The following is a 230,686-nucleotide window of genomic DNA, read 5'->3' as shown; positions in this document are numbered from 1 at the left end:
GCCCGGCATAATCGACGGGCCATTAAGGGCACCTTCTTCTCCGCCCGATACACCGGCTCCTACGAAATAAAAGCCGCTTGCATACATGTCCTTTACTCTACGTTCCGTGTCTTTGAAATAGGAGTTACCTCCATCGATCAATATGTCACCTTCCGAAAGATACGGGACAATCTTTTCAATTACCTCGTCCACGGCATTTCCGGCACGCACCATCATCATTACGATACGCGGTGTTTCTAGTGTGGTCGTAAAATCTTCCAGTGATTCACAACCCACAATATTCTTACCTTTGGCACGACCGTTTATAAAATTGTCAACGACTTCCGTTGTACGGTTCCATACGGATACCTGCCATCCATTGCGTTCCATGTTCAGAGCGAGATTCTCACCCATCACTGCAAGCCCTATCAGACCTATATTCGATTTACTATTCATAATGTATCTTTTTCGTATGCGAACAAATATAAAAAGTTGTTTGTTCGTGCTTTAGATAAAAATCATTCACATGGAAAAGAATATTTTCAATTTGGATAACGAGCAACTCAAAGAGATTGCTCGCTTATTCCGGGAAAGGGTAATAGAAGGATTAAATAAAGAGAATGCGGAGATACAATGTCTTCCCACTTTTATCACACCTGATGTTACTGGGGTTAATGGGAAAGCACTGGTTCTCGACCTGGGGGGAACCAATTATAGGGTGGCAATAGTCGATTTCGGTCATAAGACGCCATCCATTCTTCCGGAAAACGGCTGGAAAAAAGATATGTCGGTCATGAAATCGCCCGGGTATAGCCGTGAAGAGCTTTTTAAAGAGCTGGCAGATATGATTATCGAAATTAAAAGGGAAGAGGAAATTCCTATCGGTTATTGTTTTTCTTATCCCACGGAATCGGTTCCGGGAGGTGATGCCCAGCTGTTGCGTTGGACGAAGGGTGTCGATATCAAAGAGATGGTCGGTCAACTTGTAGGAAAACCCTTACTCGACTACCTGAATGAAAGAAGCAATATTAAGTTTACAGGCATTAAAGTGCTGAATGATACGATTGCCAGTCTGTTTGCCGGGCTTACCGATAGTAGTTATGATGCTTATATCGGTCTGATTGTTGGAACGGGAACCAACATGGCTACTTTTATTCCTGCTGATAAAATTAAGAAGCTTGATCCAACGTGCAAAGTGAAAGGCTTGGTTCCCGTTAATCTTGAATCAGGAAATTTCCTTCCGCCCTTCCTTACAGCGGTGGATGATACGGTGGATGCAACTTCCGGGAGTGTAGGAAAACAGCGTTTTGAGAAAGCGGTTTCCGGCATGTATCTGGGGGATATCTTGAAAGCAACCTTTCCGTTGGAAGAGTTTGAAGAGAAGTTCGATGCCCGTAAACTTTCCGCTATAATGAATTATCCCGACATTAATAAGGATATATATGTGGATGTGGCACACTGGATTTATAATAGGTCGGCACAATTAGTGGCAGCTTCACTTGCAGGTCTTATCATGTTGCTGAAATCTTATAATGAAAATACCCGGAAGATTTGCTTGGTTGCCGAAGGCAGTCTTTTCTGGAGTGAAAACAGGATGGATAAGGATTATAATATCCTTGTTATGGAGAAATTGCGTGAACTCCTTGATGAATTCGGCTTGGGGGAGATCGATGTCCATATCAATAATCTGAATAATGCCAATCTGATAGGGACGGGAATTGCCGCATTGTCTTGATGGTTGGATGATCATTATTCAAATAAACACTCCCTTCACCCAGAAACGATGTGCTGTTAGGCAATCATTCAACAAGGATGAAGGGAGTGGAAATGATCTGACAACGTGGGAAATTATACGTTTGTCCGATTAATTATTTCTTTTCAATCTCATTTGAGAAAGAATACGGGAAGTCCTCCGGTTTCGTACCTCTTTGCGTATTAGGTTTGCTACCCATGTCAAATTTGATGACCCCACCTTTGAATAAATCTCCGTGTTTCAGATAGTTCTTGGTATAATCGTTTCCGTTGAACCGGAGCGATTCGATATAGAAATTCTTGTCATCATTAGCCGGAGCATCGATTACCAAATTGTTTCCATTTTCAAAATGTATCGTTGCTTTCTTGAAAAGCGGAGCGCCGAGTACATATTCATCGGTTCCCGGACATACCGGATAGAAACCCAATGCGGAAAATACATACCATGCAGAGGTTTGTCCATTGTCTTCGTCACCACAGTAACCATCAGGTCCCGGTGTGTACATGCGATCCATCACCTGGCGTAACCAGTATTGAGCTTTCCAGGGTTCGCCCGCATAATTGTACAGGTAAATCATATGTTGGATAGGCTGATTACCATGCGCATAGTTACCCATGTTCATCACTGTCATTTCGCGGATTTCATGAATAACTTGTCCGTAATAACTGTCATCGAAAACAGGCGGTACGGCAAATACGGAGTCGAGCATATTGACAAATGAGGCCTTTCCACCCATCAGATCGATCAGCCCTTGCGGATCGTGGAATACCGACCATGAATAATGCCAGCTGTTACCTTCTGTAAATGCATCTCCCCATTTTAGCGGAGAAAATGGAGACTGGAACTTACCGTCTTCGTTACGGCCACGCATCAGGTTCGATTCTTTATCGAACACATTCTTGTAGTTCATTGCCCGCTGTGCAAAAAGCTTCAACTCCTTTTTCGGGCGGTTCAATGCTTTTGCCATTTGGTAGATACACCAATCGTCATAGGCATATTCAAGCGTACGGGCAGTATTTTCGTTGATCTTCACATCGTAAGGAACATATCCCAACTTGTTATAGTATTCATGTCCCAATCGGCCAGTAGAAGATACTTCAGGATGAACGTTTTCTGTTCCGTGGATCAATCCTTCATACAAAGTATTCACATCGTCTACTTTCACACCTTTCATATAGGCATCTACCAAAACGGAAGCTGAGTTGTTTCCAATCATGCAACCTCTATGTCCGGGGCTTGCCCATTCGGGGAAGAAACCACTTTCACGGTACGTATTGATCAATCCTTCCTGCATCTGCTTGTTCATAGACGGATACATCAGATTGAGGAAGGGGAACAGGCAACGGAAAGTGTCCCAGAAACCGGTATCGGTAAACATGTATCCCGGCAATACCTGTCCGTTGTAGGGGCTATAGTGTACTACATTTCCGTTGGCATCCAGTTCGTAGAACTTACGTGGGAAGAGGAGTGAACGATACAGGCATGAATAGAAAGTACGGTATTGGTCAAGGTTGCCACCTTCTACCTCGATCTTTCCTAAAACCTGGTTCCATGCATCTTGTCCTTTCAGGACAAGAGAATCGAAGTTATCGTTACCGAGTTCTTTCAGATTCAATTCTGCTTGTTCGGGGCTGATGAACGAAGAGGCCACACGGGCGTGTACGATTTCACCTTTACGAGTTTTAAAACCGATTACTGCTCCGGTATGATCCGCTGTCTGTTCAAGCATATTCTCTTTCAGTGATTTGTCGGAAAAAGTGGCTTTGTAAGTGAAAGGCTTGTCGAATTCGATGACGAAGTAGTTCTTAAAGTTCTCTGGTACACCGCCACTGTTGCGTGTGGTATATCCGATGATCTTGTTTTGTCCGGGGATGACTTTGATGGACGAACCTTTATCGAAAGCGTCTACCACAATGTACGAATGATCGTTTTCCGGGAAAGTGAAGCGGAAAAGAACAGCACGATCTGTCGGAGTCATCTCAGTGACTACATCGTGTTCGGCAAGATATACTTTATAATAATGTGGACGGGCTATTTCTCCTTTGTGTGAAAACCAGCTTGCGCGCTTTTCTTCATCAAACTCAGGGCTACCGACAACGGGCATGATTGAGAACTGACCGTAATCATTGATCCACGGACTGGGTTGGTGGGTTTGTTTGAAACCACGGATTTTGTTGGCAGTATATACATATTGCCATCCGTCACCCATCTTACCGGTCTGGGGAGTCCAAAAGTTCATTCCCCAAGGACGGGAAATGGCAGGATACGTATTCCCGGTTGATAATGCAAAACTCGATTGTGTTCCCATTAGAGGGTTCACATATTGTGTCCAGTCTTTCGCCTGGATCAACAGTGTGCAGCTTATGGCACAGATTAGTGTGAAAAGTTTTCTCATGATATCTATAAATTCGGATTTATTTATGTTTGTTCAACTTTTGAATGCAACAAGGATTGTTCTACAACTTTAATGCTGAGATAAAGATACTGCTACCGACAATTTTGTAATCGATCGGTATGGCGTTCTTTAACGATTTTAATACAGATTCTATATTATCTTTCTTTTTCAATACTCCCGAATACGTGTTCTTTAGTTGGGTACCGGGGGCAAGAATGATTTTCACATCATAGAAACGCTCCAGTGTCCGGACGATGCCGTAAATGTCAGCTTGTTCAAAAGGAATCAGATTGTCATGCCATACGGCATCCAGACGGGCATCTACCTGCTTTACGGTCAGTCGCCGGGAGGTACGGTTTAACTCGGCTTTCTGTCCCGGTGAGAGTATGATCATACCTTCGTCTTTATTTCCTTTCACCTCAATTTCACCTTCTATCAAGGTTGTTTCGGCCAGTTTTTGCGATTTATTGCATTTTAAGTTGAATGTGGTGCCCAGTACACGCACTCTCATTGCGTCACTCTCCACGATGAATGGTTTGTCACGGTTCTTGGCGACCTCGAAATAGGCTTCCCCATCGAGGTATACATTTCTTTCTGTTTCGGTAAATTGGCGTGGATATTTTAGCGTGGCAGACTTGTTCAGCCATACTCTGGTTCCATCCGGCAGCATCACTTCTTCTACATTTCCTTGAGATGCAACGGCCACAATCATATTGTTGGTCAGGTCACTATTGTGAATCCAGTATCCGATGCCGGTGCCCCCTAATAGGATGACAGCGATGATAGCGGCATATTTCATCCAAGTATGTATCTTCAATAGATTGTGTTGCTTTGCTGTTTCTTCGGATAGTATCTTGTATAGTTTCTTTTCTGCCTTGTCTATCCTGCTCTTTTGATCCGAAACATAGTTCTCCCGTCCGAGCTGGTATATTTCTTCCAACCGGAACAGGGTACGTGCGTTCTCTTCCGATGCATTTATCCAAGTGTTGACCTGGATAAGTTCATCCTCCGTGCATGTACCCATAAGAAATTTGGCTATGATTTCTTCATTCAGATTATTCATTTCTAGTTTCATTATATATTAGGAACAACTCAATCGGCTAAAACACTTATTTATTTCGTTAAAAATAATAATAAGAAGAGTGTTAAGTGACTGAGTCTGCCACGCAGGAATTTGAGGGCTTTGTACATATGCGCTTCAATCGTTCGAAGCGAGACGCCCATCACGTCTGCTATTTCTTTATTTTTCATGTCGTGTAAATAACTTAGTTTGAATACTTCTTTGCATTTGTCTGGCAATTCGTTGATTGCGGTATATATTTCTTTTCTTAATTCACGATCTTCTATCCGCCGGATCACTTCATTGTTGTCCGGTTGGTAAAACTCCACACGTCGCTGGTTGATTTCCTCGACGATGGCAGCATATCCGCTTTCTATATTCCGATGTTTCAGAATGTTGAGTGAACGGGTGTATACAGCCCGGTAAAGGAAAGCCTGGATCTGTTCCCCTATCTCCATGTTGCCTTTTCGTTTCCAAAGCTCTATGAACACGTCTTGTACTACGTCCTCTGCTTCTTCGTCACCAATCAGGCGGGTGGCGTAGAAGATCAGATTAGCGTAATATTTGCGGAACAAGGCTTTGTAGGTGATTTCAAAATCTTCCTTCATCCATGAGTTCCTTTAAGTTTATTCATACCATACCGGGCCGGGGGTGTTGCCCATCTCAAATTCCAAAGTTACACCTTTCATGATCTGGTCGTGGGTGATGTAACTCTTGTCGTAAGGTTTGCCGTTCATCTTTACCGATTGGATATAGATGTTTTCCCTGCTGACAGCAGGGGCAAGAACGGTGAAGGTTTTGCCGTTAGACAGGTTCATCCTGACTTCTGGGAAGAGGGGAGTGCCTATCTCATATTGGCTGCTTACCGGATCGACCGGATAGAAGCCCATTGCGCTGAATACATACCATGCTGACATCTGGCCGCAGTCTTCGTTGCCGCAAAGTCCGGCAGGAGTATTCATATATAATTCGTGCATTACTTTAGCTGCATATTGCTGCGTTTTCCAAGGCTGGTTTACGGCATTGTACAGATAGATGACGTGATGACTCGGTTCATTGCCATGTGCATATTGTCCGATCATGCCGGTGCTGAACAACGGTAACTCTTCATCATCAGCGGGATGGAATGTGAACATGCTGTCCAGTTTCTGGGCAAAGCGTTCTTTTCCGCCTACTAGATCGATTAGACCTTTTATGTCTTGTTGCACTGACCAGAAATATTGCCAGCCGTTGCTTTCACAGATATGCGGTGTATAAGCATCTGCTTTGAAATCTTTTTGGAATTCGCCTTTGTCATCGCGGGGTTGCATAAACGAGGTAGCGGGATTGTACACATTGCGGTAATTTTGGGAACGTTGATAGAATTCGTCTGCTATCTCCTTTTTACCCATTTTTTCTGCCATGCGGGCGATGCAATAATCGTCATAAGCATATTCCAGGGTTTTGGACAGTGACCAGTTTTCGGAGTTGTATCCGTCTTCTTTATTATAAGGAATATATCCCATCTTCTTGTAATCTCCAATGCCCCGGTAATGATCCAGGTTGGCGGTTGTTATGCAAGCTGCCAATGCTTTTTCGGGATCAAAGTCACCGATTCCTTTCAGGTAGGCATCGACAATGACGGGAACGGCATGGTAGCCGATCATCATATCTGTTTCACTGCCGTAAAAATTCCATACCGGCAGGCGGCCGTTTTGCTCGTAGAAGGCGATGAACGATTTGACCATATCATTAGTGCGTTCCGGTTCAGTATAGGTAAATAGCGGATGAGCGGCACGGAAAGTATCCCAAAGAGAGAACGTGCCGTAGTTCACCCAGCCGTTGGCTTGGTGCGTCTGTTTGTCGGGACCGTAGTATGCTCCGTCCACATCGCTGTAGATGGTCGGGGCAATCATGCTATGGTATAAGGCGGTGTAGAAGTTAACTTTGTCATTGTTATCGTTGGTTGTGATCTCTATTTTAGAGAGTTGTTTGTTCCAGTTATCACGGGTTTCCTCGCGATATTTGTCAAAGTCATCTTCGGGAACTTCTGCTTGCAGGTTCTTTGCCGCTCCTTCCATGCTGACTCCGGAAATAGCCGTACTGAGAGTGATCTGTTCGTCTTTTTTCGTATTGAAGTTGAAGCGGGCAACGGTTGCCGTTCCTAAGCGTTTACCGTCTTTAATAATGGCGGTGGTGTCCATCTCGACAGAGGCAAACGGTTTTGAAAAACGGGTGCAGAAATAAATGTGCTGGTCGCGTGCCCAACCGTCGGAAAAGCGGTATCCTTGGATGGTAACGGAATCCAGTACTTCTATATAACTGTCGTTGGTGAAGTCCCAGTTCATGGCTTTCTCCAGGTTTAGGAAGATGGCAGCCTTGGCTTCGGGGAAGGTGTATCGTTGGATGCCACAACGTTCGGTGGCGGTAAGTTCCACATGGATGTCATAATCCTTCAGCCTTACTTGATAGTATCCGGCAGTAGCGGATTCTTCGTCATGGGAGAATTTGGAATAGATGCCCAATGGGGCTTCCGCTTCTTTATAGGGTAGTGTGACTGGCATGAAAGAGATGTCATATAAGTCACCGGCTCCCGTACCCGATAAATGGGTATGGCTGAATCCGGCAATAGTACTGTCGGGATAGAAATATCCTGAGATTCTGTCCCATCCGGGTAAACCGTTATCCGGGCTGAGTTGTACCATACCGAATGGTGCTTGTGCGCCGGGATAGGTGTTTCCGGTAAAATCGGTTCCGATAAATGGATTTACGTATTGTGTATAGTCGTTGATAGCCTTTTTCGGTGTGGTTGTACAGGCTGTGAATAATAGAGATATTAGTACAAATGATAAATAAAATTGTGGCTTCATGCAATCTGATTTCATATTTTAGTGATTGTAATAGGTACAAAGATAGAGAAAATAAATGTAACTACAAGCGATAAGAGGCTAATAAAGAGTTCATATAGTGGCCGAAATGATCAAATAGGTAGTTGATTTCCTAATCTGATTTCTTTATTTTATAATACTAATATCGGTAGAAAGCTTTTTCGGTTATTCTTTTGTTCTGTTTTTACTATTGATTTTGAGAGTATAATAATTATCAATAATAAAATATAAATGTCTTTTTGGGTAAATGCCGGGCCGGTATCAGTTAGTTGGCATTAATCCCATTTGCCTGCGTCATCTTTTTATCTCTTATCACCGATAAATAACTTTATTTGTTGTGTGAAATGAATTTTATTGACTCCTACTTGCTGTACAACGTATCAGGCTGAATTCCAATGTGGACAGCTTGTTAAAACAATTTCCGGAGTACAAAGAAAAGAAGGATAAAGATGTTTTGAGTGAATAACAGAAGCCAGAGCGGTATTGTCTATTGAAAAGGAAAATATACTTTAAGTAGAATAAGATAAAGAGGGTATCTTTTTAAATGAAGAGATACCCTCTGTCTATCAGTAATTCTTTAATTTATCAATTTTCATGGATAGTGCAAATGCTGACACGATTCCAGTCAGCTTCTTCAAACATATTGCCCACTCCTTGTCCTTCGGCAGTGATACGGTTGGCTGCGATCTTATACTTGTTGGTAAGTACAGTCTTTACAGCTTGAGCGCGTTGGTTGGCAATACGTGCATTCACTTCTGCGCTACCTTCGGGAGAAGCATATCCTTTAATAGATACGGTAGCATCTTTGTGATGTTTCAAATAGGTGGCAATGCGCTCCACATTTGGTAATTGTGACGATTCTACAGTGGTACCTCCCTGACGGAATGTTACGACTGATTCCAATGTCTTTTTGTTGTTAGTGATCGTCTCGGTCACTACTTTCGGAGCTTGGTTTTTGCAATCGTTCAAAGCATTCTGTAGATCGGTTACTTTCTGATCGGCACTCTTCAATGCGGTTTCCGATGCGATGGCATTGTCATTCACTTCTTGACGTAAGTTGTTGATTTGACTATTTAGGGCATCAATTTCAGCTTGATTATAGGGTTTCACAATAGTAAAATAATGTTCACCGTTGCTGCAACGGAAATGGTATTTCAATCCGGCTGTGAATTCCCAGGCCGCACGGTTGGCGTTGAAACATATGTTATTCGTAGCATTTGCATTCATATCGTAAACCAAGGCCGGTTTGAAGGCAACAGTCCATGCTTTGGCTTCTCCTAAATTGAAATTGAAATTAAGTCCAAGCTTGGTTGAAAGACTGTTGGCGTCATGACCCATTGCCTTGTTGTAATAGTAATGCAACCATCCAAAACCGGTTACAGTTTCTACTTCAAAGAGTCTGGGAGAACCTTTGTAGCTGGTAAACAGATTGTTTAGATTCAGAGTTCCCAACAAGCTGATATTCGAATTATCAAATGCTGTCCGGCTATCAGTGGTATTAAAACTGCCCATAGCTTCAACGCCTAATCCGAGTACTGGAGTAACTTGTTTGGTTAATCCAAGCCCTACAATAGGGCGCATGTTTTTAAAGAATGCACTGTGCGTGAGAGGGGTCGTTCCACCTGCATTGAGGTTTATTGACCAATTGTCCAGAAACTTGTTGCCTTCAACAGCTGTTTGTGCATTTGCAGTAAGAACAGCCATACAAAATAGAACAGTAACGATCTTTTTCATCTTTTTTATTGTTTTTGGTTAAAATACGAATGCGAAATTATAAAAGAGTAAATCATTATCGTTTTATATTAACGGTATTAACGTAGTTGATTTGAGTATTTAACATTTTGGAAGGGTGAGATATTTAATCCGATAAGTGGATCTGTTCATTTTGTATACTTCCATGTTAGAAATGTTAAACAAGGTACGATGGAATTGATGGGTTGTGCGTCGCTTTATACGGAAAGTGTTAGTGTTTTCTGATATACGATGATGTTAAAGAATTGTACTTAGCTCCCATAGAGAAGACACTACAGGAGAATGTTTAGTGTAATTACAAATGAAAGAAGGTGAATCGCGTGTGCGAAACACCTTCTTATTCTATTGATTTTTTTAGAAGAGGATCTTTTAAATTCCAGCCAATTCCAATACCTTTTCTATTGCTGCATTCAACCCGTCCGCGTTTTTACCTCCGGCTGTTGCGAAGTGAGGTTGACCACCGCCACCGCCTTGAATCAGTTTCGCTGCCTCTTTAACCAGGGTGCCGGCTTTCAGACCACCTGCAACGAGGTTGTCGCTGATCATCACGGTAAGCATTGGCTTGTTGTTGTCAACAGTTCCGGCTACAAAGAACAGGTTGTCGGTAATCTCGCCACGAATCTGGAAAGCAATGTTTTTCACTACCTCAGCAGGCATCGGGGCGCAAAGCTTTATCACTTTTACACCGTTTATTTCCTGTACGTTCTTTAACAGGCGTTCTTTCAATGCAGCCTCTTTTTCCTTCATGAAGTCGTCTACCTGTTTTTTCAATCCGGCATTCTCGTCGATATATTTGCGGATAGCCACTCCAAGGTCGGGGGCGTTGTTGAACAAAGCTTTCAGGTCATTTAATGTGTCCTGTACGGTATCCAGCATTTCTTCCACTCTTGCTCCCGTATAAGCTTCGATACGGCGTACTCCGGCTGCTACGGAACTTTCGGACATGATTTTCACCATTCCGATGTTTCCGGTGGCGGCTACATGCGTGCCACCACAAAACTCAACCGATGAACCGAACTGAATGACGCGAACATGGTCGCCATACTTTTCACCGAACAGAGCGATTGCTCCTAGTTCTTTGGCTTCTTCGATGGGAAGGTTGCGGTATTCTTGCAAAGGAATGTTGGCACGGACTTTGGCGTTCACCATATGTTCCACTTTGCGGATTTCTTCATCCGTTACTTTTTGGAAATGGGAGAAGTCGAAACGGAGGGAGTCAGGAGTTACCAATGAACCTTTCTGCTCGACATGTTCACCAAGAACTTCACGAAGGGCTTCATCCAGCAGGTGGGTTGCCGAATGATTTGCGGCACAAGCCGCACGCTTATCAGTATCGACACATGCCATCATCGGTGCTTCCGGATGTTCGGGTAATTTCTTGGTAATATGGATCGGAAGGTTGTTCTCTTTTTTGGTATCGATTACTTCTATAGTTTCAAATTCGCTTACCAGCGCCCCTGTATCACCTACCTGACCACCACTTTCGGCATAGAACGGAGTGTAATCCAATACGATCTGATACAATGTCTGGTTTTTCTGTTTCACCTGACGATAGCGAAGAATAGACGTTTCATATTCCGTGTAATCGTAGCCAACGAACTCAGTGGTACCTTCTTTTAGGGTGATCCAGTCACCGGTCTCGATGGCAGCAGCGTTGCGTGCGCGTTGTTTCTGCTGTTGCATTTCGGCATTGAACTCTTCGTTGTTCACGGTCATGCCGTTTTCACGAAGGATCAGCTCGGTGAGGTCAAGTGGGAAACCGAATGTGTCATATAATGTAAATGCATCTTTGCCGCTGATTTCTGTCTGACCTGCTGCCTTAGCATCGGCCATTGTTTTGTCGAGCAGGCGAATACCTGTTTCGAGTGTACGAAGGAAAGATTCCTCTTCTTCCTTGATTACTTTCTCGATCAGTCCTTTCTGGGCTATCAGTTCAGGGTATGCGTCTCCCATGTTGTCGATAAGGACAGGAAGAAGTTTGTACATAAAAGCCTGTTTCTGTCCTAAGAAAGTGTAACCATAACGTACGGCACGACGCAGGATACGGCGAATCACATAACCGGCTTTTGCATTGGACGGCAACTGGCCATCTGTGATAGAAAAGGCGATGGTACGTATGTGGTCGGCAATTACACGCATGGCAACATCTGCCTGCTGGTCTTTGCCGTATTCTGTTCCTGCCATTTGAGCAATTGCCTTGATGAGTGGTTGGAACACGTCCGTATCATAATTGGAGGTCTTGCCTTGTAAAGCCATACAAAGACGTTCGAATCCCATTCCGGTATCGATTACTTTTGCCGGAAGCGGTTCGAGGCTGCTGTCAGCTTTGCGGTTGTATTGCATGAATACGAGATTCCATATTTCGATCACTTGTGGATGATCATGATTCACAAGTTCGCGACCTGAAACCTTGGCACGTTCTTCAGCCGGACGCAGGTCGATATGGATTTCCGAGCATGGACCGCAAGGACCTGTATCACCCATTTCCCAGAAGTTGTCGTGCTTGTTGCCGTTGATGATGTGGTCTTTCGGAAGGAACTGTTCCCAATAAGAAGCTGCTTCATTGTCACGCTCCAAACCTTCTTCAGGGCTACCTTCAAAAACGGTGGCATATAGGTGTTCAGGATTTAATTTCAAAACTTCCACCAGGTATTCCCATGCCCAACTGATGGCTTCTTTTTTGAAATAGTCACCGAACGACCAGTTCCCGAGCATCTCGAACATCGTATGATGATACGTATCATGTCCTACTTCTTCGAGGTCATTATGCTTTCCACTAACACGGAGGCATTTCTGTGAGTCTGCGACTCTGTGGTATTTCGCCGGGTGGTTGCCCAAAATTATATCTTTAAACTGATTCATCCCCGCATTGGTAAACATCAGGGTGGGGTCATCTTTAATTACCATAGGAGCCGAAGGAACGATCTGATGTCCTTTTGACTCAAAGAAATTCTTGAACGAATCTCTGGTCTCTTTTGCAGTCAACATACTTCTTATATATCTATTGTTGAGGTTAATATTCTCAAAAAAACGATGCAAAGATAGCTTGTTTTTATTATTTTTGCCCCATTAATCATCGAAATATTTCCTAAGATGCGCAAAGTTTACTACATATATAATCCACGAACACAGACCTACGACCGTATATATCCCACCGTCCGCCAAAGGGCGTTGAGCATTCTTCGCAGGCTGTTTATCGGTATGGGATTGGGTGCCGGATGTTTCATTGTGTTGTTGCTGATCTTCGGTTCTCCTTCCGAGAAGGAGTTAAGAATGGAAAACAGCCGTTTGTTGGCACAATATAATGTGCTTTCACGACGGCTGGATGAAGCATTGGGGGTGTTACAGGATGTACAGCAACGTGACGATAACCTTTACCGGGTGATTCTTCAGGCTGATCCGGTTTCTCCGGCTATCCGTAAAGCAGGTTTTGGAGGGACGAACCGTTATGAGGAGTTAATGGATATGGCGAACTCGCAATTGGTGGTTAATACGACCCAGAAGATGGATATACTCAATAAGCAATTGTACATCCAGTCAAAATCGTTTGACGATGTGGTGGCAATGTGTAAGAATCATGACGAGATGCTGCGATGTATGCCTGCCATTCAGCCGATATCGAATAAAGATCTGAAGAAAACAGCATCAGGGTATGGAACACGTGTCGATCCTATTTATGGAACTTCTAAATTCCATGCCGGTATGGACTTTTCTGCGAATCCGGGGACGGATGTTTACGCGACAGGGGACGGTGTCGTAGTGAAAGTCGGTTGGGAAACCGGATACGGTAATACTGTTGAGATAGATCATGGATTCGGCTATCGTACACGGTACGCCCATCTACGGGATTTCCGTACCAAACTCGGAAAGAAGGTGGTGCGCGGTGAAGTTATTGCCGGAGTAGGAAGTACGGGAAAGAGTACCGGCCCTCATTTGCATTACGAGGTACACTTTAAAGGGCAAATAATGAACCCTGTGAATTATTACTTTATGGATCTGAGTGCCGAGGACTATGATAAGATGATTCAGATAGCTGCCAACCACGGTAAAGTGTTCGATTAAAAGCATGGTAATGAATAAAAATAAGAGTATCAGACTCTACTACTCCATAGCCGAAGTAGCGGATATGTTTAATGTAAATCCTTCTCTGCTCCGCTTTTGGGAGAAGGAATTCCCACAGATCACACCCAAAACGAACGGGCGTGGGGTTCGTCAGTATACTAAGGAGGATGTAGATACGATTGCTCTGATCTATCATCTGGTCAAAGAGAAGGGAATGACTCTTCCCGGTGCCCGTCAGAAGCTGAAAGACAATAAAGAGGCGACCGTCCGTAACTATGAAATTATAGATCGCCTGAAAAGTATAAAAGAGGAGTTGCTGGCTATGAAGAAAGAATTGGACGGCTTCTCTTATCCATGAAGTTATGGATCGTTTTAATTCTCTACTCTCGTTACCTCTTTGATGTTCTTTATCTTTCGCAAGTTATTGCAGATGGCTTTCACGTCTTCAACGTCATGAACATAAATTTGCACTTTACCTTCAAAGATACCATCGGTGGTTTCCATCTCCAGTTTACGGATGTTCACATTGAGTTGCCGTGAGATGATCTGTGTGATTTCATTCAGCAGCCCCATACTGTCTATACCTTTTATATATATATATACCAAAAAGGAGAGGGCTTTGTGTGTATCCCATGCCGTTGCAATGATGCGGTTGCCATAGCTGCTTTTTAGTTTGGCTGCTACCGGACATTGGCGTTTGTGGATAATGACCCGGTCGTTTTCATCAATGTAACCTAATACGTCATCACCCGGTATAGGATGACAACATTCCGCCATGATGTATTTCTTTTGCAGGGCTTCCTCAGTGAGTTTCAGAATCTGTTTGGGGTTGATAACTTCTTTTTCCTGAGGTTCCTTTTCTTCCTGTTGTTTTTCTTTATTGTTACTGCTACCGAATGAGAAAGTCAGGTATTTCCTCCAGTTGTTGCTTTGCTTTTCTTTCAGTTCATTCTTATCGGCATCTCCCAATATGATGGTTTTATTACCAATGGCAACAAGCAACTCCTCCTCGCTTTTCATGTTATGCAGTTTACGTAACTTTTCGATAGCAACTGTGTCCGGACGAATCTCTTCTTTTTTAAGGAATTCGTTGAGTAATTCTTCACCCTCTTTCTGGTGGTTTTTCCGTTCTTTTTTGAGAATGGCGGCTATCTTTGCACGCGCACGTGCTGTAGTAGCGAATGCTTCCCACTGAGGTTGTACCCGTTGTGATTTGGAGGTCAATATTTCCACCTGATCGCCACTTTGCAATTTATGACTGAGCGGTACTAACTTATGGTTCACTTTGGCACCGATACAGTGGCTACCTATGTCCGTATGGAGGGAAAAGGCAAAATCCAGTGCCGTAGAGTTCTGAGGCATCGTTTTAAGTTCACCTTTCGGGGTGAATACGAATATTTCCGAAGCAAACAGATTTAACTTGATGGTGTCTAGAAAGTCGATGGCATCGGGTTGCGGATCGTCAAGGATTTCCTTAATGGTTTTAAGCCATTTTTCCAGTTCACCTTCATCCTCGCTGCCCCCACCTTCTTTATACTTCCAATGGGCGGCAAATCCTTGTTCGGCCACATCGTTCATACGTTCGCTGCGGATTTGGACTTCGATCCATTGTCCGTTATTCCCCATAAGAGTGACGTGGAGTGCTTGATAGCCATTTGCTTTCGGATGGCTCACCCAGTCACGTAAACGATCGGGATGAGGTTTATATATTTTGGAGATGGAAACGTAAATATCGAAGCAGTCGTTCAGTTCTTCCTCCGGATTCCTCGGTTCGAAGATGATACGGACGGCTAACAGGTCATATATCTCTTCAAAAGGGACATGCTTGGTCTGCATCTTATTCCATATGGAATAGATCGACTTGACACGTGCGAGAATGCGGTATTTTAATCCCATCTTATCCAGTTGCAAGCGGATGGGGGCGGTGAATTCTTTGAAGACCTTATCACGTTCGGCAGCCGTGGCATTGAGTTTAGCTTCGATTTCCTGATATTCTTCGGGATGTTCGTACTTGAAACTGAGATTTTCAAGTTCGGTTTTTATCTTATATAGTCCGAGACGGTTGGCAAGAGGAGCGTAAATGTAAAGTGTTTCTCCCGCGATTTTGTACTGCTTGTTGGGAAGCATTGAACCCAGCGTGCGCATGTTATGGAGACGGTCGGCTATTTTTATCAGGATAACACGGATGTCATCGGACATAGTGAGCAATAGCTTCTTGAAGTTTTCTGCCTGAGCGGAAGCGCGGTCACCGAAGATTCCCCCCGATATTTTGGTCAGACCGTCTACGATCTGTGCAATCTTCGGGCCAAAGATGTTTTCGATATCTTCAACCGTGTAGTCCGTATCTTCTACAACATCGTGTAGAAGTGCCGCACAGATGGAAGTAGAACCGAGGCCGATCTCATTGCATACGATTTTGGCAACGGCAATCGGATGCATGATGTACGGCTCACCCGAACGGCGCTTTATTCCTTTATGTGCCTGATTGGCAAAATTAAAGGCTTTGGTTATGATTTCAACACGTTTACGGTGTTTGGTTGCCAAGTAATCGTCCAGCAGTTCTTGGAACGCTTGTTCGATCATCTCTTCTTCTGCTATTTCTCTTGGGGGTATATTGTCCATAAATGCTATCCTTTCATTGCTTTCTGCAAAAATAAGCATTTTTCAACTCCTCACAAGCAAAGATGCGTTTATTTGTATATTTTCAGTCGTTTTCCCGCTGCAATCCTAGTATTTCGCAGGCCATTCCAACTTTGGATATCCTTCACACGCACACCGTATTTTTCAGCAATGGCACCTAATGTCTCCCCGCTTTTGATTTTATGATAAGTTAAATTGCCCTTTCCGACGGTAGCTTTGCTTCTTGTCCGGCTAGGGGGAACATCGTCTTTGATTGCAATTGTTTTCCGGTTATGAAATAATTCGTCCATCCGATGAACGTAGATGGTATCTTGCTGGTCGATGAAGGTACTGATATAGCTTTGAGGAAGGCGAAGCGTGTAGGGCTTATTGTCTCCGGGAATAATATTCTTTTTATATTGCGGGTTAAGGCTTTTAATCTGTTCCATACTGATTCCGCAAAGATCCGCAATCTGTTCGAAGTGAAGATTTTTGGTTACCTGCACTGTATCCGTGGCGGCAGGAATATCGGTTTCCATTGGACAGATGTTGTGATCGCAATAATATGTCATTACATAATTGGCGGCAATAAATGCCGGAACGTAACCACGTGTCTCTTTGGGCAGATAGTTGTATATCTCCCAGTAATCGGTCTTTCCGTCTGCACGGCGTATTGCTTTGTTGATGGTTCCCGGTCCGCAGTTATAAGCGGCAATGACGAGATTCCAATCGCCATATATGCCATACAGCTCTTTCAAGTAGCGGGCAGCCGCCCAGGTCGCTTTTATCGGGTCTCGGCGTTCGTCTACAAGACTGTTTGACTCCAGACCATACATTTTACCCGTAGCAAGCATGAACTGCCATAGACCGGATGCACCGACACGGGATACGGCCGATGGATTGAGGGCAGATTCGATGATGGGAAGGTATTTCAATTCGAACGGGAGATTGTAAGCATCGAGTGCTTCTTCGAAAATGGGCATGTAGAAGTTGCAGGCGCTCAGCATAAATGATACTTGGCTGCGTAGCCGGCCGGAATACATCTCGATGAACTTGCGCACGATATCGTTGTAAGGCATTTCCATGACAGCAGGAATTCGTGACAAGCGGTCGATGTATACAGAATCACTGAATTGCGGGTTGACTTCAGAGGTACTGCAATCCTTGCCTAAATCGATATAGTTTTTCGCTTTCCAGTCGCTCAGCAGGCTGTCCAGCGGATAGGTCATGCTTTTCGGAAGCTCTATGCTTTCTTGCCGTTCGGTTCCGTTTTCTTTAATGGTTACGTCTACACTTTGTGCTTTTACCTGTGAGGTTGCCAACAGGAAAAAGAAGATAAGGGGATAATAGCTTTTTATTCTCTTCATTCTTAATTGTTTAATTTTGAATAGTGCTTTCCTTAAAATCGAAGGCAGCATTGCACGCCCACAGATCTGGAATTAGGGTGAAAATTGTCATTGATAATAGCCGGTTCGATTCTCATACTCAAGTCGGGCGAGATGTCGAAGTTCGACAATTCGGCATCGACATAAGCATCGACAATCGAAATGAGGTATACACCGATAAAAGCGAATATACTCAAGTCGCGGTATCGTCGGAACATGTCTTTACGTTTGCGTAAAAGTTCTTTCAATTGTGCTTCTGTTTTATTATTGGGAGGCAATATTTCTTTATAACTGTTTGTGGTCGGGTCACTGTCCATGATATCTAGATAAGCCCGGGAGTAGTCCTTGTACATTTTCCCATTCCAGCTAAGAGCGTACGCACAACCGGCAAATCCTCCGTAAATGATGGGGAGCTTCCAGAATTTACGATTGTAAATCTGTCCGCCACCGGGGAATACAACGGCCAGCCACGTCGCTTTTGTAGGATTAGGTGTCCATACTTTTTGCGGAATGGTTGGTGGCACACTGTCCTTGGGCAATTGGGGAGTGATGGAGGTTTCCATCTCTTTCAGGTTTTGCTTGTTCACTTTGTCGAGGCTATCGGCAATGGCAGGCGCGATGGCATGCATCTCCATGCTGTCAAGTCGAATGGCTGTGATACTGTCACGGCTGATTAGTGAATGGGTGTCTTTTAATGAATCCGTTGATTGGGGAGGTAGCTCACGGTGTCGGCGGGCACGAGCTTTGGGAGCTTCACGGACGATTACCGAATCACGGGAAACTGTTTGTGCAGGTTCCTGTGCATATACATCAATCCCTGCCGCCTGTAGCATACAGAGAAGCAGGGTTATGAGGCAGGATTTATATTTCAGATTTTTCCTTGTCATTTATTTCTTTAAAGAGTCGAAGATTTCCATGATACGCTCCAGATCTTCTTCGTTGTTGAAGGGGATACTGATTCTTCCTCTTCCTTTTTCGGAACAGGTGAGTTGTACCTTGGTATTAAAAAATCCCGATAAATGCTGTTTCAACATATTGAACTCTTCGGGCAACTTAGAGCGCTTGGGAGTGATCTTGCGGGCACCGCTTTTTATGGTTTCACCTTCATTGAGCGATTTCACAATCTCTTCCACTTTACGCACAGAGTATCCGTGTTCTACTATCTCTTCGAAAATTTTCACCTGTAACTTAGGATCACCCAGCGTGATCAAGGCACGGGCATGTCCCATATCTATCTGTTTGTTCTGTAAAGCCATCTGTATTGGTGCCGGGAGTTTAAGCAGACGCAGATAATTGGCGATAGTAGTGCGTTTTTTGCCTACGCGTTCGCTGAGACGTTCTTGTGTCAGTGCGTACTGTTCCAATAAGTGCTGGTAGGCAAGGGCTATTTCTACAGCGTTAAGGTCTTCACGCTGTATGTTCTCAATCAGAGCCATTTCCATCACGTTCTCGTCGTCAGCCGTACGGATATAAGCAGGGATTGTTTGCAGTCCTGCTTTTAGTGATGCCCGGTAGCGACGCTCGCCAGCGATGATCTGGTAAGAGTCGTCATCGATTTTACGTAATGTGATCGGTTGGATGATTCCGATTTCCTTGATAGAATCGGCCAACTCCTGTAAAGCTGTTTCGTCAAATTCACGACGAGGCTGGTTGGGATTGACGGAGATTTTCGATAGTTCTATTTCATTAATAGACGAAGAGCCTTCGGTTTTCACCTCATCCATCGAAAGCAGGGCGTCGAGCCCGCGACCTAATGCATTTCTTTTTTGTGTAGCCATATATCTTCGTTTATTTACAGTTTTTGCTAATGATTTCCTGAGCCAGGGATATATGATTTTTAGCTCCGGTCGAGTCGGCATCGTAGAGAATGGTCGGTATGCCGTAGCTGGGAGCTTCGCTCAGTTTTACGTTACGTTGGATAACAGTTTTGAACACCAGTTCCTGGAAGTGGCGTTTTACTTCATCGTAAATCTGATTGGCTTGGCGCAGACGTGAATCGTACATGGTTAGTAAGAATCCCTCGATCTCTAATGCCGGGTTGAGCTTTGATTTGATAATTTTGATGGTGTTCAGCAATTTACTGATCCCTTCAAGTGCGAAATATTCGGCTTGTACCGGAATGATAACCGAATCGGCTGCTGTCAGTGAATTGATTGTGATGAGCCCGAGTGAAGGTGAGCAGTCTATCAGGATAAAGTCATACTCCTCCTTTAATGGGCTTAGTACTTCTTTCAATATCTTTTCGCGGTTTTTAAGGTTGAGCATTTCTATTTCGGCTCCCACCAGATTGATGTGCGAAGAAATGACTTTCAACGAATCGATTTCAGTGTCATGGATAGCGTCTTGTACATTGGCTCTGTCTATAATGCATTCATAAATAGTGCATTCCGATTGCTTGATATCTACTCCCAACCCGGACGAAGCGTTTGCCTGCGGGTCGGCATCAACCACCAGTACTTTCTTTTCAAGCGTGGCAAGCGAGGCTGCGAGATTAATCGTAGTCGTTGTTTTACCTACACCGCCTTTTTGATTGGCCAAAGCAATAATTTTTCCCATATTATCTAATTTTATCGGCAGCGAAATAAGTGATAAATCCTCAGAGCGCCTACGAAAAAAGAGAAACTTTACTGAATTTGTTGAAAAGTCACCGGTTTTGTTAATAACTGAATGACTAACCTGTCACCAATTCTCTTTTCAGCCTGCAAATATACATATTAATATTAAATATGAGAGTGCTTTTTTACTCACTTGCAGAAGATTAAGATTTCTAAACGTGACTGGAGAGTTGTAGGCGGCCTTTCTCTCTATCTATAGTTGTTCGGCAATATTCTTTTTGCTACTTTTGCACGGACTATTAACAGAAAGATTAGAAATATGGAGAATCAGCGTCCGTTGATACTCATCTCGAACGATGATGGTATCATGGCAAAAGGCATTAGCGAGCTTATAAAATTCCTTCGTCCGCTGGGCGAAATAGTTGTGATGGCACCCGATTCGGCACGTTCGGGAAGTGGATGTGCATTGACGGTAACGCAACCGGTGCATTATCAATTGCTTCGTAAGGATGTGGGGCTGACGGTATATAAATGTACAGGGACTCCGACCGATTGTATCAAGCTTGCCTGGCATACGGTGCTTGACCGTAAGCCCGATCTGGTAGTCGGTGGGATCAATCATGGAGATAATTCTGCTACGAATGTTCATTATTCGGGAACAATGGGAGTGGTGACGGAAGGTTGCTTGAATGGCATCCCTTCTATTGGCTTTTCTCTTTGCAGCCACGAACCGGGTGCGGACTTTGAAGCAGCGGGACCTTATGTTCGTCAGATTGCAGCGCAGGTACTTGAGAAAGGGCTTCCTCCGTTAACTTGTCTGAACGTAAATTTCCCTGATACAAAAGAATTGAAGGGTATCAAGGTGTGTGAACAGGCAAAAGGTCATTGGACAAATGAATGGGAAGCATGCCCGAGGAAAGGAAACGCAAACTACTTTTGGCTGATTGGAGAGTTTACGGATTTCGAACCGGACAATGAAAAGAACGATCATTGGGCTTTGGCCAACGGATATGTGGCTATTACGCCAACAACGGTAGATGTTACAGCTTATGGATTTATGGATGAATTGAAGAGCTGGTTTTAATTCATAACTTGCGAATATCATGAAATATTACCTTATTGTAGGCGAAGCATCCGGTGATTTGCACGCTTCTCATTTGATGGCCGCTCTCAAGGAAGAGGATTCCGAGGCTGAGTTCCGTTTTTTCGGTGGCGATCTGATGAGTGCTGTCGGTGGTACGATGGTAAAGCATTATAAAGAATTGGCTTATATGGGTTTCATACCTGTATTGCTCCATTTGCGTACTATCTTTGCTAACATGAGGTATTGCAAAGAGGATATTGTAAATTGGTCACCGGATGTGGTCATATTGGTTGATTATCCCGGATTTAATTTGGATATAGCCAAGTTTATTCATGCGCGTACTCATATTCCTGTATATTATTACATTTCCCCTAAGATATGGGCATGGAAAGAATATCGCATTAAGAATATAAAACGCGATGTCGACGAATTGTTTTCAATTCTTCCTTTCGAGGTGGAGTTTTTTGAGCAAAAGCACCGATATCCTATTCATTATATAGGTAATCCCACAGTAGACGAGGTGGCTGTTTTCCAGGAAACACATTCGGAATCATTTGCTGACTTCATAGCTGATAATCGATTGGAAAATAAACCGATTATTGCGCTACTTGCCGGCAGCCGGAAGCAGGAAATCAAAGATAATTTGCCTGACATGCTCGAGGCGGCTTCCGTATTTCCAGACTATCAGTTGGTGTTGGCCGGTGCGCCTTCCATTTCCTTAGAGTATTATCAGAAGTACATAGGTGGCTATCATGTGAAAATTTTGTTCGGTCAAACCTACCGTTTGCTGCAACAGGCTGATGCGGCATTGGTAACTTCAGGTACAGCTACGTTGGAGGCGGCTCTTTTCAAGGTTCCTCAGGTGGTTTGTTATCATTTGTCTCCGGGAAAACTGATATCTTTTATCCGTCGTCACGTCCTGAAAGTACGTTTTATATCATTGGTCAATTTGATCGCTGACAGGGAGATTGTTAAGGAATTGGTGGCAGACACAATGACTGTTGCCAATGTTCGTACCGAATTGAGAAAATTACTCTTTGATGAGAAAAAACGCCATGAAATGTTGGATGGATATGAATATATGGCCGAAAGGCTTGGCGATCCGGGTGCGCCGCATCGTGCAGCCGTGGAGATGGTGAAATTGCTTAAAAAATAAACTTGCTTTTGATAATAAACGTAAAGCCGGTGCAGTAAATGCCCGGCTTTTTTATTTATTATTCAGAACAACAAAGAAAGATATGATTATGAAAAGGTTTAATTGGTTTTTATTGGCGATACTGTTTGTACTGATACCTGCATTACAGTCGTGTGATGATAATGACGGATATTCCGTTGGTGATATTGGAGTAGGGTGGGCAACTGTTCGGGTTTTGAGTGGAAATGCTTATTATCTTGATTCGGATCGTTACGGGACACTTTGGCTTTCGGGTAATGATGTTTATTGGTATAAGCCGGTAGATGGGGAAAGGGTTTTTGTGAGATTTAATCCTTTGTGGGACAACTACGAAGGTTATAACCTGGCTGTGAAGTTAGAAGGACTGCGTCCTATCCTGACCAAACAAGTGGAAGAGCTGACGTCGGAAAATGAGGCGGAATACGGTAACGATCCGGTAGATATCATACAACAGAATATTTGGGTCAGCAATGGATATTTGAATGTTATTTATGAGCAGAATATCCCTCTCTATAAGAAACATCGTGTTAGTCTGGTACGAAATACGACAGTTGAACCTGTAGAGGATGGTTATGTTCATTTGGAGTATCGGTATAACACATACGATGATGTATCTGATCATTGGGGGCAGGGAGTTGTGTCATTCAATCTGAATTCGTTGGACATGGAAGGGAAAAAAGGGATTAAGTTAAAACTGAATTCTGCAGTGAATGGTGAAGTCGAGATTGTTTTGGATATCAAGGGACGCTCTGAAGTTGAAGATGAAGTAAACTTCGGAGGTGGAAATTATTTGGAATGATGATAGTATCCTGAGGAGATCGGTTCTGTTGACAAATTTCCAAGTCGCATGTTCCTGTTGTAATATCAGTTGTGTATGCTTAAATATCTGATAATCAATATTGAAAATACATGCTTTCGACCTCGGTGATCAACGCCCTCTTCCTCGGTGATGAAGGGGACCTTCATCGGTGATCAGGAGGGTGTTCATCACCGAGGTCGAGGGACCTCAGTCGGGAGTTGGATTTATGTAATAATATTTCCTGCGGGAAAGTAGTTAATATGATTGAGTAAAATGTATGCGGTGAATTTATCCCAAACTTAACTTAAATTATAAACACGGAATTACATACCTGTTTTATAGAATATAGATATGTAATTCCGTGCAATCTGTAAAAAAGAAATAAGATAATTTTATTCCTCTGATTACTATGAATATTCAACCTGGATGATTTAAATCCAAGTCAGTGCATACAAATAAACAACTGCTGCGGGAATAGCCATTAATGCGCTATCGAAGCGATCGAGCATTCCGCCATGACCGGGAAGAATATTTCCTGAATCTTTAATATGTAATTGTCGCTTTAATAATGACTCTGTCAGATCCCCCCAAGTACCGAATATGACTACTACCAGTGCAAGTCCCACCCATTCAAAAGTATTCATAAACGGGAAGAAGTGGGCAAATGCGAAAGAGGAAGCTATAGATACAGCTCCGCCTCCAATGGAACCTTCCCATGATTTCTTAGGAGAAATACGTTCGAATAGTCGGTGTTTGCCAATTAATGAACCGACACAGTAAGCACCTGTATCGCTAAGCCAAATGAATACAAAAACGGATAGCGGAAGAATAGGATTATAACTGACGGTTCCTAATTCCACATCGTTTTGGAAGGCCAATACGCTTAGCAATGCAAATGGTAAAGCAATATACAATTGGCTTAACATGGAAAATGCCCAATTAAGCACAGGGTTCTCTTTTTTAAGATATAATTCGCTGATCATCAAGTATAGAAGAAGTAGTAAATAAGGGATGAAGATCTTTGAATCGGCTGCATCGATGCTGAATCCCATGATAGCTAGGAACAGATAGGCCCCTCCAAGCATTATGATTGTCTTATTTACGCTTACACCTTCTATATTGTTTACCAGTTCTCCAAACTCACGAACAGTCAATGCACTGATCAAAACGAAGAGTGCCCCAAAAGACAATGGGTTATAAAGAATACATCCCACCAGTATTGCCACGAATAGCACTCCGGTAATAGTCCTTTTTAAAAAGTTACTTTTCAACGTGTTTCAATTTTAATTTTGAGATTTGGAAACAACATCCGCTGTGGTGTCAGTGTTGGCTGTCCCTTCTTTTGCTTTCTTCTCTTGTTCCTCTTCTTCATTCACTTTCTTTTCCAGTGCTTTTTCGGCATCAGCAGCTTCTTTACTTTCCTTAGCTGCCATGATCTCTTCCGAACGTGAGGCCCATGGACGTTTACCAAAGATACGTTCAACATCTTCAGCAAAGATAACCTCCTTGTCAATCAGTAATTGAGCCAGTTGGTTATGTCCGTCTTTATGTTCCATTAGAATATTCTTGGCACGTTCATACTGCTCATTAACCATTTTCTTGACCTCTTCATCAATCAGTTCGGCTGTCTTTTCGCTGTATGGGCGGTTAAAGGAATATTCATCATTATTATAGTAACATAGATTCGGTAGTTTTTCGCTCATACCTAAATAAGCAATCATGCCGTAAGCTTGCTTCGTTACACGCTCCAAGTCATTCATGGCTCCGGTAGAGATGCGTCCTAAGAATAAATCTTCCGCGGCACGACCACCCAAAGTAGCACACATCTCATCCAACATTTGCTCTTTGGTTGTGATCTGGCGTTCCTCCGGCAGATACCAGGCGGCACCTAATGCGCGGCCACGCGGAACAATCGTAACTTTGATCAATGGATTTGCATATTCCAGCAACCATGAAATGCTCGCATGACCAGCCTCGTGCAGAGCTATGGAACGTCGTTCGGCTTCAGTGGTAATTTTCGTCTTCTTTTCCAAACCACCGATAATACGATCGACCGCATCCAGAAAATCTTGTTTTCCTACAAATTTTTTGCCATGGCGAGCTGCGATCAAAGCAGCTTCATTACAAACGTTTGCAATATCCGCACCGGAGAATCCCGGAGTTTGACGAGCCAGCAAGTCTACATCGACTGTATCATCTATCTTTATCGGGCGTAAATGTACCCCGAATACTTCTTTACGTTCATTCAAATCAGGTAGATCCACATGAATTTGACGGTCGAAACGTCCTGCACGCAAAAGGGCTTTATCCAAAACATCTACCCGGTTGGTGGCTGCAAGGATAATCACACCGCTGTTCGAACCGAAACCATCCATCTCTGTCAGCAATTGGTTCAGCGTATTTTCACGTTCGTCATTTCCTCCCATAGCCGGGTTTTTTCCACGGGCACGACCGACAGCATCGATCTCATCGATAAAGATAATACACGGCGCTTTTTCTTTTGCTTGGCGGAAAAGATCACGGACACGGGATGCTCCTACACCTACGAACATTTCAACGAAGTCCGAACCTGCCAAAGAGAAAAAGGGTACATTTGCTTCGCCTGCTACTGCTTTGGCAAGCAATGTTTTACCCGTTCCCGGAGGGCCAACCAATAATGCGCCTTTTGGTATTTTTCCTCCTAGATCCGTATATTTCTGTGGTTCTTTTAGGAACTCTACAATTTCTTCAACTTCTTGTTTGGCTTCTGCCAACCCGGCAACGTCTTTGAAGGTTATTTTGATAGCACCGCCTTTCTCGAAAAGTTGCGCTTTCGATTTACCTACATTGAAGACACCACCACCGGCACCACCGGCACCACCGCTCATTCTGCGCATGAAGAATATCCATAAACCTATTAAGAAGATGATAGGCAGTACATTTATTAAGATGGATCCGAAGATGTTATTCTTTTTATCATAACTGATAGATCCATCGAAGTGTCCTTCTTGCCTTTCCGTATCAATGAAATTCCCAAGACTTTCACGTGTAGGGGCTTCCGTGATGATCATCGGATTTTTACCCACGCGATTAGAATCTTGCTTAAAGACTTCTCCGATAAATTGAGGCTTAATAAAAACTTCGACAGAATTGTCATCGTATCCCACTACTTTACTGACATAACCGTTACGAACGTATTGCTGGAATTCATCGTAAGGAATCTGCCTGCTCATAGTGCTTCCCTGATTCGACCACCAGAGACCTAAAAGCATTAGAGCTATGATCATATACATCCAGTTCAGGTTGAACTTGGGCATATTAACTTTATTGGGTTTTTTGTTGTTATTATCCATATCGAAATGTTAGTCAATGTCGGGGATTGTTGTTAATTTGGCATCCGCCCAAAGATGTTCCAGATTGTAGAAATGTCTCGTTTCGGGTAGAAATACATGTACTAATACGTCAGAATAGTCCATAGCGACCCATTCTGCATTTCTCAGGCCGTCTATAGCAAAAGGTTTGCTATTGGTACCATTGCGTGTGGATTCTTTAATCGAATCGACAATAGCACTCACCTGACTGGGAGAATTGCCTTGACAAATTACAAAGTATTTGCATATTGTATCGCCAATATCTGTTAAATCAGCTATGACTATGTTTTTACCTTTTTTTTCTTGAATTCCTTCTGTTATTTTTTCAATTAATATCTTTGTCTCGTTCATTTATCAGTTGAAATTAAATAATCAATCTTTCTTTTATGCTATAACAAGAAAGTATTCTTCTTTGTTTCCTGTCATGTTTACGTGATATTTTTTACAAATATACGCTGAATTCTTGTATCAAAGAAAGTTATCTCGTAAAACTCTTTATTTTTTGTGTTTTTTAGGGATGCTTCTCCACGATCCAAGGGAAATGTGACGTTTTTTTGCTAAAATAATCTCAGAAATATTTGTAATTCCCAAATTCTTTGTATCTTTGCACCCGCAAACGAGAAATAAATGAATAGCTCGTTGAAACGGAACTTTGGGCTATGGTGTAATGGTAACACTACAGATTCTGGTCCTGTCATTCCAAGTTCGAATCTTGGTAGCCCAACAATAGTAAAGTTATTATAGTAAAGCCTGCTGAAATTATTGTTTTAGCGGGCTTTCTTGTATTAATTCATACTCTCATATGGATTGCGCATAATGGCAAATACGTATGTTGCACCGGCCTTGAATAACTCTTTTGGGAAGGTCGATATAATCCGATTTGTTTTGAGGGTGGATAGAGGGAATTCGCCCCCTTGTTTTTTAATGATTTAAGGATAATTGTTTCTTTATTAAAAAAGCCCCTGTGTTCACAGAGGCTTTTTATGTCCTAAATTTATTCTTGTTCTTTAATTGATTCGTCGATGACTTTGATCTTTTGTAAGACAAGTTCCAAGTCAGCTTTCAGCTTGTCGACTTTCCGGTTAAGCTCCGTAAGCAGGCTGTTTCCTTTCTTGGACGCAGAGGTTAAGAAACCAAGATTGTTTTCGTAGGTCTGAAGCTCATTCTTCATGTTCTCATATATGCGAACCAACTTTTCGCGTTCTCTATACAAGCTTTGAGATCCATTGCTTTGGATGCTACTGATATTTGATTTGAAATTACTTAATTTTTTGTTGGAAGCACTGATGTTGAAACGCTCGAACAATTGGTCAACCAAAGAGTGATATTGCTTGTAAAGTTTATCTTTTTCTTTGAATGGCACATGCCCTATTGAATTCCATTCTTTCATCAGTTCGCGAACCAATGTCCCCGCCTCGTCTGTATCCATGGATTCGTTGATAGCACCCAGTTGGTTGATAATATTTTTCTTTTTCTCCATGTTTTCCATTTCTATGGAACGCTGGGAAGAAGTTGCTTTGTTTTTTTGTTCAAAGAAATAATCACATGCAGAGATAAAACGTTTCCATACCATATCAGAATATTTCTTTGATACGGGGCCTATTGTTTTCCACTCCTTTTGTAATTTGGTAAGAGCATCGGCTGTTGTTTTCCAATCTGTACTGTCTTTTAAAGCTTCTGCTTTTTCGCACAATGCTTTCTTCTTTTCAAGATTTTCATTCATCCCCTCCTTCATGGTTTTGAAGAATTCTCCTTTTTTCTTGAAGAAATCATCACAAGCATGGCGGAAGCGTTCGAATATCTTCACGTTCATTTTTTGCGGAGCAAAACCGATAGTTTTCCATTTGTTTTGCAAGGCAATTACTTCCTGGGTTTTATTTTCCCATGCAGTAAATGTTTTCAATTCGTCATATTCGATGGTTTCTACAATTTCACAAATAACAGTTTTCTGATCTAGATTGTGCTGTTCTGCTTCTTTTAATGCCTCGAAATGTTGTTGATGACGACGATTGACTATCGTGGAAGCGGCTTTGAAACGATTCCATATTTCATCACGAAGTTCTTTTGAGACAGGTCCTGTATCGCGGAATTCTTGATGCAACTTTTGAAGTTGGTGGAATGCGGATACTACATCTTCCTCATCTGCCAGTTTCTCGGCAGCTTCGCAAAGGCGAATCTTTATTTCTAGGTTTTTTTTAAAGTCATATTCACGAAACTCGTTATTAAGCTTGAGGATGTCGTAGAATTTTTCTACATACAACTGATAATTCTTCCAAAGTTCGTTGACTTTGGCTTGTGGAACAAGTTTTGTTTCATTCCACTGCTGTTGCAGTTTTTTGAATTCCGTGTATGATTTATTGGCATCATCCGGAGATTCGACCAATTCTTTCAATTCTTCGATGATGGAGAGTTTAATTTGAAGGTTTTCTTCCTTTTGTCTCTCCAATTCGGCTGCCTGGGCGCTTCTTTTCTCCTTGATAACTGCCATGACACTTTTGAACTCTTCTTCTATTGCATCATTTTGTGGTACAAAGTTTTCAGCAGAGCCGCCATTGTCAAGAAATTCCTTCTTGGCCGCTTCCTGTTCGGCATTATGTATTTTATAAAAGGCCTGTTTTAAACTGTCCAGTTCTTGTTTGTTCGCATTTTCTGCGTCTTGAGCAAGATCTTTGATCCTTAACAGCACTTCCTCTTTCGTCATAGGACGTGGTGCTGATTCAGGCTGTTGATCAACATTCGTTTCTTCAGCCGGAGTTTCTGTTACTGCTTCGGAAACCTCAACTGTTTTCTTTTCTTCTTCTAACTCCCCTTGATTCAAAGGTTGGTTAGTGTCATGAGAGTCCATCATTGTATATTCGTTTTAGGAAATAGGATTTAAACCCCTTTATTACATTAAATCACAAATTAATGAAATAAAACGATTACTTCATACTTTTTTCCTTGTTTTTTTTCATTTAAATTTCATTTAAGACAATAGTACGGTAATTCCCATATAAAGCATCATGCCGATAATGTCATTTGTAATGGCTATAAAAGGTCCTGTTGCTATGGCAGGATCTATTTTTAGCTTTTCAAGTGTCATCGGGACCAATGTTCCGAAAATAGAAGCGAACATGACTACAGCAAATAAACTGATGGATACAGAATAGGTTACTGTTGCCTTTGCACCGAATCGAATGAAGTTATATGTATATACTAATAAGGAGATGATGGTCGCGTTAATTAACGCGACTACCGCCTCTTTTGTGATTTGCTTGAATGTGTTTTTAGTATCAAGCGAGCTGTTCGCCAGTCCTTGAACGATGATTGCCGAAGACTGGGTGCCGACGTTTCCTCCCGTTCCACCTATTAACGGAATATAAAGTGCCATTTCGGGATGGGCTGCGAATGTGGCGTCAAAGTTACCTAATATCATTGAATTGCCGATGCCTCCCAACATACCGATAAGTAACCAGGGTAGCCGGGCAGTGGTCTGTCGGAGTACATTGTCATCTGTTTCGACATCTTGTGAAAGACCGGATGCCAACTGGTAATCACGTTCCGATTGTTCACGGACTTCATCCATAACATCGTCTACTGTAATTTGACCGACCAGTCGTCCGATGCTGTCTAATACGGGAATTGCAACAAGGTCGTATTTCTCGATAATTTGTGCAACCTCATCAATTGGGGTATCGACATGTACGGATATGGGATCTTTTTGCATTACATGTTTCACTTTGGATACGGACGGGGAGGTAATCATTTTTTTTAAAGGGAAGATACCTTGTAAACGTTGGTCATCGTCTATTACATAAACATAATAGATGTCGTCCAATTCTTCGGCTTGCTGTCGCATCTCTTTCAGACACTCCGGCATACTCCAATTTTCGTTGACAATTACCATTTCCGTCCCCATCAGTCCGCCTGCCGTATCTTCATCATACTTCAGAAGGTCGACGATGTCACCTGCCTGTTCGATGTCTTCGATGTGTGAAAGAACTTCTTCCTGTTTCTCTTCATCGAGTTCACGCATCAAATCTACGGCATCGTCCGTATCCATATAATCAACGAAGCGTTTGGCAATCGTTTCAGAAGGTAGGATTTCTAGGAATTCTTTACGGACATCTTCGTCCATCTCGACCAGTACATCTGCTGCCGTTTCATTATCAAGCAGACGGTAAACGAATCGGGCTTCTTCGGGGTTGAGTTCGTTGCAAAGCTCAGCTATGTCGGCCGGATGAAGGTCGATAAGAAGGTCTTTTACCTTATCGGCATCTTTTTGCTCGATAAATGACTTGACATTGTCTATATACTCTTCGTTTATCTCCATAATTTCATTTACAAAGGCACTGTTTGCAATTTGCAACTGTTATTTCCAAGTGCTTCTTCGACTCTATTAGTCAAATCTATAAATTGTTGTACTGAGAGTTGTTCGGGACGTTTGTTGAACAATTCATCCGCTGTCAACGGACACTCTTTTCCTAATATGGGTTTGATTGAATTGCGTAATGTTTTCCGGCGTTGGTTGAATGTGGCTTTTACAACTTGCTTAAATAGTTTTTCATCACATCCTAATACAGTTGTTTCGTTCCGTGTCATTCGTATGACGGCACTTTTCACTTTGGGAGGAGGATTGAAGACATGTTCGCTGACAGTGAAAAGGTATTCCACCCGGTACCATGCTTGTATCAGGACACTCAGAATGCCATAAGTCTTACTCCCCGGACCGGCCGCAATACGTTCGGCTACTTCTTTCTGAATCATACCGGTACAACAAGGAATCAAATCTCTGTTTTCAAGCATCTTGAAAAATATCTGGCTGGATATATTATATGGGTAGTTTCCTGTCAGGACGAATTGCTCTCCGTTGAATAAGCGGTGCAGATTCATTTTGAGGAAATCATCTTCTATGATATTGTCCTCCAGTGAAGGATAGGCTTCACGCAGATATGCCACCGATTCATAATCTACTTCTACGACTTTGACCGGACGATTTTTATTCACCAAAAATTGGGTAAGTACCCCCATTCCCGGTCCTACTTCTAAAATCGGAAGATCGGGGAAAGTGTCGACTGTGTCAGCAATGTCCTGCGCCACTTTAAGGTCTTTCAGGAAATGTTGGCCAAGAAACTTTTTAGGCTTTACTAATTTCATTTATCAACTAAATGGTTACTTTTGCACCCGACAAAGGTAATTCTTTTACTTGAAGAATGAAGAATTAAGAATGAAGAAACTAATAAAAAAGACTCTGAAACTCATTTTACCATTGGTTTTAGGAGGCTTTATTCTATTTTGGGTCTACCGGGACTTCGATTTTTCGAAAGCACGCGATGTTCTGTTACATGGCATTGACTGGTGGTGGATGTTGTTTTCACTTCTATTCGGTGTTTTCAGCCACATTTTTCGGGGTTGGCGTTGGAAACAAACCTTGGAACCCTTAGGAGCGCATCCCAAAGCAAGCGATTGTGTGAATGCCATCTTTGTTTCTTATGCCACCAATTTGGTATTGCCACGTGTGGGAGAGGTATCCCGTTGTGGCGTACTTGCCAGATATGACCATGTTTCTTTTTCAAAGTCTTTGGGGACGGTTGTTACGGAAAGATTGATCGATACCCTCTGTATGATTCTTATTACTGGTATCACATTCTTTTTGCAAATGCCTGTATTTTACACCTTTTTCGAGCAAACGGGCACGAAGATCCCTTCCATAATTCATTTGTTAATTTCCATTTGGTTCTACATAGTGCTGCTGTGTATCATTGGGGTACTGGTACTCCTGTATTATTTGGTGCGTACATTATCTTTTTTTGAAAAAATAAAGGGAATTGCAATTAATATGTATGAAGGGATCACATCTTTACGCAATGTGAAAAACATTCCGCTCTTCATCTTATATACAATGCTTATTTGGGTATGCTACTTTTTTCACTTCTATCTGACCTTTTTTTGTTTTGGATTTACAGATCATCTGGGTATAATGGCAGCTTTAGTCATGTTCGTTGGCGGTACGTTTGCTGTTATCGTCCCGACCCCTAATGGAGCGGGTCCGTGGCATTTTGCCATAATCTCCATGATGATGCTTTATGGAATAAATGCGACTGATGCAGGAATATTTGCCTTGATTGTGCATGGAATTCAAACCTTTTTAGTAGTTTTGTTGGGAATTTATGGTTTGGTGGCTTTGCCACTGACTCATAGACAACGAAAATAAGAACCTAAAAATTGATTCGTTATGAGCACAATCCTCTCTTTAGCTCCACAAAATGTGTGGAAACATTTTTATTCATTAACTCAGATTCCCCGTCCGTCGGGACATATGGAAAAAGTAACCGAATTCTTGCTTAACTTCGGAAAGAATCTTGGCTTGGAGTCGTTTGTAGACGAAGCCGGTAATGTGATTATCCGTAAGCCTGCTACTCCCGGTATGGAAAACCGTAAAGGTGTGATATTGCAGGCTCACATGGATATGGTGCCACAGAAAAACAATGATACGGTACATGATTTTGAAAAAGATCCTATAGAAACATATATTGATAGTGATTGGGTGAAAGCCAAAGGTACCACCCTAGGTGCGGACAACGGCTTGGGAGTAGCGGCTATTATGGCTGTTTTGGAAGCAAAAGACCTGAAACACGGACCATTGGAAGCTTTGATTACCAAAGATGAAGAAACAGGGATGTACGGTGCTTTCGGTTTGAAACCCGGAACGGTAAATGGAGAGATCTTGCTTAACCTTGATTCTGAAGATGAGGGTGAGTTGTATATTGGTTGTGCCGGTGGGATGGATGTTACTGCATCTCTTGAATATAAAGAGGTAGAACCCGATCCTTCTGATATTGCAATAAAAGTGACATTGAAAGGACTTCGTGGTGGACATTCAGGATTGGAAATCAATCAAGGACGTGCGAATGCCAACAAACTGATGGTGCGTTTTATACGTGAAGCGATTGCCAGTTATGAAGCTCGTTTAGCAAGTTGGGTAGGTGGAAACATGCGTAATGCAATTCCTCGTGAAGCAAATGCTATCATAACGATTCCTGCTGAGAATGAAGAAGAATTGATGGGGTTGGTAAAATACTGCGAAGATTTATTTAATGAAGAATATGCTACGATTGAAACTCCTATCAGCTTCAAAGCCGAAAGAGTCGAACTTCCTAAGGGTGAAGTTCCCGAGGAAATTCAGGACAATCTTATAGATGCTATATTCGCTTGTCAGAATGGAGTAATGCGAATGATTCCTACTGTTCCCGATACAGTAGAGACTTCTTCAAACCTTGCTATCATTACGATTGGTGGTGGTAAGGCTGACATAAAGATCCTGGCACGCAGTTCCAGTGATAGTATGAAAGAGTATCTGACAACGAGCCTTGAATGCTGTTTCAATATGGCAGGCATGAAGGTTGAAATGACAGGAGGTTATTCCGGTTGGCAACCGAATGTCGATTCTCCGATTCTTCATGCCATGAAAGAATCTTATAAGAAGCAATTTGGCGTTGAGCCTGCCGTGAAAGTGATCCATGCCGGTTTGGAATGTGGCATTATAGGTGCTATTATTCCGGGATTGGACATGATTTCTTTCGGTCCTACACTGCGTTCACCTCATTCACCGGATGAACGTGCGTATATTCCGACTGTACAAAAATTCTATGACTTCCTGGTAGCTACATTGGAGCAGACTCCGATGAAGTAACCTTTATAGGGTCGTCGAATAATCTACTTTTCAGGCATCGTATATAATCGATTTACTATTTTGCAATATACCTCAATAGTGAATTCGGTTATATACGATGTCTTTTCTTTTTCAGATTTGATAAAAAGATAACCTGTCTCCCGAGTTTTCCTCGAGGATAGAAGATGTAGCCGTATGCTTTGTGCAAATTCATGACATAAACGCGATTGTCATGTATTTGTAAAACCTTAGTTGTTTGTTTCCGCAATGAATCCATAACTTTGCAACCGGCCGGTGCAACGAAGCACTCCACCGCAAATGCCACTGTCATCTCGTGCTACTGTCATCGGGAGCAAGGAATTAGGTTTGTGGCAATTGCAGCGTCTAGGTAAGTGGTGAAATCTTTCAGTACTGACAATCGGTATCAGATTTATCCGTTCAATACTTTTTTATTAAAAAAAGTGCAATACTTTAAACTTTATTCTGTTTCTTTGTTCTTAATATTAAGTGACTTAAACTTTACGTGTATGAAAATGAAGCGGATTTTTATTATTGTATTGCTTGCTTTAGGCATGGTGCCTTGGGCAAAAGCGCAGACATTTGACAAATTATGGAAGCAGGTGGAGCAGGCTGAAAAGAAGAGTCTGCCACAGACTGTAATTCAATTGACAGACGAGATTTATAAGAAAGCCGAAACGGAGAAAAATACTCCGCAGATGTTGAAAGCCTATACGTGGCGTATGAAATACCGCGACATGCTGACTCCCGATAGTTTTTATGTGAATCTGAAAGGATTGGAACGATGGGAAGAAGGGACTGCAAAACCGATAGACCGGGCGATTTTGAACTCATTAATTGCGGGTATTTATGCTAATTATGCGTCAGATAACCGTTGGCAGATACGCCAGCGACCGGACATCATAGGAGAGGAACCTTCTGCCGATATACGAGAGTGGACGGGAAACATGTTCGTACAGCGGGTTATTCGATATACTACAAATGCTCTCAAGGACAAACAACTTTTGTTGGAGACTTCTTCCAAACATTATGTTCCGTTTGTTGAATTGGGAAATGCCAGTGAATACTACCACCATGATATGTATCATCTGCTGGGGAGCCGTGGTATCGATGCGTTGCAGCTTGTAGAGGGTATTGACAAAGATTCTTTGGTAAAAGCCGGCATAGAGAATATTTATCAGGGGATGTTGGATGCTTATAAGAAAACCGGAATGACGGATGGATATGTGCTTACTATGCTGGATTATCTCAGTTGGAAGCATAATACCGATCGTAATTTTGTCGTTTATAAAGCTCCGAAGGGTATGATCGGATTAACCCAAGACCCCTATCTGGCAGGATTGGATAAGCTGAAGGCTGAATTTGAGTCTTATGATATATGTGCGGAAGTTTATCTTGCAAAAGCACAGTATGCTGTTGAGAAACGACAGCAGGCGTCTGCTTTACTGCTTTGTGATGAGGCTATTAAGCAATATCCGGGCTATAAACGGATCAATCAATTGAAGAATCTGAAGTTGATGATTTTAAATCCCTCTCTCAATATTCGTACCGATCAAGTGATCTATCCCGGTGAAGATCTTAAATTGAATGTGAATCATAAGAATTTGGATGGGTTTACCGTTCGCCTCTATCAATCTAAAAAGCTGATTTCGCAGCAGCACTATTCGCTGCTTCGTCCTGGCAATTATCAGGAACAAGATACAGTCTTTACTTTCAAAGCACCGACGGAAGGAACATATAGGATGCGTGTTATTCCAGATGCTAAAGTCAAGGATGATGATGAAAGGGACCTATATGTCACTCGTTTCAAGGTATTGACGCTTCGTATTCCGGGTGATCGTTATGAGGTGGTAGCTCTTGACAACAGGAGTGGCCAACCCATTGAAGGTGCCACAATAACTTTGTATGATCGAGATAAGAAGAATCTGTCTGAATATATTACGAATGCCGAGGGAAAAGTGACGTTTACTTATCAACGTGATTATCGTAGTCTTGCAGCATCCAAAGGGAACGATACGGCAATGCCGCAACAGTTCATATATGGCGGTAATTACATTTATTATGATGATACAAAGCCTGCTGACTTTGTGAAACTGTTGACTGACCGTACTTTGTATCGTCCGGGGCAGAATGTATATGTGAAAGGTATAGCATATGAGCAAGGACTGGATACGGCACATGTAATTGCCAATCGTAATTATACGCTGACTTTGACCGATGCCAACAATCAGGAAGTAGGTAAAAAGGAACTTCGTACGAACGAGTTTGGTTCTTTCACTACAGAGTTTACATTGCCTTCCGCCTGTCTGAATGGTACATTTACTCTTTCTACCGAAAGAGGAAGGACCACCATACGGGTAGAGGAATATAAGCGTCCTACTTTCGATATAATCTTTGATAAATTAAATACCTCCTACAGCTTCGGTGATAAAGTAGAGCTAAAAGGTTCGGTAAAAACGTTCAGTGGAGTCGCATTACAGGATTTGCCGGTTAATTATACCGTTACCCGCTATCTTCGTTATGGCTGGAGAGGTGCCCAATTAGGAATGGAACCGCTTGCCTCGGGCAGTGTGCCACTGAATGACGATGGACAGTTTGCAATTCCGGTGATTTTGACCGGAGATAAAGATATGACTACCGGGTATTATGTTTTTCAGGTGGACGCTACAGTAACCAGTGTAGGCGGTGAGACGCAAACTTCCAGTTATTCATTAAGTGTGGGAAATCGATCGATGTTACTGGATGTTGAAATAGAGAGTCCGGTTTGCAAAGATGATTCCATCAAAGTGGATTTCAAAGCTTCTAATCTCGACGGACAACCTGTTAGGGTAGAAGGAAACTATAAACTCTATCCCATGTCGGAAGGTGAAAAAGAAGAAGAGGCGATCAAAGGAAATCCGGTACATACGGGAGTCTTTACTACAAACAAAGAGACGGCTCTCACTGGTTGGTCATCAATACCTTTCGGTAAATATCTGTTGGTAATGTCTGCAAAAGATGATCAGGGACGGGATGTCATCGAGAAAAAAGAACTCATACTCTTTTCAAAGAGCGATAAGCGTCCACCGGTGGATACGAATATTTGGTATTATGAAGAAAACTTGTCATTTGATGCTGGCCATCCGGCTGTGTTTTATTTCGGTACTTCCAAAGAAGATGCATTTGTGATGATGAACGTGTTCAGTGGCGGTAAAATGTTGGAAAGTAAGACACTCCGTCTGTCTGATGCCATTCAACGTTTTGAATACCCTTATAAAGAATCATATGGTAACGGATTGTCAGTTACCTTTTGTTTCGTCAAGGAAGGTTCGGTCTATCAACAGACAGTGATGATGGTAAAACGTTTGCCTGATAAGACGTTGACGATGAAATGGGATGTATTCCGTGATAAATTGCGTCCGGGACAGGAAGAAGAGTGGAAACTGACGATTAAAACTCCGCAAGGAGTACCGGCAGCAGCTGAAATGTTGGCAACGATGTATGATGCTTCTTTGGATAAGATATGGAAGCAGACCCAAGAACTGAAATTGTACTATAATCTATCAGTGCCTACCGTCAGTTGGCGAAATAGTTATTGGGACATAAACTATTTTAGTTATTGGTTCCCTTACAAAGCTTTTAAAGTAGATCCAATGCTATATGATCATTTTGTCGATCCTGTTGCGAGGGCAGAGTCACTGAGTATGGTTGCAAATGATGCAGTTTTCGATGGCTCAGCTTTATATGGTGCTTCATTGAGGAAGACGAATGGTGAGTTAAGAAGTCATGGTGCAAGTACCCGTATGCTTACTGGGATGGCCATGGCTGTTCCTAAGGCGGATGCAGTCTTCGAAGAAGAACTGGTAAGTGATGCCGGTGGTTCGGCACTTCCTGAGTCCACCGAGGACCTCCGTACCAATTTCGCAGAAACGGCTTTTTTCTATCCTCAACTTCGTACGAACGAACAGGGTGAAGTTGCTTTCTCGTTTACTGTTCCTCAGAGTCTGACTCGTTGGAATTTCCGTGGTTATGCACATACTCAAAATATGCTGACTGGTATGATCGATGGGCAGACAGTGACCAGTAAAGAGTTCATGCTGTCTCCCAACTTGCCACGTTTTGTCCGTGTAGGAGATAAAACATCCGTTGCTGCTTCGATTGCTAATTTAACGGGGAAAAGCATCTCCGGCACAGCCCGTTTTGTTCTTTTCGACCCTGTGACTGAGAAAGTGATTAGTACACAAAAACAGAAGTTTACTGTAGAAGCAGGTGGAACTACCGGAGTTAACTTCATGTTCGATGTAACGGATAAGTACGATGTACTCGGGTGCCGTATGATTGCCGATGGCGGTACATTCAGCGATGGCGAACAACATCTTTTACCCGTACTCAGCAATAAGGTAAATTTGGTTGAGACCGTCCCTATGCCGATCCGTGGAGAAGAGACACGTACCTTCACGCTCGATAGTTTGTTCAATCACCATAGCAAATCGGCTACGGACCGTAGCTTGACGATTGAGTTTACAGGCAATCCGGCTTGGTATGCCGTACAAGCATTGCCTTCATTGGATATGCCGGAGAATAACAATGCTATTTCATGGGCTGCTGCATTCTATGCTAACACATTGGCTTCATTCATTATGAATGCCCAGCCTCGTATCAAAGCCGTATTCGATAGCTGGAGACTACAAGGTGGTACAAAAGAAACTTTCTTGAGTAACTTGCAAAAGAATCAAGAAGTGAAAAACATACTATTGTCCGAATCTCCTTGGGTAATGGAAGCTAAGACAGAGGCCGAACAGAAGGAGCGCATTGCTACTTTGTTCGATTTGAATAACATCCGTAACAATAACATAACGGCATTAACCCGATTGAAAGAACTTCAACAATCCGATGGCTCATGGGCATGGTTCAAAGGAATGAACGGTAGTCGTTATATTACCGATTATGTGGCAGTATTGAATGCCCGCCTGGCTTTGCTGACCGGAAAACCTTTAGAGGGAGAAGCTTTGTCAATGCAACGTGCGGCATTCGGTTTCCTCAGTAAAGAAGCCGTTGAAGAATATAAGAATATTCTTAAAGCAGAGAAGAATGGAAATAAGGTGAACGGTCTTTCCCGCGAGGCATTGAATTATCTTTATCTCGTAGCCATTACCGGAGAGAAGGTTCCGGCAAATGCCCAAACAGCTTATAACTACTTCCTTTCAAAAGTTACAGGAATGTTGACCATCCGGTCGATGGCCGACAAGGCACTTGCTGCAATAGTTCTTGATAAGGCTGGTCATAAAAAAGAAGCACAGGAATTTGTCGCTTCATTGAAGCAATATCTGACGAAATCCGATGAGCAGGGAATGTTCTTCGCTTTCAATGAGAATCCCTATTCCTGGGGAGGCTTGCAGATTCCTGCCCATGTCGATGTAATGGAGGCTTTGGACCTCGTTGCCGGTGATAAAGCGACTGTGGAAGAGATGAAACTTTGGTTGTTGAAACAAAAGCAGACACAGGCTTGGGACTCTCCCGTTACTACAGCAGACGCTGTATATGCCTTGTTGCAAAGAGGTACAAGTTTGCTTACCAATCAAGGAGACGTGCGGATTACTATAGCGAATGAAGTATTGGAAACCTTATCACCAGCTAAGACTTCCGTTCCCGGCTTGGGATATATCAAAAAGACTTTCACTGAAAAGCAAGTTGTAGATGCCCGTAAGGTGACAGTGGAGAAACGTGATGCAGGTATCGCATGGGGTGCCGTGTATGCACAGTATCAGGAGAACATCGACCAAGTGAAACAGCAAGGCGGTGAATTAGACATAGAGAAAAAACTATATGTCGAAAGGCTGGTAAACAATGTCCGTCAATTACAGCCGATAACAGCCGATACAGAGCTTGCCATCGGTGATAAGGTTGTTTCCCGTCTAACGATCCGTTTGGACCGTGCCATGGATTTCATTCAACTGAAAGATCAACGTGGAGCCTGTTTCGAACCGATCGAACAGTTGTCCGGTTATCGCTGGAATAATGGTTTCGGATACTACGTCGATGTGAAAGATGCCTCTACTAACTTCTTCTTCGATGGTTTAGGCAAAGGTGTTTATGTATTGGAATACAGTTATCGTGTCAGTCGTGCCGGAACTTACGAAGCAGGATTGGCTACTATCCAAAGTGCATACGCTCCTGAATATGTATCACATTCGATGTCGATGAAAGTAAGAGTGGGAGGAAATTAGCAGGGAGAGTTAAGAAGGAAGAACGGAAAGTAAAGAGTGAGTTGCCTCATCATGGTGCAACTCACTCTTTACTTTTTGCCTGTTTACCCGAGGGATAGTTTTAATCTTTCCATGTAACCATTGTTACCGTTGCGCGCATCGAATTTCAATGCCAGTTCTTCAGCTTGATGGTAGAAATAATCTCTTAGTTGAGCCACTTTATAAATGCCCTTTTCATTATATAATGGGAAATCTATTGGTAATTCCAATTTCACTTCAGGCCGTGATTCATATTTCAATGCTTCGGTCATGTCACAACCGAACCGGTATTTCTTATATTTACTCGTTACCTCGTTCCAAGGAATACAACGCTCTAAGTATTCCCAACCACGTTGCGGATTGGTCATGAAATAATAGGTAATGAAATTTCCCAGATAAAGTATCAGGTATTCATGCTTTTCACGACCGACCAAAGCCTCCTCGGCACGTGAACACATATCGACCGCTATATCTGTCTTTCCTTCTTTCTGTGCATAGTATGCCAGTTTGAGATAAGCTCGTAAATTGGCTTCATAACAAGTGACTTGCCTGTTAATAAGTGGTTGAGCCCGGTGGTAAGCTTCTTCAAATTGACCGGTCTCCAAATAATAATCCAACAGGAAGTTTAATTCACAAGCGTCACAATCCATGTCATCCTGTCGTTCTTCCAGCATTTTGTCGGCATACTCTTTAGCTTTCTCATATTGGCGCATCCGTGTGTTTTGTACTGACAGCATGTGATAGTAGCAACGGGCGGAATAGCCGTTACGTAGGATTCGGGTCTTAAAATCCTCCGCAATAGCATCGAGTTGGGATGTAGGAACTTCAGGTAAGTCAAAAGCCGAGCCCCATATCCATTTATACTTCCACAGAATATCGTCTTCATTGATGAGGTCTTTGTGGTTCTCATAATCGTTCAATATTTGAGAAAATACCGCAATTTCTTCTTCATCTTGAGAAAACTGGTTCAACTCATAGATCAGATCGAGGCGCATTTCGACAGCCCACTCCACGTCATCGTTTTCATCGGCTATGCGGATAGCTTCTCTAAGTAAAGAAGCTTTTTCTCGTGGAGAAAGGTTGCCGTTCTCCACTTTGATCAGTCTTTTTTGTATTTCAAGTGTATACTTCATAAGGTTGCTTAATTGAGGAAGTTAATAAAATCATTCATTTTGGCAGACATCAGTTCGCAAAGCGAACGATTGAAAAGGTTCATCTCTTCATTGTTTACCGGATAACGCCCTTGCATCAGTGCCTGGACATAGAGGATGTGTACAATGTGCTTGAATAGTTTATTATCGGACTTTATTCTTAATAGCATTTGTATCATTTCGTTGTCGGCATTGAATGTCAGTGTAGGCGGAATCTGCTTTTGTGTAGTGATACTCCCGAGTACACCGAGTAACGGATTATTGGCGGCTTTCGTTTGGGTCTCTTTCTCTTCGGCAACGAAGATGACGGGAGTATCTACCGGAGTAAAATGCTTCAGACGGCAGATGCAACCGAAACTTTTCAATAGTTCGCTGGCTTGTTTTTCAAACGTTTTATGTTCTTCCGTAGCAACCACTTCAGTGAATTGTTCGAGAATACGGGCAGGGGAAACGGCTTCCAGTGTCAATTCGGGAAAAAGGAGAGATGCTTTCTTTAATAACGACTCGTCGAAGGTGTAGGCAGCATTGACAATCATCCATCCTTGCGCACCGGCTATGCGGCGTACCTGGCGGAAGTCTTCCAAATTGCGGGTATACCGGATTGTGCTTTCCGTAGAACGGATATTGCCGAAACTGCGTGTGCCTTTGCTTGTCTCGAACGGAAGATAATCGATGAAGAGCCGAAGCAGTTCATTGTCTTCGGATGCTATGGCTTTGATATGGAAAAAGTGGACATCCAGGATTCTATTGAATGTTTCACGGTCGTTTTCCACCAGCCTTTTCAGGTATTCTTTAATGGCAACTCCGATTTCTTTACGGGTATCTTTCAACAGATCGTTGTTTACAAAAGATTCTCTGGAAGCAGTAGAGACCAATCCGTCGGCATTGACCAGACAACGAATGAAGAAAGCCCAAGAGGGGAGAAGGTTGCAATCATTTTCGCTGAGCAACATTCGTTTAAGATAGACTTTGTGTGAATTTCCTGTTGAAAACTGGGTTCGGAACGGAAGAATATAAAACACACCGTTTACTTTACCATTTTCCGTGTGAATGCGGAAAGCATCGAGAGCAGATGACTGAAATACTTTCTTACCATGTTCAAGCAACTCGTTCCGCGTTGCTTTCGAATCGAGCCAGACCGGAGAAGGAGTATTCACCAGCTCTTCTTCATCCTGATGGTGCAAATAAATGGAATAGGGGAGTATTTGACCATAGTTACGAAGGATCTTCTTGAATGTTTCATATTCGAAAAGGTGAGTCCACTCCTTTTTCGGAACCAATATCACGCGTGAACCGATGGGCCACTCTTCTTCAGGAAGTGTTGTCTGGTAGGTTCCGTCCACTTTACCGCACCATCGAACAGGCTGTTTGCCCATTGCCGAACGGCTTTCCACCGTAATTTCATTGGTGACTACGAAACATGACAAGAGCCCGATCCCGAAACGTCCGATAAAATCGTTGGCGTCCGGTGTTTCACGTTTGGAACTTTCACCGATAATGGTCAGGAAGCGGTACACTTCCTCTTCTTTCAGCCCGATGCCATTGTCCTGAAAGACCATCGAACCGTCTTCCCGGAGGAATACATCGATACGTCCTGCATATTCTTCATCGATGTTGCGCAGGGCGGTAATCGCATCTGTACAGTTCTGCAAAAGTTCGCGGACAAAAGTGTTAGGGTTACTATATATATGTTCTGACAGCAGGGCAATCATCCCTTTTAGATTGACCTGAAACAGATTATTGTTTTCTCCTTCTCTCATCGTTTTCTTCTTCCTGTGATTTTCAATGCTTTTTCATTGCCGTTTTCAGCGGCCTTTTCAAACCATTCCATGGCCATGTCGTCGTTTTCATCCACACCGGTACCGGTCAGATAGGCATTTCCCAATTCGAATTGTGCTTTATCGCTATTGAGGTCGGCTGCTTTTTTTAACCATTGTACAGCGATTTCCGGATCGGGAGTACAACCTTCACCATACATCAACATTTTGCCCATGTAATAGTAAGAATGAATGTTTTCCCGTCCAGCGGCATCGTTAAACCAACGGAAAGCTTCTTGCAGATTTTGTTTTACCCCCACACCATTATAGTAGCAGAGAGCGGTACGGTACATTCCCATTGTATTCCCGCCATCGGCAGCCAATGTATAATATCTGAATGCTTCAGTTTCATTCTCTTCGACACCGATACCCATTTCATAGCATATGCCTATGCCTTCGTTGTAATATTCCTGTTTGGCAGCTTTCTGGTAATAATCGATGGCTTTTTCACTTTCATTCAGTTTGTCATAATCGTAGAGATAATAGTCCCCCAAACGGAGCATGGCAAGAGGATTGTTATTAGCTTCGGCTTTTTCATACCATTCTACCGCTTGTTTGTTATCTTCCATGCAAGGTCCATATCCGTAGAAATAATAGTCTCCCATTTTGAATTGGGCGTAGCTGTAATTCATATCAGCGGCTCTTTTCATAAATTCCACGGCTTTGTGCGGATTCTCTTCAACTCCGATACCGTTTTCATATGCCAATCCTAATTCTGTGATACAACGCGGCTCATTTTCTTCCGCTCCTTTCTGGAACCATTCCAAAGCTTTATCGGGATTTTCTTCTATGCCATAACCGACTTTATAACACTTTCCGAGGAAAAACATGGCATCCGAATCACCGGCTTCCGCTGCTTTCGTATACCATTTCGCTCCCTCTTCCGGTTGGGCATCACCCAGAATGCCTTCACTTAAGTAATAACCTACGCGAAACATGCCATACGGATATTCCTGTACTGCTGCCTTCTTGAATAACTCGAAAGCCTGTTGGTAACTTTGTTCATTTTCCTGGAGAAATCCCAATTCCACCAGTGCATAAGGAGCATTTTGTTCAGCGGCCTTTTCATAATATTCTTTTGATTTGACCGGATCGGTTACACCGGCATAGCCATTCGCCAAGTAAAGGGCGGCACGGCAAAGGCCGCTGGTATCTTCTCTTTCTGCTGCCTTTTCGAAATATTCAAATGCTTTTTGGTAATCGGGGGCTTCGGTGAAGATGGAGTTTTCGTACATCCATCCGATACGGTAGGCTGCTTCTCCCGAACCGAGTTCTGAAGCTTTGAGCAGTAACTCATGAGAACGCTCGACGTTCTTTTCCACCAGCTCGCCATTGAAATAGACCATCGCGAGACTAACAATGCCTTGTGCATAGCCATCTTCCACACAGCGTTGCAGACAATACAATCCTCTTTCTATGTTTTGGTAGTTCTCATTATAAAGATAGATTAATGCCAATTCATAAGCACTGTAAGATTCGCAGTACAACATTCCTTTTTCCAGCCACTCGATAGCTTTCGGATAATTCGTCCATGGATCGTCTTGATAATTATAGCCCAGAAAGTTGGCCGCTGACCATACTCCTGCATGCCAGGCCCCTTCCCAAAGTCTCAAGGCGTCTTCCGGCTTCTTGCCCAATTCGGGATAGCGGAAATAAAGTATTGCCAAATGTTTCTGCACATAGAAATTGGGGACCACCTGCAATGCCTTTTCATACCAGGTTGCTTGTTCGGTGATCTTCGTATTGTCATAATTCAGGTCATCTCCGATAGCTGCATATATATTAGCTCTCATTTTGGCTCCCTCCGGCAATTCTTGCAATAACTCTTGTCTTAAAGTCATGGCTTTGTCGGGGTTGCCGGAAATGCTTTCCATGCAGGCACGGTAGAACTTCTTCCATAAGAGACCTTCGGGAGAGGTTATCTGTTCGAAAAGCCGTTCGGCTTCTTCATGATCTTCTTTGCACAGATAACCGATATAGTGCCAGTAGGCTACAGTGGCTTGTGCCTCCGTATCACCCATTTCTGCTGCCTTTTCATAATAAGGTAGCAGCAGGTTGATGTTTCGTACTCCATACCGTGCTTCTGCATATTGCGAACCTTTCTGTGACCATCCTACTCCGTCAAATTCCGCTACCCGGTCACAGGTTTCTTGTACTTTTTCCCACCAAAAAGCATAATCTTCTTCGTTAAGGTCTACTTCTACATTGCAATCGTAGGCACTGAATATGAGTCGGAAGAATTCTGCTGTCTTTCGTTTATCCGCGAGGTTGTCTAAGGCATATTCGCAGACAGCAAGTGATTCCCACCATTTTTCCGGAATCATTAGTATGTCATGATTGTATTGCTTAAACCATTCTTCTGCCGGTTTTCCGGACGCTTTTACTAGCTTTAGAAGTTTTTCATATAGGTCTTTTACTGTTTCCATAATAGTTTATTGTGATTTTACTGCTGCAATGTACTAATTCTGTAGGAGTACCCCAAAAAGATAAAAGAAAAAAAGTATAAAAAATAACTTTTACCCACGAATAGGCAACACTTTGCCTACCCGTTGGCAAGGTGTTGCCTGCTCGATGACATTGTGGTGCCAAGGTGTTGGCATCGAATGGCATAAAAAAGAATTAATTGCTTATGAGAACAGGTCGTTCAATGCTTCACTCATACTGGGGTGTGTGAAAATGAAATCACGCAGGAATGTATAATCCTGACCGGTCTTCATGGCGATGGCAACCGAATTTATCACTTCGCTTGAATCGGGTGCAAACAGTGTACATCCGAGAATTTTCCCCGTGTTTTTATCAATCACAGCCTTCAGTAGTCCGTCGGTCTCTCCCAAAGTTTTTGCTCTTGGAATGGCCGTGACGGGTAATTTCTTCACGATAATATCCCGATTCTGTTTTAGCGCGTCCGTTTCGTTCAGACCGATTCTTGATAACGGTGGATCAATAAAGACGGCATAGCTGACCGGTTCGCGGTCTGTTGTTTTCCGGTTTTTATCTCCGAACATATCCTCACGGATGATCCGGTAATCGTCCAATGAAATGTAAGTAAATTGCAAACCGCCTTTTACATCTCCTACGGCACGGATATGAGGATTGGTCGTGACTAAATGCTCGTCCACGATGACAGCACCCCGTTCGTTCAGCTTCACTCCGGCGGCTTCTGCATTGAGGCCTTCGGTGTTAGGCTTGCGTCCGGTAGCCAATAGGACGGCTTCTGCTTCCAGTTCCGATTCTTTGTCCGATTGGGCATCTGTTACGGTGATTATTGCTTCATGTCCCGTATGCTTAATGGATTGTACCTTGGTATTCATCCTGAATTCAATGCCTTTTTTCTCTAGAGCGTCTTTTACGCTTGCCGCTATATCTCTGTCTTCGCGAGGTATCAATTCGGGATAACTTTCGAGAACCGTTACTTTCGAGCCGAAGGATGCAAACATGGAAGCAAATTCCAGTCCGATATATCCGCCTCCGACAATGACCAGCCGACGAGGGAGCGATGTAAGTTCCATAATCGATGTACTGGTGTATACGAAAGGATTGCCATTGATTCCTTCGATTGGAGGAATAACCGTTTCTGCGCCTGTGTTGATTATGATGTTATCTGACTTGAGCAGAATGTCTTCATTGGTGGTATGTACCGACACGGTATCGGGTGAAACGAAAGAGCCCGTGCCTGTATAAACTGTAACATTGGGATGATCTGCCAGATTATGGTAGTTTTTATTTCTCAATGCGCTTGTCACAGCGTCTTTCATCGCTATGGCCTGACGAAAAAACGTATCTTTCTCGGCAAAAGATGCTTCCCTCATCCCCGCAGCTATTTTCGCCTGGTGTACCAATGTTTTGGTGGGAATGCAGCCGATATTGATACATGTACCTCCATACATCATGTCCGATCGTTCGATGATTGCGACATTTTGTCCACGTTTTGCGAACTCGGCTGCAAGAGTTTTACCTCCTTTGCCAAAACCGATAACAATGACATCATACTCTTTCATACTTGTTTATTTTTAATTATTCCATTATTCTTGGTTGAACGTTTGATTGATGATGCAAATTACGGGATTTTTCTCCTCACCGTAAATGGCCAATTGGCCGGAGATGTTGGCAATTAATCCTGTTTTTCCCTTTTGCGGTATTCAGAGATGCTCTCTTTTGTCATTTTCTTGAAGAAACGGCTGAAAGCCGCGATGTCGTCAAACCCCAGAATGCCGCTGATTTCTTTAGCACTTTTGTTCGTGTACAGAAGCAGTCGTTTTGCTTCAGCTTCTACACGTTCGTGGATGATTCGTAACGGGGTGGGTAATCCATATTCGGCAAAAAGATTGGAAATGGTTTTGGGAGAACGGTATAAAAGTTCCGCATAATCCTGCACCTGCTTCTTCTCTTTATAATGCTGATCCACCAATACGTAAAATTGGCGTACGATATCAAAGCTCTTTTCTTTCTCCTCACTTATCGAGAATCTTTCACGGGCAATGCGTGTGCAGGTGATGATGAACCGTTTGAGGACGATGCGCAACATCTCTTCCTGGAGATTATCCTTGATGACACATTCATCCATGAAAATGTCTGAAATGCTATGTAGCTTCTTCGATTGGTCCGGAGTCAGATTTATTCGCATGATATCGGAAGAGCCGTGAAACAAGAAGCCGTTGCACGAAACCTCATTGTCGTGCCCATAGATGCAATAGAAATTGCTGTTGAATACCAGGCTCAGGTATTTTCCGTTCACCTCTTTTATATCTATATGGTGTAATGGGGTTAAGGAGATGATTTCATCTTTTTCCAGCCGCATGAGAACGTGGTCTATTTCGATTGCCAAGGTTCCTTCTTGTACCCATATAAACTTGTATAGGGTCTTGTTCTGCATTAACGCTTTGTTTTCGTGGAAGGCGGTAGTCATTGCCACGTTGCCGTTGAGGCGGGTATTCAGGTTATAGTCCATAGATGATAATTGTTTGTTCACAAAATTAAATTAAAAAAAGATAGGAAGATGGTTAAGCCCTATCCTTTTCGACTGTTTTATAACTAATTAATCATTGCGCAAAGATAGAACTCTGTCAAAAGCCACAAGATGGCTATTTCACCGGATAAGTTGGCAATTATACCTGAGGAAGCCGGAATGTCCGGATAGAGTTTCATGCAAAGAGCTTATTTCGGGATAAATGGCAAACTATGGCTGAATAATAGCCATTTATAAGGAGCTTCTTTCCCCCTACCTTTGCAACATGTTTGATAAACAAACTAGAAAAAAAGTCGTTATATAATCAATGTAGACCGAGCGTATGAAAAAGAGTTTATTATTTATTGTAGTATTGCTGATGTCGGGAACGATGTTGGCACAAAATGGAGGAACAAAAATGAAGAAGTATGCCAATCAGTTGCCAAACGGAAGTAGAGGTGATGTGCAGGTTGCCTATCAAGGTAAGTCCATCGACCAAATGATTTACGAATTTATGGAGGAAAAGGGTATTCCCGGTATGACACTTGCCATTGTGCAGGCTCCTTACATTCCGCGTGTCGTGGGATATGGGTTGACGGATATCGAAAATGAAAACTTGGCTTCTGTGAAGACCTTGTGGCCTATCGGGCCGATTTCGCAAGGATTTGCCGCTGTAGCCGCTATGCAACTCTATGAAAAAGGAAAGCTGGATATTTATATGCCCATCGGTAAATATTTGAAAGATGTTCCTGCCCTCTGGAAAGACGTTACCGTGTTCGAATTGATGCAGCATAGCACGGGTATTGCCGACTATCGTGATCAGAAAGGCTTTGATGCCTCAAAGCCCTATACCCCTGAACAGTTGATTGCTACCGTTGAGGCCATTCCATTGGCTTTTGAACCGGGTACGGATGTGAAACAAAGCGCAACAAACTTTTTATTGCTTGCCTCGATCGTCGAAGCTGTTGCCAAGATGCCATATAAAGACTTTGTGAAGAAAAACCAGATAGATTATCTCGGGTTGACCGAGACGTATTTCGGAGAAGATTTGCCGAAAGTCAAACAAGAAAAGGTTGCTGTCGGAAATGTCCACGAACTTTTCAAACATGATAAGGACTATATCGATGCAGCGGAAACTTCGACCGGTTATCAGGAGAAGGATGGAAAATTGACGGCAGTCGCTCCGTTGAATGGTTCGGCAATGAAAGGATTCTCTGATATATGGGCTTCGGCAGAAAATGTCAGCCATTGGGATATAGCCCTGGCAGGTAGTGTGTTGATAGCAAAACCTGAAAACCGGGCGTTGATTTATGCTCCCACCAAATTGGTTAACGGGAAGGTCGTGCCGGCCATGGCCGGATGGCAATTTTACAATCATAAAGGGTTGATGGATATTAAGGGAAACGCTCCCGGACATTCTGCTTTCCTTAGCCGCTTTACAGATGCCTCCGAATTAGTTTGTGTCACCTTACTTGCCAACAAGGAGGGAGTTGATCTGACGAATCTCGCCCGTAGGATTGCCGCGTCATTCGATGGGGATAAAATGGGAACCGGGGCAAACGACGGACTGCTATATACTTACGAAAGCCAGTTCAGTGTTCCGGAAACAATGGCAAGGCTGGAAAAGAATATAAAAGCCGCTGGTATTCCGGTGTTTGCCAAATTCGACCACGGGAAGAATGCCGAGGAGGTAGGATTGGAATTGCGTCCGAATCAGGTGATTGTTTTCGGCTCACCCAAGGTTGGAACGAAACTGATGCAGGATAATCCGAGCATTTCCATCGAATTGCCTCTTAAAATTTCCGTATGGGAAGATAAAAACGGCAGTGTATGGCTTACTTTCCCACAAATGGCCCAACTGGGCACGGATTACAATATGCAGGGCAGTCCGGTCATTGAAAATATGCAAGGCTTGCTTGAAAAGCTTGTTGTGAAGTCGGGAAGTGCTTACTAATGAATGCTTGGTGGCAGAGAAAACAATCTTCTCTTCGTAGCCTTCGCGTCTCTTCCCGGTGAGATGGCATGTGAAACATCCCCATGTCTCGCAGTGAAACATGGGGATGTCTGCATGTCAGACATGGGGGTGTTTCACTGTTAAACATGGGGATGTTTAACGTGGAAGGATTACGGGAAGAAGAGGAAAGGATTCAATGTAAGGCTGTCTCCCTTTAAAGGATGGGCAATATCTCTTCCGCGCGATCCACAATGTATGCCGGGTGGAAACTTTCCAATTCGGCACGCGGGCGGAAACCGTAAGTGACTCCGCAGGCCGTAACTCCTGCATTCAAGGCGGTTTGCATATCTACTCCCGAGTCGCCCACATAAAGCACGTCTTTCTTTTCTACGGAGGTGATCTGCAAGATATCTTCTACAATCGTGGGGTCGGGTTTTACCTTGATGCCTTCACGTTGACCGAATACGGCAACGAAACGTATTTCCGGGAAGTAATGGCGGATTAGTTTTTCTGTTGCCGCTTGGTATTTGTTGGAAGCCACTGCAACTTGAATCCCTTTTTCCTGCAATTGTTTCAGCAAATCGGGAATACCCGGATAAGGCCGGCTTTCGTCCGCATTGTGAACATCGTAGTAGGGAATGAATTCATTACGGACACGCAGCACGTTTTCTTCACTCTTTTCTCCTTCGGGCAGTGCGCGCTCAAAGAGTTTATTGATCCCGTTGCCTACCATAAAATTGTACTTATCCACTTCATGCGTGGGATACCCTAAACGGGATAAGGCATGGTTGGTACTTTGGGCGAGGTCGGCAATCGTATTCAGCAATGTCCCGTCCAAATCGAATATAACAAGTTTCTTCATTGGTGATCTGTTTTTTGTTTGCAAAGTTATAAAAACAAAGAAAGAGTGTATGCTTTTAGGGGCGATGTGGCCGTAAAAAAGTATATCTGACTGTCTTTTTTGCCATTTTCAGCTTTTCTTTGCACACATCTCGTGTTTTTATGCAGAAAGTTCCTATCTTTGCAACCTAATTTAACTATTAAAAAGGTATGAGTTACAATTTGTTGAAAGGAAAAAGAGGCATTATCTTCGGTGCATTGAACGATCAGTCTATTGCATGGAAGGTAGCGGAAAAAGCCGTTGAAGAAGGTGCGACCATTACATTATCAAATACTCCTATGGCCATCCGCATGGGTGAAGTCAATGCTTTGGCAGAGAAACTGAACTGTGAGGTGATTCCCGCCGACGCTACCAGTGTGGAAGATTTGACGAATGTGTTCAAAACTTCTATGGACGTATTGCATGGACAGATTGACTTTGTGCTTCACTCTATCGGTATGTCTCCTAATGTACGTAAAAAGCGTACCTATGACGACCTTGATTACGGAATGTTGGATAAGACATTGGATATTTCTGCCGTATCGTTCCACAAAATGATTCAGGCAGCCAAGAAACTGAATGCGATTGCCGAATACGGCTCGATTGTCGCTTTGAGCTATGTAGCCGCACAACGTACATTCTACGGCTATAATGATATGGCGGATGCAAAGGCACTCCTCGAATCCATAGCCCGCAGCTTCGGTTATATTTACGGTCGCGAACACAGTGTGCGTGTGAATACCATTTCGCAGTCTCCGACATTCACCACTGCCGGATCGGGAGTGAAAGGCATGGACAAGCTTTATGACTTTGCCAATCGGATGTCTCCTCTGGGCAATGCTACGGCTGATGAATGTGCCGATTACTGCATCGTGATGTTCTCTGATCTTACCCGTAAGGTGACCATGCAGAATCTTTATCATGACGGTGGTTTTTCAAGCGTAGGTATGAGTCTTCGTGCCATGGCTACCTATGAAAAAGGTCTTGATGAATACAAGGACGAAAACGGAAATATTATTTACGGATAAAAATGAAACCACAGAATCTCCTTCTCCTTATTATTATGTGTTTGCTCACCGTTGCTTGCCGGATGGGTACAGGAGAGAATGCGCAGTTACAAAATAAGGAGAATGGGATTAACGTTATCCGATACGACAAGCTGTTGAATGAATATGTACGTTCTAACAGTTTCTCTGCATTGCAAAAAATGAACATGGATTATCGGCAGCCTACCAAGATACTGATTGAAGAGGTGCTTGGACTGGGGCAAGTCAGCGATGATACCATTTCCCAGAAACTAAAGAAGTTTTATTCAGACACGACTTTGCTTCGCTTGATGGCGGATGTGGAAATCCGTTATCCGAATCTGGATGAAGTTGAAAAAGGATTGACCAAGGGGTTTGAGAACCTGCGAAAAGAGATTCCGTCTTTCCATACTCCGGTCGTTTATTCTCAGATTTCAGCTTTTAACGAATCGGTGGTACTTTCCGATACTTTGTTGGGGATCAGCCTTGACAAATATATGGGAGAAGATTATCCGTTGTATAAACGTTTTTATTACGAATACCAATGTCGTTCCATGCGTCCGGATCGTATAGTGCCCGATTGCTTCGTGTTTTATCTGATGAGCTATTATCCGTTCCCTTTTCAGGAAGGTAGTTGCTTGCTCGACCAGATGATGCATTCCGGCAAGATCAATTATGCTGTAAAGAAATTGCTGGAATATGGTTCTACCGGTGATGCTATGGGATATTCGGAAACGGAAGAGAAATGGTGTCGCGAGAACGAAAAGTACATTTGGGAGTACATGCTGAAGAACCGTCACTTGTATGCCCGTGATCCGATGGTGGTGCGTAAGTATATGAAGCCGGCTCCTTTTACAGCCTTCTTCGGTGAAAATGCTCCGGCACTGATCGGTACATGGATGGGAACCCGTATCGTGTCCGCTTATATGAAGAATCATAAGGATGTCAGCTTGCAACAGTTGTTGGAGACCACTGACTATCATCGTATGTTGGAAGAATCAAAATATCTCAATTAATTTGGAAACTGCTCTCTATCTTATCCCTGTCACTTTAGGTGATACGACAATTGAATCCGTGTTGCCTGCTTACAATAAAGATATAATTCTTGGAATCCGTCATTTCATTGTAGAAGATGTCCGGTCGGCTCGTCGCTTTCTGAAAAAGGTAGAAAGGGAGATCGACATTGATGCGTTGACATTCTACACATTAAATAAGCACACTTCACCCGAAGATATTTCCGGCTATCTGAAACCGCTGATAGGCGGTGCTTCTATGGGCGTTATTTCTGAGGCAGGGTGTCCAGCGGTAGCCGATCCGGGTGCGGATGTGGTTGCTATTGCGCAACGAAAGAATTTGAAAGTCGTTCCATTGGTGGGCCCTTCTTCCATCATCCTGTCGGTAATGGCTTCGGGCTTTAACGGACAGAGTTTTGCTTTTCACGGCTATCTACCCATTGAGCCGGGAGAACGTGCCAAGAAGTTAAAAGCACTGGAACAGCGTGTTTATGCCGAACACCAGACACAGCTTTTTATAGAGACTCCTTACCGTAATAATAAGATGGTAGAAGATATCTTGCATAATTGCCGTCCTCAAACACGGCTGTGCATTGCTGCCAACATAACTTGTGAAGGGGAGTATATACGGACTAAGACGGTGAAGGAATGGCAAGGTCATGTACCCGACCTGTCTAAAATTCCCTGTATTTTTCTCTTATACCAATAATTTCTTTCAAGTGTTCGTATTCTTCTTCGAAACATTCACTGAAGAAGTTATGGCCCAGATTTTCTTCTATCTGCCGGAATTGCCACAGCTTGCCCCCTTTGAAATGTGGGTTACAAAGTATGGAATCATCTTCCATGTCGAGTATAAATAGATAGACAAGGCGGTTGGTAACTTCATTCTCGAAGTGATACATGATGCTGAAAGTCGGTTTCAATCCATTAACACCGGGAAAGGCCGTTTGAACCATCCGTCGGCATCCTTCAGCTAATGTTTCTCCAAAGCCGAGGTAACACTCCATCGGAATGTCCATCTTTCCTTTGTCCAATATGGCCGTCTGAGGACGGTTGCATAAAAACAACATGCCGTGTGATGCTACTGCAATGCGGATAACCGGATTGATATATGCGTTTTTATAATTTATCGCCTCTATTGCCAGGCTTCTACCGATCACGTCTCCTTGTTTGTTGACGATAGGAACATATTCGGTGTGGGACATCAATTTGTTGAAGTAGTGTATGCCGATCTGATTCAAGAAGATACATAACACGAAGATTGCCGGAGGCATAAGGTTGAAAATAATCCAATTTGCCGGGTTTTCCAGAGGGTGGCTGAAAAATATGGCGATACTGATTATGATAAAGTGAATAATACCCAATAGCAGTATAATGTGTGCCGATACGACAGCCGATTCCGCACCTTGGGCAAACATACGCTTGCTGCAATATTCCCTCTTTCTCAGAAAATAATTGATGAATCTCTTTTTATGCAGGTAGAGGATCAACATGGGGATGAGGATACTGACTTCCAAAGTAAGCGGGAGTGCGCCGGGAGGGACATAATCACCGGGTATAAAGGCGGCAATCGACAGGAGCAATAATACTGCCGTCGAAATATAAAGTATGAAATTAGGAATCCGTGCCCCTTTCTTGTGTATTACATAATACGAGTAAAGAAGTCCGATACCTGTTCCGATATAGATTGCCGTGTCTTGCGTTATAAATTCACATAAAACTATGGAGATAATAACGGGGATATATCCCAATGACATGTTAAATGCAGAAGATAATAATCCTTTATGACCCATTTCTTTTGTACATTTTGCCTGTTTCCTATAAAACAAACATGAATGTGTTTATGTTTAGTCTATCTCCTGATATGTTTTTCTGCATGATAGGAAGAGCGCACCAAAGGAGCGCTTTCCACTTGTTCGAATCCTTTTTCGAGTCCGATGCGTTTGTATTCGGCAAATTGTTCGGGTGTTACATATTCTGCGACAGGATAATGCCGGTGTGTAGGCTGAAGGTATTGTCCGATGGTCAGTATCTTACATCCGGCAGCTAACAGATCGTCCATCAGTTCTTCTACCTCTGCGGGAGTTTCGCCCAATCCTGCCATAATCCCGCTTTTGGCTACCGTACCGCTGTCCGCTATTCGTTTGATTACTTTCAGGCTGGTGTCATAATGGGCGGCACTTCGTACAAGGGGGCTGATACGGCGTACAGTTTCCATATTATGGGAAATGATTTCCGGCCGTGCGTTTATCACTTGGTCTACAAGTTCCAGCCGCCCTTGGAAATCAGGAATCAATACTTCGATGGTAGTTGCCGGATTGACTCTTTTTATTTCGGTGATTGTTCGTGCCCAATGGGATGCTCCCAAGTCCGGAAGGTCATCACGATCCACCGAAGTGACCACTGCATGTGAAAGTTTCATTAGAGAGATGGATTCCGCCACATGTGCCGGTTCGTTGGGATCAAGAGGAAGCGGTCGTCCCGTTTGCGTGTTGCAGAACTTGCAACTGCGGGTACAGATGTCACCACCGATCATAAATGTGGCGGTACCTTTTCCCCAACATTCTCCCATATTCGGGCATCGGCCACTACTGCAAATAGTATGGAGGCAGTGATTCTCTACAATGCGTTTTGTTTCGGTGTAACGTTCGTTGGCACCGATATTTATTTTCAGCCACTCGGGCTTACGTACTCTTTCAGCCATTACAGATTGTTTAAAAAGAAGTTAGTCAGGCGCGTGTATAGATGATGACGGGTATTTCCGCCATAAATGCTATGATTGCGGTTGGTGTAGAGTTGCATATCGAATTGCTTATCCAATTGTACCAGATGTTCCGCATATTCGGCACAGTTTTGAAAATGTACATTGTCGTCCGCCATACCATGTACCAATAACAGGTTGCCATGCAACTTGTCTGCACGCGTAAAGGCTGAGGCTGCTTTGTAGCCTTCGGCATTTTCCTTCGGTGTTCGCATGAAACGTTCGGTATAGACTGAATCGTAGAATTTCCAATCGGTCGGTGCGGCAACTGCAACACCGGCTTTGAATACGGGTGTTCCTTCACTCATGCTCATGATCGTCATATAACCACCGTAGCTCCACCCCCAAATACCGATACGGCTTTTGTCAACATAGGGTAGTGATCCCAGGTATTGTGCTGCTTCTACTTGATCTTTCGCCTCTTTTACACCTAAGTTGAGATAAGTGCTTTTTTGGAACTCCGTTCCACGTCCTCCGGTTCCGCGCCCATCGACGCAGGCCACGATATATCCCAGGCTTGCCATATAAGTTTCCCAACTGATTCCGAACTTATCTAAAACCTGTTGCGAACCGGGACCGCTGTATTGGAACATCAATACCGGATATTTCTTGGATGCCGAGAAGTCGGTCGGTTTCATCATCCAGCCGTTCAGTTCCACTCCTTGAGAAGTTTTGAATTTAAAGAATTCCTTTTGAGGCACAGCTACCTGAGCCAGTTTTTGTTTTAGCTTATTATTGCTTTCCAATGTTTTTAGCGTTTTGCCTTCATTGTCATTCAGAGTAATTAATGTCGGGGTATTCAGATTGCTATAAGTATTGATATAATACTTCATCGTCGGACTGAACATGGCACTGTTCATGCCGCTTGCCTGTGAGAGTTTTGTCTTTTTCCCTTTGCGGTCTATTTTGTAAACGGCTTGTTGCATCGGGCTCTCCTCGTTGCTTATAAAGTAGAAGCTGCCGTCCGCTTCATCGTATCCAAGAAACGATGTTACTTCGAACGAACCTTTCGTGACCTGTTTCACTAGGTTTCCTCCCATGCTATACCAGTAAAGATGAGGATATCCGTCCCTGTCGCTGAGAAAACTGAAATTCTCCGGATAGAATTGTATATTGTCGAATACATTTTCATTTATATAATAAGGCGACTCATCACGCAACGCTAGTTTGCAGACCGTGGAACGTGGATCAGCGAAGTACATATCAAAACGGTTTTGATGACGGTTCAGTGTCATGATAGCCAATTTGTCCGCATCTTTCGTGAATCGAATACGCGGGATATATCCATCGGCATCCAGTGGCAATTTTATGGTACGGGTCACTTTGGATCTTATATCAAATGTCCGGACTTCCACTTTTGAGTTAGGATAACCGGGTTTTGGATATTTATAGGTATATTCTCCGGGATAATCTTCCAATCCGTTGATGCGTGGAGCTTCTCCGGCAAATAATGGGAACTGGTATGAAGGAACCTCTGTTTCGTCGAAACGGATAAATGCCAGCATGGTATTGTCAGCATTAAATTGCAAGGCACTATTGAAGCTGAATTCTTCTTCGTAAACCCAATCGGGGATACCGTTGAGAATGGAGTTCTGCTTACCGTCTTCGGTCACTTGGCTTTCACTGTTTCCATACAAAGTCTTGACGAGGAAGATATTGTTATTACGTACAAAGGCGATCATAGTTCCGTCCGGTGAGAAAACGGGGGCTTGTTGAGGGCCCCCGTCAGAAAGCCGTTCAATAATGTTGTTTGTCGTTACCCCTTTATCGTTACGTTTCAAGGGGTATAAATAATGCACGGCTGTATATGAACGCCGGTATATCGGTGTTGTTTCTGTTGCTATCAATAATTTCGATCCGTCGGGCGAGAATTGATAACTATCAAAGTGTTTGAAATCACATTCACGCGCTTTAGCCACGTCAAAGATCACTTCTACCGGTTCTCCTGTCTTAAAAGAATATTTGGTAATCTGTGTACCTTCATCATTCATCTGTGTATAATGCTCGCCATCAGGCATCGGGACAACGTTTCGTATCGTCGCGGGGAAATATTGTCCTGAGGTGATATCCTTCAGGTCGAGTTTCGTACTACCTTGCGCCATGCCGATCAGGCAAGCAAGACAAAACAGGAATGATAGCGTTATCTTTTTCATGGTTCCTTGATTTTTTCAACTTTATACTGCAAAGTTAATAATAAACTGAAATACCTCAAAATAAGTGTACTTTTTTATCTATTCTTCGAATCCTATAGGCTTGTTTTTTTCCTTTATCGGGTGATTTTATCTGCTTTTTAATTAAAAGAGGTTTAGAGGCGGTCGCTATTTTATACAGAATCTATAAGCTATGCCTTGAAGAATGGATCATAATCATTATCTTTGTGCAAACAATTAAGAAACACGACTGACGGGAAACAACCAATCCGGTCAAATAAAACATTTGAATAGTATGAAGAAAATTTGTTTATTCGCTGTTTGCCTCTTATCGGCAATCAGTTCTTCGATGGCACAATCCAACGAAATGTTTACGAACCCAGTGATTCATGGTGATCTTGCCGATCCGACTGTCATCCGTTGGGGAAAAAGTTATTATGCTGCCGGAACTTCTTCCGAATGGGCACCCTCGTATCCGGTATACAAATCGGATGATCTTGTCAATTGGGAACAGACGGGGCATGTCTTTGCGAAGCAGCCGGAATGGACTTGCGGCTCTTTCTGGGCACCGGAACTGTATTTGCATAATGATAAAGTATACATGTATTATACGGCTAGAAGAAAGTCTGACGGACAATCGTATATCGGTGTGGCGACAGCTTCCCGGCCGGATGGGGAATATACGGATCACGGGCCGATCATCGTACATGGGAATGAAGCTATAGATGCTTTCGTTTGGGAAGATGACGGTCAACTATACATCTCATGGAAAGCTTATGGATTGGCGAAAAGACCGATAGAGATCATGGCTTGTAAACTGTCCGATGACGGTCTTCATCTGAAAGGGGAGACGTTCACTTTGCTGCGGGATGATGAGAAGATCGGTATGGAAGGGCAATGTATGTTCAAGAAGGACGGGTATTATTATCTGCTTTATTCCGTGCGCGGATGCTGCGGCCCGAAGAGTGATTATGCCGTTCATGTGGCTCGTTCTAAGGAGATAAAGGGTCCGTATGAAAAATACAGTGAGAATCCGATCTTATCCGGTGGAAGGGATGTGTTGTCTTGTGGTCACGGAACCTTGGTGAACACACCGGACAATCGGATGTATTATCTTTGTCATGCCTATTTTACCGGAGATAATTTTTTTGCGGGCAGACAGCCCATCCTTCAGGAACTGGTGATGGGAGAGGATCACTGGCCTCACTTTGTCGGTGGACCGATGGCTTCCACAACGCTTCCTTTGCCATTGAAAAAGAATGCTCAAAAGCCTTTGACCGGATATAGGGATGAGTTTAAGGGTAAAGAACTGAATGTTAGCTGGAGCTGGAACTATACGGATTCTGACGTCAAAGCACGATTGAGGAAAGGTACTCTTTGTTTGGCAGGTACAGCTGTTAACGGTAAGGATGCACCTGCCGTACTTTGTCAACGTCCCGGGGGTGCTGAATACCGTATTACCACTCAGGTGGTAAATCAGAACAATAGTCTGAAAGGGCTGACTTTCTACGGAGATGCTAAAGCGTATCTGGCATTTGGAATAAAAGGGCACAAACTTTTGCTTGAAGTGATACATGATGGAAACAAGCAGGAACTATTTGCTTCCGAAGTCGCTGATAAAGCCATATGGCTTCGCATGGAAGTGAATAGAGGATGTGATTGCTCTTTCCAATGGAGTTCCGATGGTAAGAATTGGAATAAAGTAACAGTTCTGGAAGGTAATGGAGATTATGGACAAAAAATGCTTCGTTGGGATCGGGTGGCTCGTCCGGGATTGATTCATCAGGGAAGTGCTTCCGAACCGGCTTGTTTCTCCGAGTTTGATATGGAATATTTGAAGTAATAAGAGGCTATTTTTATAATCGGTGGTCGGGTCTCTTCTTTGCAATCGGGGGATTTTCTCAGAGAGCAAAGAGGAGACCCGGCTTTTTTTAACGGGAGTCATCCGCAGTTCATCGATTTTTGTACGTAAATTAGCGGCTATTTGTTTTCGGAAGAGTCTGATCGCCTTATCTTTGTGACATCGAAATTGAAACGTATCATCGAATTAAAATAAAAAAATGAATTATGGAACAGAAACCCACATCTCCATCCGGTATCACAGGTAGACAACTGGTTGCTACGCTCTTTATCGCCTGTGGCATTTTATTGCTAGGACGTAATCTTGGAATTATTCCTTCAAGCTTCTTTCACGCTATTGTCTCTTGGCCGATGCTTTTGGTGGCATTGGGGGCTTACTACGTTTTGCGTAAACAGCTTTTCAACGGATTGATATTATTGGTTATCGGATTTTGTTTTCTCATTCCCCGGTTGGGGTGGTTCTTTTGGTTGCCAATCGACACAAGTGCGTTACTTTGGCCTTTAGTGCTTGTATTGGTGGGGGTAGCCGTGTTCTATCGGCCTAAACATCGTGGTTGTCATCGTCCGCGTGGGAGAGAGGAGTTTACAGTGAATGAATGTAAGTCGACCGATGGCTTTTTGAGGTCGGACAATATGTTCAGTGGTGTAAAGCAAGTTGTACTGGATGAACTATTCAGAGGTGCTTCCATACGTAATAGTTTTGGCGGTACGGAACTCGATTTACGCCGCACCGATATACCATTGGGTGAAACTTATATCGATATCGAATGTAATTTTGGAGGTGTGGAGATTTATGTTCCCCTTGACTGGAAGATCGAACTGCAAGCAAATGCTTTCTTGGGAAGTTGTGAAGATAAACGGATTCCGGGGATCAACATAGACCAGAGTCGTGTATTGGTAATCCGTGGAAATGTATCTTTCGGAAGTATAGAAATAAAAGGTTAATCATAAAAAGAACAAAAAACAGATGGAAGCACACCCTATTATAGATTCTCCCAGGAGATGGACGATCACTTTACTGTTGGCATTTCTGGCGGCAGGTGTGCAGGCGGTCTTATTGATAACATATGCCGATGCCGGTTCATTGCCTGCTTTGGCGGACGGGATGGTCTCGGTTGGCATCTTCTGTGTGCTGGCTTATCTGTCGTGGTTTGTGACCGGATATGTGTCGGTGATTCAGACGGAGCTGATTGTTTCGGTATTGGCATTGCTTTTCTGGTTGGCGGGGGGATTCGCTGTTCAGGGATGGATCGAAGCATGGAGTGGAGCAGTGTATGCTCCATTTGTAGATACGCTTCCGTTTCGTGCTTTGTTCGGTGTGCTATGTTGGTCGGTAGTGATGCTTTGGTATAAACTGTATGTTTGTCGATTATCCGGTGAAGAGGAGAAGGGGACGGTTGAAGAGACTCCCCTATACCAGTTGACTGATGAAAAGAAACAGCCTGTGGAAGAGATAGCGACTCGGTTGCCTGAGGAGCATATCGACCGGATCACGGTGAAAGACGGATCGAGAATACATCTGATTGCGATAGAACACTTGCTGTATGTACAAGCATGCGGAGATTATGTGACCCTTGTAACTCCCGATGGACAATATATCAAGGAGCTTACTATGAAATATTTGGAGACCCATCTTCCTGCTTCAGGATTTGTGCGCATACACCGTTCGACCATTGTAAATGTTACCCAAATTTCCCGTGTCGAACTTTTCGGAAAGGAAAATTACCGTTTGTTGCTGAAAAATGGAGATAAGTTACGGGTCAGCCTTTCGGGGTATAAATTGTTGAAAGCAAGGTTGGAGCTGTGAGAAGAAGTGGATAATAATTTGAACCCGTATTGCTATATTGTTAGGTAAAGAGCTTGCTTGTATATCAATTTGTTCTGTATATTCTGTTATTGCTGACAGCACCATTTTAGACTGTTCTCCAAATAGCATGGTTTTGCGTCTTCTTAGGGTTGAAAACATGATAAAAATAGCCTTTCTTATCAGATGAAATAGGTATAATCATCGGATAAAATAGCTATTTTCATCAGATAGAATAACTATAACCAGCAGATGGAATATTAATATCTATCAGATAGAGTATCTATTTCTATCAAAAAGAGCCTTTTTTTAGATGGAAACTACTTCATTTATATCTATTTTCTCTCTATCCTTTGTCTTTTTTCGGACTCTAAAGCTATGTTATAACGAAACAACATTACTGTAAATGCTATCATATAGTAGGAATAAGTATGGATTTTGTGTGCTAAACTCCTTTTAGTTCTCTTTAATCTGTTCATTTGAAAAAAGCTAATCGCCCTACAGTGCGTTCTTTTCAGACAGATATATGAATGGACGTAATTTTACGCGTTATGAAGCATCGGATATTCAAAGTGTCAAAAAGATAAAGGGGTACTAAATTCGAAGATATAAAAGGAGCTTTCCTGAATCATTGCTTTTTAACTCTACAAAAGAAATATTTTATAAAATGCTTTGCTTATCCGAAAGATTTTCTTAAATTGCAGCCGTGGATGTTTTAATATCCTAAAAAAAACTCTGTGGAATTTGTCAAAATATAAATCGGAGATTCCCTAATCGGGCATCTCGCATATACGGACTGATTATGAAAACACTATTTTTATTTCTGTTAATGCTCGCTTCATTTCATATAAGGAATGCGTTGACAGGTAGTCGTTCTTTTAACGAGTGTTTATGACAATTCTCCCTTGAAACATATGCGGAAACAGTATGGTGCGGGAATGGAATGGAGTTCACATCCCGCGAACATGGACTATATGAGTAACGGCCATGCCGGTGAGGTTAGCTGCAAATCATACGAAGTGAATGATAGCGGCTCCCTTATCCAGAATGAAAATTATGCTCCGGGTGAACTTTTCGTAAACAAGTCTACAGATGAAGACGGACGTGTCTCCTATCTTTTCACGGACAAGCAAGGTCGTCGTGTCCTCACCCGTCAGATGTGTGACGGCATTGCCCATGACACGTATTTTGTATACGATGATTACGATCAGTTGCGTTACGTTCTTCCGCCTGCCTATCAGGACACGCCCAACCTTTCACTGTATGCCTATCAATATAAATACGATGACTTGAATCGCTGCATAGAAAAGAAACTTCCCGGATGTGATCCTGTCTATTGCATTTATGATCAAAAAGACCAATTGGTGTTTTCGCAAGACGGTGTGCAACGTCAAAAAGGTGAATGGACTTTCTACCTGTACGACACATTTCAACGCCTTGTTGTGCAAGGTGTTTGTAAGAATACCAATACGGCATCCGCTGCTAATAATTCGGTCGAATGCACATTGCATTATTCAAATAATGCCATTGTGGCGGACGGATTGGGGAAAAGTGGATATAGCAGTAGTTTCTCCTTGACTTCTCCAGTGGTTCACATAGTCTATTACTATGATAATTATGATTTCCTTTCCTTGCCGGGTTTTACCGACCGTACGCTGTATCCTGCCCCATCGGTCAGTGGGGTGGGTTTGCTCACCGGTAAAGTCCTGTTGCTGTCATCTGCCACTAAATCCAGTTATATTCATTCAGCCCTCTATTATGATTTGAAAGGAAGGGTTGTTCGTTCGAGTGAAGACAACTATCGTGGAGGAAATGAGACGGTTCTTACCGAGTACCGATTTGCCGGTGCCCCTAAAAAGATCACTTATATCCATACAGTCCCTAAGAAAGCGACCCAGAAGGAGGTTTATACCTACACATACGATCATGCGGAGCGTTTGACGAAGGTAACTCATAAATTGAATGACAGCCCTTCGGTTGTTTTGGTTGAACACACTTATGATGACTTGGGGCGTCTGTCCAGCAAGCGTCACCATGCGAATGATGCGTTGAAAATGACCTATACCTATAATATCCGTAATTGGCTGACTCAAATCTCATCGAACAAGTTCAATCAAAAGCTGTTATATGCCGAGGGAAATAATCCCCAATACGGGGGTAATATCAGCCGTATGGGATGGTCAAACAGTAAGCTTTCTGTGAATGAGTTCTATGATTTCAGTTATGATGAACTGAATAGATTGACAGATGCCAAATACAGCGTGCTTCTTGGGTTTGGTTCGTCCTCTTACGACACTTCATATTCTTATAATAAAATGGGCGGCATCGTTTCTTTGCGGCGCAAAGGGTATATGGACTTCATGCCATTGGTGGGAGCGACGATTGATGATTTGACCCTTGAATATACGGGCAACCGTCTTAAACGCATCAGCGATGCTGCTGGTAGTGATCCTCTTCACCAGGGCGCATTCAGTTTTATTGACGGTGCCAACAAACCTGTGGAGTATGACTATGATGCAAACGGCAATATGACAAAGGATCTAAATAAACAGATTTCCCTCATCGAATACAATTCCCAGAATCTACCGTCTAGAATCTCCATCAATGACAGTTGCCGCATTGGTTATGCATATGGTGCCGATGGTGTGAAGCACCACCAGGAGCATTATACGAACCGGAACATGATTGTTATCCCTGATCCTGGTACTGGCTTTGAAGTGAATTCAGGCGGTTCTAAGTCTCCTTCCTCGACTTCCTCTGTCTCCTCTTCTACCGGTAATGGACTTCCGGATTATCCTTCATTCGATATAGGCGACATGGTTCCCGCTTATGCAAAGGACTACACATCGACAGATTATTGCGGTAATGTGATTTATGAATCTGGTGTTCTTGCGAGAATCCTTACCGGTGAAGGATATATCACCCTTTCGAACGATTCCGTAATTTACCATTATTTCCTGACAGACCACTTGGGTAACAACCGTGTCGTAATGAAACAGAATGGTGTTGTCGAGCAGGTCAACGAGTATTATCCATTCGGTGGCTTGCAGGGAAAGAACTCTAATGATGGGGTGCAGCCAAACAAATTCGGTGGAAAAGAACTTGACCGCATGTATGGCTTGGACTTGTATGACTTCGTAGCCCGTCCATACGATCCCGGTTGGGGAGGGTTTATAACGATGGATCCTTTGTGTGAGAAGTACCCATGGGTGTCTCCGTATGCGTATTGCATGAATAATCCGATGAATGCAATAGATCCAGATGGACGGCAAGTAATTCCTGTTCCGTTACCACTACCACCACCTCCTGTCTATTATCCTTCTCGTCAAGCCACACCGGCTAATTATCCTACAGCTCAGGATTTAGTGAGGTCAATAAATCAGGAAGTAAATAAAATGGCGACAATGTTAAAATTGGATGTTGCTATAATGTCAACAACTACCATGATCTTTCTAAATAATTGTAATTTAGCTATTAATCCTGGATATGATCATCAAAGAAAAAGAGATAGAAGAAGTAAAGAAGAATTGGATCAAAATCAAGCGAATGTGGCTAAGAGTATAGATACGAACATTACAGGTAATATGCCCAATGGAGATCCGGCTCCCAAAAGAGATCCAAATGATGGTAGGAAAGGGACAAAAACAGCGATCGTTATTACAGGAGTTGCTGCCGGCATCAGTTCCGGATTAGAAATAACCAATCCAGAACCTGGTAATGATGCAGTAGAAGCTCATACGGAAAAGATCAGGCAAATTCCATCGTCAACTACTGATGAAAACAAAAATTTGTGGGAAACATTAAAGAATTGGTTGTTTAATTAAAGATGTAATTATATGAAGACTTTTTTTATTAATATGGGGCGTAATTTATTTATTCCAACTTCCGCTTTGATGATTATTTATTGCGTTTTTTATCAATACGTAATATATATACCTTATCATTTTGTTATTAAATTAATATTGGCAATTTTACTCATCTTTAATGCGTTTGGTTGGATATTGGGCTTTTTTGTTAGTTCTGTGGCTGTACCGAATGGCGATAAAATGGTGAAAAGCAATTTGCTTAGAAGCTTTTATCGGAATTCATACCAAATAATCATTCAATTGTTTTGCTATTATTTCTCTATTTATTTAATATTTATGTTAAACCGAGAGTCTGTATTCTACAATTATTTGATATTGCTTTTATTTGGGATCTTGATAGGTTATAGAATAGCTTGTAAAGCAAATTCTTGTTTGGATGATAAAAAGTAACTTGTGAATATTTCTGCCAAAGCAATTTATTTAAATAGTAATGAGTAAGAATAAGTATGTGGGCATAACTAGTTTATATTGAGAATTTCTCTGAGCCTAAGTTTGAAATAGTACAGAGTCAAATCTTTATTTATAGTATAAGATAATTATGCCCGCCTACTTAAATGTAGGAATGTCCTATTATGAGCAACTAGAATTACCTAGTAAATAATAATGATTATAGATAAAAGTATATTTAATAATGAAAATATTAAGAACTTTAACCAATATCTTGGTTTTGATGGTAATCTTTTTTAATTTTACCTCATGTAATAAGAGTGATGGATATACTCGAACGGATATTGTGAATCCATCGAATGTATTTAAAGGCGACCGCCTTAGATGGTTGTCGGAAAAGGTGTTTTTTTATAATGAGGAAGGTTTTCTTACCAAAATAAAAGACTTTGGCGAAATGGAAATTTCTTTTGAATACCAAGATGTGACAAGAGCTGTCAATGAACAGAGATATGTGAGAATGACTATTGAAGATTTAGGTAGGGACAATAGGCAAACATATGACATGGAGATTGGCAATAACGGATTTGTGAAATACTGTGAGCAAACAGATACTGAGGGTAAAATAAAAAAATGGAACTTCGAATATACATCGGAAGGATATCTAAGCTTTTTTGAACGTAAAGGAAGGGATGGTTTTGCGACAAATTTAGAATATGAAAATGGGAATATTATAAAAAGCTCTTCATCTTGTGAGACAGGATGGCGTACTTGTCATACCTATTATACATCAGATGAAATAATAGATCCTATTGAAAACATGGGTGGCATTATGCTTTATGAAGAAGAGTTCGATGTTTATATGGAAAATATGAATTATGCGTTTTATGCAGGGTTATTGGGTAAAGCAACTCGGAACTTACCTGTATGGCAAACTCATTGGGGGACTTGGTTTGATTATGAATTATCATGGACACTGAATGAAGACGGATATCCAACGAACTTCACAGCTTACACACAATATTTTGTTCAAGATTTCAGTTTTATCTGGGAACCAATACACTGAAAAAATAGAAGTTATTTCGTTATAAAAGCAAAATGATAGTTTGTCTTTTATGTAAATATATTTAGTAATGAAAACATTAAGAGCTTTATCGTATATTTTTATTATATCGGTGACATGTCTAAGTTTTACTGCATGTGGTGATGACAGAACGGATGTGGTCGATCCATCAAATGTGTTTACCGGGAAACGGTTACAAGGCCTTAATGGTATGTTGCTTTCTTATAATAACCAGGAACTTGTTACCAAAATAGAATACCCTTGCATCTTGAAAATATCTTTTGAGTACCATGATGTGACAAGAGCAGTGAATCGAGAACGATATGTGAGAATGACGGTTGAAGATTCGAGAACTGTAATTCCCATTATTACTACTTATGATATGGAACTTGGAGATAATGGGTTTGTAAAATATTGCGAATCTTCTACATCGGACGGAAGCACTGAAACTTGGAATTTCGACTATACCTCGGAAGGACATTTATGCTATTTTAAACGGTCTGGAAATAAAACAGAGGTAACAAATATTGAATATGAGGATGGAAATGTTGTAAAAACGCATTCAAAGGTGGATGGGGAAGAAATCGTAAATAGTTTTAGTATATATTACACATCAGAGGAAATAGTAAATCCGATTGAGAATGTCGGCTGCATCATGATTTTTTATATCGAATTTAATGTTAATTTGGGATATATCGAATATGCTTATTATGCAGGACTGTTAGGTAGAGCCACTAAAAATTTGCCGGTAAAAAAGTATATTGAAAGATATGAAAGAGAGCAAAATTTTGTATGGTCTTTTTTTGAAGATGAATATCCAAAAACATTTCATATGTGGGGCCAAGATGGATTTATATATAGCAGCTATGACGCATCTTTTATGTGGTAATTCTAATATGGAATATCAATAATATATGGTCTAATTAATAAAATCTATTATGGTCTGATTGATTACGCGGTAGGCTAAGACTTTTTAGTTAAAAGCCTGTTTATGGTAAAGGGGACAAAATGGCTTTTATTTTTTCCAAAAATCCTTAATCAGCCTTCTATATACTTTTGTGTTTGTGTATCTATAGGTGGTACTCCCCCCCTCCTCCTATTAAACACACACACAACCTATCTTAGAAAGTATATATCCATATATAGAGAAAACTATTGCTAATTTGACAGTAATTCAACTAAGTCAAGTAAAGGATTGATTATTGATAACTATGAAAATAACCATAGAATTAATAATTATAGATGGAACACCCGGTATCAGTATATGTTATGCCTTGCAAGGTATATACATACGGAGCATAACATATATTGGCGCTTTCCTTACAAATAATTCATTTTGAATCAAACTATTTGTAATATAAAACAATCTAGGAAAATGTATGTCTATCGGCTTTCGGTGATTAGTTTACCTTTGCCGTAGTTTATTATTAACCTGTTAAATTACTATCAATATGAAAATGGAATATATCAGAATTAAAAGTAAGGACTCACAAAAGGCCGTTAAAATCGCGCACGTACCGAAAAGAAAATCTTCTTCTCCCTCCCTGTAAAAACAGATGAGGGAAATGGGGCTCTTTGAGAGAAAATTGAATCTATATTGTCTAACGAATAATTGATTACATGAAGCATTTTTTTAAATTGGGGAAGTTATTATTTTTCCCTATGATTCCTTTAATGATTTCATATTGTATCTTTTATCCATATATGATAGACTTTCCATATTTAGACGCTATTAAGTGGTTACTGTTTTTATTGAGTATCGTCTTATTTATTGGTTGGGTTTTGAATTCTGATAAAGATCTGATGGTATTTAAATTGTCCGCTAATCCGATTGTTAGAAAATTTTATATCAATTCACAGCAAATCATAATACAAACATTTATCCACATTCCCCAATAACTTATACATTGATATTTAATAATGATGTATAAGACTTTAATACCTATTGATAACCAACTTCAACGAAATAATACCTAATTCTTGGTATTTTCTACTCTTGCTCTTTCCCATAACTTTGCCGCTACTTAAAATTATAAAAAATAAAGCAAAATGAGAAGAAAAATTGTATTGATCTCTTTATGCTTGATTGCTCTGATTGTAAGTACTTACGCACAGAATACAGCAACGGCAAATAAAGAAAACACAGAAGAAACATCTCAGAATCAGAAGAAGAAGTCACGTCTCATATTAGGTGGCTATGGTGAAGCAGTGATGACCCGAAACTTCTATAGTGATAACTTTAATCGCTATTCTAAAGCCGAAGACTATAAAGACGCAAAAGGTCACGGGCAGTTTGATCTGCCCCATGTCGTTGTGATGATAGGTTACGACTTCGGCAAAGGATGGACAATGGGAACCGAAATTGAGTTTGAACACGGAGGAACGGAGTCGGCTGTGGAAATGGAAGCTGAAGAAGCAGGCGAGTGGGAGAAAGAAGTTGAACGCGGTGGTGAAGTCGCTTTGGAACAATTTTGGATTCAGAAATCGTTCGGGAAAGGTTTTAACATTCGCGGAGGACATATGGTAATTCCTGTAGGATATACCAATGCTCATCATTTACCAACTGAGTTTTTCACCGTTTATCGTCCTGAGGGAGAAAACACCATCATGCCATGTACATGGCATGAAACCGGTATCAGCATTTGGGGGGTAATAGGAAAGTGGCGTTATGAAGTTATGGGTATGCCTGCTCTCAATTCACTGAATTTTTCTAAAGACCAATGGATTAAGAAGGGTTCAGGATCGGCTTTCGAATTTACTCCTGCCAATAACTATGCGGTAGCAGCCCGTGTAGATAATTATTCTATACCCGGTATGCGTATAGGGGTGAGTGGTTATTACGGGCATAGTTTCAACAATACGTTGATGGCCGACGAGGGTAAGTATAAGAATACAAAAGGTGCTGTTGCAATAGGTACTATCGATTTTGATTATCACGGGCATAATTGGATCGTACGTGGTAATTTCGATTATGGTCATTTGGGTGATGCTGAACAAATATCCAAATTCAATTTCGGACAATCCAACACTTCTCCTTATAAAAAGAGCTATGTAGGTAAAGCTGCTTTATGCGGTGGAATGGAAGCTGGATACGACATCTTCTCTCAATTCAGCAAGTTGCATGATAGGGGTAACAAGCTCTATATGTTTGGACGTTATGAGTATTATGATTCCTATATTCCTGTATCTGCACTGACAGATTACACATGGACTGACAAGCATCGTATGGCATTAGGTCTCAACTACTATCCAATGAAAGAGATTGTTATAAAAGCTGAATATTCAAAACGTTTTTTCAAGAGCGAATACAACAACGAACCTTCTATTTCTTTAGGTATTGCCTACAGTGGTTTCTTTATTAAGTAATAAATCTTTTAAAATAATAAATTAGGTATGAAAGTGTTTTTTAAATTCTCTTTGTATGCTGCAATGATAGCAGCTATGGCATGTAGTTTTAGTTCATGCAGTAATGATGACGATGTTGACGATACTTCAGGACAGAAGGATGAAATGTATGAAAAAATCATTCAGCAATTCACGGATCACACAGTGACGGTCACTTATAAGAATTTGGCTGATAATACGGAAATGCTTGAGGAAAAACTTCAGGCACTGAAAGTTGCTAAGACGGATGCCAATGTACAGGCTGCCTGTGAAATCTTTTTGGAAGCTCGTGCTTGGTGGGAAAAGAGTGAAGCTTTTTTGTTTGGTGCTGCCAGCGACTTTGGTATTGATCCGCACATTGATTCATGGCCTTTGGATTTGACAGCGTTGAAAAAAGAGTTGGGCAATGCTTCACACATTGCCGATATGGCAGCGGAAGACGCTGATGTATGGGCGGGCGACCACTTAGGAAATGCTCTGTTGGGTTTTCACGGCATTGAGTATATCATCTTTAAGGATGGTAAAGCAAAACCGGTATCCGAAATTACAAACGATGAATTGATTTATGCTGCTGCGGTAGCCGGTGATCTTCGCAACAAATGTTTCCAGTTGCAAATTTCATGGGCAGGTGAGGATAATGTAGCCCAAAACCGTGTGGAGAAAGTGGTGGATGATCTGGAATTGAGCGTAACCGTAGCAAACGGAGATAACTCATATCAGCAGAATATGTTATCGGCAGGAAAAGCCGGAAGTACGTATAAAACTTGGACACATGCCGTGCAGGCTATCGTGGATGGTTGCAAGACTATTGCCGATGAAGTGGGGACTTCTAAAATCGGAAAGCCGCATACCGGTGAAGACAGAAATTACATTGAATCTCCCTACAGCTACATGTCCATCACTGACTTCTATGATAATATTATCAGTATTGATAATGCCTATATGGGGGGTATCGAAGGGGAACGCAATGAAGCTTTGTCATTGCATGCTTACATTGCATCTGTCAATGCCGAATTGGACACGAAGACTACAACTGCCATAAGCAATGCACTTGCCAAAATCAAAGCGATGAAGGCTCCTTTCGTCTTGAACTATCAGGATGCTTCGTGCCAGGAAGCCATGGATGCTTGTAAAGCATTAGACAACGTTCTATCGGAAGTTAAAGCGCAATTGGCTAAATAATCAGTAAACGGTTAGGTATGAAATTAACTAAATTACATTACTTCGTAGCAGGCATGGCACTATTTGGATTGTCTGCCTGTAATGATGACGATCCATTGGTTGAAGTCGGTGGGGATGATACCATTACAGATGCCGAGTGGTATGCCGGTGGAGAGTTGGGAACTACTTTCAACAGTTCCGCTTCTGCTTTTGAGGATCCGACACCAGCGGTTGAGAAAGCCGGGTTGAGCGACAGGTTCAAATATGGGGAGTACTTTTTTGAACGTACTTATACACAAAATACGGCTCCCTTCAAAGGGCTTGGTCCGTTGTATGTGCGAAACTCCTGTATGTCTTGTCATCCGGGTTATGGGCATGGTAAACGTATGGAGCGTTATCGAGCTGATGAATGGGGGAACGGATATCTGCTGGTAATTTATAATGAAGATGACAACAGCTATTTGACTTCATTGACCGGAATGCCGCAAACTAAGGCGATGGAGCCTTTCAAAGCCCCGATTGATGAGAGTAAAATAGACATTAAATGGCTACCGTATGCTGATGAATGGGGAAATAAATTTCCTGATGGTGAAACATACAGTCTGATTTATCCTGAGGTAACGATTCCGGAAGATGCTTATTATGTTCCATTGGAGGCAAACAATCAGCCGATTGCCTATTCAAAGGTAAAAGTACGTCTGGAGTCTACTATTGGAATTTATGGTACAGGATTACTTGATGCCATTCCCGATGACTCATTGAAAGCGGAATATGCCAAACAGGAGAAGTATGGTGTTAAGTTGAATCCCGGTATTTTTGCCAATGGTGAATGGACCAAGACATATGGAAAGACTAACCATCCCTTCCGGTTCACTTATGCGCTGAGTCGCGGACCTTTGCAGGATGCCGCAGGTTCGAATGCGATTTGGAATATCACCAATGTCACCCGTAGTGATCGTCGATATCATTATATGACGCAAACGTATGCCGATATATCGGCGAATGATCCTGATGTACAGGCTAAATTCTATGAATTCTTCCCTGAATGGAATAAGACGGGGGATGTGAAGAAGGACATCTATGACTATTTGATGAACAAGGAACTTCCGGTTGAAATGACTGATAACGACTATGTAGACTTTATGGTATGGCACCGTGGACTTGCCGTACCTGCTGCTCGCAATTTGGATGATGCAACGGTGCAAAAAGGACATCAGTTGTTCCGCGAGATTGGTTGTGCTTCTTGTCATCGTCCTTCTTGGAAGACAGGAGATGATAAGTTCACCGATCCGAATGGATTTTTTGAAGATGGTGATAGCCGCTTGCCACGCTATCCCAACCAGACCATATGGCCATATTCGGACATGGTGCAACACCGTCTGTTCATGCAGAATGATATTCGCAATGCATGGTGTCGTACGACTCCTCTTTGGGGGCGTGGCCTTTCGCCTGTCTGCTCCGGACATAGCGACCGTTTGCATGACTGCCGCGCTCGCAACGTAATTGAGGCAATCATGTGGCATGGAAATCCCCAAAGCGATGCCCGGAAATCGGTGGAGAAATTTCGTCAATTAAGCAAGGAAGATCGCGATGCAATTGTAGAGTTTATCAATTCTATTTAATATTCATTTCACCGCAGACCTCAGATATATATAGGACTCTGCGGTGATTTTTACATATTCAGGAATGTATCATAATACCAAATTACTGAAGGTAATCCCTTTCTCTCTCCTAGCAATCGTGTTGTTGGTACTTGCCGGGGCAACCATTTTAGAAAAAATCTTTGGAACGGACTACGTGAATGCACATATTTATGACTCACCTGCTTTCGCTGTCCTATGGGGAACGTTAGCCGTTTCCAGTCTTCTATATATGTATCGGCAGAAATTACAAAAACACGTTCCTGTCGCTTTGTTGCACTTATCCTTTTTGGTAATATTAGCAGGGGCTTTTATCACTTGGATGTGGGGGGAGCATGGTACACTGCGCATGATGAAAGGGGAAGTAGCTCATTCATTCCAAAATGATGCAGATGCTCACCGGGATTTTCCTTTCAATGTCTCATTGGCCGACTTCCAAATCCAATATTATGAGGGCACTCATGCACCAATGGACTTTGTAAGTACACTGAAGATAGACGATAATCGCACCAATGAAATTGCATATGGAGAGGTTTCTATGAATCACATTTTATCCTATCGCGGATACCGCTTTTGTCAGTCTGGATATGATGAAGCAGGAGGAACTACTCTCTCCATATCGTATGACCCTTGTGGCATTGCCGTGACTTATATCGGATATGCACTCCTATTATTTTCTTGTTTATTGGTTCTCTTTTCGAAGAAGGGTCATTTTCGTCAATTGCTTAACAACCCTTTACTTAAGAGAGGTGCTGCTGTATTTCTGTTTTTAGTTCCTTCTTTATTTTCCTTGTCTGCTGCCGGGATTCCCAAAGTATTGCCACAGACGGTGGCTGCAAAATTTGGCGACTTATATGTAATGTATAATAACCGTGTCTGTCCATTGGAAACATTGGCAAAGGATTTCACGCTTAAATTATATGGTAACACTTCTTATCGGGGCTTTTCTCCCGAACAGGTTTTCACAGGCTGGTTGTTCTATTATAGTAGTTGGAAAGAACAGCCCATGATTAAGATAAAAAGTGGTACTGTTCGCCATGCCTTGAATATAAAAGATACTTATGCTTCATTGGATGATTATATCGATGAAATCAACCAGTATAAACTGGACGGTTTGAATGCCCGCATTCTTTCTGGCGAAGATGTTGCTGATAGGCGAGGCATCGAAGAGGCGAATGAAAAATACAATCTGATTTCGATGCTCTATTCCGGTACGTTTCTGAAGATATTTCCTCACCGACAATTAGGGGCACACACTCTTGACTGGTATGCACAAAATGATTTACTTCCTAAAGAGATGAATGAAGGCGAATGGCTTTTTATCCGTAAATCTTTTGGTTACCTACAGGAGATGATAGTAAAAAAAGATTTTAACGGAGTTTCTGCTTTGTTGGACAAAATGAAAATGTATCAGCGAAAGATGGCTGGTGATACACTGCCGTCTGATATGGCATTTCGGGCTGAGAAATTATATAATACGTGCGATTATACAAAACCGTTAGCTATGGGATGCCTCGTTATAGGAGTATTGGCATTTCTTTTTTATTGTCAGACGTTGGGTCATCAGCGTCCTATTGATCGTCGGTGGACACTGGGATTGAACGTTCTGCTTATCATTCCTTTCCTTTATCTTACCCTGACTATCGCTTTGCGGGGATATATAGGCAATCATTTGCCCTTATCCAATGGATATGAGACGATGCAGTTCATGGCGTGGGTAACTCTAATACTTTCGTTTTATCTTCAGAAACGGTTTATACTGATTCTCCCTTTTGGATTTCTGTTGTGTGGACTGGCTTTGTTAGTTTCCATGTTGGGCGAAGCAAATCCGCAAATCACGAAATTGATGCCGGTTCTGGCATCTCCTCTTTTGTCCATCCATGTGGTAGTAATCATGGTGGCCTATTCGTTGTTGGCATTTGTGATGCTCAATGGTGTGGCTGCTTTTATTCTACGTTTCACTCACAAAGAATACAGGGAATCGGTAGAGTGCTTACAATTGATTAGCAGGATTATTCTTTATCCGGCAGTATTTCTGTTGGCTATCGGCATTTTTGTAGGGGCAGTCTGGGCAAATGTATCGTGGGGACGTTACTGGGGGTGGGATCCGAAAGAAGTGTGGGCGCTCATTACAATGCTGGTGTACGCATTGGCGTTGCATCCGGCTTCATTGCACTATTTCCGTCGTCCATTATTTTTCCATTTGTTTTCGATCGTGGCATTCCTCACGGTATTGATTACTTATTTTGGAGTAAACTTTCTGTTAGGGGGAATGCATAGTTATGCCGGATAAACCGTTCTTAAAGGATACTTGCATTGTATCGTGATTTTTCGTAAGAAAAGTAACATGAGTCTTTCAAGTTTACTTGGTTTTTCTTATGTTTGTTCCCAACTAAAAGAATGTATAAAATGAATCAGCCATTATACAACGAGTTTCCGTATTTCCTAAAGCGTTATTTCCCTTTTAAGGTACAGAAGATTTCTTTGAATGCCGGATTTACCTGCCCGAATCGGGATGGAACAAAAGGGCAGGGAGGCTGTACTTATTGCAATAACCAGACTTTTAATCCCGATTATTGTCGCACGGAGAAAAGCATTTCTCAACAATTGGAGGAAGGAAAGCTGTTTTTTGCTCACAAATATCCCGAGATGAGGTATCTGGCCTATTTTCAGGCTTATACAAATACGTATTCGGAACTTGAAACGCTGAAACGGAAATATGAAGAAGCATTGAGTGTAGATGGGGTAGTGGGGCTTGTGATCGGTACACGTCCGGATTGTATGCCGGATAGTCTTTTGCATTATTTGGAGATTTTGAACAAGCAGACGTTTCTATTAGTGGAATATGGCATTGAAACGACTAACAATGAGACTTTGAAAAGAATAAACCGGGGGCACTCTTATGAGGCCACTGCGGATGCCGTTCAACGAACTGCCGGAAGCGGAATTTTAACCGGTGGCCATGTCATTCTTGGATTGCCCGGGGAATCTCATAATGATATTGTCGCACAGGCGGGAGAGCTTTCCAAACTGCCTTTGTCTACTTTGAAGATGCATCAGCTTCAGTTAATCCGTGGTACCCGTATGGCTCGTGAATATCAACAAAATCCTGCCGACTTTCATCTCTTTACTGATGTGGACGAGTACATCGAGCTTGTTATAGATTATGTCGAACATTTGCGCCCGGATATTGTACTCGAGCGTTTTGTCTCTCAATCGCCCCGTGAATTATTAATTGCACCCGACTGGGGATTAAAAAATTATGAATTTACCGCCCGCGTTCAAAAAAGAATGAAAGAAAGGGGGGCATATCAGGGAAAGGAATTCGAGGATTCAGAAAAATAAAGTATCTTTGCGCGATGATGATTTAGTTTATAGCTCGCATCTCGTAACTCATTTATTTGTAACTCAAAAATAGAATGGAACAAAAAACTGGAATTAAAGGAAACGTCCACTATGTGGGAGTAAACGACCGAACGAAACATCTTTTTGAAGGAATGTGGCCGTTGCCATACGGAGTTTCGTATAACTCTTATTTGATTGATGATGAGATGGTAGCTCTTGTCGATACAGTCGACATCTGTTATTTTGAAGTATATCTCCGCAAGATCAAACAGGTTATTGGTGACCGTCCTATCGATTATCTGATTATAAATCACATGGAGCCGGATCATTCCGGATCTATCCGGCTGATTAAACAACATTATCCCAACATCGTTATTGTTGGAAATAAGTTGACTTTCGGCATGATTGAAGGCTTTTATGGTGTTACTGGTGAGCAATATCTTGTTAAAGACGGAGATTTCCTTGCGTTGGGACGACATAAGCTTCGTTTTTATCTCACTCCGATGGTGCATTGGCCTGAGACGATGATGACTTTTGACGAAACGGATGGCATTCTATTTTCCGGTGACGGATTCGGATGTTTTGGCACAGTAGATGGTGGCTTTCTGGATACACGCATTAATATAGACCGTTGTTGGGATGAAATGGTACGTTATTATTCGAATATTGTAGGTAAGTATGGAAGTCCTGTGCAGAAAGCTTTGCAGAAACTTGGCGGTCTGCCTATTTCCGTGATCTGTTCCACTCATGGACCCGTATGGACGGATAATATTCCAAAGGTCGTGGGAATTTATGACAGATTGAGCCGGTATGTAGCCGAAGAAGGAGTGGTGATAGCTTATGGAAGTATGTATGGCAACACTGAGCAGATGGCGGAGGCTATTGCAGCCGAATTATCAGCGCAAGGCATCCGGAACATTGTGATGCATAACGTAAGCAAGAGTGATCCTTCTTATATACTTGCCGACATATTTAGGTATAAAGGACTGATCATAGGCTCACCGACATATAGCAATCAGATTTATCCGGAGGTGGAATCATTGCTTTCAAAGATATTGGTTCGCGAACTCAAAGGACGTTATTTGGGTATGTTCGGTTCTTTCACTTGGGCAGGTGCGGCTGTGAAACGGATGGCCGAATTTGCAGAAAAGAGTAAGTTTGAAGTTGTAGGTGATCCGGTTGAAATGAAACAGGCTATGAAAGACATCACTTACACACAATGTGAAAATCTGGCTCGTGCCATGGCCGACCGATTGAAGAAGGATAGACCCTAAGAATAACCTTATGACTCTAACATTATAATATTATAAAATTATGAGATTAATCATTCAACCGGACTATCAGTCCGTTTCTCAATGGGCAGCGCATTATGTAGCTGCAAAGATTAAAGCTGCTAACCCTACAGCAGAAAAACCTTTCGTTTTGGGATGCCCCACCGGTTCTTCTCCTCTGGGTATGTATAAAGGTCTTATCGATTTGAATAAGAAAGGCATCGTTTCTTTTGAGAACGTGGTTACTTTCAATATGGATGAATACGTGGGTTTGCCGAAGGAACACCCGGAAAGTTACTACTCTTTCATGTGGAACAATTTCTTCAGCCATATAGATATCAAACCGGAGAACACGAATATTCTCAACGGTAATGCTGCCGATTTGGATGCAGAATGTGCGCGTTATGAGGATAAAATCAAGTCTTATGGTGGCATCGACCTGTTTATGGGTGGTATCGGACCGGACGGACATATTGCTTTCAATGAACCGGGCTCGTCTTTGAGTTCACGTACTCGTCAGAAAACGTTGACTACCGACACGATTATTGCAAATTCCCGTTTCTTTGATAATGATATTAATAAGGTGCCTAAGACTGCCTTGACGGTAGGTGTAGGTACGGTGCTTTCTGCAAAAGAGGTGATGATTATCGTTAATGGCCATAACAAAGCTCGTGCCCTTCATCAGGCCGTAGAAGGTGCTATTACTCAGATGTGGACTATTAGCGCATTGCAGATGCATGAGAGAGGCATAATTGTTTGTGATGATGCAGCCACTGAAGAGTTGAGGGTAGGTACTTACCGCTATTTTAAAGATATCGAAGCGGAGCATTTAGATCCGGAATCATTGATAAAGTGAATAGTTAAAAATGAAAAGTGAAAAAACGGGCGGTGCTAAATATGGCTTTGGTTCCTAGGAATTGATGATCTACCATATGAATGTGCAGCCCGTTTTTTCTGCTTCCTTTTCCTTTTTAATTTTTCATTATTAATTTTCTTCAATCTCTCCTTTTCCTTGTCGGACGATTTCAAACTCTTCCCCCGTACAATCTACTATTGTTGATGGTTCTATGCCTCCGATCCCGCCATCGATGACTATATCTACCAAATCCCCGAATTTCTCGTCTATAAGTTCCGGATCAGTTACATATTCTATATCATCTTGTTCGTTATGGGGCAAGGTGGTTGTCATGATCGGTGCATCGAGAAGATGGGCTATCTCACGGATAATGTTGTTGTCGGGCATACGGATACCTACCTCCTTGCGGTTGCGGAATATTTTGGGTAACCGGTTTGTACCGTTCAGGATAAAGGTGAAAGGACCGGGTAGATTACGTTTCATCAGCTTGAAAGTGTTATTGTCCATTTTGGCGTATTCACTGATGCTACTCAGGTCGTAACAAATGATAGATAAATTGTTCTTGCGCGGGTCGATATTTTTGATCCGGCAGATTCGTTCGATGGCACGTTCTTTCAACCCATGACAACCAATGGCGTACATTGTATCCGTAGGGTAGATGATGAGGCCGCCATCGTTAAGTATGTCTACTATCTGTTGCAAGTCCTGAGCATCATTGTTCTTTTCGTAAAGTCTCAAAAGCATACGATATATCTTTTTTAATTTCTTACCATCATTGTTGGGGTACTTCACTGTTAGTGGAGCTTCTTTTTTAAGAAGTCAAGTGCCTTTTCGGTGGCTTTCTCTTTTATTTTCTCTTTTAACGAGTCCTTGTTGGTGGTAATGGTCGAGTCAAGACCCAATTTCTTACCCAGTTCGCCAGCGGCCTTGTCGGCAATGGCTTCCACTGCCTGATTGGCCATGCTCTTGGTATCTATGGAAACTTTGGGAGATGTAAAGGAGCCTCCGATTTTCAAATCGAGTGTGGTCAGCTTGGCAAAATCTCCAGCAGATGCAGGTAGCTTGATTTTGCCGGTATAGTCAATGGTTTGATCCAAGCCGGTGGTGCCGGACAGGTTCATTGCATATTCTCCTAATTTAATATCGAATGGCTGGGTGGCTACACGACCGTCCTTGATAGTAAAGTCCAATGTCATATCTTTCACTTTCATCTCTTTCAGTTCGGGCTTCTTAACAGCATCCGCTATCTGGTCTATCACTTTTACGCCACTTAGGCTGAGATCTTTTGTAGAAAGATTTCCGTTGCCTTGCATGGTCGATAATACGGGGCTCATGGTAGCGTCCAAATCAGTTTGGATATTCATGTTTCCGGAGAAGTTTCCTTTTAAATTCTCAAAGATCGGAGCGAACTGTTGTACCATGTCAAGATCTTTGTAAGCCTGTGCGAAATTGATATCATTGAGTCTAAAACCTGCATCCATTTTTGGAATGTTGACATTGGCAGTAGAGTAATATCCGTTCATAACAACACCTCCTCCCATTGTGTTCATTGAAAGGTTTTTCATATCCACTTTGCTGTCTTTTACAATCAGTTTTCCGTTCATGTCGGTAAATGACATTTTATCGAAAAGTACCTCTTTCAGATTTGCATCCATCTGAAAGTCTATATTGTCGGGGACATGGATGAGACTTACAGTTGCAGTATCTACCGGTGATGTTTCAACAACGGAACTGTTCCCTGTTTTTGAAGTCTCGTTGGCGTTACTTGAGGTTGCCGTAATGAAATCGTTCAGGTTGAGATGGTTGGATTGGAGATTTACGGTTCCTTTGATCGTGCTGCCTTTAAGGATGTATCCGAGATAGTTTTCGAAACGGCTGTCTACTGTCAAATCGTTTTTGCCGATATTGATTGTGGTTTCGGTCAGTTGTAGATATTTCGGAGTGAAAGTAAAGAGTGACTTATGAATATCAACATCCGGCATGTCCTTTATTTTTAATTGCATATCAGTGAGTCCGATGGTGCCGGAAGCCTGGACACGTTCGTACTGTTCTTTTTCTATATACGAAAGGCGGGCAGACAGTTGCATATCTGCATTAATAGTGCCGTTCAGTTGCATGTCTTCCAAAGGATAGACTTCTTTGATCTTACTCAAATTCAATATTCCTTTAGCTTCGGCTTGAAAGTCAGGATCGGTCACGGGCGTTCTTATATCCGCAACCAACTTGAATGGGTTTCCTGCCAAACGGAAGTTGAAAGGATTGATCCTGATGGTGGTCAGATCGATATTGCCTCCCGGATTCTTGATTTCAGCAAGGATATTGATCTGATCGACACCGGCAGGGAGTGATGGATAATGGAACATGGCATTTTTTACTGCCATTGTCATATTAAATTGGGGGACGATGCTGTCACCTTGTAAGGAGCCTTTCGCATTTGCTGTAAGAGAGGCAGTGCCCTCTGTTTTCAATCCGTCAAAATCCTTGGCATAGATTGCGGGAACCAGGGACAGAATCTCTTTGAACCCTACTTCATTGGAATTCAGCTTAAGATCCATCTCTATGGAAGGATTGTTTAAAGCTACCCAACCATCAATCGCTGCTTTTATGGCATTGAGTCGGAATTCATTTTCCTTTAATGTATATTTATTATTAACCAGATCGGCATCCACATTCATTTTGGCAAAGATGTCCGCGTTCGAGAGGAAAGGAATACCGTTCATTTTGTAGGTAGTCGCTTTTGATTCGGCTTCTAATTGCAGGGTGGTGCGATCACTTCCCAGATCTCCTGAGCAGAAGACATCTAAGTTGCGGATATCCGCATACATGCCGGCTTGCCGGTCATCGTAAGTTATGTTCATGTTTTTGATAACAAAGCGTTGTAATTGAATTTTGAATGGGGAAGTTTCATTCTTATTTTCTGTTTCTGTATTATTGGGAGTGCTGTCCGGTTTCATAATATCCCAGTTGGTATGTCCGTCAGGAAGCACAATAGCATGTATGTCGGTGTTGTCAATCTGTATCTTGGATACATCATATCCCTTATCTCCGAAGAGCGAGAAAAGATCGATGGCTGCGATAATTTCTCCGGCTTGGACAAGGGTGTCTTTCTCAAATTCCCCTGTTCCGCGAAGGTAGAATTCGCTCAAAGTAATGGACGCTTTCGGAAAATTGCGGAACAGACTGATATCAAGACTACGAAAATCGAATTGCGCATTGAGCATTTTGTTACCTTCCGATTTTACAATACTTTCTATCTTTCCACGGAAGGCAAAAGGAAGGATAAACATCAATAGCAGAAGTACCACTACTGCGATAGCTGTGATTTTCAGACCTTTTTTCATATTTACAGGGTTTTGATTAAACGTAGAATGAGATAGCAAAACTAATGAAAAGTTTTGGAAAATAGTAGTTTAGGATTGGATAATTAACGGACATCCGATAATAATGGCATCGGTTTGACGCATTTACTGGGAAATAGGTGGCTGAACTTAATAGAATTGTAAAATGAGGCGACTGGTAAATGGGCTGTTTTTAAGTAAATCAATCGTTAGCCGAATTAGCTTGCATTTGGAAATAAGTGTACAAAAATGACGGTGAAAAGTCTCTTTTTGCTGTTGGATGGGATACATTGGATTATTAGCTTATTGTGTATTTCATTCATAAGTGGTTTTTGATGATTGTACAGAAAATATCTAGCGATTGATAATGTAAGTGATTGAGTGTCAGTGTGATTGGAGGCCTGTTCTTACCTCGGTGATGAACGGGGCGTTCCTCGGTGACCAAGACCTCCTTCATCGGTGATCAACGGGGTGTTCATCGGTGATCTCCAAGGTGTACCCCGGTGCCGAGAAATTTCCGTAGTCGAGTGTCACTATTTATTCTCGTGAACTCCGTTGATTTATAGGTTGCCAAATTGCTCTTTTTGCACACTTTTGATTGAATAAGAATATGAAAATACTTAACGAAATGTCCTGAGGGGTGAGAGCCCGTGAATATTCAACGCTTTTTTCTTAATTCTTCTGCAATTTTCCATTGGATGGCAGCTTCCGCTTCTTTTCCTGTTTTCATCAATGCATCACCAAAGAGTTCATGTGCAGCAGGATGATCCGGTTTCAGAGAGGTGGCTTTGTCGAGATCGGCTATGGCTCCTTCTATATTATTGGTTTTGAGACGAAGCTTACCACGATTGTACACGGCTTTGAAGTCCGCTGGACTGATTCGGACGGCTGTATTAAAGCAGTTCTCTGCATCAAACCATTTTTTGTCATTAAGTAATGTGATGCCTTTACGAATCCAGGCATCGGTGTAATCGGGATAAAGCTCCAGTGCTTTGTCGTAATTGGCGAGGGCGGCACGGATGTCGTGAGCTTGCGTGATACATTCGTTACCCATCAATAAGTATTCTTTGGCATATTTTCTCAGATACTCTTGTTGGGCTTTCATTTGTTCTTTCAACAGTTTGTTTTGCTCACGCAAGGTGTTGATAATTCCCAATTTTCTTCGTATCAACCTTCTGGGGATTGGCTTTTCAATGTCATAACGGGAATGGATGGCACGGTAAAATTGTTCCAGACACTCTTCCATGTCCCCCCGGTCAAAGGCACGGCAAGCGGCAACATATTGTACATCCGCTTGTGCCTGCTTTAATGCCCGGTCTATTGCCGACCGGTTGTTGAAACGCTGGGCAAAGTTTACAATTTCCTGACGTACAAATATGTCAGCCCTGTTGATGGGTTTCTTCAATTGAATTCCACCCAGGGATGTACACCTGCTTAATGCGACATAAGCTTGTCCACCGGCGAATACGCCTCCGGTAAAGTCGATAACTACACGGCTGAAAGTAAGGCCCTGGCTTTTATGGACGGTAATCGCCCATGCCAGCCGTATAGGGTATTGGGTGAAGGTTCCGAGAACTTCCTCTTCGATTTCTTTCTTCTCTTCATTATAGCGGTAGCGTATGTTGCGCCAGGAATCCGGCTTCACATCGCATTCTCTTCCATCGTCTGTCAGGATATAAATAGTGCCGTCTTCCTCATCGATACCTGCGACTGTCCCAATGGTTCCGTTGACCCATCGGCGGTCATAATCATTTTTGATAAAAATGATTTGCGCACCGGGTTTTAAGACCAGTATTTTGGAGGTGGGAAGACTGCTTTCCGGAAAATCTCCCTCGATTTCTCCTTCGAAAGTGACCGGATCACCTGGCAATTCGGCTAATTTCTTATCATTGATGTAATCAACATTGTCCCTCCGGGTAGCCAATGTGATATACATGTCTTGCTCATTCTGTTCGATTTCTGTGCCGTAACGGGTATTTAAAAGTTGTAAGTCTGCTGCTCCTGCTGTATTGTTGCGGATATGGTCGAGTACGCTGACAAAAACAGGATCTTTCTGACGGTACACTTTTTGTAGTTCGATAGAGACCAAATCGATCTCATTGAATACCCGGGCTGAGAAGAAATAAGGAGTGGGGTAGAAACGGTTTAAAATATCACGTTCGTCACCTTTGACCACAGGCTCTAACTGGAATACGTCTCCTACCAACAAAATCTGCTTTCCGCCAAAGGGTTCGCGGAGGTTGCGTGAATAGACGCGAAGTATGCGGTCTACCGCATCGATAATGTCTGCGCGTACCATCGAGATCTCGTCGATTATGACCAATTCAATTTGTTCCAGTAATTTCCGGTGCGGTTTTGTGTATTTAAAGAATTCATGGATTCGTCCACGTTGTAGGCTTAGATTGGGATCGTCCGGTAAGATGGGATAAAATGGAAGTTTGAAGAAGCTGTGCATTGTACTGCCTCCCGCATTGATAGCAGCGATACCCGTTGGAGCCAGTACGACATGCTTCTTTTTGATATTCGAGCAAATATAACGCAGAAATGTGGATTTTCCCGTTCCGGCCTTACCGGTCAGGAAGACGGATTGGCGAGTGTATTGGATGAGGTTTAACGCATCCTGAAATTCTTTATTATCGGTGTCTACAACCATTTTGTCACTTGCCATTAATCAATTACTCCGAAATGTTGCAAAGCCTTTTTTATACCATCTTCATCTACCGAGGTCGTCACATAATCGGCAGCTTCTTTTACATCCTCTTTTGCATTTCCCATGGCTACACCGATGGCTGCATGTCGGAGCATACTGATGTCATTTCCTCCGTCACCGAAAGCCATTGTTTCGCTCAGTTGGAAGCCAAAAGGTTCGATCATTTCATCGATACCTTTTTGTTTCGTGTTTCCTTTGGCCGTAATGTCTGTAAATGCCGGATACCAACGTCCCAATTCACAATTGGGGATATGTGGCAGAATCTTCTTTTCTTCTTCGGTAGTGAAGAAAGGAGTGATCTGAAAGATTTCTCCTTGAGTTGCCTCCTCAAAACTCTTTACCGGAATCTCATTAACATGTAGGAAATCATAAAATATCTCCCGTACCAGTTGGTTAGGTTGACAAACTGATATCGTATGTTCTCCTACAAAAATGCAGGGATAATCGTTTTGTTGGCATATCTCTGCCAATGCTTGTACTTCTTCTTTGGGGATGGCACTTTTGTAAATGACGTTATTGCCTACAAAGCAGTATGCACCGTTCATGGTGATATATCCATCAATCAATCCGCGAGTCTGAAGAACAGATAGGTTGTTGATAATTGCTTTAGGACGTCCGGTCGCAATAAATATTTTTATTCCCTTTTTGTGTACATCCTCTAAAGCTTCAATGGTTGATGCCGGGATGGCATGTGTCTCAAAGCTGACCAAGGTGCCATCGATATCGAAAAAAAGAGCTTTTATCATGATCGTTTTATATATTGCTACAAATTTAGATAAATGTATGCAAGATTATATAAGTATTTTCTTATATTTGTCATATATTAATATATTCAAATATGAAAAAGCTACTACTATTCTCAATCATGTTGAGTTTTATGTTTGGCATAAAGGCTCAAAATGGAGTACAGAAACAGGTAACTGTGCTAAATCACAATCAGATGATCAATGTTCCTGGAAGTCAGGAAGGATACTATGTGACGAATGACCATAAAATTGTAAGGGGCATTTGGATATTGGATTTGAGCGAAGGAGAAAAGGCCGGAATTGTTATTATTCCTGAACAACCGAACCATGAGGCTAAGACATTTCATCCGGGTGATATTATAGAATATGGTTTTGTCAACGGGGAACGTTATATCAGTGCAAATCTGGAGATGAACCAATCTCCTCGCAGTGTGTTTCTCGAGCAAATATTAGAGGATGACAGTATTAGTATTTATCTGTACGGAGGGATTAGAAAACACGAATATTACTTCATGCAAAAAGGGCATGGAGCTATTCTTCCTATGAAGGATGGAGGAAAAGAGTATAGAAACTATTTACGTTCGAAAGCTGCCGATTGTCCTGCATTGAGCTATTTGGATAATAATCCCATGAAATTAAGTCGATATGAGATTGTCCGTATTTATCGGGCTTATACTGAATGCAATGTAAGTCTCTATCAAAGAACTCGGTGGGGAGTGCATGGAAGAGTGGGGCTGTCTCATTTGAACGAAGGGCTTGACAGATCATTTAATTCAGGCATAAGTTGTGCAGTAGGAATGTTTGCACAAATTAACCTGGATGGATGCTTTAGTTTTTGCCCGGAATTGAATTTTCTTTATGCTTTTAATGAAGGACACGAGCTATACGATAAAATGAAATATGAATCTTCCGATTATACTCAGTTCGCTTTGGAAGTTCCACTCTTATTCCGTTATACGAATTATAAATCAGTAAAAAAATGGATACCCTATGGAGAACTTGGGCCTTCGTGTATGTTGAGTTTTAATAATGGAAGTAAAGATAATTCCGGTTCGACAGTTGATAAGAATCGTTCCAGACGAAATCGATTTCTATATGGAGCAGCTATAGGAGCCGGTGCGGAATGTAGGTTAAATGGTTCGCACTCTTTGACCATAGGAGCCCGTTGTAGTTTTGCGGCAGGTGTTAAAACGGTCAGGAAAGAACAATTGTTAACGTATTCTTTAGTCGTATCTGCCAACTTTTAGTAGAAGAAGTAGGGTGTAGCCTACCATCTTTGTGGTATTTTTGTGATGCCCATGCGATTTTATGCTTCATTATTCTCGTTTTACGGAGTATGAATTGTACATTTGCAATTAGATAACCGTAAAACCAGATTAAAGTATGAAGTATAATTTTGATGAAATAATAGATCGTCGCGGTACCGAATCCGTGAAATGGGATGCAGTCAATGAACGTTGGGGACGGAGTGATTTACTGCCAATGTGGGTAGCTGATATGGATTTCCGTACTCCACCGTTTGTTTTAAATGCTTTAAAGAAGCGATTGGAACATGAAGTCTTAGGATATACTTTTGCTTGCGATGCATGGTATACATCGATTATCGAGTGGTTGAAACAGCGTCACGACTGGAATGTTTCTCGTGAGATGTTAACTTTCATGCCGGGCATTGTACGAGGTTTGGCTTTTGCCATACAATGTTTCACGGAAAAAGGTGATAAGGTGATGGTGATGCCACCGGTTTATCATCCTTTCTTTCTGGTAACGGAGAAAAACAAGAGAAAAGTGGTATATAGCCCGCTTATGCTTCGTGACAGTCAGTTTTATATTGATTTTGAACGTTTTCGTAGGGATGTGCAGGGGTGTAAACTTCTTATTTTGAGTAACCCCCATAATCCCGGTGGCCGTGTCTGGACATCGGAAGAACTAAAGCAGATAGCAGAAATTTGCAAGGAAAACGGGACTTTGGTTATCTCGGATGAAATTCATGCTGATTTGACTTTACCTTCACATCGACACAATACTTTTGCCTGTGTTTCTGAAACCGCCCGAATGAATTCACTTGTGTTTATGTCTCCCAGTAAGGCATTCAATATGCCGGGATTGGCAAGCTCCTACTGTATTGTTGAAAACCCCGAAATTCGCTGTCAGTTTCAAGAGTATATGGAGGCAAGCGAATTCAACGAAGGTCATTTGTTCGCTTATCTCAGTGTCGCGGCCGCTTATAGTAATGGTACCGAATGGCTTGATCAGGCGCTTTCGTACATTCAGGATAATATTGATTTCACGGATCGATATCTTCGTGAGCATATGCCTGCCATTTCCATGATCCGTCCTCAAGCTTCTTATTTGATTTTCCTTGATTGCAGAAAGCTCGGATTGAATCAGGAAGAATTGGTGTCTCTCTTCGTTGAAGGTGCCCATCTGGCATTAAATGACGGAACTATTTTTGGAAAAGAAGGGGAGGGTTTTATGCGCCTCAATGTAGCTTGTCCGCGAAGTGTACTTGAAAAGGCATTGAAACAGTTGGAACAAGCACTTTGAAACGACGAAAACAAATACAACTAAATAACGACTCGAAGATGGATAAAACCGGTTTTGAAACTCAGCTTCTTCATACTCCGTTTGAGAAAGAGGATGCTTATCATTCACTCTCTATGCCTGTGTATAATACGGCAGCGTATGAGTTTGATACAGCGGAAGCTATGGAAGAAGCTTTCTGTGGTCGGACTACCGGTCATGCTTATTCTCGAATTACTAATCCTACGGTTCAGTATTTCGAAAAACGTATTCAGGCAGTTACAGGTGCCTTGAGTGTCACAGCTTTAAATTCAGGTATGGCAGCGATTAGCAATGTTTTCTTTGCTTTGGCAAAAGCAGGTACCAATATTGTTACTTCAGCGCATCTCTTCGGCAATACATATTCATTTCTCAAAAGCACATTGGGAGCTTTTGGAGTAGAGGTACGTTTCTGTGATTTAACGAAACCGGCAGCTGTCCGTGAGCAGATAGATGAAAATACCTGTGCTGTTTTTCTTGAAATAATCACCAATCCACAACTCGAAGTAGCCGATTTAAAGACTCTTTCCGACATAGCTCATAGACATGGTGTCCCTTTGATTGCGGACACTACTGTCGTGCCTTTTCATGTTTTTCATGCTTCTGAATTTGGAGTGGACATTGAAGTGATCTCTAGTACAAAATATATTTCCGGTGGAGCTACAAGTTTGGGAGGAGTCATTTTGGATTATGGAAAATTCGATTGGACTCACTCTAAGAAATTACATCAATTGGCAGAACAAGTCGGAATGTCGGCTTTCACAGCTAAATTGAGGAAAGAGATACACCGGAATCTGGGTGCTTATATGACTCCGCAGGTGGCTTATATGCAGACACTCGGATTGGAAACAATGGAGATACGCTATTCGCGGCAGGCGGTTAGTTGTAATCGTTTGGCCCAAGAGTTGCAATTATTGCCTCAGGTGGAATCAGTTAACTACACAGCTTTGGAAACCAATCCTTTTTATCAGATCAGTACTTCTCAGTTTGGCTCTTATCCCGGGGCCATGCTTACATTTGATTTACCGTCCCGGGAGGTTTGTTTCCGTTTCATGAATCAGCTCAAGCTGGTTCGTCGTGCAACGAATCTGTTTGATAATAAAACATTGGCTATTCATCCTGCCAGTACGATCTATGGTACATTTACGGAGGAGCAACGGCAGCGTATGGATATTAGTCAGAAGACGATCCGGCTTTCTGTTGGGCTTGAAGATGTAAATGATTTATTGGAAGATATATGTGAGTCATTAAAGAGCATCGCTCCATTATAATTTATATACACTTCTTTTTCCGCTTGCAGAGGTGTAGACAATAAGTATCCGGTTTACTCCCTCTGCTGTTTTTTGTAGATGATTTTCTCCTCTATCTATTTTTTGTAGATGAAGTAGCAAACCATTTAATGAATAGATTTCTATTCTTCCTTCTTGTGACGTCCGGATTGTTATTTCTCCTTCCAAATTAACTTGAATATTGAAATCATTTTCTAGGTTCGATCCTATCTCTTTTAATCCTGAAGTTGAAAGAGGACGGATATCGAATATTCCCCATTGAGGATTACTTTTGTAAATATCTACGGAACCATCAGGTACATAGATTACTACATTCTCAGGCAATGCGATGTGATCATAATCATCTGTGACAGGAGGTGTTTCCGGCAAAAGGTAAATCGTTTGTAGATTGTCGCATTCGTTAAATGTCCAAAGATCAAAATAATTGAGAGACGCAGGTATAGTGATGGTATTTAACTTGCTGCAATTAGAGAATGCTGATTCTAAGGTATGTAAAGTTACTGGAAGATGTACTTGAACCAGTGAAGTACAATCGTAGAAAGTGCCTCCATAAATAGTATGAATACGATCAGGGATCACTACTTCTTTTAGCTTTGAGCAACCGTTGAATGCATTGTACCCGATTTTTGTTGTATGGGAAGGTATTTGAATAGATTCCAATTCGGGACATTTATAAAAAGCATATTCCCCGATTGTTTGAAGGTTGTCTGGTAGATTTACTTTTTTAAGAAAAAGGCAATTGTAAAACAGGAGATCACTTAACACTTTGACTTGTTCGGGGATTGTTATTCTTTCTAATCCTGTTGAGAAAAAGGCTGTATTACCGATTTCATTTATAGAATTCGGCAAATCCAACTGTTTGAGTGCTATACGACCGGAGAATGCACCTTGTGCAATCGACTTCAGGCCATCCGGAAGTTTAATTGATGTCAGATGGGAGTTTATGGGATAATTATTATTATCCATTGCTCCGGAAAAAGCAAAGTCACCGAGTGAAGTCGTGGTTGGAGGAACTTCATAAAATTTCCCCTGTTTTCCTGCTGGATAACATAGTAAAGTAGTAATGTCTGCATTGAATAGAACTCCGTCAAGGCTTGTGAAATGAGTATTGTTGTCAGCGACTGAGATAGATTCTAGTTCGGGGCAGTTGATGAATGCATTTATCCCTATTTCACGAAGGGATGCGGGAAGCATGATTTTCTCCAATTTGGAACCGTAAAAGGCGTCTTCTTCAATGATTTCCAAACGTTGTGGGAGGTCAATTGAAGATAATCCTGTAAAGTAGAATGCACCCTTATTGATAGCTTTCAATGTAGATGGCAAAGATATTTCTTTCAGAGAACAGCAATAATCGAAAGCGCGTCGGGGAACTTGTACAACTCCTTCTGGGATCGATATCTCCACCAAACTTTGGCAATTAGAGAAGCAATAAGCACCCAATTGGCGGATTGATAATGGCAGTTGGATTTTTTTTAGTTGCGTGCAATCGGTGAAAGCATCGCTTTCAATAACAGTTAGAGCGTGAGGAAGTATTATTTCAACCAGCTTGTCACAAGCATAAAATGCATCTTTGGGAATGATACTTGCAGATACATTATATAAATCTATTTTGGTTAAGGTTTGAAGTAAGTTCTCGTTCTGACTGATGGCGTAAAAATCCGATGAATCCATCTCACCGGAAAGAATTAGCTCAGTGATGTCACTTTCATCTTTTAAGAAATCAGCTAGTGTACCGGGATTTTTGAGAGTGATTCTTACTTCTTTTGCCGGAAGAACCATGCAACCAAAGAAAAGATACAGGAGAAGTAGTATAAATTGTTTGTTCATTTGATAATTATAGCTTTTGTTTTATAAGCCGGTTTTAAAATTTAAGTTTAAAATACATGCTGTCAATGATTTCCGATGTAGTGCAGAATATACCTATTTCTTCATACACTTTATCACTTTTATAGGCTGTAAATATCTGCAATTTTCTACAAATGGCAATATATTTTGTCGTATTTTTGTAGCAACGACAAAGCTGAATTCTGATAATGAATACATTAATAATAAAGAGGATTTACTCGGTTCTGTTTGCATTATAATAAATACTAAGGTTCAGAGAATGTTTGCCGAAAAATACTTGTCGATTCTGATCTGCAAGTAAAAAACACTATAATCATGATGAATTGGAAATTATTCAGGTTTTTTCTTGTGTTAGTATGCGTTGCCTCGCATTTGTATGCCGGTGATATGCTCAACTATGAGTCATTGTCCGGATGGCCTGTATCTGAACTTATAAAGCATGGAGATAAATACTATGAACAGAATCATTTAGACACTGCTATTGGATATTATATTGTTTTGGCCGGAAAATATAATGCTGGTATGACAAAGTCGGACAAATACATATGTACGCTTGCTTGCCGTTCCATTGCAAATATCTATTATCAACAGGAAAATTATGCACAAGCATTTGAGTTCTATATGAAGTCCTTAAAAATTAGTGACGAAAATGGGTTTGGCGAGCTTACGGTGGAGGCTTATAAGAATTTGGGTAATGTATATTCCGTATTTACTGATAATGAACAAGCAATTCGGTGTTATGAGAAAGGGCTAAAGCGCGCAAGAGAGTATCGGGATACTATAAATGAGGTGAAATTTTTAATAAATCTTTCCGCTATATGTTGTTACGAGAAGCGCACAAAAGATGCTTGGATGTATTATAATCAAATGATGAAGTTTGTGGGAAATGATAAAATTGTAAAGTATTTCAGCTACTTTAACAAGGCACTTATATTTAATTTGCAAAAGCAATATAATGATGCTGTTAGTAATTATGAGAAGGCGGTCAGGTATGCAGAAAGAGAAAATTTAGATCCCAAATATGCAGGAGGCGTCTATGGCGAACTGGCTAAGCTGTATAGAGATATGGGGAAAAATGATTCGGCACTACATTATTTCCATATATATACGGACTATTCAGAAAAAAATAAGATTATGTATATGTTTGTAGAGAGTTTGCAGACGTTAGCACAACTGTATGCCGAAATTGGTGATAATCGACAGTCTTCATATTATAAAGGACGTTACATGGCTGTAAAGGATTCTCTGTTTAACGCGAATGAATTTAATAAGATGAAAAATTCTCAATTCGTATATGAAATGGATAAAAACTATCAAAAGATAGCTTCGCTTACAGAAGATAGTGAAAGTAAGGAACAAAAGATAAAAATACAATTTAGGATATTGGTTGGAATTTTGGCAGGCATGTTTGTATTTGTTGTTCTGACGATCATAGTGTATTTGCAAAAACGGAAATTGAACTTGGCGTATAAGAATCTCTATTATCGTAATTCGGAACTTTTGCAATCAGAACAGAGAAACAGGGAACAGCGAATAGAATCAGCAAATAAACTGATTGAAGAGCGTAAGAGATATGCTTTGCTTGAGCAGAAGTTTAACGAAATCAGTTTGAACGAAGGTTCTTCTCTGCAAATAAAGGAGGAGGACCAGACTAGAGAAGACAGAATAGTCAAATTACATTCTTCTGATAAATTGACGGATGAACAGAAAGAGAAGATACTGATGGCGATCATCGGGGTAATGGAAAATACGCAGGAATTTTGTGATTGCGATTTTGGACTGGAACGTTTAGCTGAGCGTGTTGGATCCAATTCACGCTATGTGTCAATTGTTATCAATGAAACCTATAATAAAAATTTTCGTGCGTTTATTAGTGAGTATCGCATTAAAGAAGCCCAGATACGTTTGATGGATACAAACAGATATGGAAATTATACTATCAAAGCCATTGCAGAAAGCGTAGGTTACAAGTCTCCCACTAATTTTATCTCGGCATTTAAAAATATAACTGGAATTACCCCATCGGTTTATCAGAAAATAGCCAAAGGCAAATAAATATTTTCCGTTTACTTTCCGATTCGCGAATCGGAATTTTGTTTGTTTGCGCTATTGGTAATCTCTACATAACTTTGTGATATAATTAACAAAAACACTGTATAATGAGAAGAACATTAGTTTATTTTGCACTTTCCATAGTAACAAGTCTGGTGGGTGCCCAAAATTCAGAACCCGGTTTTATTAAAGTAGGTGATGGAGGAACAACAAGTGTTGCGATGTCTCCCAATGGTAAATATGCCGTAGGGCAGGGGGTAGGAATAGGGGATGCCCCTATGTATAAGAGTTATCTATGGGATGCGGAAAATGGACAGCTGACTTGGATGACCGAGTTAGATGAAAATGACTTTGATAAGAGTGGGCATTTCGCAGACGTTAATGATGAAAAAACAATTGTTGGCAATTTTAAAGATGAGAATTATATTTTGTCGTACATAGACATGGACGAACAATTCAGTGGTCCGATTTGTGTGGCTGCTGTTTGGAAGGATGGGAAAAGGACGAGCTTAGGTATTGGTGATTTTACGATGGATGATTTTAATAGTTTTGCCGATGGTAGTTTTGCAATGGCTGTGTCGGCAGATAGTAAAACAGTGGTCGGATATATCAATCAAGGGAACAGTACAACTTTTACTCCATGTGGATGGGTTTACAATGAATCGACACAAGCATGGGACTATCAACGCTATGCGCTTCCTGAAGGTTCTCAAGGCGGACAAATTGGGAGTGTTTCTGCTGATGGAAAACTGGCCGTAGGATATGCTGCTTACCATCTTAGGGCAATGCCTGTTATTTGGACATCACCCACAGAGTGTTTGCAGATAGAGTTGACCGAAGAAGATGCGAGTTACGAGGATGAGTTTGGTTTTAATTACGGATATAAGATAAGTCCTAATGGGCAATATGTTTTGTTTACTCTTAATAACATGATTCCGTGTATATATAGTATGAAAGATCGGAAGTATGTGAAATTGGATGGCTATCCGGATGCTACCGGTCTATCAGTTAATACTATATCCGATCAAGGTGATGTGGTAGGTGCATTTGGCTATGGCAATTATTTTTCTGGCACATATACTCGTCCGTTCTGGTTCTCATATAAAGACAATAAATGTACTGATTTTGAATATCTAATTCAAACATATGCTCAAGGCGTAAATATCCCATTCTCATTTAATTTTAGTGATAAAATCACTTCCAATCCACAATCTATTTCGGCAGACGGTACTATTATATTCGGTACAAATGGTGAAGAGAGTTGGATTTTACGTACATCTTCAGATAGGATTACTTTACCCGATTATGTGCCTAATGTGAGAGCAGTAAACAGTAAGTTGAAAGAGGTTACTGTTTCTTGGGATAAAGCAATTAATATTCCAACCGGATTTATACTGAAATCATATAAGGTTTATTGTGATGATGAATATTTGGGTAACGTAGATGCTTCGCAGGCTGCTGACGCATCCCGTATTCAATATGTACAGCAGGGTGTTTCTACCGGGTTGCATACTTATTCTGTTGTAGGCGAATACGTAGCAACCAATGGAAAAGTCTACGAGTCTCCTAAATCGATAGGTGTTGAAATTGGCGTGGTCAATTCTTTTGCTTTACCTCTCTTTGATAATTTTGATTCACCTGATTTTACTGAAAACGGATGGACCAATGAACTGTTATTGGGTAATCCAAGGCACGATCTGAAATGGCAAAATCGTACTTCGGGAGATCCTGCCAATGAGACGGCTTCATTGACTGCCATTGTTATGACAGACGAACCTTATTCTGCCACCCTGACCTCACGTTTTATGGATGCTACCGAACTTGATCGCGTTTATGTTTCTTTTTCCAAAAAACTGATGTATGCCAATCGTGATGATTGGGATCTTACCCTTGATTCATTGAGCCTTGAATTCTCTACGGATGATGTTAATTGGGTGGCAGTTCGGGATTATCCGGCAGATAAAGTCGTGGCTGGGTCTTGGAACTATGAGCAGATCGACATAACCAAACTGGCTGCTCATAAACAATTTAAACTCAGATGGAGGACTCACGGAAAAGCCGTGGCTGAATTACTTTGGTATATTGATACGTTTAAAGTGGGTTCTATAACCGAAAAACCTGCTCCTGAAGGACTTACAGGGACAATATCCAATGGGAAGGTGAATCTGCAATGGCAAAATACGTTCAATGCTTATGAACTTAGTTATCTTGAAAATTCAACTGCTCTTTATGAAGTTAGTTTTGGCGACAGCGAGGGAATCCCACTTATTATAGCTAATGCTTTCGATCCTGACCAACTGAAGATGTATGATGGTAAATATATAACTTCCGTAACGACATTCTTGTATGAGTATCTTTCTGATGAGGTTAAGCAAACTCGCGCTTCTATTCTGATCTATGAAGATGATAAGGTGATATCGGAACAAGAAATTAGTGATCAGATTATCAATGGTTATACTTTCACGGTCAAGCTTAATCATGCAGTGAAGATAGATGCAAATAAGAAGTTGAAAATTGCGATGAAGATATTCGACTACAATCCGCAGAGTACACCGGTATATTACCAGTGTTCTGATTTATTCGTACCTGGAAAGAGCGATCTTTATTCAGAAGATGACGGCAAGACCTGGAAGAAACTTTCTGATTTTTATGCCACTGTACCTGGGCAAGAAGAGTGGGGGTATTGCAACTGGCCGTTACGTGCTAATGTGAGCGATGAAGAGGTTATAACCGATAGTCCGTCTTTGGATGAGACATTAGCTGGCTATTGTGTTTACCGTAATGGCGTACAGATCAATGAAGGCTTGATATATGGTCCATATCTGAAGTTTACAGATGAAGATCCGGTTGATAATGGTTGTTATGAAGTGATTGCTTATTATCAAAATGGCGATGTATCGGAAGTTTCAGCGCAATATTGTGTCGGTGTCATATCGGGAATTCAAGAGAATGACGCTGTAACCATAATTAAAGTGTATCCTAATCCTGCCGATGACTACATCTACGTTGAAGGTGTGTTTGATAAGTTACAACTGCTCACTAGCGAAGGTCGTATTATATTAGAAACGACAGAAGGCACAATTCAGGTTTCTGGTCAACCGTCTGGTCTTTACTTCTTGCGTGTAGTATCTGGCAGTAAGGTAGAGACTCATAAAGTCATGATTAGATAATGTAAAACAACAGATAAAGATTGTTTTTTATAAATTTAGCTTGGTTCCGGATAATTCCCTCCGTTCTAAGAGGTGAACCGGATTCTATCAAGGTCGGAAGGATTATTCTTCCGGCCTTTTTATGTCTTTTTTACTTTACCTTTTAGGGGGTATTTGTTATTGGACACGCAAACAATGCATCAACAGGCTATTGTAATAATTGTTAAACTATCATCTTCTTCTTTGCTATTCTTTAATAATTAATGATATATTTGTGATATCAAAATGATATTATTAATTAATGTGCTTATGGAAACAAAAGAAACTCTTTTCACCGGTTTTAAAATGAATGGTTTTGTAATGCTATTCATTTTCTTTGTTCTGTTGGGAGGAAGCATAGCTTCATTCTTTATCATTGAGCCGTCAAGCGGTTTATCGATTGCTATTGGGGTTTTAGGAATAATCATCTCATTTCTTATTTTACCGGGGTTCAATCAACTGGAACCGAATGAAGCCCGTGCAATGGTTTTCTTCGGTAAGTATAAAGGTACGTTCAGAAAGACAGGATTCTTTTGGTTCAATCCTTTTATGGATGCAAAAAAACTTTCACTCCGTGCGCGTAATCTGGATGTAGAACCTATTAAGGTAAATGATAAAATAGGTAATCCTATCCTTATCGGACTTGTATTGGTATGGAAACTGAAAGATACATATAAAGCTATGTTTGAGATCGATTCTCAAACTATGGCAATGTCCGCAGGAACTTCAGGCAATAATAATCAAGTTTCTGTCGGTAATGCCGTGGCCAATCGGATGAATGCCTTCGAAAATTTTGTGAAGATACAGAGTGATGCTGCACTTCGCCAGGTTGCCGGGCAATATGCCTATGATAATAGCGAAGCGAATGACGATGAATTGACTTTACGGTCGGGTGGCGATGAAGTCAATGAGCAGTTGGAACAAAAGCTGAATGAACGACTTGCCATGGCAGGAATGGAAGTAGTGGAGGCTCGGATCAATTATCTTGCTTATGCTCCTGAAATTGCAGCGGTTATGCTTCGTCGGCAACAAGCCTCTGCCATAATTACAGCACGTGAGAAGATCGTTGAAGGTGCTGTATCAATGGTGAAAATGGCTCTTCATAAACTTTCAGAGGAAGAGATTGTTGAACTGGACGAAGAAAAGAAAGCAGCCATGGTAAGCAATTTACTTGTAGTGCTTTGTGCTGATGAAGCTGCACAGCCAGTTATAAATGCGGGAACGCTGAATCATTAAACGATAGGCTTTATTTGTAGGCACGTTATTGCTTTTCGTGAAAGTAGGTGAATAGCCTTAAAAATAACTCTTATCAAGAGAAATCTGAGGGAGATTTAAATAGGCTGTTTTGCTTTCTTTGCTTTGATATATAGTTGCGGTTCTAACGACTATAGTGAAAGTGCCGGATTTTATGAATCTTTTCATTGCCTTGCATGGGAATAGTTGAACAAGAAGTTGCCGTTTTATGTTACGATAACCATACCCGGATGCATGAACCAAAAATATATCCTAAAATGAATCATCATTATAGGAGGATAATGGAATGCCGGTGCCAATTGTGTATGAATATCAGTGTTATGCCGAATTGTATATTAATGGATATTACTGGTTTTATTGATGAATTATTAGAAAGTTAAATAAAGGGAAATAGGATTGTGGCTAAAAAAGAATCTTCAATCAAGAGTTTTGTTCTGCGTGTAGATGCTGAAACGATGGATGCAATAGAAAAATGGGCAGCCGACGAATTCCGCAGTACGAACGGTCAGCTTCAGTGGATTATAGCTGAAGCCTTGAAAAAGAGCGGGCGGATGAAGAAGTCTAAAAATGTAAAACCGGAACAGGACGAAAATGAAAATCTGTGATGTATCCATAGTTAAATACTTTTTCCGGTTTCATGTCTATTTTACGATTTGTGCCTATTTTTTAATCTGATGTCTACTCTAATTTTAGTTCCTTCGTTGGGACGGGATATTAATGAAAACGTTCCGTTGATGGATTGTATTCGTTGGGCGATGGTCTGTATACCTATTCCTTTGTTTTTTTTATTAGTGTCAAATCCTATTCCATCATCTTCAATGCTGACCGACAGATTATTGTTTTCTAATTTTAATTCCACCGTGATTTTACTGGGGAAAGCATATTTCAGTGCATTGCTGGTTGATTCTTGGACTATTCTGTAAAGCTCGAATCCTATTTTGGAAGGGATATTTTCCCAATGAACATGAGGCGTTGATTTGTATTCAGCTTTTATTTCCGGTGGGAGATTGAGATGGGTTATAAAATCAGTCAGCATTTCATCGATAGTCGCATATTGAAATGAGGGGGGCATTAATTCGTGTGAGACATTACGTACACGATTACGGATTTCTGAGAGTCTTTTTATAAAATAAGGTATATCAATTTGTTGGTTTTTTCGTTCTTCGTTTATATTCAGTTCAAGTGCCATCATGCTATTACAAATATCATCGTGCAACTCCGTAGCCAGCCGTTTTCTTTCTGTCTCGAGACCGTCAATGTATTTGCGTGTGAGGCGTTGTTCTGTTTCTTGTTGCAAATTCAGAAAATCTTTTTCTTTTTGGTCTATGCGTTGAGACAATAGGGTAGTTTCTTTTTCTTTTTTCAAACGGATAATTCTGTTATATAACCATGCAATGCTTAAGGCAACAATGAGAATTCCCGAAATACTGATAATTAAGAGTGATTGGTACCGTTCTTCCTGATGCTTTATCTGCAAACGGTTAATTTCCAGTTCCTTATTAGCTGTTTCGAACTGTACATAATATTCCGACATCATTTCATTGTGTTTTTGCTGATAGATGGAATCTTGTAATTTGAAGGCTATGTCTTTATAGTAAAGAGCCTTTTTATAGTCGTGAGGTCCCATTTTATAGGCCTCCGATAAGTTGAGGTACGTATCAATTGCGGTGCGTTGTACGATACCGTTCTTGTTATGTTTCCGCAGTTCTATACTTTTCTCATAATATTCGATGGCTTTATCAAATTGTCGATGACGCAAGGCGATTAACCCTTTAAAAATGTAATAACTGTCCGTATAAGTGGCTTTTGATCGTACAAACTCAGATTCAAGTTGCTGCATGTAATTATTAACGGAGTCTTGTATGTTCAGTTCATAATAGGCTTTTACGAGACCGAATAAACAAGAACGTCTCTGATAAGAATTGTTCAAATTCGGAAGTGCTGACTTATAGTTTTCAATCGCTTTGTCTGTTTGTTTGGTACTAACCAAAGGAGGCCCTGAAATCAGCAATGCCCGGCTCAATTCTTTTTCCGATAATTGATGTCTTTTTATTATTTCGATGGCTCTGTCAGCGAATTCGATAGCTTGGGCATATTTTTCCCAATCGGTATAGAGTACGGCAATATTACACCATGTTGTACTTAAGCGTCTCCATTCTTTTTGCTGTTCGTATAGGTCGGCACATTTCAGATAATATTTCAGTGCCATGGAATAGTTGTTTTCACGTCTGTTGATAATACCCAAAAGACTATAACTTACCGTAAGTGAAAGAGTATCTTTATTATTTGTAGCATATTGAAGTGCTTTTTCTGTATAAATGCGAGCTGAGTCCGGAACTCCTTTATAGAGATATGCATACCCTATGTCACAATAAATACTTCCCAAATCTTCCGGACTATTGTCTAAACCTTCTTTTTCTGCCTGAAATAAATAGTCCAGTGCTTTGTCGTATTCACCCGAAGTATTGTATTTTTGACTGATACTTTGCAGACAGTGGGCCGCATATTTACTCTTTTGTTGTAGCAATAGATCAGAGGCTCTCTTCAATAAGTTCAGATAGGATTCCGTATATCTTCCGGAGCATATGCGTTCAAGTTGGGCGATGTGCATGAATGCTTTTCCCTGTTCTTCTAAGTCCTTTTCTTTGAGTGCTAATTCTAGAGCCTTGTTTGCTGCTGTATTTAGACCGATACTGTCTCTCTGTTTTACGTAATATTCAGCTAGGTCATTCCAAATGGACGATTTGTTGCTGTTTGTCTTCTTCTTTAAGATATCTTCCGTTTGTGCGGATAATGAAAAGGTCAGGACAGATGTTATGATCAAGATGAATATTTTCATGCTGTTTTGATGGAGCTTAACTGTTCTTTACAATACTCGATAATTTCTGTTTCCTGATCCGGATGAAACCAGTGTATTTCTTCATCTCGCTTGAACCATGTCATCTGTTTGCGAGAATAAATACGTGAATTTTGCTTGATCTTTTCAATAGCGAATGGCAGTTCCCAGCTTCCGTCCAGGTAATTGAACAGTTCTTTGTAACCAACGGTATTAAGCGAATTAAGTGTTCGGTAAGGATAAACAGCTCTTGCTTCTTCAAGAAGTCCTTCATCCATCATTACGTCCACACGATGATTGATACGCTCATAAAGCTCATTCCGATCACGTGTTAGCCCTATTTTGATAATATGGAAAGATCGATCTTTCTTTTTCTGCGTGCGGAATGAAGTGTATGTTTTTCCCGTCATGTAGCAAATTTCAAGTGCATGAATGACACGCTTTGGATTTTTTAAATCTACTATTTTGTAATATTCCGGATCTAATAGTTTAAGTTCCGAGCAAAGTGTTTCCAAACCTTCCGATTCATATCTTTGCAGCATCATTTCCCGAGTTTCGGCATCTATCGTAGGGATATTATCGATCCCTTTGCATATAGCATCGATATACATCATCGAACCTCCCGTAAGGACGACTGTTTCATGTTGTTCAAACAGTTTTTCAATGATACCGAGTGCTTCTTCTTCGTAGCGGGCTGCACTGTAATAATCTGTGAGCTTCAGTGTACCTACCAGATGATGTGGTACGCGATTTAACTGCTCAGGAGTAGGAGCCGCAGTTCCTATTTTAAGATCGGCATAGAGTTGTCTGGAATCGGCTGAAACGATACTTGTACGGAAATATTCTGCAATCCGTAGGCTAAGTTCTGTTTTTCCAACTCCGGTAGGACCTATAAGGACAATAAGGGCAGACATTTGGGGGATTAAGAATTAAGAGTGAAGAATTAAGCAAGGAGAACTAAGAGTGAAAAATTAAGAGATAAGATTGGATTCAAGAATGAAGAATAATAAGTGAGTTCCATATTCTTATTTATTGCACTTAGCTTATCATTCTTCATTCTTAATTCTTCATTTTTCCTTTTTAATATTTTTCTTCTTCAAATCCTGAGGCATCGGTGCCATTTCCTCCACCCAAATCAAATCCATCGGCATCAAAGTCTTCCAAGTCGAAGTCTTGATCACCGTAGAAATTCTCATCCAGGTCGAGCGAACCACCTGTTGCAGCCATTTCTTCGAAATCAATTGACTGCTTGGGAGCTTCTCCTGATTTTTTGGTACATTTGGCACCTTTCATATCTTTACCGGTGATGATTTCGGTGAGTTCGATAAAGAAGCAGCGTTCCGTCATGTAATCAAATACATAGAGCATTTTCTGCTTTTCGTCTTCGATCAGTTCGCTGAGCATAGTATCTTTCATTACCCAACTGTCCATTTCAGGATTATCATCCATCTCCTCCAACGTGATTTCCTTTTCTTTTTCCCAGTCATCGTCACAGATGAAGAATGATGTCATTTGGTCATTTGAGTAACCCGTCGATTTCAGTATGGCCTCATGTAAGTCGAAAAAGGTTGCATCGGGATCAACCTGTATTTCTCTGACGAAATCGTCCACTTCATCAGATATAATGGTAAATCTGAATATCATAATGTTTTAGAGTTATAGTTTACTTAATAATACCTCGTTCAGAGTTACGAATAAAACTAATAATATACTCGATTTCAGGACTCATCGCTACTTCAGTTTCCACCTTCACCAGTGCGTCCGAGATATTTAATCCACTTTGGTAAATGATGCGATAAGCATTGTGTATATTCTCAATTACTTCGTTACTGAATCCCCGGCGGCGAAGGCCGATAATATTGATTCCGCTGTATGTGATCGGTTCGCGTCCGGCTATTATATAAGGTGGGATATCTTTGCTGAAACGGCTTCCGCCTTGAATCATCACGTATCCTCCTACACGGCAAAATTGATGCATTAACACATTGGCACTGATAATGGCATTGTCATCGATAATAATCTCTCCTGCCATTTTGGTAGAGTTGCCGATGATACAGCCGTTGCCGATTAAAGCATCGTGAGCCACATGTACACTCTCCATCAAAAGGTTATTGTTGCCGACGATCGTTCTGCCTTTGGCTGCCGTGCCTCGATTGATCGTTACATTCTCGCGGATAAGGTTGTTATCGCCTATTTCGGCTGTGCTTTCTTCACCGCGGAATTTAAGATCTTGTGGGATGGCTCCTATAACGGCACCCGGAAAAATGGTATTTCCGTTACCGATCCTTGAACCATACAAGATATTTGCGTTAGGCATGATCTTGTTATTATCGCCGATCACTACATTCTTGTCGATGTAAACGAAAGGACCAATCTCTACGTTTTCCCCGATTTGGGCTTCGGGATGGATGTACGCTAAGGGACTTATCATAATTGATTTATTTGTTTTTTACTATTTGAGCCATGAATTCAGCTTCACATACTACTTTTTCGCCTACGAACACATATCCTTTCATGGTAGAGATTCCCCGGCGGATCGGTGCCATCATCTCTACACGGAAAATGAGTGTATCTCCCGGTACGACCTTCTGGCGGAATTTCACACCGTCAATCTTCATGAAATAAGTAGAATAACGTTCCGGTTCATCAACCGAATTAAGTACCAACAGACCGCCTACTTGCGCCATGGCTTCTACTTGAAGTACTCCCGGCATCACCGGTTCATCGGGGAAATGTCCTTGAAAGTAAGGTTCGTTGGAAGTGACATTTTTTATGCCTACAATATAATTGGCACCGATCTCGATCACTTTGTCCACCAGTTGGAATGGATAACGGTGAGGAAGCAACTCACGAATGCGATTAACATCCATGATCGGTGCTTCATTGCAGTTATATATCGGAGCCTGAATTTCATGTAAACGGATTTCCTTACGCATCTGACGGGCAAACTTGTTATTAATGGTGTGTCCCGGGCGTGTAGCAATGATACGTCCTTTGATCGGTTTGCCAATTAAGGCAAGATCTCCGATTACGTCCAGAAGTTTGTGGCGGGCACATTCATTCGGCCAAACCAACGGTTTGTGGTTGATGTAACCCAATTGGTTGGCATCCATGTGAGGAACGCCCATTACATCAGCCAGTTTATCGTAGTTCTCCTGTGACATTTTGCGTTCGTAAATGACGATAGCATTGTCAAGGTCACCTCCTTTGATCAATCCGGCAGAGAGCAGTGGTTCTATTTCACGTACGAATACAAAGGTTCGGCTGGCGGCTACTTCATCTTTGAATTTGCCCATATCTTCCAGCGTAGCGAATTGGTTGGGTATGATAGAAGAGTCGTAAGATACCAACACATTCAAGCTGAAGTTTTCATCCGGCAATACGATGATGGATGATCCAGTCTCTTCGTCGCGAAATTCTATTTTCGATTTAATGATATAAAAGTCTTTTACGGCATTTTGCTCTTCAGTACCGACCTTCTCTATTTCTTGTACGTAATATTGCGCACTGCCATCCAGTATGGGAAATTCAGGACCATTTACCTGAATGAGGCAGTTATCGATGCCTAAGGCATAAAGTGCTGCCATTCCATGTTCTACTGTGCTTACTTTTGCACCGTTCTTTGACAGGACAGTACCACGTGTTGTTTCTGTCACATTATCAGCTACGGCATCGATGATGGGTTGTCCTTCCAAATCGATACGCTGTATCTTGTATCCGTGGTTTTCGGGGGCCGGATTGAATGTGACAGTAAGGTCAAGACCAGTGTGAAGACCTTTTCCTCTCAGTGAAAAGCTATTCTTTAGAGTTTTTTGTTTCAGCATTGGTTACTTATTTATTTTATTAATTTTCTCTTTTAGTTCTGCCAGTTCTTTGCGCATGGCTTCCATCTCGAAATACATTTCAGGAAGTTTGCGATAGACAGTGGCAGATTTGAAATAAGGCTTTATTTCCATAGGAGGGGTGCCTATCAGTTGCTTACCAGCTTTAATGTTGCCGGGAACGCCCGATTGCGCGCCAATGTTTACCTTATCACCGATATGAAGATGTCCGGCAATGCCGACTTGTCCGCCAAACATGCACCATTCGCCTACTTTGGTCGAACCGGCAATACCCACCTGTGCGGCCATAACGGTATGAGAGCCTATTTCGTCATTATGGGCTATTTGTACCAGATTATCTATTTTGGTGCCGCTATGAACGATTGTTGCGCCCATTGTGGCACGGTCTACACACGTATTGGCTCCTATGTCCACTTTGTCTTCCAGAATGACAATCCCTATTTGGGGAATCTTTTCATATCCTTGCGGAGTGGGTGCAAAGCCAAAGCCGTCGGCACCGATTACCGCACCTGAGTGTATGATGCATTCGTTACCAATACGACAATCATGGTAGATGTTTACGTTGGAATAAAGCAGGCAGGCAGAGCCTATTTTCACATTGTCACCTATATAAGTATGGGGATAAATAAGCGTGTTGTCGCCTACGACAGCGTTTTCACCGATATAAGCAAATGCACCTATGTATACATTTTCACCGATTGTGGCACTTGGGGAAACAAATGCCAGTGAGTCGATACCTTGCTTTTTAGGTTTGCTCATCTCGTAAAGATTGAGCAGTTTGGCCAGACTTTCATAGGCATTCTCCACTTTAATCAAAGTGGCTTTTACCTCACGTTCCGGTTTGAAATCTTTATTTACCAGTACGATGCTGGATTGAGTTTCATATATATAAGGCGTATATTTCGGATTAGAAAGGAATGAAATCGCTCCGGGTATTCCTTCTTCTATTTTAGCGAATGTATGGACGGTTGCGTTTTCGTCTCCTATAATCTCCCCCTGGATAAATGCTGCAATTTGCTTAGCCGAGAACTCCATGTTTTTTACTCTGTTATTATATGATTTTTCCGTTTCTAAACAGTCTGAAAGAGGGTATAACTCTATCAAAGCACAAATAACGGACTTTTTTTTTATATTTCCTTACTCTTTACTGAATATTTTATGTCTGCTTATGCAAACGGTGATAGCAGATATAGTATTTTTTCACCTTTTTGGATAGCAGTGATATATTGAGCATGTCCGATGCTTCGGCTATGTTTTTGATGGTGCCGTCCTTATAAATAATGTCTATACTGTCGTCTGCCGGGTCATACATGTTTTTTTCGATGCTGGGGGTAGAAACAAAATAGCTCGCTTCGGAAAGTGTTATGTCTAACTGCTGGCTTATTTGCAAAGTTAATTCGTTTATTCTTTCTTCACTAAAGGGCTCCGATGAGATTTCCACTTTGAATATGTTGCGGTTGATCATTCCCGTGCTGAGTGTGGAAAGTACCTTGTCCGGGTGGTTGCACCAGACTTTGAGGGCTGTCCAGACATCGTTGTCATCCAGTTGGACGAAGTTCTCGATGCATTCCGGATTATTACGGAATTCTTCCGGCTCGATATTGTTGTAAAGAAAGAAACGCAATGCGGGTGAAGCAAATAATTCCACTCCCCGGCTTGCCAGTTCTTTAGCACGTAGCAGGGTGCTGATGAGCATTCGTTCGTAGGCTACCGAAGTTTTATGCAGATAGACCTGCCAGTACATCAGACGCCGGGCAGTAAGAAAGTTTTCTATGGAATAAATGCCTTTGGATTCAATCACGAGATGGTCATCTGCTACATCAAGCATTTTGATGATTCGGGCAGATCCGATGTTACCTTCCGATACACCGGTATAGAAGCTGTCGCGACGCAGGTAGTCGAGACGATCCATGTCGAGCTGTCCGCTGACTAATTGATGAAGAAAACGTTTGGGGTATTCGTCTTTGAATATTTGGATGGCGAGGCTGAGCTGTCCGTTCATCTCTTTATTCATGCGTTCCATTAACATGAGCGAGATTTCTTCATGGGTTATGCCTTTTACAATCGTATCTTCCAGTACATGTGAAAATGGACCGTGGCCGATGTCATGAAGCAAGATGGCGGCCTGTACCGCTTCCGCTTCGCTGTCGAAGATGAAATTTCCTTTACTTGCCAGCTGCGTGATGGCTTCGCTCATCAGATAAAAAGCACCCAAAGAGTGTTGAAAACGGGTATGTTGGGCACCGGGGTAGACTACGGACGAGAGCCCCACCTGCTTGATGCGTGTCAAACGTTGCAAAAGGGGATGCCGTATGATGTCATACAGCAATCCTTTGGGTATGTTGATAAATCCGAATACCGGATCGTTGATTATCTTTCTTTCGTATGTCACTTATCACTAATCGTTAATCACTGACTTCAACTGTTCTGCCATCTGAACTTGTACTTCTTGAGCGGCTTTTCTGGCTGCCTGGGCAAAGTTTTCAGTTTTGTCGGCATAGATGATTCCACGTGAAGAGTTTACAATTAATCCGCAAGTGCTATTCATGCCATATTTACATACTTCTTCGAGGGAACCTCCTTGTGCGCCGATGCCCGGAACGAGCAGGAAGTGGTTCGGAACAATTTTACGGATATCTTCAAAGGCACGTCCTTGGGTGGCACCTACTACGTACATCATCTGGTCATCGCTTGCCCATTCTTGAGATTTGCGCAGCACTTTTTCGAACAAGCGTTCCCCGTTCGCATCCTCAGTCAGCTGGAAATCATGTGAGCCTTTGTTACTGGTCAGTGCCAGGAGGATTACCCATTTTCCATCGTAGGTAAGAAAAGGAGTCACGCTGTCTTCTCCCATGTAAGGAGCCACGGTTACAGAGTCGATGTCCATCTCCTCAAAAAAGCTGCGGGCGTACATCGCGGATGTATTGCCGATGTCTCCACGCTTTGCATCGGCGATGATGAACTGATCCGGATAGTTGTCTTTGATGTATTTCACTGTCTTTTCGAAAGCGATCCAACCTTTTACGCCCATGCTTTCATAAAAAGCCAGATTAGGCTTGTATGCGATACAGAGATCGGCTGTTGCATCGATGATTGCTTTGTTGAAGGCAAAGATGGGATCAGCTTCATTGAGAAGATGTTCCGGTATTTTCTTTATATCAGTGTCGAGACCAACGCAAAGAAAAGATTTCTTACGTTTGATATTTTCAAATAAATCTTGCTTATTCATATTGATATTTGTTATTGTCTTTATACTTTCGGATTTACTGTTTCACTCATTTATTGCAAAATGCGAATCACTACAGCTCGCTCTCTTTTAAACGTTCTGCATTCTCTGCTACTGTCAACTTGTCGATGCATTCCTGGATGTCTCCATCCATAAAAGCAGCCAGGTTGTAGATGGTATAGTTAATGCGATGGTCGGTTATTCGTCCTTGCGGATAGTTGTAAGTACGAATCTTTGCCGAACGGTCGCCCGTGGATACCATCGTTTTGCGTTTGGAGGCGATGTCGTCGATATATTTCTGATGTTCCTTGTCGTAAATAAAGGTACGTAAGCGGGACAAGGCACGTTCTTTGTTTTTCGGCTGGTCACGGGTTTCGGTACACTCGATCAGAATCTCTTCCGATACACCGGTATTGGGATTCTTCCAGATATAGCGCAGACGGACTCCCGATTCAACCTTATTTACGTTCTGACCACCTGCACCACCGCTTCGGAAAGTATCCCATTTGATTTCTCCTTCGTTGATAACCACGTCAAATTCCTCAGCTTCCGGAAGGACGGCTACGGATGCGGCCGAAGTATGTACGCGGCCTTGCGTCTCTGTGGCGGGCACACGTTGTACGCGGTGTACACCCGATTCATACTTCATGATTCCATACACATTGTCTCCGGTAATGCTACAGACTATTTCCTTATAACCACCGGCGGCTCCTTCATTGGCACTCGATACTTCCATCTTCCAACCTTTCGATTCGCAGAATTTGGCATACATGCGGAAAAGGTCTCCAGCGAAAATGGCGGCTTCGTCACCGCCTGTGCCGCCACGAATCTCAAGAATGGCATTTTTGCTATCTTGCGGATCGGTGGGAACCAACAGCAGTTTGATTTCCTCTTCCAATTCAGGTAAGCGGTTCTGGCTTATATCCATCTCTTCCTTTGCCATCTCACGCATGTCGGCATCCGATTCATTGGCAAGTATGTCCTTTGCCTCCTCAATGTTAGCCAAAGTCTGCATGTATTCCTTGCGAGCTTTCATCAAGTCGTCAAGGTCTTTGTATTCTTTGGTCAGTTTTACATAACGCTTTTGGTCGGCAATCACTGCCGGGTCGGTAATGAGGGTGGATACTTCCTCAAAACGAGCTACAAGTCCGTCTAATTTCTCTAGTATACTATTCATATATAAATTAGTGAAGAGCGAAAAATCTCTTTTCCGCTCATCGCTTTTCGCTTAATAAGTGAATTCTCCGAATTCGCTTTTGATAATCAATTCTTTTTTATCACTCTCTTCGATGCGTCCTACAATTTGAGCAGGGATACCGAATGATTCACTGATGGCAATCACTTCCGCTGCATGTGCGGGGGAGAGATAAACTTCCAAGCGATGCCCCATGTTGAATACCTTGTACATCTCGATCCACTCGGTGCCGCTTTGCTCCTGAATTGTTTTAAATAGTGGAGGAACGGGGAAAAGATTATCTTTTATGACACGAACTTTATCTACGAAATGCAGCACTTTCGTTTGTGCGCCACCTGAACAATGTACCATGCCATGGATTTCGGGGCGCAACGCGTCCAGCAGTTTCTTAACTACCGGTGCATAGGTGCGGGTAGGAGAGAGAACCAGTTTCCCTGCATTGATAGGAGAGCCTTCCACTTCGTCTGTCAGTTTCAGCTTGCCGGAATAGACAAGGTCTTCCGGAACGGCTGCATCGTAACTTTCCGGATATTTTTCAGCTAGGTATTTGGAAAATACATCATGGCGGGCCGAGGTTAACCCGTTGCTGCCCATGCCACCGTTATATTCTTTCTCGTAAGTAGCCTGACCATAAGACGCAAGTCCGACTATCACATCTCCCGGGCGGATATTAGCGTTATCGATCACGTCCGCACGTTTCATGCGGCAGGTGACGGTACTGTCTACAATGATGGTGCGAACCAAGTCGCCCACATCTGCCGTTTCGCCTCCTGTGGCGTATACACCTACACCCATTTCACGGAGTTCAGCGAGCAATTCATCGGTTCCGTTGATAATGGCGGAGATGACTTCACCCGGTATGAGTAACTTGTTGCGTCCTATGGTGGATGATACGAGAATGTTGTCTACAGCACCTACACAGAGAAGGTCGTCAATATTCATAATCAGTGCGTCCTGAGCGATACCTTTCCACACGGAAAGATCACCGGTCTCTTTCCAGTACATATAAGCCAGAGAAGATTTAGTCCCGGCACCGTCGGCATGCATGATGTTACAATATTCCGGATCTCCTCCGAGGATATCGGGAATGATTTTGCAGAATGCTTGGGGGAATATACCTTTGTCAATGTTTTTGATGGCGTTATGCACATCTTCTTTTGATGCGCTTACACCACGCATCATGTATCGTTGATTACTCATGAGTTATAGGGTTTTGTATACGTCTGCAAAAGTACTGCTTTTTTTCCGTAGTTTAAAAAAAATAAGCCTCAGGCTTACTTTTTTTTGCCTGAGGCTCTATTTATTAGAGGTACTATAAGCGAGATTGGTTATCTGAATCCAATTTGATTTACGCAAATCCTACGTATCCCCCTACAATCAATTTTCTCTCCTCGGAAGGAGAAACTATCATTTACTGTAGGATAAGGAATTGCCTAGAATTTTACTTCGGGAGCTTTTTCTGCACCTTCAGCCGATTCAAAATAAGTCTTCTTTTCGAAACCGAACATGCTGGCGAAGATGCTTTTAGGGAAACGGCGAATAGCTGTGTTATATGCCTGTGCGGCATCATTGAAGTTTTTACGGGCTACATTGATGCGGTTTTCTGTTCCTTCCAGCTGGCTTTGGAGTTCTAGGAAATTCTGGTTTGCTTTCAGGTCAGGGTAGTTTTCTGTGATGGCAAGCAACTTGCCCAAAGCTGAGGTGACAGCTCCTTGAGCTTTTTGATACTCAGCCAATTTCTCCGGAGTCAAATCTTTTGCGTCTACTTGAATCTGGGTAGCTTTACTACGAGCCTCCACTACGCCTTCAAGCGTCTCTTTTTCGTGAGAGGCATATCCTTTGACGGTATTGACCAAGTTAGGTATCAGATCGGCACGTCGTTGGTATTGCGTTTCCACATTCGCCCATTGGCCGTTTACCTTTTCATCCATTGTGACCAGACCGTTGTACATGCTTACTGCCCATATTACGATGACTGCCACTACGGCAATAATAATGATGATTGATTTCTTCATATTCCTTATTGTTATTTGAAAATTAATATTTGTATTATTGTTTGCTATTCGAGCATGCCAAAGCGACATTTAGAAGCGTGAACCGGCTCCGCCTCCTCCGCCCATTCCGCCTCCGAAGCTACCTCCGCTGAAGCCACCGCCTCCTCCGAAACTGCCTCCTCCGAAGCCACCGATGAAGGGGCCGCCACCGCCACCTCTGCGTCCGTGATAGTCATCGTCATATGTTTGTTGCCTGCGAACTACTGTATGGCCGCAATTACGGCAGGTATAGGTGACATCCTCTGTTTTCACACCGTTGCGTTTGGAGACCAACTTGCTGCCGCTACGTTGTAATTCGTATTTCCCGCATTGCGGGCAACGTCTGCTTGCTCTTGTTGCCAATATGCTGATGACGGATGCTATACCGATGAAGCCGATGATTGCTAACATGATCATTAAGCCTGAGTTTTCTCCTTCACCTGAAGATTTATCATCGTTTATCATCGACCCATCCAAACGCTTGCATACAGCGCTCACTCCGTTTACCATCCCTTCATTCCAGTTCTCCACTTTCAGATAAGGGATCATATATTTCATTTGTATCCTTTTACAGATTGCATCCGGGAGGTCTCCTTCCAGACCGTATCCGGTATAGAACTGGATGCAACGTTGATCGGTCACTAATAAGATCACCAATCCGTTGTTTTTGTCTTTTTTTCCGACTCCCCATTTATTAAGTAGATGGTGTGAGAAGTCAAAACAATCTTCTTGCCCGATAGAGGGAACAACCGCCACTACGGTTTCAATACCTGTTGTTTCTTCCAGTTGATAAAGCATCCTGTCTATACTGTCGCAAGCAGCTTGTGAGAGAATGTCCGCTGGATTACAAACGTATCTGAATTTATTCTGCAGATGTACCTTAGGAATATTGTCCACTGTATAGACTTTCTCTTGGGCTTGTACGGAGAGACTGATAACCGTTAGCAGTATGATATATAGTTGTTTCATAATTGTCATTTTAATAATGAGTAGCCATCTTCATCTTTTGCTTTTCACTCCTCCATGTATTTATCAACGAATTTCTTTACCCGTTCCGTGTATTCTGCTTTATTATCTTTATAAGACATGGCATGAGTAGCTCCCGGAACAATCCAAAGTTCTTTCGGTTCCGGTTTAGCTTCATAAAGCGGATATACCATCCAAGTCGGTACATAGGTATCTTTGTCTCCGTGTATGAAGAACATGGGAAGTTTGGCTTTTTCCACTTGTTTCAGTGAAGAGGCTTCTTTAAAGTTCCAGCCGTATTTCTTTTCACACAGCCAACTGGTGGTATACATCAAAGGGAACTTCGGCAGGTGAAAAGATGTTTTCAATTCGTGTGAGAATTCATCCCAGACACTGGTATATCCACAATCTTCGACAAAGCATTTGACAAAATGCGGTTGTTCTTCACCGGAAACCATCATCGTAGTAGCTCCTCCCATCGAGATACCGTGTACCACCATCTGAGTGCTGTCACCGTAGATTTGATTGGCTACATGCATCCATTGCATTACGTCCAGCCTGTCTTTCCATCCCATTTGTATGGCCGGTCCGCCACTTTCTCCCTGATGTTGAAGTGCAGGCAGCAATGTGTTGAATTGCAGGTCATGGTTGTAGAGGTATCCGATCATGAACATCCGTATCGGATTATCGGTATATCCGTGTACGATGACAGCTGTCTTTTTCGTGGGTCGTGGAGCAGCGATGTAATACGCATGTAGCCGTATCCCTTCGGGATTCACAATAAAAGTATCTTTCAGTGCTTTGGCTTGGTTCAGACTATCTACCCAAGGGCGTAAGAATGGATAGTTGGCGTACATATACGGATAAGAGTCCGCATCCTTTTCACGTATTTTGGCATTCGGGGTCAGTGAATAGTTAAGCATATAATAACTGCTGCCGATGGTGCAGCCTGTCAGTACCACCAGTATGACAATTACTCCGATAATCCATCCTTTTTTAGTCCTTTTTCCCATATTCTATGTTACCTGTTCCAAATTTCCCAAGCGGCAAAAGCTTGTAAAAGAAGCATTTCCAAACCGTTCTTAGTGATAGCACCTCGTTCTTCGCCTTTTTTCATGAAAAGCGTCACGTTCGGATTGTATAACAAATCGTACAGTAAATGGTTTGGCGTGAGGTATTCATATGGAATATCAGGGCAGAAGTCAACCTTCGGGTACATTCCCAATGGAGTGCAATTTACGATCACGGTGTGTTCAGCCATGATTTCAGGTGTCAGTTCCTCGTATGTCAACATGCCCGGTTTATGCGTGCGCGAGACGAAAACACTTTCGATTCCCAGATTCTTTAGTCCGTGATATACCGCTTTAGATGCTCCCCCTGTTCCCAAAATCAAGGCTTTTTTATGAGAAGGTAGTAAAAGTGGTTGTATGGATTGGGTAAATCCGATAATATCCGAATTGTAACCTATCAATTTTACCTTTCCTTTTCCCTGACGGATAATTTTGATAACATTTACAGCGCCAATTTTCGCTGTGTCCGGGTCTAATGCGTTTAAAAATGGGATGACTTGTTCTTTATAAGGAATTGTTACATTCAGACCACATAGATTCGGATTTTCTTCAACTACTTCCATGAAGTCTTCAATGCTGGGTATTTCAAAGTTTACATACTCTGCATCAATGCCTTCCGAATGAAATTTCTCGTTAAAGTAACCTATCGAAAACGAGTGTTTTAACGGATAGCCTATTAAACCGTATTTATCCATAAATAGAGGGGATTTGAAAGATTATTTGGTTGCTGTGTAAAGTGTACAGATGCCAAATGTTAGTCTTTGGAATTCCACTTTGCTGAATCCTGCCCGCGAGATAACGTCCTTCATCACTTCTCCTTGCGGAAAAGCCTGTATGGTCTGCGGCAAATAACGATAGGCTCTGTTGTCTTTAGAAAATAGCTTGCCGAGTACAGGTATGACGATTTTCGAATAAAGGTAAAACATCTGCTTCATGGGAAAACGGTCGGGTGTAGTCAATTCCAGTATAACCAGATGTCCTCCGGGAGTTAATACTCGGCACATTTCGGAGAGTCCTTTATCCAAATCCTCAAAATTACGAATGCCGAATGCCACGGTGATAGCGTCAAAGCTGTTGTCAGCAAATGAGAGGGAGGTGCAGTCTTCTCGGGCAAATGAAATTTTGTCCGAAAGACCTTCCTTTTTTACCTTTTCACGTCCCACGTTCATCATGCCTTCCGATATGTCTGTCCCGATCAACTGAGCCGGTTGCAACATTTTGTAGGCCAAAATTGCAAAATCCCCCGTTCCGGTTGCCACATCCATAATACGCTGCGGATGAAAAGGTTTTAACCAACGGATCGCCTTGTGTCGCCAACTTTTGTCGATGCCCAACGATAAGGTATGATTCAGCATGTCATACGCAGGAGCAATATTGTCGAACATTTGTTCTACCTGTTCACTTTTCTTTCCGTCCGTGCCGTAAGGCTTGATATTTTCTTGTGGGTAATGCACGTTGTGAATTAATAATTAATAATTAAAAATTAAAAACGAGGAGAGAGGAGTTGATTAATTAATAATGAATAGTGAAAAATTGAAAACGAAGAGGAGCATGACAAATGATGAATAATGATGAGAAAATAATGAAAAGTGAAGGGAATTGGCCGGGTAAAGAGGATACATAATTAAGTATTTAACGCCTAACCTGCTGCTTTTAATCCATTCCTCTTCGTTTTTCATTATTAATTATTTATTGATTAGTGCCTCTCTTCGTTTTTCATTATTAATTATTCATTATTAATTGATTTAACTACATTTTTCTCGATACGTTCAGCAATGTTGCTTGTATCTTCCTTGACGAATTTCTCTCCTGTGATGTTTTCAAATAGTTCGATGTAACGGTCGCTGATGCTTTGTACGATTTCAGGTGTCATTTCCGGAACTTTCTGTCCATCCTTTCCTTGGAATCCGTTATCCATCAACCATTCGCGTACAAATTCTTTTGAAAGCTGTTTTTGGGGTTCACCTTTCTCGAAACGTTCCTGATATCCATCCGAATAGAAATAGCGGCTGGAGTCCGGGGTATGGATTTCGTCCATCAGGTAGATCTTGCCATCGTGTTTACCGAATTCATACTTTGTGTCTACAAGGATCAAACCGCGTTTGGCTGCTATTTCTGTTCCGCGTTTAAAAAGAGCCAACGTATATTTCTCCAAGGTGGCATACTCTTCCGGGGTAGCAAGCCCTTGTTTCAGAATCTCCTCTTTAGAAATGTCTTCGTCATGAAGTCCCATTTCTGCTTTTGTAGTCGGAGTGACAATCGGTTCCGGGAATTTCTCGTTCTCGCGCATACCATCCGGCAATTTCACACCGCAGATTTCACGGACACCACTTTTATAAGCACGCCATGCGCTTCCACAGAGATAGCCACGTACGATCATTTCAACCGGGAAACCTTCGCAAAGTACTCCTACTGTCACCATCGGATCGGGTGTGGACAGCTTCCAGTTAGGGCAGATGTCGGTTGTTGCATCAAGGAATTTTGCAGCAATCTGGTTCAACATTTGTCCTTTGTAGGGGATACCTTCGGGCAGCACTACATCAAAGGCCGAAATACGGTCGGTAGCTACCATGACAAGTTTTTCACCGTTGATGTTGTATACATCGCGTACTTTTCCGTGATATACGCTTTTTTGTCCCGGAAAGTTGAAATCAGTTTTTGTTAATGCTTTCATTTTGTTATTTATTTAGCGATTTGCAAATTACCGTTTTTATGTATTTCCTCTGCCTCTGCTTTACGCTTTTCACGTTCGGCTTTTTGTTCTTTATCGAATTTCTCATAAGCATCGACAATGCGTTCTACCAACTTATGGCGTACAATGTCCTTTTTGTTCAATTCTACGAAACTGATGCCTTTTACTCCTTTTAGTATACGCATGGCCTGTACCAGTCCCGAAGATTGTGAAGAGGGCAGGTCGATCTGTGTCATATCACCGGTTACAATCATTTTAGTGTTCATGCCCATTCGGGTGAGGAACATCTTGATTTGTTGGGTGGTTGTATTCTGTGCTTCGTCAAGAATGACTACCGCATCATTCAGCGTGCGTCCGCGCATGAAAGCGAGCGGGGCAATCTGTATGATGTTCAGCTCCATATATTCTTTCAGTTTGGCAGCAGGAATCATGTCTTGCAGAGCATCATATAATGGTTGCAGATAAGGGTCGATTTTATCTTTCATGTCACCGGGCAGGAATCCTAGCTTTTCTCCGGCTTCTACAGCGGGGCGGCTTAGTATGATCTTTTTGATTTCCTTATTTTTCAAAGCTCGTACTGCCAAGGCGATTGCTGTATATGTTTTACCCGAACCGGCGGGACCGATAGCGAATACCATATCATTTTTGGCAAAACCTTCCACTAATTTCAATTGATTCTCGCTGCGTGGTATAATCGGTTTTCCCGTCACACTGAAGACAATGACGTTTCCTGCTTTCTCTGCTTGGGGAGCATTTCCTTTGATGATATCGATGATAACTTCTTCTTTCAGAGAATTATAGTCGGCACAATATTTCTCTAGTTTCACAATGTTTTCTTCAAAAGCACACATCTCCTCCTCGTCACCCAGTACTTTGATTATATTTCCGCGGGCAACGATACGTAGCTTGGGGTACAAAGCTTTAATTAATTGTATATTGGCGTTGTTTACACCGTAAAAAATCACCGGATCAATATCCTCAAGAACAATAACTTTTTCTATCATTGAATCATTTTAAAGAAAAATATCCGCAAATTTAGTGAAAGGTTTGGATACTTTGCTTGTTCTTGCCTAAATATTTTAGGGTGTCAGCTTTCCTTAGAGGCAAGTTTGCTTTTTTAGAGCATTTGGGAAGTATATCTGCTTGAAGCTGGTGGATTGCTTTCTAATGTTTTCGAGAGTTGCAAGATGGATAATCAATTTACATTTCTATACTTTTCTTTGTTATGTCCGTTTTGCTAAAAATAGGAACATATTTTGTGCGTTTTTGCCATTTTTAGGAACATAAAATTGATTTGTTATGGAATTGTATCGTAGTATCATTGAGGATTTAAGAAGCTGGAAAGAGAGACCGGATAGAAAACCCCTAATCCTGAAGGGAGCCAGACAGACCGGTAAGACATGGATATTGGAACATTTCGGTCATACGGACTTTGAACATGTGGCAAGTTTCAATTTTGACAAAGATGAGTCATTGAATGAAATATTTGATAATACGAAAGATCCGGAAAGGATTGTTCAGCAACTAAAATTGCATACGGATAACCCTATCTTACCCCATAAGACTCTGATTGTTTTTGATGAAATCCAAGAATGTAACAAAGCACTGAACGCCTTAAAATATTTCTGTGAAGATGCGCCTGAATATACAGTTGTTGCAGCTGGCTCTTTATTGGGGGGCGAATTATCCAAGGGGGATTCGTTTCCGGTAGGAAAGGTTGAATTTCTGGAACTATATCCATTGACTTTTAAAGAATTTCTGAATGTCAATGACGAGAAGTTATACCAATTTGTAGAAGAATTGTCCGTTATAGAACCTCTTCCTCAGATTGTGGTGGATAAACTGACAGAATTCTATCGCCAATATCTTATTGTGGGTGGAATGCCTGCCGCTGTGAAAGCATTTATGGAAAATAGGGGGATGGAGGCAGTGAAACGAGAACAACGTTTTATTCTAGATGCATATTCACTTGACTTTTCTAAGCATGCGGACAAGAAAGATATACCACGAATTATTAGCGTATGGAATTCGATACCGAGCCAGTTAGCAAAAGAGAACCGAAAGTTTATTTATAAAATGGTAAAACCGGGGGTGAGAGCGCGGGATTACGAGGATGCTTTGTTATGGTTGGAAAATGCAGGACTGATTTATCGCGTTTTTTGTTGTTCGAAACCATTTTTGCCGCTTAAAAGTTATGATGATCTTTCCGCGTTTAAGATATATCTTTCGGACGTAGGTTTGTTGCGTGAGTTGGCAGGTTTGCCAGCGGAAGTTGTTCTGTCAGGGAATGCGACTTATACAGAATTTAAAGGTGCATTGGCAGAAAATTATGTATTGCAGTCTTTGGTATGTCAATTAGAAATATTGCCTCGTTATTGGGCATCAGTAGGCAAGGCGGAAGTTGATTTTGTTATCCAGATGGGTGTTAATATTGTTCCTGTTGAAGTAAAATCGGATACTCGGCTTGGAGGAAAAAGTCTGTCTGTATATGATCTGAATTATAAGCCGGCATACAAAGTCAGGTATTCATTGAATAATCTTAAAAAGGACGGTAACTTGATAAATATTCCCCTTTATCTTGCAGACTGGACAACGAAACTTGTATCCATTCAATAAAGAAGATGATGTAATCGGGTAATTGCGTTTCAGGCAATTACCCGAGATTTTTCCAACTTCATCATCTTGCCGTGATATGGAAGCAACCTTGTTTCAATTCATATTTGATATAGCATTTATCCGCCTTCTTCAAATCCCTCAACACTTCGGACAATACCAGTTTCAGAGTATCTGCGCTGACATCTTGTAAAGGTCTTCCGTCTTCATCCTCTATTTTCTTGAAACGTTTCCAACTCACGTCGAAAGTTGTTCCATAGAAATGGGCAGAGTTTTTGGAAGCATTTCCATTACGCTTGCGCAACCGTTTTACATCATCCTGCGTGCGAAGTACGGAAGTCACTATAACTTGGTTAGGATTCAATCCTTTTGCTGTAAGCGAATCGAGGAAGTTGGCACCGATAGTGTCGAGCAACATGCTGGCGCGCGGAGTAAGGTAGGGGATGGAGTGTGTCAGGGAGTCTACACTATAATACTCATTAGAGGCGATATGTACCAATTTCTCTTTCATCTGTTCCGCTTCTTCACGCGAATTTAACGGTTGGATGCCTGTGTTTTTGGCAACCTTCAGATGTATGTCGTTCAAATCACCGAACGAACGTTTGTAGCTGATGACTCCTTTTATATTTCTTGGCTCATTCAGTTTGAGCGACATGTCTTTCTTCTTGCATCCTGCAAGGGTGGTGAGTCCGATAAGTAAGAATAAACAGATTGGATAATGATAACGGTACATGGATAAAAATATATTTTTGTTTTGTAGCTGCAAAGATATACTTTTTGCATCAAAGGCATAAAAATGCAGGTGAATAATGTTTCCATCAGTCACCTGCACAATTAATTTTTATTTCTTCTTCTCCTCTTTCTTTTCTTCTTTCTTTCCCTCTTCTTTTTCTGACGGGTGAATGATTCCCTTCACTGTCTCTCCAATCGGAAGTTTATCGAGTACTCCCAAACTGGGTGCTACCGTCTTAACCAAAGTATTCAGGAAATTGCTTGTACTTCCGTTTCCTCCGTCGAATACGGTGATATTTCCTAAATTCATATGTTCGAATGCCTTCACCTGTTCTCCGGCAATCTCTTTCCACTGGTCTACCATCTTGTATTGGATGGCAATGGCCGGATTGGACTCTGCCGCACGTACCATGGCTTCAAAACCTTCCGCTTCGGCCAGTAACGAGCGTTTCTTTCCTTCCGCTTCCGCTTCCAGTTTCATTTGGATTGCTTTTGCCTCTGCTTCTGCCTGTGCCAATGTCGCTTTTGCGCGTGCTTCAGCTTCGCGGGTGATTTTTTCTGCTACGGCTTCCGCCTGTAAGATCGCTTCTTGGCGGGCTACCTCTGCCGGAACAATCTTTTCTGCTTTCAATGAAGACTCCACTTTACGTGCTTTGGCTTCTTCTACCTCTTTCTGGGCAATTTCGCGGGCAGTCTGAACGGCTGCTTCCGATTTGGCGGCTGCTTCACCGGCCTCCTTGTCTGCATTCGCTTGCGTTACGGCAAGTTCGGCATCCGATTTTGCAATCTCTTTTTGTGCCTCATTCCGACCGATGGCTGCCTTCTTTCCGGCTTCAGCCTGTTTGATTTCCATATCCGAATTCAATTCAGCTATGCGGCTCTCTTTTTCGGTATTTGCTTGTTCGATACGAATGTTCTTGTCTGCTTCCGCTTTAGCTACCTGCGATTCTTTCTCGGCATTTGCCAAAGCTACCTGTGAGATACGATCCTTATCTGCATTAGCCACTGAGATTTCCTGTAACTTTTTGGTTTCGGCAATGGCTATATCCTGGTCTTTTCTGGTTTCCGCTACTTTCGTTTCGCGTTCCTTTATCTGGTTGGCGATTTTGATGGCACCCAGTTTCTCTTGTTCTTCAATGTTAGCCTGTGCCTCATTCTGCGCCTTACTTTCAGCTTCTTTACCTAAGTTTACGATATAGTTGGCTGCATCGCGAATATCACTGATGTTAATATTCATCAGGTACAAACCGAATTTACGCAATTCCGTATCAATATTATCTTTTACCTTCGACAGGAACTTGTCACGGTCCGAATTCAATTCTTCGATCGTCATATCGGCAATGACCAGACGCATCTGTCCGTAAACCACATCCGTAATCAGGTTTTGTTTGTCGTCCATGGTCAGCCCCAGCATACGTTCCGCTGCATTTTGCATTACTTCCGGATCTGTGCTGATAGCGACTGTGATAGTAGTCGGTACATCTACACGGATATTTTGTGCGGATAGTGCCCCTGTCAACTTACAATCGATCTGCATCGGTTTCATCGACAAGAATTCATACCCTTGCACGATAGGCCATACGAATGCTGCTCCACCGTGGTAAAGTTTGGCGGATTTCTTATCGCCTCCCGTCTTACCATAAACAACTAATACTTCGTCACTTTTACATTTGCGATAGCGGGAAAGGATTCCGATAAATGTAAGTAGAATCACTGCTACCAGAATGGCAGCCATAATCATCATTTCCTGAGTCATAGTTTTCTCTTGTTTCTGAGTTTATTAATTAATTATTTTTCAATTCTCAATTTATGTAAAGAACTCCTTCTTTATAAGCAGATATGATAGCTTTGTCGCCCGTTTGGTACTTTTTAGCTGTTTCGGATGTCACGTCCACCTCTCTCATTGCTCCGTCTCGTTTCACCTGTACGGAGTATTTCCCTTCACCCCGGTTGAAGTAAATAGTGCATTCGCGTCCCACCAACTGGTCCGTTTTCTCAGCACGATTCACTTGTTGCAATTGGTAAGCCTTTTTATAAAGGTACCATACTGCAATTACGAACAATAGCCCTACGGCTATCCCGATGATGTAAGTCATTACGTCCGGTGTCTGTTGCAGATACATATACCATCCGAACCCGATGCCAAAATGCGTCAGACCTTTGAAAGATACCACACTGCTGATGTCCGTGTCAACATCCGTGTCTGCATCTATATCCCCGAAGAAGATGGATAGGATGAATTGAACGAGGAAAATGCCTGTCGTGACAAGAGCGATGATTAGAAAAATATTACTACTCATAGCTTACTGTATTAATGGTTTGTAATTGTTTACCCTCCAAATATACGATTTTTTTTGTATAGCAAATATATTTGTATAGAAATCATTTGTAGGAAATAAAAAAAAGTCCCCACCCACTTACTTCTATCTTCTCAGACGGACTTGTAAGTGGGGTGAGGAACACAAACAAAACAAACAATATATTCTTAATATAAAAAGGGATATCTTAATTCTGTCTATTGATTCTGAAAATACTTATGCTTTTGGGCATTCTATTATCATTTCCGAATCAGAACACAGGCTGATCGGACATTTCTCGATGAGAGTCATCAGATCCACTTCAACGCGATCGACAATGATATCGTATGTATCGTTGATGAACTGTTTGATTTTCACCAACCCATTCAACAGTTGTTTGACGAGTTGGGCTGATCGCTCATAGGCATACCATTTGCCTTCTTCTTCATACAGATATACCTGATAGGTGTTTTCTGATTCGCGAGATAAGATGTCGAGCATTTCCATAATATATTAGTTTTTTTATTCGATAATTCTGCCATTTGAATCTATATCAACATCTCGGACACATCTTAAAGATATATCGTATTTATAATTATATTGATCTAGAAATAATATACCATCATTATATCCAAAATGTCTGTTGCCATTATATTTCCACTCCGTTCGTGAGTAAGCTCTATATCCATTTTTATATACATATTCAGGATTTTGTATATACATTATCATAAATTCTCTTTGATTTGGAGTTCTCCATTTACCTTTATCGCTTTCATCTACTTTTTCACAATATGTTGAACATTTACTTAAATGTGCATTACCAATGTTTACAAATTCTAGCCATGTACCCTTTCCTGCTTCTGCCGAATGAAATTCTTTTGCCATTTGAAAACCTTTATATGGTCTGTTGCTTATACTAAAATTATCATGTAACCCTAATTCACCACTCGAAACTTTACCACGTATATTTTTTGAATCCATTATGCTGAGGCTAAATACATGTGTCGTTGGATTGTATGTAAATACATTACCGACTATAATATTTTTTTCTTCTGCGTTATCCAAATTCATATCAAGATTTAAATTACGGACACATCTTAATGTCTGCGGTTGACCTGCATATCCTCTACTTCCGAATGAACATCCTTCTTCTCCCCAAAGTTTCTGATTATCACTCATCATATAATGAAATCTTGTATCTCCATTTAAAGAAACAGTACCTTCAGGATAAGCATCTGCATCAAATAACGGAGTTGTTAAACTTTCTGCTCCTAAAAACATACCGGTTAATTGATTTGTGGCAGGTAAATACCATTTTATTTCTTCCGGATCTATTTTTCCATTATTATTTTCGTCTCTATTGCGTGATAGACAAGCAGCCCATGCATTTTTTTCACTCATACTAAAAGTGTATTGGTCTATAGCAGGAGTAGTCATTGTGGTATAATCGTTCCATTTTGTGTCTTTTATGTATGAATACATATTATAATATCCATTTGATTTACTCCAGCCTCCGTCAGGAGCTTCTGGGCTATATGTTGAAGGTACTCCTGTTTCGTTTATATGTTCCATACCCAGTGCTGATTGAGTGCTATTAAAGCTAGTAGAACTGTAATAAGTCTGAATAGATCTTTGGGTAATTAAATATCGAGCATCTGCATAGCTACTTTCTCCATCCTTACTATAATCAGGAGTAAAAAGTATCATTACATATCTATTCTCTTTGTTTACAAAATGCTTCCAATAAGGGGTATCCCATGTTTGACCCGTTGGAGGCTTGGTATAATAGTACTCATCAATAAATACAGTGTAGTAAAATGTTTTGCTGTCATTGCCTGATTGATTTATGATATCCGATGATAAACTAAATAAATCTATAAGCCCTTCACCATATCTCGGATATTTTTCTAGTTTGCCAGAGGCGTTACGTGAGTTGCGTTTAAATCTAATCCATTTGTAATCACCGTATAGTCTTTCCGATTCTAGAGTCTCATGAGTAACTGTTGAAAAAGGTGTTTTAACCATAAAACTTAACTCCCGGGCATCTTTTTTTGTCAAACCTATAATGAAGCAATTGTAGTGAGCATCTAATGTATATACTTTAGTTTGGGCATCTATTACATCGCCTTCTACTCCAGGACGTCTTTCGTTTTCATCCTTTACCTCTACTCGTATATCCTCTGTATCATTAATCTGAATTATATATGTATACTTTTTATTACGTTCACTACGAAAATTTGTATAATCATTATTTCCACCACCTAGATGAATTACATAAGTTACTTCTGCAACTTTCTTTCCTCCAGTAGTGTTACTTTCAAGCTCCATATTGGCTTTGATTTCAACAAATGTAGCATATTTTTGCACATATTTATATTCGCCTGTATTTTTTCCTGATTCTTTTATTTCTTCTTCTCTTTGTGCATAATTTTTTATTTCTTCTCCTTCGTATTGTTGTGCGTATTTCCTATTTTCAAGCATATAAAAGTCAAAAGAACAGGACTTATCTGATATCGTTACTTTTTGATCGGCTGCACTCTCTGAATAATATTTATTATCCTGTTTTACTGCGTCTTCCTCTTGTGAAAAAAGATAAGATATAACAGGTACATTATAGACTTTCCATTCTTTTAATTCAAATGAAGTTACTTTGGAATCTTTTCCACCCCAAGATATATTAAATGTTATATGTGAATCTAAACGTTCTAATATTATTGTTCCGTCTAATGTGCTATTTTTTATGGGTATGATACACAAGCCTTCTTCGTCAATAGAAGAATTGTCTGTACCTTTATATGCTCCGGACATAACCAATGAAGCTTGTGTGCGATCTACTTGTGCGGCTTCTGTTTTTGAATTTAGAGTTGCTGTAATCTTCTTTAGTTCGTTAATATTACTAACTTTATCTAATTGTTTTTTTAAATTTTCTTCCCCGTCCAATTGGTTTGTGCTAACATTTGCGGCAGCAAAAATATAACTCTTCCCACTAGTCGTTTGAATCTTACTTATAGTTCCATGAGTGGGGTTATCATTATTTCCATTAAGATTATTGATTTCGGAATCATTAATATCATAAAATTTAGTTCCTTTTTTTATATTTCCATTAGAATCAAAAATTAGTAAATACAAGTCATTTATCTGGAATTCTTCTTCATCACGTAATCCGCGGGTCACAACTTGATTCATCGCTGGTAATGATAAATTGAAATTTATTTCTACAGGTATACCCTCTTCCACTTCGAGCTTATTTACGACCTTTTCATCTAAACATGAAAAAAGTAAGATTGTAATAAAGATAAAACCGAATGATTGCTTTATAGATGCTAATATGTTGTTTTGCTTTTTCATACGTAATTCCTCCTTTGCTAATTAGTTAAATGATGGTACGTTTACAGTAATGTATTCCCATTTTTCTACCTCATATTTGAGTGATGAAGTCACTGCTACTTCATTTGTTATACTTGTGACATTAAATTTATATAAGTTGTTACGAAGAATATCTAATTGGGTACTTCCATTCTTGAATTCTATTGTATATTCTTTGCCATATACAATGGTACCATTTGTTGTAGTGAGGTTGCCGAGTATTTTTATTTTCGAAATTTCAGAATCTGCTTTATCTATATTATTATATTCTGGTATGTATAATCTATATATTTTTTTACTAGGTATAGGTTGAAAAAATGATGCATTTGTTCGAATTTGACTGGCGTTTGGAATAGACGGTGTGTCTAATCCATTCATAGGGGCACAAAAACCTTGATTGTTAAAGTGATCAACGGTTATATTAGTTATATTGAAGTGGCTAAAACCTTCTCCATCGGTATTAAAGATAACATCTACTCTGGCAATGGCGCGGTATAAACTTAAGTTTCCCTTATTCACGCCTGTATGTAATATTCCATCTATTTGGCTAATACCCCACATTGGAATATATTCTTTAGAAGAATCTCTGAATTGCCAAGATGAATTAAGGGCATAGTCGAATTTTAATGCATTATATAAATCTTCTTTAGTCTGATTAGTTACCAATTGAGGTGCTGTTACTCCTCTTTTGGCTAGGTTTGTAAGTACTATGATCTCTATACCATTAGTATAGGTTGAATAGTCTTCTTCTAATATTCCAAAGATGGTGCGAGTTGCATCTCCATCATTACCTGTAATCTGCGGGTTGTTTATCTGTTCAATGAATTTATCATCTTTACTGAAAATATAAATGCTTACATCATTGATATATCTTTCATATGAAAAATCATAGGGGCTTGATGTCTCATTGACATTTCCTGTCTCTGATAGCTTCATTGTTAAGTGAATCTGTGTCTTACCAGATTCTTTATCTGAGGGATATGTGCTAATTATATCCTCGCTTATACAAGACGTAAACGTGATGCAAACAAGTGTCAACAGATAATATGTTAATTTTAATCGCCTCATTGTTTTGTTTCTTATTTAAAGTTCGAAGTCATTTATATTCACGATCCAGTCATTGATCTGTATCACTGTTTTTATTAATGTCAGATTTTCATCTACGAAGAAAATCATTCCAAAATTATTCTCACGGTCAAGATATTCTTGCAAAGGCATTTGGATCTGGTTCTGTTGCTTCAATAGACTTATATATCCGATGAGTGATTCGTTGGGAAGAAGGCTGTTACCGGTCTCTTTATTGACAATATTCAATATTGGCTTCTGAGTTTCTAAAAGACGTGCTGTACTGAATTCTGCTACAGCGGCCGGGTACTCTTCTTCTGTGTTTTGGTCTGCACTCATGGCACGTGTCTTGATTTCAGATGTTTCTGTGATAAATGGTTTGTAAGTCAGTAGATTATCATCCATTAATGTGTTATCGTAATTCATCTTTCCATTAGTGTCATAGATGGCATATGTGAATTTATCATCGCTAATGGCTCTGGATGCGGGAATACGTGTGTTAGGATTTTGGTTTACTTGTGCAATGACGATGCGTATGTTATTTGTATTTTTTACAAGTCCAATGGTTGTGATTTTTTCTCTTTTACTGCCTGCTGCTTTTGTCGTAGCTAATTTGCTTTCTCCATCAATTGCTTCACCGTGCCACAGAGGGGAGAGGTCTTTATCAACAATATATTTACCTTCGTCATTACGCGTTACTGCGTCGCGTTGAGTAAGTACAACGAGGTCTTCTAATTTTGAGCTGTTGGGCACCATCAAAGGGATAGCGAACGATTCGTTGTCCAATCCTGCCCAAGTTACTAAATGATATTTTGTAGGGTCGAGATTTACATCCATAGCGTAAGTGCCGTCTGCTAATGGGGCACCTTCTTGGGTTCTCTGGTCTACGAAATTTCCTTCGTCATCAAAGAAATAAAGCGTGATCGATTTCACTTCTTGTGAGAAAGCATCTAATCCTTTGCCATCTCCATACATGTTATAGTCATACCTGAACTTTACCCGGTATTTGATGCTGCAATCGCCTTCCTCAAAATCGAGGATAGAATCGCAAGATGCGATTGCACCAGCTAATACTGTAAGTAACAGTAATCTGCTTGCTCTTTTCTGTATGTTAGAGAATAATTGTTTCATGCTTTCTTGTATATTTTATTGCTTTGAAAGGAAATGTTTTGTTTGGGATGAATCCTTAAGGGAAAAACGGAAGGGAAAAAGGAGGGAACCTCCGTTCCCTTCCGTTTTGGGTTTGTTTATGTGTGATGCAATTAGAGTTCAAAAGAGAAATCGTTAACAGTCCAATCTGCGATATTTACAGTTAGTTTTAATTGTGTTGGATCTGGATCTGGAATATCTGTTGTAGGATAACCTAATTTAGTAATACCTGTTACAGTTAATTTATACAGATTATTTCTAATAATTTCAGTGCTGCCAGTAGCTGTTTTTATCGGTTGAATATAATAGCATTTTCCATCAATATACATATCAACGTAATATTTAGTCTTTAATTTAGCTTGTATTTCAGCTGGTGTCGTTGCTCCTTCCAAATCGAATGATGCTACTCCATATTCTTTGGCTAAATCTACAAGATTTAAGAAAATTTCATTATTCCATACGTAAAAAGTTGCTGCATTTTCTTCACCAATTCTAGCTTGTGCTTCATAAATGATACATGTACTTCCCACTTGAATTGGATCATTATTGTTAACTGCTATTCTATTTTCCATGCAATAAGTAGATACACCTTCTGCCTTATTAAGTTTCCAAGCATAGTTCAGGGTACCATATTTTTGCAAATAGTTATCATAATTTGCATCGTTAACACTTGTATTTCTATCTAATACATATGAGTCCTTAACTAAATTGATATAAGTATGATTTAACAAAGAAATATTCAATTTTTTTGATTCAGGTACTGTTTCTGAAGGAGTTACTTCAAATGCAGTGGTAGGAGACATTTCTGTTAATTTTGCACATACGCGTTCAACTGGAATAATAGCTTCATTTAGAGTATTTGCTATGAGTGCTTTTTGTATAGCTTTACCATCGGTGTTGCTCATTAAGAATGAATTGTTTTTGGCAATTCCATCTGCAAGATAATCTAAGGCAGAACTAGTTGATGCAACCTGAAGATTTGCAAGAACACCACTTTCAAGAGCTTCATTGAGTTCTGTATTTGAATTTAAAAAAGCATATATGTTTACATTTGTTCCAGCTGTAACATCGAATGGTTCAACTGTAACTGTTTGCCCATTTCTAGAGAATTTATCTGAACTAATTGTTTTTACCTTTCTAAAATTACCATATTCCAACACAACAGTAAGATTGCTAACATCTACTTCTTCAGTTGTATTCTCTGCTCTTGTTGGGGTAGGAAATGCCAAAGCAATTCTCATTTGAGCGGTTTCACCTTCTGGAACATTAATGATCTGATCATCTTCATTACTGCAAGAAACCATTGCCATTGCAGCTAAACTTGCTAAAAATAAACTTCTAAGTTTCATAATTTTATTAGTTTAATTGATTAATATTTTATTTTTCTTGTTTTTGAATTTGTACTTTTATATAAGGAGTACTTTCCTTTTTTTTAAATCCAATCTTTCGATTGCTTTTTTTGAGAGAGAGTCATTATTATACATGTTTATTAAATAATAATGTGGGGACCCTGTTCATGTGTGAGATTCTTTTGGATTTGGAAGATCCTTATCTTATAAGGAGGAGACTTCCTGTGGAGTGTTTCTTTTTTCTGAAGGATTGTTTCTTGTTTGTTTTTTGTTCATAACTATGTTTTGTTTATTTTTCAATTTCTGTTTCTCTAGGCACTCCTCATATTTAAAGAAGAAAAGAGAGAAGCTGTTTCTTTGAAGGAGCAGCATATCCTTGTCTTAACCTGACGATGCAAAGATAGAGGCTAATAACGGATTCGCTGGATGGCGTTTTTCTCAAAATTGTGGGATGTTTTCTGCAAAAATATAGGAAGAGGTAATATGGTATGTGTTTTTATCAAAAATGAATGATTTGCGGCTTAATTCTCACCGTATGGTGGGTGAATTCACGCAAATTCTTATTGCTTTTTCTTCCGAAAATCGATCTTTTTTCAAAGAAAATTATATGATTTTTTTATTTGGAGTACTTGAGAAGTCGATGATGATTTTAACTCTCATCCATTTGAGAAGATTTGGGATAGTAGGGACAAAATGATAATGCTATCTTGAGAAAGCTGTCTTGGTTGATAAACCGGAGATATTTGAGAGAATTAAAAAGATCTGTATGTTTTTGAAGGATGTCCAAGTGTCAATTTGACTATTTGTCTTTTTATGACGTTTTAAATGCTGGATTTCGACTCATGGATGCGTTGGTCCGGAAAAAACGGACTGTAGCTCGATCGGGAATTTTGCGTTTTGTCAATGAAAACATGTTTAATGGTGTGCGGTGCATGCATTTCTTCTGTATTGATTATAAATGACAAAGCATATAGCGCATGTTGATTCATTTTTGATACTTCAATTCTCTTCTTCTGTTCAGGACAAATAGAGGAATAATGCTGATGTTAATAGTGCTTTTGTGCCATAAAAAGGTTGAATGTGATGGCTGTGGACATTTCATTTGCTGGTTATAGTTACTTAATCTGTTGGATATAGCTATTCAATCTGCTGGATATAGTAATCCAATCTGTTGGGAATAGCTATTTCATATCTTAGCGAGGGCTATTTCATGCCTTCAGGAAGGCTTGTAGGGGAGTTCGTCATTTTGAATGTTGCTATGAATGGCGTTATTTCTCATTTTTTTGATAGGCAGCGGTTAGCAAAAAGGAGAATAAAACTGCTATTTGACACTCTTTCATTCATAAGACGAGCATTTATGAACTACCACTAAATAGGACTGCCGGATAAGTTTCATGGGAAAGAACTTATCCGGCAGTTGGGAACGATTTATTGAGGTATGGAGAAAAGCTTGTATTTCTTATTCTACAGGGAAGTTTCTTTGTTTAGCAATTTCGTGTAGATTCGTTTCCGCTTCTGCTATCCCGGCTGATTTGGCACGGACGAAATACTGCTCGGCTGTGTCCAAATCACCTTCAATCAATGCTATTACACCCAGATTATTCAGAGTAGCTCCTTCGTTCGGGTCGGCTTTGGCAATATACTTTTTAGCAACAGTCAGGTCTCCACCTTTCTGTATTTCCATGGCAGCAGCGTTGAGATTGGCTGTTGCATCGTTCGGGAACATCAAGGCTGCTATCTGGAAGGCATGGTTGAATTCTTCACTTCCCGGTTCGTAGGTCTGGGCGAGATTGAATATCTCTTGCAGGCTCAACTGCTGCGGATGAGTGTTGATGATTTCTTTAGTCTCTTCAAGATTGAAACCGCGAACTGTATAAGATACGGTGTAGTCTGAATGGCGTAAGGCTGGATAACACTCTGTCAGCAGGAACCGGTAAGTTTCAGAGCCTACCAGTCGGGCAATGCGTTTTTCCTTGACATCCATATCTTTTTCGTCCTCATCCATGATTCTCAAGATGTCTTCTTTTTGGGTTAAGGCGGAATTTTCTACAAATTTACGGAAGCCTGCCCAGTCTTCCGGAGTAGATGACATGGTAATAAGTCCTTCGGGGAAGTCGTAGTAATTGCGGACATAACTTAACAAAGCTGCCGTACGCCCTTTGGCCAAACGTGCATTGTTGGCGTAACCACCTTCGGGTGAGGCATAACCTTCAAGGCGTATACCGGTGATAGAGATGTTTTTATCGTTGCGGATCGTGTCTATTGTGGCACGTATTTTTGCCAATTCTGTCTGGTTGCGGCGATATTCGGGATAAATCACAGTTTTGTTGACCGGATAATCGAGGAACGCGCTGCCTTCTACCGCACGGCGTTTGATCTCTTCGGCTTGAGGAGTGATGTAAGCAATGGCGGGTTGAAGCTTGATACGTTCTATGTTCAGTGTGGTAATTGGGTCGAGTGTATTGGCTTCTACCAAATTACGGCAACCGCAAAGGTCGCAATCCATCACTAAGTTTGCTTTTTGCATCCAAGCCTCATACGGAAGTTGTACCAGATAGTTCACCTTTTGTTCCGTTTTACGTTTGCGGTGTAAAATTGTGAATGCGTCTTTCGGCAGACTGTTGTTACGCTCGTTGACGAGTGCGCGTTTCCGTCCGTAAACAACGATTGGAGGGAGAGCCTTGGTGTGCCCGTTAGCTTCCAGTATCGGGGTAAGGGTAGCCGAACGGTTGGACGAAATCTTCATGTTTGCTTGCATGATGATATCCATGGCGATGGTCAGGCGATTGTCGTCACTCCGGGTCACGGACTGATTTTCTACGCGTATCTGGTCTTTATATACGACAGTAGACTGGGCGAGGGATTTTACTCCCGGCAATATCATTAATATAATAAGGTATATTACTTTTTTCATATCGTTTGCAGCGTTTGTTTAAAATAAATAGATTAAACTGATAGCAGCCTTGGTAGGCCCGAAGTAGTTCTTGTGGCTTTTTTCAAGTAGCTCAGCGCATTCTTCACAAATGTATTTCTTATAAGATACGCGTGCATAGCCGATACCGATGTTGGCTTCTATGTTCCAGTGTTTGCTCATGATCCATTGGTACCCATAGGAGATTCCGGCTCCATAGAAGTTTCCTTTGAAGCGGTGATCCTTTAGATTGTCCCAGATGCCCCAGGGCATATCGATCCCTGCTACCTGGTAGACTCCTCCGTGTGCGTGAATACCGATAAAATGTCCGTTGAAACGGTCGCAGAACCAATAGCGGAATTCCGGTTGGAAGGCGAGCATCTTGAACATTTTGGTCTTACTCTTTTCCCAAGGGTTGTAATTGGCATACAAATCCAAGGTATACTTCTTACTCAGGCCGATTTCGGCTCCCAGGTTAATGGTTTTTGTGATATCCATTAACACATTCGTCTTAATACCTACTACCTGTCCATATATTAAGGTAGAGGCGAACAAACAAACGATTAAAAACAATTTTCTTTTCTTTTCCATATGCGTGGTGGCATTGTTTTGTTTGATAGCAAAAGTAGTTCGATTCTTAATAACTGTCAATTGGCATATTCATCTTTGTTCGGAGGCAATTCTTGCAATTCTATCCATTCGGTGAGAGGAATATCTGTTATAAGTGGTGAATTAATCTTTTAAGGTGGTATATCATTCAATTTCCTTGAGGTGGTATTTCTTGCATGCATCTGTGTTTGATTCACCAATGGTTGGCGAATAATAAGTTGTAAATTCTATCCAAGCACTTGTATAGGGTGTAAATCGTTCAAAAAAGATAGGTGAATCATTCATTTTTTCTCGAAAAAGTTTTTTTAGTACGAATAAAACACCTATGTTTGCATCAGAACAAACAAATGGTGGTCCCCTTGAGGAATGCAAACGAAACAAACTTTATTAAAAACAAAAAGAATTAATAATAAGCAAACAAAAAAATTGGAGGACCAATTATGAAGACTATTTATTCATTTATCGTTATCGCAATCGTATTAGGTTTCACTTCTTGCTCAACTGCAGAGAATGAAACAATCGAAGAAAATTCTCTTTTTGAATCAGTGAAAAGTACTTATGGAGTAGAAAATGCTTCATATAATGTAGCCGATGCAGGTAATATTCCGGCCGTTTCGACTGAAGAAATGCGCGGTGTGTTAGAAGCTTTGCGTCAGAACAGTAAGACAATGCATGATTGTACTTTGACTACTGATGGTAAGTATGAAAAGGTAATCATGACTGGGAATTATAAAGCTGATACTCGCAGTGCTGCTGCCGGTGAAGGATTTGTTTTGAATGTAGCACTGAAATTCAGTAACGAAAAAGATCAGGTGTATTATTGGGGTACCGATTACTCTTATTCTTCAGATCTGTTTGACTGGCGCGCACAAGGAATGTCTCTTGCTCCCGTAGTAGGTGGTGACGGTTATACATACGGTTTTGAATCACAGAGCTATCTTTATTTCAAAATAATCGATGAGGGTGGATTATTGGTTAAGGTTCCAATCGTATTTAAGGGTGATTATAACTTCCGGAATCAAGCTGGAACATATAGTTTTCAATTGTTGAAATATAGCAAGTAATCTTGCAACACAAAAAAGTTGAGGCATACTCAAAACAAACAATCGTAAAAATGAGGAATGCACAAAACAAACAATATTATCGTGTATAAGTAAATAGTCACTTATATTGCGGTCCTCTGAAGAATCCTGCTCATGAATCCCATGGGCGGGATTCTTTATTTTCAAGGTGTATCGGGGACAAAAAAAATAAGTTTTTTTATTATAGATTCTCTGTTTGATGTTTTTTAGTTATATTTGTAACTCCATTTGGAAACAATAAAGTAATGACCACCACTATTTGTGCGCAAATGAAACAGCCTCTTACGAAAGTTATATTGATAATACTTTGCCTCCTACTGGCTCCGTACTACTCTTATTCTTTGCCATTTTATGGTAATACGACATTAGTTACCTTGAAAAGTGGATTGAACAATAATACTATTTATGACATTCATAGCGGTAAAAAGAATTTCATATGGTTTTCAACCGATATGGGGCTTAGTCGTTTTGATGGATTCAGAGTTAGGAATTACCCTTTGGTCACTAAGCATGATTCACTCTCGCAACCGGTTATTCATGCTGTCCGATCCATATCGGAAGATATGGAAGGGCTGTTATACCTCCAGCTATTGCAAGGTGGAATTGCTTGCTTTGATCAGGACGGGGGGACTTATTTACCGGTATTGTTTGAAAGGCCGTTTGATGCCTGGACAATTACTTCTTTGTATGCAGTAAACAGTCAGCTTTTATATATAGGTACGCGTAATGGCCTTTACACAGGTACGGTGGTTCGTTCTGGTAAGGGGGAGGATGAAAAGATAATGGTTGATGTATCTGCACAACCTTTGATAAAAGGGAATATAACGAATCTTCATGGCGCTGACGGAAAGTTTGTTTTTGTGGTTGTCGACCAGACCCGAATAGCTGTTTGTGATGTTTTGTCCGGGAATGCTCGGATGTTGGACAGGAAAGAGGGTAAGGGGAAAATTACCTCGATTTATCAAAAAGGAGATTATCTGTGGGTCGGTGCTTTGCAGAGCGATATAGAGTGTTATGATTTACAGAAAAATACTTCGCGGGTAATACATGATGCGGGGAATTCCGGTTATCCCCGTATTTCGGATGCTTATGTGACAGGCATTGTCCGTATGGATGAGAATGTTTATTGCGTTTCTACCTGGACGGGGCTTTATCGGCTTAAGTTCGATTCGAGAGATTTGATTCAGTCGGCTTGCAAGATCGATCATGTGGATCGCTTTCATCAGATCGGAATGGATCAACAAATAACAGATTTGTTTTGGGATGATACTCAGAAACTATTATGGGTAGGTACGTTTGGTAGCGGAGTCTTAAAAGTTGATTTTACGGAAGATGCCTATAATCGGCTTGATCAGCAGATAAATGCGGATGTGACAGAGATCGAAGAGGACATGAAAGGTTTTGTATGGATTACTACCGGTGATGGTAGGGTGTTGCGCAGTGCGGGCAATAAACTTGAGGTGAATACTTCTTTTGTGCCTTGGACGAAGGGGCTAAAGGCGGAGGCAAATTACCGTATGTATAAAGACGGACGCGGGCGCTTATGGTTTGGGGATAAATCGGAAGAAATAGTGTGTATTGATCCATCAACGGATGAAGTCACTTCTTACCGTTTGGAGCCAAAAGGTATAAGTGATTTCAAGGGTACGATAAATAGTTTTTGTCTGGATTCCAGAAACAGGTTGTGGATAACTTCAACGGAAGGATTGTTACTGTTTAATTTGTCGGATAATCAGTGTAGCTTAATTTCTCTGGAAGATAAAGTCAGAAAGGTGAAAATTGTGACTGCTGTAGCAGAAGATAAAGAAGGTAATATTTGGCTGGGAACGGATGCCGGCTTGAAACGAATCGAGTTACATGGAGACAAGGGGGTATTGCTGGGTGATTATGAACAGGAAGCAGGATTACCGATATCGGCTGTATATTCTATATATGTGAATAGTTACAATCAGATTCTGGTATCTTATACTGATAAGATCTTACGTATCGACGGGCGTGAAAAAGATAAAGTGGAAAGTGCTTTTACTTTGTTGAATGGGCTGAGTAGCGGACATATCTTTTGTATGGTCGATGATCAGAATGGAAATACATGGGTAGGCAGTAACTCGGGCATAATGACAATCCGAAATGACCGTACTTCATTTTATAATTATGGATCGTTTGGCAATTGCAACAGGGTTTGTCGTCTTCGTGACGGACGCTTGTTGTGGGCTAACTCATGGGGATTGATTTTCTTTGATCCTCTGTCAGCAAAGTTAAATTCGAATAAGGACCAATTATGCATGTCGGATGTGCGGGTGAATGGTGAACCGGTATCCGTAGGGGAGGAAGTGAATGGGCAAGTCATTCTTTCCGAATCGCCCGATTTGCAACGTGAATTCGTGTTTAATGCGAATAATGATGATTTCACCTTCTATTTTTCTGATATGCAATATGGGATGATGGAGCGGAAAATGGCTTACCGGCTGTTGCCGGATGAGGAATGGAAGATGGAAACATTGGAGAATGGCATTTCATACAGACGGCTCCCGGTGGGAAATTACACATTACAGGTGAAACTTGTATATCCTGATGCCAGTGAAGGCGAACTGATCGAAATTCCGATTCGTATAAAAACACATTGGTGGAATACAGGATGGGCTTATATAGGATATGCATTGTTCTGCTTCGGAGTCTTTGCTGTGGTCTTTTACTATTTGGACCGTAAAGCTAAGAGACGTGAATTGCATAAAGCACATGAAATGGAATTGAAAGAAACGCTAAATCTGTCAAAAATGAAACAAGAACAAAAACAGGAGATAGAAACAATGCGTAACCAGTTGCTTACGATATTCGTGCAAGAGTTACGCACACCGCTTTCCCTGATCATAGCACCGCTGAAGGAGATGTCGAATGAAGTCACTTTGCCACCGGGAATGCTTTCCAAGGTGAGAGTGGCATATCGTAATTCGTTGGGCATGTTGGATGCATGTAATCAGTTGCTTTCCATATATACGCAACGTCCATTGGCGGAGAAACTGAAAGTTGCTTCTTATTCGGCAGATAAGATTGTGGATGAAGTTGTATTTTCCGTAAGTGAACTGGTTAAGATCAATCAGATCGATTTCCAATATGAAAAGAGGACGCGGAAAGAGATGGAATTATGGGTGGACAAAGGGCGCATCCGCTTTGTGCTGCATAATTTGATATCCAATGCTTTCAATCATGTGCGTCTATCCGGCTCGGTGCATTTATTTATGCAGGAAACTGTCCGTGAGGGTATCCATTATTGTACTATTGTCGTATCGGATAACGGTAAGTCTCAGGTAAGGGATGTAAGGCAGGCTGTGGAAGAAGGCTTGAAAACCGATCTTACCGGAATAGAATTGGGATACGACGTTATGGAAAGAGTGATTTCTTTGCACCACGGAACTATTGCAATGAAGAGTGAAGAAGGAGAAGGAACGGAAATAACGATCGATCTGCCTATAGGAAAAGAGTTGTTGGAAAATGATCCGAATATCATTTTCGTGGAACAGGTTGATGAAGAGGAAGTTCTTGAACCGATTCCTTTGGTACGGGAAGTCCAGGAGAAAGTGCTTGCTCCCGAAGAAATAGTACCTCAAATTGTTCACGAAGCTCCCGTATCTCCGAAAGCTAAAAAGACATTGTTGATCGTGGAGGATCATAAGGATATCCGGCTTTACCTGAAAGTGCTTTTTGGCAAGGATTATAACATACTGATGGCAGTAAACGGACAAGAGGGTGTAGACATGGCTGTGAAAGAGCAACCTGATCTGATTCTTTGTGACGTGATGATGCCGGTAAAAGACGGGTTTGAGTGTTGTCGGGAGGTGAAGGAAGGATTGGACACTTGCCATATACCGTTTATCATGCTGACAGCGAAGGTTGAGGATGAAGACATCATTCATGGATTGGAACTGGGAGCTGATGACTACATTTTAAAACCGTTCACACCGGGAATCCTGAAAGCGAAGGTTCGGAACCTGATAAATGGTCGTATTAATCTGAAACAGATGTATACGAAACTTTTGATGGTCCCGGAGAACGGAGGTGAGGGCGAACATGCAGAAGATGGTGAAATCTCGAAGATGGAAGATCCGTTCATCAGTTCGCTGGTGAAGATTATCGAAGAGAACATACGGGAAGCGGATTTCAATGTGAAGAAACTGGCATCCGAAATGAACATGAGCCAGCCTACACTATATAGAAAGGTAAAACAGAGTACGGACTTCACCATCATCGAATTAATAAGAGGTGTGCGCATGAAAAAGGCTGCCGTCTTACTGAAAAAGAAGATTTATGCCGTACAGGAAGTGGCGGAAATGGTGGGATATAATGACATTCCTACATTCCGCAAGCATTTTGTGGATGCTTTCGGGACTACGCCCTCCACCTATGCGAATTCGTTGGAGAATTCCTGATTCTCGATTAAAATAATTACCTTTGCACGCAAAACCATTATTCGGACAAGAGCGTGCAAAGGTATTTTATTTATTTAGCTTATGACGGGACCAACTATCACGGTTGGCAGATACAACCCAACGGAGAAAGTGTGCAAGAATGCCTGATGAAGGCGTTGAGTACTTTCCTTAGAAGAGAGGTAGAAGTGGTGGGAGCCGGGAGAACGGATGCCGGTGTACATGCTTCATTGATGGTGGCGCACTTCGATAATGAGGAGGAATTGGAACCATCGGCTGTGACAGAAAAACTTAACCGGTTGTTACCTCCCGATATTTCAGTTTATAAGGTTTGCAAAGTACGTTCGGATGCACATGCCCGTTTTGACGCAACGGCTCGTATGTATAAGTATTATGTGACTACAGCCAAATATCCTTTCAACAGACAATATCGTTGCCGTATTTATGGTTCGCTCGATTTTGACCGGATGAATGAAGCTGCCCATACCTTATTTGACTATTCGGACTTTACAAGTTTCAGCAAGCTGCATACGGATGTGAAAACCAATCTTTGTAAAATCATGCAAGCTCGATGGACACAGGAAGATGATACCACATGGGTATTTACCATTCAAGCTGACCGCTTCTTGCGAAATATGGTGCGTGCGATAGTAGGTACATTGATTGAAGTAGGCCGTGGCAAACTCAGTGTCGATGGTTTCCGGGAAATCATTGAACAGAAAGACCGTTGTAAAGCTGGTACTTCCGTTCCCGGCCATGCTCTCTTTCTTGTCAATATCGACTACCCTCCCGAAATTTTCGGTCTTTGATTCTCGCTCTTAATTCTTTATTTATCATTCTTCACTTAAATATGTGGTTATTACTTGCCTTTCTTTCTGCCGCCTTGCTGGGATTTTATGATGTTTTTAAGAAACATTCGTTGAAGGATAATGCTGTCCTTCCTGTGTTGTTTCTGAATACCATCTTTTCCAGCTTGATTTTTTTACCGTTTATCTTGCTATCTGCGTATACACCGGAATTATTGAGCGGTACAATGTTTTATGTACCGGTTGTGGGTTGGGAGGTACATAAGTACGTTATAGTAAAATCGTTTATCGTCTTATCCTCATGGATACTAGGCTATTTTGGAATGAAACATTTACCATTGACAATTGTAGGTCCGATCAATGCCACTCGTCCTGTGATGGTTTTGGTTGGTGCGATGTTGATATTCGGTGAACGGTTGAACCTTTATCAGTGGGTCGGAGTATCATTGGCAATACTTTCGTTTTTTATGTTGAGTCGTTCAGGAAAGAAGGAAGGCATTGACTTTACCCATAATAAATGGATTTTTTTCATTGTTGCTGCGGCTGTAATGGGGGCTATCAGTGGATTGTATGACAAATATCTGATGAGGCATCTCAATCCGATGCTGGTACAAGCATGGTATAACGTATATCAGGTTTTTATAATGTGTCCGATACTTGCGTTGCTTTGGTATCCGAAACGTAAGAGTACTACGCCTTTCCATTGGAAATGGACGATCATCTTGATCTCAGTTTTTCTTTGTACAGCGGACTTTGTATACTTTTATGCATTGAGTTATCAGGATTCCATGATATCCATCGTTTCGATGGTTCGTCGAGGCAGTGTTGTGGTGTCGTTCCTGTTTGGAGCATTACTCTTCCGTGAAAAGAATTTAAAAAGTAAAGCTATTGACCTGATCCTGGTGCTGATTGGAATGTTCTTCCTATATTTGGGAACAAAATGAGATTGATTAATGATTAAAAATAAATAATGAATAGCGGAGGGATGGAAATGATGGAGTTGGAAAAGAGTAAAAGAGGATGGGGAGTAGTATTTATACTTTTGGGCTTATTTACTATGGTTCCATTACAGGCTCAGAAGCAGGCAAAAGAGCTGTTTGTTCATATACCAGATTCTATGTGTCCGATTCTTACGTCTGTAAATAGAGCAGATTGTATCGATTTTATCGAAAGCAAGATGAAAGCGAAGGTTGAAAATCGCTTTGGACGTGAGTCGGAAATGACTGCTTTGACAAATGATTATATCCGTATGCAAATGTCTTCACAAAGCTCTTGGCAGATGAAGTTATTGGCAACGAGTGATAGCACACAGGTGATATGTACCGTCTCCACGGCATGTGCACCGGCATGTGACAGCAGTATTCAGTTCTATACAACGGATTGGAAGGAACTGCCATTAAATGATTTCTTATCTACTTTGCCGACAATGGACGATTTTCTTGAAACATCGGATTCTGCTTTCTCTTATAAATATAATGATGCCCGGATGAAAGCTGATATGCTATTGATGAAAGCGGATTTATCCGAAAAGGATAATTCGCTGACATTCACTTTTATGACTCCTGAATATATGGATCAAGAAACTGCGAAAGAACTGACACCATTTATCCGTCGTCCCATTGTCTACATTTGGAAAAACGAGAAGTTCGTGAAAGAGTAATCATTCATTTTTACGTTTCAATCTTATGATTTCTCCCTTCTCTCCTCGATAAATTCCTTCATCTCCTGTGTGTGCGCTTCAACACTTTGCAGCAGTTTGAACTGTGCTTTGGTACGTACCAGATTGTGTTCGGGGTATTTAATTTTATAATACGTATCTCCATTGATATAATCAGCAAGGAAGCGTACACATTGCATATAAGGGAAGAGTGCGGCAGCATATGGTAAGTTTTCAATCTCTACCGGGGTAAGGAAGGAATGGGCACCTTCCAGATAGCCTTTGGTAAATGCTTTGAAAATTTCCATATTGAAGTTGACACGGCTGAGGTCTTTGTCATCTTCTTCTCCCGTGTTTGCTCCTGTACGTAGAAAGTCGCCATAATCGGAGAATATGAAACTGGGCATTACCGTATCGAGATCTATTACACAGAGAACTTTTCCATCTTCATCGAACATCATGTTGTTTACCTTTGTATCGCAATGGCAAACTCGTTTTGGTAGTTTTCCTTCACGATACAGCCGTTCCGCTTTGCACATTTCTTCAGCACGTTTTTCAATTTCATCGATGTAGTAGCGGACTTCTTTTACTCTTCCGGATGCATCAACGGTGACTGCATCGCGTAATTGTTTCAATCGGAATTCCATGTTATGGAAATCAGGAATGGTTTCACCCAATGTTTCAGAAATATCGGCCAACTTTGCCTGGAAATCACCGAAGGCTACTCCAGCGTAGTATGAATATTCGGGATTAACCGTTTCATATGTTTTAGCACGGGGGATAAACACCATGACACGCCAATAGCTTTCTCCGTCATACCAATATGTTTTGTTGTTATCGGCAGGAATGAAATGCAGGACTTTACGTTCGATGTCTGTTTCTCCCGATTCCGTTAGTTTACGGTGGATATGTTTGGTTACGGAAGCAATATTATTTTGCAGCATCTCTACATTCTGGAAGATGGCGTGATTGATGCGTTGCAGCACATAGTCGGGTGAGTCAGCGACTGTGGTTACTTTGTAAGTATCGTTGATAAGTCCGCTACCTAATGGGGCGATTTCTTGTATAGTTCCCTGTATTGCAAAGTGTGAAACTATGTCTGTCAGGTTTTTCATGAATTTTATTTTTAAAGTAAGTTTATATGCTGCTTCTTTATTGAGGGATCAAAGTAAATCCCCATTGATAACTCTGGTTGGCAGGAATGGTGTAAGCTGGTTCGGGACGGGCTCCCCAACTGTTGTATCCGGCTACTCCTTGTTGCTTCATGTCAATGCATACTTCTACAAAGTCGCGAGGTGTGATGTCGTTCACATGATGCATTCTTCTCAATACGTTCCGGGCGGCTTCCTCATCATGGTTGGCAACTTCTTCCGGAGAGAGATTGGGCCATTGCCGTGGGTGAGGAAGGGCTTCTTCTGAATCAAAATCCTCGATTGAATTGCGCAGTGCATTGAATCCGATGATGCTGTCTGCGACAATTGTCAACCCTTTATTCCCTTTTTTACTTAGGTTGATCCAGCGCGTGTCGGTATGGTGACCGTTTTCTTGTGGCCGGACATAATTGTAATACATCTTGTCGGCAGTGGTTCGGTACAGATCGATCAAAGTTCCTGCATTACGGTCGATGTAGTTCTCTTCCGGGCCACGGCCGAAATATTCCACTTGATTCATATCTGCCGGAAGTCGGAAACGAACACCTATGCGCGGTACCTCTAGTAAAGATGCTTCCCTGCGTGCAGCGTCATTGCCGGGAGTGAATGTTGCCATACGGGTGGCTTCGGATATCTCGTCAGTAGCGGCTTCCATATCGGTGGATGTAAAGTGTACTCCGACCTTCACTACTCCGGAAGGATGGATTTTATAAGTCATGATGTATAGATTGCCGGCTGCTAATAAGTAGTTGACTGTGAGAACTGCCGTTTTGCCTTCCATGACTATGTCGGCATCTGCCACATTGAAATTATTGCTCGATTGTTTCCAGACTTGCAAACGTTTCGGGGCTCCGTTACCATAATCATTATCATTCGGAGCCCGCCAGAAATTGGGCTGAATGCCGAAACCGTCTTTGAAATATTCTGTGCCGTTTACCTTATACGAAGTAATCAGCCCGGTTGTTTTATTGAAAACGAAGTTAACCTTGGAAGAAGTTGCAATCAAGTTTTCTCCCTCCGTACTGATTTTCAATTCCGGCCCGTTCACTGTCGGCATGGGGCGGGGTAAACTCTCGATGGGAAGGCGGAATTGTTCGTAAGCAATAGTATGACCAATCGGTAATGCAATTTCCGGCTCCGTAGTCGTGACCATGAAGTTCACGAAATATTCAGTTCCCGGTTTGGATTTTAGGTTTCCAAATGGAAGGGTAAACTCTTTTGTGGTTTGCGGCTCGACATCAAAATGCATTTTTCCGGTTTTTATTGCTTTTCCATTTGCTTTGATGGCATAAGATACCGCATATTTCTTTAGATTTGTGAAATAAAAGCGGTTTTTTATAAGGAATTTACCGTTTGTAATATCTGTCGCTTCAAAAGCCACATTCTGATGTGCATACTTCACCTCCGCCATAGCAGGGTGGGGGGTACGATCCGGATTGACTATTCCGTTACAAAGAAAGTTTCCATCACTGGGTGAGTTTTCACCATAATCACCTCCGTATGTCCAGTATTCCCGACCATCTTGGTCTTTCTCAAGGAGTCCTTGGTCTACCCAATCCCAGATATATCCTCCTTGCAGATTGGGATATTTATAAATCTCTTTCCACTGATCCCATAAGTTCCCGGTAGAATTTCCCATGGCGTGAGCGTATTCGGAGGGTACCACCGGGCGGTCACTCCCCTGTTTGCCTATTTGAGCTAACCAGTCTGCACCCGGATATTGGGGTACGTACATGTCGGTATTCCATTCCCATTGGGCACGCTCATAATTTACCGGACGATCCATCAGTTCTTTATCGGCATTTTTCATCCATAGGTAAGTCTGATAAAAATTATATCCGTTTCCGGCTTCGTTTCCTAATGACCAAAAGGTAAGGCTGGGATAGTTTTTATTGCGTTCGAACATATTGATCGTCCGTTCCATATGAGGCTTCAGCCATTCGGGGTTGTTTCCGAGGCTACCTCCTTTACGCAGGTCGTAGTACATGCCGTGGCTTTCTATATTGGCCTCGTCATAAACATATAACCCATATTCATCGCATAGTTCGTAGAATCGTCTGCTTTGGGGGTAATGGCAAAGACGGACTGTATTCAGATTGTTCTGCTTCATAAGCTCAAAGTCGCGACGCATAAGTTTCTCTGTGACGTAATGTCCGGTTTCGGGATTATGTTCGTGGATGTTTACTCCTTTTAATTTCAACGGCTGTCCGTTGATAAATAATAATGTATAAGGCTTTCCGCTTTCTGCTCTCAGCTCCGTTTGTTTGATTTCTATTCTTCTGAATCCTACATTGAAAGGGATGATTTCAGTGATTCTCCCTTCTTCTTTGACGGTCATCAAAAGCTTGTACAGGTTGGGCTTTTCGGAAGTCCAGGTACAGATTTCAGGGAATGTTTTCTCAAATGACAGGGTACGGACTTGTCCGGCCGGTACGGAAGCCATTTGTTCTTCTTTGGCTATGATTTTACCTTGTTTATCCAATAGCTCATAAACCACGGATAGATCGGTGGGAGTGGTACGGTGATTGCATAGATCTGTGCTTAGGGCAAATATTCCTTTTTTGTAACTTTCGTCCAGTGTTGATTTTACCCAAAAGTCTTTCAGTGCTGCTTTGGGCTGAGAGTATAAAAACACATCCCGTTCGATGCCGCTGATACGCCAGAAATCCTGACATTCCAGATAGGAGCCCGTACTCCAGCGGAATATTTTCAAGGTAAGTACATTTTTTCCGGGAGTGATGTATTTATTAATCAGGAATTCAGCAGGATTCTTGGAGTCTTCATTATAGCCGACTTCCTTTCCATTGATATAGACATAAACTCCGGACTTTGCTCCGGCTATGTGGAGATATATGTCTCGTCCGTCCCAATTAGATGGAATTTCTATGTCCCGGCGATAGACTCCTACCGGATTTGCTTCGGGCAATAGGGGTGGTTGCGGATTGCGTGGCTTGAATTCATAACCGTGATTTGTATAAATAGCTACCCCATGTCCTTGAACCTCCCAGTTTCCCGGTACTTGTATGTCTTCCCAATTGTCGGTGTCGATAGTTGGAGATGTGATATTGGCGGGCAGGTCTTTGTATGAATTTACAAAAAAGAATTTCCATGTGCCGTTGAGTAGTTTATAATAAGGACTTTCTTCAAATTTACCGGAGAGTGCATCGGAACGATTGTCATAGGTCATAAATGAAGTGCGGGGAGGTTCTTTGTTTACCGAAACTACTTGTGTATCTTGCCAATAGGGCTTTTGAGGTTCATTATCCGCCATTAGGAGGGGAGAAGTTATTAAAAATATACCGGAAAGAATACCGGAGAGATGAAGCTGAAATTTCTTTCTTATGTTTCCCATATAATATTAAACTTATTAGAATAAAAGATTTCTTATCATAGAATTAAGATACAAATATATAAAGTTATAAATCTTCACACACTTTTTAGCTTGGTCTTTTAAGAGAAAATAACTGGATAGAGATTGCACAAGAGGGATAAAATGAATATATAAAGCAGATAACGACAGGTTGTGTTATTTATCAGATGATAAGTCGGACAAATCTGTCGATATCTGCTTGTTCTGTATACTATGAATTTATAATACTATAGAATCATAAAGTGGTTATACCTTTTCTATTGTTGAGCAAAAGCGTGTTTGTAACCTTGTACTTTGTTCCAGCCTCCGCGTGTGAAGTCGGGCACTGCAACCGGAGCAGAGTTGTTTTCAATCGAGAGACGGGTTAAATCGGCCATACAGCACCATTCGGCTAAATCGTAAACATCCATATCAAGAGGCAGTCCGTTACGCAAACAATAGACAAGGCGATAGTCCATGATATAATCCATACCTCCATGACCGCCTACCTTTTTGGCAGTTTCTTCCAGCTCTTTGTGGATAGGGTGTTTGTATTTCTCCATTAATGCTTTTTTTACATCTTCCGAAACGGAACCGTGCGCATTTAAGTCTTCATGGTTGGGAATAATGTCCGAAGAAACCTGAGAAGGACGAAGACAATATTCTTCGATCGGATATTTGCTAGCATAACCGTCTGTTCCAGTTAATTGATACATACGGCTATAAGGCCGGGGAGTCATTACATTGTGTTGGATAAGCATCGTTTTCCCGTTTTCCGTGCGTATGAGAGTGGATGTCTGGTCGCCATTCTGGAAATCGTTCACCTCTTCACCGGTTGTTTTTTTTATATATGCGGGACCGTTTACAGCTTTAGTGTCCATTGAAACCAATGTTTTCATGCGGTCACCCCGATGAATGTCCAGTAATTGGCAAGCGGGACCCATGCCATGAGTGGCATATACATCTCCGCGGTGATTCTGGTTGTAATCCATACGCCAGTTGTTCCAATAATGTTTCCAGAAGTCTTCAAGATTGTGGATATAAGAACCCTCTACGTGGAGTATATCCCCGAAAACTCCTTGTTGAGCCATGTTAAGAGTGGTCAGTTCGAAAAAGTCGTATACGCAGTTTTCCAATTGCATGCAGTGTTTACGTGTTCTTTCGGAAGTATTGATCAATGCCCATATTTCGTCCAATGACATTGCAGCGGGTACTTCGATGGCTGCGTGTTTGCCATGTTCCATAGCATAAAGTCCCATTTCAGCGTGGTGTTTCCAATCCGTTGCGATGTAGACCAGATCGATATCGTCACGATCGCACAATTGTTTCCAACTGTCTTCACTTCCCGAATAGGCAGCTGCTTTGGGCAGACCAGCGTTTTCAAGTATTTTTTGTGAGTTTTCTACCCGTTCGGGAAGGATGTCGCAAAGTGCTACAATCTTAGTGCCGGGTATGTGAGTAAATCGTTCTACTGCTCCCGGTCCACGCATGCCAAGACCTATGAAACCGACTCGTACGGTGTCCAATTTTTCGGTTATCAGATTGATCACATCCGTTTGTCCCGCAGGACGTTCGGGTACGGCTACTTCAAGGGGTTGGAGAGTCTGTGGAGCATTGTTCTTGTTGGAGGTACAAGAAATACATGCCAGTAAAGCGAGTCCTGTTAATAAGGAAGTCACGTGTTTTAACATGTCTCTAAATTTTAATAGGTTAATAATTATGATTATTCGATTATCAATTTCCGAACTTACAAATATAAGTTTTATTTGGATATGTCGATTATTAAATGAATAAGATAATTCATTCTACATTACAAATCTGGTGGAAAACAAAAGTTTTAGCTCTAATTCTTAGTAGGAAAGTGATAGCTTATTGGAAAAAAAAGGATATTTTTGTAGACTGAACACACATGCTTACCAAATGAAACTTTTACTGTATTTAATCTATATACTATGTTTTGCATACATAACTTTGTTTTATGGTTGTGCTGAAAAAGATCACCCTTTGCTTTCAGAACTTGTTTATATTGATTCGATTGTAGATGAAAAACCGGATAGTGCGGCAGTTTTGCTTTCCCAAATACCTTTTGAGCATAAAAAGGCCGATAAAGAGAGCGAAGCTCTGTATCATTTGTTACAGATAAAAATTGCTCTTCTTTTGGGTGATGAATTAATCTCCGATTCTATTATTAATCCTGTAATCGAATATTATGAACATACGAATGATAATCACAAATTAGCTTATGCATATTTGTGCAAAGCGAAAAATTGTTTCTTTTCGGGTACTGATTCAATCAGTATGCTATATATTCTGAAAGCAATTGATAAAATAAAATCGATTGATAAACCTGTATTGTCTATTGAGATTTATAACCATCTGGGAATGATCTATTTATTTCAGAACTTGCCTAAGAACTCTCTTCAGGCATTTAGAAAAGTATATGGGAAAACGGATATGGTATCCCGTAAATATTACTATAAGCCTCTTTTGCTCAGGAATATAGGAAGGGTATATAATCTGAAAACTATTTTAAACAAGGCTAAAGACACTCTTTCACGCGATACGTCATTACTTTATTATAGGGAGGCGTTAACATTTATAGCAGATAATACACCGCGAGATTTGACCAGCTCCTTATATCGCGAAATCTCTACCATTTATGTGTTTAAGAAAGATTATCCGAAAGCCCTTGAATATTTGGAACTAAGTAAAGACTCTATGGAGCTTTTACGCTATTATGGAAGGAAAGCGGATATCTTTTTAGATTTGGGAGAACTGGATTCTGCAAACTATTATTGTGAAAAGTGTTTGACAGGACAAAATATCTATTCAAAATGTTCCATATATAATAGGTTGTATAATATAGAACGAACTAAGAAGAATTATTGGAAAGCCTTGAAATATGCTGATACTCTGTTTGTTTTAAATGATAGTATGAATGCTCATATTATTCCCGGTGAGATTATGAATATTCAAAAGAAATATAGTGAAGAAAAGCATAAAGCTGAAAAAGCCATTCTACAGGTTAAATATGAGAAAGAAAAATCCCACTCTTTACTCGTATCTTTCGTAGTTGTCATACTTCTTTTCTTTTGTACGTGTATTTATATCTATAGTTATCTGAAAAAGAAAAAGCTACAACAATCTCTATTACAGCAAAAAAATGAATTGTTACTTTTGAATCAGAAGATACAGCAGTGGAATCAACAGGTTGAACTTAGTCAAAGCAAAATTCAACAATTAGAACAGGAAAAGGAGCAGATTGAATCTGATTTGTATGTTATCGCCAACGAAAAGGAATCTGCTTTAAAGAGAAAAGAGGAGGAGTTAGCGGGCTACCGAAAACAAAAATCTGAAATGTCCACTCAAAAAAGTCAATATGAAGAATTATACTTGATAGAATTGAAGAAACTGTTTTTGTCACTTCCTTTATCTCGTAAAATACCAGTGTATGGTACGGATAATGCAGTGGTAGAAAAGTTAAATACTCATTCTCAAGAGCAATTGATGAATATAATGGATGAGATTTGCTATAATTTTGCTTCCAGACTTCATCTTTTGCTTCAAGAATCCACAGAAAAGACTTGTCTTTGTTGCCTCATTAAGCTACAAGTGAAACCTAAATATATTATGGCTCTCTGTGATCTCGGAAAGGAAGCCTATTATAAACAATGTCAGCGAATAGCAGAAAAACTCATTGGGAAAAGTAGTATCTCGGGATTAAAAGAATACCTCGATTCATTCTGATTGGGTGAGTTTTTTAGTTTGATGTCCACTTTTTGTTTTGTTATAATATGCTAATTTATTGATTAATAGTGCTTTGTTTGGTGATGTTTTTATATTTATGTACAATTCTTTTCTTTTAAAGCGTGGTAGTTTTGCTTCCAGACATTCTGAAATATTAATCTAATAAAATTAAATGCTTATGAAAACAAAATTATTACTCTCATTCTGTGTAGTATTTATTTTATCTTTATCGAGCCATGCTTACGCACAATTTGAAGTAAAGGACGAAGTAGATTCTTCTATGAGAAATAGCCGGAAGGTGTCAAAAGCGAATGACGACAATGCAAACAAACTTGTTTATGCTTTTTGCAGTGATGAGATAGGAAATAGGGCTGAAGTAGGGCGTGATGTTGAGTTACGTGCTTATTTGCGTATACCCGCCAAACAATGGAAAGGTTGTAAAATCACCAATGTTGAATTTGGATTTGCCTATGAAGTAGGAAAAGACAGTTACATGTTTATTAGCAAAGACTTAGATGCTGATCCTATAGTAAAGCAATATTATCAGTGTGATACTATTGCCGTTCCCGATGAAGGATATATTGGATGGAAAAATGTTCCTTTCGATGAACCGTATACAATTGATTCCGATGATGATTTGTATGTAGGTGTGTATACAATAGAACAGGATCCATGGGGAACTTTTGGACTAGATAATCTTCCACCTATTCCCGGAGCAAATCTTGCAAGTTTCCGTCGTCCGGGAAAAACAGAGTGGACTTACCAGGAACTCCCGAGTAATTTATCTATAAAGGTTATAATTGAAGGAGAAACTATCCCGCAGAATCATATGCGCATTTTTACTTATTCGGTAGATAAGCTATATTATAAAGCGGGAGAAAATATGGAAATAAACGGTACTATCATTAATGAAGGTGTCAAGCCTGTAGAATCTTTTGATATTACTTATCAATTAAATGACAATGAATCTGTTACTACCCATGTATCTGATGTTGTTCTTCAACCAATGGAGTTTTATGATTTCGATTTGGAGACTTCTATAACCAAAGAGGGTAGAGGTAATTTAATATTGACTGTTTCCAATCCGAATGGAAAGCCCGATGATTTTCAGGAAACTACTTCTGTGGAGTATGATAGATTTGGTTGTGTACTTAAAAAAATACAGAAAAATGTATTAGTTGAAGAAATAGTCGGTACGGATGATAAGGGGGCTGCTGCCGCTGCTGAGATCATTAAAGATGCTATTGACAACTCGGACAGAAAAGATAATATCATTTGGATACAAAATCACGGAATAGCTAATGACGAATATGCAATTATGGGGTTTGGTGATTACAGTATGTTATATTGGGATGCCGTATTTACACCGGCTGTAACATTGAACCATAAAGCGGAGATTCCCGGAACGTTTATGATGAATAGTGATGGAGAGAAAGTGCCTACTGAAGGAGAAATCTTTATAATTGATCAAGATTTTAGTGATCATCTGGAAACCTATTTGGATGAAGAAGAAGTCTTCTATTCGTTAGGTGTAGAGTGTGAAGTGGTTGATGATAATTTATTGAAGATAAAAATGACCGTCAAACCTGCTGTGGAAGGTCTATTCCCTTATATATATAATCCTGGTATCTCGCTTTTGCTTACAGAAGATAAAATTGTGGGCACACAAGCAGGTGTAGATGGAGAGTACATTCATAACGGAATACCAAGAGACTTTATTTATTATGATGATGATCCTGAATTTGCTATATTTGGTAAGAAAATTGATATACCGGATGATGGACTTACTCTTGAAACCGAATATGAAATTCCTGATGATTCATGGAAACTCGAAAATATGAATTTGATTTGTTATATCATGGACTCTGGTATGAGGATTGATAATGTTGTGTCATGTCCGGTTAAAGCCAATCCTGACGGACTGAAAAAGGAAACGGCTGAAAATGATTTTAATGTTGTTTATAATGATGGAAGCCTGCATATTGACGGAGATTTTGACAGTGCAAGATTGTTTTCAATGACCGGACAACTCCTGTTAACAACCAGTGTAGCAGATACAAACGTATCTTCATTGCCGGCCGGTATATATTGTGTACTCATCCAAAAGGGAAATCATTCTGTTTCAGACAAAATCGTGATCAAATAATATCTGTTAATAGTATATTAATGGAATAAACGGGAAAGGGAAGCACGCTCCATATGAGGGCCGCTTCCCTTTTTGTATGTTGTAATCTGATTGTTTGGTTAAGAATCATTACTGACCGTCGAGGATATTCAATGGCAGTAAATGAAGCTTCTTCATGTGCTAATATGGAGTTTGGTTATATCGAACTCTTTCTTTAGCATCAGATTATATTATTGGATTATAAACTTTTTGGATACGAAGCGGTTACCTTTTTGGATAAGTATGCAATAAATGCCTTTGTTTAGTTTTGAAACATTTATGTTTGCATTATTCGTTTCCATTACTGTTTGTCCGCTGATTGAAAGAATTCTGGCTTGATCGAAATCTCCGTCAATAAGCAAAGTACCATCCTTACAGTTAATTGCAAAATCGTTTTCAACTGTCTCTTTTTTCAGTCCGTCAGGATTGGCTTTAACCGGACATGACACAACATTATCAATCACCATACGAGCATCCATAATATAGCAAATCAAATTCATATTTTCAAGTTTCCATGACTTATCCGGAATAATGTATTTCGTTTCCAGTGTATAACCGTTATCAGATATTTCAATTTTATTTCCCACCATGCCGAACCTCGGGTCTTCGCTATTAATAAACGTTCTTGGGATTCCGTTGTGGACATAATCCCCATCAACACCGGCTTGCCTGCCAACAATATTATCTTCCGTAAGAAGCATAGCAAGATTGGGCCCAAATATAGAAGGAAATAGTCCTTCAATGGCAGGTTTAAGAGCTACTTTTATTTTTAATACATCGTCATCAATAACATCACATTCTGCATTTAAAGAATAAAAGACTTCGTCTTCCAAGATTGAATTTAAATGCTTTCCAAAATCATTGTCTATTAGGAATAATTCTGAGGTAGCAGGTACTTTCTCATTTTCCTCATTCAACATAAAAGTTCCTGATATAGCTTCTTTATGGTTCAAATTTACCGCTGGAGTAAAAATAGCACTAGCATAGAGCATGCTATAATTACTATATCCTTCAATTGTATATTCATCATCGGCTAATACATGGTTTTGTACCCAAATGATATTATCTTTTTTATCCGAGTTATCAATAGCCTCCTTAATGATTTCTGCAGCAGTGACGGCTCCTTCATCATCCGTCCCGACTATCTCTTCAACTAATACATTTTTTTGTATGCCTTTAGCCATGCAAGCGAATTTATCATATGTAACAGAAGTACTGCCTTGGAAATCATCTGGTTCTCCATTCGGATTGGACACTGTTAGAATTAAATTGCCTCTCCCTTCTTTAGATACAGTAGTGTCAAAATTGAAATCATAAATTTCCATCGGTTGAATAGCAACATCGGAGACATGTGTTGTAACGGATTCATTGTTATTTAATTGATAAGAAATATCAAAAGACTCTACAGGCTTAATACCTTCATTAATAATAGTGCCGTTGATTGCTACACTTTCTCCTATCTTATAATACATTTTATCGCTAGAGTGGGAATAAATGCGCATATGAGTTTGCGGAATGTTTTCTCCTTCAATTATAACCTTTATAGACAAATTACTGGGAAGCTCCTGATAAACCCATTCTGCCTTTCCCGGACGGCGGTAACTTACAAGATTTGCTCCTGGAATAGGCGTAAGATTATCTAGTCCAAAAGTTCCCCAAGGATCTTGTTGTATGGTATAAACACCCACATATAAATCATCGTCCGAATCAATCAAATAAGGTTCATCAAACGGAACATTTTTCCAACCAATATATCCTTCATCGGGTATGGCAATAGTGTCACATTGATAATACTGCTTCACTAAGGGATCAGCATTTAGGTCTTTGCTGACAAACATGTAACTATCTTTTCCTACCTCATAGGCAAATCCAAATTCTACACAGGTAATTTTACATCCTTTCCATTGTTTGGCAGGTATACGCAAATATGCGCGTAATTCAACGTCTTGGTCTACTCGAGCAGCATTATTTATTTCATCGCTACAAAAAGTATAGACAAGCTTATTTGCATTGTTCGCGTTAGCTTTCGACACTTTCCGAGTATTTCTGATAGAAGAATCTACTTCTTTCTTTACTTTAAACTGTGCATAAGCATGGCTCGATAAAGATAAAAGGAACACTACACAGAATGAGAGTAATAATTTTGTTTTCATAAGCATTTAATTTTAATTAGATTGATATTTCAGAATGTCCGGAAGCAAAATTAGTCTTTGTTGTAATAGCAAAAGTGGACATGGAAATAAAAAATATGCTAGATAATATGCTTATAATTAGTGTTTTAATATGATCGTGCAAAATGATAGGTGGACAATTTTGCCTAAAAGATGCGGTTTTAGAAGGAACTGAGATATTCTTTTAATGCGGAGGCGCTACTTTTACCCATTAGACTTTCTGCGATTCTCTGGCATTGTTTATAATAAGTTTCTTTGCTGAGATCGCATAATATCATGATATATTTCGGCTTTACTTCCAGACGTATCAGGCAACAGAGGCAGGTCTTTTCAGTGGATTCTTGAAGAAGTACGTGCAATCGGGATGCGAAACTATAACATATCTCGTCCATTATACTCATTAGCTGTTTCTGAGAATGGGTACTTAACTTTTCCGTTACTACTCTTTCGATACCGAAAGCGGGAATTTTTCGAGAGAGAGGAACGGATAAAAACAGCTTTTTGAATTCCACGTAGCATAATTCTTCGTATTTTGCTTTTTGAGTCTGCAAATCGCTTTCTTGTTTCCGATACAGTTCCAATTCCTCGTCTTTCTCTTTCAGGATGAGTTCCTTTTCATTTGCTATGATGTGCAGGTCGGATTCTATCTTTTTCTTCTCATCTTCCAGTTGGCGAATTTTCTTTTGACTTAATTGGACCTGTGTGTTCCACTGCCGTGCCTTTTGGTTCAATAGCAGCAATTCATTTCTTTGTCTCAATAAAGATTGCTGTAATTTCTTTTTCTTGAAATAACTGTATATATAGATGTATGTACTCAAAAACAATAGGACGACCACAATGAATGAAATGAGTAATGAATGGGATTTCTCCTTCTCATATTTTATTTCTATACTGGCTTTTTCAGCACGCAGTTTTTCTTCATTATACTTCTTCTGAATTTCTATCATCTCCTCGGGTATCGTGCGTGTGATCATGCTGTCGCTCAGGATAAGCAATGAATCTGCATATTCCAGAGCTTTCTGAGGATTGTTTTTCTTTTTCTCTATTCTTAGAAGTTTATCGTATATCGTATACCGATCATATAATCCCGAATTTATCATGCACTTTTGCACATAAAAACTTGCCGAATCAAATTGACCCATTCTCAAGAAAATGCCTGCTTTTTTGTTAAAATACTCTTGTAATTTGTTTGAATCAAGACTGGCTTCTAGGTATTTAAAGGATTTGGTGAAATCGTTATTCAACATGTAAGTAGTAGATAATTCCTTATAAATGGATAATGAAATATTTTTAGGGGTGCTATCTGTTTGAAGGCTGATAGCTTTATTATAAAATAATATGGCACTGTCCCTATAAGAGTGTTTATCTGAATTATGCGATAGAATGTTTTTTAAATTATATGCTCGTGCTATATTTCTTAAATAGACTGGTTTATTAAGGTGTTTGCGTGGTAATTGATCAGTGTATTCATAGGCTTTTTTAAAAGCTTGAAGAGCATTTGATGGTAGGTTCTGTATTAGATAAATAAATCCGAGGTGATTATAAGCATTGGATAGCAGTTGAAGGTTATTTGTCATTTTTACTTTGTCGATGGTTTTCAAGATGTATACCATTGCGATCGAGTCAGCTTCCAAGGACATGCTGATTTGAGATTTGTAATAATAGGCAAGCGCCAATTTGTGTTCATCCTCATTGTTCTCATAATAGTTAATGACGGTATTAATAATGGAGTCGGAAGGAGATGCCTTTAAAAGTATATTGGTCTTAGTTTGCAATAAGTTATAATAGGCTTCATCGGCTTGGGATAATCCCCTGTTTTCAATGGCGAATTGGTGTAATAGTATTGCTGCGCTGTCCGGCTTTTCGTCAGATAAAGATTCTATATAGAAGAGTTCAGAATGTAGCTGATGCCTTTTATCAGTACAGGCTGAAAGAAAAATAATATGAAAACATATAATATAAATAAGGGGAAGCAGTGATTTCATTCTTGCATTTTTTCTGTTGTTCTCTTCTTCGACAGACAAAAATATCTTTTTTTCTCGAAATACAATTATTATTTGCTAAAAAGGTTCGATTGGCTATACTTCTTCAAAATAGCGACTATATATAGAGTAATATGTTTGGAGAAGTATATGTTAGGTTTTGTCTTGAAGTATGTCATTAATTTTGATTTGTGCAATCGGGGATGTATTATTAAAACAGTTGAGGTAAATGGTTGATAATCAGCATAAGTTATGTGACGTCTCTTCCTCGGTGATGAACACCCTCTTCCTCGGTGATGAAGGGGGGCTTCATCGGTGATCAACGGGGTGTTCCTCGGTGAGGAAGGATGTCTTCAGTTGCGGGCTATATTTGTGTAAAAAGATTTCTCTGAATTGTTCTCTAATGGGATGTTTGGAAAGTCTAATAGCTAAGGGGGCTTTATTATATGTACTGCGTAATGTACGAAATTAGGCTTATGGTGGTTTCTTTATTGTCTTTGGAGCGTAGCCATTTCTCATATTTGTTAAGCCAAGAAGTATCTATATCGCTGAAAGGTATATCTAACTTGCCTTTCGTAAACGCTTTAGGCGAGTTGAAAGAACTTTTGTAGATGAGACGGTTTCCACATTTGTCTTCACGTGTGTATTGCTCTATCAATTCGTGATAGAACTCACTAACAGTTTTTAATTCAAACTTGGTATTCTCATTATTGAGTAGGGTAGTGGTGGTATATTCCTTTTGTTCCACATTCAACTCTAACATTCCTGTTGTAGCTCTCGCTGTTTATCCAAGATAATCTTTTGGATATATTCTTTGTTAGGGCAGTTGGGTTTAGGTTTGTTTCGTGTGAAGTCCCATTATTTAGGATTGATGGATATGCCTAAGCTCTGCATAGTCCGTTTGCCGCCTTTGGCTACTCTTACCATTAAGGGGGATTCTCCATTTGCTAAAGTTTTCCACTTGTAGCACACTACGTTGATTGTTGCACTCATAAAATTTTTGGTTGACTTCAACCGCATAGTTTCGTGCAAAATCAGCACCCTCTAAAAGCAAAAATCAGATAGTAATCTTTCGATAACTATCTGATTTTCTTAAGAGCGGAAGACGGGGCTCAAACCCGCGACCCTCAGCTTGGAAGGCTAATGCTCTATCAACTGAGCTACTTCCGCAATTTTTGTGGGCAAAGATGGATTCGAACCACCGAAGTCGAAAGACAGCAGATTTACAGTCTGCCCCATTTGGCCACTCTGGTATTTGCCCTTTTGCTTGCTTTTGAGTCCCTTTCCTTTCACTTAAGGTGGTTTGTTTCTCAATTGCGGTGCAAAGATACAACTATTTATTTAAACTCCAAACAAAATCGATCATTTTTATTGCAGTTATTGCACATTCATCTCCTTTGTTACCGAGTTTACCACCGGCTCTATCTTCTGCTTGTTCCATAGTGTTGGTGGTAATAAGTCCGTAAATAACTGGTATGTCGCCAGTTGCATTTAGCTGCGCTGCACCTTGGGTTACTCCCATACAAACATAATCAAAATGCGGTGTATCGCCTTTGATAACACATCCTATAATAATAATTGCGTCTACGTCGCAATTTTCCATCATTTGATTGGCACCAAAAGTTAATTCGAAACTTCCGGGTACATGTTTTACCAGAATGTTTTCTTCCTTAGCACCATGTTTTTTTAATGTATTTACTGCACCGTCCAAAAGAGCGCCGGTGATTTTATCGTTCCACTCAGAAACAACAATACCAAACTTCATCTCTTCTGCATTGGGGACAGAGGTGAAATCGTAATCTGATAAATTGTGATAAGCTGTTGCCATAAATAAGTAAGAATTAAAAGTGAATAGTTAAAAGTGAAGAATTAAAAGTGAGAGTGAAAAGAGAAGAAATGGATAAAGCGGCAAGAAATGATAAAGAGTGATAAATGATCTGTATTTATACGATCATTTATCACTCTTTACTTTTATCTTTTCACTTTTCACTTCTCTCTTATTTCTTCAGCAGTTTGGCTTGCTCGATGTATTTATCGATATCCATTGCCTGATAAGATTGGAAGTATTTATCTTTGATTTGAGTATAAGCTTTTACCGCATCGTCATACTTACCTTGTTTCACTAAGATTTCACCGGCTTGTAACAGGTAAATAGGACTCAAAGTATTGCTATCGGCTTTGTCAGCTGCTTTCAATAAGGAAGAAACTGCTTTATCCAACTGATCTAATTGTGCATAACAGTTCCCTGCTGCAGCAAGCATGGCAGGACCTACCATTTGGTCGGCACCATCGAATTCGTTCAGATATTTAATGGCTTCGTCATATTTGTTGAGGTGTGCATAGCAGATTCCTGCATAGGCTTTAGCCAGATTTGCAGCTTTGGTACCACTGAATTGATCGGCTACTTTCAGAAAACCGACGAAACCGATGCTGTCACCATTTAATGCCTTTTCGTATTGGTCTTGTTCAAAAAGCTCTTGTCCTTTGAATAGAGCTGCTTGGGCTTTTTCTTCACGAGGCTCTGCATAAAGGTGTTTGTACAATATAACGCCTACTACAACAACGATTACGGCAACTACTACGCCGATGATTACTTTTTTGTTTTTGATAAGAAATGCTTCTGACTTGGTCAGTGCATCTTCCACATTCATTGCTTCATTGTGGTGTTTTTGTTCTGCCATTTTTATATGATTCTTTTTGTTATTATTCTAACTTTGATATTTCGACTCGCAAAAGTAGTTTTTTTATATCTACTAATGAAATTTAGAGGCATCTTTTTTTGTTTTACGCTGTAAAACCACGAAAATCTTTCTACTTTTGTAACCAAACTTAATGTGATCACATGATACTGAAACGTATATCCGTACTGAACTATAAAAATCTGGAGCAGGTTGAACTGAATTTTTCTGCTAAGTTGAATTGCTTTTTCGGGCAAAACGGAATGGGAAAGACAAATCTTTTGGATGCCGTATACTTTCTGTCTTTCTGCAAGAGTGCCGGCAACCCTATCGATTCGCAAAATATCCGGCATGATCAGGACTTTTTTGTGATACAGGGGTTTTATGAAGCGTCCGACGGAACCCCGGAAGAGATTTATTGCGGTATGAAAAGACGTTCGAAGAAACAATTCAAGCGAAATAAGAAAGAATATGGCCGTTTGTCCGATCACATCGGCTTTTTACCGTTGGTTATGGTTTCTCCCGCTGATTCCGAGTTGATTGCCGGAGGTAGTGACGAACGTCGCCGTTTCATGGATGTGGTTATTTCACAGTACGATAAGGAGTATTTGGAGGCATTGATTCGTTATAATAAAGCATTATTGCAACGTAATACTTTATTGAAAAGCGAAGTTCCCGTGGAAGAAGATCTTTTTTTGATTTGGGAAGAAGCTATGGCTCAGGCGGGGGAAGTGGTCTACAGGAAACGGGAGGCGTTTATCCGTGAGTTTATTCCGATATTTCAGTCTTTTTATTCTTTTATATCTCAGGATAAAGAACAGGTGGGACTGTCATATGATTCGCATGCCCGGGATGCTTCATTGCTGGAAGTACTAAAGGGAAGCAGGGAGCGCGATAAAATCATGGGTTTCTCTTTGAAGGGGGTTCATAAAGATGAGTTAAACATGCTTTTAGGCGAGTTCCCAATCAAAAGGGAGGGATCGCAAGGTCAGAACAAGACTTATCTGGTAGCTTTGAAATTGGCACAGTTCGATTTTCTTAAACGGACAGGAAGTGCTGTTCCACTGCTGTTGCTCGATGATATCTTTGATAAATTGGATGCTTCGCGGGTGGAACAGATCGTGAAACTGGTAGCAGGTGACAGTTTCGGTCAGATTTTCATTACCGATACGAACCGTGAACATTTGGATCGGATTTTGTATAATGTAGGCAGTGATTATAAGATGTTCCGGGTAGAAAAAGGAGAAATCTGCGAAACAAAAGAATCGGAAATATGAAAAGAAACGATGCCGAACCGATAGGGAAGTTAATTCAGCAGTTCTTTCGACAGGAGAGTTTGGAATCCCCACTGAACGAACAGCGTTTATTGGATGCGTGGCCTCAGATATTGGGGCCTACGATTTCATCCTATACGCGCGATCTTTATATAAAGAACCAGACCCTTTTTGTGCATCTCACTTCCGCGGCACTACGTCAGGAATTAATGATGGCGCGTGAAAGATTGGTGCGTAGTTTGAATCAGAAAGTTGGGGCTACGGTGATTACCAATATTATATTCAGATGATGCTTTATGAGTATAGGGTTATCTATCGTGATAGGTATGGCTACCTAAAAGGAATCGTATCCATCGTTTTAATCTTTAGTCGTTTCAATTCTTCACACGCATTATCATAATAACCGGAGTATTCCAGCGCCTTTACATCGTGTGCATCTACTCCTATGATTGCCGTACATCCTTCATTGGCGGCTATCTGCCAGAACTCAGGGTGGGGATAGGTTAATTTCCCAAAAGCTTGGTTGTGATCCATCATACCTATATTATATTCCAATGGAATGTTGAGGCGTGCTGCCGCTCGGCAGATATGCCTGCTGACCGATTTGCAATGTCGGTCGAATACGGGATAGGAACGCATGAAAAGGTCGGGGTGTGCCAAGTAGGCATATAGACCGCTTTCCATTCCTTCTATGGAACTCTCTTCATACAATTCCAGCATGTCCACGGTTGTAGTGTTATGGCCGAAGTAGGGAAATTTTTCATCGGAATGGAAATGATGATTGCCGAAGATGATGAAGTCGAGCTTGTATTCCTTTGCCAATTCTTTCAGCCAATGGATATATTCCGGAAAGTATTCGCATTCCAGTCCCAGGCTGATTTTTATCTGATCCTTGTATTTTGCCTGGAGTTCACGAATACTGCAGACGTATTCCGGGAATTCTTCAGGAGTCATTCGAATGTCTGAAACATAATCCGTGCGATATTTCCAAGGACTATGGTCGGAGAAACCGAGTTCCTGATAACCACCTTTGATAGCACTTAAAACGAACTCTTCATCACTGCCTGTTGCGTGGTGACAGCGGGCAGTGTGAGTGTGATAATTAGTTTTCATTTAGCAATGACTGCATTCATACAGATGTCAAAAGGTTCTGCCGGTACTTCGTCTATTAACTGGAATGGAAAGCATATGCCTATTTTATGAGCCTGTATTTTAGGTAATAGTTTGTCGTAATATCCTTTGCCTCTACCCAGGCGGTGACCGTTCATGTCGAAAGCGACTCCCGGCACGATAACCAAATCGATCGAAGCGTAATCGGTGAAAATATCTCCGGTAGGTTCGGCAATGCCGTATGCGCCAATGGCTAAATCGGCAGGACCTGTATATGATCGTAACTCCAACTCGTCGCCCACAACAACCGGCAGTATGATTCTCTTTTCACCACTCCACTTTTCAATGAAGGAATGGGTCTGAACCTCATCCTTCAAAGAATGGTAGAGCAATATGGTCTTTGCTTCCTGGAATTTCGGATGTTTCTCCAGTCTGTCCAGGACAATAGCAGAAAGCTCTTTAAGCGTAGAGTCGCAATATCTCGTTTTCTCTTGAGCAATCTGCTTGCGCAGTTCTTTTTTTCTTTCCTTCATTTTTCTTTTCTGTTACCGGTTCTTCGGCTATCTCAGGAGCTTTTGGAAAAGCTTCGCCTTTTTCAAGTATTTCCAGTCCTTTCTTTACGGTTGGGTCGGACTGGTTTAAATATTTAATATAGTCTTCTTTTCCAAGCATGTTATAAATGATATTTCCATAAATATTCTTTTCTAACAGCTTGTATGATTTCTGAATCAGGATATTTCTTCTTTTGACTCCTTTGCTTTCGGCAAAACGAACGAATTGTTCTACTAAACCTTGACGACGCAGATAATTGAGTAACGACTCTTCCGTGTCGTATTTGCTGAGCTTCTCACGATTATTATCAGTATACTGGAAAGTGAATAGGATTGTTAAACCTTTATTCAGAACTTCCGTCAGGTAAGAACTAACTCCGGTTGTATCCTGTGGCACGAATACATCGGGCATGATACCGCCACCGCCATAAACCGGACGTCCCAAACTGGTTGAATATCGTTGAGATTCATCCATCTTAATGCTGTCACGTGAGAAAAACTCTCCGTGCGCATAACGGTTATACAAGTCCATCTCGTAATTACGGTCTTTCCCGTTTTCATATGGTCGCTGAATGCAACGTCCGGATGGGGTGTAGTAGCGGGCAATCGTTAAGCGGATAGCAGACCCGTCACTGAAATCGATGGGCTGTTGTACCAGCCCTTTACCGAACGAACGCCGTCCCACAATGGTTCCACGGTCATTGTCCTGGATGGCTCCGGTAAAGATTTCACTGGCGGACGCTGAACCTTCATCCACAAGAACTACTAATGGAAGTTTTTGGCAACTGCCTGTGCCATTGGCAAATTCATCCAAACGTTTGTATTTGCGTCCTTCGGCATAAACGATCAATTTGCCTTCAGGCAGAAATTCATTGACCATGCGAGTAGCAGCTTCCATATATCCTCCTGTGTTGCCGCGAAGGTCGATAATGATTCCTTTGCAATCTTTATGATTGAGTTGAGCCAATGCGTTGAGCAATTCCACATGAGTGGTTCTTCCGAATTTACTGATTTGTATATATCCGAAGTCATCGGTCAGCATATACGCTGCATCGATTGAATTTTGCGGGATGTCTCCACGAGTGATAGTAAAGTCCAATAAATCTTTTTCCGTAGCACGTTTGATGCCGAGTTTTACCTGACTACCTTTGGGACCTTTCAGCTTATGCATCGCATTTTCGTTGGTAACTACTTTCCCCACAAACAGGCTGTCGTCCACCATCACGATACGGTCTCCTGCCATCAATCCCACCTTTTCCGACGGACCGCCCGAAATTACTGAGTTGACATGTATCGTGTCATTCTGTATGGTAAACTGGATACCGATGCCGCTGAAACTACCTTCTAGTTCTGAATTTACTTCTTCCAGGTTCTGTGCCGGGATATAAGTAGAATGCGGGTCGAGTTCCGCCAGAATCTGCGGCATGGCTTTTTCCACGAGATCGGTCATATTGACCGTATCCACATATTGGTCATCGACGATCCGTAACAGAGCATTCAGCTTGTTGGATGAGCCATTGATAATTCCCAGACGATTCCCGGCAAAGTGTTTGGCATAAAATGTTCCTATGAGTATTCCTACGACAATGCTCACAGCAATAATGACGGGGGTAAAGCGGGAAGAGTTTTTTGTACTCATGTTTTTATCTTATTGATTGCTGCAAGCTACGAATTACAAAAACTTGTACTGCAGCATATATTAGTATTTATTGATTATTCTCTCTATTGGCAACAGTTTGCTTCTCGTCATCCGTCGCAACGAAAATAACTTCGATGCCTGCTCTTTTCAACAACTCGATGCCGTCTTCCAAACGGTAGTGTTCGGAATAAACCACACGTTTGATTCCAGCTTGGATGATTAGTTTGGCACATTCAATGCAAGGTGAGGCGGTAACATACATGGTAGCCCCGTCGCTGCTATTGTTTGAACGTGCTATTTTTGTTATGGCGTTAGCTTCGGCATGGAGTACATAGGGCTTCGTCACATTGTTTTCATCCTCACAGATGTTTTCGAAGCCAGAAGGAGTGCCGTTATACCCGTCCGAAATGATCATTTTGTCTTTTACAATGAGGGCACCTACTTTTCGGCGCTGGCAATATGAATTTTCAGACCAGATGCTGGCCATCCGAATATAACGTTTATCTAATTCGTATTGTTTATCCATAGATATATTGTGTAGTGCTGGTTTATATTTCAGGTTTAAATGCAATGAAAAAGGTCTCATTACCATCTTTATAGTAAAGATACAGGTTATTTTCGTCACCTAGGTAAGAAGTCGATTTTTTTATGGCTGCGATGATGTATTTTCCAAGTGTATCTTTTGAATCTTTGACGGAGCTTTTGCTGATTGATGTAGAAAATGCATTCGTTTCTCCATTAGCACTCCAGTTCCCATCCATTGTGACAGATCCGGTACCAATAAAGTTGCCGGCAATGACATTATCGGATGTGCTGCCGGTAAATGTGATACTGAAAGATCTTGTCCCTGAGATATACGAATTTATAACACCTTCACTGACTCCGGGGAATGGATACCACCTGTGTTCCTTGTCCTTGGCGATGAAAGTCATTCTCCAGGTTTTTCCCGTAAATATTTCCTGCACATCATCTGAATTGTTGCATCCGCTTATAACCGGAATGAAAAGTAACAGGCAGATAATCCATTTATGAATCGATACGTTTCTCATTGATCTCACTCGTTTTTAATTTTTGATGATTCCATTCCTCGTTAGCAGTGCATCGATGGTTGGTTCTTGTCCTCTGAAGCGCTTGTAGAGAATCATCGGATGTTCTGTTCCTCCTTTGGAGAGGATATTGTTACGGAATGATTCGGCTACATCCCGGTCAAAAATACCTTTTTGTCTGAAAAGAGAAAAGGCATCGGCATCCAATACTTCTGCCCATTTGTAGCTGTAGTACCCGGCAGAATAGCCACCTGCGAAGATATGTGAAAAGCTGGTACTCATACATGCCTCTTTGACAACCGGCAGTATTTGTGCTTTTGCCCATGCCTGTTGTTCGTATTCTTTCACATCACCTTCAAAAGGAGTGTTACGGGTATACCATGCCATGTCCAGTAGTCCGAAACTGATTTGACGCAGGCATGCATAGGCGACATTGAAGTTGGATGCATCTACCAGACGTTTGATAAGATCCGCTGGTATTTTCTCACCTGTAAGATAATGACGGGCAAACGTATTAAGAAAGTCACTTTCAATGGCAAAGTTTTCCATGATTTGGGACGGCAGTTCCACGAAGTCCCAGTATACATTAGTACCGCTCAGACTTCTATAAGTAGAATTAGCGAACATACCATGGAGGCTGTGGCCGAATTCATGAAGGAAAGTTGCCACTTCACCGAAAGTCAGCAGAGCCGGTTTATTCTCTGTCGGTTTGGTGAAATTCATTACGACAGATACGTGTGGGCGGCTGTCTTCACCGGTCTTTTCGTCAATCCATTGCCCTTTATATTCCGTCATCCATGCACCGGAGCGTTTACCGTCCCGTGGATGAAAGTCCGTATAGAGTACTGCTAAATATTTTCCATCTTTGTCTAATACTTCATAAGCTTCGACGTCTTTGTGATATACGGGAATATCGGCATTTTTTCTGAAACTGATGCCGTAAAGCCGGTTAGCAAGTCCGAATACGCCTTCTTTCACTTTCTCCAATTCGAAGTAGGGGCGTAGCATTTCTTCGTTGATATTGAATTTTTTGTCTTTCAATTTGTTGGAGTAGTATGCCCAATCCCACGGCATCAGCGCAAAGTCCGTACCTTGTTCTTGCTGTGCGGTCTCCAGTACTTCCTGATACTCTTTTTGAGCTGTAGGAGTGTAGGCATCTAACAATTGGTTGAGTAAGCCATATACTGCGTTACTGTCTTGAGCCATGCGTTTTTGCAAGACATATTGGGCATGATTGTCATATCCTAACAATTGGGCTATCTCCATGCGTGTGTTTACGATCTTCTTTACGATCTCAATATTGTTGAATTCGTTATCGTGCGTACACTTTGTACTGTTAGCAAAATAAAGTTCCTTCCGCAATTCGCGGTTGTCGGCATACGTCATGAAAGGTATGAAACTGGGTGCTTGTAAAGTAAACATCCACCCTTTGATTCCTTTCTCTTTTGCAGTCTCCTCGGCTGCTTCTACCGCACTTTCCGGAAGACCGGCCAATTGTTTCTCGTCCGTGAGTACTAACTGATAGTTGTTGATCTCTTTCAGATTGTTTTCGGCAAACTGAAGGGTAAGGCTACTGAGGTCTTTGGTCAGTTTGCGATATTTTTCTTTGGCTTCCCCCTGAAGGTTGGCACCATTACGGATAAAACTGTCATATATCTTTTCCAGCAATTTCAATTGTTCGGGAGTGAGCGACTCTTGCTCCTTTTGCTGATACACAATTTTAACCCGATTAAACAGTGATTCGTTCAGGCTGATATTATTGCCATGCTCACTAAGTAGAGGCATCATTTCTTGTGCAAGCGCTTGCAGCGTGTCATTGGTCTCTGCACTGCAGAGATTGTCGAATACGGTAACTACACGGTCAAGCAATTCACCGGAGTTCTCATAAGCTAGAATCGTATTGGCAAAAGTCGGGGTTTCGGGATTGTCGGTGATAGCATCTATTTCGGCAATTTGTTGCCGGATACCTTCACGAATGGCCGGTTCGAAATGGTCTGTTTTTATTTTATCGAATGGAACAGTTTCGTGAGGGGTATTGTATCTTTCAAAAAAAGGATTCTGAGCGTTCATCATACTAATTATACAGAATAATATACATGTTATACTTAGTTTTTTCATATAAGCCATTATGTTGATAGGGTTTATATTACAGGAACGCAAAATTACAAAAAAAAAGCCGCTTCGATTTCTCGAAGCAGCTTTTTTATAGATTATTACAACAAATTACTTGTTAACTGTAGCCATGTGAGCGATCAGGTCAAGAACCTTGTTTGAGTAACCGATTTCGTTGTCATACCAAGATACAACTTTAACGAAATTGTCAGTCAAAGCGATACCAGCTTTAGCATCGAAGATAGAAGTGCGAGGATCACCCAAGAAGTCAGAAGAAACAACTGCGTCTTCAGTGTAACCCAAGATACCTTTCAATTCGCCTTCTGAAGCTTCTTTCATAGCAGCGCAGATTTCAGCATAAGTAGCCGGTTTTTCCAAATTAACTGTCAAGTCAACTACAGATACGTCCAAAGTCGGAACACGCATAGACATACCAGTCAGTTTGCCGTTCAAAGCAGGGATAACTTTACCTACAGCTTTTGCAGCACCTGTAGAAGAAGGGATGATGTTGCCGGCAGCAGCACGACCACCTCTCCAGTCTTTCATAGAAGGACCGTCAACTGTTTTCTGGGTAGCAGTTGTAGAGTGTACTGTAGTCATCAAACCGTCTTTGATACCCCATTTATCGTTCAATACTTTAGCGATAGGAGCCAAGCAGTTAGTAGTACAAGAAGCGTTAGAAACGAATTGTTGTCCTGCGTAAGTCTTTTCGTTTACACCGCAAACGAACATAGGAGTATCGTCTTTAGAAGGAGCAGACATTACTACATATTTAGCACCGGCGTCGATATGACCCTGAGCTTTATCTTTAGACAGGAACAGACCTGTAGATTCAACTACGTATTCTGCATTTACTTCATTCCATTTCAGGTCAGCAGGATTTCTTTCTGCTGTGATGCGGATAGGATTACCGTTTACGATCAGCAGATTTTTTTCAACATCGGCTTCGATAGTTCCTTCGAACTGTCCGTGCATTGTATCATATTTCAGCATGTATGCCAAATAGTCAACCGGGCAAAGGTCATTGATACCAACGATTTGAATATCGTTTCTTTTCATTGCAGCGCGGAATACGAAACGTCCGATACGTCCGAATCCATTAATACCTACTTTAATCATCTTGTTTAAACTTTTAAGGGTTTTATAATATTTGTTCAAGTGTATTTTTGAACCGCCATTTGTTTTTCAAATGCGGTGCAAAATTACGAAAATGTTTTTAAATTTGCATATGAAATTATTATTAAATAAAGAAAAAGATGGGAAAGAGTACATTCTTACAGGATTTTAAGGCTTTCGCCATGAGGGGAAACCTGATTGATATGGCAGTCGGTGTTGTTATCGGTGGTGCTTTCGGCAAAATAGTGTCATCGGTGGTGTCAGACTTGATAATGCCTCCGCTGGGTCTGTTGATCGGTGGAGTAAACTTTTCAGATTTGAAATGGGTGATGAAGCCTGCAGAGGTGGTCGATGGAAAAGAGATCGCTGCCGTCTCATTGAATTACGGTAATTTCCTTCAGGTCACTTTCGATTTTTTGATCATCGCTTTCTCTATATTCGTCTTTTTGCGTTTGATAATGAAATTGACAAAAAAGAAGGAGGAGGCTGCACCGGCTGCCCCCCCTGCTCCAACCAAGGAAGAAGTGTTGCTTACTGAAATACGTGACTTGCTAAAAGAACAAAATGCAAAATAAATAGACCATTTTTCAGATAGATTGCGTAGTTTTTCCTACTTTTGCAGATCATTTATTCAAAATCCATACATTTATATGCAGGAAAAAATAATAATCCTTGATTTCGGATCGCAGACTACGCAACTTATCGGTCGCCGTGTTCGCGAACTGGACACGTATTGTGAAATTGTTCCTTACAACAAGTTCCCTAAAGGAGATGAAAGTATAAAAGGCGTCATTCTTTCAGGAAGTCCTTTCTCGGTATATGATGAAAGTGCTTTTAAAGTGGATCTGAGTGAGATTCGTGGCAAATATCCCATTTTGGGAATATGCTACGGCGCACAGTTCATGGCTTATACGAATGATGGAAAAGTTGAACCGGCAGGTACTCGCGAGTATGGCCGCGCACATCTTACTTCTTTCTGCAAGGACAATGTGTTGTTCAAAGGAGTGAAAGAAAATACTCAGGTGTGGATGAGTCACGGTGACACAATCACAGCGATACCTTCTAATTTTAAGAAGATTGCCTCAACAGACAAAGTGGAAATTGCTGCTTATCAGATAGAAGGGGAGTCGGTGTGGGGCGTGCAATTCCATCCGGAAGTATTCCATAGTGAAGACGGTACTCAAATTCTGAAAAACTTTGTAGGAGATGTTTGCGGTTGCAAGCAAGACTGGTCTCCGGCTTCCTTTATCGAAAGTACGGTAGCTGAATTGAAAGCACAGTTGGGCGATGATAAAGTGGTACTCGGCCTAAGCGGTGGTGTCGATTCGTCCGTTGCGGCTGTGTTATTAAACAGGGCGATCGGCAAGAATCTTACTTGTATCTTTGTAGATCATGGTATGTTGCGTAAGAATGAATTCAAAAACGTGATGCATGATTACGAATGTCTCGGTCTGAACGTGATCGGGGTAGATGCCAGTGCCAAATTCTTTGCTGAGTTGGAGAGTGTAAGTGAACCAGAGCGTAAACGTAAAATTATAGGTAAGGGCTTTATCGATGTGTTCGATGAAGAAGCTCATAAAATAAAGGATGTGAAATGGCTGGCGCAGGGAACTATTTATCCTGACTGCATTGAGTCGTTGTCCATAACTGGTACGGTTATTAAGAGCCACCACAATGTGGGTGGTTTACCCGAAAAGATGCATCTTAAGCTTTGTGAACCACTTCGTTTGCTGTTTAAAGATGAGGTTCGTCGTGTAGGACGTGAGTTGGGAATGCCCGAACATCTGATCACCCGTCATCCGTTCCCGGGACCGGGTTTGGCTGTACGTATTCTTGGAGATATAACTCCCGAAAAGGTTCGTATCTTGCAAGATGCAGATGATATCTTTATTCAAGGTCTGCGCGATTGGGGATTGTACGACCAGGTATGGCAGGCTGGAGTGATTCTGCTTCCGGTACAGTCTGTAGGTGTAATGGGAGATGAGCGTACGTATGAACGTGCTGTTGCCTTGCGTGCCGTTACTTCTACCGATGCAATGACCGCTGATTGGTCGCATTTGCCTTATGAATTCCTTGGGAAAGTCTCCAATGACATTATCAACAAGGTGAAAGGTGTAAACCGTGTAACCTATGATATTTCGTCAAAACCACCCGCAACAATTGAGTGGGAATAATAGCTGGTAGCTGATTATCAATAAGATAATCCCTCTCTTGGATGATACTTGAATAGCCTCGACTTGCATAAAGCCGGGGCTATTTAAGTTTATGGCAGGCGTTGATTACTATTTTATAGAAAATTCATGGTTTGCTTGACAATATGATGTTTTTTCCCTTTTATTGATGACGAAGCTCTTTTGTGAAATGGACGAAATAGCGTTGAGTTTTGCTGTTCTCAAAGTGAAAACGAGCAAAAAGCTGCTTTTAAACATATTAAATAGCCTTAATTGGCGGATTGGATCGCTGTTCTCATCAAATGAAATAGCCATTGCCAACAGATGAAATAGTAATAGCCAATGGATGGAGTAGCTATTTCCATCAAATGGGATAACCTTTTCCGGCAAATTGGGGGTTAAAAGACCAAGAAAACATGTGTTTTTCCTCTTTTTCTCTCTACTTGCCTTCTGTTGGCTAAATCTTTCTTTTTGACGGATGGAAATTGGAATCTTATTATGTTTGTCGTTTTTGAAGTATCAAAGGAATATACAGAGAATTATATGTCTTATTTCGCTGATTGGCTTATAAAATGAAAAATGCTAATCGCTCTGCATTACGTTTTTCTTAATCAAGCTTGACATTGATTGGAATATCGCTACTGAGGACGTATTGGAAATGCAAAGTGTCAAAAAGATATTTTAGCTGTCAAGCTGTTTGATATACTCATCCAGAGAGACGTCTTTGTCCAGATTCATTTTCTTCTTCATGCGATAACGGGCTATGGTGACCGTTTGAGGCTGTACGGAAATAAGTTGTGCTATTTGTTTGGTGTTCAGGTGCATCTTTAGATAAGCGCATAACCGCAACTCATTATTACTTAGTCCGGGGTGCAGTTTTAGTAAAGTATTAAAGAATAAAGGGTGTATTTCATTAAATTGCAGTTTGAAAGCTTCCCAATCGCTGTTCTCGCTTAAAGCTTCGTTTATTTTTCCTTTTATTTCTTTTTCAGTAGGAGCTTCAATCTGCCCTGTCTCTTTATAACCTTCGATCTGGTTTTTTAATTTTTTGAGTACTTCATTCTTTTTCATGAGGAGCATGGTGTTGGTTGAAAGTTCTCTGCTTTTTGCTTCTACTTTGTGATGTTCGTTGACAAGTTTTGTGGTATACTCTTTTCTTTCTATCTTTCGAAGCTTCTTCTCGGCTTGTTCACGTTTATAGAGAAGGAATATAATGATGCCGGACATTATCAGAAGGACTGTCAATGCAATTCCTACAAAAATAGACCGTTCCTGTTTTTGTTTTATTTCCATTTGTGCCTGTTCGAACTTGAGCTGTTGCTGCTCGATTTCTTTGCGAATTTCAAGATGTTGGATGTGTTTGATCGCTTTTGTTTTGTTATCAAGCTTTTGGCACTCTTCATATTGTAACTGGAAATGGTAAGCTTTCTCCCATATCTTCTTTTTCGCATAGAGTTGTGATAGCAAGCTGTATGTATTACCTTCTAACGAAGTAAGAGACGATTCGTTTTCATCTTGGTGTAGCGAATCATATATTTGATTAACGTATTTTTCTGCGAGAATCAGGTTGCCGGTTTTATAATTTACCCATCCCAAATTTAGTATGGCGGCACGTATCAATTGGCTATCATCTGTTTCTAGGGCAAGATCATAGGCTTCAATTATGTATTTCTTTTCTTCTTCAATATCATTAAGGTAATCACAATAGGCAAATAAACAGGCGATTTTTAATTTGATATTTTGTATTTGAGGCAGTTCCTTTTCTATGACCATTTTTAAGAGATCACATGCTTTTTCGGGCTTTCCGCTATTTCCATAACACAGAGCTAAATCTTTTTTGCAAAAAAGTTGCTCTTCAACAGCGTTCATGGACAGAAACAGACTGTCGGCTTTTTGAAAATTTGTTATTGCTTTTTCGTATTCTTGGATTTCCATGAAGATGAGTCCCATGTTTGCATAGCATCTGGCGGCATTTCGGATATCACCTGTCTTGAGAAATAGTGGTGCGCTTTTATTAAAAGTATTGAATGATTGTACATATTCCGAATGATGTAGCTGTTCGATCGCTTTTTGGAGTGTGACACGTGAAGAATCGTAGGACAAACTATCGGAAACGGCATCCGTCTTCGTCCTGAAAGAGGCTGTTAAGCCTGCATTTAGAAATGATGTATTAGTTACAAGGATTATGAGTAAAATAATGTATTTCATAGTACAAATATAATATAAATTGGTCAATGTATATGTTTTGTATATTACTTTTTTTTGCACTTACGCATCGATGTGTATAAGTTTGCAAAATAAGTCGTAAATGTTTTAATCTGAAATTTAGAGTTGAATTGTCTTTTCACTCCGACTGAATTAGAAGCTTACATAATGTGTTTTTATTACATTTCAAGAATGGAGGATAGTATGAAGAAGAAAGTCGTTTTTTTATTTTTCTTAATTAGTATCATTGTTACTGCTGCGTGCAATGATGAGAAGGAAATCACCGATCCGGTGATAGGAGGCAAGGGAGATGAGGGCATAGAAGATACCGTCATATATCTTAATCATTTTATTTCCGGTGAGTTCTACGGAGATAGTAACGGGAATGGGACTAATTTTATTTCTATGGTACTTTCAGATGGTCTGGACTGGAATAGGGAGCAAGAAGGATATACAAAGAACGGTAAATACGTCCTTTTAGAGATCAATTCGAAAATGAGATCCGACTATATGCCGGAGGTAGGAACGTATAAGCCGGTTTCGCTCGTAGGAAGCCTTGTCGGAACTTTCAATCCGGGGGAACTTATTTGCAGTGACGGGCCTTGTTATGCGGTGTCTACTTACCTGTCGGAAGTGGATCGTGAAGGGCATGAGATTTTTACAGCATTGACAACGGGGAAAATTGTTATTTCTAAAAATGAAGATGAAGTATATTCCATCGTGATGGATATGGAAGATGAGGACGACAATCCGGTTCATGTGGTGTACGAAGGGAAGCTCCCACTTATTTTTGTCGGTTATAAATATGAACCTCAGCAGGTATCAGAATTGAATCTTGTGCTTGAAGAGGTGGTGCGTACAGAGTATTGGGGAGACTTTTTCAAAAATGGGACAAGTGACATACTGCTGGATTTTACCACATCGGATGGGAAATATGGGGTGGGGTTGGAGCTATTCTGCCCACCGGGTGATCGGACTTCGATCACTACAGGTAGTTATACTTTTTCAATGGAGGAGAAAGAGATGACCGCAAAGCCAGGGTATTTTAACCCTTATGGTACGTTGTATCCAAGTTACGCATTCAAATTGGGAAAGGCAGAATATGAAAGTATTTGGTGGCTGAGTCTCGGAAAGGTAGATGTAAATAGATCTGATGATGGAAAATACAGGATCGAGGTCGATGGATATTCCTATTTTGGGAGTCATATCAAGGCTGTGTATGATGGCGAACTCACAATTTCGGATGCAACGATGGCACCGGTGATGAAGGTTCGTGCGCTGAATCGAATGGAAACCAAAAGTAATAGTGTATTAAAATAAACAAGCGATAAAATGAAAAAGATAATTTTTATAAGTATGATTTTCTTAGGAATCTCAGCTTTATTAATATCCTGTTCCGATGATAATATTCCGCCTGTCGATATCCCGGGGATTTATGACGAGACTATACCTTCCGTATTGGTTGGGTATTGCCAAAATAATTATAGCCTTGCTTTAGGTACGGAAACAGAATCGTTAATGGGAGCAGCCATCAAGATGGACACAATTTTGGCGGGTAAGGGGTCGCAGATAATAGCGGTTCGTATCGGGCTCTCTACAGAGGCTGCCGGACTCTCCGGGGAGTTGTGCATTTCAAAACGTTTGAAATCAAAACCCCTGTATTCCCAAGAATTTGTTGCACAGGGTACAGGTTGGGAATATATAAAATTGGACTCTCCTTATGAATTAAACGAAAAAGACACTTTGTATATCAGCTATACGCTTACTGGGAAGGGGCAATTGATCGGTTATCAGAATACAGGTATAAAAAATAGCAGCAGTGATATGGTGATGATGGACAGGCAATGGTTACATCTGACTTCTGCTTCTATCACTGGGCAGGTCTGTATACAAGCGGTAATAGCCGGTAATGAGAAGTTACCCCTATCTTATGACTTGTCGCTTGGGACAATGGAATATGCTCGTTATGTCCAAAGTGGCGAGGAGAATCCTCTATCGGTTGTTGTGACAAATTATGGCTCTGCTATACTCAATGGTTGTGTCTTGACATTCATTGACGGAGCTGACAAAAAAGAAATTACGATTTCCGATAAATTGCCGAACGGGAGACCTGTTAAAACGGTTCTTCAATTGCCTGACAGAGAGGAAGGAGTGAGGAATTTTACAATCAAGGTACGACCGGTAGATGCTTCGGTGAAGGAGCTAAGTATGGCGAACAATGAATTGTCGGGCGTACAGGATATATATGGGAAGTCTTTCGAACGTACGTTGTTGCTTGAGCAGTTTACAGGTCAAGGGTGTATGTATTGTCCTTCGGGAGAAGAAAATCTTAGTAAGGTAGTAGGTGAAAACCGTTCAAGAGTGGCTTGGGTGGCTCATCATGTCGGTTTTGGTGATGATCTGATGACTATTCCCGTCAGCTCCAACTATATCCGTTTTTACAATAGCGAATCTACCTATGCTCCTGCCGTAATGATGAATCGTACGTCTCTTTCATGGAAAGGAATTCTTCAACCCGTGTTCAGTTCATTTGATCTTAAGGAGGAAGATATAAAGCAATTACTAACTGAACCTGCTCATGTCAGTGTTAACCTGGATATGAACTATGAGCCTCAAACTCGAGCTTTGAAGATCACCGTTGAAGGTACTTTTCTAATGAAAGATGTAAGTTCGCGGTTGACGTTGTTTTTGGTGCAAGATGGAATAGTTGGCTATCAGGAGAATGGAGGAAAGCAATATGAACATAAAGCTGTCATACGGGCATGTCTTTCGGATGCTTGGGGAGATGCTTTGATGGCTGATGAAGATGGTATGTTTGAAAAGGAATATGATTATATCATACCTGAGAAAATTGGAACTTTTGATTGTGATGTGAATAAAATGTACATCGTTGCCTTTGTTGCGGATTATAATCCTGATGATATAAATGATTGTAAGGTGCTTAATGCTGCATTTAAATATATTAAATAAGAAGGAGGTATTTATGAGAAATGGTTTGATTTTAGGATTAGTGTTATCTTTATTTATAGTCGCATCCTGCAATAACGATGATGAGAATCCACAAGAAAAATATGACGGGGTGGAGTTGACTACGGTTCTTAAAAGTCAGTGTTTTGGAGACGCTTATGGGCAAGGAGTGAATGTTATAGACCTTAAACTGTCCACTGGAAGTATTCATACGGATGGGGCAGGTATGGAATTCGAAGGAGAGGGAACTTGTCTTGTACTTTCTTTATTCAGTAAGATAACGGACGGCATGTTACCATCTGATGGAAGTTATAATGCAGCAGATTGGAATAACTCAAATTTGGTTCAAACTTTCGATCCCGGATATTGTGAATATCAGCAAGACTATGATGAGTGGTTGGCGAGTGGAACTTATGTGGTTACAATTGATGAAAACGGTCAGAAATCTTATATGGCACTCCTTGATGGTGAACTGACTGTTTTATCAACAAAAGAAGGATATGAGATTCATGTGGCTTTGACAGACGAGAGTGGTAAGGTGTTTAAAGCACGTTATATAGGAAATATTAATTTTGATGTGCCTGCACCTGAAGATAAATATAAGTATGAGGAAAAAACAGTGGAGACTTTGACTCCTTTGATCGTTTCGGTTGATGTCCATAATTACGGACAAGACGCGGTGACGGGATTGGTTAATTATAAAATAACTATCTGGATGGAAAAACAGGCAGTGGCACAATTTATGCTTTATATGCCTTCGATGACCAAAGACCCAATACCTGATGGGAAATATAGTGTGAACGAACAACCTGTGGAGAATATGCTTTTGGCTGGATATTTTGAAAATGAAGGATTTTTGGGTAGCTGTTTGGTTCAATGGGATGAATCTTTTTCACATGTAATGAAGGTTTGGTATTTAGTCGAGGGAGAATTCGACATAAAGAGTTCTGAGGAAATTATAGAATTTACTTTTAATGGTTCATCGGCCTATGGCTCTTCCTTCATAATTAATTATAAAGGTGAATATCAATATAGGGATGTATAACAGTAAATTCTACTTATTAATCGAGAAGGATAATCAGATATCTTTTTAGTAACTACTAAACATTAAAAAGAGGGTAGGACTATTGGTAAAGTCCATACCCTCTTTTTAATATTTAATTTTATTTCAATAAGAGAGACTTATCGGTCTCTTATATGGTAGAGCTATTTTATTAAACGAAGCATATCCCACTCTGCAAGGGCAGCTGCATCGGGAATAATGATCTCTTTTCTTCGTAAAGTCAATAGATTCAATTCCTGAAGACCGTTCAGGGCTTTAGATACATTCAACCGTGTATCATCCAGATAATGGGCAAGATCATCCATTTTTACTTTCAGGATTTTTTCTCCCTGTGCTTTTTCTATATGAATCAGTATGAAACGGACAATCTTATTCTCAAGATCTATCGGAGCTTTTTCCCACAACCGGGCGTAAAGGTTTTGTGCCCGGTTGCTAATGATATTCATATAGTTGAGACGGAATATCTCGTATTTCAGCAACCCGGAAAGCACAAATGATTTACTGATGCTTATGGTATGAACCTCCGTGCGGGCGAAATAACTCGAGGCATAATTAACGTTCATTCCAAACAAAGCATAAGGCTCTACGAGATAAGGAGCTTCTACATGTTCTATAAAAGTAAACAATCCGTCTTCTGAAGTTGTCTGGAGAGATATTTCACCTTTCAATAAAAACAGTAGTTGATCACAAGGGGTATTACTTTCTATGATCAAATCACCTGGTTTATGTTTTGTAAAATGTAATTTAACTTTTTCTAATATATTCGTGAAGTCTTCATGGCAAAGCCCTTGAAAAAGAGGTAATTGCAATAAAGTATCAAACATCGTTTCCATATGGTCTAATCTTATAAAGTTTGTTTTAAGCAAATGTAATCATAATCAAAACTTGTCGGATTTATTCTCCTTCTCTTTTTGTTTTTTTATTATTTCTTAATTTAACTCCTTCATAATTAGATTCCTTTTGTATTCATGTTGCACTTTTCCAAAGAAAATGGTAACTTTGCAAAAAAAAGGAGGAAGAACTATGTTTTCAGATTTTAATTTCCAACAAATGATTAGTGCATTTATTGTACTGTTTGCAGTGATTGATATAATTGGTTCTATTCCTATTATAATAAGTTTAAAGGAGAAAGGTAAAGATGTCAATGCGGTAAAAGCCACATTGATTTCATTTGCGTTGATGATCGGCTTCTTCTATGCCGGTGACATGATGTTGCAATTGTTTCATGTTGACATTGAATCATTTGCCGTAGCAGGTGCTTTCGTCATTTTCCTTATGTCCTTGGAAATGATTCTCGATGTGGAGATATTCAAGAATCAGGGACCTATTAAAGAAGCTACACTCGTACCGTTGGTTTTTCCGCTTTTGGCGGGAGCTGGGGCATTTACGACTTTGTTGTCGTTACGTGCCGAATATGCTAGTATAAATATTGTGATCGCTCTGATCCTAAATATGATCTGGGTTTTCTTTGTGGTCAGTATGACCGGTCGTGTCGAACGTTTCCTCGGTAAAGGTGGTATCTATATTATTCGCAAGTTCTTCGGAATTATATTGTTGGCTGTTTCAGTAAGATTGTTTACAGCGAATATTACGTTGCTGTTGGAGACGTTGCAGAAGCATTGACTTCATTCTCATTCTGATCATTGGGTTGGTGCGTTTGAGGATTGCTCTCAGGTGATTCATCCGTCACTTCATCATCCTCTTCCTCTTCATTTTCGAAAGGTTCTGGCTTTTGTGGTCCGTATTTCATAAATGCCATGGCACAGAGTGTACCCATGATTGCTCCGCTGAGATGCCCTTCCCATGACGTGTTTGCCGGGGTGAAATAGGGAAACATTTGCCATACCAGACCGCCATAAAGAAAGGTGACGAGTAGCGATATGGCAATTAGTGGGATATATTTTCTTAGTAATCCGCTAAAGAATAAGAAAAATGCCAATCCATAGATAATGCCGCTTGCTCCAATGTGCCAACCGGGCTTCCCGATAAGGAAAGTAAATGCACCACAGCCAATCCAGATGATAAAGAAAATGTATGGGGCAATCCCTCTATAAAAATAAAATAAACACCATGAAAGAAAAAATAACGGAATGGTGTTAGCAAACAAATGAGCGAAATTACTGTGTATTAATGGATGTGCGAAAATACCAAACACTCCTCTTGTCTCTCGCGGGTAGACTCCCAGCCGTGAAAAGTCCCAGTCCATACCTACCTCTAATACTTTTATAATATAGAGAATAAAAATAAGAAACAAGGGAAGCATCATAGCCAGAAATATTCGTTGTAAATCCTGCTTCATTTCTCTACTTTTTTATTAATTCCGTACAATGCTACGAATATTTCGAGAAAAATGGAAAATAAAAACCGTTTTTATTTTTGTTTTTACCTTTAATTCGTATTTTTGAGCGCTGTAGTATTGATTTGAGCAGTACATATTATATGATGGCGTATAATCTTGATAAGTATTTGCCATTATATATAATGTGAAAAAACGAAAATTAATTAACCTTTAAATAATGTACAACTATGAGTTATTTACATTTTGACAAGACCCTTATGATTAATCTGGAAGAATCATTGCCAAGAGAGATTCTCCGGACAAACCGTGCGGGAGCTTATCATTGTACGACGATTGTAGATTGTAACACACGCAAATATCATGGATTGTTGGTGATTCCCGTCCCCAATCTGGATGATGAAAATCATGTGCTGCTATCTTCTCTTGATGAAACGGTAATTCAACATGGTGCGGAGTTTAATCTGGGTTTACATAAATATCAGGGGAATAATTACAGCCCGAATGGGCATAAGTATATCCGTGAATTCGATTGTGAACATATCCCGGCTACAACTTACCGTGTTGGTGGAGTAATTCTACGCAAAGAGAAAATCTTTGTACATCATGAAAACCGGATTTTGATTCGTTATACTTTAGTCGATGCGCATTCTGCCACGACTTTACGTTTCCGTCCGTTTTTAGCTTTCCGAAGCGTGCGCGAGTATACCCATGAAAATGCGCAGGCAAGCCGTGAGTATCAAGTGGTAGAAAATGGGATCAAGACATGCATGTATCCGGGATATCCCGAGCTGTACATGCAATTGAATAAGAAAAATGAATTCCACTTTGATCCGAATTGGTATAAAGGCATTGAATATCCAAAGGAACAAGAACGGGGATATGATTTCAATGAAGATCTCTATGTTCCGGGATATTTTGAAGTGGATATCAAGAAGGGGGAAAGCATTGTTTTCTCAGCAGGAATTTCAGAAGTATCTCCTCGCCGTTTGAAACAGATTTTTGAAACTGAAGCCGAGGACAGAACACCTCGTGATAGTTTTTATCATTGCCTGAAGAATTCGGCACATCAATTCCATAACAAACAAGAAGATAACCATTATATTCTTGCCGGCTATCCGTGGTTTAAATGTCGCGCCCGGGATATGTTTGTATCGTTGCCCGGATTGACGTTAGCTGTAGAAGAGATCGATGAGTTTGAAGATGTTATGGCAACGGCCGAGAAGGCAATTCGTAATTATATTAATGGAGAGCCAATCGGATGTAAAATTTATGAAATGGACGATCCGGATGTTCTCTTATGGGCAGTCTGGGCTTTGCAGCAATATGCTAAAGAAACTTCTCGCGAACAATGTCGTACGAAATATGGTTCTTTGCTGGAGGAGATCATGGAATTTATCCGCCAGCGTAGACATGACAATCTTTTCTTGCATGAAAACGGGTTATTATATGCCAATGGTTCGGATAGAGCGATTACTTGGATGAACTCTACTGTTAATGGACGTCCGGTAGTGCCGCGTACGGGATATATTGTTGAAATAAACTCCTTGTGGTATAATGCATTACGTTTTGTTGCAGATTTGGTTCGTGAAGGGGGCAATGTTGTTTTGGCAGACTCGCTCGATGCACAGGCGGTAATCACCGGAAAGTCTTTTGTGGAGGTTTTCCGCAATGAATATGGCTATTTGCTTGATTATGTGGATGGGAATATGATGGACTGGAGTGTACGTCCTAATATGATATTTACGGTTGCTTTTGATTATTCTCCTCTGGATCGTGCCCAAAAGAAGCAAGTACTCGATATTGTGACAAGAGAACTGCTTACTCCGAAGGGACTCCGTACGTTGAGCCCGAAGAGTGGAGGGTATAATCCGAATTATGTAGGTCCTCAGATTCAGCGTGATTATGCTTATCATCAGGGAACGGCATGGCCGTGGCTGATGGGATTCTATATGGAAGCCTATCTGCGGATTTATAAAGTGAGTGGTATATCATTTGTAGAGCGTCAATTAATAGGCTTTGAAGATGAAATGACCAGTCACTGTATTGGCTCTCTTCCCGAACTATTCGATGGCAATCCACCTTTCAAAGGGCGTGGAGCTGTATCGTTCGCGATGAATGTAGCCGAAATTCTGCGAATCCTTAAACTGTTGTCAAAGTATAATTTATAAGAGGAGGGACGAAGATGAAAGTTTTAATGTTTGGATGGGAGTTCCCCCCGCATATCTTAGGAGGTTTAGGAACTGCCAGCTACGGTCTGACAAAAGGAATGTCTTTGCAAGAAGACATGGAAATTACTTTTTGTATTCCAAAGCCTTGGGGTGATGAAGACCAAAGTTTTTTGAGAATAATCGGAATGAACAGTACGCCGATAGTATGGCGAGATGTGAATTGGGACTACGTACAGAACCGTGTAGGCAGTTACATGGATCCGCAGCTCTATTACGATTTGCGCGATCATATCTATGCTGATTTTAATTATCTGAATACAAATGATCTGGGATGTATCGAGTTTTCGGGTCGTTATCCGGAAAACCTACATGAAGAGATAAATAATTATTCTATTGTAGCGGGTGTCATAGCCCGTCAGCAAGAGTTTGAAATAATCCATTCACATGATTGGTTGACTTATCCGGCAGGCATACACGCCAAGCAAGTTTCCGGTAAGCCGTTGGTGATTCATGTTCATGCTACGGATTTTGACCGTAGCCGTGGAAATGTGAATCCAACTGTCTATGCTATTGAAAAGAATGGTATGGACAATGCCGACCATATCATGTGTGTGAGTGAACTTACCCGTCAGACGGTAATCCATAAGTATTTTCAGGATCCGAAGAAGGTATCTACCGTACATAATGCGGTTTCGCCTTTATCACAAGAAATTCAGGACATCGTTCCGAATAAGAATCCGAAAGAGAAGGTAGTGACTTTTCTTGGACGTATCACGATGCAGAAAGGGCCTGAATATTTTGTAGAGGCAGCGGCTATGGTATTGCAACGTACTAAAAATGTGCGTTTTGTGATGGCTGGTAGCGGTGATATGATGAACCAGATGATTCGCCTCGCAGCTGAACGCGGAATTGCCGATCGTTTTCACTTCCCCGGTTTCATGAAAGGTAATCAAGTGTATGAGGTTCTTAAATCGAGTGATGTATATATCATGCCGTCGGTTTCTGAACCGTTTGGAATTTCTCCGTTGGAGGCTATGCAATGTAGTGTCCCGACAATTATTTCCAAACAATCGGGTTGTGCCGAGATCTTGGAAAAATGTATCAAGACTGATTACTGGGATATTCATGCTATGGCGGATGCAATTTATTCCATCTGTACCTATCCGGCTTTATACGAGTATTTGCGTGACGAAGGCAAGAAAGAAGTAGATGAAATTAAGTGGGAAAATGTCGGATACAAAGTACGTGGTATCTATGACGAGGTAATTAAAAATTATAAATAATAAAATAATATAGATATGAGAACAATCTGTCTTTATTTTGAGATACATCAAATTATTCATCTGAAACGTTATCGTTTCTTCGATATAGGCACCGACCATTATTATTATGATGATTATGCCAATGAAACAAGTATAAATGAAGTTGCCGAACGCTCTTATATTCCGGCACTTAACACACTGATTGAAATGGTGAAGAATTCCAATGGTGCTTTCAAAGTGGCACTTTCGATTTCGGGAGTAGCTTTGGAACAGCTTGAAATTCACGCTCCGGCAGTGGTGGACTTATTGCATCAACTTAACGATACAGGTTGTTGTGAATTCCTTGCAGAACCCTATTCACATGGTTTGTCATCATTAGCCAATGAAGATTGTTTTAAGGAAGAGGTGATGCGCATGAGTGCTAAAATCAAACAGATGTTTGGTAAAGCGCCAAAAGTATTCCGCAATTCAAGTTTGATTTATTCTGATGAGATTGGGACTATGGTTGCTTCAATGGGCTTCAAGGGTATGTTGACCGAAGGTGCAAAATATATTTTGGGTTGGAAGAGTCCTCATTATGTATATCACTGTAATCAGGCTCCCAGTTTGAAGTTATTATTGAGAGATTTTAAATTATCGGATGATATTAGCCTTCGATTCTCAAATTCAGAATGGAGCGAGTATCCGTTGTTTGCTGATAAATATATCAGTTGGATTGATGCTTTGCCACAGGAAGAACAGGTAATAAATATCTTCATGGAATTGAGCGCGCTTGGTATGTCGCAACCGCTTTCTTCTAATATTCTGGAGTTTATGAAGGCACTTCCGAATTGTGCAAAGGAAAAGGGGATTACATTTTCTACGCCTTCGGAGATCATTACAAAGCTAAAATCGGTTTCTCAATTGGATGTTCCTTATCCTCTTTCTTGGGTAGATGAAGAGAGAGATACCAGTTGTTGGCTCGGTAATGTGATGCAGCGTGAAGCTTTTAATAAATTGTATAGTGTGGCAGAACGCGTCCATATGTGTGATGACCGCCGTATTAAGCAGGATTGGGATTATCTGCAAGCAAGCAATAATTTCCGGTTTATGACAACTAAAAATACGGGTATCTATTTGAATAGAGGCATTTATGATTCTCCCTATGATGCCTTTACCAATTATATGAATATTTTGGGTGATTTTATTAACCGTGTAAACTCTCTGTATCCGGAAGATATTGATGATGAAGAATTGAACTCTCTCTTGACCACTATTCATAACCAGGGTGAAGAGATTGCGGAACTTCATAAAGAATTGGAGTTGCTGGAGGCAAAAGTAGAGAAGGCTAAAGCTTCAAAAACTGCCAAAACGAAAGCTCCCGTTGAAAAGAAGGAGAAGGAAGCAAAAGCACCTAAAAAGACTGCCACTAAAAAAGCTGTTTCTAAAAAGACGGAATAAGTCAATTGAGATAATAGAATAAACACAGAGAGGATGGGATTACATAATCCCATCCTCTCTGTGTTTATTGACTTCAATAAACTCAATGCCTTGTTGTCATTTATTTCCCCTACTTAAAAGCTTGTATAAATTATATCCAAGGCCAATTTTCCTCCTTGTTCTCCACCTTTTAACTTCGCATATCCGGGTTGGAGATCATTAAGAACACTGATAATCACCTCTGTCTGATTCGATGTTGTAGTAGTAATAGTAACTGGAATAACGGCAATTTTATCCCATTTAGTCACTTCTTCCCAAGCTTCAATGGTGGTTACCGGTTTTCCATCAACTCCTAAAATATCATCTATTCGTCCATCCGTTTGGAGTGCAAGAACTGCTGCCTCTCTTTCCGCCTTGCATGTATTGATCAATCTGGTTATGTTTGGGAAAACATATTGATTGGTATTGACTTTGTTATGCACTGCTATATAAGAAGTGACATCATCATTTATTTTGTTTTCTTCGAAGAATTTATCCCTATCCTTCTCACGTAACAATAATAGATAAGTAGGAGCAGTCATGTTATACTTACTGTTATTGTTCGATTGGTTATAGTTGGTAAATGACAGTTTAACTGTATTCAGCGTATCATTACCTAGCGAATCGAGTACACCTTTTTTACCTTTTGGGTCTTTGTTTATAAGTGGCAAGGTAGCTTGAGTATAGATACCTGCAGGAGTTTTAAGGTAAGTGCAGGTTTTATCGTTCAACTTCTCCTGTAGCTTACTTTCATCGTTCTTGAACGAGTTTGCCTGAATAATTTCCTTGGTAGCAGTGAAAGAACGGTAACCATAAGCTGTGGAGTCTACTTTGCTGTCATATTTCTTCGGTATTATAACTCCTAAAGTGTCTCTAACAAATATTTCGTAAACTACATTTAGCTGAATTCGGTTGATATAAAGTATGGTTCCATCTCCGTAGTCATTTTTTACGTAAACTCCTTTTAATAATTCACTGAATTTATTGGCAAAGTCTACATTTTCTTTATCAGCCTGTCTGCTTGCTTTTAAAATTTCCTCACCTAAAGAGTTCGGAAGGGTAACGGTAACACTGGGATAATAACCGCTACTTTTTCTGATGGAATCGGACACTGATAAGTCTACTGCAGTGTAAGCTTTTCGACCTAATAAGGCGACCGGATCATTTTTAGAGTAAAATTCTCCCGGATCAATGTCTGTGTAATAAGCTGTTTCCTTGTCTAAACTTTTATTCAAACGGTAAACACTCAACCGGGAGGCAGTAAGGGAATCACCAAAATAAGTACTGTACCCTAAGATTAATTCTGTACGGTAAATTCCGTCTTTAACCATTATGGCTTTAGGGTTATTGCGGTCTGCTTCGTTTTTAGGATCACATACTACTGGAAAATGAAAACCCTCATTACAGTGGAACTGCGTGAGGAACCCTGCTTCATAATATCCAAAGTCTTGGTCTGTGAATTTTCCCAGATAACCGATACTTGTTTTTGCGAATGTGTTTTCAGCTAATTCTGATTTGGTTGTTACTTCGAATGTGGCTAATTTACCATTAATATTCTGGTCGCTGCCGGGAAACATATCCAATCCCAAAGTACCTGTGTTATCATCACAACTAAAGAAAGTCAGTGACACAAAAAACACGATCCATAGATATTTTACTTTCATGATCATTGTAATCTTGATTCAACTTTATTTATCCTGTTCAGTTTCCCAAACTTTATCATAAAACTCGTTGCAAACCTCGCTATACGTTTCGGGAGACTGATAGTCAAGTACCAATTTACCAGATTGGCGCGCGTGATTTATAACGTCTTCATTTACATGCTCACTGTTCTGAATAACTCCGTCAGAGTAATCTACAGCAAGTTTGCAAAGGGTAGTATAGTTTACTGGTTCCTTCAGCATGGCTACATCCTTTTTATTGATTCCTTTTAGCATCAATTTTGTTGCAAAATCACTACTAAAGGTGTTTTTAAAGTCATCCTCATATAATGAGAATACTACTTTTGCATCACGGAATGAAGGCTCATCTTTATAAGCTTTTTTGATATACAAAGGAGCCAATGCAGTCATCCAACCATGACAATGAATTACATCCGGACACCAGCGAAGTTTCTTTACTGTTTCGAGTACACCACGGGCATAAAAGATGGCACGGCTATCATTATCATCATATTCCACTCCGTTTTCATCAGTAGCTTGTAAGCGATTCTGGAAATAGTCGTCATTATCTATGAAGTAAACTTGCATACGGGCTGACTGGATGGAAGCAACTTTAATGATCAATGGATGGTCAGTATCATCAATAATCAAATTCATACCGGAGAGACGTATCACTTCGTGCAATTGATTCCTTCGCTCATTAATGTTTCCCCATTTGGGCATAAAAGTTCTGATTTCCCGGCCTTTTTCCTGAATGGCTTGTGGAAGATATCGGCCTACTTTTGCCATTTCAGATTCTGAAACATAAGGAGTAATCTCTTGTGTAATAAATAAAACTTTGTTCGCCTTTGTCATAATAGCAATCCTTCTCGTAATTTATTCTGCAAAGATATAAAAAAAACGGGCATTAAAGCAAGCTCACGGGCTGTATAATTCCTTATGAATTGTTAAGTGCTTGTATATCAGATGTGATTGAATGTACCCCGTAGCTGACGTTCCCGCTAACTTTTGCATTAATTTACGATATTTCTTCTTTATATGGTAAATAATGGTTTATTTTGCATCGTTTTTCAAACAAGAAAGAATTATAAACCAATTAAAATGAAAGTAATACATACGATCAAGGACTTACAGACTGAGTTATCAGTTCTGAAGGTACTGGGGAAAAAGGTAGGTTTGGTACCTACTATGGGTGCCCTGCATGCTGGGCATGCATCACTTGTTAAGCGTAGTGTAAATGAGAATGATGTAACGGTAGTCAGTGTTTTTGTAAACCCTACTCAGTTTAATGATAAAAATGACTTGGTGAAATATCCTCGTACATTAGATGCCGATTGTAAATTACTGGATGCCTGTGAAGTAAATTTTGTGTTTGCACCTTCAGTCGAAGAGATCTATCCTAAACCCGATACACGTAGTTTTAGTTATGCACCGCTTGATACGGTGATGGAGGGGGCTTTCCGTCCTGGCCATTTTAATGGTGTATGCCAGATTGTGAGTAAATTGTTTGATATTGTAAAACCCTATCGTGCTTATTTCGGTGAAAAGGATTTTCAGCAGTTGGCAATTATTCGTGAAATGGTGCGTCAGATGAAATTCGATTTGGAGATTGTCGGTTGTCCTATTGTGCGTGAAGAGGATGGATTAGCCCTCAGTAGTCGTAATGCCCGTTTATCAGCGGCAGAACGTGAAAATGCATTAAATATTTCCCGGACATTATTTAAAAGTCTTACCTTTGCAGCCGATCATTCTGTGAGTGAGACACAACAGATGGTAGAAGATGCCATCAATGCTACCTCAGGGTTGCGTTTGGAGTATTTTGAGATAGTCGATGGGAACACTTTACAGAAGATTGGAGATTGGAACGAAACTTCATATGCGGTAGGCTGTATAACAGTATTCTGTGGAGAAGTCAGACTCATTGATAATATAAAATACAAGGAAGTTTAAATTAAAAAGACCAAATCCTTATGATGATTGAAGTGTTGAAGTCGAAGATTCATTGCGCGCGAGTGACTGAAGCCAATCTTAACTATATGGGTAGTATAACGATTGACGAAGATTTGCTTGATGCAGCGAACATGATTGCCGGTGAGAAGGTTTATATCGCTGACAATAATAACGGAGAGCGTTTTGAAACCTATATTATCAAAGGTGAACGCGGTTCGGGTAAAATTTGCTTGAATGGAGCTGCTGCCCGTAAAGTACAACCGAACGATATTGTGATTATCATGTCATACGCATTAATGGATTTTGAAGAGGCTAAATCTTTTAAACCGTCAGTGATCTTCCCAGATCCGGTGACAAACAGTGTGGTGAAATAATACAATGTTATCTTTGTATATAGATTAAGATTCCCGTGTGCATAGAATTGTTGCAGACGGGATTTTTTTATCTAGCTGGTTCATGTTTGGATGAGGATACTGATTTTTTTGGAGACAACTACTAAAAGCTAAAGGAGAAAATTTAGAGAGGCTTAGATTCGGGATATAAATTCGATTAAATTTTCTTCAAGATTAATATTTAATTTTCTGCGTAAACGGTTTCTGGCTGATTCCACACTTCTTACTTCTTTGAATGTGATGGCCGCAATTTCTTTAGACGAGAGTCCTAAGCGGAGAAAAGCACAGAGACGTTTTTCTTTCATGGTCAAGTCCGGATAGCTCTGTTCCAGATTTTTATAGAATGACGGATGGACTTGTTCAAAATAGTACCGGAATTCATCCCAGTTGTTTGTTGAACTCTGTTGTTGGAGTTTGATTTGAGTTTTTTGTATTTGGCTTTTATGTTGACGGTCTCTGGGATTAAGCTCCAAAAGTAATTGTTTTAACTCTTCGTTGATGTCGGATATGAATTCGTTCGTTTTTATCATATATAAGGTGTAAGAAGTAAGTTCACGGTTACGTTGGTCGATAATATGGCTTAATTCTTGTTCTTTTTGATTTTGCAGTTCTTTTTCTTTTTCAAAAAGTGATGACTGCTGTTGTGCTAATATTGTTTGAGTTTTCCTTTGTTTTTCTTTGTTCATAGAATGGTAGATAAGAAGAACTATCGTGATTATTAGGCAGAAGGCAAAAGCTGCCATAATGATCCAAAGACGGTCCGAAGTAGCTTTCTGCAAACTGATGTCTTTAATCAGTAACTCGTTTTCCTGCATTTTTTTCTCAGCATCATAAACGCGCTCCATATTGGTGATCTTTTTATTATTGTCTGCAGCAGATATGGAGTCTCCGATAATAGCAGCAGTTTCCAGTGCCTCGTATGCCTTCTGGTAATTTCCGTTAGTTGAATGAAATTTTGCCATTTTGCGTTGAAGAGTACTTTCTATTTGTCTGTTTGGGAGGGTTTGGGATTCCGACAATGCCTTTTCTAAATATATGAATGCAGAATCTTTTCGTCCCATTTTGTCAAAAGTTTCAGAAAGTAAATTATAGGTTTGTATGAGATCGGAATGGAAACCGTATTTTTGTTGATGGATCATAGTATTTCGTAAGTAGCTCATGGTTAATGCATATTCATTTTTCATCAAGTAGAGACCGGCTATATTGGTTTGCATGAAATAGTATAAATATGCATCCGTTTGTTTATCCAACAATTGGATGGCTTCAAGTGCATAATCCAATGCGCGGTCTTCCATATTGCGGGTTATATAAATTCCTCCTAAATTGTTATAGTTGTAAAATAATTCCTGTTTATTATTGTTTTTCTTATTGATTGCTAATGCTTTTTCCAAAAATGTTAATGCCTTATCCAAATCGTTTTTTTTGAAATATATGCTACCTATATTATTGTATATTACTGCACTTTGATCTTCGAATTTATATTTTTCAGAAAGAGAAAGTGCTTTCAAATAATAATCCATCGCTCTGTTTGATAAACCGAGGTCATCATGACATGCGCCAAGTGGTATGTAAAATAGAATAAGTGATTTTATTTCATCTTTCGATAAGTCCGTTTTTTGCTCATAATATGCTATTACTGTCAGATAAAGCTCGACGGCTCTCGTTAAGGTACCTTTCTCTCTCAACTGGACTCCTATATTGCTGATCATTTTGACGAATGCACTCTCTGAGATTTGGCCCGATTTTGTTATGGAGTCTATCCTTTGTTCCAATTCTTTTTTCGTGGATTCCGGGAGGGGCTCTTTTTGAATAATGGATTTTGTTTGTTGGAGTATTGTAATCTGTTGGTCTTTTGCTTGGATGGTAAAACTAATAGCCATTAGAATGCCTAAAAGACAAAAGAAGCGTTTGTTTCTATACAGATTATAAGCAAACGGTAGTGTTTTGATGGTATTATATAGTTTCATCGCTTTGTTTTCTAACAATTTTGTGGAAACAAATATAGTGAAAAACAATATGATTCTACAAATATTCACTATGTTTTCTTTCTTTGTTGATTATTCGTAAACTTTTCTATAGGTTTAAAAGTATACTTCCTTGATGGGGTATTTGTTTTATATGGTTCTGCTATTTGTTGTATATTAGTTAGTTATGATATATTGCCGTAGTGTTTGGATTCGCTAAATTCTGTTGGCGTAGTTATGCTATGGTGACTTTTTCTTTCTTCTGGAAGCCTCAATTTATATTTGTGGAAATTTTTAGTATTAATCTTAAAAACTCAGATTACGTATGAAAAAGAAGACTACACTATTTTTTCTTATTCTGATTTGTATGACTCCTTTTTTTTATGCTCAGTCACCCAGATTGGTTCTTCTTGAAGAATTTTCCAATACAAAGTGTGGACCTTGCATTGCATTCAGCCCCCGGCTGGATTCTCTTCTTATGGTCAGATTGGGTGAAGTCGTAAGCATTCAGTACCATGTGGGATGGCCTGCTTCCAATGATGAATTCTATCTGAATCAACAGGAAAGTCAGGATGAAAGAATCAAATTTTATGATGTAACAGGTGTGCCCTTTATCAATTTGAATGGGACTCCTGTCCGAACCGTTGCGAGTACTATATCTGATGAAATTGATAACTACTTGCAGGAGCCGATACAAATAAATCTCGGTTTAGAATCGAAAACAGAGAATGGCAAGTTGTTTGTTAAGGTTATATCAACTGCAATCCAAACTATTGAGAATGCAAACCTTCGTCTTTTTGTAGCAGTTGTTGAAGAAGAGGTAACATCCGAACAGAATAAGTTGCATTATACAAATATTTTCCGCAAGATGCTGCCGGATGCTAATGGATACGAATTGCCAGACCAGATGCAAGCAGGTCAGCAAGATGTATTTGAAGATGAGTGGGAGATCAGTGGTTTCTATAACGAAAAGGAATTGGCTATCGTTGCTTTTATTCAGGATATCAGCAATCATCAGGTTTATCAGGCGGCTTATGCTCCCCGTGCAACGGATAAGACGGATGCAGCAAAAGTTGTTTTGGTGGAAAATGTTCCTTCTAAAATATGCACTCCTCATTTTACTCCTAAAATTCGCTTTAGAAACATAGGGAAGAATCCTATGACATCCGCTAAATTGAATATTAGCATTAATGACTGCATACAACAAACGGATTGGAGTGGTGAACTTCAGTATCTTGAAAATGAGCAGATCGTTTCACCTGATTTTACTGAATACCAATTGGCAGAAGGATCAGCGATGAATAAAGTCGAGATTTGGTTGTCGGATATTAACGGAACAGAAGGTTGCAGCGAGAAATATGTTACCACATTTGAAAATTCGTTGGTTATCAAGAATCAAGTGCAGTTGACTCTTTTTACCGATAAGAAACCGGAAGAGATCAGTTGGAAACTTTTCAATTCGGCAGGAGATGTAGTTGATGAGGAGAAAAGTTACAATGAACCACGTCAATTTTATAAGCGAATATTATCTATTGATTCGGATGATTGTTACCAATTGATTTTTTATGATGCCGGAGGCAATGGTATTGCCGGAGAAAATGGAAATGGATATTACAAACTGGAACAAATTGAGGAAACCGGCAAACACAAACTTATTACACAAGCTGATTATAAGACTGCAGAACATGATGTCTATTTTAAAATGGAAAATGTGATTCCTGCCGGAATAGGAAGTTTGACTGAAGATGTAATGGAGTTTTTCTATGATGTAAATACCAAAACCGTGTTTTTTGACGACAAAGGATTGTGTAAAGACATTGTTGTTTACAACTTGGTTGGAGAGGCAGTGATGGAGGTGAAGGCATCCTCCGATAATGCTCTTCATCTTGATAATCTGCCCAAAGGAGCTTATTTGATGTGTATTAAGGTTGCAGGTAAACTTATGACACGAAAAATAGTAATCGAATAAATATAATCACCCAAATAAATAAAATACAAATGAAAAGAATTTTAGTATTAATGGTTTTAGTTGTACTGTATGCAACTGCCATGCAGGCACAATGGTCGGATGATCCTTCAGTCAATTTACAACTTTCAGATCAAAAGGGAGCCACTCCCGGAAGCATTAAAGTTGCTAAGACCACAGATGGCAAAATGTTTGTATCTTGGACTACTTATGAGGGGAAAGGTGGTCAGACAAGGTTGCAATTGCTTGATAAGAATGGAAATTTATTATGGGACAAAGGCGGTATTCTTGTAAGCGAACATCCAGCTGCTTCTTATACAACCGATTTTGATATGAAAACATCATCGGACGGATGTGCAATTATTGCTTATAGTGATTCGCGGACAGATCTTGAAACTTTACTTGATTTTAAACCTTATGTTTACAAAATAGATCAGGAAGGAAATTATCTTTGGGGAATCGATGGGGTCGCTATCCCATGTAAGTCACACCAAGGTATGCGTCCAAGAATTGGAATAACTAATGCAGGTTCCATAATAATTGGCTATTCTGATGCTATTAATGGATTGTTTTGCATGCAAAAAATAAATGAAGACGGGGAATTAGAGTGGGCACAAAATCTTGAATTTGGTGGCATAATGGGGAATTTTATTGCAACAGGTGAAGATGATTTTATACTTACTTGGTTTGGAGGTGGATTGCGTGCCCAAAGATTTGACACTTATGGTGAAGCAATTTGGGAGAAAGAAGTTGTCATTGAAGATGGCCTGACATTGAATGGGCATGTAGAACCTCAAATGCTTTCAGATGGCGAGGGAGGCTTTGCGATATGTTATGCGCGTGCTATTGGTATATCGGAACATTATGTATGTATTCAACGGGTAAGTGCTGATGGTGAAACCATGATGGGGATGCAATCTGTTGTTACCGGTGATGGGAGTGCCCTCCATTCTTGTGGACATATTGGCATTGATACACAGAATAAAACGATTGTTTGCCAATGGAATAAGCAAAGAGGAGATGATCAGAGGCATTTTGTGAATAAGTATGATTATTTTGGTGATCCTCAATGGGGGAAGGAAGGAATTGAATTAGACCTCAATTGGATGTTTGGATTTTATACATATGGAACTGTAATTACGGATGATCAAGGATGTATATTGATTTATTCTGATTATCAGGACAGTGCGGTGAAGGATAAAATCATGGCAAAAAAGCTGGATCAAAATGGGCAAGTGCAATGGACACAGGAACTTTGCAGTAATCTGGATTATAAATTACGGGGAGTTACATGTGTTCATGAAGATCAAATTTGTGTTTTCTGGTCATCGGAAACTAATACGGAAGTATATGGGCAGAACATCTCGTTGGACGGTAAATTGGGTGTTTTAGCTAGTGGAATTGAAAATTCGGTATTGAGTCAAAATGATGAGATTTATTATTCGGAAGGTTCTCTTCATATTTTCGGCAAAGCAGTTTCAGAAGGTCTTGCCAAATTGAAAATAGCTGATATCAGTGGTGCAGTCATTCATGAAAGCATGATTTCTATTTCGAATGCAACGACTTCTGTTCCTTTAAGTTTACTTCAGGGAGTCTATGTCATTCATATCAGTTTTGATGATCAGGAAATTGTTAGTAAAATTGTTGTAAGATAATTTGTATTCATTAAAAAGAGATATATTATGAAAAAGATATTCCTGCTTATGTTACTGGGATTATTTTATAGTCTCGGCATGAAAGCCCAATATTTCAATACTCCATTGTTTAATGCGGGATTTAACTCAGCAGAAGAATTGAATCAATGGGTGGAAGAAACCTCTCCTTCTCCTGGAGAAGATAATACATATTGGAAGTTGGAAGAGGCTCCAAGGAGTTTTTCGGAAATTGATCCTTCCAGTACTAATACTTTGAAGTTCGAGTCAACAACAGGTTCTCAGTTTTTGTCTGTTCTCACATCACCTGAAATTGATGCAACGGGAAAAAAGGGATTAGCTGTGGGGTTCTATCACGCAAATTTCATGTTGCAAGCTTTTCAGAAAGTGTTTTATTTTATAGAAATAAGTGCCGATAATGGAGCTGTACGTGATACTATTTTTAATTCGCAGACAGATACTTATAAAGGGACTTTAATTAGCGGATGGAGATATATTTTGACGTACTTACCGTCAAAGTATGATAATAAAAAACTAAAGTTCCGTCTAATAGTAGATGCACGGGAGTTTACCGGCAACAGATGTTTCTTTTATCTGGATGGTTTGTATTTAACTCATCGATTTGAGAATGATGCACATTTATCATTTTCTAATATGCAGAAGAGTAATCCTAACATGACGACCAATGATCGGGTATTTTCTAATGCAGAAACTATTACGGTGAAATTAAAAAATAATGGGCTGAAGGAAATTGAATCTATTGATCTCGCTTATCAAGTTGATGATAATGTACCGGTTAAGGAGACATTTACTCCTGCAAAAACTATTTTGATGGGTGATTCTGTGGAATATACATTCAAGACTAAAGCAGATTTGGGGAAATTCAGAACAATTTATAAATTCAGAACTTGGACGGAGCTAGCAGGTGATTTAAACCATGCAAATGATACAATTGCTGAATTACTTCAAAACATTACAACCGATGTGCCCTATATACCTCAATTCTGGTTTGAAAAGAATGGTTATATGAATCTTGATATGGACGAGTGGACTACTGAGGCAGATTACAATTCCGGTTGGTGGCGCATAAATGCAACTCCAAAACCGGGCTATTGTTTTATTGATTTTAGCCGTGCAGCCGAAGATTGTAATGCTGTACTTCGTTCTCGCCCTATCTACTTTAAGGCAGGAGTGAAATATGAGATGCGTTTCAATGCATGTACCTATATGGAAGGTATCGAGCCTCTGGCGGATAATCAAAAAAACAAACTCACTATCTCCTTGACTAAGGATCCCAATGGCTTGGAAAATCTTACTGAAATATGGAAGAATGATGCGTTAGATAGAGAAAACGGGCTTAATAGTTCCGTTCGTTTTGAGGTACCTGAAGATGCGGCATATTTTGTGTCTTTCAAATGTACTAGTCTTAAAACTGCTAAAGAGTTACGTATTCGTGACTTCTATTTTGTAACGGCTCCGAGGAAAGATGCTAAGATAATGGAAGTGGTAGCACCGGTTTCAACAAAGTATATGTTTGATTCTAAGGAAGTAGTTGAGATTGCCGTTTTAAATAATGGTTTGGATGTGATTTCAGCTAACACTTTAAAAGTGTGTGCCCAGTTGAATGGGGGAGATGTCATTGAAGAAACCATTCCCGAATCTATTCCGGTAAATACGACCTTAAAATATACTTTCAAAAACACGGTTGATTTGAGCGATCTTAGCCAGAAACATAAACTCGGTATTTGGACGAGTTTGCCCGGAGATGAAAATCTATTGAATGATTCTATTGCTAAAGTCGTCGAAAACAAAGTTTCCGGCATACCTTATATTGCAGATTTCACAACTGATGACGCAGGTAATTTTCCTCAGGAAAAAGAGATGTGGGAAATTGTGGATGCAAATGAGGATGGACACACTTTCATTGCAGAAAAAGCGCAATGGGGCAATAACTTTTTCTTCAGTTATGGCGGTAGTGAAGAGGTGAGTATCCCTGCAACGAATGAATTTCTTTATTCACGTCCGGTGAAGTTGGAAGCAGGTGCTAATTACCGTATTCAATATTCGGCTAATATAATGGAGAATACTGCTGGTGTATTGCATCTGAAGACCTCATTATATAAGATTACAGATGGCGTTAAAACAGAAACCAAAGTTTTGTTTGAGGAAAATATATCCTCTTATAATTCTCAGGAACACATTACAAATATTGAAGAAGGTGGTGTGTATGTCATAGGATATCATGTGCAATCGAGTGAGCCGATTGATTATTCAATCCGTATCAATAACCTGAAAGTGACAAAAACGGCTGAAACCGATATAGCACTTGACGAAATTTTGATGGCGGGTAAGTATCTATCGGCCTATCGGTCATTGCCGATTGGCGTTAAAGTTTCCAATCCCGGGATTAATGCCATTGAGTCGTTCTCTGTATCAGTCTCTTCTCCTTCTTTGGGAACCAAAACTCAGGAATTCAAGCAAGTCATTCAGCCGTTGAACTATACTTATGTCTATTTGGATGAAAATATGAATTTTACCGGGACGGAAGATGAAACGGTATCTGTCAAGGTATCTATGGAGAATGATGGTTTTGAATCAAATAATACGAAAGAGTTCTCTATTTCTTATCTGGAAAATGCAGCATTGCCTTATAGTGCTGAATTCCAAGAAACAGAAGGTTTCCTAGCTATAGATAAGAACAAAGATAGCAGAAGATTCAAGGCATTTGAGACGACTGAGGGTGTGTTGCAACAGAAAATACATGGCTATTCCATTAGTGGCGATTTAGAGGAGGATGGCGATTTGTTGATGTCCCGAGGGATGGTATTTGAAGCTGAAAAGGTCTATAAACTGTCATTTGATTATGTCGCGACAAATACTTCTGTCATAATGCCGCTGTTGGAAGTTTATGCGTTAAATGTAAACAGTGGTGAGCGGATTCCTGTTGCAACGGTTGTCAATGATGGCAAGTATGATACTAAATGTCAGTACTTGGGGTATTTCTCCGTACCGGCTAATGAAGTTTACACTATCTGTTTTGCTCCGGCTGCCGGTGATAATTCTATAAAACTTAGTGGTATGCTCGAAGTGGCTGAAGTAGAAGATACACCGGATGTGGCTGTTACTGCTATTCGGATTCCTGCGGAGGATGCCGTGTTCAACGAAAAAGTCGACATGATGGTCATGATTAAGAATAATAGTTCTTTACCGTTAATGAGCGTACCGTTTAGTTGTCAGGTTGCCGACACTGTCTATTATTCTTCTCGCATATCCGAGTTGGAACCGGGTGTCGAATCTGAAGTTTATTTTAGTGGTGTGGATATGTTCACTCCTGGTGATTATACGTTTGTGATCAAAGCAGAAATGCCTGTAGATAAGACTCCTGATGACAATGTCTTTACGAAAACGATCAAGAGCCTGCCTGTCATTGAAATGGAAATGCGTTCGCTCGATAGTCCGAAGAGTGGAACACTTACCGCTACTGAGGCGATTGTTGTTAGTCTGAGTAATAACGGGAAGGGGGCGATTTCTAACGTTCCGGTTCATTATTCCGTGACCCATGTTGAAAGTGAAACGAAAGTAGAATCGGATGAAACTGTGGCTACTGAAATCCCGGAAGGAGAAACTTTACAGTTTACTTTCGATAAAAAAGTAGACATGTCCGTTGAAGGTACTTATACTATTGCTGTATATGTGAGCGTGCCCGATGAAACCGTACTGACGAATGATACCATCCGTACCAGTGTCGTATCTACGCGGAAAGTATTTGACGTGGGCGTAGTATCAGTGGTCGATCCGGTCGATGGCAGCTTGTCTACAGAGGAACAAGTGACAGTGGAACTGAAGAATTTTGGTGAAGTGAATATGTATGACATTCCTGTGTTTGCCAAAATAGAGAAAGATGGCACTTTGGTGAAAGAGTTGACCGGAGTAGTTAATAAATGCTTGTTAGGCGAGACGGTGAACTATACTTTTACTGATAAAGTGGATATGCAGCAATACGGTGAATATGTGATTACAGCCTATTCCAAAGGAACGAACGACTTGATTCTACAAAATGACACTTGCATTACTAAAGTAAAAGCTTTAAAAGTGGATTGTGGAGTCATCGAGATACAGAATCCGGGCAATGAATGTGCAATAGGCAAACAACCTGTCACGATCGTTGTGAAGAATTTCGGAGAAGTCGAATTGACGGATATTCCTGTAAGATTTAAAGTTGGCACGATGCCACAAGCCGGAGTAGTCGGACAAACGTTGGCTCCGGGAGAAACAGTGGTTTATACGTTCCCGACGGAATATAATTTCCGTTCTGAAAAAGAATATACCCTGACTGCCTACACGGAACTGGAGTCGGATATGGATAAAGAAAATGACTCGGTGTCCAAAATAGTAAAGGTGGTATCGACAGGCATACATTCGGAAAGTACGGTCAACTTGCAAGTTTATCCGAATCCGGTGAAAGAGATGGTTTACATTAAAGCTGATAACGAACTCCTGAAAACCGTTGCCATATATGATCAAAAGGGTAATCTACAGGTGAAAGAGGTAAATATTCAAAACGAAGAATTGGCACTCCCTGTCACCCAGCTATCCAATGGACTTTATTTATTGTACATTGAAACGGAGACAGGAAATCTGGTTCGTAAACTATTTAAAGTAGATTGATCTTTGTATAGCAAACGGTTTGCTATTGTATACATAAAAAATGCAGGATTGGTTAGAATCCTGCATTTTTTATGTATACAATAGGTATCTCCCCCAAAATCGGTTATACAGTGACAGATTCCTTTTGCAACTGTTCATTCATTGCAGCGGCAGCGCGCCGTCCGTCACCCATTGCAAGGATAACCGTGGCACCTCCGCGTACGATGTCACCACCTGCATAAATGGTCGGTATGGATGATTGCATATTTTCATTCACGGCAATCGTGCCTTTCCGTCCCAGTACCAAACCTTTGATGGAACTTGGTACGATCGGGTTGGGAGATACGCCTACGCTGACAATGGCAAGGTCAATGTCGATTGTTTCCGTAGCACCGGGAATGGGAACGGGACTGCGCCGACCGGAAGCGTCCGGTTCTCCAAGTTCCATTTTTTGCAGTACAACCTGTTTCACACGGCCCTGTTCATCGGCTATATACTCGATGGGGTTGTGCAAGTTGAGGAATTCAACGCCTTCCTCTTTCGCATGTTTTACCTCTTCGATTCGTGCCGGCATTTCTTCTTCCGAACGGCGGTAGATGATCATGGCACGTTCTGCTCCCAAGCGTTTGGCAGTGCGGACAGAGTCCATGGCTGTGTTGCCTCCACCGATGACGGCTACGTTCTTGCCGAAAGCAACCGGGGTGTCGGAGTCCGGACTGGCGGCATCCATCAGGTTGACACGTGTGAGGTATTCGTTGGACGACATGATGTTGATAGAGTTCTCGCCCGGTATGTTCATGAAGTTAGGCAGTCCGGCACCCGAAGCTACGAAGATCCCTTTGAATCCATCTTCTTCAAGTTGTTCCACACTGATCGTTTTTCCTACGATACAGTCTTTGACGAAGGTCACACCCATTTTAGCAAGGTTGTCTATTTCGACATCCACTATTTTATTGGGAAGGCGGAATTCCGGAATACCATATTTCAGCACACCGCCGATTTCGTGCAGTGCTTCGAACACGGTGACGTCATATCCATACTTAGCCATGTCTCCGGCAAAGGCCAATCCAGCGGGTCCTGAACCAATGACAGCTATTTTGATTCCATTCTTTTCTTTGATTTCCGGTACGGAGATTTGTCCGCTTTCACGTTCGTAATCAGCGGCAAAACGTTCCAGATAACCGATGGCAACCGGCTTTTCATTCATCTTCAAGTGGATGCATTTTGATTCGCACTGTTTTTCTTGAGGGCATACACGACCGCAAACGGCAGGCAATGCGCTGGTCTCTTTCAGTGTTTTCGCTGCTTCAAGGAATTCACCACGTTCGATGTTCTTGATAAAGCGGGGAATATCGATGCCTACCGGGCAACCTTCCATGCATCCCGGATTCGCACAGTCCAGACAACGCTGGGCTTCCGTCAATGCCTGTTCTTTAGTCAGGCCTTGATTGACCTCTTCTTTACGGCTGTGCGAACGGTACTCGGCATCCAGTTCGTTCATCTCGACACGTGGGATGGCGGTACGTTCTTTGGGTTTCATCGATTTACGTAATTCCTGTCTCCAGGCAGCATTGCGGCTGTTCTCATCTATCTCCTTGGTCGCTTCGCAGGTAGCATCCGGTGACAATTTATGCATCTCTTCGCGTTCGATGTTTTTGAATGCACCCATGCGTTTCAGCATTTCATCAAAGTCGACCTGATGACCATCGAATTCGGGACCGTCAACACATACGAATTTTGTTTTCCCACCGATGGTGATGCGACAGGCACCGCACATTCCGGTACCGTCCACCATGATTGTATTCAATGACACATCCGTAGGAATATTGTATTTTTTGGTGAGTAGGCAAACGAATTTCATCATGATAGCCGGGCCGATGGCGAAGCATTTGTCCACTTTCTCGCGTTTGATTACCTCTTCCACACCTTCTGTGACGAGTCCTTTGCGGCCGTATGAGCCGTCATCCGTCATGATGATCACTTCGTCCGAACTCTCGCGCATCTCTTTTTCAAGAATGATCAAGTCTTTGCTCCGTCCTGCCAATACAGTGATTACACGGTTCCCTGCGGCTTTCAGCGCTTGCACGATAGGTAGCATAGGAGCGACCCCTACACCTCCACCGGCACAGACCACGGTACCGAAGTTCTCAATATGGGTGGCCTGTCCCAACGGGCCGACCACGTCGGTGATGTAATCGCCTACGTTCAGTTCGCAAAGGCGGGTCGAGGATAGACCTACTTCCTGCACTACAAGGGTGATGGTTCCTTTTTTTACGTCAGCACCTGCGATAGTCAACGGCATACGCTCGCCTTTTTCGCCTACGCGAACAATGACGAAGTGACCTGCCTTGCGTGATCTTGCTATCAGCGGGGCTTCAATCTCCAGTTTGAACACTTTTTCGGAAAAATGTTCTTTGTTAATGATTTTGTTCATTATCTAATTAGTTTGTTGGAATTACTACGTAACTGCTATCAGAATGTTATACATGCAAAGATACGCCTATTTTAAGAAATATAAAAGAAAAGCCGCCTTTTTAGGCGGCTCTTGCTTATTTGTTCTGCTTTTATTAATCAATCATTTCGAATCCGCAATACGGAACGAGCGCTTTGGGAATTCGGATGCCTTCCGGTGTCTGGTTGTTTTCGAGCAGTGCAGCTACGATACGGGGAAGTGCCAAGGCCGAACCGTTCAGTGTGTGGCAAAGTTCTGTTTTCTTTTCTCCGGTGCGGTAGCGGCATTTCAAGCGGTTTGCCTGGTAAGTATCGAAATTCGATACCGAACTTACTTCCAACCAGCGCTTTTGTGCTTCGGAATAGACCTCAAAGTCGAAGCAGATGGCGGAAGTGAAACTCATGTCTCCTCCGCAAAGGCGAAGAATACGATAGGGGAGTTCCAGTTTCTGTAACAGACCTTCCACATGGTCGAGCATCTCTTGATGGGATTGTTTGGAGTTCTCCGGCTTATCGATGCGTACCAATTCTACTTTGGAGAATTCATGCAGGCGGTTAAGCCCGCGAACGTCTTTACCGTAAGAACCGGCCTCGCGGCGGAAACATTGCGTATAGGCGCAATTCTTTATCGGCAGTTGTTTCTCGTCAAGGATGACGTCCCGGTAGATATTGGTCACAGGCACCTCAGCGGTCGGTATCAAGTACAGGTCGTCTACTTCACAATGATACATCTGGCCCTCTTTGTCTGGCAATTGCCCTGTTCCGTAACCGGAAGCGGCATTTACCACTGTTGGAGGCATGATTTCCGTGTATCCCGAATTGCGTGCTTCGTCCAGGAAGAAGTTGATAAGCGCGCGTTGCAACCGTGCCCCTTTGCCTTTATAGACGGGGAAGCCTGCCCCGGTGATTTTTACTCCTAGGTCGAAGTCGATCAGATCGTATTTCTTGGCCAATTCCCAATGTGGTAGGGCATCTTTCGGAAGCTCTGTTTCCATGCCCCCCATCTTTTCTACAACGTTGTCTTCGGCACTCGTGCCTTCGGGGACTTCATCATAAGGGACGTTGGGAATGGTATAAAGCACGTTCTGCATATCGGTAGTTGCGCTGTCCATGTCGGCTTGCAACGTTTTATTGGTCTCTTTCAGTTCGGCAACCCGGTTCCGTGCCATTTCAGCTTCATCTTTTTTTCCTTCTTTCATCAATTGGCCGATCGTTCTTGACAACGAATTGACTTCTGCCAGGTTTTTATCTAATTGGTTTTGGGTGCTACGTCTTTTGTCATTGAAAGCAATTACTTGTTCTATTGCTTCTTTTGCATTTTTGAAATGCTTCTTTTCAAGGCCGCGGATCACAGCCTCTGTGTTTTCTGTAATTTGTTTAATCGTAAGCATATCTTTATCTTTTTGAACTCTTTTTCTTTGAGAGTACAAAGATACAAATAAAAATCAATAAAGATACAGGGAGTAGGAGTCTGTTTTCTCATTTTTGTGTATCGGATGGCTGGGGAGGTTCTTCACCGGAAAGACGGTTGGAAGAAGGGGGCACCGGTTCCTTTCGGTGGAAAGGAAGGCTCGTTATCTTTTAAAGATAGGGTGTTAAACATGGGGGTGTCTCACTGTTAGACATGGGGGTGTTTCACTGCGAAACATGGGGATGTTTCACTGCGAAACACCCCCATGTTTAACATGCTTTCCTTTGATGATAAGCCATCTTTCCTTATTACATCCGGCTGTCAAGGTTATAATGAACGGTATGGAAGGTTGAAGTATGTGCTTTTCTTATTTATTGAATACCTTCCGGCTTTGTATGCTTCCGTCATCAAAAGTATCTACTTTGATGAGAATGCCTTTTTCATCGGGACGTACCGGTTGCCCGTAAACATTGTAGGTGATGGTATGTACGATCTCTCTCTCGATACCCGGCTGATGGATGCCGGTGAGACCACCTTCTCCTTCCGTTCCGATCAGCCCGTCCGTACGTGTCCATACGATACGTGGCGAGGTGCCTATTTTATCGCCCATATGATATACCATCTCGATGGAAACTTTTTCGAATTCAGCGTATACGTAAATTTGGCATCTGTTTTGAGATAATGTGCCGAAGATGTCATAACCGTCCGAGAAGCCTACCGGTATCTCGGTCATTTTCCTTGTGAGGTTCTTGTAATTCCCACCTTCTGATGTAGGGATCAGGGTGTACAGCTCATCATCAAAATAGATTCTAAAATACAGGCTGTCCTCCAGGATGCGGTTTCCATCCTGGTCTTTGGGCTCATAGTAGATGCGTAGATTATCTGCCGGTACCGACGTGCATGAAAGATCGGTCGCTGCTGCCGGAATGGCAGGGATAAGTTTGAATTCTTTCAGTGTCAGGTCGTGGCATCCTTCGCTGATGATACCTCCCAAATGCATCACATAATAATCGGGCGAGCTGAATGTATCTCCTTCGATATTCAATGTGTAATTCTCTTTCAGTTCATAGGTGTTTTCTCCGTCTTCATCGGTTCCCGTCACGGTGGCGCCATACAGATAGGTTGGGAATGGGGCATCTCCGATGTAGTTGCCAATATATTGTCCGGAGGGGAAAGTGATGGTTTTGCCGTTTGAAATGCCGTAAATCCAGGAATCGGTCATGTATTGCATGTAATACGAGGCTTTTTGGATGAATACTGTATCCCCGGAGAGGGCGACATTGGTCATATAGGATACTTTTCCTCCGTTATTCTTCGTTGAAGTATAACTGATTTCATATATCTTTTTCTCGGCTGAGGCGGAAGGGATGATTGCCTTCTCATTGAACGGGCGCATCTCGAAATGGATGGCTCCGTTGTATGGAACACCGCTTTTTGAAGCAGACTGAACGATGACAATTCCTTCGTCCGTCTTCAGGTTGTCACCATCTATCCTTAATTGGAGACTTTCCATTGGGGTATAGGTGAATTGTGCCGGATTATTTTCATTAGGAACATAGTCTGTGCCGGCAAAAAGATACATGTCGTTGGAACCCGATAAACTTTGCTTTATACCTAGATATTGTCCGACAGGAATCTCGATAGTGTTGTCTTTCTTAATGCCGTATACCCAAGCTAAAGGCATTTGGGCAGCTATTCCCTGAATGAATACACTATCCTTCTCACCGTAGACCACTTTTCCTCCTTTTTCGGTATATCCATAGTATACATCATCGAAATAAGTCATGTAGTTGAGTTGTTCGCCTTCCGGGGTGGGACGGGGAACAGGAATTACCTGAACAAACGTATCCGGTTCTGTGCCGATGTAGAAACGGTCGAATCCTGTCACATTTACGTACAATGAAGAGGTGCAATGATGGATGCTGAAATAGTAATCACCGCTTTCCTCTGGGGTGAAAGTAGTTTGAACCTTCTGCCATTCTTTTGACGAGAAAGCTTTGTCCCCTTTGTAATCCAGCAATACGTTTGTCAGATCTTCCATGTTGGCGGAGTTTCCTGTGACAATTTCAAACTCTTCAGGTGTGTTCTCGAATCCGGGGACGTAACACCATACGCTGACGTAGTAAGTTTTATCCTTTTCCAGCGGAATGGCGGGGGAAATGGCCCAAGCATTACGTGCGGCTTTTTGGTCGTAACCGGAAAGGAGGTTGTATTCTCCGTCGATAGGATATTGGCCGGAGATTTTTCCTAATGTCATTTTATTGGCTGCATCTATTACTTTCCAGTCACAGTCTTTTTCGAAAGATTGTAGGTAGACGGTAGTAGGTTCTTCCTGTTGAAATGCATTTTGTCGGGCTGTTCCGTTATTAGCACGGTCTATGCATTCCATACTGCCTCTTTGTTCCCGGGTGGAACCTGATATTTTTGTGTTATCGAACCTGGCAGCTGATGGCGTAACCGATTGTGCGATGCCTGTGAAGGTACAGAGTAGCATAGATGCCAGTAGTAAGTAATTTTTTCCTTTCATAATACTTCCGTTTTTAGGGTTTTATGGAAGCAAAACTACGGTTCGTTTTTTTATTTTGCAACTGCTATGCTTTTGATTTCATGAAATTGGAACGGAAGTAATGCTTTTCCTATCAGATGATTAGTGTTGAAGTATGGATATTCAGTGTTTTAGAACTATTGTTCTTTATTTTTTTGTTGGTTGGCTAGTTGTTGGTAGAGGGAGGGGGTAATGCCGGTGGCATTTCTGAACAGTGTGATGAAGCTGCTGTGAGATTTGTATCCCACACTTTCAGCGATAGCTTTTATGGTGTAGTTGCTGTATTTCTCAGTATTCATAAGTCTTCTCTGCGCCTCTTTGATCCTGTATTCGTTGATGAATGCACGGAAGTTTTTGCCATATGTCTCATTGATGATTTGTGAGAGATAGTGCAGGTTGGTTCCGACAAGTTCGGAAAGACGGGAAATGGAAAAATTACAATCAAACACTTCATCGGTGTTTTCCATAATCTCTTCCAGTCTGGCTTGTATGCTTTTGCGTTGTTCGTCGCTGATAATGTTTGGAGAGGTTGTTTTTATGGAGTCTGCTCTCTCGTTTTCGGGAGTGACAAGCGGGTTCGCCTGAATTTGGTCTTTTTCAATCGTCAATTTACGAATAACTTCTTTGGCATGTTCCAGTTCTTTTTCTTGCCGGGCATGTTTTCTCCTGTTCTCTTCTTCGGATGACAGGATTGTGGCATTACGATGAAAGAGATCGCTATACGCCCGGTGCAGTTTCCGTTTCTGGATAATGGTAATGGTGGTCAGTACGGTAAATATCAGTAAGATTGCCAACGAACAAAGCAATTGAATGCGGGAAGTACGTATTTGCTCCTCTTTTTCCAATGTTTCCTGATTCAGTCTCTTTATTTTTTCATAGTCTTGTTCCATTTGATAAAGGAAATGTTCGCTTTTTGCCTGATTGAATTTATTGGAGTCGAGCAGGCTGTCCGAAAGTTCCCAATAGTGGATCTTGTAGGACATGGCTTTGTCCTTCTGTCCGTCCTGTTCGTAACATTCAGCCAGTTTTGTCAGGGTGTTCCGCAGATTGGGCAGCAGATGGTGTTCTTGGGCGAAAGTACAATTGGTTTTCAGATAATAATAGGCAGAGTCGCGCTTGTTGGGAATGTTCATGTACAAAGCTCCCAATGTTTCATATACGACCGATTCATGGGCGACCGCCAAGCGGGCTTTGCGAGCGTAGTCGAGTGCCTGGTTCAAGCAAGCTACGGCTCGTGAATAGCAACTATCGTTGTACATGAGCCAACCTCTATTCAGATGCACATAAAACGTAATAGTTGAATCTTCCTGTCCGAATTGCTCCATAAGTTCCCGGTTATAGAGTTCGGCCTTTTCTTTTATATTTTCGTTGCTGCAATGGCAGGCAAGGTTGGTGAGTAGTATCTTCTCATTGGTGAGATCATTTAGTTCTCTGCTGATGGTCAGTCCCTTTTCAAAAGAATTGATGCTGATTCTGAAATCGTTAAGTGATGAATAGACACATCCTATATTGTTATAAAGGCTTGGTAACAGTTCGGGGATGTCGTTTTCTTCACAATACTTGACCCCTTGTCTTAGGAAGTCTAATGCCTTGGTATAGTTGTATTTGTAATAATAAGCTATTCCTGCTTCTTTGCAAGCTTTGGCACATAGATATTTTTCGGTAGAAGGCATTTTGTCGTAATACCTTCCGGCCAACAAAATGTAACATCCTAAAGAACTGTCGAGCAAATTCTTGTTTTTATAGCTTTCGGATAGGTCGAAGAGATCGTCTATGGGCATTTTGGAAAGCCGGTCGTAATTCAGGGAATCAGCGGCTATCAAGGGGAAGAAAACGCATTTACTGCTTAATAGAAGCAAAATGAGTAATATCCGGAGTTTGGCTGTCGATCTGTCCATTCGTGTTTTCTATCTATTGTGACGGGGCAATATAAGGAGAAAGTTCCGGATTTCCAAATGTGAAAGTGGAAATCTGATATAAAAAAAGAGATGCAACCTTTTTGGATTACATCTCTTTCTCATATAAATCTTTTGTGAAACTTATGCTTCTGTTGCTTCAGCCGGAAGGATAGATACGTATCTTCTATCTTCTCTACCAACTTTGAATTTTACAGTTCCGTCTACTAAAGCGAAAAGAGTGTGGTCTCTACCCATACCGATGTTTTCACCCGGATGGAATTCAGTACCTCTTTGACGAACGATGATGTTACCTGCTTTGCAAGCTTCGCCACCAAATATCTTAACGCCTAATCTCTTGCTCTGTGATTCGCGGCCGTTCTTAGAACTACCGACACCTTTCTTATGTGCCATTTCTTCTTACTTTTTAATTGATTAAGCTACTACTTCTGTGATTGTTAACTCTGTGAATTGCTGACGATGACCGTTCAGTTTTCTGTGACCTTTTCTTCTTTTCTTGTGGAATACGAGTACTTTGTCACCCTTTACCATGTTTGAAATAACCTGGCAAACAACTTTTGCACCTTCTACTACAGGAGCGCCTACGGTTACGTTTCCGTCTTTGTCTACCAAAAGAACTTTGTCGAATTCTACTGTTGCACCATTTTCTGCATTCTGAATGTGGTGAACGAACAATTTCTGACCAGCTTCTGCTTTAAACTGCTGACCGTTAATTTCTACAATTGCGTACATCTTATATATAATGTATAAGTTAGCTCCGTCGGGTGGTCTCTAATTACTTAGAAAGCTCTTTGTCGAACCCGGTGCGGAATAATCGGGCACAAAAGTACTGTTTTTATTTTTATCAGGCAAATATTTCTTTCTTATTTTTGAGAGAATAGGGTTAATAATGACCTATTTATCTACTAATTCGTATAATCGGCTCAGTATATTGATGTGTGGATGCTGTTTTAATTCATCGGCTAGAGTGGCTCCACTGGTTACTCCGGTAAAACTGATGCCTGCCGCAGCGGCTGTTTCGGCATCGACCGTACTGTCACCGATGTACATCGTGTCTTCCGGCCTTACGTTTAGTTGCTTGATTGCAAGTAATACTCCTTCCGGATCGGGTTTCGGGTGGCTTACATCTTCACCGCCCACGATGATATCGAAATAACCTTCTGGTAGGTGGGACTTTAAAAAGTCGAGTATGCGGTATCGGTATTTAGTGGAAATAATTCCTAGATAGGCTCCTTGTTCTTTCAGTTTCCGTAGGGTAGGGAGCGTGTCTTCGAAAAGATAAGTGTTTCTGTTCATGAACTGATCCGACTCTTTGGTATATTCCTTTCTTAAGGAGGTTAATTGTACGCCATCGGTAATGCCCGTTAAGATACTGAAAGATTCTTCCAGTGTTTTACCAATGGTACGTTTGATGGCTTCATCGGTAATGTCAGTATATCCATGACGCTTTAGTACGTTCTTGAAACAGATTACGATGCCCTGCGAGGAATCCGCTAAAGTATAATCAAAGTCAAATAGATAAGTTGTATAGCTCATTTTTTTGTTATTTTTCCACAAAGATATGCGAAAACTAAAAAAGATACGAATATCCAATGTATCCCGACCATATTTTAGACATTGTTTCACGTTCGATGCAATCTTTGGTTATTCCGCATTGTACACGAAGGTCTAAAGAGTGTTTCCAATTTCTTGTCAATCTGATTTGTGCGCCTGCGTTTACATATGCTCCGGGATTGATTTGGTTATCGATATAATGAGTGTTTTGGAGTGAGTCATCATTAGAGAAAAACATTCCTTGTGATAATAATCCTGCCTCAATGAGTGGGCGTATGCCGATTTTACTTGGATATCTATAGCGGATTCCTATTTTTCCAGTCAGAGAAGTTCCTGAGTAGTTATCTCTTCCTTCTACTTCTAAAACGTTCAGTTTTGATATAGATAGATCGATGGATAGTGCAAATGAACTCATGAAACGGGAAGAAGAAAAAGCAACGTTTATTCCTGCAAGATAAGAACTTTTGATGTTGATTTGATCTCCTGCATAGGTGCTTTTAGCGGTTTTATATTTGGTAATTCCTCCATACGGGGTTATTGCCACATTTAAGTTATGTGCTTTTTCTTCTGTTTTAAATAAGATACACTCTTCAGGATTGTTGCAGATTTTGTCATTGTAGGCTTTCACTATTTCGATCACTTTGTTGCGGGTGAAAGGGGCTTGGTTGAACTGGGTTTGTAAATCGGGAAATCCGTTTAAAAAGTAGTTTAATGCAGGAAGGCAGTTTTTCATGCTTTTAGGGTATAATCCGGTTGCCTCTTTTTCTGTATTGTTTCTGTTCAATTTAATTAACTTCCCTTCATTTTCCATGTAATAGATTCCATCTTCTGAATCGTCATTATAGAAATAGAGACTGTTTACACTTTGTATCAAACATTCAAGAAATACTAATTCTGCTTGTTTTCCTTTTTCTACTTCAATGGAACGGGAAATATAGTATCTTTCGTTATCTGTAAAACGATATCCTAAGATCTCACCGGGAGGAATTTCTCTGGATTCGGTGCATTCATTCTTTTGGAATATACAGCATTTGGCATTTAATCTGTCTGTGCGGTAGTTTATTAACCCGTAGATCGTATCCCTTTGTAGTGAAATGATGTACCCTTGCTTGAAATTACTTTGGGCAAAAATATTGGATGAAGTCCAAAAGGTAAAGCAAATGCATGCTAATGTTATAAATTTACTTTGCATATTAGTTTTGTTTATCTTCTATGGTTTATCTTTTATAGTCCAAACATTTAATGGCACAATATAGTAATTATTTGTATGATAAAGAAATTATTTGCAGATGTTTTTGTGTATATGCCAAAGATAAGTATAAACGAGTTGATTGCTAGATTGTGTGGGATTTCTTTTTAGGATGTTCTTTTTGAAAATAATATATATAAGTGAAAAAAGTGCATACGACAGTGGGGTTGGGGTATGCACTTTTACTTTTGTTTTGCTATTTGGTGTTATTTGACAGGCTCTACTGTGTAATTTTGTTGCTTCAATAAGCTTAATAAACCGTTTTTACCAACCAAATGTAAAGCGCCTACTGCTATGAATGTAGGAGCGGTTTGCATTATTTCAGGTAATTTATCGGCCCAGTTTTTATTTCGATTATCTATCAAGTTATCTTTTTCTTGTTGGGTCATGCCGCATTCTTCTTCATTGGCAATCTTTTCCATTGTATTCAGGTCTTGCATCATGTAGGCGGATGTAAGTCTTTTGGTCAGGTCAATGTTGTTATCAATGTTATTCATCATGCAAAGCAAAACTTCAGCTTGACGTTTAAGGGAGCTTCTGTTGAACAGTAGGTCAAATTGGAAGTTCATTGTCTCAAGACCATCTACCTTTTTTTCGCTTTCGGCAGCTTTTGTCTGGAAATAGGTGTCCATTTGTTCTTGCGGATTAAAGTCACCGACATGTTTCATGTACAGAATGACCATTAAATTATTACTGAGAAAAGCTGGTTTGATTTTGGGCATCATATCGATGTCGAATTTCAGGTTTTCTTTTGTACAATTATTGATGAGTTCGTACTCCGCTACTGTAAACAGTGACTTGAAAGTGGTATCTGTATCGGTGGTAATATATTTCTGCATTGTGGCTGCCATAGCAGGATTTTGCATATCACTCATCTTGAGTTCTCCATAAACTTGCTGTGTCTGGTCGAGAGCAGCTTGAAGGCCTTGAATACTATCTTTTATGCTGAGAGGCGCAAGATGATGCGTGCCCATTATATAAGAGGGTTCTTTGAGTCCGTTCCCGGATATTTTCCATAATAATTGTGCATTTACACTGAGTGTAAAACAGCATAAGAAGAGAATTCCTAAAGTTGTTTTCATGATCCTATTTTTTAGTGATTAACGTTGACGACCTCCCGATATCCAATGTTTAGTGTAATATGGTTCGTCCAGGCGACTTACTATTACCCCTTGACTGGTACTGGCATGAATAAATTTCCCATCTTTCAGGTATATACCTACATGGGCTACTTTCCGGCCGGAACGGCTACTTGTAAAGAAAACCAGATCGCCTTCACGCAAGTTACGTTTGGCAACTTTGCTGCTTTCTTTTTTTTGCCCTTCCGTATTCCGGGATAATTTAGTATGGTACACCTTTTTATATATTTGGCAGGTTAGTCCCGAACAATCAGTGCCTCGTTTGGATTCACCACCTGTCCGATAAGGGACACCCATCCATTCGGCTGCTTCGATATACAGTTTATGATTATCTTCTAGTCTGATATCTACTCCAAGACGAACCGAAGCACGTGCAAGTGCTTTATAGTCCAGGCGTGGGGCTGCCGATCTACAGGAACTAAGGCTGACTACCAATCCTAATATTGTCAATACATATAAAAAGTTTTTTCTCATTTACAATTACTCCTTCGTTTCTGAGACTTCCGGCTCTTCCGTTACTGTTGGTTCAATTTCATCCTCTTGGAGAAAACTGTCCACATCTACATTGAAATAAGCTTCCAATTCTTTCTCTGCTGAGTTGTTTTCGTTACGAATGTCACGAATGATAACACCATGTTCGAGTAGAGCGATGCGTGGACATACATCTACCGTGTGATTCAGATTATGGCTGGAAATGATTACTGTGGCGTGATGCTCTTCGTTGTATTTCTTGAGCATGTGTTTGATGATGGATTGGGAACTCGGATCAAGAAAGTTGAACGGTTCATCCAGAATCAATAGTTGCGGATAGTGCAGCATAGCCGAGATGATTCCTATTTTCTGCTTGTTACCGGCAGAAAAGTTACGGATGAACTTTTTTTGTCCCATTACTTCACCGTTCATGAAGCGTTCGAATGGTTTCAGCCGTTCGTCTATTTCTTCTTTCTTCAATGCGTACATCTTACCGATGAAATAAAAGTACTCTTCCGGTGTGAGATAGTCAATCAGAAAACCATCGTCAATGAAAGCACCGGTCTCTTTCTTCCACTCTTCGCTTTTGCTGACATCCAGATCGTTAATCACAACGTTTCCGGTATCTGCTTTTAGCAAATCCAGCATTAGGCGGAAAAGGGTGGTTTTTCCTGCACCGTTGTTTCCAACCAGTCCGAGCATATCACCTTGATTGATAATATAGTTATCAATATCTACAGCTTTTTTATCACCGAAGTTCTTTTGCAAGTTATGGATTGTGATCATGACTTTTTAATGATTAGTTATTATTAGTAATATGTGATATATGACAAGTACAAAGTGAATAGTGTGAGGCAGATAATCATGAGCGCTTATCACTATTTATTGCTGTCTGCTGTCTCTGAATCCTTCCATGTTTTTGTAGCGCCGTTTCATAAACCGGTCGTATACATTTTTCAGCCAGAAACGGGATGTGAGTATAAATACTAGGCCAATAGCGAGTAACATCCATGCTGTAGCTGTTTCGCCAATGGTCATTTTCAGTACGGCATAGAGCAATAGAGGTATGCCGAATGTGGCAAAACTAATCAGGTTTTGTAATCCTGTTCCTGTGTTCTGACGACCGGCTAGCTTTACATTCAATGGTACTGTTTTCGTATTGTAAACAGCCATCTGGAACAAACAGAAATAGATAAAGCCTATTGTAAATATAGCCCATGAAAAGGCTGTCAGCACTTCTATTTTTCCCATAACCATTGCGGGAATACTTAAAATAAGAGGGAGTAGAATTCCGATACTGTACAACATATATTTGGCACGGAGCAACGAATAGATAGATTCTTTCCGACTCATCAGGCCATCAATATAATTACCTTCATAACTCATTATCTGAAGTAGGAAAAGAATACCGAAGATGGCGAAATTGTAAACCGTGATGAAGTTTTTCATTCCGGTACCATCGTATATATCCGTGAATCCTAATATCAGACTGAAAGCCACCACTACAATGATCACCATGCGTAATGAATTTTTGCATACTTTATTTCGGAGTAGCATTTTCAGTTCCAAACGCATATATTCACCCACTTCTCCATATTTCTCAAAGAATTTGTATTCTGATGCGTTTACTTTAGTATCTTCTACTTTATTCAATTCGTCATAGACTAATCCTGCCATCATTTTCCGATTGATGAACCATAAAATGATGATAGCAACTAAAGTTCCAACAAATGCAAGGAGATTACCTTTGATATAGCCTTCACCTAAATTGATGAAAAAGTCACCTATCGGACTTTTGTCCGGGATAAGCAGTCCGGCAGCAATGCCCCCATAAACCAGCACCGGTAGACAAATCCACCAGAGACGTTCACCGATCAATGTACGGCAGAGTAAGAACCAATAGTTATTAAAAACCATCAGTAACCAGATACCGGTACAGTAAGTGATGACTCCCCAGATGCCGAAGAATTTAGGAAGAGTGATAATGGCAAATGGAACGAATAAAAATAGCCAAAAGAAATTGTAGCTGCTAAGGCCTGAACGTATAAGAAGAAAGTCTATAACCGTATTCCGCTTTACCGGTAACAGGAGGTAAGGCTTTACCTCCTGTGTCGGTGTTTTCTGTAACGGAAAGCGCAATATGAAATCGAGGGCAAGAATGAATATCAAACCACTGTTCATGATGTGGTAAGGTTCCATGCTGTTCGTATCGAAAGCAAAGGCAAACGTTGTTCCGAAGAAGATCAGATAGCCTGCCCAGAAAGCCGCCATAGCATACATGGCGTACTTCCCGAACCGGTTTTTATCATACATCGGATTACGTTTGGCGGCTAATTTGCCGTGCTTGCGCAATTCGTAAAAGAGTGTCATTTCTTTTCAGGGCTAACCATACTGACTTCGACTTCGTTTTTCTGTTTGAACAGGTCGTTAGCAAATTTCTGAATTTCTTTTGCTGTGATGCTGTTCACCAGAGTTTCATAGTCTTTCATCATGTTTACACCTGTAAAGACGTATTCGTCGATATTGCCCAACCAATAACCGTTTTCTTTCAGGTTTTCTTTATGCTTTTTCAGCATATATTCTTTAACCTTATTAAGATTGGCTTCCGAAGGACCTTCTTTTGCAAGATTCTCAGCTTCAGCGAAGATAATTTTCATCAATTTATCTTTCTTTTCAGGAGCTGTATCGAAAATGATCTGTAAATAAGCTGTTTCTTTTGGATATTTATTCAAGTTTCCACCTACGTACACACCATAAGTTCCACCTTCGTCTTCACGCACTTTTTCAGTATAGACAAGATCGAGGATTTGACTGGTCATACTCATCAGGATATCGTTTTTCTGATTGTATTTGCAATCTCCATTATAGAGAACGAGTACGGAAGCCTTCGGAGTTTCCTGTTGACGGATAAACTCGTTTTTATAAACGCCTTTACGCATTTCCATCTTTGTGTCTCTAAATGTTTCCTTGCGGTTGGTAGCCGGAAGAGCGCCTAAATATTCAGCAATCAATACCTTATCTTTAGCTATATCAATGTTACCTACGAGGATGAATGTGAAATCGCTAGCATCTTTATAACGATCTTTGTACATTTCCATCAATTTGTCATAGTCTATTTTATCGATCATATCAGCTTTCATCTGAATAGCTCTCGGATGATGCATGTAGATCGTTGCCTGAATAGAATCACTGAAAGCAACATTTGGATTCAGTTCTTGATTTTGGAGAGAAGCTTTACTGCGGTTTTTGTAAGAAGCAAAAGCGTCATCGTCTTTACGAGGAGCAGTGAAAGTCAAGTAAGTAAGTTGTAGCATCGTTTCAAGATCTTTCGGAGAACAATTTCCGTTTACAGTTTCGGTCAATGAACCGATACCATAATTAACGGAAGCTTTCTTTCCAGCCAGTACTTTTTCCAAATCTACAGCGCTGAAATTGCCTAAGCCACCTACTCCGACTGCATCTAATGATTGGATATTGATTATTTCAGAATCGGGGAATATAGAGCTACCACCTAGACTGACACCCTTCATGCGGATTTCATCAGCTTTAAAATCTGTTTTTTTCAGAATGACCTTTACACCGTTAGATAAAGTAAGTTCTGTTGTTCCGAAAAGAGGATTTTCTTTTTCTGCAACGATTTTACCTCCTTTTGGCTTTTCTGCCATTAACGGTTCATCGGATACTTTGTCTACATAAGCAGTCAATTTCTCAGCTTTGACATCTTTGAGAGTTTTTAAGATAGCATCTTTAGTTGGCATTTGGATACCCTCTTTTTCCGGGCCGAAGATAGTAATTACTTGATTATCATCTGTTATTAGCTCTTTAATCATTAAGTTTAAAGCTGCTACGGGTATGTTTGGAGCAACCTGGTTTGCAATAATATTATATTCTTCTTCGATTCCGGGAATAGGTTCATTGTCAAGGAAGTGGCGAACATATTCGTTTACATATTCAACATTCTTACGTTTATCACGTTCGTTGTAAGCAGATTCAAGATGACGGAGATATTCAGTGCGGGCACGATTGTATTCAGTTTCCGTAAAACCAAACTGACGAGCGCGTTCTATTTCACGTAATGTACTTGCGATACCATCTTCTACAGCACCTTCTTTGCAGACCACTACGCCTGTGAAAGCATCTTTTGTCTTGGCAACAAAGAAATCACCATCATAAGTAGCGGCATAGATGAAAGGAGGATTGGCTGTTTGAGTCAATTCGTTCAGACGGGCATTGAGCATATAGCTCACCAGATTGGTGGCATAATATTGTACCAAGTATCCAAGATTTCCTTTTTGATCATTAGGAGTTGCTTCGTGCTTATTGAAAATAAGAGCTTGGATATGGGGTTGTTCTTTATCTTGTTCGATGATAATAATCGGTTCTTTATTATCATTTACCGGATAGTAAACCCTTTCAGCTGCATTAGGTTGTGCCGGTACATCGGCAAACATAGTCTTAATTTTAGACTCAATAGCGTCTACATCGATATCACCTACGACAACAATACCTTGCAGATCGGGACGATACCACTTTTCATAGTAATCTCTCAAAGTTTGGTATTTGAAGTTCATAACTACATCCATTGTACCAATTGGGAAGCAGTTTGCATATTTTGTACCGACAAACATTTGAGGAAGCACTTTTTCCTGCATACGCTGCATTGCACTCATACGTGTACGCCATTCTTCATTGATAACGCCACGTTCTTTATCTATCTCTTTCGGATCGAGTGTCAAGTCATTAGACCAGTCATGAAGAATGAGAAGACAAGAGTCGATAGCACCTGGGGTAGTGACAGGGACATTGGAAATATTATAGACTGTTTCATCAACAGAAGTATATGCGTTCAGATTTTCACCGAATTTAACACCGATACGTTCCAGATATTGTTTCAATGCATCACCGGGAAAGTGTGTGGTTCCGTTGAAGCACATGTGTTCAAGGAAGTGAGCCAATCCACGTTGGTTATCTTCTTCCTGGATAGAACCCACTTTTTGAGCGATATAGAAATCGGCACGGTTTTCGGGAAGTGCGTTTTTACGGATGTAATACGTTAGTCCGTTATCAAGTTTACCGATACGTACGTTCGGGTCAACCGGAATGGGTGGCAATTGCTGTGCAAATGCCTGTTGAAAGCTGCAGCAAATAATAGCTGCTGCGACGAATAAACCACGGAATAAATGTTTCATAATTATTAAGTTTAAAAATCAGTTTTGTAATATCTGTCGTAATAATAAAAGATTAATCACAGTATTGCCTCTCTAATTCTTACTAATTTTGTCAGTAAGTCTTCAAGTAAGTCGAGTTTTAGCATGTTTGCACCATCACTTTTAGCAACAGCCGGGTTTTCGTGTGTCTCTATAAACAAACCGTCTGCCCCGACTGCAATTCCTGCTTTAGCTACAGTCTCGATCAATTGAGGCATACCTCCGGTCACTCCGCTGGTCTGATTGGGTTGTTGTAAGGAGTGTGTCACATCCAGAATGACAGGGAAGCCAAACGATTGCATCTCTGGGATTCCCCGGTAGTCAATAACCAAATCCTGATAGCCGAAAGTCGTTCCGCGCTCTGTCAGCATTACCTCTTTATTTCCTGCTTCAATAACTTTGTCGGCAGCAAATTGCATTGCCATCGGTGAAAGAAATTGTCCTTTCTTGATGTTTATTACCTTCCCTGTTTTTGCAGCGGCTATCAAAAGATCAGTTTGTCGGCATAGAAAAGCCGGAATTTGAAGAACATCGACATATTCAGCAGCCATTTCGGCCTCATCTGCGGCATGAATATCTGTTACGGTAGGTACTCCGAATGTATCATGTACTTTCTTTAATATCTTTAATGCTTTTTCGTCACCGATTCCCATGAATGAATCCAGACGAGAGCGATTTGCCTTACGATAGGAGCCTTTGAATACATAGGGAATTTTCAGTTTCTCAGTGGTGTTTACTACTTTTTCAGCGATACGCATCGCCATTTCTTCACCTTCAATCACGCAAGGACCGGCGAGTAGAAAGAAATTACCGGCAGGATTGTTTTTAAGTTGTTCTATCATAAATTATTATTTTTATATCAATCCGGTATAATCAACGTTGTTCTTTCCGGTAGAATGCCAATCTCCAGCGGAAAGTGTTTGGGTAGGATTCGTCCGTCCAAGTCAACTGCTGCATTTTGGGCACGCAATACTTTTACCTTTTTTGTCCGGTAACTTTTCACCACTTTATGATTTAAAATGCGTCCTTGAATCAGCATCCACAATCCGGACATGGTTTGTAAAAGTTCCGGGCGATAGATGACTGAAACGTCTAACCACCCGTTATAAGGTACTGCACTCGGGGTTTGACCATATCCGCATGCACTTCCCACACAAACGGTCATGATGCGCCCCCGAATATGTTCATCATTGATGCGGAGATGCATTCTATACAGATTTCGTTCGAAGAAAAGCAGGAAGAAGGCGGCCAGATAAGATAAATATTTAACTCCCCAGAAACGTTTGGTTCCATCAGTCACTTTCACTATACGTGCACCGAAACCAATGTTTATGGCATTGAGGAAATAACGGCGTTGATGAGTTTCGCCATCGTAGAAATTGCAGAAGCCTACATCGATTTTTCTTCGTCGGTTATGAATGATCCAATCGACAGCTTGTTTATAATCCATGCCAATTTCCCAATACTTGGCAAAGTCATTTCCTATTCCATTGGGAATGATGCCGATGGCGATATCTTCTTTATTTTCGGCATTCGAGTGCATGATGCCATTGATTGCATCGTTCAATGCACCGTCTCCTCCGACAACTACGATTGTTTTATATCCGTTGTTAGCCAGAATTCCTGCCAGACGTTCTACAGATCCGAATCCTTCGGATTGTACATAATCGTACATTACACCTTTCAGATCCATGTACTCCTTGATTTCTTTCCATCGTTTCTGTACTTTCCGAGTTCCGGCTTTAGGATTGTAAATAACACCCCATTTTCCTGGTTCTACACTCATTTCATCTATAGAATTACTTTGAAATCACATTTAATCTCTCATTATTTGTCCTTAATAGTGAACACACCTCAAAGATACTAATTCTCTTCGAGTTTTTGCTTTACAAACGCAATCTTTTCTTCCATTAAACTTGCAGCATTCATCCAGTGGATGGTAAATCCTCGTCGTTCCATCCCCCGAAACCATGTCATTTGCCTTTTTGCAAACTGGTGGATGGCTATTTCAAGTTGATTGAACATTTCTTCATATGTCAGTTTACCAGTGACATATAATGTCAGATACTTATATTCTAAACCATAATAAATTAAATCTTCAGCAGCGATACCGTTGGCAAGAAGGTGTTTTACTTCTTCCACCATTCCTTCTTCCAGACGTTGTCTCAAGCGGTGAGTAATTTTCTGACGACGCTGTTCGCGGTCAATGTCTATTCCAATGATGAGGCTATTAAGTTGTGGAAACGCCCGCTTGTCTACCGGGTGTTCAGAATAATATTCCTCGATCTCTATAGCCCGTATGGCACGTTTAGCCGTATCTATATCCGTTGAATTATGTAATGTCTTGTATTTACTGAGAATTTCTGTCAGTTCATTTAATGATTTATCTGCCAAATACGATCGTAGTTCAGGATTTTCCGGTACGGGCATCAGGCGATACCCTTTCAAAACAGACTCCAGATACATACCGGTTCCACCACAGGCAATGGGCAAGCATCCTTTTTGTTTAATAGTCTCGTATGCTTTGAGAAAATCCCGTTGGAATTCAAAAACATTATATTTGTAACCCGGATCTGCAATGTCGATCAGATGATATGGAATAGAATGTCCATTTATAGTATAATCTGCCAGATCTTTGCCTGTGCCTAAATCCATACCGCGATAGATTTGCCGAGAGTCAGCGCTGATAATTTCAGTATTCAGTTCTGCTGCCAGTGCAGCAGCAAAGGGGGTTTTCCCTGAAGCGGTGGGTCCCAAAATAGCGATTAAATCATAGTTTGGCATAGCTTGACTTTTTTATGAAATGATGTGTACAAAGATAGGAAAAAGAACGAAAAAAACGGAAGTATAACAGTTGAAACCTGTTATAATACTTCCGTTTTCGCACATAATGGGAGAATTTGTTTGTTTTTCTAGATCGAATTTAAAATTCTATGGATACTAATTGGTCACTTGCGATTGAATATAATTTATTTCCAATGACGGCAAGAGGTAAGTCAAAGTGATATTGTTCCGTACCAGCAACAATTAAATTTATGGATTGGTCAATGGGATTATATTCATAAAAAATCTGATCTCCAAGTCCTTTATAAAGTTTTCCGTTAATAGTGAAAAGTGCAGCCGTATAATCATTATAACTATAATAGCTGTAATTATTCCAGCCATAATCATGTGGAGGTATTATATTATATCTATTTTCTATAATATCATATGGATAAACATAACTTGTAATGGAATAATCAGTATTAGAATAATTAGTCCAAACATGGATTTTGTCATCATTGGGATTGTCTATAGTTTGATATCCATCGCTTAAAAATCTGATTAATTCATCTTCATATATTGAAGATATCTCTTTCCATTGATGTTCTTCAAGGGCATATTGAAAAAGTATATTATAAGATTTGCTATATCCAAAAACTCCTTTAGCATTGCTGAATAGACGTACATCGTATCCTAATTGATCAGCGTTATTATGACTTGTCATTTCTTTTGTCAAAGGATTGAATTCCAACATTCTTCCATTGTTGTCATATATATATCCTTTGCCATTATAACCGCAACAGTTACCACATTGGCTTCTGTGTAAACTCTCACTCATTTCCATAAGTTTTTGAGCTTTTTCCCAATCATCCGGATTTTCACCTTTCTGTAGCTGTTCAACCTCTATAGACGATATATACCATACTATAGTCCATTTATTCGTTATTGTGTTATACTCATAAATGACTTGATTGTCCCATGGACGGTCATTGTTTATATTTTCATAGTATTCTATTTTCATATATAAACACTCGTCTATACAAAACAGGAAACGATCTCTTATGTCATAACCTGTAATATTATCAGGAATATTGTTGATTATCTGGAGATTTGCGTTACGGCAATTTACAATGGGCACAACGGGATCTTCCTCACAAGAGGTAAACATAATGATTGCTATAATAAATAGCAGTTTCGTGCAATATATAGATTGTTTCATAATATTTATATTCATTAAATTAATTGCTTATCTTCCAAATACATAACCAATGCCGATGGTGGCTTCCATATATTTACCGAAACCATCATCCGGGATACCAAAAGTGACACCTGCAGAAAGAGATATGAATTTATATCGGCCTATCAGACCAGCTTCAAACATGCCACCGGAATGGTTTTGAACCGTTTGATATTCACCTTTGTCGTATGAAGGAGCATCCGGAGAAATTTGCCAATCCAACGTACGGAAAATGTATCCTCCTCCAAAATAGAGGTATATCGGTTTGGCTAACCTTGTCATAAATCCACCCAAGGTTGAAAGGTGATGCTTTTCTACTTTTCCGGAATAAATTCCGTAGGGATTGCTAGGACCATTCCAGTCGACTGCCGGACTGCCGTTGGTTCGTATGCTGATATAGCCACCTGCTTTCCGGCAAATACCTGCCATGAGTCCGAAAGAAGTTTGTTTACCGCCTTTGAAGGCTGTACCATATTGTGCCGTTAAAAAGACATTCGCCTTTTGTCTTTCAAGAGCAAACTGCACATTGTTTGTTTCGGTCGGTCTGATTTCTATTTCCCGTTCTTGCGGCAAATACCAAGAGCGTTCGGCACGTACCGTGTATTTACCTACATTGATGGTATCGGATTGATAAGGGGCATTCCCTATCATTTCCTTGTTGATATAAATTTTGGTGTGGTCCTTGTTAGAATTTACCGTCATAAAACCGTATGTAGGTTGCAAAGCCACATTCAAAGCACTCGGACGTTCAGGAACAATGTCGAAAGTACCTTTTTCTTCTGTGTGATGAGGAGCGACAACACGGTAATTATGCTGTCCTAGAGGAAGGACTTTTGAGAAAGCTCCGTTGTCATTTGTGTTTTGCAGTTCATCATCGATATAGATGCGCGCTTTGGATGGAGAATAGTTCATCATCAACGCCTGTTCGGTTGCCTTCTTTTCCACAATACGTTCGATGATTTGTGTACCGTTACTTTGAATTTCCGGAACGAATAATCTGAGTTCATAAACGGTTGCCTTATCGATCGATTCGTTGTAGAAGTAATTTCGGATGATTCCGAAACGTTCATGTTTAATGGTGATGCGCTTCGAACCGTGTGGTACGTAGAGCCAGATTTCACCCGGCTGGTCTTCGCGTGCTACGATTCCTAAGGCATCCGGCTCAAAAAAGAGTGCTTTGTCTTTGGTCACAACTTTAATAATAGCACATAAATCATTGTTTTGATCACGTTTAGGTGCTGTAACTCTTGCTGTAATATCGTTTTCCAATCTTCGAAAACTGACAATTGAAATCTCTTCTACAGGCTTTTCTGTTGCAGCATCGGTTATGACCGAGTCTGTTTGTTGTACTGATATGCTGTCCTGGTTAATGGCTTCCTGTGCAAAGCTGATACAGGAGAAGCCCATGGACAATAGCGTGAAAACGATTTGTTTTCTCATATTATTAAGAATATAAGTTGATTTTGTTCCTTTTTTCGCTGGCGAAGGTACAAAATTTTTATAATTAAAAAACAAATGTTTCTGTATTTTTATCTTAATTGTCGGTTACACACGATGCATCCAGATGGATAGTATTTTTTGTTTAATAGTGACTATGTTGAAAAATGATACAATAATGAATAGTATAAATCCTGTGATAAAGGCTGGCCAGAGAGAGCCGGTTTCCATTTGTGGAAAGAGTAAACCGAGTGTATTGATATATATACTACGTATCCAGGTTACTAAACCGAAAGAAAGCAGAAGTACTAATATATTAAGCCCTAAAGTAAGAGTCTGGTAGGGTCGTGCTACCCGCGTAGGGCTGTAGCCGATCAATAATAAATTCTCTAACTTGGAAGTGTTCTTTTGTAAAAGAAGGTAGATGCTGAGCATCAAAATATAGAATGAGAGAATACTGATAAAGAGTCCCACCCCTAAGACGATACCTATAATCAGGCGTAGAAAATAAGTCGTTTTTCCGGCATCCAGTTTTCCGTCTTCTGTTTCATATCCTTTTTGCTGGAAATATTGGGCAATCTTTGCATCTGCAGGATTTCCTACTTCGATGATGAGGCGTGATGGAGTCGCTTTTGTTTCCGGAGAGAAGTTCCGGTTAGCCCATTCCATAAAATCTTCAGGTACTAATATTGTATTCAAACGGTTGGAGAAACCTACGATATTTCCTTTGAATTGTTCGGCTCGCCCGTTGCCGCGCAATAATATATCCATTTGAACAAGGCTCATTAAACCTTCGGATAATTTAGGTAAACTACGGCTTTGGGCGAACCCGAAATTATATAGATTCAGATAATTGCGTGGAATAATGATTGGAATAGTATGGCTATCTTTGTTAAAATGCCATTTGTCCAATTTTACATCTACAAATTCATTCGGTACGGATTCAAAAAACATGTCAGTTGAGAGATGGATGCCTGCTTCTTGCATACCGAGACCAGCCGATACTTTAAATTGGGAAGGAATAAAAGCACCTATCGACTTGGTAAAGGATTGTTTTTCCAAATCATTGATTTCCTGTTCAGAGAAAGTGTTGTTCTTACCAGTAAAAGAACCTAAAGTACTGACTTTCTTGGTGACAATAATGTAGTCTCGCTTCATAAAACTGTCGCCTTCAGTAAATACCGGTAGGATATCTTTATAAAATTGTACACCAAGCAGCACGATCGTCATGCCGAAAAGGTTTGCAAGAAAAAAGCCGGCTAACTGACCGATACTGATATGTTGACGAAGTAACTTCCAGATAAGTTTCATGTAGATAATATTTATAGCTTCAACACTTTATTATAGGGCAACTCTATGTGTTTACCGATTGATGTAACGATAACCCCTGCTCCTTGCTTTTTTACCTCTTCTTTGAGTAAGGCACTCATTATTTGTCCGTTGCTATCATCAAGGTGACTGATCGGTTCATCCAGGAAAATGAAATCAAAAGGCTGGCAAAGAGCGCGGATAAATGCAATTCGTTGTTGTTGGCCATAAGATAATTTACCTGCTTTCGTGTTTAGTTTATCTTCTATACCCATGGCATCGAAGAGGGCTAGTATGTCTTTCTTCTTTTTATAGCCGGTCAGGTTATTTTTCAATTGGATATTTTCAAGTCCGGTAAGTTCGGTGAAGATTCGTAAGTCCTGAAAAAGCATGCTCAATGATTTTTTTCTGATTTCAACCCACTGCTTCACGGTGTAAGCTTTGATATTGGTTTCATCGAAATTGATGATCCCCTGATAATCGTTCCGGTAGCCATAGATGTAACTACATAGAGAAGATTTTCCTGTTCCGGAGGCTGCCTCAATGAGATACATCTCTCCTTTACTAAAAGTGATATCTTGATGCCAGATGTCCGAAGTGATTGAATTACGGTCAGCAAACACTTGGGGAAGTGTTTGCTGAAGGTGGATACTTTCCATATATTAGTCTCAATTATTTTACATACCGGTGAACTTCTTTGCAAAGTCTACAATCAGTTTTAAGGCGTTGACATCCTTGTTTTTCAGAATTAGGTCGATGTTAGCAATATTGTTACCATCGCTGCTTGCTTCGAAATAACTTATTTGTGATGCCAGATTATAGTACATTTGGTATTCTTCTCCACCGAATCCCACCATCATCTTTACGACAGGGAGTTCAAGGATTGCATTCATATTGATGACCATAAAGAAATTTTTTCCTTTCATATCCGAGGCATACTCTGTGTCTTTAATTGATTTTTCTACAGGTTTGCCGATACTCTTATAAAGGAGTTCGTCATTTGTTGCATACATTTGTTTGTCTTTGATGCCAAAGAACAAGTTCATTTGTCTGGATTTGAAAACGTATTCGTCTTCACCCAGTTTCACAATATCCTCACCTCTGTTCAGATTCAATGCTTTTTTGTTGTCATAAAGTGCTTTTAAAGCATTTCCGTTTTTTACATCGGCATAGACAGCAAAAGTAGGAGCATTATTCATCGTGAAGTTGATCAATCCAGCAGATATATCTCCATTGAATGATGCGAATAACTCTTTTATTTCGTCAGCTTTGGCCAGTGAGAATGTGTTACGGAAATCCGGATTATCCTGTAATAGATTGTAAGTCTCTTCACCGTTAGCACCTACATTCATAAATGCGATGGTTGACGCTGGGAAGTATTTCAAGAATGTACTATTTAATTTTTTTGTAGCTTGTTGTTGCTTTTCCAGCATTGCCATTACCTCTTTGTTGTCTGTGTAGTATTCGCTTTGCATTGCAATTTTGCCTTTCTCAAAGCTTAGGCTACCTAGTATCATCAGGTCTTTTGGATCTATGTTGATACCGGACATGCTCATGGCAGTATTCAATTGGCGGGCATACATTTCCGGAAGAGCGGCAAAAGAAGCTAAAACGTTGATGTCGCCTTTTTGTTTCTGCATCTTCTGGAAGCCTGTATTACCGATGATACTGTTCTCACCGGTTTGTTTTAACAAAGATCCGATAACTTTTACTGCATTATCCATTTGCGAATTACTATTGACATGTACTAACATAGCCACGCTTTCATTGAAAGCCAAGATATCATTGGTCCCTATTTTTGTTTGACTGAATCCGTCTGAAGTTTCTACCGGTTGGCACAGTTGCTCTTTTACCATAACTTCCAATGAAGCTTCCAATTTATCCCGGTCTGTTACTTTTCCCAGCAGCGAAGTATAAGGAAAAGAGGGCGACGTGAAATAATATATGGGAGCCTCGATATCAATTCCCGATTCTTTAGGATTATTGATAACTTTTTCTATCTGTTGAAATGAAGCAGCGTTGATTCCTCCTTTTAAAGCTTCGATTATCTTTTGTTTTGCAGCTTCATTTTCCTTGTCTTTCAAACCGGATTTATCTATAAGTGATTTCAGGTTGATGGAAGCTACGGCTGATGCGTCAGCGGGAATTGCGTTTGTATAATCTGCTTGTTTTGAGCAGGATGCCATGAATACAATCAGTACTGCCAGCACCGAAAGTCGGGAAATCATTTTCTTTACCATAACTATATCTTGTTTAAAGGTTGATATTTATAAATGTTGCCATTCTTTTCCTATATATCTCATTGACTGGAGATAAAGGATTATTGATTTATTAGATTGACCGTATGACATGCCACTAAAGCAGCAGTTTCGGTTCGTAATCTTGAGTTTCCCAAGCTGATGGGTTGAAATCCGTTCTCAATTGCCTTAGCTACTTCTTCTTCGCTGAAATCACCTTCCGGACCTATCAGTATTAAAGTATCTTCTTCCGGTTTAAGTACATGTTTTAATAAAGGCTTCTCATCTTTATAGCAATGTGCAATAAATTTTTGTCCGCGGAAATCCTGAGAAATGAAAGTATTGAAATCTGTCATTTCGTTTAATCTCGGTCTGTAAGCTTTGAGAGACTGCTTGACAGCTGAAATTACGATCTTTTCAATGCGGTCCGTTTTGATTACTTTTCGTTCTGAATAGCGACAGTTGAGGAAAGTCAATTCATCAATACCGATTTCTGTGGCTTTTTCGGCAAACCATTCATTACGATCCATATTTTTGGTCGGTGCCATGGCAATGTGTAAATGCCCTGATCGTAAAGGAGGTTGGGGAAGGGTTTCGAGAAGTTTGACCAAACATCGTTTATTGGTCGCTACCGTAATTTCTGCCCGGTAAAAGTTGCCTTCACCATCGGTTAGCCTGATTTCGTCTCCCGGGGTAAGTCGTAATACGCGGACACAGTGCAGAGCTTCCTCTTCGGGAAGTTCTGCTTTGGTTTTTATATCGGGGGTGTAGAATACGTGCATATTCGGGGTTATTTGTTCCGGTTTATTTCATCACGTAACCGGGCTGCAAGTTCATAATTTTCTTCTTTGATGGCTTGTTCTAAAGCTTGTTCCAGACTTTCCTTATCGGCAGGTTCTGAGATTTCTTCTTCTTCGGTAGTAGACGTTTCCGACACGTCCAAGTGCAAGCGCTCTTTTTCAAGAATAGATTCATAAATATAAATGGGACAGTCGGAACGGACTGCCAGTGCAATGGCATCCGAAGTTCGTGAATCGATACGTATGATCTCATCGTCTCTTTTTAAATAGATATATGAGTAGAAAACTCCTTCTTTTGCCTTGTAAATGAGTACTCTGAGTATTTTGGTTCCAAGTACGTTTAAACATGTGTAGAATAGATCATGCGTCAACGGACGTGGAGCCTTGATTCCTTTAAGGCATAAGGCGGTAGCTTGTGCTTCGGCCGGCCCTATGATGATAGGTAGCTGCCGTTCACCGTCAACTTCTCCCAAAACCATGGCGTAAGCACCAACCTGCGCTTGGCTGTTGGAGATATTTAATACTTGTAATTCTATTTTTTTGTCCATTTTTTACTTCCTACTTAATTCTTCAGGATTATGTTTGTATCTGAACACTAAAGCAAACAATATTCCTATTATTAATGCGTAGCCGGCAAATATAAACCAGATATCAGGCCATTCACGGCTCACCAACATTCCATCGTCGTATACTGAAAAGGCATCTACCACGGCACCACTGGCGTAGCCTCCGATAATTGCTCCCAGACCATTGGTCATTATGAAAAACAGACCTTGCGCACTGGCACGGATAGCCGGCTTGGCTTCTAATTCAACAAACAGGGAACCCGAAATGTTGAAGAAGTCGAACGCCATTCCGTAAACTATCATCGAAAGTATCAACATCCACAGTCCCGATCCAGGATCGCCTAATCCGAAAAGCCCGAATCTGAATACCCAGGCGAACATGCTGATCAACATTACACGTTTTATCCCGAAATGTTTCAGAAAGAAAGGGATGGCGAGGATAAACAGTGTTTCGCTCATTTGTGAAATAGAAAGAAGGATGACTGAATGTTTAACTCCAAAAGAGTTTGCATATTCGGGGATGGAGGCAAAACTGCCTAAAAAGAGGTCGCCATAAGAATTTGTGATTTGTAGCGCAGCCCCCAATAACATGGAAAAAAGGAAAAAGATTGCCATCTTCTTGCGTTTGAAAAGTACCAATGCATCCAGTCCAAATGCCGAGAGCATCGATTTATTTTCACTTTTAGTGGGAGGACAGGCGGGAAGAGTGAATGAATATAGTCCTAAGAGAAATGCCGCGGCACCTCCGACATAGAGCTGGGCACAGGAGGACTTAAATCCTGTGAGGTCTACTGCCCACATTGCACAGATAAAGCCAATGGTCCCCCACACACGTATGGGAGGAAAGTCTTTTACAATTTCACATTTGTATTGTTCTAGGGCATTGTAAGATACAGTGTTCGCCAATGAAAGAGTGGGCATATACACCAATAGATTGAGCAACATCGCCCAGTACATGTGGGTATAGTCCGTAGCAGTTGAAGCGTAGAAGAGGCATCCTGCACCCAAGAGATGCAGTATTCCGTATAACCTTTCTGCATTTACCCACTTATCTGCAATAATGCCTGTCAGTCCTGGCATGATCAGTGAAGCGATACCCATGGTGGCAAAGATAGCCCCTATTTGTCCACCTTCGAAATGCAGGACGCTGCCCATGTAGCCACCCAATGAAATTAACCACGATCCCCACACAAAGAATTGTAGGAAATTCATAATAATCAATCTGTACTTGATGCTCATATTTATTTTTTTTAATTACACGTGATGAACTACAGGCTACAAAGAAATCCATTATATCCTACTTGAAGGCATTTTGGAATTGTTCGTATCTTATAATTTTGTCAATATAGCTGCAAATATAATGTTTTTCGTTGATTGTGTACCAAATGAAGATGAGAAAAGCTGTATATGGTAGGGAATAAAAGTGTAGGTAGGTATATATAAAAAAGAAGGCTATCTATCCCAGACAGCCAATCTTTGTTAACCTTAAATCTAATACCATGAAAAACACAGTGCAAAGATAGTGGGTTTTATGTTTTAAAACATAATATTTTGATGGATTTCTATCGGATGTTAACTCTAATTAACTTTGATGCCTTCTGTATTATGTTATAGCGTGTCATTCTACGTAAAGAACTAGCCCTTTCAGGTATTCTCCTTCCGGATGGTAGATGTTTACCGGATGATCCGCAGGTTGTGTCAGTTGGTGCAGGATGCGCACACTGCGTCCCGACATTGCGGCCGCGGTAAATACCGCAGTGCGGAAATTGTCCTTGGTGACGACCTGCGAACAAGAAAATGTAAAGAGGATACCGCCCGGTTTGATCTTCTCAAATGCTTTGGCGTTCAGTTTCCGATAACCCTGCAAGGCATTGCGCAGTGCATCTTTATGTTTGGCGAATGCCGGTGGATCGAGGATGATGAGATCGTATTGATCACCCATTCGGTCAAGGTATTTGAAGGCATCTTCTGCAAAGGCTGCATGGCGCTGATCCCCAGGGAAGTTAAGTTCTACATTTTGGTTTGTCAGATCAATGGCTTTAGACGAACTGTCTACCGAATGCACGAGCTTAGCTCCCCCTCGCATTGCATAAAAAGAGAATCCTCCGGTGTAACAAAACATATTCAGTACAGATCGGTCTTTGGCATATCGTTCCAGTAAAGCTCGATTTTCACGTTGGTCTACAAAAAAACCGGTTTTTTGCCCCTTCAGCCAGTCCACATGGAACTGTAATCCGTATTCACGGGCTATGTTGTCATTGCTTCCTCCTTTCAGAAAACCGTTCTCCGGAAAAAGATCAGCCTTGAACGGCAGGGTCGTTTCCGATTTGTAGTAGATATTCTCGATTTTATCGCCCATAACTTCTGATAATGCTTCGGCTATGGTCATGCGGTCGACATGCATGCCTGCGGAATGAGCTTGCATGACAGCGGTTTTAGCATAAATATCTATGACCAATCCGGGTAGGTTGTCTCCTTCACCGTGTACAAGGCGGTAGGTGTCGTTGGACGGATTTGTGGCAATGCCGATGCTGCGTCGCATGTCATAAGCTATTTCTAACTTGCGTTTCCAAAAATCATGATCGACAGGTTCTTGCTTGAAAGAAAGTACCCGTACAGCGATGCTGCCTATTTGAAAATGTCCTTCTGCAATGAATTCATTTTTGGAAGTGTACACTTCTACTACTTCCCCTTCTTCGGGCTCTCCATCGAAACGGGCGATGGCACCAGAAAAGATCCAGGGGTGAAAACGTTTTAATGATTCCTCTTTGCCGGGTTTGAGGTAAACTTTATACATGGATTTACGAATTACAAATTTATGAATTATTTTGGTTCTGAAATGAGGGCTTCTTCTTTTTCTATTTCAAAGTCCCCCGTTTGTTTTAGTTTCTGTAACAAGTTGTATATGTTCAGGCAAGCCCACGCGTCTGTAGCAGCATATTGTTTCTGTGCGTCTGTGAGTACATCGGCTTCCCAATTAGAAAGACGTTGCGACTTCGAAATTTTCTTATTAAACAAGATGCCGTATATCTTTTGTAAACTTTTATCTTGAATACCGAATGCCCGGACAAACTCTTGAAGTTCGATGCATCCCTGCTGATTGAAGGGAGCGCGCTTATGTAACATCATAAAGTCATCACGCAAAGAGAGTCCTATTTTCATGACTGCCGGGTTCTCCAATAGACCTATCAGCGATTGGGTCAGACCTGTCATGTTCAGACGGAATAGGAAACAGCATTCATCGGAAGATATTTGTAGCAATGCTACTTTATGGTTCTGACCTTTGGTAAAAGAAGGACGTGTCTCGCTATCTATCCCCAGTACAGATTGGGCTTGTAGATAAGCTACTGCTTTATCGGTTTCTTTTTCGCTTTGGATCACGTGTATGGGACCTTCGAAAAGAACTTTCGGCAGTTCTTTTATCTCTTCTTTACTTATCGTTCTTCTTATTACCATTTTCTTGTGTTTCTTATTTATCATCGTGGCAATGGCAGTTGTGATCGTGACAGTCACAATTGTCCTCACAGTGACAATCATCGTTCTCGCAGTTGCAACCTTCATTGTCCGGCTCGTAATCCTCACCGCTTTCTTCTATTTCATCCTCTTCGTCCGGCTCTTGATTGTATTTGACATCGTGTAAAGCCCGCAACGTGTTTACCAGCTTTTGTCCCCAAAGCATTCCGAAATTTTCCTGGCAGATAGCAAGTGAATCGTTCATCGTTTCATTCAGCCCAAGTTGGAATACAAAGATGAAATCGCGGATATCCTGATATATATCAGCTAAATCCTCTGAAATGTTCTTTTTGATAGGTTGGTCGCTATAAGCCATGTCGGGAAGGAAAACCTCAAGGTAATCATCCTTTTCCGCCATGATGTCGGCTATGTTCAGGCGGATTATTTCGTACGTATCTTCTGTGACATATGTCTCAGGTGTTTCCTCGCCTATCGTCTCGCATTTCGGGAGCATAGAGGCTTTGAGATACAGTAACGGAAGAATTTTCAGAGAAGTGTCAACGAACTTTTTTCGTTTCATTTCTCCGGCCTGTTCCAAAAATACACAGAATTCTGCAGCTACCGTTACGAACTCTATGACGTTTTTATCAAAAATAACCTGACTTTCTTTTTTCATATTTACTTGAATTGAGATGCAAAGATAGGAAAAAAAATGAGAATGGGAAAGGGGGAAATCATGCGAAAAAAAGCATATAAAACTTGAACGGTACTTTGAACGGTCGTATCCTTTGCAATGATCTGAATATTAGTGGGTAATAAGGAAACTGAAAAAGGAGTTTGAACGGCAGTTTGAACCAATAAAATATATATTAAAATAAAGACATGTGCATTTTTGATGATCAAGATGAACAATCCTCCGAGGATATTCGCTTTTCCTCGGAGGATAATTTCTTTTCTTAAGGGCAAAAAAATGCTCTCTTTTTATCTATTTTGGGAAATACCGATCTTCGGTTTGCTAACTTGATTTGTTTTATTACTTTTGCAATTCGATAACTATAGATTTTATTAAGGTACAGATACATGGTAAAAAAGAAATCAGATACAGCAACTGAACCCAAAGTTCCTAGTGCAAATAAGTTTGTTGCATTCTTTAAAAGTGAAACCATTCATTTTGTGATCGGCTTGGTGCTGGTCATTTTTTCTGTTTATTTATTATTGGCTTTTTCTTCGTTCTTTTTTACGGGGGCGGCCGACCAAAGCATCATTGACAGCGGAAATCCGCATGATCTGTCGGTTGTCAACAATCATGTGAAGAATTATGCCGGTTCCCGGGGCGCGCAATTGGCGAGTTATCTCATCAATGACTGTTTTGGTATTTCTTCTTTCTTCATCCTTGTTTTTCTGGCGGTTGCCGGCTTGAAACTGATGCGGGTGCGTATAGTCCGTTTATGGAAATGGTTTATCGGTTGCGGATTATTGCTGATCTGGTTTTCGGTGTTCTTTGGGTTCGCATTCATGGATAATTACCAGGACTCTTTTATTTACCTGGGCGGCCAGCATGGATATAATGTGGCTAACTGGTTAGTTTCACAGGTCGGGCAACCCGGTGTATGGATGATTTTGCTGATTACTGCGATTTGTTTTCTCATTTATATCAGCACCCGAACGGTTGTTTGGCTTCGTAAGCTTTTTACGCTTAGTTTTCTGAAACGTACAAAGAAGGAGCAGGAAGAGCCTGTTGTTTCTGCCGAACAGCCAAAGGCTGAATTCAGTAATCCCAAGCCGCAGGAGGTAGAGTTTTCCGTAGACCGTACTTTCCAACAAACACCTCCGAAAGAAAAGAAACCGAAAGAAGCGGAAGTGAAGACTCCGGAATTTATCGTACCGGGTGAAGCCGATCCTGTTGTTAAAGAAGAGGATGCAGAAGAAGTTACAATGATTTTCGAACAGACCACGCCCGACCCGCTACCGCCTTTTGTCAAGGAGGAAGTAGGTAATGAGCCTGAATTTGAGGTTGAGGCTGCTGTGGACGAAGATTATCATGGACCTGAAAAAGAACCTTATAATCCGAAACTCGATCTTGAGAATTACCGTTTCCCCGGTATCGAACTGATGAAGCATTATGAAAATAATGAGCCGACCATAAATATGGAGGAACAGAACGCAAATAAGGATAAAATTATCAACACTTTACGTAGTTTCGGCATAGAGATCAGTACCATTAAAGCAACGGTAGGACCGACGGTAACTCTTTATGAAATTACTCCGGAACAGGGGGTGCGTATCTCTAAAATCCGTGGATTGGAAGATGATATCGCTTTAAGCCTCTCCGCACTGGGTATCCGTATCATTGCTCCTATTCCGGGTAAAGGAACGATCGGTATCGAAGTGCCGAATTCCAACCCGAAGATCGTTTCCGGGCAGAGTGTCATTGGAAGTAAGAAATTCCAGGAATCGACTTATGAACTGCCTGTGGTTTTAGGGAAGACGATCACTAACGATGTCTTCATGTTCGATCTTTGCAAGATGCCGCATGTGCTTGTGGCCGGTGCTACCGGACAAGGTAAATCCGTAGGGTTGAATGCCATTATTACCTCTTTGCTTTACAAAAAGCATCCTGCCGAATTGAAGTTCGTATTAGTCGATCCGAAGAAGGTGGAGTTCAGTATATATTCCGTAATCGAGCATCACTTTCTGGCTAAACTGCCTGATGGAGAAGATGCTATCATAACGGATGTGACTAAAGTGGTACAGACATTGAATTCTGTCTGCGTGGAGATGGACACTCGTTATGATCTGCTCAAGATGGCGCATGTCCGGAACATAAAGGAATATAACGAAAAGTTTATCAATCGTCGGTTGAATCCCGAAAAAGGCCATAAATTTATGCCTTATATTGTGGTTGTTATCGATGAGTTCGGTGATCTGATCATGACTGCCGGCAAAGAGATAGAATTGCCGATTGCCCGTATTGCCCAGTTGGCACGTGCTGTAGGTATCCATATGATTATTGCTACTCAACGTCCGACTACGAACATTATTACTGGTACGATCAAAGCCAATTTCCCGGCT

General features: G+C 40.9%; 163 protein-coding genes, 3 tRNA genes and 3 pseudogenes (2 of these 169 only partly in view). 59 read left to right on the top strand and 110 right to left on the bottom strand.

Going from position 1 to position 230,686, the window contains the following annotated elements:
• Nucleotides 1-435: the beginning of a decarboxylating NADP(+)-dependent phosphogluconate dehydrogenase gene (gnd, locus tag H8744_RS02120; RefSeq protein WP_262433268.1), read on the bottom strand. It extends 1,017 nt beyond the left edge of the window; the window shows 435 of its 1,452 coding nt (coding positions 1-435); it begins with the start codon at nt 433-435; its stop codon lies beyond the left edge, outside the window.
• A gap of 70 nt (nt 436-505) precedes the next feature.
• Here gnd and H8744_RS02115 point away from each other — a divergent pair, with 70 nt between their 5' ends.
• A complete protein-coding gene (locus H8744_RS02115; RefSeq protein WP_262433267.1) occupies nt 506-1,714 on the top strand; it encodes a hexokinase family protein in 1,209 nt (402 codons plus the stop codon).
• Nucleotides 1,715-1,847: 133 nt separating this feature from the next.
• Here H8744_RS02115 and H8744_RS02110 read toward each other — a convergent pair whose 3' ends face one another.
• The 6 genes from H8744_RS02110 to alaS form a co-directional block, all read right to left on the bottom strand.
• Nucleotides 1,848-4,127, bottom strand: a complete 2,280-nt coding sequence (locus H8744_RS02110; RefSeq protein ID WP_262433266.1) for a GH92 family glycosyl hydrolase — start codon at nt 4,125-4,127, stop codon at nt 1,848-1,850.
• A 61-nt stretch (nt 4,128-4,188) separates the two neighbouring features.
• Nucleotides 4,189-5,190 (bottom strand): FecR family protein, encoded by a 1,002-nt coding sequence (locus tag H8744_RS02105; protein WP_262433265.1) that lies wholly within the window; start codon nt 5,188-5,190, stop codon nt 4,189-4,191.
• A gap of 50 nt (nt 5,191-5,240) precedes the next feature.
• The gene (locus H8744_RS02100) at nt 5,241-5,795 is read right to left on the bottom strand and encodes an RNA polymerase sigma-70 factor (RefSeq protein ID WP_262433264.1); all 555 of its coding nucleotides are present in this window, start codon (nt 5,793-5,795) and stop codon (nt 5,241-5,243) included.
• An 18-nt stretch (nt 5,796-5,813) separates the two neighbouring features.
• The gene (locus H8744_RS02095; protein WP_262433263.1) at nt 5,814-8,036 is read right to left on the bottom strand and encodes a GH92 family glycosyl hydrolase; all 2,223 of its coding nucleotides are present in this window, start codon (nt 8,034-8,036) and stop codon (nt 5,814-5,816) included.
• 603 nt (nt 8,037-8,639) lie between these two features.
• Entirely contained in the window at nt 8,640-9,788 is a 1,149-nt protein-coding gene (locus H8744_RS02090; protein ID WP_262433262.1) for an OmpA family protein, read from the bottom strand.
• Nucleotides 9,789-10,175: 387 nt separating this feature from the next.
• The gene (gene alaS / locus H8744_RS02085) at nt 10,176-12,794 is read right to left on the bottom strand and encodes an alanine--tRNA ligase (RefSeq protein WP_262433261.1); all 2,619 of its coding nucleotides are present in this window, start codon (nt 12,792-12,794) and stop codon (nt 10,176-10,178) included.
• A 105-nt stretch (nt 12,795-12,899) separates the two neighbouring features.
• On the opposite strand from alaS, the gene H8744_RS02080 reads away from it, so the two are divergent.
• The gene (locus tag H8744_RS02080) at nt 12,900-13,868 is read left to right on the top strand and encodes a M23 family metallopeptidase (protein ID WP_262433260.1); all 969 of its coding nucleotides are present in this window, start codon (nt 12,900-12,902) and stop codon (nt 13,866-13,868) included.
• Nucleotides 13,869-13,878: 10 nt separating this feature from the next.
• On the top strand, nt 13,879-14,226 hold the full coding sequence (locus H8744_RS02075) for a MerR family transcriptional regulator (RefSeq protein ID WP_262433259.1): 348 nt from the start codon (nt 13,879-13,881) through the stop codon (nt 14,224-14,226).
• Between the two features lie 14 nt (nt 14,227-14,240).
• On the opposite strand, the gene H8744_RS02070 is transcribed toward H8744_RS02075, so the two are convergent.
• The 5 genes from H8744_RS02070 to H8744_RS02050 form a co-directional block, all read right to left on the bottom strand.
• Nucleotides 14,241-16,490, bottom strand: coding sequence for a RelA/SpoT family protein (locus H8744_RS02070; RefSeq protein ID WP_262433258.1), 2,250 nt, complete (start codon nt 16,488-16,490; stop codon nt 14,241-14,243).
• A gap of 68 nt (nt 16,491-16,558) precedes the next feature.
• Nucleotides 16,559-17,854, bottom strand: a complete 1,296-nt coding sequence (locus H8744_RS02065; RefSeq protein ID WP_262433257.1) for a lytic transglycosylase domain-containing protein — start codon at nt 17,852-17,854, stop codon at nt 16,559-16,561.
• Between the two features lie 32 nt (nt 17,855-17,886).
• Nucleotides 17,887-18,759, bottom strand: a complete 873-nt coding sequence (locus H8744_RS02060; RefSeq protein ID WP_262433256.1) for a DUF5683 domain-containing protein — start codon at nt 18,757-18,759, stop codon at nt 17,887-17,889.
• Complete coding sequence (locus tag H8744_RS02055) at nt 18,760-19,650, bottom strand: ParB/RepB/Spo0J family partition protein (RefSeq protein WP_262433255.1); 891 nt, start codon at nt 19,648-19,650, stop codon at nt 18,760-18,762.
• Between the two features lie 10 nt (nt 19,651-19,660).
• Entirely contained in the window at nt 19,661-20,428 is a 768-nt protein-coding gene (locus tag H8744_RS02050; protein ID WP_262433254.1) for a ParA family protein, read from the bottom strand.
• A 318-nt stretch (nt 20,429-20,746) separates the two neighbouring features.
• Between H8744_RS02050 and surE the strand changes: the two genes are divergently transcribed.
• The 3 genes from surE (at nt 20,747) to H8744_RS02035 (ending at nt 23,484) form a co-directional block, all read left to right on the top strand.
• Nucleotides 20,747-21,511 (top strand): 5'/3'-nucleotidase SurE, encoded by a 765-nt coding sequence (gene surE / locus H8744_RS02045; protein ID WP_262433253.1) that lies wholly within the window; start codon nt 20,747-20,749, stop codon nt 21,509-21,511.
• Between the two features lie 19 nt (nt 21,512-21,530).
• Nucleotides 21,531-22,667, top strand: a complete 1,137-nt coding sequence (gene lpxB / locus H8744_RS02040; RefSeq protein WP_262433252.1) for a lipid-A-disaccharide synthase — start codon at nt 21,531-21,533, stop codon at nt 22,665-22,667.
• Between the two features lie 88 nt (nt 22,668-22,755).
• Nucleotides 22,756-23,484, top strand: a complete 729-nt coding sequence (locus H8744_RS02035) for a NigD1/NigD2 family lipoprotein (RefSeq protein ID WP_262433251.1) — start codon at nt 22,756-22,758, stop codon at nt 23,482-23,484.
• 431 nt (nt 23,485-23,915) lie between these two features.
• On the opposite strand, the gene H8744_RS02030 is transcribed toward H8744_RS02035, so the two are convergent.
• Genes H8744_RS02030 through rsfS form a run of 3 tightly spaced genes read right to left on the bottom strand, consistent with a single transcriptional unit; the run spans nt 23,916 to nt 27,185 of the window.
• A complete protein-coding gene (locus H8744_RS02030; RefSeq protein WP_262433250.1) occupies nt 23,916-24,755 on the bottom strand; it encodes a phosphatidate cytidylyltransferase in 840 nt (279 codons plus the stop codon).
• A gap of 12 nt (nt 24,756-24,767) precedes the next feature.
• On the bottom strand, nt 24,768-26,816 hold the full coding sequence (gene ftsH / locus H8744_RS02025) for an ATP-dependent zinc metalloprotease FtsH (RefSeq protein ID WP_262433249.1): 2,049 nt from the start codon (nt 26,814-26,816) through the stop codon (nt 24,768-24,770).
• A gap of 9 nt (nt 26,817-26,825) precedes the next feature.
• Nucleotides 26,826-27,185 carry a ribosome silencing factor gene (gene rsfS / locus H8744_RS02020; protein WP_262433248.1) on the bottom strand — a complete coding sequence of 120 codons (360 nt, stop codon included), beginning with the start codon at nt 27,183-27,185 and terminating at the stop codon, nt 26,826-26,828.
• Between the two features lie 302 nt (nt 27,186-27,487).
• Between rsfS and H8744_RS02015 the strand changes: the two genes are divergently transcribed.
• Nucleotides 27,488-27,558, top strand: a tRNA-Gln gene (locus H8744_RS02015).
• Nucleotides 27,559-27,828: 270 nt separating this feature from the next.
• Here the strand turns inward: H8744_RS02015 and H8744_RS02010 are convergent.
• The 3 genes from H8744_RS02010 to rsmA all read right to left on the bottom strand — a co-directional run bounded on the left by H8744_RS02010 (nt 27,829) and on the right by rsmA (nt 31,970).
• Entirely contained in the window at nt 27,829-29,682 is a 1,854-nt protein-coding gene (locus tag H8744_RS02010) for a DUF349 domain-containing protein (protein WP_262433247.1), read from the bottom strand.
• 117 nt (nt 29,683-29,799) lie between these two features.
• On the bottom strand, nt 29,800-31,146 hold the full coding sequence (gene mgtE / locus H8744_RS02005) for a magnesium transporter (protein ID WP_262433246.1): 1,347 nt from the start codon (nt 31,144-31,146) through the stop codon (nt 29,800-29,802).
• An 8-nt stretch (nt 31,147-31,154) separates the two neighbouring features.
• The gene (gene rsmA, locus H8744_RS02000) at nt 31,155-31,970 is read right to left on the bottom strand and encodes a 16S rRNA (adenine(1518)-N(6)/adenine(1519)-N(6))-dimethyltransferase RsmA (protein WP_262433245.1); all 816 of its coding nucleotides are present in this window, start codon (nt 31,968-31,970) and stop codon (nt 31,155-31,157) included.
• Nucleotides 31,971-32,040: 70 nt separating this feature from the next.
• Here rsmA and H8744_RS01995 point away from each other — a divergent pair, with 70 nt between their 5' ends.
• The 3 genes from H8744_RS01995 to H8744_RS01985 all read left to right on the top strand — a co-directional run bounded on the left by H8744_RS01995 (nt 32,041) and on the right by H8744_RS01985 (nt 40,709).
• Complete coding sequence (locus tag H8744_RS01995) at nt 32,041-33,027, top strand: lysylphosphatidylglycerol synthase transmembrane domain-containing protein (protein ID WP_262433244.1); 987 nt, start codon at nt 32,041-32,043, stop codon at nt 33,025-33,027.
• Nucleotides 33,028-33,048: 21 nt separating this feature from the next.
• Nucleotides 33,049-34,506: an aminoacyl-histidine dipeptidase gene (locus H8744_RS01990; protein WP_262433243.1), complete on the top strand. Its 1,458-nt coding sequence runs from the start codon at nt 33,049-33,051 to the stop codon at nt 34,504-34,506.
• Nucleotides 34,507-35,012: 506 nt separating this feature from the next.
• Nucleotides 35,013-40,709: an alpha-2-macroglobulin family protein gene (locus tag H8744_RS01985; protein WP_262433242.1), complete on the top strand. Its 5,697-nt coding sequence runs from the start codon at nt 35,013-35,015 to the stop codon at nt 40,707-40,709.
• Between the two features lie 83 nt (nt 40,710-40,792).
• On the opposite strand, the gene H8744_RS01980 is transcribed toward H8744_RS01985, so the two are convergent.
• From H8744_RS01980 to H8744_RS01960, 5 genes are all read right to left on the bottom strand, one after another.
• The gene (locus H8744_RS01980) at nt 40,793-41,860 is read right to left on the bottom strand and encodes a tetratricopeptide repeat protein (RefSeq protein WP_262433241.1); all 1,068 of its coding nucleotides are present in this window, start codon (nt 41,858-41,860) and stop codon (nt 40,793-40,795) included.
• Nucleotides 41,861-41,868: 8 nt separating this feature from the next.
• Nucleotides 41,869-43,638: an HSP90 family protein gene (locus tag H8744_RS01975; protein WP_262433240.1), complete on the bottom strand. Its 1,770-nt coding sequence runs from the start codon at nt 43,636-43,638 to the stop codon at nt 41,869-41,871.
• On the bottom strand, nt 43,635-46,121 hold the full coding sequence (locus tag H8744_RS01970; RefSeq protein ID WP_262433239.1) for an SEL1-like repeat protein: 2,487 nt from the start codon (nt 46,119-46,121) through the stop codon (nt 43,635-43,637). The genes H8744_RS01975 and H8744_RS01970 overlap by 4 nt, the downstream gene beginning before the upstream one ends.
• A 201-nt stretch (nt 46,122-46,322) precedes the next feature.
• Entirely contained in the window at nt 46,323-47,693 is a 1,371-nt protein-coding gene (locus H8744_RS01965; protein WP_262433238.1) for an FAD-dependent oxidoreductase, read from the bottom strand.
• Between the two features lie 113 nt (nt 47,694-47,806).
• Nucleotides 47,807-48,643, bottom strand: coding sequence for an AraC family transcriptional regulator (locus H8744_RS01960; protein ID WP_262433237.1), 837 nt, complete (start codon nt 48,641-48,643; stop codon nt 47,807-47,809).
• A 340-nt stretch (nt 48,644-48,983) separates the two neighbouring features.
• Between H8744_RS01960 and H8744_RS01955 the strand changes: the two genes are divergently transcribed.
• The gene (locus H8744_RS01955) at nt 48,984-50,594 is read left to right on the top strand and encodes a serine hydrolase (protein WP_262433236.1); all 1,611 of its coding nucleotides are present in this window, start codon (nt 48,984-48,986) and stop codon (nt 50,592-50,594) included.
• A gap of 214 nt (nt 50,595-50,808) precedes the next feature.
• On the opposite strand, the gene H8744_RS01950 is transcribed toward H8744_RS01955, so the two are convergent.
• Entirely contained in the window at nt 50,809-51,456 is a 648-nt protein-coding gene (locus H8744_RS01950) for an HAD family hydrolase (protein ID WP_262433235.1), read from the bottom strand.
• A gap of 188 nt (nt 51,457-51,644) precedes the next feature.
• On the opposite strand from H8744_RS01950, the gene H8744_RS01945 reads away from it, so the two are divergent.
• Genes H8744_RS01945 through H8744_RS01935 form a run of 3 tightly spaced genes read left to right on the top strand, consistent with a single transcriptional unit; the run spans nt 51,645 to nt 54,221 of the window.
• A complete protein-coding gene (locus H8744_RS01945; protein ID WP_262433234.1) occupies nt 51,645-52,502 on the top strand; it encodes an enoyl-ACP reductase FabI in 858 nt (285 codons plus the stop codon).
• A gap of 2 nt (nt 52,503-52,504) precedes the next feature.
• Nucleotides 52,505-53,515 (top strand): gliding motility lipoprotein GldB, encoded by a 1,011-nt coding sequence (gene gldB / locus H8744_RS01940; RefSeq protein WP_262433233.1) that lies wholly within the window; start codon nt 52,505-52,507, stop codon nt 53,513-53,515.
• 1 nt (nt 53,516) lies between these two features.
• Complete coding sequence (locus tag H8744_RS01935; protein ID WP_262433232.1) at nt 53,517-54,221, top strand: SAM-dependent methyltransferase; 705 nt, start codon at nt 53,517-53,519, stop codon at nt 54,219-54,221.
• Here the strand turns inward: H8744_RS01935 and H8744_RS01930 are convergent.
• The 3 genes from H8744_RS01930 to H8744_RS01920 are packed head-to-tail and all read right to left on the bottom strand — an operon-like array spanning nt 54,187 to nt 58,426.
• Complete coding sequence (locus H8744_RS01930) at nt 54,187-55,305, bottom strand: hypothetical protein (RefSeq protein WP_262433231.1); 1,119 nt, start codon at nt 55,303-55,305, stop codon at nt 54,187-54,189. The genes H8744_RS01935 and H8744_RS01930 overlap by 35 nt on opposite strands.
• Before the next feature lie 59 nt (nt 55,306-55,364).
• Nucleotides 55,365-56,216, bottom strand: coding sequence for a lipoyl synthase (gene lipA / locus H8744_RS01925; protein ID WP_262433230.1), 852 nt, complete (start codon nt 56,214-56,216; stop codon nt 55,365-55,367).
• Nucleotides 56,216-58,426 carry a S9 family peptidase gene (locus H8744_RS01920; protein ID WP_262433229.1) on the bottom strand — a complete coding sequence of 737 codons (2,211 nt, stop codon included), beginning with the start codon at nt 58,424-58,426 and terminating at the stop codon, nt 56,216-56,218. The genes lipA and H8744_RS01920 overlap by 1 nt, the downstream gene beginning before the upstream one ends.
• 292 nt (nt 58,427-58,718) lie before the next feature.
• Here H8744_RS01920 and H8744_RS01915 point away from each other — a divergent pair, with 292 nt between their 5' ends.
• From H8744_RS01915 to nagB, 13 genes are all read left to right on the top strand, one after another.
• The gene (locus tag H8744_RS01915) at nt 58,719-60,266 is read left to right on the top strand and encodes a family 43 glycosylhydrolase (RefSeq protein WP_262433228.1); all 1,548 of its coding nucleotides are present in this window, start codon (nt 58,719-58,721) and stop codon (nt 60,264-60,266) included.
• Nucleotides 60,267-60,490: 224 nt separating this feature from the next.
• Nucleotides 60,491-61,228, top strand: a complete 738-nt coding sequence (locus tag H8744_RS01910; protein ID WP_262433227.1) for a LiaF transmembrane domain-containing protein — start codon at nt 60,491-60,493, stop codon at nt 61,226-61,228.
• 22 nt (nt 61,229-61,250) lie between these two features.
• Complete coding sequence (locus tag H8744_RS01905; RefSeq protein ID WP_262433226.1) at nt 61,251-62,090, top strand: LytTR family DNA-binding domain-containing protein; 840 nt, start codon at nt 61,251-61,253, stop codon at nt 62,088-62,090.
• Between the two features lie 911 nt (nt 62,091-63,001).
• Entirely contained in the window at nt 63,002-65,911 is a 2,910-nt protein-coding gene (locus H8744_RS01900; protein WP_262433225.1) for an RHS repeat domain-containing protein, read from the top strand.
• 673 nt (nt 65,912-66,584) lie between these two features.
• Nucleotides 66,585-67,403: a DUF4595 domain-containing protein gene (locus tag H8744_RS01895; RefSeq protein WP_262433224.1), complete on the top strand. Its 819-nt coding sequence runs from the start codon at nt 66,585-66,587 to the stop codon at nt 67,401-67,403.
• Between the two features lie 67 nt (nt 67,404-67,470).
• On the top strand, nt 67,471-68,289 hold the full coding sequence (locus H8744_RS01890) for a DUF4595 domain-containing protein (protein WP_262433223.1): 819 nt from the start codon (nt 67,471-67,473) through the stop codon (nt 68,287-68,289).
• Between the two features lie 1,160 nt (nt 68,290-69,449).
• On the top strand, nt 69,450-70,766 hold the full coding sequence (locus H8744_RS01885; protein ID WP_262433222.1) for a hypothetical protein: 1,317 nt from the start codon (nt 69,450-69,452) through the stop codon (nt 70,764-70,766).
• Nucleotides 70,767-70,793: 27 nt separating this feature from the next.
• The gene (locus tag H8744_RS01880; protein ID WP_262433221.1) at nt 70,794-71,966 is read left to right on the top strand and encodes an imelysin family protein; all 1,173 of its coding nucleotides are present in this window, start codon (nt 70,794-70,796) and stop codon (nt 71,964-71,966) included.
• A gap of 17 nt (nt 71,967-71,983) precedes the next feature.
• Entirely contained in the window at nt 71,984-73,567 is a 1,584-nt protein-coding gene (locus H8744_RS01875; protein WP_262433220.1) for a di-heme oxidoredictase family protein, read from the top strand.
• A 64-nt stretch (nt 73,568-73,631) separates the two neighbouring features.
• A complete protein-coding gene (locus tag H8744_RS01870; RefSeq protein ID WP_262433219.1) occupies nt 73,632-75,878 on the top strand; it encodes a cytochrome c biogenesis protein CcsA in 2,247 nt (748 codons plus the stop codon).
• 116 nt (nt 75,879-75,994) lie between these two features.
• Nucleotides 75,995-76,930, top strand: coding sequence for a tRNA modification radical SAM protein MnmL/YtqA (gene mnmL / locus H8744_RS01865; protein ID WP_262433218.1), 936 nt, complete (start codon nt 75,995-75,997; stop codon nt 76,928-76,930).
• A 74-nt stretch (nt 76,931-77,004) separates the two neighbouring features.
• The gene (locus tag H8744_RS01860) at nt 77,005-78,204 is read left to right on the top strand and encodes an FprA family A-type flavoprotein (protein WP_262433217.1); all 1,200 of its coding nucleotides are present in this window, start codon (nt 77,005-77,007) and stop codon (nt 78,202-78,204) included.
• Nucleotides 78,205-78,244: 40 nt separating this feature from the next.
• Nucleotides 78,245-79,057 (top strand): glucosamine-6-phosphate deaminase, encoded by an 813-nt coding sequence (gene nagB / locus H8744_RS01855; RefSeq protein ID WP_262433216.1) that lies wholly within the window; start codon nt 78,245-78,247, stop codon nt 79,055-79,057.
• A 129-nt stretch (nt 79,058-79,186) separates the two neighbouring features.
• On the opposite strand, the gene H8744_RS01850 is transcribed toward nagB, so the two are convergent.
• The 5 genes and pseudogenes from H8744_RS01850 to H8744_RS01835 all read right to left on the bottom strand — a co-directional run bounded on the left by H8744_RS01850 (nt 79,187) and on the right by H8744_RS01835 (nt 85,851).
• Nucleotides 79,187-79,801, bottom strand: a complete 615-nt coding sequence (locus tag H8744_RS01850; RefSeq protein ID WP_262433215.1) for an L-threonylcarbamoyladenylate synthase — start codon at nt 79,799-79,801, stop codon at nt 79,187-79,189.
• A gap of 50 nt (nt 79,802-79,851) precedes the next feature.
• A pseudogene (locus H8744_RS19095) lies at nt 79,852-80,742 on the bottom strand (AsmA-like C-terminal region-containing protein); the annotation flags it as partial.
• Between the two features lie 80 nt (nt 80,743-80,822).
• Nucleotides 80,823-82,398, bottom strand: a pseudogene (locus H8744_RS19090) (AsmA family protein); the annotation flags it as partial.
• Between the two features lie 655 nt (nt 82,399-83,053).
• Nucleotides 83,054-85,048 (bottom strand): AAA family ATPase, encoded by a 1,995-nt coding sequence (locus tag H8744_RS01840; protein WP_305067418.1) that lies wholly within the window; start codon nt 85,046-85,048, stop codon nt 83,054-83,056.
• Nucleotides 85,049-85,062: 14 nt separating this feature from the next.
• Complete coding sequence (locus tag H8744_RS01835; protein WP_262433212.1) at nt 85,063-85,851, bottom strand: Cof-type HAD-IIB family hydrolase; 789 nt, start codon at nt 85,849-85,851, stop codon at nt 85,063-85,065.
• A 92-nt stretch (nt 85,852-85,943) separates the two neighbouring features.
• Here H8744_RS01835 and H8744_RS01830 point away from each other — a divergent pair, with 92 nt between their 5' ends.
• The 3 genes from H8744_RS01830 to H8744_RS01820 all read left to right on the top strand — a co-directional run bounded on the left by H8744_RS01830 (nt 85,944) and on the right by H8744_RS01820 (nt 89,681).
• Complete coding sequence (locus H8744_RS01830; RefSeq protein WP_262433211.1) at nt 85,944-87,098, top strand: outer membrane beta-barrel protein; 1,155 nt, start codon at nt 85,944-85,946, stop codon at nt 87,096-87,098.
• 136 nt (nt 87,099-87,234) lie between these two features.
• Nucleotides 87,235-88,395: a MalY/PatB family protein gene (locus tag H8744_RS01825; protein ID WP_262433210.1), complete on the top strand. Its 1,161-nt coding sequence runs from the start codon at nt 87,235-87,237 to the stop codon at nt 88,393-88,395.
• 38 nt (nt 88,396-88,433) lie between these two features.
• Nucleotides 88,434-89,681, top strand: coding sequence for an aminotransferase class I/II-fold pyridoxal phosphate-dependent enzyme (locus H8744_RS01820; RefSeq protein ID WP_262433209.1), 1,248 nt, complete (start codon nt 88,434-88,436; stop codon nt 89,679-89,681).
• Here the strand turns inward: H8744_RS01820 and H8744_RS01815 are convergent.
• Entirely contained in the window at nt 89,676-91,526 is a 1,851-nt protein-coding gene (locus H8744_RS01815; protein ID WP_262433208.1) for a leucine-rich repeat domain-containing protein, read from the bottom strand. The two genes, H8744_RS01820 and H8744_RS01815, sit on opposite strands and share 6 nt — an antisense overlap.
• Before the next feature lie 333 nt (nt 91,527-91,859).
• Between H8744_RS01815 and H8744_RS01810 the strand changes: the two genes are divergently transcribed.
• From H8744_RS01810 to H8744_RS01795, 4 genes are all read left to right on the top strand, one after another.
• Complete coding sequence (locus H8744_RS01810; RefSeq protein WP_262433207.1) at nt 91,860-93,599, top strand: tetratricopeptide repeat protein; 1,740 nt, start codon at nt 91,860-91,862, stop codon at nt 93,597-93,599.
• 104 nt (nt 93,600-93,703) lie between these two features.
• Nucleotides 93,704-96,766 (top strand): T9SS type A sorting domain-containing protein, encoded by a 3,063-nt coding sequence (locus tag H8744_RS01805; protein WP_262433206.1) that lies wholly within the window; start codon nt 93,704-93,706, stop codon nt 96,764-96,766.
• Between the two features lie 288 nt (nt 96,767-97,054).
• Nucleotides 97,055-98,020 (top strand): SPFH domain-containing protein, encoded by a 966-nt coding sequence (locus H8744_RS01800; RefSeq protein ID WP_262433205.1) that lies wholly within the window; start codon nt 97,055-97,057, stop codon nt 98,018-98,020.
• Between the two features lie 416 nt (nt 98,021-98,436).
• Nucleotides 98,437-98,643: a type II toxin-antitoxin system antitoxin gene (locus H8744_RS01795; RefSeq protein ID WP_262433204.1), complete on the top strand. Its 207-nt coding sequence runs from the start codon at nt 98,437-98,439 to the stop codon at nt 98,641-98,643.
• A 41-nt stretch (nt 98,644-98,684) separates the two neighbouring features.
• Here H8744_RS01795 and H8744_RS01790 read toward each other — a convergent pair whose 3' ends face one another.
• From H8744_RS01790 to H8744_RS01710, 17 genes are all read right to left on the bottom strand, one after another.
• The gene (locus H8744_RS01790) at nt 98,685-100,877 is read right to left on the bottom strand and encodes an ATP-binding protein (RefSeq protein WP_262433203.1); all 2,193 of its coding nucleotides are present in this window, start codon (nt 100,875-100,877) and stop codon (nt 98,685-98,687) included.
• Complete coding sequence (gene miaA / locus H8744_RS01785; protein ID WP_262433202.1) at nt 100,874-101,788, bottom strand: tRNA (adenosine(37)-N6)-dimethylallyltransferase MiaA; 915 nt, start codon at nt 101,786-101,788, stop codon at nt 100,874-100,876. Before miaA (H8744_RS01785) ends, H8744_RS01790 begins: the two co-directional genes overlap by 4 nt.
• 166 nt (nt 101,789-101,954) lie before the next feature.
• The gene (locus tag H8744_RS01780) at nt 101,955-102,518 is read right to left on the bottom strand and encodes an IS1096 element passenger TnpR family protein (protein ID WP_262433201.1); all 564 of its coding nucleotides are present in this window, start codon (nt 102,516-102,518) and stop codon (nt 101,955-101,957) included.
• Between the two features lie 19 nt (nt 102,519-102,537).
• Nucleotides 102,538-103,305, bottom strand: a complete 768-nt coding sequence (gene lpxA, locus H8744_RS01775; protein ID WP_262433200.1) for an acyl-ACP--UDP-N-acetylglucosamine O-acyltransferase — start codon at nt 103,303-103,305, stop codon at nt 102,538-102,540.
• 7 nt (nt 103,306-103,312) lie between these two features.
• Nucleotides 103,313-104,698, bottom strand: coding sequence for a bifunctional UDP-3-O-[3-hydroxymyristoyl] N-acetylglucosamine deacetylase/3-hydroxyacyl-ACP dehydratase (locus H8744_RS01770; RefSeq protein ID WP_262433199.1), 1,386 nt, complete (start codon nt 104,696-104,698; stop codon nt 103,313-103,315).
• A gap of 3 nt (nt 104,699-104,701) precedes the next feature.
• On the bottom strand, nt 104,702-105,751 hold the full coding sequence (gene lpxD, locus H8744_RS01765; RefSeq protein ID WP_262433198.1) for a UDP-3-O-(3-hydroxymyristoyl)glucosamine N-acyltransferase: 1,050 nt from the start codon (nt 105,749-105,751) through the stop codon (nt 104,702-104,704).
• A gap of 121 nt (nt 105,752-105,872) precedes the next feature.
• The gene (locus tag H8744_RS01760; protein ID WP_262433197.1) at nt 105,873-107,108 is read right to left on the bottom strand and encodes an HD domain-containing protein; all 1,236 of its coding nucleotides are present in this window, start codon (nt 107,106-107,108) and stop codon (nt 105,873-105,875) included.
• A gap of 6 nt (nt 107,109-107,114) precedes the next feature.
• Nucleotides 107,115-107,945, bottom strand: a complete 831-nt coding sequence (pyrF, locus tag H8744_RS01755) for an orotidine-5'-phosphate decarboxylase (RefSeq protein WP_262433196.1) — start codon at nt 107,943-107,945, stop codon at nt 107,115-107,117.
• Between the two features lie 70 nt (nt 107,946-108,015).
• Nucleotides 108,016-109,119 carry a peptide chain release factor 1 gene (prfA, locus tag H8744_RS01750; RefSeq protein WP_305067324.1) on the bottom strand — a complete coding sequence of 368 codons (1,104 nt, stop codon included), beginning with the start codon at nt 109,117-109,119 and terminating at the stop codon, nt 108,016-108,018.
• Between the two features lie 51 nt (nt 109,120-109,170).
• Nucleotides 109,171-110,337 (bottom strand): AIR synthase-related protein, encoded by a 1,167-nt coding sequence (locus H8744_RS01745; RefSeq protein WP_262433195.1) that lies wholly within the window; start codon nt 110,335-110,337, stop codon nt 109,171-109,173.
• A gap of 233 nt (nt 110,338-110,570) precedes the next feature.
• On the bottom strand, nt 110,571-111,152 hold the full coding sequence (locus tag H8744_RS01740) for a LemA family protein (RefSeq protein WP_262433194.1): 582 nt from the start codon (nt 111,150-111,152) through the stop codon (nt 110,571-110,573).
• 69 nt (nt 111,153-111,221) lie between these two features.
• Entirely contained in the window at nt 111,222-112,139 is a 918-nt protein-coding gene (locus tag H8744_RS01735; protein ID WP_262433193.1) for a TPM domain-containing protein, read from the bottom strand.
• A 44-nt stretch (nt 112,140-112,183) separates the two neighbouring features.
• Nucleotides 112,184-113,149: an alpha/beta hydrolase gene (locus H8744_RS01730; RefSeq protein ID WP_262433192.1), complete on the bottom strand. Its 966-nt coding sequence runs from the start codon at nt 113,147-113,149 to the stop codon at nt 112,184-112,186.
• An 8-nt stretch (nt 113,150-113,157) separates the two neighbouring features.
• On the bottom strand, nt 113,158-113,901 hold the full coding sequence (locus H8744_RS01725) for a shikimate dehydrogenase family protein (protein ID WP_262433191.1): 744 nt from the start codon (nt 113,899-113,901) through the stop codon (nt 113,158-113,160).
• Nucleotides 113,902-113,922: 21 nt separating this feature from the next.
• The gene (gene ubiE, locus H8744_RS01720; RefSeq protein WP_262433190.1) at nt 113,923-114,660 is read right to left on the bottom strand and encodes a bifunctional demethylmenaquinone methyltransferase/2-methoxy-6-polyprenyl-1,4-benzoquinol methylase UbiE; all 738 of its coding nucleotides are present in this window, start codon (nt 114,658-114,660) and stop codon (nt 113,923-113,925) included.
• Between the two features lie 272 nt (nt 114,661-114,932).
• The gene (locus tag H8744_RS01715; RefSeq protein WP_262433189.1) at nt 114,933-115,880 is read right to left on the bottom strand and encodes a phosphoribosylaminoimidazolesuccinocarboxamide synthase; all 948 of its coding nucleotides are present in this window, start codon (nt 115,878-115,880) and stop codon (nt 114,933-114,935) included.
• Nucleotides 115,881-115,888: 8 nt separating this feature from the next.
• Nucleotides 115,889-116,902 (bottom strand): PhoH family protein, encoded by a 1,014-nt coding sequence (locus tag H8744_RS01710; protein WP_262433188.1) that lies wholly within the window; start codon nt 116,900-116,902, stop codon nt 115,889-115,891.
• 295 nt (nt 116,903-117,197) lie between these two features.
• On the opposite strand from H8744_RS01710, the gene H8744_RS01705 reads away from it, so the two are divergent.
• Complete coding sequence (locus tag H8744_RS01705; RefSeq protein WP_305067323.1) at nt 117,198-118,514, top strand: ATP-binding protein; 1,317 nt, start codon at nt 117,198-117,200, stop codon at nt 118,512-118,514.
• A 61-nt stretch (nt 118,515-118,575) separates the two neighbouring features.
• On the opposite strand, the gene H8744_RS01700 is transcribed toward H8744_RS01705, so the two are convergent.
• From H8744_RS01700 to H8744_RS01655, 10 genes are all read right to left on the bottom strand, one after another.
• Entirely contained in the window at nt 118,576-119,244 is a 669-nt protein-coding gene (locus H8744_RS01700; RefSeq protein WP_262433187.1) for a DUF5715 family protein, read from the bottom strand.
• A 108-nt stretch (nt 119,245-119,352) separates the two neighbouring features.
• Nucleotides 119,353-120,999, bottom strand: a complete 1,647-nt coding sequence (locus tag H8744_RS01695; RefSeq protein ID WP_262433186.1) for a flotillin family protein — start codon at nt 120,997-120,999, stop codon at nt 119,353-119,355.
• A 46-nt stretch (nt 121,000-121,045) separates the two neighbouring features.
• A complete protein-coding gene (locus H8744_RS01690) occupies nt 121,046-121,543 on the bottom strand; it encodes a hypothetical protein (protein ID WP_262433185.1) in 498 nt (165 codons plus the stop codon).
• A 234-nt stretch (nt 121,544-121,777) separates the two neighbouring features.
• Nucleotides 121,778-122,047 carry a hypothetical protein gene (locus tag H8744_RS01685; RefSeq protein WP_262433184.1) on the bottom strand — a complete coding sequence of 90 codons (270 nt, stop codon included), beginning with the start codon at nt 122,045-122,047 and terminating at the stop codon, nt 121,778-121,780.
• 15 nt (nt 122,048-122,062) lie between these two features.
• On the bottom strand, nt 122,063-124,888 hold the full coding sequence (locus H8744_RS01680) for a DUF4906 domain-containing protein (RefSeq protein WP_262433183.1): 2,826 nt from the start codon (nt 124,886-124,888) through the stop codon (nt 122,063-122,065).
• A gap of 21 nt (nt 124,889-124,909) precedes the next feature.
• Nucleotides 124,910-125,842, bottom strand: a complete 933-nt coding sequence (locus H8744_RS01675; protein ID WP_262433182.1) for a FimB/Mfa2 family fimbrial subunit — start codon at nt 125,840-125,842, stop codon at nt 124,910-124,912.
• A gap of 147 nt (nt 125,843-125,989) precedes the next feature.
• Nucleotides 125,990-127,102, bottom strand: coding sequence for a FimB/Mfa2 family fimbrial subunit (locus tag H8744_RS01670; protein ID WP_262433181.1), 1,113 nt, complete (start codon nt 127,100-127,102; stop codon nt 125,990-125,992).
• Between the two features lie 131 nt (nt 127,103-127,233).
• Nucleotides 127,234-128,469, bottom strand: a complete 1,236-nt coding sequence (locus tag H8744_RS01665) for an Mfa1 family fimbria major subunit (RefSeq protein ID WP_262433180.1) — start codon at nt 128,467-128,469, stop codon at nt 127,234-127,236.
• A gap of 1,459 nt (nt 128,470-129,928) precedes the next feature.
• Entirely contained in the window at nt 129,929-131,383 is a 1,455-nt protein-coding gene (locus H8744_RS01660) for a DUF3868 domain-containing protein (RefSeq protein ID WP_262433179.1), read from the bottom strand.
• Nucleotides 131,384-131,401: 18 nt separating this feature from the next.
• On the bottom strand, nt 131,402-131,971 hold the full coding sequence (locus tag H8744_RS01655) for a DUF3575 domain-containing protein (RefSeq protein WP_262433178.1): 570 nt from the start codon (nt 131,969-131,971) through the stop codon (nt 131,402-131,404).
• Nucleotides 131,972-132,429: 458 nt separating this feature from the next.
• Between H8744_RS01655 and H8744_RS01650 the strand changes: the two genes are divergently transcribed.
• The 5 genes from H8744_RS01650 (at nt 132,430) to H8744_RS01630 (ending at nt 139,958) form a co-directional block, all read left to right on the top strand.
• Entirely contained in the window at nt 132,430-133,053 is a 624-nt protein-coding gene (locus H8744_RS01650) for a DUF5033 domain-containing protein (RefSeq protein WP_262433177.1), read from the top strand.
• A gap of 263 nt (nt 133,054-133,316) precedes the next feature.
• The gene (locus tag H8744_RS01645; protein ID WP_262433176.1) at nt 133,317-137,495 is read left to right on the top strand and encodes a hybrid sensor histidine kinase/response regulator transcription factor; all 4,179 of its coding nucleotides are present in this window, start codon (nt 133,317-133,319) and stop codon (nt 137,493-137,495) included.
• Between the two features lie 53 nt (nt 137,496-137,548).
• Nucleotides 137,549-138,301 (top strand): tRNA pseudouridine(38-40) synthase TruA, encoded by a 753-nt coding sequence (gene truA, locus H8744_RS01640; protein ID WP_262433175.1) that lies wholly within the window; start codon nt 137,549-137,551, stop codon nt 138,299-138,301.
• 41 nt (nt 138,302-138,342) lie between these two features.
• A complete protein-coding gene (locus tag H8744_RS01635) occupies nt 138,343-139,242 on the top strand; it encodes a DMT family transporter (protein ID WP_262433174.1) in 900 nt (299 codons plus the stop codon).
• A 26-nt stretch (nt 139,243-139,268) separates the two neighbouring features.
• Nucleotides 139,269-139,958 carry a DUF3256 family protein gene (locus H8744_RS01630; RefSeq protein ID WP_262433173.1) on the top strand — a complete coding sequence of 230 codons (690 nt, stop codon included), beginning with the start codon at nt 139,269-139,271 and terminating at the stop codon, nt 139,956-139,958.
• 23 nt (nt 139,959-139,981) lie between these two features.
• On the opposite strand, the gene H8744_RS01625 is transcribed toward H8744_RS01630, so the two are convergent.
• The 3 genes from H8744_RS01625 to H8744_RS01615 form a co-directional block, all read right to left on the bottom strand.
• On the bottom strand, nt 139,982-141,070 hold the full coding sequence (locus H8744_RS01625; RefSeq protein ID WP_262433172.1) for a phosphotransferase enzyme family protein: 1,089 nt from the start codon (nt 141,068-141,070) through the stop codon (nt 139,982-139,984).
• A 37-nt stretch (nt 141,071-141,107) separates the two neighbouring features.
• Entirely contained in the window at nt 141,108-144,458 is a 3,351-nt protein-coding gene (locus H8744_RS01620; RefSeq protein ID WP_262433171.1) for a glycoside hydrolase family 2 TIM barrel-domain containing protein, read from the bottom strand.
• 275 nt (nt 144,459-144,733) lie between these two features.
• Nucleotides 144,734-146,146, bottom strand: coding sequence for a Gfo/Idh/MocA family protein (locus tag H8744_RS01615; RefSeq protein WP_262433170.1), 1,413 nt, complete (start codon nt 146,144-146,146; stop codon nt 144,734-144,736).
• A 313-nt stretch (nt 146,147-146,459) separates the two neighbouring features.
• Here H8744_RS01615 and H8744_RS01610 point away from each other — a divergent pair, with 313 nt between their 5' ends.
• On the top strand, nt 146,460-148,202 hold the full coding sequence (locus tag H8744_RS01610) for a hypothetical protein (protein WP_262433169.1): 1,743 nt from the start codon (nt 146,460-146,462) through the stop codon (nt 148,200-148,202).
• Between the two features lie 178 nt (nt 148,203-148,380).
• Nucleotides 148,381-150,348 (top strand): T9SS type A sorting domain-containing protein, encoded by a 1,968-nt coding sequence (locus tag H8744_RS01605; RefSeq protein ID WP_262433168.1) that lies wholly within the window; start codon nt 148,381-148,383, stop codon nt 150,346-150,348.
• A gap of 209 nt (nt 150,349-150,557) precedes the next feature.
• Here H8744_RS01605 and H8744_RS01600 read toward each other — a convergent pair whose 3' ends face one another.
• The 7 genes and pseudogenes from H8744_RS01600 to H8744_RS01570 form a co-directional block, all read right to left on the bottom strand.
• The gene (locus H8744_RS01600; RefSeq protein WP_262433167.1) at nt 150,558-152,519 is read right to left on the bottom strand and encodes a T9SS type A sorting domain-containing protein; all 1,962 of its coding nucleotides are present in this window, start codon (nt 152,517-152,519) and stop codon (nt 150,558-150,560) included.
• Nucleotides 152,520-152,698: 179 nt separating this feature from the next.
• Nucleotides 152,699-154,522: a tetratricopeptide repeat protein gene (locus tag H8744_RS01595; RefSeq protein WP_262433166.1), complete on the bottom strand. Its 1,824-nt coding sequence runs from the start codon at nt 154,520-154,522 to the stop codon at nt 152,699-152,701.
• Nucleotides 154,523-154,915: 393 nt separating this feature from the next.
• A pseudogene (locus tag H8744_RS18805) lies at nt 154,916-155,512 on the bottom strand (phage integrase SAM-like domain and Arm DNA-binding domain-containing protein); the annotation flags it as partial.
• A gap of 104 nt (nt 155,513-155,616) precedes the next feature.
• A tRNA-Gly gene (locus H8744_RS01585) sits at nt 155,617-155,689 on the bottom strand.
• An 8-nt stretch (nt 155,690-155,697) separates the two neighbouring features.
• Nucleotides 155,698-155,780 (bottom strand) — tRNA-Tyr (locus H8744_RS01580).
• 72 nt (nt 155,781-155,852) lie between these two features.
• Nucleotides 155,853-156,347 (bottom strand): 6,7-dimethyl-8-ribityllumazine synthase, encoded by a 495-nt coding sequence (gene ribH / locus H8744_RS01575; protein ID WP_262433164.1) that lies wholly within the window; start codon nt 156,345-156,347, stop codon nt 155,853-155,855.
• 169 nt (nt 156,348-156,516) lie between these two features.
• Complete coding sequence (locus H8744_RS01570; RefSeq protein ID WP_262433163.1) at nt 156,517-157,200, bottom strand: tetratricopeptide repeat protein; 684 nt, start codon at nt 157,198-157,200, stop codon at nt 156,517-156,519.
• A 161-nt stretch (nt 157,201-157,361) separates the two neighbouring features.
• Between H8744_RS01570 and recF the strand changes: the two genes are divergently transcribed.
• Together recF and H8744_RS01560 are read left to right on the top strand one after the other, a co-directional pair.
• A complete protein-coding gene (recF, locus tag H8744_RS01565; RefSeq protein WP_262433162.1) occupies nt 157,362-158,474 on the top strand; it encodes a DNA replication/repair protein RecF in 1,113 nt (370 codons plus the stop codon).
• Nucleotides 158,471-158,761, top strand: coding sequence for a DciA family protein (locus tag H8744_RS01560; RefSeq protein ID WP_262433161.1), 291 nt, complete (start codon nt 158,471-158,473; stop codon nt 158,759-158,761). The genes recF and H8744_RS01560 overlap by 4 nt, the downstream gene beginning before the upstream one ends.
• A 40-nt stretch (nt 158,762-158,801) precedes the next feature.
• Here H8744_RS01560 and H8744_RS01555 read toward each other — a convergent pair whose 3' ends face one another.
• The 7 genes from H8744_RS01555 to gap form a co-directional block, all read right to left on the bottom strand.
• Complete coding sequence (locus H8744_RS01555) at nt 158,802-159,584, bottom strand: histidinol-phosphatase (protein ID WP_262433160.1); 783 nt, start codon at nt 159,582-159,584, stop codon at nt 158,802-158,804.
• A complete protein-coding gene (locus H8744_RS01550) occupies nt 159,581-160,114 on the bottom strand; it encodes a 5-formyltetrahydrofolate cyclo-ligase (RefSeq protein ID WP_262433159.1) in 534 nt (177 codons plus the stop codon). Before H8744_RS01550 ends, H8744_RS01555 begins: the two co-directional genes overlap by 4 nt.
• Entirely contained in the window at nt 160,041-161,771 is a 1,731-nt protein-coding gene (locus H8744_RS01545) for a S41 family peptidase (protein WP_262433158.1), read from the bottom strand. The genes H8744_RS01550 and H8744_RS01545 overlap by 74 nt, the downstream gene beginning before the upstream one ends.
• A gap of 67 nt (nt 161,772-161,838) precedes the next feature.
• Nucleotides 161,839-162,297, bottom strand: coding sequence for a dCMP deaminase family protein (locus H8744_RS01540; protein ID WP_262433157.1), 459 nt, complete (start codon nt 162,295-162,297; stop codon nt 161,839-161,841).
• 22 nt (nt 162,298-162,319) lie between these two features.
• Nucleotides 162,320-162,820: a DUF4847 family protein gene (locus tag H8744_RS01535; protein ID WP_262433156.1), complete on the bottom strand. Its 501-nt coding sequence runs from the start codon at nt 162,818-162,820 to the stop codon at nt 162,320-162,322.
• Nucleotides 162,821-162,835: 15 nt separating this feature from the next.
• A complete protein-coding gene (locus tag H8744_RS01530; protein WP_305067322.1) occupies nt 162,836-164,935 on the bottom strand; it encodes a M3 family metallopeptidase in 2,100 nt (699 codons plus the stop codon).
• 105 nt (nt 164,936-165,040) lie between these two features.
• On the bottom strand, nt 165,041-166,048 hold the full coding sequence (gene gap, locus H8744_RS01525; RefSeq protein ID WP_262433154.1) for a type I glyceraldehyde-3-phosphate dehydrogenase: 1,008 nt from the start codon (nt 166,046-166,048) through the stop codon (nt 165,041-165,043).
• A 137-nt stretch (nt 166,049-166,185) separates the two neighbouring features.
• On the opposite strand from gap, the gene mscL reads away from it, so the two are divergent.
• Together mscL and guaA are read left to right on the top strand one after the other, a co-directional pair.
• A complete protein-coding gene (mscL, locus tag H8744_RS01520; protein WP_262433153.1) occupies nt 166,186-166,620 on the top strand; it encodes a large-conductance mechanosensitive channel protein MscL in 435 nt (144 codons plus the stop codon).
• A gap of 75 nt (nt 166,621-166,695) precedes the next feature.
• Entirely contained in the window at nt 166,696-168,219 is a 1,524-nt protein-coding gene (guaA, locus tag H8744_RS01515) for a glutamine-hydrolyzing GMP synthase (protein ID WP_262433152.1), read from the top strand.
• 678 nt (nt 168,220-168,897) lie between these two features.
• On the opposite strand, the gene H8744_RS01510 is transcribed toward guaA, so the two are convergent.
• Complete coding sequence (locus H8744_RS01510) at nt 168,898-170,424, bottom strand: tetratricopeptide repeat protein (RefSeq protein WP_262433151.1); 1,527 nt, start codon at nt 170,422-170,424, stop codon at nt 168,898-168,900.
• Nucleotides 170,425-170,625: 201 nt separating this feature from the next.
• On the opposite strand from H8744_RS01510, the gene H8744_RS01505 reads away from it, so the two are divergent.
• The 3 genes from H8744_RS01505 to H8744_RS01495 are packed head-to-tail and all read left to right on the top strand — an operon-like array spanning nt 170,626 to nt 174,433.
• A complete protein-coding gene (locus tag H8744_RS01505) occupies nt 170,626-171,741 on the top strand; it encodes a hypothetical protein (protein ID WP_262433150.1) in 1,116 nt (371 codons plus the stop codon).
• A 12-nt stretch (nt 171,742-171,753) separates the two neighbouring features.
• Entirely contained in the window at nt 171,754-173,391 is a 1,638-nt protein-coding gene (locus H8744_RS01500) for an Omp28-related outer membrane protein (RefSeq protein WP_262433149.1), read from the top strand.
• Nucleotides 173,392-173,404: 13 nt separating this feature from the next.
• Nucleotides 173,405-174,433, top strand: coding sequence for a hypothetical protein (locus H8744_RS01495; protein WP_262433148.1), 1,029 nt, complete (start codon nt 173,405-173,407; stop codon nt 174,431-174,433).
• A 161-nt stretch (nt 174,434-174,594) separates the two neighbouring features.
• On the opposite strand, the gene H8744_RS01490 is transcribed toward H8744_RS01495, so the two are convergent.
• Nucleotides 174,595-175,284, bottom strand: a complete 690-nt coding sequence (locus H8744_RS01490; RefSeq protein WP_262433147.1) for a Crp/Fnr family transcriptional regulator — start codon at nt 175,282-175,284, stop codon at nt 174,595-174,597.
• Nucleotides 175,285-175,474: 190 nt separating this feature from the next.
• Here H8744_RS01490 and H8744_RS01485 point away from each other — a divergent pair, with 190 nt between their 5' ends.
• A complete protein-coding gene (locus tag H8744_RS01485) occupies nt 175,475-176,074 on the top strand; it encodes a MarC family protein (RefSeq protein ID WP_262433146.1) in 600 nt (199 codons plus the stop codon).
• Here the strand turns inward: H8744_RS01485 and H8744_RS01480 are convergent.
• On the bottom strand, nt 176,040-176,750 hold the full coding sequence (locus H8744_RS01480; protein ID WP_262433145.1) for a rhomboid family intramembrane serine protease: 711 nt from the start codon (nt 176,748-176,750) through the stop codon (nt 176,040-176,042). The genes H8744_RS01485 and H8744_RS01480 overlap by 35 nt on opposite strands.
• Nucleotides 176,751-176,977: 227 nt before the next feature.
• On the opposite strand from H8744_RS01480, the gene H8744_RS01475 reads away from it, so the two are divergent.
• Genes H8744_RS01475 through H8744_RS01465 form a run of 3 tightly spaced genes read left to right on the top strand, consistent with a single transcriptional unit; the run spans nt 176,978 to nt 181,620 of the window.
• Nucleotides 176,978-178,918 carry a glycogen debranching enzyme N-terminal domain-containing protein gene (locus tag H8744_RS01475; RefSeq protein ID WP_262433144.1) on the top strand — a complete coding sequence of 647 codons (1,941 nt, stop codon included), beginning with the start codon at nt 176,978-176,980 and terminating at the stop codon, nt 178,916-178,918.
• 14 nt (nt 178,919-178,932) lie between these two features.
• Nucleotides 178,933-180,201 carry a glycosyltransferase gene (locus H8744_RS01470; RefSeq protein ID WP_262433143.1) on the top strand — a complete coding sequence of 423 codons (1,269 nt, stop codon included), beginning with the start codon at nt 178,933-178,935 and terminating at the stop codon, nt 180,199-180,201.
• A 15-nt stretch (nt 180,202-180,216) separates the two neighbouring features.
• Entirely contained in the window at nt 180,217-181,620 is a 1,404-nt protein-coding gene (locus H8744_RS01465; protein WP_262433142.1) for a glycoside hydrolase family 57 protein, read from the top strand.
• A 113-nt stretch (nt 181,621-181,733) separates the two neighbouring features.
• Here the strand turns inward: H8744_RS01465 and bamH are convergent, their stop codons facing one another.
• Both bamH and H8744_RS01455 read right to left on the bottom strand, forming a co-directional pair.
• Nucleotides 181,734-183,302, bottom strand: a complete 1,569-nt coding sequence (bamH, locus tag H8744_RS01460; protein WP_262433141.1) for a BamH family beta-barrel-assembly machinery protein — start codon at nt 183,300-183,302, stop codon at nt 181,734-181,736.
• A gap of 24 nt (nt 183,303-183,326) precedes the next feature.
• Nucleotides 183,327-184,154, bottom strand: coding sequence for a glycogen/starch synthase (locus H8744_RS01455; RefSeq protein WP_262433140.1), 828 nt, complete (start codon nt 184,152-184,154; stop codon nt 183,327-183,329).
• Between the two features lie 246 nt (nt 184,155-184,400).
• Here H8744_RS01455 and panC point away from each other — a divergent pair, with 246 nt between their 5' ends.
• Both panC and panD read left to right on the top strand, forming a co-directional pair.
• Nucleotides 184,401-185,249 (top strand): pantoate--beta-alanine ligase, encoded by an 849-nt coding sequence (gene panC, locus H8744_RS01450; protein WP_262433139.1) that lies wholly within the window; start codon nt 184,401-184,403, stop codon nt 185,247-185,249.
• Between the two features lie 20 nt (nt 185,250-185,269).
• On the top strand, nt 185,270-185,623 hold the full coding sequence (gene panD, locus H8744_RS01445) for an aspartate 1-decarboxylase (RefSeq protein ID WP_262433138.1): 354 nt from the start codon (nt 185,270-185,272) through the stop codon (nt 185,621-185,623).
• A gap of 152 nt (nt 185,624-185,775) precedes the next feature.
• Here the strand turns inward: panD and H8744_RS01440 are convergent, their stop codons facing one another.
• Nucleotides 185,776-187,608 (bottom strand): tetratricopeptide repeat protein, encoded by a 1,833-nt coding sequence (locus tag H8744_RS01440; protein WP_262433137.1) that lies wholly within the window; start codon nt 187,606-187,608, stop codon nt 185,776-185,778.
• A 322-nt stretch (nt 187,609-187,930) separates the two neighbouring features.
• Here H8744_RS01440 and H8744_RS01435 point away from each other — a divergent pair, with 322 nt between their 5' ends.
• From H8744_RS01435 to H8744_RS01425, 3 genes are read left to right on the top strand one after another with little or no spacing between them, the layout of a single operon-like run.
• Complete coding sequence (locus tag H8744_RS01435) at nt 187,931-189,574, top strand: Omp28-related outer membrane protein (protein WP_262433136.1); 1,644 nt, start codon at nt 187,931-187,933, stop codon at nt 189,572-189,574.
• A 29-nt stretch (nt 189,575-189,603) separates the two neighbouring features.
• Complete coding sequence (locus tag H8744_RS01430) at nt 189,604-191,226, top strand: T9SS type A sorting domain-containing protein (protein ID WP_262433135.1); 1,623 nt, start codon at nt 189,604-189,606, stop codon at nt 191,224-191,226.
• Nucleotides 191,227-191,253: 27 nt separating this feature from the next.
• Complete coding sequence (locus H8744_RS01425; RefSeq protein WP_262433134.1) at nt 191,254-195,891, top strand: T9SS type A sorting domain-containing protein; 4,638 nt, start codon at nt 191,254-191,256, stop codon at nt 195,889-195,891.
• Between the two features lie 103 nt (nt 195,892-195,994).
• On the opposite strand, the gene H8744_RS01420 is transcribed toward H8744_RS01425, so the two are convergent.
• The 27 genes from H8744_RS01420 to H8744_RS01290 all read right to left on the bottom strand — a co-directional run bounded on the left by H8744_RS01420 (nt 195,995) and on the right by H8744_RS01290 (nt 228,290).
• Nucleotides 195,995-198,304 carry a bifunctional dihydroorotate dehydrogenase B NAD binding subunit/NADPH-dependent glutamate synthase gene (locus H8744_RS01420; protein WP_262433133.1) on the bottom strand — a complete coding sequence of 770 codons (2,310 nt, stop codon included), beginning with the start codon at nt 198,302-198,304 and terminating at the stop codon, nt 195,995-195,997.
• Between the two features lie 133 nt (nt 198,305-198,437).
• On the bottom strand, nt 198,438-199,712 hold the full coding sequence (gene serS / locus H8744_RS01415) for a serine--tRNA ligase (RefSeq protein ID WP_262433132.1): 1,275 nt from the start codon (nt 199,710-199,712) through the stop codon (nt 198,438-198,440).
• A gap of 387 nt (nt 199,713-200,099) precedes the next feature.
• A complete protein-coding gene (locus H8744_RS01410) occupies nt 200,100-202,259 on the bottom strand; it encodes a choice-of-anchor J domain-containing protein (protein WP_262433131.1) in 2,160 nt (719 codons plus the stop codon).
• Nucleotides 202,260-202,414: 155 nt separating this feature from the next.
• Complete coding sequence (locus H8744_RS01405) at nt 202,415-204,175, bottom strand: helix-turn-helix domain-containing protein (protein WP_262433130.1); 1,761 nt, start codon at nt 204,173-204,175, stop codon at nt 202,415-202,417.
• A 141-nt stretch (nt 204,176-204,316) separates the two neighbouring features.
• Complete coding sequence (gene rpmA / locus H8744_RS01400) at nt 204,317-204,586, bottom strand: 50S ribosomal protein L27 (protein WP_262433129.1); 270 nt, start codon at nt 204,584-204,586, stop codon at nt 204,317-204,319.
• A gap of 21 nt (nt 204,587-204,607) precedes the next feature.
• A complete protein-coding gene (gene rplU / locus H8744_RS01395; RefSeq protein WP_262433128.1) occupies nt 204,608-204,925 on the bottom strand; it encodes a 50S ribosomal protein L21 in 318 nt (105 codons plus the stop codon).
• Between the two features lie 162 nt (nt 204,926-205,087).
• Nucleotides 205,088-205,729, bottom strand: a complete 642-nt coding sequence (locus H8744_RS01390; protein ID WP_262433127.1) for an HAD-IA family hydrolase — start codon at nt 205,727-205,729, stop codon at nt 205,088-205,090.
• Between the two features lie 34 nt (nt 205,730-205,763).
• Nucleotides 205,764-206,939 (bottom strand): hypothetical protein, encoded by a 1,176-nt coding sequence (locus tag H8744_RS01385; protein ID WP_262433126.1) that lies wholly within the window; start codon nt 206,937-206,939, stop codon nt 205,764-205,766.
• Nucleotides 206,940-207,202: 263 nt separating this feature from the next.
• The gene (locus H8744_RS01380; protein ID WP_262433125.1) at nt 207,203-208,078 is read right to left on the bottom strand and encodes a TraB/GumN family protein; all 876 of its coding nucleotides are present in this window, start codon (nt 208,076-208,078) and stop codon (nt 207,203-207,205) included.
• A gap of 18 nt (nt 208,079-208,096) precedes the next feature.
• Nucleotides 208,097-208,609 (bottom strand): C40 family peptidase, encoded by a 513-nt coding sequence (locus H8744_RS01375; protein ID WP_262433124.1) that lies wholly within the window; start codon nt 208,607-208,609, stop codon nt 208,097-208,099.
• A gap of 6 nt (nt 208,610-208,615) precedes the next feature.
• Entirely contained in the window at nt 208,616-209,392 is a 777-nt protein-coding gene (locus H8744_RS01370; RefSeq protein ID WP_262433123.1) for an ABC transporter ATP-binding protein, read from the bottom strand.
• A 96-nt stretch (nt 209,393-209,488) separates the two neighbouring features.
• Complete coding sequence (locus tag H8744_RS01365; protein WP_262433122.1) at nt 209,489-210,976, bottom strand: DUF5687 family protein; 1,488 nt, start codon at nt 210,974-210,976, stop codon at nt 209,489-209,491.
• The gene (locus H8744_RS01360) at nt 210,973-213,795 is read right to left on the bottom strand and encodes a M16 family metallopeptidase (RefSeq protein WP_262433121.1); all 2,823 of its coding nucleotides are present in this window, start codon (nt 213,793-213,795) and stop codon (nt 210,973-210,975) included. The genes H8744_RS01365 and H8744_RS01360 overlap by 4 nt, the downstream gene beginning before the upstream one ends.
• A 56-nt stretch (nt 213,796-213,851) precedes the next feature.
• Entirely contained in the window at nt 213,852-214,655 is an 804-nt protein-coding gene (gene kdsA / locus H8744_RS01355) for a 3-deoxy-8-phosphooctulonate synthase (protein ID WP_262433120.1), read from the bottom strand.
• A 17-nt stretch (nt 214,656-214,672) separates the two neighbouring features.
• The gene (locus tag H8744_RS01350; RefSeq protein WP_262433119.1) at nt 214,673-215,599 is read right to left on the bottom strand and encodes a diacylglycerol/lipid kinase family protein; all 927 of its coding nucleotides are present in this window, start codon (nt 215,597-215,599) and stop codon (nt 214,673-214,675) included.
• Nucleotides 215,600-215,676: 77 nt separating this feature from the next.
• On the bottom strand, nt 215,677-216,597 hold the full coding sequence (gene miaA / locus H8744_RS01345; protein WP_262433118.1) for a tRNA (adenosine(37)-N6)-dimethylallyltransferase MiaA: 921 nt from the start codon (nt 216,595-216,597) through the stop codon (nt 215,677-215,679).
• A gap of 139 nt (nt 216,598-216,736) precedes the next feature.
• Nucleotides 216,737-217,795 carry a hypothetical protein gene (locus H8744_RS01340; RefSeq protein ID WP_262433117.1) on the bottom strand — a complete coding sequence of 353 codons (1,059 nt, stop codon included), beginning with the start codon at nt 217,793-217,795 and terminating at the stop codon, nt 216,737-216,739.
• 27 nt (nt 217,796-217,822) lie between these two features.
• On the bottom strand, nt 217,823-219,253 hold the full coding sequence (locus tag H8744_RS01335) for a PEGA domain-containing protein (protein ID WP_262433116.1): 1,431 nt from the start codon (nt 219,251-219,253) through the stop codon (nt 217,823-217,825).
• Between the two features lie 105 nt (nt 219,254-219,358).
• The gene (locus H8744_RS01330; protein ID WP_262433115.1) at nt 219,359-220,561 is read right to left on the bottom strand and encodes a transporter; all 1,203 of its coding nucleotides are present in this window, start codon (nt 220,559-220,561) and stop codon (nt 219,359-219,361) included.
• Between the two features lie 11 nt (nt 220,562-220,572).
• Entirely contained in the window at nt 220,573-221,217 is a 645-nt protein-coding gene (locus tag H8744_RS01325; protein ID WP_262433114.1) for an ATP-binding cassette domain-containing protein, read from the bottom strand.
• An 18-nt stretch (nt 221,218-221,235) separates the two neighbouring features.
• Nucleotides 221,236-222,798, bottom strand: a complete 1,563-nt coding sequence (locus H8744_RS01320) for a DUF4836 family protein (RefSeq protein ID WP_262433113.1) — start codon at nt 222,796-222,798, stop codon at nt 221,236-221,238.
• An 80-nt stretch (nt 222,799-222,878) separates the two neighbouring features.
• A complete protein-coding gene (locus H8744_RS01315) occupies nt 222,879-223,577 on the bottom strand; it encodes a 16S rRNA (uracil(1498)-N(3))-methyltransferase (protein WP_262433112.1) in 699 nt (232 codons plus the stop codon).
• 8 nt (nt 223,578-223,585) lie between these two features.
• The gene (locus tag H8744_RS01310; protein ID WP_262433111.1) at nt 223,586-224,143 is read right to left on the bottom strand and encodes a bifunctional nuclease family protein; all 558 of its coding nucleotides are present in this window, start codon (nt 224,141-224,143) and stop codon (nt 223,586-223,588) included.
• A gap of 3 nt (nt 224,144-224,146) precedes the next feature.
• Entirely contained in the window at nt 224,147-225,400 is a 1,254-nt protein-coding gene (locus tag H8744_RS01305; protein WP_262433110.1) for a nucleoside permease, read from the bottom strand.
• A 379-nt stretch (nt 225,401-225,779) separates the two neighbouring features.
• Nucleotides 225,780-226,958 (bottom strand): class I SAM-dependent rRNA methyltransferase, encoded by a 1,179-nt coding sequence (locus H8744_RS01300; RefSeq protein ID WP_262433109.1) that lies wholly within the window; start codon nt 226,956-226,958, stop codon nt 225,780-225,782.
• A 26-nt stretch (nt 226,959-226,984) separates the two neighbouring features.
• On the bottom strand, nt 226,985-227,617 hold the full coding sequence (locus H8744_RS01295) for a 3'-5' exonuclease (protein WP_262433108.1): 633 nt from the start codon (nt 227,615-227,617) through the stop codon (nt 226,985-226,987).
• Between the two features lie 13 nt (nt 227,618-227,630).
• The gene (locus tag H8744_RS01290) at nt 227,631-228,290 is read right to left on the bottom strand and encodes a DUF5063 domain-containing protein (RefSeq protein ID WP_262433107.1); all 660 of its coding nucleotides are present in this window, start codon (nt 228,288-228,290) and stop codon (nt 227,631-227,633) included.
• Between the two features lie 404 nt (nt 228,291-228,694).
• Between H8744_RS01290 and H8744_RS01285 the strand changes: the two genes are divergently transcribed.
• On the top strand, nt 228,695-230,686 hold the 5' portion of the coding sequence (locus H8744_RS01285; RefSeq protein WP_262433106.1) for an FtsK/SpoIIIE family DNA translocase. It continues 492 nt past the right edge of the window; the window shows 1,992 of its 2,484 coding nt (coding positions 1-1,992); its start codon is at nt 228,695-228,697; the stop codon falls past the right edge of the window.

It is taken from the genome of Jilunia laotingensis (assembly GCF_014385165.1).
Classification (GTDB): domain Bacteria; phylum Bacteroidota; class Bacteroidia; order Bacteroidales; family Bacteroidaceae; genus Bacteroides; species Bacteroides laotingensis.
The sequence above is the reverse complement of the archived record's forward strand: the minus strand, read 5'-3'. Positions and strand labels throughout refer to the sequence as shown.

Excerpts from the sequence above, each read along its gene's own strand:
- H8744_RS01980 (WP_262433241.1), bottom strand. The coding sequence starts at position 41,860 with ATGAAGTATACACTTGAAATACAAAAAAGACTGATCAAAGTGGAGAAC.
- H8744_RS01810 (WP_262433207.1), top strand. The coding sequence starts at position 91,860 with ATGATGAATTGGAAATTATTCAGGTTTTTTCTTGTGTTAGTATGCGTT.
- H8744_RS02070 (WP_262433258.1), bottom strand. The coding sequence starts at position 16,490 with ATGGACAATATACCCCCAAGAGAAATAGCAGAAGAAGAGATGATCGAA.
- gap (WP_262433154.1), bottom strand. The coding sequence starts at position 166,048 with ATGATTAAAGTAGGTATTAATGGATTCGGACGTATCGGACGTTTCGTA.
- H8744_RS01650 (WP_262433177.1), top strand. The coding sequence starts at position 132,430 with ATGAAGACTATTTATTCATTTATCGTTATCGCAATCGTATTAGGTTTC.
- H8744_RS01485 (WP_262433146.1), top strand. The coding sequence starts at position 175,475 with ATGTTTTCAGATTTTAATTTCCAACAAATGATTAGTGCATTTATTGTA.
- H8744_RS01380 (WP_262433125.1), bottom strand. The coding sequence starts at position 208,078 with ATGAAAACAACTTTAGGAATTCTCTTCTTATGCTGTTTTACACTCAGT.
- H8744_RS01550 (WP_262433159.1), bottom strand. The coding sequence starts at position 160,114 with ATGAAGGAAAGAAAAAAAGAACTGCGCAAGCAGATTGCTCAAGAGAAA.
- H8744_RS01340 (WP_262433117.1), bottom strand. The coding sequence starts at position 217,795 with ATGAAACAATCTATATATTGCACGAAACTGCTATTTATTATAGCAATC.
- H8744_RS01830 (WP_262433211.1), top strand. The coding sequence starts at position 85,944 with ATGAAAAAGCTACTACTATTCTCAATCATGTTGAGTTTTATGTTTGGC.
- H8744_RS01735 (WP_262433193.1), bottom strand. The coding sequence starts at position 112,139 with ATGAAACAACTATATATCATACTGCTAACGGTTATCAGTCTCTCCGTA.
- H8744_RS01915 (WP_262433228.1), top strand. The coding sequence starts at position 58,719 with ATGAAGAAAATTTGTTTATTCGCTGTTTGCCTCTTATCGGCAATCAGT.
- H8744_RS01560 (WP_262433161.1), top strand. The coding sequence starts at position 158,471 with ATGAAAAGAAACGATGCCGAACCGATAGGGAAGTTAATTCAGCAGTTC.
- H8744_RS01430 (WP_262433135.1), top strand. The coding sequence starts at position 189,604 with ATGAAAAGAATTTTAGTATTAATGGTTTTAGTTGTACTGTATGCAACT.
- H8744_RS01900 (WP_262433225.1), top strand. The coding sequence starts at position 63,002 with ATGCGGAAACAGTATGGTGCGGGAATGGAATGGAGTTCACATCCCGCG.
- H8744_RS01570 (WP_262433163.1), bottom strand. The coding sequence starts at position 157,200 with ATGGCAGAACAAAAACACCACAATGAAGCAATGAATGTGGAAGATGCA.
- H8744_RS01685 (WP_262433184.1), bottom strand. The coding sequence starts at position 122,047 with ATGGAAATGCTCGACATCTTATCTCGCGAATCAGAAAACACCTATCAG.
- H8744_RS01730 (WP_262433192.1), bottom strand. The coding sequence starts at position 113,149 with ATGGGAAAAAGGACTAAAAAAGGATGGATTATCGGAGTAATTGTCATA.
- H8744_RS01635 (WP_262433174.1), top strand. The coding sequence starts at position 138,343 with ATGTGGTTATTACTTGCCTTTCTTTCTGCCGCCTTGCTGGGATTTTAT.
- H8744_RS01840 (WP_305067418.1), bottom strand. The coding sequence starts at position 85,048 with ATGGTTGTAGACACCGATAATAAAGAATTTCAGGATGCGTTAAACCTC.
- H8744_RS01700 (WP_262433187.1), bottom strand. The coding sequence starts at position 119,244 with ATGTACCGTTATCATTATCCAATCTGTTTATTCTTACTTATCGGACTC.
- H8744_RS01620 (WP_262433171.1), bottom strand. The coding sequence starts at position 144,458 with ATGGGAAACATAAGAAAGAAATTTCAGCTTCATCTCTCCGGTATTCTT.
- H8744_RS01965 (WP_262433238.1), bottom strand. The coding sequence starts at position 47,693 with ATGAAAGAGTATGATGTCATTGTTATCGGTTTTGGCAAAGGAGGTAAA.
- H8744_RS01745 (WP_262433195.1), bottom strand. The coding sequence starts at position 110,337 with ATGAGTAATCAACGATACATGATGCGTGGTGTAAGCGCATCAAAAGAA.
- H8744_RS01605 (WP_262433168.1), top strand. The coding sequence starts at position 148,381 with ATGAAAACAAAATTATTACTCTCATTCTGTGTAGTATTTATTTTATCT.
- H8744_RS01495 (WP_262433148.1), top strand. The coding sequence starts at position 173,405 with ATGAGAAATGGTTTGATTTTAGGATTAGTGTTATCTTTATTTATAGTC.
- H8744_RS01660 (WP_262433179.1), bottom strand. The coding sequence starts at position 131,383 with ATGAAAAAAGTAATATACCTTATTATATTAATGATATTGCCGGGAGTA.
- H8744_RS01990 (WP_262433243.1), top strand. The coding sequence starts at position 33,049 with ATGAGCACAATCCTCTCTTTAGCTCCACAAAATGTGTGGAAACATTTT.
- mgtE (WP_262433246.1), bottom strand. The coding sequence starts at position 31,146 with ATGGAGATAAACGAAGAGTATATAGACAATGTCAAGTCATTTATCGAG.
- H8744_RS01615 (WP_262433170.1), bottom strand. The coding sequence starts at position 146,146 with ATGTTAAAACACGTGACTTCCTTATTAACAGGACTCGCTTTACTGGCA.
- H8744_RS01510 (WP_262433151.1), bottom strand. The coding sequence starts at position 170,424 with ATGAAATACATTATTTTACTCATAATCCTTGTAACTAATACATCATTT.
- H8744_RS01710 (WP_262433188.1), bottom strand. The coding sequence starts at position 116,902 with ATGATAGAAAAAGTTATTGTTCTTGAGGATATTGATCCGGTGATTTTT.
- H8744_RS01325 (WP_262433114.1), bottom strand. The coding sequence starts at position 221,217 with ATGGAAAGTATCCACCTTCAGCAAACACTTCCCCAAGTGTTTGCTGAC.
- H8744_RS01330 (WP_262433115.1), bottom strand. The coding sequence starts at position 220,561 with ATGAAACTTATCTGGAAGTTACTTCGTCAACATATCAGTATCGGTCAG.
- H8744_RS01825 (WP_262433210.1), top strand. The coding sequence starts at position 87,235 with ATGAAGTATAATTTTGATGAAATAATAGATCGTCGCGGTACCGAATCC.
- H8744_RS01780 (WP_262433201.1), bottom strand. The coding sequence starts at position 102,518 with ATGATATTCAGATTTACCATTATATCTGATGAAGTGGACGATTTCGTC.
- H8744_RS01920 (WP_262433229.1), bottom strand. The coding sequence starts at position 58,426 with ATGAAAAAGATAACGCTATCATTCCTGTTTTGTCTTGCTTGCCTGATC.
- H8744_RS01885 (WP_262433222.1), top strand. The coding sequence starts at position 69,450 with ATGAGAAGAAAAATTGTATTGATCTCTTTATGCTTGATTGCTCTGATT.
- H8744_RS01910 (WP_262433227.1), top strand. The coding sequence starts at position 60,491 with ATGGAACAGAAACCCACATCTCCATCCGGTATCACAGGTAGACAACTG.
- H8744_RS01370 (WP_262433123.1), bottom strand. The coding sequence starts at position 209,392 with ATGATCACAATCCATAACTTGCAAAAGAACTTCGGTGATAAAAAAGCT.
- H8744_RS01880 (WP_262433221.1), top strand. The coding sequence starts at position 70,794 with ATGAAAGTGTTTTTTAAATTCTCTTTGTATGCTGCAATGATAGCAGCT.
- H8744_RS01850 (WP_262433215.1), bottom strand. The coding sequence starts at position 79,801 with ATGCTTTTGAGACTTTACGAAAAGAACAATGATGCTCAGGACTTGCAA.
- H8744_RS01505 (WP_262433150.1), top strand. The coding sequence starts at position 170,626 with ATGAAGAAGAAAGTCGTTTTTTTATTTTTCTTAATTAGTATCATTGTT.
- H8744_RS01860 (WP_262433217.1), top strand. The coding sequence starts at position 77,005 with ATGGAACAAAAAACTGGAATTAAAGGAAACGTCCACTATGTGGGAGTA.
- H8744_RS01875 (WP_262433220.1), top strand. The coding sequence starts at position 71,984 with ATGAAATTAACTAAATTACATTACTTCGTAGCAGGCATGGCACTATTT.
- H8744_RS01420 (WP_262433133.1), bottom strand. The coding sequence starts at position 198,304 with ATGAACAAAATCATTAACAAAGAACATTTTTCCGAAAAAGTGTTCAAA.
- H8744_RS01905 (WP_262433226.1), top strand. The coding sequence starts at position 61,251 with ATGGAAGCACACCCTATTATAGATTCTCCCAGGAGATGGACGATCACT.
- H8744_RS02100 (WP_262433264.1), bottom strand. The coding sequence starts at position 5,795 with ATGAAGGAAGATTTTGAAATCACCTACAAAGCCTTGTTCCGCAAATAT.
- H8744_RS01310 (WP_262433111.1), bottom strand. The coding sequence starts at position 224,143 with ATGGACAAAAAAATAGAATTACAAGTATTAAATATCTCCAACAGCCAA.
- H8744_RS02055 (WP_262433255.1), bottom strand. The coding sequence starts at position 19,650 with ATGGCTACACAAAAAAGAAATGCATTAGGTCGCGGGCTCGACGCCCTG.
- H8744_RS01695 (WP_262433186.1), bottom strand. The coding sequence starts at position 120,999 with ATGACTCAGGAAATGATGATTATGGCTGCCATTCTGGTAGCAGTGATT.
- H8744_RS01945 (WP_262433234.1), top strand. The coding sequence starts at position 51,645 with ATGAGTTACAATTTGTTGAAAGGAAAAAGAGGCATTATCTTCGGTGCA.
- H8744_RS02095 (WP_262433263.1), bottom strand. The coding sequence starts at position 8,036 with ATGAAGCCACAATTTTATTTATCATTTGTACTAATATCTCTATTATTC.
- panC (WP_262433139.1), top strand. The coding sequence starts at position 184,401 with ATGAAAGTAATACATACGATCAAGGACTTACAGACTGAGTTATCAGTT.
- H8744_RS01930 (WP_262433231.1), bottom strand. The coding sequence starts at position 55,305 with ATGGGTCATAAAGGATTATTATCTTCTGCATTTAACATGTCATTGGGA.
- H8744_RS01490 (WP_262433147.1), bottom strand. The coding sequence starts at position 175,284 with ATGGAAACGATGTTTGATACTTTATTGCAATTACCTCTTTTTCAAGGG.
- H8744_RS02065 (WP_262433257.1), bottom strand. The coding sequence starts at position 17,854 with ATGAAGAGAATAAAAAGCTATTATCCCCTTATCTTCTTTTTCCTGTTG.
- H8744_RS01465 (WP_262433142.1), top strand. The coding sequence starts at position 180,217 with ATGAGAACAATCTGTCTTTATTTTGAGATACATCAAATTATTCATCTG.
- H8744_RS01375 (WP_262433124.1), bottom strand. The coding sequence starts at position 208,609 with ATGAGAAAAAACTTTTTATATGTATTGACAATATTAGGATTGGTAGTC.
- H8744_RS02060 (WP_262433256.1), bottom strand. The coding sequence starts at position 18,759 with ATGACAAGGAAAAATCTGAAATATAAATCCTGCCTCATAACCCTGCTT.
- mnmL (WP_262433218.1), top strand. The coding sequence starts at position 75,995 with ATGAATCAGCCATTATACAACGAGTTTCCGTATTTCCTAAAGCGTTAT.
- guaA (WP_262433152.1), top strand. The coding sequence starts at position 166,696 with ATGCAGGAAAAAATAATAATCCTTGATTTCGGATCGCAGACTACGCAA.
- ribH (WP_262433164.1), bottom strand. The coding sequence starts at position 156,347 with ATGGCAACAGCTTATCACAATTTATCAGATTACGATTTCACCTCTGTC.
- H8744_RS01455 (WP_262433140.1), bottom strand. The coding sequence starts at position 184,154 with ATGACAAAGGCGAACAAAGTTTTATTTATTACACAAGAGATTACTCCT.
- kdsA (WP_262433120.1), bottom strand. The coding sequence starts at position 214,655 with ATGATAGAACAACTTAAAAACAATCCTGCCGGTAATTTCTTTCTACTC.
- surE (WP_262433253.1), top strand. The coding sequence starts at position 20,747 with ATGGAGAATCAGCGTCCGTTGATACTCATCTCGAACGATGATGGTATC.
- H8744_RS01390 (WP_262433127.1), bottom strand. The coding sequence starts at position 205,729 with ATGAGCTATACAACTTATCTATTTGACTTTGATTATACTTTAGCGGAT.
- H8744_RS02110 (WP_262433266.1), bottom strand. The coding sequence starts at position 4,127 with ATGAGAAAACTTTTCACACTAATCTGTGCCATAAGCTGCACACTGTTG.
- H8744_RS01835 (WP_262433212.1), bottom strand. The coding sequence starts at position 85,851 with ATGATAAAAGCTCTTTTTTTCGATATCGATGGCACCTTGGTCAGCTTT.
- H8744_RS01995 (WP_262433244.1), top strand. The coding sequence starts at position 32,041 with ATGAAGAAACTAATAAAAAAGACTCTGAAACTCATTTTACCATTGGTT.
- rsfS (WP_262433248.1), bottom strand. The coding sequence starts at position 27,185 with ATGAACGAGACAAAGATATTAATTGAAAAAATAACAGAAGGAATTCAA.
- H8744_RS01435 (WP_262433136.1), top strand. The coding sequence starts at position 187,931 with ATGAAAAAGAAGACTACACTATTTTTTCTTATTCTGATTTGTATGACT.
- H8744_RS01360 (WP_262433121.1), bottom strand. The coding sequence starts at position 213,795 with ATGAAACATTTATTCCGTGGTTTATTCGTCGCAGCAGCTATTATTTGC.
- recF (WP_262433162.1), top strand. The coding sequence starts at position 157,362 with ATGATACTGAAACGTATATCCGTACTGAACTATAAAAATCTGGAGCAG.
- H8744_RS01295 (WP_262433108.1), bottom strand. The coding sequence starts at position 227,617 with ATGGTAATAAGAAGAACGATAAGTAAAGAAGAGATAAAAGAACTGCCG.
- ftsH (WP_262433249.1), bottom strand. The coding sequence starts at position 26,816 with ATGGATAATAACAACAAAAAACCCAATAAAGTTAATATGCCCAAGTTC.
- H8744_RS01425 (WP_262433134.1), top strand. The coding sequence starts at position 191,254 with ATGAAAAAGATATTCCTGCTTATGTTACTGGGATTATTTTATAGTCTC.
- lpxA (WP_262433200.1), bottom strand. The coding sequence starts at position 103,305 with ATGATAAGTCCCTTAGCGTACATCCATCCCGAAGCCCAAATCGGGGAA.
- mscL (WP_262433153.1), top strand. The coding sequence starts at position 166,186 with ATGGGAAAGAGTACATTCTTACAGGATTTTAAGGCTTTCGCCATGAGG.
- H8744_RS02115 (WP_262433267.1), top strand. The coding sequence starts at position 506 with ATGGAAAAGAATATTTTCAATTTGGATAACGAGCAACTCAAAGAGATT.
- H8744_RS01805 (WP_262433206.1), top strand. The coding sequence starts at position 93,704 with ATGAGAAGAACATTAGTTTATTTTGCACTTTCCATAGTAACAAGTCTG.
- H8744_RS01800 (WP_262433205.1), top strand. The coding sequence starts at position 97,055 with ATGGAAACAAAAGAAACTCTTTTCACCGGTTTTAAAATGAATGGTTTT.
- H8744_RS01315 (WP_262433112.1), bottom strand. The coding sequence starts at position 223,577 with ATGCACGTATTCTACACCCCCGATATAAAAACCAAAGCAGAACTTCCC.
- H8744_RS01385 (WP_262433126.1), bottom strand. The coding sequence starts at position 206,939 with ATGCAAAGTAAATTTATAACATTAGCATGCATTTGCTTTACCTTTTGG.
- H8744_RS01545 (WP_262433158.1), bottom strand. The coding sequence starts at position 161,771 with ATGAGTACAAAAAACTCTTCCCGCTTTACCCCCGTCATTATTGCTGTG.
- H8744_RS02050 (WP_262433254.1), bottom strand. The coding sequence starts at position 20,428 with ATGGGAAAAATTATTGCTTTGGCCAATCAAAAAGGCGGTGTAGGTAAA.
- H8744_RS02075 (WP_262433259.1), top strand. The coding sequence starts at position 13,879 with ATGAATAAAAATAAGAGTATCAGACTCTACTACTCCATAGCCGAAGTA.
- H8744_RS01770 (WP_262433199.1), bottom strand. The coding sequence starts at position 104,698 with ATGCTGAAACAAAAAACTCTAAAGAATAGCTTTTCACTGAGAGGAAAA.
- H8744_RS01320 (WP_262433113.1), bottom strand. The coding sequence starts at position 222,798 with ATGGTAAAGAAAATGATTTCCCGACTTTCGGTGCTGGCAGTACTGATT.
- H8744_RS01725 (WP_262433191.1), bottom strand. The coding sequence starts at position 113,901 with ATGGATAAATACGGTTTAATAGGCTATCCGTTAAAACACTCGTTTTCG.
- lpxD (WP_262433198.1), bottom strand. The coding sequence starts at position 105,751 with ATGGAGTTCTCGGCTAAGCAAATTGCAGCATTTATCCAGGGGGAGATT.
- panD (WP_262433138.1), top strand. The coding sequence starts at position 185,270 with ATGATGATTGAAGTGTTGAAGTCGAAGATTCATTGCGCGCGAGTGACT.
- rpmA (WP_262433129.1), bottom strand. The coding sequence starts at position 204,586 with ATGGCACATAAGAAAGGTGTCGGTAGTTCTAAGAACGGCCGCGAATCA.
- H8744_RS01975 (WP_262433240.1), bottom strand. The coding sequence starts at position 43,638 with ATGAGAGAAGGAGAAAACAATAATCTGTTTCAGGTCAATCTAAAAGGG.
- H8744_RS01680 (WP_262433183.1), bottom strand. The coding sequence starts at position 124,888 with ATGAAAAAGCAAAACAACATATTAGCATCTATAAAGCAATCATTCGGT.
- H8744_RS01740 (WP_262433194.1), bottom strand. The coding sequence starts at position 111,152 with ATGAAGAAATCAATCATCATTATTATTGCCGTAGTGGCAGTCATCGTA.
- H8744_RS01440 (WP_262433137.1), bottom strand. The coding sequence starts at position 187,608 with ATGAAACTATATAATACCATCAAAACACTACCGTTTGCTTATAATCTG.
- H8744_RS01960 (WP_262433237.1), bottom strand. The coding sequence starts at position 48,643 with ATGGACTATAACCTGAATACCCGCCTCAACGGCAACGTGGCAATGACT.
- prfA (WP_305067324.1), bottom strand. The coding sequence starts at position 109,119 with ATGAATAGTATACTAGAGAAATTAGACGGACTTGTAGCTCGTTTTGAG.
- H8744_RS01715 (WP_262433189.1), bottom strand. The coding sequence starts at position 115,880 with ATGAAAGCATTAACAAAAACTGATTTCAACTTTCCGGGACAAAAAAGC.
- H8744_RS01955 (WP_262433236.1), top strand. The coding sequence starts at position 48,984 with ATGAAAAAGAGTTTATTATTTATTGTAGTATTGCTGATGTCGGGAACG.
- H8744_RS01670 (WP_262433181.1), bottom strand. The coding sequence starts at position 127,102 with ATGAAACAATTATTCTCTAACATACAGAAAAGAGCAAGCAGATTACTG.
- H8744_RS01405 (WP_262433130.1), bottom strand. The coding sequence starts at position 204,175 with ATGGACAGATCGACAGCCAAACTCCGGATATTACTCATTTTGCTTCTA.
- rsmA (WP_262433245.1), bottom strand. The coding sequence starts at position 31,970 with ATGAAATTAGTAAAGCCTAAAAAGTTTCTTGGCCAACATTTCCTGAAA.
- bamH (WP_262433141.1), bottom strand. The coding sequence starts at position 183,302 with ATGAAAGTAAAATATCTATGGATCGTGTTTTTTGTGTCACTGACTTTC.
- H8744_RS01690 (WP_262433185.1), bottom strand. The coding sequence starts at position 121,543 with ATGAGTAGTAATATTTTTCTAATCATCGCTCTTGTCACGACAGGCATT.
- H8744_RS01500 (WP_262433149.1), top strand. The coding sequence starts at position 171,754 with ATGAAAAAGATAATTTTTATAAGTATGATTTTCTTAGGAATCTCAGCT.
- H8744_RS02080 (WP_262433260.1), top strand. The coding sequence starts at position 12,900 with ATGCGCAAAGTTTACTACATATATAATCCACGAACACAGACCTACGAC.
- H8744_RS01290 (WP_262433107.1), bottom strand. The coding sequence starts at position 228,290 with ATGAAAAAAGAAAGTCAGGTTATTTTTGATAAAAACGTCATAGAGTTC.
- lpxB (WP_262433252.1), top strand. The coding sequence starts at position 21,531 with ATGAAATATTACCTTATTGTAGGCGAAGCATCCGGTGATTTGCACGCT.
- H8744_RS01530 (WP_305067322.1), bottom strand. The coding sequence starts at position 164,935 with ATGAAAAAACTAAGTATAACATGTATATTATTCTGTATAATTAGTATG.
- H8744_RS01950 (WP_262433235.1), bottom strand. The coding sequence starts at position 51,456 with ATGAAGAAACTTGTTATATTCGATTTGGACGGGACATTGCTGAATACG.
- H8744_RS01625 (WP_262433172.1), bottom strand. The coding sequence starts at position 141,070 with ATGAAAAACCTGACAGACATAGTTTCACACTTTGCAATACAGGGAACT.
- alaS (WP_262433261.1), bottom strand. The coding sequence starts at position 12,794 with ATGTTGACTGCAAAAGAGACCAGAGATTCGTTCAAGAATTTCTTTGAG.
- H8744_RS01300 (WP_262433109.1), bottom strand. The coding sequence starts at position 226,958 with ATGTATAAAGTTTACCTCAAACCCGGCAAAGAGGAATCATTAAAACGT.
- gldB (WP_262433233.1), top strand. The coding sequence starts at position 52,505 with ATGAAACCACAGAATCTCCTTCTCCTTATTATTATGTGTTTGCTCACC.
- H8744_RS01335 (WP_262433116.1), bottom strand. The coding sequence starts at position 219,253 with ATGAGAAAACAAATCGTTTTCACGCTATTGTCCATGGGCTTCTCCTGT.
- H8744_RS01305 (WP_262433110.1), bottom strand. The coding sequence starts at position 225,400 with ATGAGCATCAAGTACAGATTGATTATTATGAATTTCCTACAATTCTTT.
- H8744_RS01705 (WP_305067323.1), top strand. The coding sequence starts at position 117,198 with ATGGAATTGTATCGTAGTATCATTGAGGATTTAAGAAGCTGGAAAGAG.
- H8744_RS01475 (WP_262433144.1), top strand. The coding sequence starts at position 176,978 with ATGAGTTATTTACATTTTGACAAGACCCTTATGATTAATCTGGAAGAA.
- H8744_RS01365 (WP_262433122.1), bottom strand. The coding sequence starts at position 210,976 with ATGACACTCTTTTACGAATTGCGCAAGCACGGCAAATTAGCCGCCAAA.
- H8744_RS01675 (WP_262433182.1), bottom strand. The coding sequence starts at position 125,842 with ATGAAGCTATCAGAGACAGGAAATGTCAATGAGACATCAAGCCCCTAT.
- H8744_RS02035 (WP_262433251.1), top strand. The coding sequence starts at position 22,756 with ATGAAAAGGTTTAATTGGTTTTTATTGGCGATACTGTTTGTACTGATA.
- miaA (WP_262433118.1), bottom strand. The coding sequence starts at position 216,597 with ATGCCAAACTATGATTTAATCGCTATTTTGGGACCCACCGCTTCAGGG.
- H8744_RS01535 (WP_262433156.1), bottom strand. The coding sequence starts at position 162,820 with ATGAGAAACGTATCGATTCATAAATGGATTATCTGCCTGTTACTTTTC.
- H8744_RS01555 (WP_262433160.1), bottom strand. The coding sequence starts at position 159,584 with ATGAAAACTAATTATCACACTCACACTGCCCGCTGTCACCACGCAACA.
- H8744_RS01410 (WP_262433131.1), bottom strand. The coding sequence starts at position 202,259 with ATGAAAGGAAAAAATTACTTACTACTGGCATCTATGCTACTCTGTACC.
- H8744_RS01870 (WP_262433219.1), top strand. The coding sequence starts at position 73,632 with ATGTATCATAATACCAAATTACTGAAGGTAATCCCTTTCTCTCTCCTA.
- H8744_RS01350 (WP_262433119.1), bottom strand. The coding sequence starts at position 215,599 with ATGAGTGTAGAACCAGGAAAATGGGGTGTTATTTACAATCCTAAAGCC.
- H8744_RS01540 (WP_262433157.1), bottom strand. The coding sequence starts at position 162,297 with ATGGATAAACAATACGAATTAGATAAACGTTATATTCGGATGGCCAGC.
- H8744_RS02010 (WP_262433247.1), bottom strand. The coding sequence starts at position 29,682 with ATGATGGACTCTCATGACACTAACCAACCTTTGAATCAAGGGGAGTTA.
- H8744_RS01820 (WP_262433209.1), top strand. The coding sequence starts at position 88,434 with ATGGATAAAACCGGTTTTGAAACTCAGCTTCTTCATACTCCGTTTGAG.
- rplU (WP_262433128.1), bottom strand. The coding sequence starts at position 204,925 with ATGTACGCAATTGTAGAAATTAACGGTCAGCAGTTTAAAGCAGAAGCT.
- H8744_RS01790 (WP_262433203.1), bottom strand. The coding sequence starts at position 100,877 with ATGAAAATATTCATCTTGATCATAACATCTGTCCTGACCTTTTCATTA.
- serS (WP_262433132.1), bottom strand. The coding sequence starts at position 199,712 with ATGCTTACGATTAAACAAATTACAGAAAACACAGAGGCTGTGATCCGC.
- pyrF (WP_262433196.1), bottom strand. The coding sequence starts at position 107,945 with ATGAATAAGCAAGATTTATTTGAAAATATCAAACGTAAGAAATCTTTT.
- H8744_RS01815 (WP_262433208.1), bottom strand. The coding sequence starts at position 91,526 with ATGAACAAACAATTTATACTACTTCTCCTGTATCTTTTCTTTGGTTGC.
- nagB (WP_262433216.1), top strand. The coding sequence starts at position 78,245 with ATGAGATTAATCATTCAACCGGACTATCAGTCCGTTTCTCAATGGGCA.
- H8744_RS01985 (WP_262433242.1), top strand. The coding sequence starts at position 35,013 with ATGAAAATGAAGCGGATTTTTATTATTGTATTGCTTGCTTTAGGCATG.
- H8744_RS01970 (WP_262433239.1), bottom strand. The coding sequence starts at position 46,121 with ATGGAAACAGTAAAAGACCTATATGAAAAACTTCTAAAGCTAGTAAAA.
- lipA (WP_262433230.1), bottom strand. The coding sequence starts at position 56,216 with ATGGCTGAAAGAGTACGTAAGCCCGAGTGGCTGAAAATAAATATCGGT.
- H8744_RS01890 (WP_262433223.1), top strand. The coding sequence starts at position 67,471 with ATGAAAACATTAAGAGCTTTATCGTATATTTTTATTATATCGGTGACA.
- H8744_RS01665 (WP_262433180.1), bottom strand. The coding sequence starts at position 128,469 with ATGAAACTTAGAAGTTTATTTTTAGCAAGTTTAGCTGCAATGGCAATG.
- H8744_RS01470 (WP_262433143.1), top strand. The coding sequence starts at position 178,933 with ATGAAAGTTTTAATGTTTGGATGGGAGTTCCCCCCGCATATCTTAGGA.
- H8744_RS02105 (WP_262433265.1), bottom strand. The coding sequence starts at position 5,190 with ATGAATAATCTGAATGAAGAAATCATAGCCAAATTTCTTATGGGTACA.
- H8744_RS01630 (WP_262433173.1), top strand. The coding sequence starts at position 139,269 with ATGAATAGCGGAGGGATGGAAATGATGGAGTTGGAAAAGAGTAAAAGA.
- H8744_RS01595 (WP_262433166.1), bottom strand. The coding sequence starts at position 154,522 with ATGAAATCACTGCTTCCCCTTATTTATATTATATGTTTTCATATTATT.
- miaA (WP_262433202.1), bottom strand. The coding sequence starts at position 101,788 with ATGTCTGCCCTTATTGTCCTTATAGGTCCTACCGGAGTTGGAAAAACA.
- H8744_RS01655 (WP_262433178.1), bottom strand. The coding sequence starts at position 131,971 with ATGGAAAAGAAAAGAAAATTGTTTTTAATCGTTTGTTTGTTCGCCTCT.
- H8744_RS01645 (WP_262433176.1), top strand. The coding sequence starts at position 133,317 with ATGACCACCACTATTTGTGCGCAAATGAAACAGCCTCTTACGAAAGTT.
- H8744_RS01895 (WP_262433224.1), top strand. The coding sequence starts at position 66,585 with ATGAAAATATTAAGAACTTTAACCAATATCTTGGTTTTGATGGTAATC.
- H8744_RS02090 (WP_262433262.1), bottom strand. The coding sequence starts at position 9,788 with ATGAAAAAGATCGTTACTGTTCTATTTTGTATGGCTGTTCTTACTGCA.
- H8744_RS01480 (WP_262433145.1), bottom strand. The coding sequence starts at position 176,750 with ATGAAGCAGGATTTACAACGAATATTTCTGGCTATGATGCTTCCCTTG.
- H8744_RS01600 (WP_262433167.1), bottom strand. The coding sequence starts at position 152,519 with ATGAAAACAAAATTATTACTCTCATTCTGTGTAGTGTTCCTTTTATCT.